This is a genomic window from Shewanella aestuarii, assembly GCF_011765625.1.
GTDB classification, from domain to species: domain Bacteria; phylum Pseudomonadota; class Gammaproteobacteria; order Enterobacterales; family Shewanellaceae; genus Shewanella; species Shewanella aestuarii_A.
In genome coordinates this window covers 2,316,347-2,547,032 of sequence record NZ_CP050313.1, presented here as the reverse complement: position 1 = coordinate 2,547,032, position 230,686 = coordinate 2,316,347, and the positions used below count along the sequence as shown (strand labels likewise).

At 40.7% G+C, this 230,686-nt stretch carries 174 protein-coding genes, 6 tRNA genes, 3 rRNA genes and 8 pseudogenes (2 of these 191 cut by a window edge); 131 read left to right on the top strand and 60 right to left on the bottom strand.

Features of this window, described 5'->3' with window-relative positions; genetic code table 11:
• Positions 1-234, bottom strand: the 5' portion of a protein-coding gene (locus tag HBH39_RS11305; RefSeq protein WP_280117326.1) for a mandelate racemase/muconate lactonizing enzyme family protein. Its footprint begins 945 nt before the window's first position; 234 of the gene's 1,179 nt are visible here — the first part of the coding sequence; its start codon is at positions 232-234; its stop codon lies beyond the left edge, outside the window.
• Between the two features lie 361 nt (positions 235-595).
• Positions 596-1,477 carry a TauD/TfdA dioxygenase family protein gene (locus HBH39_RS11300; protein WP_167678318.1) on the bottom strand — a complete coding sequence of 294 codons (882 nt, stop codon included), beginning with the start codon at positions 1,475-1,477 and terminating at the stop codon, positions 596-598.
• A gap of 703 nt (positions 1,478-2,180) precedes the next feature.
• On the opposite strand from HBH39_RS11300, the gene HBH39_RS11295 reads away from it, so the two are divergent.
• Together HBH39_RS11295 and HBH39_RS11290 are read left to right on the top strand one after the other, a co-directional pair.
• On the top strand, positions 2,181-2,324 hold the full coding sequence (locus tag HBH39_RS11295) for a hypothetical protein (RefSeq protein ID WP_167678316.1): 144 nt from the start codon (positions 2,181-2,183) through the stop codon (positions 2,322-2,324).
• A 46-nt stretch (positions 2,325-2,370) separates the two neighbouring features.
• Complete coding sequence (locus tag HBH39_RS11290; RefSeq protein ID WP_167678314.1) at positions 2,371-3,141, top strand: SDR family oxidoreductase; 771 nt, start codon at positions 2,371-2,373, stop codon at positions 3,139-3,141.
• A 131-nt stretch (positions 3,142-3,272) separates the two neighbouring features.
• Here HBH39_RS11290 and HBH39_RS11285 read toward each other — a convergent pair whose 3' ends face one another.
• The 4 genes from HBH39_RS11285 to HBH39_RS11270 form a co-directional block, all read right to left on the bottom strand.
• Positions 3,273-4,118 (bottom strand): MlrC C-terminal domain-containing protein, encoded by an 846-nt coding sequence (locus HBH39_RS11285; RefSeq protein WP_167678312.1) that lies wholly within the window; start codon positions 4,116-4,118, stop codon positions 3,273-3,275.
• 53 nt (positions 4,119-4,171) lie between these two features.
• Positions 4,172-4,822 (bottom strand): M81 family metallopeptidase, encoded by a 651-nt coding sequence (locus HBH39_RS11280; protein WP_167678310.1) that lies wholly within the window; start codon positions 4,820-4,822, stop codon positions 4,172-4,174.
• Between the two features lie 129 nt (positions 4,823-4,951).
• Positions 4,952-5,911 carry an ornithine cyclodeaminase family protein gene (locus HBH39_RS11275; RefSeq protein ID WP_167678308.1) on the bottom strand — a complete coding sequence of 320 codons (960 nt, stop codon included), beginning with the start codon at positions 5,909-5,911 and terminating at the stop codon, positions 4,952-4,954.
• A 53-nt stretch (positions 5,912-5,964) separates the two neighbouring features.
• Positions 5,965-6,981, bottom strand: coding sequence for a dipeptidase (locus tag HBH39_RS11270; RefSeq protein WP_167678306.1), 1,017 nt, complete (start codon positions 6,979-6,981; stop codon positions 5,965-5,967).
• Positions 6,982-7,150: 169 nt separating this feature from the next.
• Between HBH39_RS11270 and HBH39_RS11265 the strand changes: the two genes are divergently transcribed.
• Complete coding sequence (locus HBH39_RS11265) at positions 7,151-7,330, top strand: hypothetical protein (protein ID WP_167678303.1); 180 nt, start codon at positions 7,151-7,153, stop codon at positions 7,328-7,330.
• A gap of 172 nt (positions 7,331-7,502) precedes the next feature.
• On the opposite strand, the gene HBH39_RS11260 is transcribed toward HBH39_RS11265, so the two are convergent.
• The gene (locus tag HBH39_RS11260) at positions 7,503-9,365 is read right to left on the bottom strand and encodes a serine hydrolase domain-containing protein (protein WP_167678301.1); all 1,863 of its coding nucleotides are present in this window, start codon (positions 9,363-9,365) and stop codon (positions 7,503-7,505) included.
• A gap of 1,113 nt (positions 9,366-10,478) precedes the next feature.
• Between HBH39_RS11260 and HBH39_RS11255 the strand changes: the two genes are divergently transcribed.
• Positions 10,479-13,979: an indolepyruvate ferredoxin oxidoreductase family protein gene (locus HBH39_RS11255; protein WP_167678299.1), complete on the top strand. Its 3,501-nt coding sequence runs from the start codon at positions 10,479-10,481 to the stop codon at positions 13,977-13,979.
• A 682-nt stretch (positions 13,980-14,661) separates the two neighbouring features.
• On the opposite strand, the gene HBH39_RS11250 is transcribed toward HBH39_RS11255, so the two are convergent.
• The 3 genes from HBH39_RS11250 to HBH39_RS11240 all read right to left on the bottom strand — a co-directional run bounded on the left by HBH39_RS11250 (position 14,662) and on the right by HBH39_RS11240 (position 14,997).
• A tRNA-Met gene (locus tag HBH39_RS11250) sits at positions 14,662-14,737 on the bottom strand.
• Positions 14,738-14,790: 53 nt separating this feature from the next.
• Positions 14,791-14,866 (bottom strand) — tRNA-Met (locus HBH39_RS11245).
• A 55-nt stretch (positions 14,867-14,921) separates the two neighbouring features.
• Positions 14,922-14,997: transfer RNA gene (locus HBH39_RS11240), tRNA-Met, on the bottom strand.
• 299 nt (positions 14,998-15,296) lie between these two features.
• Between HBH39_RS11240 and rlmKL the strand changes: the two genes are divergently transcribed.
• The 5 genes from rlmKL to rmf all read left to right on the top strand — a co-directional run bounded on the left by rlmKL (position 15,297) and on the right by rmf (position 21,926).
• Positions 15,297-17,429, top strand: coding sequence for a bifunctional 23S rRNA (guanine(2069)-N(7))-methyltransferase RlmK/23S rRNA (guanine(2445)-N(2))-methyltransferase RlmL (gene rlmKL / locus HBH39_RS11235; protein ID WP_167680058.1), 2,133 nt, complete (start codon positions 15,297-15,299; stop codon positions 17,427-17,429).
• Entirely contained in the window at positions 17,422-17,664 is a 243-nt protein-coding gene (locus HBH39_RS11230) for a glutaredoxin family protein (RefSeq protein ID WP_167678297.1), read from the top strand. The genes rlmKL and HBH39_RS11230 overlap by 8 nt, the downstream gene beginning before the upstream one ends.
• A gap of 1 nt (position 17,665) precedes the next feature.
• On the top strand, positions 17,666-19,591 hold the full coding sequence (locus HBH39_RS11225) for an ABC transporter ATP-binding protein (RefSeq protein ID WP_167678295.1): 1,926 nt from the start codon (positions 17,666-17,668) through the stop codon (positions 19,589-19,591).
• A gap of 26 nt (positions 19,592-19,617) precedes the next feature.
• On the top strand, positions 19,618-21,528 hold the full coding sequence (locus HBH39_RS11220) for a DUF3466 family protein (protein ID WP_167678294.1): 1,911 nt from the start codon (positions 19,618-19,620) through the stop codon (positions 21,526-21,528).
• A 221-nt stretch (positions 21,529-21,749) separates the two neighbouring features.
• The gene (gene rmf / locus HBH39_RS11215) at positions 21,750-21,926 is read left to right on the top strand and encodes a ribosome modulation factor (RefSeq protein WP_167678292.1); all 177 of its coding nucleotides are present in this window, start codon (positions 21,750-21,752) and stop codon (positions 21,924-21,926) included.
• Between the two features lie 125 nt (positions 21,927-22,051).
• On the opposite strand, the gene fabA is transcribed toward rmf, so the two are convergent.
• Together fabA and HBH39_RS11205 are read right to left on the bottom strand one after the other, a co-directional pair.
• A complete protein-coding gene (gene fabA / locus HBH39_RS11210) occupies positions 22,052-22,567 on the bottom strand; it encodes a bifunctional 3-hydroxydecanoyl-ACP dehydratase/trans-2-decenoyl-ACP isomerase (RefSeq protein WP_167678289.1) in 516 nt (171 codons plus the stop codon).
• Between the two features lie 75 nt (positions 22,568-22,642).
• Positions 22,643-24,397 carry a S16 family serine protease gene (locus HBH39_RS11205; protein WP_167678287.1) on the bottom strand — a complete coding sequence of 585 codons (1,755 nt, stop codon included), beginning with the start codon at positions 24,395-24,397 and terminating at the stop codon, positions 22,643-22,645.
• A gap of 295 nt (positions 24,398-24,692) precedes the next feature.
• Between HBH39_RS11205 and HBH39_RS11200 the strand changes: the two genes are divergently transcribed.
• Positions 24,693-24,782, top strand: a tRNA-Ser gene (locus tag HBH39_RS11200).
• 324 nt (positions 24,783-25,106) lie between these two features.
• On the opposite strand, the pseudogene HBH39_RS11195 reads toward HBH39_RS11200, so the two are convergent.
• Positions 25,107-25,565, bottom strand: a pseudogene (locus HBH39_RS11195) (IS110 family transposase); the annotation flags it as partial.
• 126 nt (positions 25,566-25,691) lie between these two features.
• On the opposite strand from HBH39_RS11195, the gene HBH39_RS11190 reads away from it, so the two are divergent.
• From HBH39_RS11190 to HBH39_RS11135, 12 genes and pseudogenes are all read left to right on the top strand, one after another.
• Positions 25,692-27,551 carry an amidohydrolase gene (locus HBH39_RS11190; RefSeq protein WP_167678285.1) on the top strand — a complete coding sequence of 620 codons (1,860 nt, stop codon included), beginning with the start codon at positions 25,692-25,694 and terminating at the stop codon, positions 27,549-27,551.
• A gap of 474 nt (positions 27,552-28,025) precedes the next feature.
• Positions 28,026-28,952, top strand: coding sequence for a sensor domain-containing diguanylate cyclase (locus HBH39_RS11185; protein ID WP_167678283.1), 927 nt, complete (start codon positions 28,026-28,028; stop codon positions 28,950-28,952).
• 193 nt (positions 28,953-29,145) lie between these two features.
• Positions 29,146-31,227 carry a two-component system response regulator gene (locus tag HBH39_RS11180; protein WP_167678281.1) on the top strand — a complete coding sequence of 694 codons (2,082 nt, stop codon included), beginning with the start codon at positions 29,146-29,148 and terminating at the stop codon, positions 31,225-31,227.
• Entirely contained in the window at positions 31,224-35,993 is a 4,770-nt protein-coding gene (locus HBH39_RS11175; RefSeq protein ID WP_167678279.1) for a response regulator, read from the top strand. The genes HBH39_RS11180 and HBH39_RS11175 overlap by 4 nt, the downstream gene beginning before the upstream one ends.
• 148 nt (positions 35,994-36,141) lie before the next feature.
• Positions 36,142-37,077, top strand: coding sequence for a GGDEF domain-containing response regulator (locus tag HBH39_RS11170; protein WP_167678277.1), 936 nt, complete (start codon positions 36,142-36,144; stop codon positions 37,075-37,077).
• A 201-nt stretch (positions 37,078-37,278) separates the two neighbouring features.
• A complete protein-coding gene (locus tag HBH39_RS11165) occupies positions 37,279-38,667 on the top strand; it encodes a GGDEF domain-containing protein (RefSeq protein ID WP_167678275.1) in 1,389 nt (462 codons plus the stop codon).
• Positions 38,668-38,802: 135 nt separating this feature from the next.
• Positions 38,803-41,451: a mechanosensitive ion channel family protein gene (locus tag HBH39_RS19665; RefSeq protein ID WP_208764150.1), complete on the top strand. Its 2,649-nt coding sequence runs from the start codon at positions 38,803-38,805 to the stop codon at positions 41,449-41,451.
• Positions 41,452-42,188: 737 nt separating this feature from the next.
• On the top strand, positions 42,189-43,301 hold the full coding sequence (gene aguA / locus HBH39_RS11155) for an agmatine deiminase (protein WP_167678273.1): 1,113 nt from the start codon (positions 42,189-42,191) through the stop codon (positions 43,299-43,301).
• A gap of 94 nt (positions 43,302-43,395) precedes the next feature.
• Positions 43,396-45,097, top strand: a pseudogene (locus HBH39_RS11150) (amidase).
• Positions 45,098-45,279: 182 nt separating this feature from the next.
• Positions 45,280-46,089 (top strand): RecX family transcriptional regulator, encoded by an 810-nt coding sequence (locus HBH39_RS11145; protein WP_167678271.1) that lies wholly within the window; start codon positions 45,280-45,282, stop codon positions 46,087-46,089.
• Positions 46,090-46,204: 115 nt separating this feature from the next.
• Positions 46,205-48,727, top strand: coding sequence for an MMPL family transporter (locus HBH39_RS11140; protein ID WP_167678269.1), 2,523 nt, complete (start codon positions 46,205-46,207; stop codon positions 48,725-48,727).
• A 206-nt stretch (positions 48,728-48,933) separates the two neighbouring features.
• On the top strand, positions 48,934-49,812 hold the full coding sequence (locus HBH39_RS11135) for a 4'-phosphopantetheinyl transferase family protein (RefSeq protein WP_167678267.1): 879 nt from the start codon (positions 48,934-48,936) through the stop codon (positions 49,810-49,812).
• A gap of 26 nt (positions 49,813-49,838) precedes the next feature.
• Here HBH39_RS11135 and HBH39_RS11130 read toward each other — a convergent pair whose 3' ends face one another.
• The 5 genes from HBH39_RS11130 to queF form a co-directional block, all read right to left on the bottom strand.
• The gene (locus HBH39_RS11130) at positions 49,839-50,234 is read right to left on the bottom strand and encodes a hypothetical protein (RefSeq protein ID WP_167678265.1); all 396 of its coding nucleotides are present in this window, start codon (positions 50,232-50,234) and stop codon (positions 49,839-49,841) included.
• Between the two features lie 187 nt (positions 50,235-50,421).
• The gene (locus HBH39_RS19660; RefSeq protein ID WP_208764149.1) at positions 50,422-50,835 is read right to left on the bottom strand and encodes a hypothetical protein; all 414 of its coding nucleotides are present in this window, start codon (positions 50,833-50,835) and stop codon (positions 50,422-50,424) included.
• The gene (locus tag HBH39_RS19655) at positions 50,832-51,431 is read right to left on the bottom strand and encodes a DUF2955 domain-containing protein (RefSeq protein WP_208764148.1); all 600 of its coding nucleotides are present in this window, start codon (positions 51,429-51,431) and stop codon (positions 50,832-50,834) included. Before HBH39_RS19655 ends, HBH39_RS19660 begins: the two co-directional genes overlap by 4 nt.
• Positions 51,421-52,485, bottom strand: a complete 1,065-nt coding sequence (locus HBH39_RS11120; RefSeq protein WP_167678263.1) for an HlyD family secretion protein — start codon at positions 52,483-52,485, stop codon at positions 51,421-51,423. Before HBH39_RS11120 ends, HBH39_RS19655 begins: the two co-directional genes overlap by 11 nt.
• A gap of 140 nt (positions 52,486-52,625) precedes the next feature.
• Positions 52,626-53,480 (bottom strand): NADPH-dependent 7-cyano-7-deazaguanine reductase QueF, encoded by an 855-nt coding sequence (queF, locus tag HBH39_RS11115; protein WP_167678260.1) that lies wholly within the window; start codon positions 53,478-53,480, stop codon positions 52,626-52,628.
• A gap of 54 nt (positions 53,481-53,534) precedes the next feature.
• Here queF and syd point away from each other — a divergent pair.
• Positions 53,535-54,184 (top strand): annotated as a pseudogene (gene syd / locus HBH39_RS11110) (SecY-interacting protein).
• 85 nt (positions 54,185-54,269) lie between these two features.
• On the opposite strand, the gene HBH39_RS11105 reads toward syd, so the two are convergent.
• Both HBH39_RS11105 and HBH39_RS11100 read right to left on the bottom strand, forming a co-directional pair.
• A complete protein-coding gene (locus HBH39_RS11105) occupies positions 54,270-55,043 on the bottom strand; it encodes a Zn-ribbon-containing protein (RefSeq protein WP_167678258.1) in 774 nt (257 codons plus the stop codon).
• Positions 55,043-55,366: a hypothetical protein gene (locus tag HBH39_RS11100; RefSeq protein WP_167678256.1), complete on the bottom strand. Its 324-nt coding sequence runs from the start codon at positions 55,364-55,366 to the stop codon at positions 55,043-55,045. The genes HBH39_RS11105 and HBH39_RS11100 overlap by 1 nt, the downstream gene beginning before the upstream one ends.
• Positions 55,367-55,542: 176 nt before the next feature.
• On the opposite strand from HBH39_RS11100, the gene HBH39_RS11095 reads away from it, so the two are divergent.
• On the top strand, positions 55,543-55,929 hold the full coding sequence (locus HBH39_RS11095) for a DUF3192 domain-containing protein (protein ID WP_167678254.1): 387 nt from the start codon (positions 55,543-55,545) through the stop codon (positions 55,927-55,929).
• 3 nt (positions 55,930-55,932) lie between these two features.
• Here HBH39_RS11095 and HBH39_RS11090 read toward each other — a convergent pair whose 3' ends face one another.
• Positions 55,933-56,178 (bottom strand): DUF2789 domain-containing protein, encoded by a 246-nt coding sequence (locus HBH39_RS11090; protein ID WP_167678252.1) that lies wholly within the window; start codon positions 56,176-56,178, stop codon positions 55,933-55,935.
• A 166-nt stretch (positions 56,179-56,344) separates the two neighbouring features.
• On the opposite strand from HBH39_RS11090, the gene HBH39_RS11085 reads away from it, so the two are divergent.
• Positions 56,345-56,971 (top strand): GNAT family N-acetyltransferase, encoded by a 627-nt coding sequence (locus tag HBH39_RS11085; RefSeq protein WP_167678249.1) that lies wholly within the window; start codon positions 56,345-56,347, stop codon positions 56,969-56,971.
• Between the two features lie 19 nt (positions 56,972-56,990).
• Entirely contained in the window at positions 56,991-57,314 is a 324-nt protein-coding gene (locus HBH39_RS11080; protein WP_167678247.1) for a DUF962 domain-containing protein, read from the top strand.
• Between the two features lie 1,366 nt (positions 57,315-58,680).
• Here the strand turns inward: HBH39_RS11080 and HBH39_RS11075 are convergent.
• Together HBH39_RS11075 and HBH39_RS11070 are read right to left on the bottom strand one after the other, a co-directional pair.
• A complete protein-coding gene (locus HBH39_RS11075; RefSeq protein WP_167678245.1) occupies positions 58,681-59,067 on the bottom strand; it encodes a DUF3301 domain-containing protein in 387 nt (128 codons plus the stop codon).
• Positions 59,064-60,077 (bottom strand): DUF3549 family protein, encoded by a 1,014-nt coding sequence (locus HBH39_RS11070; protein ID WP_167678243.1) that lies wholly within the window; start codon positions 60,075-60,077, stop codon positions 59,064-59,066. The genes HBH39_RS11075 and HBH39_RS11070 overlap by 4 nt, the downstream gene beginning before the upstream one ends.
• A 95-nt stretch (positions 60,078-60,172) precedes the next feature.
• Between HBH39_RS11070 and HBH39_RS11065 the strand changes: the two genes are divergently transcribed.
• The 6 genes and pseudogenes from HBH39_RS11065 to HBH39_RS11040 all read left to right on the top strand — a co-directional run bounded on the left by HBH39_RS11065 (position 60,173) and on the right by HBH39_RS11040 (position 66,469).
• A complete protein-coding gene (locus HBH39_RS11065; protein ID WP_167678241.1) occupies positions 60,173-60,505 on the top strand; it encodes a YqcC family protein in 333 nt (110 codons plus the stop codon).
• 81 nt (positions 60,506-60,586) lie between these two features.
• Positions 60,587-61,369 (top strand): tRNA pseudouridine(65) synthase TruC, encoded by a 783-nt coding sequence (truC, locus tag HBH39_RS11060; protein WP_167680056.1) that lies wholly within the window; start codon positions 60,587-60,589, stop codon positions 61,367-61,369.
• An 87-nt stretch (positions 61,370-61,456) separates the two neighbouring features.
• A complete protein-coding gene (locus HBH39_RS11055; RefSeq protein WP_167678238.1) occupies positions 61,457-61,912 on the top strand; it encodes a flavodoxin in 456 nt (151 codons plus the stop codon).
• 41 nt (positions 61,913-61,953) lie between these two features.
• Positions 61,954-63,383 (top strand): annotated as a pseudogene (locus HBH39_RS11050) (PTS transporter subunit EIIC).
• 158 nt (positions 63,384-63,541) lie between these two features.
• Positions 63,542-64,420 (top strand): formyltetrahydrofolate deformylase, encoded by an 879-nt coding sequence (purU, locus tag HBH39_RS11045; RefSeq protein WP_167678236.1) that lies wholly within the window; start codon positions 63,542-63,544, stop codon positions 64,418-64,420.
• Between the two features lie 123 nt (positions 64,421-64,543).
• Positions 64,544-66,469 carry an HD domain-containing phosphohydrolase gene (locus HBH39_RS11040; protein ID WP_167678234.1) on the top strand — a complete coding sequence of 642 codons (1,926 nt, stop codon included), beginning with the start codon at positions 64,544-64,546 and terminating at the stop codon, positions 66,467-66,469.
• Positions 66,470-66,557: 88 nt separating this feature from the next.
• Here HBH39_RS11040 and dapD read toward each other — a convergent pair whose 3' ends face one another.
• From dapD to map, 3 genes are read right to left on the bottom strand one after another with little or no spacing between them, the layout of a single operon-like run.
• Positions 66,558-67,382 (bottom strand): 2,3,4,5-tetrahydropyridine-2,6-dicarboxylate N-succinyltransferase, encoded by an 825-nt coding sequence (gene dapD, locus HBH39_RS11035; protein ID WP_167678232.1) that lies wholly within the window; start codon positions 67,380-67,382, stop codon positions 66,558-66,560.
• Positions 67,383-67,411: 29 nt separating this feature from the next.
• On the bottom strand, positions 67,412-69,985 hold the full coding sequence (glnD, locus tag HBH39_RS11030; RefSeq protein WP_167678229.1) for a bifunctional uridylyltransferase/uridylyl-removing protein GlnD: 2,574 nt from the start codon (positions 69,983-69,985) through the stop codon (positions 67,412-67,414).
• Between the two features lie 18 nt (positions 69,986-70,003).
• On the bottom strand, positions 70,004-70,801 hold the full coding sequence (map, locus tag HBH39_RS11025; protein ID WP_167678227.1) for a type I methionyl aminopeptidase: 798 nt from the start codon (positions 70,799-70,801) through the stop codon (positions 70,004-70,006).
• 361 nt (positions 70,802-71,162) lie between these two features.
• On the opposite strand from map, the gene rpsB reads away from it, so the two are divergent.
• The 17 genes from rpsB (at position 71,163) to tilS (ending at position 91,037) form a co-directional block, all read left to right on the top strand.
• Positions 71,163-71,891 (top strand): 30S ribosomal protein S2, encoded by a 729-nt coding sequence (rpsB, locus tag HBH39_RS11020; protein ID WP_167678225.1) that lies wholly within the window; start codon positions 71,163-71,165, stop codon positions 71,889-71,891.
• Positions 71,892-72,007: 116 nt separating this feature from the next.
• A complete protein-coding gene (gene tsf, locus HBH39_RS11015) occupies positions 72,008-72,859 on the top strand; it encodes a translation elongation factor Ts (RefSeq protein WP_167678223.1) in 852 nt (283 codons plus the stop codon).
• A gap of 68 nt (positions 72,860-72,927) precedes the next feature.
• Positions 72,928-73,668 carry a UMP kinase gene (gene pyrH / locus HBH39_RS11010; RefSeq protein WP_167678221.1) on the top strand — a complete coding sequence of 247 codons (741 nt, stop codon included), beginning with the start codon at positions 72,928-72,930 and terminating at the stop codon, positions 73,666-73,668.
• Positions 73,669-73,785: 117 nt separating this feature from the next.
• Positions 73,786-74,343, top strand: coding sequence for a ribosome recycling factor (gene frr / locus HBH39_RS11005; protein ID WP_167678219.1), 558 nt, complete (start codon positions 73,786-73,788; stop codon positions 74,341-74,343).
• Positions 74,344-74,422: 79 nt separating this feature from the next.
• On the top strand, positions 74,423-75,247 hold the full coding sequence (locus tag HBH39_RS11000) for an isoprenyl transferase (protein WP_167678217.1): 825 nt from the start codon (positions 74,423-74,425) through the stop codon (positions 75,245-75,247).
• An 18-nt stretch (positions 75,248-75,265) separates the two neighbouring features.
• Positions 75,266-76,123, top strand: coding sequence for a phosphatidate cytidylyltransferase (locus tag HBH39_RS10995; protein WP_167678215.1), 858 nt, complete (start codon positions 75,266-75,268; stop codon positions 76,121-76,123).
• 5 nt (positions 76,124-76,128) lie between these two features.
• A complete protein-coding gene (gene ispC / locus HBH39_RS10990) occupies positions 76,129-77,319 on the top strand; it encodes a 1-deoxy-D-xylulose-5-phosphate reductoisomerase (protein WP_167678213.1) in 1,191 nt (396 codons plus the stop codon).
• An 11-nt stretch (positions 77,320-77,330) separates the two neighbouring features.
• Complete coding sequence (rseP, locus tag HBH39_RS10985; RefSeq protein ID WP_167678211.1) at positions 77,331-78,701, top strand: sigma E protease regulator RseP; 1,371 nt, start codon at positions 77,331-77,333, stop codon at positions 78,699-78,701.
• 31 nt (positions 78,702-78,732) lie between these two features.
• Positions 78,733-81,216 carry an outer membrane protein assembly factor BamA gene (gene bamA / locus HBH39_RS10980; RefSeq protein WP_167678209.1) on the top strand — a complete coding sequence of 828 codons (2,484 nt, stop codon included), beginning with the start codon at positions 78,733-78,735 and terminating at the stop codon, positions 81,214-81,216.
• 56 nt (positions 81,217-81,272) lie between these two features.
• Positions 81,273-81,779 (top strand): OmpH family outer membrane protein, encoded by a 507-nt coding sequence (locus HBH39_RS10975; protein WP_432280111.1) that lies wholly within the window; start codon positions 81,273-81,275, stop codon positions 81,777-81,779.
• A 24-nt stretch (positions 81,780-81,803) separates the two neighbouring features.
• Complete coding sequence (lpxD, locus tag HBH39_RS10970; protein WP_167678207.1) at positions 81,804-82,826, top strand: UDP-3-O-(3-hydroxymyristoyl)glucosamine N-acyltransferase; 1,023 nt, start codon at positions 81,804-81,806, stop codon at positions 82,824-82,826.
• 44 nt (positions 82,827-82,870) lie between these two features.
• Entirely contained in the window at positions 82,871-83,332 is a 462-nt protein-coding gene (fabZ, locus tag HBH39_RS10965; RefSeq protein WP_167678205.1) for a 3-hydroxyacyl-ACP dehydratase FabZ, read from the top strand.
• Complete coding sequence (gene lpxA / locus HBH39_RS10960) at positions 83,329-84,099, top strand: acyl-ACP--UDP-N-acetylglucosamine O-acyltransferase (protein ID WP_167678203.1); 771 nt, start codon at positions 83,329-83,331, stop codon at positions 84,097-84,099. The genes fabZ and lpxA overlap by 4 nt, the downstream gene beginning before the upstream one ends.
• Positions 84,100-84,106: 7 nt before the next feature.
• Entirely contained in the window at positions 84,107-85,252 is a 1,146-nt protein-coding gene (lpxB, locus tag HBH39_RS10955; RefSeq protein ID WP_167680054.1) for a lipid-A-disaccharide synthase, read from the top strand.
• Positions 85,253-85,276: 24 nt separating this feature from the next.
• Positions 85,277-85,912: a ribonuclease HII gene (gene rnhB / locus HBH39_RS10950; protein WP_167678201.1), complete on the top strand. Its 636-nt coding sequence runs from the start codon at positions 85,277-85,279 to the stop codon at positions 85,910-85,912.
• 170 nt (positions 85,913-86,082) lie between these two features.
• Complete coding sequence (gene dnaE, locus HBH39_RS10945; protein WP_167678199.1) at positions 86,083-89,559, top strand: DNA polymerase III subunit alpha; 3,477 nt, start codon at positions 86,083-86,085, stop codon at positions 89,557-89,559.
• A gap of 2 nt (positions 89,560-89,561) precedes the next feature.
• Positions 89,562-91,037, top strand: a complete 1,476-nt coding sequence (gene tilS / locus HBH39_RS10940) for a tRNA lysidine(34) synthetase TilS (protein WP_167678197.1) — start codon at positions 89,562-89,564, stop codon at positions 91,035-91,037.
• On the opposite strand, the gene HBH39_RS10935 is transcribed toward tilS, so the two are convergent.
• Positions 91,034-92,134, bottom strand: coding sequence for a GNAT family N-acetyltransferase/peptidase C39 family protein (locus HBH39_RS10935; RefSeq protein WP_167678195.1), 1,101 nt, complete (start codon positions 92,132-92,134; stop codon positions 91,034-91,036). The genes tilS and HBH39_RS10935 overlap by 4 nt on opposite strands.
• A gap of 71 nt (positions 92,135-92,205) precedes the next feature.
• On the opposite strand from HBH39_RS10935, the gene HBH39_RS10930 reads away from it, so the two are divergent.
• Positions 92,206-93,657, top strand: a complete 1,452-nt coding sequence (locus HBH39_RS10930) for a RimK family protein (protein WP_167678193.1) — start codon at positions 92,206-92,208, stop codon at positions 93,655-93,657.
• 108 nt (positions 93,658-93,765) lie between these two features.
• Here the strand turns inward: HBH39_RS10930 and HBH39_RS10925 are convergent, their stop codons facing one another.
• A complete protein-coding gene (locus tag HBH39_RS10925; protein ID WP_167678190.1) occupies positions 93,766-94,950 on the bottom strand; it encodes an RNA-guided endonuclease InsQ/TnpB family protein in 1,185 nt (394 codons plus the stop codon).
• Between the two features lie 190 nt (positions 94,951-95,140).
• Between HBH39_RS10925 and HBH39_RS20115 the strand changes: the two are divergent.
• Positions 95,141-95,224 (top strand): annotated as a pseudogene (locus tag HBH39_RS20115) (transposase); the annotation flags it as partial.
• Positions 95,225-95,405: 181 nt separating this feature from the next.
• Here the strand turns inward: HBH39_RS20115 and HBH39_RS10915 are convergent.
• Positions 95,406-96,296, bottom strand: coding sequence for a GGDEF domain-containing protein (locus HBH39_RS10915; protein WP_167678188.1), 891 nt, complete (start codon positions 96,294-96,296; stop codon positions 95,406-95,408).
• Between the two features lie 159 nt (positions 96,297-96,455).
• Between HBH39_RS10915 and HBH39_RS10910 the strand changes: the two genes are divergently transcribed.
• Positions 96,456-98,408, top strand: a complete 1,953-nt coding sequence (locus HBH39_RS10910) for a monovalent cation:proton antiporter-2 (CPA2) family protein (protein ID WP_167678186.1) — start codon at positions 96,456-96,458, stop codon at positions 98,406-98,408.
• A gap of 259 nt (positions 98,409-98,667) precedes the next feature.
• Positions 98,668-99,312 carry an outer membrane protein OmpW gene (gene ompW / locus HBH39_RS10905; protein ID WP_167678184.1) on the top strand — a complete coding sequence of 215 codons (645 nt, stop codon included), beginning with the start codon at positions 98,668-98,670 and terminating at the stop codon, positions 99,310-99,312.
• Positions 99,313-99,408: 96 nt separating this feature from the next.
• On the opposite strand, the gene HBH39_RS10900 is transcribed toward ompW, so the two are convergent.
• On the bottom strand, positions 99,409-100,161 hold the full coding sequence (locus HBH39_RS10900) for an SDR family NAD(P)-dependent oxidoreductase (protein ID WP_167678182.1): 753 nt from the start codon (positions 100,159-100,161) through the stop codon (positions 99,409-99,411).
• A 149-nt stretch (positions 100,162-100,310) separates the two neighbouring features.
• Here HBH39_RS10900 and HBH39_RS10895 point away from each other — a divergent pair, with 149 nt between their 5' ends.
• From HBH39_RS10895 to HBH39_RS10805, 19 genes are all read left to right on the top strand, one after another.
• Positions 100,311-100,700, top strand: coding sequence for a YbaY family lipoprotein (locus HBH39_RS10895; protein ID WP_167678180.1), 390 nt, complete (start codon positions 100,311-100,313; stop codon positions 100,698-100,700).
• A gap of 47 nt (positions 100,701-100,747) precedes the next feature.
• Positions 100,748-101,692 carry a homoserine O-acetyltransferase MetA gene (gene metA, locus HBH39_RS10890; RefSeq protein ID WP_167678178.1) on the top strand — a complete coding sequence of 315 codons (945 nt, stop codon included), beginning with the start codon at positions 100,748-100,750 and terminating at the stop codon, positions 101,690-101,692.
• Positions 101,693-102,006: 314 nt separating this feature from the next.
• Positions 102,007-103,212, top strand: coding sequence for a thiolase family protein (locus HBH39_RS10885; RefSeq protein WP_167678176.1), 1,206 nt, complete (start codon positions 102,007-102,009; stop codon positions 103,210-103,212).
• Positions 103,213-103,374: 162 nt separating this feature from the next.
• Entirely contained in the window at positions 103,375-104,868 is a 1,494-nt protein-coding gene (locus HBH39_RS10880; protein WP_167678174.1) for a CoA-acylating methylmalonate-semialdehyde dehydrogenase, read from the top strand.
• Positions 104,869-105,018: 150 nt separating this feature from the next.
• On the top strand, positions 105,019-106,176 hold the full coding sequence (locus HBH39_RS10875) for an acyl-CoA dehydrogenase family protein (RefSeq protein WP_167678172.1): 1,158 nt from the start codon (positions 105,019-105,021) through the stop codon (positions 106,174-106,176).
• Positions 106,177-106,240: 64 nt separating this feature from the next.
• Complete coding sequence (locus HBH39_RS10870) at positions 106,241-107,356, top strand: enoyl-CoA hydratase/isomerase family protein (protein ID WP_167678170.1); 1,116 nt, start codon at positions 106,241-106,243, stop codon at positions 107,354-107,356.
• A gap of 12 nt (positions 107,357-107,368) precedes the next feature.
• Entirely contained in the window at positions 107,369-108,268 is a 900-nt protein-coding gene (mmsB, locus tag HBH39_RS10865; RefSeq protein ID WP_167678168.1) for a 3-hydroxyisobutyrate dehydrogenase, read from the top strand.
• Positions 108,269-108,279: 11 nt separating this feature from the next.
• On the top strand, positions 108,280-109,038 hold the full coding sequence (locus tag HBH39_RS10860; RefSeq protein WP_167678166.1) for an SDR family oxidoreductase: 759 nt from the start codon (positions 108,280-108,282) through the stop codon (positions 109,036-109,038).
• Positions 109,039-109,282: 244 nt separating this feature from the next.
• Positions 109,283-109,483 (top strand): hypothetical protein, encoded by a 201-nt coding sequence (locus tag HBH39_RS10855; RefSeq protein ID WP_167680053.1) that lies wholly within the window; start codon positions 109,283-109,285, stop codon positions 109,481-109,483.
• 691 nt (positions 109,484-110,174) lie between these two features.
• Entirely contained in the window at positions 110,175-112,370 is a 2,196-nt protein-coding gene (locus tag HBH39_RS19975; protein ID WP_167678164.1) for an immunoglobulin-like domain-containing protein, read from the top strand.
• Between the two features lie 186 nt (positions 112,371-112,556).
• Positions 112,557-113,468 carry a M14 family metallopeptidase gene (locus HBH39_RS10845; protein ID WP_167678162.1) on the top strand — a complete coding sequence of 304 codons (912 nt, stop codon included), beginning with the start codon at positions 112,557-112,559 and terminating at the stop codon, positions 113,466-113,468.
• A gap of 218 nt (positions 113,469-113,686) precedes the next feature.
• Positions 113,687-115,279 (top strand): ABC-F family ATPase, encoded by a 1,593-nt coding sequence (locus tag HBH39_RS10840; RefSeq protein WP_167678160.1) that lies wholly within the window; start codon positions 113,687-113,689, stop codon positions 115,277-115,279.
• Positions 115,280-115,387: 108 nt separating this feature from the next.
• Positions 115,388-115,753, top strand: a complete 366-nt coding sequence (locus HBH39_RS10835; protein WP_167678158.1) for a hypothetical protein — start codon at positions 115,388-115,390, stop codon at positions 115,751-115,753.
• Between the two features lie 21 nt (positions 115,754-115,774).
• Entirely contained in the window at positions 115,775-116,602 is an 828-nt protein-coding gene (locus HBH39_RS10830) for an alpha/beta fold hydrolase (protein ID WP_167678156.1), read from the top strand.
• Between the two features lie 74 nt (positions 116,603-116,676).
• Complete coding sequence (locus HBH39_RS10825; protein WP_167678154.1) at positions 116,677-118,674, top strand: methyl-accepting chemotaxis protein; 1,998 nt, start codon at positions 116,677-116,679, stop codon at positions 118,672-118,674.
• Between the two features lie 363 nt (positions 118,675-119,037).
• A complete protein-coding gene (locus tag HBH39_RS10820) occupies positions 119,038-119,892 on the top strand; it encodes a porin family protein (protein WP_167678153.1) in 855 nt (284 codons plus the stop codon).
• A gap of 5 nt (positions 119,893-119,897) precedes the next feature.
• Complete coding sequence (locus HBH39_RS10815; protein WP_167680052.1) at positions 119,898-120,812, top strand: alpha/beta fold hydrolase; 915 nt, start codon at positions 119,898-119,900, stop codon at positions 120,810-120,812.
• Positions 120,809-122,134 carry a DUF4056 domain-containing protein gene (locus HBH39_RS10810; protein ID WP_167678151.1) on the top strand — a complete coding sequence of 442 codons (1,326 nt, stop codon included), beginning with the start codon at positions 120,809-120,811 and terminating at the stop codon, positions 122,132-122,134. Before HBH39_RS10815 ends, HBH39_RS10810 begins: the two co-directional genes overlap by 4 nt.
• 22 nt (positions 122,135-122,156) lie before the next feature.
• On the top strand, positions 122,157-123,416 hold the full coding sequence (locus HBH39_RS10805; RefSeq protein WP_167678149.1) for a BamA/TamA family outer membrane protein: 1,260 nt from the start codon (positions 122,157-122,159) through the stop codon (positions 123,414-123,416).
• A 159-nt stretch (positions 123,417-123,575) separates the two neighbouring features.
• Here the strand turns inward: HBH39_RS10805 and HBH39_RS10800 are convergent, their stop codons facing one another.
• Both HBH39_RS10800 and HBH39_RS10795 read right to left on the bottom strand, forming a co-directional pair.
• Complete coding sequence (locus tag HBH39_RS10800; protein ID WP_167678147.1) at positions 123,576-124,124, bottom strand: DUF1415 domain-containing protein; 549 nt, start codon at positions 124,122-124,124, stop codon at positions 123,576-123,578.
• A gap of 14 nt (positions 124,125-124,138) precedes the next feature.
• Complete coding sequence (locus HBH39_RS10795) at positions 124,139-124,738, bottom strand: LysE family translocator (protein ID WP_167678145.1); 600 nt, start codon at positions 124,736-124,738, stop codon at positions 124,139-124,141.
• Positions 124,739-124,951: 213 nt separating this feature from the next.
• On the opposite strand from HBH39_RS10795, the gene HBH39_RS10790 reads away from it, so the two are divergent.
• The gene (locus tag HBH39_RS10790) at positions 124,952-125,515 is read left to right on the top strand and encodes a DUF4136 domain-containing protein (RefSeq protein ID WP_244325641.1); all 564 of its coding nucleotides are present in this window, start codon (positions 124,952-124,954) and stop codon (positions 125,513-125,515) included.
• A gap of 100 nt (positions 125,516-125,615) precedes the next feature.
• On the opposite strand, the gene HBH39_RS10785 is transcribed toward HBH39_RS10790, so the two are convergent.
• Positions 125,616-126,443 carry a DUF2797 domain-containing protein gene (locus HBH39_RS10785; RefSeq protein ID WP_167678143.1) on the bottom strand — a complete coding sequence of 276 codons (828 nt, stop codon included), beginning with the start codon at positions 126,441-126,443 and terminating at the stop codon, positions 125,616-125,618.
• A gap of 186 nt (positions 126,444-126,629) precedes the next feature.
• A complete protein-coding gene (locus HBH39_RS10780; RefSeq protein WP_167678141.1) occupies positions 126,630-127,136 on the bottom strand; it encodes a glycine cleavage system protein R in 507 nt (168 codons plus the stop codon).
• A gap of 192 nt (positions 127,137-127,328) precedes the next feature.
• Here HBH39_RS10780 and HBH39_RS10775 point away from each other — a divergent pair, with 192 nt between their 5' ends.
• The 6 genes and pseudogenes from HBH39_RS10775 (at position 127,329) to HBH39_RS10750 (ending at position 134,503) form a co-directional block, all read left to right on the top strand.
• Positions 127,329-129,581, top strand: a complete 2,253-nt coding sequence (locus tag HBH39_RS10775) for an ABC transporter permease subunit (RefSeq protein ID WP_167678139.1) — start codon at positions 127,329-127,331, stop codon at positions 129,579-129,581.
• 59 nt (positions 129,582-129,640) lie between these two features.
• A pseudogene (gene pstA / locus HBH39_RS10770) lies at positions 129,641-131,298 on the top strand (phosphate ABC transporter permease PstA).
• Positions 131,299-131,326: 28 nt separating this feature from the next.
• A complete protein-coding gene (pstB, locus tag HBH39_RS10765) occupies positions 131,327-132,145 on the top strand; it encodes a phosphate ABC transporter ATP-binding protein PstB (RefSeq protein WP_167678137.1) in 819 nt (272 codons plus the stop codon).
• A 54-nt stretch (positions 132,146-132,199) separates the two neighbouring features.
• Positions 132,200-132,909, top strand: a pseudogene (phoU, locus tag HBH39_RS10760) (phosphate signaling complex protein PhoU).
• 108 nt (positions 132,910-133,017) lie between these two features.
• The gene (locus HBH39_RS10755; RefSeq protein ID WP_167678135.1) at positions 133,018-133,611 is read left to right on the top strand and encodes a DUF502 domain-containing protein; all 594 of its coding nucleotides are present in this window, start codon (positions 133,018-133,020) and stop codon (positions 133,609-133,611) included.
• Positions 133,612-133,678: 67 nt separating this feature from the next.
• On the top strand, positions 133,679-134,503 hold the full coding sequence (locus HBH39_RS10750) for a substrate-binding periplasmic protein (protein WP_167678133.1): 825 nt from the start codon (positions 133,679-133,681) through the stop codon (positions 134,501-134,503).
• Between the two features lie 175 nt (positions 134,504-134,678).
• Here the strand turns inward: HBH39_RS10750 and HBH39_RS10745 are convergent, their stop codons facing one another.
• From HBH39_RS10745 to HBH39_RS10700, 10 genes and pseudogenes are all read right to left on the bottom strand, one after another.
• On the bottom strand, positions 134,679-137,303 hold the full coding sequence (locus tag HBH39_RS10745) for a glycoside hydrolase family 3 C-terminal domain-containing protein (protein WP_348272994.1): 2,625 nt from the start codon (positions 137,301-137,303) through the stop codon (positions 134,679-134,681).
• Positions 137,304-137,317: 14 nt separating this feature from the next.
• Positions 137,318-138,055, bottom strand: coding sequence for a DUF6445 family protein (locus HBH39_RS10740; RefSeq protein ID WP_167678129.1), 738 nt, complete (start codon positions 138,053-138,055; stop codon positions 137,318-137,320).
• A gap of 9 nt (positions 138,056-138,064) precedes the next feature.
• A complete protein-coding gene (locus tag HBH39_RS10735) occupies positions 138,065-139,552 on the bottom strand; it encodes a tryptophan halogenase family protein (RefSeq protein ID WP_167678127.1) in 1,488 nt (495 codons plus the stop codon).
• Between the two features lie 69 nt (positions 139,553-139,621).
• Positions 139,622-140,656, bottom strand: a complete 1,035-nt coding sequence (locus HBH39_RS10730) for a cupin-like domain-containing protein (protein ID WP_167678125.1) — start codon at positions 140,654-140,656, stop codon at positions 139,622-139,624.
• Between the two features lie 73 nt (positions 140,657-140,729).
• Positions 140,730-141,452: a SapC family protein gene (locus HBH39_RS10725; RefSeq protein WP_167678123.1), complete on the bottom strand. Its 723-nt coding sequence runs from the start codon at positions 141,450-141,452 to the stop codon at positions 140,730-140,732.
• Between the two features lie 18 nt (positions 141,453-141,470).
• The gene (locus HBH39_RS10720) at positions 141,471-143,084 is read right to left on the bottom strand and encodes a tryptophan halogenase family protein (RefSeq protein ID WP_167678121.1); all 1,614 of its coding nucleotides are present in this window, start codon (positions 143,082-143,084) and stop codon (positions 141,471-141,473) included.
• Between the two features lie 293 nt (positions 143,085-143,377).
• Positions 143,378-146,367 (bottom strand): annotated as a pseudogene (locus HBH39_RS10715) (TonB-dependent receptor).
• Positions 146,368-146,819: 452 nt separating this feature from the next.
• Positions 146,820-147,824: a LacI family DNA-binding transcriptional regulator gene (locus HBH39_RS10710; RefSeq protein ID WP_167678119.1), complete on the bottom strand. Its 1,005-nt coding sequence runs from the start codon at positions 147,822-147,824 to the stop codon at positions 146,820-146,822.
• 54 nt (positions 147,825-147,878) lie between these two features.
• The gene (locus tag HBH39_RS10705) at positions 147,879-149,207 is read right to left on the bottom strand and encodes a glycoside-pentoside-hexuronide (GPH):cation symporter (RefSeq protein ID WP_167678117.1); all 1,329 of its coding nucleotides are present in this window, start codon (positions 149,205-149,207) and stop codon (positions 147,879-147,881) included.
• A 49-nt stretch (positions 149,208-149,256) separates the two neighbouring features.
• Positions 149,257-150,585 carry a GH1 family beta-glucosidase gene (locus tag HBH39_RS10700; protein WP_167678115.1) on the bottom strand — a complete coding sequence of 443 codons (1,329 nt, stop codon included), beginning with the start codon at positions 150,583-150,585 and terminating at the stop codon, positions 149,257-149,259.
• A gap of 269 nt (positions 150,586-150,854) precedes the next feature.
• Here HBH39_RS10700 and HBH39_RS10695 point away from each other — a divergent pair, with 269 nt between their 5' ends.
• The 9 genes from HBH39_RS10695 (at position 150,855) to HBH39_RS10660 (ending at position 161,345) form a co-directional block, all read left to right on the top strand.
• Positions 150,855-152,192 carry a sugar MFS transporter gene (locus tag HBH39_RS10695; RefSeq protein ID WP_167678113.1) on the top strand — a complete coding sequence of 446 codons (1,338 nt, stop codon included), beginning with the start codon at positions 150,855-150,857 and terminating at the stop codon, positions 152,190-152,192.
• A 10-nt stretch (positions 152,193-152,202) separates the two neighbouring features.
• Positions 152,203-154,893 (top strand): glycoside hydrolase family 3 protein, encoded by a 2,691-nt coding sequence (locus tag HBH39_RS10690; RefSeq protein WP_167678111.1) that lies wholly within the window; start codon positions 152,203-152,205, stop codon positions 154,891-154,893.
• Positions 154,894-155,074: 181 nt separating this feature from the next.
• A complete protein-coding gene (locus tag HBH39_RS19645; protein ID WP_208764147.1) occupies positions 155,075-156,247 on the top strand; it encodes a glycoside hydrolase family 16 protein in 1,173 nt (390 codons plus the stop codon).
• Positions 156,232-157,173 (top strand): putative glycoside hydrolase, encoded by a 942-nt coding sequence (locus HBH39_RS19640; RefSeq protein WP_208764146.1) that lies wholly within the window; start codon positions 156,232-156,234, stop codon positions 157,171-157,173. The genes HBH39_RS19645 and HBH39_RS19640 overlap by 16 nt, the downstream gene beginning before the upstream one ends.
• 268 nt (positions 157,174-157,441) lie before the next feature.
• Positions 157,442-158,251 (top strand): 3'(2'),5'-bisphosphate nucleotidase CysQ, encoded by an 810-nt coding sequence (gene cysQ / locus HBH39_RS10680; protein ID WP_167678108.1) that lies wholly within the window; start codon positions 157,442-157,444, stop codon positions 158,249-158,251.
• Between the two features lie 79 nt (positions 158,252-158,330).
• Entirely contained in the window at positions 158,331-159,227 is an 897-nt protein-coding gene (mak, locus tag HBH39_RS10675; RefSeq protein WP_167678106.1) for a fructokinase, read from the top strand.
• A 122-nt stretch (positions 159,228-159,349) separates the two neighbouring features.
• On the top strand, positions 159,350-160,171 hold the full coding sequence (locus HBH39_RS10670) for a YdcF family protein (RefSeq protein WP_167678104.1): 822 nt from the start codon (positions 159,350-159,352) through the stop codon (positions 160,169-160,171).
• A gap of 2 nt (positions 160,172-160,173) precedes the next feature.
• Positions 160,174-160,911, top strand: a complete 738-nt coding sequence (locus tag HBH39_RS10665; protein ID WP_167678102.1) for a DUF2982 domain-containing protein — start codon at positions 160,174-160,176, stop codon at positions 160,909-160,911.
• A 14-nt stretch (positions 160,912-160,925) separates the two neighbouring features.
• A complete protein-coding gene (locus HBH39_RS10660; RefSeq protein ID WP_167678100.1) occupies positions 160,926-161,345 on the top strand; it encodes a GFA family protein in 420 nt (139 codons plus the stop codon).
• 16 nt (positions 161,346-161,361) lie between these two features.
• Here the strand turns inward: HBH39_RS10660 and HBH39_RS10655 are convergent, their stop codons facing one another.
• The 3 genes from HBH39_RS10655 to galE all read right to left on the bottom strand — a co-directional run bounded on the left by HBH39_RS10655 (position 161,362) and on the right by galE (position 163,343).
• A complete protein-coding gene (locus HBH39_RS10655; protein ID WP_167678098.1) occupies positions 161,362-161,715 on the bottom strand; it encodes a bactofilin family protein in 354 nt (117 codons plus the stop codon).
• A gap of 96 nt (positions 161,716-161,811) precedes the next feature.
• Positions 161,812-162,297, bottom strand: coding sequence for a ferredoxin-type protein NapF (napF, locus tag HBH39_RS10650; RefSeq protein ID WP_167678096.1), 486 nt, complete (start codon positions 162,295-162,297; stop codon positions 161,812-161,814).
• A gap of 32 nt (positions 162,298-162,329) precedes the next feature.
• Positions 162,330-163,343, bottom strand: coding sequence for a UDP-glucose 4-epimerase GalE (galE, locus tag HBH39_RS10645; protein WP_167678094.1), 1,014 nt, complete (start codon positions 163,341-163,343; stop codon positions 162,330-162,332).
• Between the two features lie 310 nt (positions 163,344-163,653).
• Between galE and phhA the strand changes: the two genes are divergently transcribed.
• The 6 genes from phhA to HBH39_RS10615 all read left to right on the top strand — a co-directional run bounded on the left by phhA (position 163,654) and on the right by HBH39_RS10615 (position 169,286).
• On the top strand, positions 163,654-164,451 hold the full coding sequence (gene phhA, locus HBH39_RS10640) for a phenylalanine 4-monooxygenase (protein ID WP_167678092.1): 798 nt from the start codon (positions 163,654-163,656) through the stop codon (positions 164,449-164,451).
• A 76-nt stretch (positions 164,452-164,527) separates the two neighbouring features.
• Positions 164,528-164,866 (top strand): 4a-hydroxytetrahydrobiopterin dehydratase, encoded by a 339-nt coding sequence (locus HBH39_RS10635; protein ID WP_167678090.1) that lies wholly within the window; start codon positions 164,528-164,530, stop codon positions 164,864-164,866.
• Between the two features lie 160 nt (positions 164,867-165,026).
• A complete protein-coding gene (gene tyrR / locus HBH39_RS10630) occupies positions 165,027-166,565 on the top strand; it encodes a transcriptional regulator TyrR (RefSeq protein WP_167678088.1) in 1,539 nt (512 codons plus the stop codon).
• Positions 166,566-166,827: 262 nt separating this feature from the next.
• Complete coding sequence (locus HBH39_RS10625) at positions 166,828-167,814, top strand: fumarylacetoacetate hydrolase family protein (protein WP_167678086.1); 987 nt, start codon at positions 166,828-166,830, stop codon at positions 167,812-167,814.
• A 223-nt stretch (positions 167,815-168,037) separates the two neighbouring features.
• Complete coding sequence (gene maiA, locus HBH39_RS10620) at positions 168,038-168,688, top strand: maleylacetoacetate isomerase (RefSeq protein WP_167678084.1); 651 nt, start codon at positions 168,038-168,040, stop codon at positions 168,686-168,688.
• Complete coding sequence (locus HBH39_RS10615; protein ID WP_244325640.1) at positions 168,678-169,286, top strand: nucleotidyltransferase family protein; 609 nt, start codon at positions 168,678-168,680, stop codon at positions 169,284-169,286. Before maiA ends, HBH39_RS10615 begins: the two co-directional genes overlap by 11 nt.
• A 91-nt stretch (positions 169,287-169,377) precedes the next feature.
• Here HBH39_RS10615 and HBH39_RS10610 read toward each other — a convergent pair whose 3' ends face one another.
• On the bottom strand, positions 169,378-171,009 hold the full coding sequence (locus tag HBH39_RS10610) for a methyl-accepting chemotaxis protein (RefSeq protein WP_167678080.1): 1,632 nt from the start codon (positions 171,007-171,009) through the stop codon (positions 169,378-169,380).
• A 362-nt stretch (positions 171,010-171,371) separates the two neighbouring features.
• Between HBH39_RS10610 and recR the strand changes: the two genes are divergently transcribed.
• The 7 genes from recR to nadE all read left to right on the top strand — a co-directional run bounded on the left by recR (position 171,372) and on the right by nadE (position 178,586).
• A complete protein-coding gene (recR, locus tag HBH39_RS10605; protein WP_167678078.1) occupies positions 171,372-171,971 on the top strand; it encodes a recombination mediator RecR in 600 nt (199 codons plus the stop codon).
• 222 nt (positions 171,972-172,193) lie between these two features.
• Complete coding sequence (htpG, locus tag HBH39_RS10600) at positions 172,194-174,107, top strand: molecular chaperone HtpG (protein WP_167678076.1); 1,914 nt, start codon at positions 172,194-172,196, stop codon at positions 174,105-174,107.
• A gap of 58 nt (positions 174,108-174,165) precedes the next feature.
• The gene (locus HBH39_RS10595; RefSeq protein WP_167678074.1) at positions 174,166-175,032 is read left to right on the top strand and encodes a tetratricopeptide repeat protein; all 867 of its coding nucleotides are present in this window, start codon (positions 174,166-174,168) and stop codon (positions 175,030-175,032) included.
• A gap of 142 nt (positions 175,033-175,174) precedes the next feature.
• Positions 175,175-175,819, top strand: coding sequence for an adenylate kinase (gene adk, locus HBH39_RS10590; RefSeq protein WP_167678072.1), 645 nt, complete (start codon positions 175,175-175,177; stop codon positions 175,817-175,819).
• Positions 175,820-175,975: 156 nt separating this feature from the next.
• Positions 175,976-176,194, top strand: coding sequence for a hypothetical protein (locus tag HBH39_RS10585; RefSeq protein WP_167678070.1), 219 nt, complete (start codon positions 175,976-175,978; stop codon positions 176,192-176,194).
• 143 nt (positions 176,195-176,337) lie between these two features.
• Complete coding sequence (locus tag HBH39_RS10580) at positions 176,338-177,642, top strand: inosine/guanosine kinase (protein WP_167678068.1); 1,305 nt, start codon at positions 176,338-176,340, stop codon at positions 177,640-177,642.
• 113 nt (positions 177,643-177,755) lie between these two features.
• Entirely contained in the window at positions 177,756-178,586 is an 831-nt protein-coding gene (gene nadE / locus HBH39_RS10575) for an ammonia-dependent NAD(+) synthetase (protein ID WP_167678066.1), read from the top strand.
• Between the two features lie 48 nt (positions 178,587-178,634).
• Here the strand turns inward: nadE and HBH39_RS10570 are convergent, their stop codons facing one another.
• Positions 178,635-179,216, bottom strand: coding sequence for a DUF6942 family protein (locus HBH39_RS10570; protein ID WP_167678064.1), 582 nt, complete (start codon positions 179,214-179,216; stop codon positions 178,635-178,637).
• A gap of 141 nt (positions 179,217-179,357) precedes the next feature.
• Here HBH39_RS10570 and HBH39_RS10565 point away from each other — a divergent pair, with 141 nt between their 5' ends.
• On the top strand, positions 179,358-180,812 hold the full coding sequence (locus HBH39_RS10565; protein ID WP_167678062.1) for an alpha/beta hydrolase: 1,455 nt from the start codon (positions 179,358-179,360) through the stop codon (positions 180,810-180,812).
• On the opposite strand, the gene HBH39_RS10560 is transcribed toward HBH39_RS10565, so the two are convergent.
• Entirely contained in the window at positions 180,790-182,970 is a 2,181-nt protein-coding gene (locus HBH39_RS10560; RefSeq protein WP_244325639.1) for a diguanylate cyclase, read from the bottom strand. The two genes, HBH39_RS10565 and HBH39_RS10560, sit on opposite strands and share 23 nt — an antisense overlap.
• A 373-nt stretch (positions 182,971-183,343) precedes the next feature.
• Between HBH39_RS10560 and HBH39_RS10555 the strand changes: the two genes are divergently transcribed.
• The 4 genes from HBH39_RS10555 to HBH39_RS10540 all read left to right on the top strand — a co-directional run bounded on the left by HBH39_RS10555 (position 183,344) and on the right by HBH39_RS10540 (position 188,011).
• Positions 183,344-183,610 (top strand): DUF4212 domain-containing protein, encoded by a 267-nt coding sequence (locus HBH39_RS10555; protein WP_167678060.1) that lies wholly within the window; start codon positions 183,344-183,346, stop codon positions 183,608-183,610.
• 11 nt (positions 183,611-183,621) lie between these two features.
• Positions 183,622-185,340, top strand: a complete 1,719-nt coding sequence (locus HBH39_RS10550) for a sodium:solute symporter family protein (protein ID WP_167678058.1) — start codon at positions 183,622-183,624, stop codon at positions 185,338-185,340.
• A gap of 134 nt (positions 185,341-185,474) precedes the next feature.
• On the top strand, positions 185,475-187,322 hold the full coding sequence (locus HBH39_RS10545; RefSeq protein ID WP_167678056.1) for a DUF294 nucleotidyltransferase-like domain-containing protein: 1,848 nt from the start codon (positions 185,475-185,477) through the stop codon (positions 187,320-187,322).
• The gene (locus tag HBH39_RS10540) at positions 187,322-188,011 is read left to right on the top strand and encodes an exonuclease domain-containing protein (RefSeq protein ID WP_167678054.1); all 690 of its coding nucleotides are present in this window, start codon (positions 187,322-187,324) and stop codon (positions 188,009-188,011) included. Before HBH39_RS10545 ends, HBH39_RS10540 begins: the two co-directional genes overlap by 1 nt.
• Positions 188,012-188,057: 46 nt before the next feature.
• Here the strand turns inward: HBH39_RS10540 and HBH39_RS10535 are convergent, their stop codons facing one another.
• Positions 188,058-189,143: a ketoacyl-ACP synthase III gene (locus HBH39_RS10535; protein ID WP_167678052.1), complete on the bottom strand. Its 1,086-nt coding sequence runs from the start codon at positions 189,141-189,143 to the stop codon at positions 188,058-188,060.
• A 55-nt stretch (positions 189,144-189,198) separates the two neighbouring features.
• Entirely contained in the window at positions 189,199-189,870 is a 672-nt protein-coding gene (locus HBH39_RS10530; RefSeq protein WP_167678050.1) for a GntR family transcriptional regulator, read from the bottom strand.
• 162 nt (positions 189,871-190,032) lie between these two features.
• Here HBH39_RS10530 and gmhB point away from each other — a divergent pair, with 162 nt between their 5' ends.
• The 7 genes from gmhB to HBH39_RS10495 all read left to right on the top strand — a co-directional run bounded on the left by gmhB (position 190,033) and on the right by HBH39_RS10495 (position 200,483).
• Positions 190,033-190,587, top strand: coding sequence for a D-glycero-beta-D-manno-heptose 1,7-bisphosphate 7-phosphatase (gmhB, locus tag HBH39_RS10525; RefSeq protein WP_167678048.1), 555 nt, complete (start codon positions 190,033-190,035; stop codon positions 190,585-190,587).
• Positions 190,588-191,074: 487 nt separating this feature from the next.
• Positions 191,075-192,619 (top strand): 16S ribosomal RNA (locus tag HBH39_RS10520).
• A gap of 72 nt (positions 192,620-192,691) precedes the next feature.
• Positions 192,692-192,768, top strand: a tRNA-Ile gene (locus HBH39_RS10515).
• Positions 192,769-192,888: 120 nt separating this feature from the next.
• Positions 192,889-192,964 (top strand) — tRNA-Ala (locus HBH39_RS10510).
• A gap of 297 nt (positions 192,965-193,261) precedes the next feature.
• A 23S ribosomal RNA gene (locus HBH39_RS10505) occupies positions 193,262-196,152 on the top strand.
• A gap of 168 nt (positions 196,153-196,320) precedes the next feature.
• Positions 196,321-196,436 (top strand): 5S ribosomal RNA (gene rrf / locus HBH39_RS10500).
• The 16S, 23S and 5S rRNA genes sit together here with 2 tRNA genes alongside, the layout of an rRNA operon.
• Before the next feature lie 1,413 nt (positions 196,437-197,849).
• On the top strand, positions 197,850-200,483 hold the full coding sequence (locus HBH39_RS10495; RefSeq protein WP_167678046.1) for a TonB-dependent receptor plug domain-containing protein: 2,634 nt from the start codon (positions 197,850-197,852) through the stop codon (positions 200,481-200,483).
• A gap of 300 nt (positions 200,484-200,783) precedes the next feature.
• On the opposite strand, the gene HBH39_RS10490 is transcribed toward HBH39_RS10495, so the two are convergent.
• On the bottom strand, positions 200,784-201,152 hold the full coding sequence (locus tag HBH39_RS10490; RefSeq protein WP_167678044.1) for a TraR/DksA C4-type zinc finger protein: 369 nt from the start codon (positions 201,150-201,152) through the stop codon (positions 200,784-200,786).
• 180 nt (positions 201,153-201,332) lie between these two features.
• Positions 201,333-202,274, bottom strand: coding sequence for a tRNA-dihydrouridine synthase (locus HBH39_RS10485; RefSeq protein ID WP_167678042.1), 942 nt, complete (start codon positions 202,272-202,274; stop codon positions 201,333-201,335).
• A 296-nt stretch (positions 202,275-202,570) separates the two neighbouring features.
• Between HBH39_RS10485 and HBH39_RS10480 the strand changes: the two genes are divergently transcribed.
• The 7 genes from HBH39_RS10480 (at position 202,571) to HBH39_RS10450 (ending at position 209,890) form a co-directional block, all read left to right on the top strand.
• Positions 202,571-203,029 (top strand): HvfA family oxazolone/thioamide-modified RiPP metallophore, encoded by a 459-nt coding sequence (locus HBH39_RS10480; RefSeq protein WP_167678040.1) that lies wholly within the window; start codon positions 202,571-202,573, stop codon positions 203,027-203,029.
• Between the two features lie 246 nt (positions 203,030-203,275).
• Positions 203,276-204,145, top strand: coding sequence for an HvfB family MNIO-type RiPP peptide maturase (locus tag HBH39_RS10475; RefSeq protein ID WP_432280110.1), 870 nt, complete (start codon positions 203,276-203,278; stop codon positions 204,143-204,145).
• Positions 204,145-204,903 carry an HvfC family RiPP maturation protein gene (locus tag HBH39_RS10470; RefSeq protein ID WP_167678038.1) on the top strand — a complete coding sequence of 253 codons (759 nt, stop codon included), beginning with the start codon at positions 204,145-204,147 and terminating at the stop codon, positions 204,901-204,903. The genes HBH39_RS10475 and HBH39_RS10470 overlap by 1 nt, the downstream gene beginning before the upstream one ends.
• Before the next feature lie 368 nt (positions 204,904-205,271).
• Positions 205,272-205,640 carry a YbaN family protein gene (locus HBH39_RS10465; RefSeq protein ID WP_167680048.1) on the top strand — a complete coding sequence of 123 codons (369 nt, stop codon included), beginning with the start codon at positions 205,272-205,274 and terminating at the stop codon, positions 205,638-205,640.
• Positions 205,641-205,745: 105 nt separating this feature from the next.
• Positions 205,746-206,297, top strand: a complete 552-nt coding sequence (gene apt, locus HBH39_RS10460) for an adenine phosphoribosyltransferase (protein ID WP_208764214.1) — start codon at positions 205,746-205,748, stop codon at positions 206,295-206,297.
• A gap of 150 nt (positions 206,298-206,447) precedes the next feature.
• On the top strand, positions 206,448-209,384 hold the full coding sequence (gene dnaX / locus HBH39_RS10455; protein ID WP_167678036.1) for a DNA polymerase III subunit gamma/tau: 2,937 nt from the start codon (positions 206,448-206,450) through the stop codon (positions 209,382-209,384).
• Positions 209,385-209,557: 173 nt separating this feature from the next.
• Positions 209,558-209,890, top strand: coding sequence for a YbaB/EbfC family nucleoid-associated protein (locus HBH39_RS10450; RefSeq protein ID WP_167678034.1), 333 nt, complete (start codon positions 209,558-209,560; stop codon positions 209,888-209,890).
• A gap of 179 nt (positions 209,891-210,069) precedes the next feature.
• Here HBH39_RS10450 and HBH39_RS10445 read toward each other — a convergent pair whose 3' ends face one another.
• Complete coding sequence (locus HBH39_RS10445) at positions 210,070-211,704, bottom strand: hypothetical protein (protein ID WP_167678032.1); 1,635 nt, start codon at positions 211,702-211,704, stop codon at positions 210,070-210,072.
• A 954-nt stretch (positions 211,705-212,658) separates the two neighbouring features.
• Here HBH39_RS10445 and HBH39_RS10440 point away from each other — a divergent pair.
• Together HBH39_RS10440 and HBH39_RS10435 are read left to right on the top strand one after the other, a co-directional pair.
• Positions 212,659-214,308, top strand: a complete 1,650-nt coding sequence (locus tag HBH39_RS10440) for an amidohydrolase family protein (RefSeq protein ID WP_167678030.1) — start codon at positions 212,659-212,661, stop codon at positions 214,306-214,308.
• Between the two features lie 364 nt (positions 214,309-214,672).
• Positions 214,673-215,572, top strand: coding sequence for a LysR family transcriptional regulator (locus HBH39_RS10435; protein ID WP_167678028.1), 900 nt, complete (start codon positions 214,673-214,675; stop codon positions 215,570-215,572).
• Between the two features lie 8 nt (positions 215,573-215,580).
• On the opposite strand, the gene HBH39_RS10430 is transcribed toward HBH39_RS10435, so the two are convergent.
• Positions 215,581-216,465: a TIGR01777 family oxidoreductase gene (locus HBH39_RS10430; RefSeq protein ID WP_167678026.1), complete on the bottom strand. Its 885-nt coding sequence runs from the start codon at positions 216,463-216,465 to the stop codon at positions 215,581-215,583.
• Between the two features lie 98 nt (positions 216,466-216,563).
• Positions 216,564-216,944 carry a dihydroneopterin triphosphate 2'-epimerase gene (folX, locus tag HBH39_RS10425; RefSeq protein ID WP_167678024.1) on the bottom strand — a complete coding sequence of 127 codons (381 nt, stop codon included), beginning with the start codon at positions 216,942-216,944 and terminating at the stop codon, positions 216,564-216,566.
• A 91-nt stretch (positions 216,945-217,035) separates the two neighbouring features.
• Here folX and HBH39_RS10420 point away from each other — a divergent pair, with 91 nt between their 5' ends.
• The 9 genes from HBH39_RS10420 (at position 217,036) to HBH39_RS10380 (ending at position 226,227) form a co-directional block, all read left to right on the top strand.
• Positions 217,036-218,139: an AI-2E family transporter gene (locus HBH39_RS10420; RefSeq protein WP_167678022.1), complete on the top strand. Its 1,104-nt coding sequence runs from the start codon at positions 217,036-217,038 to the stop codon at positions 218,137-218,139.
• A gap of 8 nt (positions 218,140-218,147) precedes the next feature.
• Positions 218,148-219,047 (top strand): class I SAM-dependent methyltransferase, encoded by a 900-nt coding sequence (locus HBH39_RS10415; RefSeq protein ID WP_167678019.1) that lies wholly within the window; start codon positions 218,148-218,150, stop codon positions 219,045-219,047.
• 375 nt (positions 219,048-219,422) lie between these two features.
• Positions 219,423-219,581: a periplasmic nitrate reductase, NapE protein gene (locus tag HBH39_RS10410; RefSeq protein WP_167678017.1), complete on the top strand. Its 159-nt coding sequence runs from the start codon at positions 219,423-219,425 to the stop codon at positions 219,579-219,581.
• Positions 219,582-219,607: 26 nt separating this feature from the next.
• Positions 219,608-219,865, top strand: a complete 258-nt coding sequence (locus HBH39_RS10405) for a chaperone NapD (RefSeq protein WP_167678015.1) — start codon at positions 219,608-219,610, stop codon at positions 219,863-219,865.
• Between the two features lie 2 nt (positions 219,866-219,867).
• A complete protein-coding gene (gene napA / locus HBH39_RS10400; RefSeq protein ID WP_167680046.1) occupies positions 219,868-222,357 on the top strand; it encodes a nitrate reductase catalytic subunit NapA in 2,490 nt (829 codons plus the stop codon).
• An 11-nt stretch (positions 222,358-222,368) separates the two neighbouring features.
• On the top strand, positions 222,369-222,839 hold the full coding sequence (locus HBH39_RS10395; RefSeq protein ID WP_167678013.1) for a nitrate reductase cytochrome c-type subunit: 471 nt from the start codon (positions 222,369-222,371) through the stop codon (positions 222,837-222,839).
• A gap of 20 nt (positions 222,840-222,859) precedes the next feature.
• Complete coding sequence (locus tag HBH39_RS10390; RefSeq protein ID WP_167680045.1) at positions 222,860-223,447, top strand: cytochrome c3 family protein; 588 nt, start codon at positions 222,860-222,862, stop codon at positions 223,445-223,447.
• A gap of 214 nt (positions 223,448-223,661) precedes the next feature.
• Entirely contained in the window at positions 223,662-225,509 is a 1,848-nt protein-coding gene (locus HBH39_RS10385; RefSeq protein ID WP_244325638.1) for an ABC transporter substrate-binding protein, read from the top strand.
• On the top strand, positions 225,496-226,227 hold the full coding sequence (locus HBH39_RS10380) for a substrate-binding periplasmic protein (RefSeq protein ID WP_167678011.1): 732 nt from the start codon (positions 225,496-225,498) through the stop codon (positions 226,225-226,227). Before HBH39_RS10385 ends, HBH39_RS10380 begins: the two co-directional genes overlap by 14 nt.
• A gap of 116 nt (positions 226,228-226,343) precedes the next feature.
• On the opposite strand, the gene HBH39_RS10375 is transcribed toward HBH39_RS10380, so the two are convergent.
• From HBH39_RS10375 to recB, 3 genes are all read right to left on the bottom strand, one after another.
• Positions 226,344-227,348, bottom strand: coding sequence for a D-alanine--D-alanine ligase (locus tag HBH39_RS10375; RefSeq protein ID WP_167678009.1), 1,005 nt, complete (start codon positions 227,346-227,348; stop codon positions 226,344-226,346).
• Between the two features lie 178 nt (positions 227,349-227,526).
• A complete protein-coding gene (recD, locus tag HBH39_RS10370; protein WP_167678007.1) occupies positions 227,527-229,575 on the bottom strand; it encodes an exodeoxyribonuclease V subunit alpha in 2,049 nt (682 codons plus the stop codon).
• Positions 229,569-230,686, bottom strand: partial view of an exodeoxyribonuclease V subunit beta gene (gene recB / locus HBH39_RS10365; protein ID WP_167678004.1) — the final stretch only. The gene runs 2,605 nt beyond the window's last position; 1,118 of the gene's 3,723 nt are visible here — the last part of the coding sequence; its start codon lies beyond the right edge, outside the window; the stop codon is at positions 229,569-229,571. Before recB ends, recD begins: the two co-directional genes overlap by 7 nt.

Sequence of the window (230,686 nt, the reverse complement as noted above, 5' to 3'; positions counted from 1 at the left end):
AGGTCGTTGAGTAAAAGCAGATGAAAAAACCGTACGCCAAATACTTTCTATATCAAATGGACTGCGTCCTACAACATAAGTTTCAAAAACATTTTCAACCATTCTACAGACTAGATTTGGCGAAAATGGCACACCATAAACTTCACCATAACCTGATATGCCATCATCAGTTGTCAATTTAACGAATATCCAGTATGTGCCACCTTTATGTGGGGAGGAGTGGCTACTGCCCACGTTTTGATATCAGTTATTTTCATTTTATTATCTCTATTATTTGATGTTCCCTATAGAGTTCATCATAAGGCTAAAGATGTTGAATGAATGTTATGTAATTTACATTGTTGCAAAGTTTGTTCATCTTGTTGATTTTTATTTGTTTTATGTGCTTACATGCGAGATGAGAAACAGAGGTTGAACGTTTACCGCTGACATATTAACGGCTGTAGATTTGATTGGCAGTAAAGTACAAAAGCGTGAGTTAGTTGTTTTTCAGTTGAAACCTCTCCCTTTAGAAACTTGCCTACTAATTGGATTTAATAGGGTTTCCAAGGGAGGGGGACTTAGTCAAGGACTTGACTAGAAACTAGACGGAGATTTATTTTGAGATATCTTTTTCCGTTATAGGATCGCCAGCAATTCGAGAGTGAAGCATAACCCTAGGTTCTGAATAATCCCATGCACAGGCTCTGTGAAGTAAACAACGGTTATCCCACATTACAACATCACCTTGTTGCCATCGATGTTGGTAGAATCGGTTTTCATCGTTGACCGCAAAATCAATTAATTCTTGTATTAGGTTTGCTGAATCTTCAGGTGACATTCCTGGAATGCCGTAGGCATGTCGGCCAACAGCAAGGGATTTTCTCCCTGTTTCAGGATGTATTTTAACAAGAGGTCTTAGCGGAATGTCTTTAACATCAAGTCCATAACCAATATATTCACTGTTATCACTTTTTGTTTCTTCACCAAGCTCACGTTGACTATGAGCTAGAGAGTGGTAAGCGCAGAGGTCTTGTATTTTATTTTGCATTTTTTCATCAAGAGCATCCCATGCGTCGCGCATATCAGCAAAAGCCGTATCTCCTTGTGCTTGAGGAACGACTTTGGCACTAAAAACGGCGCCTTTAGCTTGAACTGGCATGTAGGTACTATCTTGATGCCAGTGCATATTGCCGCGGATCACTTTCATCATGTCATCATCTGGTGCGTCTCTTAAACGACCATCTGGCAAAACGTTACTAATCTCAATCGCTTCAAGTCCCTCGACCAAATCACCAAAACGACTTGCAAATTGGATTTGTTGTTGATCTGTTAGGTGTTGTGCAGGAAATATCAAAAGGCCGTATGTTAGCCAAGCCTGATAGAGTTCATCGAATGCTTTATCGTTTATCTCACTGAGCTTTATATCGGTAATAACGGCACCAAATGACTTAGGTAATGGTTTTAGTGAAAATGATTGAAGTGTCTCTTGAGTCATAATTTTTATCCAATTCGTAATGATTATTATGATTATTTTTTTAGCTTTACGTTTTTAAATCCAAGCAACATCAGAATTACTCTATCGAAAGGGATTAACTTGGTCAACAGAGTAATTTAATTAAGTCTGTTCTGTTTTTTCATACTCATTTATAAATAACATTCGTTATTTTTACAGGTTAAGGACTCTCATTTATTTATATGAAAGTCCTTATTATCTTTGAGATTTAAAACTATTTACCCAGTATGCTGAAAACTAAGTTGTCAGTTTCTTAGTGAAGCAGGTTGTAAATTATTTGTTACAGGATGAGCGAGTAAGTCCGTGCTTTGATTGATTGTAGTGAGTGTGCGTATTAAAATTTGAGACTGATTTAGCCTAATGCCATTTATTGTTAATATGCTTTATTTTGGTGTAAATCAGTACTTTAGGTTATTGTTGTGCAAGCGTGCTTTAAATGGCAGTAATTTCCCCCATGCTTAAGTGTTCAGTAATTTCCCCCATGCTTAAGTGTTCAGTAATTTTCGATAGATTAATCATGCAGGTTGTGGTTTTCAGGACGTTACTTCTACCGTCGAACTCCTACAAGAACTGAGTCATTAAGTTAAAACTGACAAATCTTTAGTAAATGTAAACAAGATTACATCATTAAAAGAAATTTTAGTGTTTACTCCACAGAAGGGCTTTAAGTCATACAGGAATAATATTGGAATTTAATAATCAGCAAACGTTGCAAATTATCAATATAAATACTAATGGCAACGTGATTTTTAAATTAATTCAAGCTGGATATATTATCAATTACCGCCATTTAGAACTAGCAGGCACAGACGGGGAAACATCTAAATAAATTAAGATGCTATTCAAAAGTATTAGTCTGTGTAAAAGGTCATTTAATGAATAATAAGAATTTGTTTGATTTATCAGGAAAAGTTGCATTAGTGACTGGTGCAAGTCGAGGCATTGGTGAAAGTATAGCAAAAACATTTGCGCATTATGGAGCACATGTCATTGTAACCAGCAGAAAGGTTGAAGGTTGCCAATTAGTAGTCGATGAAATAATCAAAGCTGGTGGAAGCGCGCAAGCTATGGCGTGTCATGTCGGTGACATGGACCAAATTGAGACTCTTTTTGAAGCAATTGCAGAGCAACATGGCAAGCTTGATATTTTAGTTAATAATGCTGCGGCTAATCCTTATTTTGGCCATATTCTAGATACTGACTTGATCGCATTTCAAAAAACGATAGACGTCAACATTCGTGGTTACTTCTTTATGTCTAGTCTAGGGGCTAAATTAATGAAAACCAGCGGGGGAGGCTCTATCGTTAACGTTGCTTCCGTTAATGGGGTGATACCAGGTGATTTGCAAGGTATATATTCCATTTCAAAAGCAGCGGTTATTTCAATGACAAAAGCGTTTGCTAAAGAATGTGCCCAATTTAACATCCGAGTTAATGCATTATTACCTGGTGGTACTGAGACGAAATTTGCTTCGGCTTTAGTCGATAATCCATCGATTCTAGAAGATTTGTTAAAACATGTCCCAATGAAACGTATTGCACAACCCGATGAAATGGCCAGCACAGTTTTATATTTGGCATCAGATGCCTCAAGTTATACCACGGGTACTGCTATTAATGTCGACGGTGGTTATTTGATTGGTTAATTTTTTATAACCCTTTTTCATTATCGACCGATCAGAATCGGTTCTCGATTATCAACACATTAAAATCAATTAATATTACAGATAAAACCCCGAGAACATCGCGAAGCGAAGTCTCGGGGTCCTCATATTCGCTAGGAGCTAATTGGGTAACTTGCATTATCGTGCATTGGAAAGACTGGATGCAGCAGGTTTTTATGCTCAAACACACACACGTCGGCTGTTGTTAACCCTGGCGAATCTGCCATAAACAAATCATCACTGACTTCTTTATAAAACGCTCGAAAATGTGCGGATGATTTCACACAAACAATGTCATATTCTTCAATGATAACCCCATGAGCTCGACCTGTTACATCGTCTAATGCTTGTGCTAGACCTTTTTGCACAATCACATCTATTTTGCCTATTACAAGCCTAACTGAAGGCCCTAAATTAAATGTGATACCGTGTGCCATCGGGCCTCGGATAGTTTCTATGCCATCTGAAATAGATTTGACGTAGGCTTTACAAACAATAGGATCTCCACCACGCTCTTTATCAAACTTAGCACCTAGTTTAACGTCGATTGTTGTTCCCACACCTGATGCAATGGCTTGATTAACGGTTTCTTCATCACGAATATTAAAGAAGGCAATTTTGCATTCTTTTTGAAGCATAAGCTCCCGTAAAAGGTGAGTCGTATCTCCAGTGCAACCACCACCAGGATTATCGCCAATATCTGCAATAATCATTGGTTTATGGTTTGCTCTTTGTTCAAGAGTTAGTGATTCGTAATAACCTCGTTTATCAAGTTTTTCGAAAACTTCAGCTACTGTTTCTTTAACTGAAGGCGGAAGTTTCAAGCTTTGCTCACGGTTGTCCCAAATCCATTGAGCAAGTTCTTCACTTACAGTTTCCGCTAACTCATGATTATTATTGGTGGTAACTAAAACATACATGCCACAATACTCTGTGTCTTGATACGGAAATCCGTGCATAACAGAGCAGTTAAGTATTTCGTCATTTAATTCATATTGAATACATTTTTCTTTTATTTGTGCGCCAAATCCCCTTCAATCATGGTAGTTGTTGGGGGTAATAAAATAGGAATTTTCTTATAGCGAAAAACAGGTGTTATTTGACCTAAAAAGATTTGTACGCCATGTTTTAAAGCTTCTTTGGCGCATGGGTTTAAATCTACATGAGCGTATTCTTTACATGTTGTATATAAATCATACTCTTTTGCAATAAGGTCGGTTACTTTTCCATGAAGATCTGTTGAGGAAACAATTTTGGCATTTGGCCCAATAGCTTCACGAATAGATCTAGCGAGCTCACCTTCAAGATCTGGCGTATTTAGCACCACTCCAGCACCGTGGATCATTAAATAAAAAATATCGATGGGTTCTTCTTCTGCAAGAATCGAAAGAATTTCGTCCTTAACTGATGCGAATGCTTCATCAGTTACCATACCAAAGGTATTACTAACATGCCTAAAAACAGTGGGGACTATCTCCCAACCATTTTCTATGCATTCCTCAATAGGGCCACCCATTGCTGTACCTTTTAATTTCATCATATCTTCTTTGCGATAGACTACTAAATCATCTAAGGTCGTTGGGCCGGTTAATTCGGTTGCATAGGTATTGGTTTCGTGAAATAAGCCACCAATTGCAACTCTAATTCTTTTTGTTGTAGTCATTAATGTTACACCTTTTATATTTATAATTTATAATTGCTGTTTCAATATAGAACTAATAGAAAAATTAGACTGTAAAATGAATTACATTTTCACCCTGTGTAATAGAACCTCGCACAATGCGATTCATCATTAACGGTTCAGGCTTAAAAAACGACGATAAATAAACACCGCAGCAAATAAATCCTGTGCGGTTATCCCTAATGATTTATACAAAGTGATTTGTTTGTCGTTTAATCTTGCTGCTAGATTATTTGCCGCGACTAGGCCAATCTCGCCAACAATATGATCCATATCGATAGCACCTTCCTGAACCGGCGTTATAATGTCGCCAGCTTCTGCGATGGTTGATGCAATTGAGTCTACATAGACACTCGCATTAACAATCAAATCTGTATCAGCTTCTCTAGCAGATAGGCTATGGGAGCCAACAAGATTGATGTGCGCTCCAGGCTTTATCCATTCACCTTTTAAAATAGGCTCAGATGCGGCAGTGACAGTGCAGATAATATCGGTATTGGCAGCGTGTTCTGGTTCGGTCACAGCTTGCACAGACAACCCCGTCCGTTTTGATTGCTGCTCAGCAAAAATGATCGCAGCCTCATAATTACGAGCCCATATGAGGACACGTTCAATCGGACGGATTGCTGCAATGGCATCAATATGGGTTTCGGCTTGTAAGCCCGCACCAAATATTCCTAAGGTTTTCGCATCCGGTCTTGCAAGCAACTGAGTGGCAAGTGCAGACGCCGCAGCGGTTCGCAGCCCCGTAACTGAGGAGCCGTCGATCATTGCTTTAGGTTCACCCGTCTCGTAATCAAACAAAATGATTGAGCCTTGAATGGTGGGTAGGCCTTTGTGGTTATTTTCAGTGTGCAGGCTAATTAACTTCACCCCATAAAAACCGAGTTCTTTACAGGCTCCGGGCATTATCAGCAGAGACTTGCCTTCCTCAATGGGGACAGAGTTACGTAGAGGCACATGCACATTATTTTTTGAAAAGGCAATCATGGCTTCTCGTACTGCTTGGATACAGTCTTTAGCGGGTAACAGTTTCCTGACATGTGTGGCATCTATATGCAATAAAGACATTTTATCCCTTTTTCTTAATAGCTAAATGAATTGAAATCAGCGTGTTATGTGGTTTATCGTCCCCAAACATCTTTATAAACACGCAACAGATTTAATCCTAAGATTTTCTGGGTGTCTTGTTCACTGTATCCTCTCCCAAGTAAAGCTTCGGTGAGTCGAGGCATAGTTTTTGGGGTTTCAATTCCTTCTGGATAGATATGTGGCGGTCTTGGATAGTCCGGTCCAGTCCAGACACCGGCAGCCACACACTCATCGAAGATCTTAATTGCCTCTTCTTGGTTTGCAACAGGGTGTTGACCTGTATAGTAATCAATGCCTAGGGAAACGTGATCAATGCCGCCAATATTGACTAGGTGGTCAACGTGTTGAAGAAATTGATCCATAGATGGGTTGCTTGAAGAAGAGATAAATCCTGGGAAGCCGGCTACACCAACTACACCGCCAGAGTTGGCTATGGCTTTGATTTGCTCGTCGTTAATGTTTCTGTCACTTTGGGTTTTAAACACTTGCTTGGGATTTGAGTGAGAGCAAATAACCGGTTGCTTTGATGCCTTAATGGCTTCTAGAGTTGTTTTTACCCCTGTATGGGAACAATCAACAATAACACCCACATGGTTACAACGTTCAATAAACTGTCTGCCAAAATCGGTTAGTCCTTTGTCTTCATCCACTTGTGCGCCTGAGCCTACTAAATTGTCGACATTGTAGGTAAGCTGCATAATCTTAACGCCAAGTTTATGAAAAAGATTGACATTGTTTAGGTTGTCACCAATAGGATCTGTTCCTTGAAAATGGAACACTACCCCTGTTTTACCTTGAGTTTTCGCATCATAGACATCTTGCGCGCTCTCAATTAACACGAGATCATCGCGAGAACGGATTAAGTCCAATAAAAGCGCTATATAGTTAAAAGTCAGCTGTGTTGGGACTGGTCCTCCTACTGTGGGAGTGACAATAGTCACACCGCCTTCGATGTACCAATCTATGTAATGAGTATCTTGTAGAAGAGGGCAGGTGCCATCGATAATGATGGATTTGTCATGTAGTTGTTTTGCTTCTGGAATATACATTTAATTGCTCTCATTTTTATAGTTATGGTTTTTCTGTGAATAAATGCCATTCTTCGACACATTAATTTTCTTTCTTGAAAAATGTATTTGATGCTAGGAATAAATGAACAAATGTGAAGAGTAAGATAAATATTTATACATGTAAGTCATTTATTTTAATCGATTTTATTTGCAAGGTGTCGTTTGGTATTCAAGTGTTAGTGGACCAAGAATTTCCCCAAGTATTGCCTTAGAAAGTAAAGTTGACACAACAGCAATCGATTTTAATTTAGGTGCCGCAATACTTTGGGCTTCAGCAAATGATGGAGCTGAGTCAGAAGTCGATAAAATGGGTGTCATCAGCAGATAATTTGCTGTCCATAAGACTGCCCATTTTGATCTTTTGCGATGAGTTCAGGAGCAAACAATGCACCTGCAAGAGAGCCAAATATCGTACTAATTATCGTATCTAATTCAACTATCAAGCCATACTCGACACCTATCTTGTTTATTAATGGTCACTCTGATTTTAAAGAGCAATATTAGTTGTAATAATTGAACCCTAATAAATTCCAATAGTTATAAAACACCAGCATGATTAAGCTAGTCGCTGTGATAAGAGTTAAGCGCACGGGATATTTGACTTTGTTTACTTTATCGCGCCAAAGTTTGATTAATAAGAAACTCAAATAACTCGTTGCAAGTAATGCCACCACAGGGAGTGTTAACGCGAATTTAATTAACCAAGGGATCTCATAGGCAAGGTTACGAGCGGTAACAACACCAACGACCGCACAAATCACAAATGCAAACAAGGTAATAGCAATCACAAGTGAAGTATTCATTGCTCTCTTCTCTGTCACGAACAAGTTACCAATGCTTTTCGCTTGATAAATTCGATGCAGTATTACCTCTATGAAAATAAGACTTGAGACCAAAATGATAAGGATAAAAAACAACAGCGACCGGTAAAATGGTACTTTGCTCATTTGAGTTACTGGCAGTGTTTCATCTAGAAACTCAGAAATTTCACCATTTTCATCTGCCTGAAATGCGATACGTAAATCACCATCAATTTCACGAAAAAGATTGTTGTCTACTTCAACATAACGTTTCTCACCGATAAGCAAGGTATTATTAGGCATAGCAACAACCTTAACTTCTTTTAAGGCCGCCATTAACGCTTCCATTTTTGTAAAACTCGATCGCCAGGGCTGATAACTGCCAACAAAACTAGCCGCTCGTTCTGCAAAATCATTATTACTGGTTTTAGTTGACGTATCTAATTGTTGTGAAGGGAAGAAATAGTCGTAAAATTCACCTTTCAAAGCATGGAAAATACTTGTCGCACCAGGCCCACTAAACGAATAGAACAACATCAAATTATGATCTAATGACAAGCCAAAATGAGACTTAAATACCATTGTGGCGCCTCCGTGCCCAATGATGTCTATGCCCTTGAAAGGATAGTTAATAAAACCATATGACATACCACCCACTCTTGGATCATGGGTGTTTAAGGTTGAAAGCATTTGCTTGGTCGTTGCTGGATTAAGTAATTGAACAGATTGCCCCATGCTATTGATAAATTGCCCATTATTAAGAATAGCGCGAGCAAAATTAGCCATGTCAGTGCTGCTAACGGAAGATGAACCTGCCGGCCCAAAGTTAGAGATAATTTCAAAGTTTTGTAACACATATTGCCCGTCTTTCCAGCCATATGAATTGGCAATATGCGGTGCTAATGTTTGTGGTAAAGGCTCAACAAAGGTAGCGCTTTTCATTTCTAGTACATCAAAAATATTTTTTTGAACATAGTCGTTAAATGGCATCTCAGTCACATTGGCAACAATTAACCCTGCCACGGCCGTGGCCCAATTTGAATAAGCCGTGTGTTTTCCTGGAGGGTTTACTCGGGTAGGAATGTGACTCGCTAACGATTCAGCAAGCGGCACAATACGAGATACATCATCAAGGATTAAGTAACCGACAGCCCCATCTTCTAATCCCGCAGTATGGGACAAAATATGCCTCAAGGTAATTGGCTGTCCTGGCCAAGTATCATCAATCTGAAATGTTTTTAAGTATCGATTTACATCTACGTCTAAATCTAAATTGCCGCGTTCGACTTGTTGCATAACTGACACCCAAGTAAACAATTTAGAAATCGAACCCGGACGAAATAATGTTGTGTTTGGGTCGACCTTTATCCTTTTTTCAATATCTTGATAGCCGTAGCCTTTTGAAAAAATAATTTGTCCATCTTTCATTAAGGATACAACACCTGATGGCGAATGATTTTGTTTCATTAACGGCTTAACGATGCCATCAACAAAAGCTTCAACGATCCTAGGGTCATTTATATCGGGCGCGCTCGGTAGAGAAGTGTTATCTGTGTTATTCATCAAAGGCGATGCCAAAACAGATGAAACATTAAAGCATATTAAGCATAAGGCTATAATTATTGTTTTTAAAAACATGCTGATACCTGCTGTGTAGTGTTTACATAGAAATAATATATTTAGCATTGAAAAGTTATTCTCTAAACATCAAACATTCCGAAGTAGTGCTATTGGATGTTTAATTTCTGTTTATAAAATTCTTGCTCCATTTAAGTCATGGCATCGTCATTATTTCTAACAATGTAATAGTTGGCGGTGTTGTTTCTATGGCCAAAATATTCAATTTTTAAATACAGCTTGATTTAATATAGAACCAGTCAATAAATGAGACTGTCATGTTTGTTACATTCTTGGTCTAGTTTGGTGATTTGTATTAGCTGTTAATGCAGCGAATTAACCTATAACCACTTCGATGTTTATTTTTATCTACAGCTATCCAAGTATTAGAAAAGGTACCATTTGCTTTTTTCAGCTGTTCTCAATTTGCCTAGCTTAGTGTTCTGGCCATCCAATCGTTGCTGAAATTAGCCAAATCTATATGCATTTTATTGACTCTGCAGTGATCTCTTTCAGTGAATTCTGAGCACGATTTAGCAAACTTCCTTTAATCTCAAGCGACAACTTTACTTAGATGTTTGTTAAATAAGGGATTGAACAGGATGGGATTTATAAAACATCTTTAAGATGTGTACCGGTTCATTTGAACACTCTTTAAATAAAATAAACTCTTTATATTCAATTTGTTGTGATTTGCTTGTGTGGTTTTTTAACAGCCTAACTGCCCATTTCACAATAAATTTACATTAATTGTAATCAATGTGACGTTGTTAGCGAAGCAATATCATTAAACTGATTTCCATACTGATTGGAGCGACTTCAATCATGACAAGAATACTTGGAGCAGGTGCTTGATAGATAGCTGTGATAAAGCAATGAAATTTTATTGAAGAAGGAATGGAAGGCTTAATTCGATCTTAACCTGAGAGTTAAGCCAGCAGTTTGGGTTTTATGGTGAGATACCTAAAAGTGTTAAAGCGCATCACAAGGTGCAACTTTAGATTAGTGTTCAAATAATAAATAAAAATTTATTTAATAAAAAATAATACCACTATTCAAATGACGAATTTAAAAGGCGAAATAATGAAAGAAGTAAAGTTAACCGATAAATTTACCATTAATAAAGGCCGTATTTTAATTTCGGGCACTCAGGCATTAATTAAACTGCCGACGCTTCAAAAGTTAGTAGACGAAAAAAACGGCTTGAATACAGCCGGATTTATTTCTGGATATCGTGGATCGCCACTCGGTAATTTTGATGCGCAATTATACAAGAGTAAAAAATTATTAGACCAATATAACTTAGTATTCCAGCCCGGTATTAATGAAGATTTAGCTGCAACTGCAATTTGGGGAACTCAACAGCTTGATAACTTCCCTGGAGAAGTGACCGTAGATGGGGTTTTTTCAATGTGGTATGGCAAAGGGCCGGGGACTGACCGTTGTGGTGATATTTTCAAGCATGGTAACTTTTCTGGTACCCACAAAAATGGTGGCGTGTTGCTCGTAGCAGGTGATGATTCACCGGGCAAATCGTCAACAGTAGCAAACCAATCCGAGTTAGCAATGATGGCAGGTTCTATTCCTGTTGTTTATCCATCTAATGTTGAAGAGTTTTTTGAATTTGGTTTATTTGGTTGGGCATTATCTCGTTACAGTGGTTTGTGGTGTGGTTTCAAATCTGTAAACGAAACGGTAGAGCAAACCGCAACAATTGACATTGATGTGGATAGTTTTGAATTTGTCACACCGACAGGCGTTGTCCAGCCTCAACGAGATGTACATTACAAACCACGTACTTATTCACCGATGCAAGATGAAATCGATGTCAATCGTTTTAAAATTCCCATGGCACAAGCTTTTGCTCGGGCAAATAAAATTGATAAAACGCCATTTCTAGCAAGCACAAAAATATTAGGTATTGTCACGGCGGGTAAGTCTTATATGGACGTATTACGCGCCATTGAATTACTAAATTTGTCAAAACAACAGGCTGAAGAGATAGGCATAAGTATTTACAAGGTGGGTATGATTTACCCATTAGAACCCACAGGTTTCAGAGAGTTTGCCGCAGGTCATCAACAGCTATTTTTCATTGAAGAGAAAAAAGAAGTAATGGAGCCTCAGGCTGCGCATTTACTTTATAACTTAGCAGAGCGGCCATCCATGGTTGGAAAACAGGATTTAAATGGGAACACCCTGCTACCTGCTGATGTGCAACTTGAGCCAATGTCTTTAGCACTATCGATTGCTGACCGCTTAGCTGAGCTAAATTTGTTGACAGAAACCATCGATGCGCGATGCAAAGAACTGCAGGCGGCGTTGGGGCAGGCCGCGAATATGAACCCTGCAACCGCTCGTTCACCTTATTTTTGTTCAGGTTGCCCTCATAGTCGTTCAACCAAGTTGCCAGAAGGTAGTAAAGCAACATCAGGCATCGGTTGTCATGGTATGGCGCTGCTCACGAATCCAAATACACTCTCAGCTTCGCATATGGGCGGCGAGGGGGCCACTTGGTACGGTATTGCACCATTTACGACAACAAAACATATATTCCAAAACTTGGGAGATGGAACTTATTACCATTCTGGGTCAATGGGGATCCGCGGGGCAGTAGCATCCGGTGCTAATATCACCTTTAAAATTTTATATAATGATGCTGTCGCTATGACAGGTGGTCAATCGCATGATGGCCCTAATACGGTTGCCAGCATTGCAAAGCAAACCTTAGCCGAAGGTGTTAAAAAAGTTGTTATCGTTACGGATAAACCTGAACTGCATCGCGCAGATAATGCCATTCCTTCAAATGTAGAAATTAAACATCGTAGTTTAATGGATGAAGTTCAAAGAGAGCTTCGTGATATTGAAGGCACAACTATTATTATTTACGAGCAAACCTGCGCAACGGAAAAACGTCGCCGTCGTAAGCGTGGTTTAATGGAAGACATTGCCAAGCGTTCGTATATTAATGAAGCGGTTTGTGAGGGGTGTGGTGATTGTTCTGCCCAAGCAACCTGTATCAGTATTTTACCAAACGAGACCGAATTGGGCCGTAAGCGAAAAATAGATCAATCGAACTGTAATAAAGATTTTACCTGTGTAGAAGGTTTCTGTCCTTCATTTGTCACTGTATATGGTGGCGCATTGAGAAAACCTCAAGGCGTGACTATGAGTGAAGAGCTATTTGCATGTTTACCATCGCCTTCAGCAAAACCATTAGCGCAAGCATGTAATATTATGGTGTCAGGTATTGGTGGTACAGGTGTTATCACCATTGGTGCAGTTTTATCTATGGCTGCTCATATAGAAGGCCGAGCTGCATCTGTTTATGATATGACAGGCTTAGCGCAAAAAGGCGGTGCAGTATACAGTCATTTAAAAATTGCTGACAAAGTAACTGATTTAAATGCTCAGCGTATTGGTAAGTGTGAGTCAGATTTAATTATTGGTTGTGATTTACTGGCTGCGACAGGACAAGATGCCATTCAAAGTATTGATAAAAACCGCACATTAGTGCTTGCCAATAGTAACGTTAATCCGACTATACAATTTCAATTCATGCCTGATGTTAACTTTAACACTAAGCTAGCGGAAACTACTTTAAAAAATGCTGCTGGTGAAGCGAATTACATTGGTATTGAAGCTACCGCAATAGCCTTAAATTTACTGGGTGACGTAATTGCAACCAACATGATGATGGTCGGTTACGCATTCCAAAAAGGGTTAATTCCGGTGTCTGCTAAAGCCATTGAGAAAGCCATTGAGTTAAACGGTATTGCGATTCAATTCAATCTTAATGCATTTAATATTGGCCGATTGCTGGCTCATGAGCCCCAAAAAGTGATTGGGTTATTATCACAAACTGGCAAGGTGAAGTCTGAATTTAAACCGTTAGAAAATGTCAATGAAATCAAAGCACATCGTGTTCAATTATTAACTGATTATCAAAATGCCGCTTATGCAGATCGCTACATCACCCTAGTCGAGAAGGTGATAACTGCGGACAAAGCACTGGGTAATGAAAACGGTGAGTTATCTAAGGCCGTTGCGCGTGGTTTTTCTCGTTTAATGGCGTATAAAGACGAATATGAAGTGTCTCGTTTATACACAAATGGGCAATTTGCTGAGCAACTTAATAATCAATTTGAAGGCGACATTAAGGTTAAATTTAATTTAGCGCCACCCATCTTCGGGAAACGCGATCCAATTACTGGGCATCTTATTAAGAAAGAGTTTGGTTCTTATATGATGAAAGCTTTTGCTGTCCTTGCTAAGTTTAAAGGCCTGCGTGGTGGGGTTTTTGATATATTTGGGTATACCGCTGAGCGAAAAATGGAGCGTCAATTAATCGGTGAATATGAAACCTTAATAGAAAGCTTGTTAGGTAAACTTAATGATAAAAACTATGACATAGCGGTAGAGATTGCTCAAACTGCACAGAAGCTACGTGGTTATGGTCACGTTAAAGAAAATAACGTTGAAGCCACTAAGAAAGCTTGGGTTGAGCTGCAGAAGGAATTTGAACACCCTAAAGAAATAATTTATAAGCAAGCTGTGTAGTGAATTTCTGGTTGCTTTAGCCCTAATAGCCGGCCTTCGTGAGAGGAGCCGGTTTTTTTTACTAGCTTTAAAAACTATTTTGTAAAAGTGAGCTGTTCTCAGCTAGCTTGTAGATTAAATCAAGAAGTTTTAGTTATTTATTAACAAAAAGGTAAAACTAAGAAAATGGTTGCGGGAGCTGGACTTGAACCAACGACCTTCGCTGATAATATGAGCGCTGAACCCGACTATCGACGGTGCTTTTGTCTAAAGCTAACAAGTATGAGTTAAATAGGGAAAGGTAAAACTAAGAAAATGGTTGCGGGAGCTGGATTTGAACCAACGACCTTCGCTGATAATATGAGCGCTGAGCCCGACTATCGACGGTGCTTTTGTCTAAAGCTAACAAGTATGAATTAAATAGGGAAGGGTAAAACTAAGAAAATGGTTGTGGGAGCTGGACTTGAACCAACGACCTTCGCTGATAATATGAGCGCTGAGCCCGACTATCGACGGTGCTTTTGTCTAAAGCTAAAAAGTATGAGTTAAATAGGGAAAGGTAAAACTAAGAAAATGGTTGCGGGAGCTGGACTTGAACCAACGACCTTCGCTGATAATATGAGCGCTGAGCCCGACTATCGACGGTGCTTTTGTCTAAAGCTAACAAGTATGAGTTAAATAGGGAAGGGTAAAACTAAGAAAATGGTTGCGGGAGCTGGATTTGAACCAACGACCTTCGGGTTATGAGCCCGACGAGCTACCAACTGCTCCATCCCGCGACTGTATTATCTGATATTCAATAGGCTTTGTATTAACTGGTGTTAATCAAAAATGGTTGCGGGAGCTGGACTTGAACCAACGACCTTCGGGTTATGAGCCCGACGAGCTACCAACTGCTCCATCCCGCGACTGTATATTGAATCTCTGTGTTTATCGTTATCTTATTTAAGTTTAAATAAGAATTGGTTGCGGGAGCTGGACTTGAACCAACGACCTTCGGGTTATGAGCCCGACGAGCTACCAACTGCTCCATCCCGCGTCCGAAAAACACTGCTTTTCTGTTTGGCAAAACCTTGGTTGTTTTGCTGTCTCCTTCAAAGCGGGGCAGACTATAACGATTGAGCTTTTACATTGCAAGTGTAATTTATTAAATACTTCAATGACTGCTGGTTAAGTAAACGTTTTGTAGGTTTAACTAACAAGTTGCCGATAATTGCTGCAACAAATAGCTAAACAGTTGTCAATCTAGGTAGTGAATTCGATAAGTCGTTGGGGATCTTCGCTGCAACAGGTATAATGCGCATCAGAATTTATTGCGTACAGATGACTAACCAATCCATGTTTAATTTTTTTGCTGCTGCCCCAAAAGGGTTCGAATATAGCCTTGCCTGTGAACTTAAAGATTTAGGAGCACTTGAGGTAAAAGAAAGCGTTGCTGGTGTGTACTTTTCCGCCCCGCTTGAACTTGCTTATCGTATTACCTTATGGACAAGGTTGGCTAGCCGAATTGTGCTAGTTATCTATAAAGGCCCATGTGAATCTCCTGAGCAACTATATAACGCAGCATATTGTATTGACTGGCCTTCGCACTTTTCTAATAAAAAGACTTTCAGTATCGATTTTCATGGTACTGGCGGTTTTATTAATAACACCCAATTCGGTGCGTTAAAAATTAAAGATGCGGTCGTTGACCGTTTTCGTGATGATGGTGAAAGCCGCCCAGATGTAGCCCGTGTAGACCCTGATTTTAAAATTGATGCGCACTTCCGTAGTGGCCAAGTGACAATTGCGGTTAACTTTTCAGGTTCGGCTTTGCATCAACGTGGTTACCGTTCAACAACTGGCCAAGCCCCGCTAAAAGAAAATCTTGCCGCTAATATGCTGGCGCGTTCAGGTTGGCAAAAACAACCTCAAACGATACTCGACCCATTTTGTGGTAGTGGCACAGTATTAATTGAAGCCGCATTAATGGCTGCAGATATTGCGCCAGGTTTATTGCGTGAAAAATTTGGTTTTGAACACTGGCGTAGCCACAATAAAACCTTATGGCAGTCTGTGTTAGACGAAGCCAAAGCAAGAGCATCCTTGGGTAAATCACGCTGTAAGATTAAGTTTTATGGTTCAGATATTGAATCTTACTTAGTCGCTATTGCCAAACGTAATGCAGAAAATGCCGGCGTAGCTGATTTAATTGATTTCAGTGTTGCCGATGCATTAACCGTTTCGCCACCCGCAGATAGCGGCTTTTTAATTTCTAACCCACCTTATGGTGAGCGTTTAGGCAGCACCACTGAGCTACTACAACTGTATTATCAATTAGGTGACAAGCTTAAAAAAGAATTTGGTGGCTGGAAAGTGGCCATGCTTTGTAGTGATGTTGAACTATTGTCATCGTTAAAGCTTAAAGCTGATAAGCAAATGAAGATGTTTAATGGTGCGCTTGAGTGTGTGTTTAATTTATATACGTTACATGCAACTAGTACTCGTCGTGAGGCGGTGCAATTACCTGATGGCATGGAAATTAGCGATATTGCCCCTGAATTTGCCAACCGTATTAAAAAGAATATCAAGCAGCTTAGTAAGTGGGCTAAAAAAGAAAACATTGATAGTTTCCGTATCTATGATGCAGACATTCCTGAATATAACGTCGCCATTGATAAGTATGTTGATTATGTAGTTATTCAAGAGTACTCAGCGCCAGCAACGATTCCTGAAGCTGTGACCAAACGACGTATTAGTGATGTGTTGTTATCTTTGCCACATGCATTAGGCATTAGCCCAGATCGTATCACCTTAAAAACCCGTGAGCGTCAAAAGGGTACACGCCAGTATGAAAAGTTAGATGATAAAAAGCTTGAAGTCATTACTCAAGAATATAACGCGCGTTTTAAATTAAACCTAACAGGTTATTTAGATACAGGTTTATTTTTAGATCACCGTGTGACTCGTCAGTTAGTGGGCAAAAAGTCGAACAAACGTAATGTACTTAATTTGTTCTCTTATACGGGCTCGGCGTCTGTGCATGCGGCTCTTGGTGGTGCGAAGTCCGTAACTACGGTAGACATGTCAAATACTTATCTTAATTGGGCCAAAGAAAACTTTGAGCTAAATAATCTATCGGGAAAGCAATATCAGTTTGTTCAAGCAGATTGCTTGCAGTGGATTAAAGATAATAGTGAGTCAAAATACGAACTTATCTTTATCGACCCGCCCACGTTTTCAAACTCAAAACGTATGGAAGATAGCTGGGATGTACAACGTGATCATGTCAACATGCTAGGTGATTTAATCAAGTTACTTGCGCCACAAGGGGAAATTATTTTTTCCAATAACAAGCGTAAATTTAAAATGGATATTGATACATTAACCAAGATGGGCATGAAGGTTGAAAACATTGATCACCTTTGTTTACCACTTGATTATAAGCGTAACCCTCATATTCATAATGTTTGGCTGATCACTCATGCTTAGTAGTGTTAACCCTGCAAGCCGTTATGTGTTGTACCACACAGACGGCTGTCATCTGTGTGAATTGGCACTGGCTATCGTGCAGCAAGCTCAAGTTGAGTTTGATTATGTCGATATTTGTGATTGTGCTGAGCTCGCTGCCCGTTACGGTACAAGCATTCCGGTTTTTGCTAATGGTCAACAAGAATTGTGTTGGCCTTTTGATGCGTCGCAACTGGCGCAGTTTTTAGGAGAGTAGTGTGAGTCTGGTCCGAATTAACAATGGCTCATTAGCCTATGGATATACCCCGTTATTACAAAATGCGGATTTTACTATCGAACCGGGTGAACGTGTCTGTATTGTTGGTCGCAACGGCGCTGGCAAATCAAGTTTAATGAAGGTGTTATCGGGTGATGTATTACTTGATGATGGCGAATTTAATATCACCAATGATGTCAATGTTAGTCGTTTACAACAAGATCCTCCAAAAGCAGAAAAAGGTACGGTTTATGCCTATATTGCGGCAGGCTTAAAGGATATCGGTGAAGCATTAGAAAAGTATCATCAACTATCGCACGATATTGCCGATGCATCGCCTGAAATGATGGAGCGTATGCTAAAGCAAATGCAGCCATTACAAGACATTCTTGATCATAATAATGGTTGGCAACTCGACTCACGCATTATACAAACCTGTGAATTATTAGGCTTAGATGCTGATAAACCTCTAACTGAGTTATCTGGTGGTTGGCAACGTAAAGTGGCGTTAGCGCGTGCATTAGTCAGCGAGCCAGATTTACTTCTTTTAGATGAGCCAACCAACCACTTAGACATAGATACCATTGAATGGTTAGAACAATTCTTATTGGGTTTTAAAGGTGCCATTGTATTTGTCAGCCATGACCGTGGTTTTATTCAACGTATGGCCACACGAATTGTTGATTTAGACCGAGGCGTAGTCACGTCTTGGCCTGGCAACTACCAAGCATATCTTGACGGTAAGCAAGAATGGCTTCGTGTTGAAGCTGAAAAAAATGCCCAGTTTGATAAAAAACTAGCTGAAGAAGAAGCATGGATCCGCCAAGGTGTTAAAGCTCGTCGTACTCGTAACGAAGGTCGTGTTCGAGCACTTAAAGCGCTAAGGCAAGAACGCAGTGAGCGCCTGAATCGTCAAGGTAACGCCAAAATGGCTGTGTCTGACGGCCAGCGTTCAGGTAAGTTGGTGTTCGACATTCAAAATGTCGATTACAACATCCCTGAGAAAAATCTGGTTAAAAATTTCAGTGCAACCGTTATGCGCGGTGATCGTATTGCACTTATTGGCCCTAATGGCTGTGGTAAATCAACCTTGATTAAATTATTGATTGATCAACTGCAACCGCAATCGGGTGAAATTAAAGTCGGTACCAAGCTTGAAATCGCTTATTTTGATCAATACCGCGAAGCATTAGATCCAGAAAAAACGGTAGAAGAAAACGTGGGTGAAGGTAAAAGCACAGTTACCGTTAACGGCCAAGACCGTCATATTTTAAGTTATCTGCAAGATTTTCTGTTTTCGCCAATGCGCGCACGCACACCGGTTAAGGCATTATCTGGTGGTGAAAAGAACCGATTGTTACTTGCAAGGCTATTATTGCGCCCAGCAAACTTAATTATTCTTGATGAACCAACAAACGATCTTGATATTGAGACCTTAGAGTTGTTAGAGTCTCTGCTGACTGATTTTGAGGGAACTTTGCTTATCGTAAGTCACGATAGGGAATTTATCGATAATACCGTCACCAGTAGCTGGTGGTTTACTGGCAATGGTCGATGGAGTGAATACGTTGGTGGTTACCAAGATGCCGTTTCTCAAGGTGCTAAATTTTATTCTGAGGAACCAGTTACAGAAAAGGTTGTCCAACATCAAACACCAGTAGAGACTAAGCCAGTTGTTAAAAGCAAAACTGCTGATAAATCAGCAAAAAAGCTGTCTTATAAGCTTCAGCGTGAGCTAGAAGAGTTACCTGGAAAAATGGAACAATTAGAACAAGAGATTGAAACGCTACAAGCCAAAATCAGTAATGCTGACTTTTATAATCAGCCGCAAGATACAGTCAATAGCACCTTGCAATTATTGGCGCAAACAGAACAACAGTTAGAAGTATGCTTTGAGCGTTGGGAAGAGCTTGAGTCATTGAAATAAAGAATAATAAAACAGGAATAGTTTACATGAAGTTAAAGTTGGACAAAGCCTTATCATTGGTCGCTATCAGTGTATTAAGTGCGATTGGTTCGGCCCATGCCGCACCAGTTTATGAAATTGTTAACCTAGACGAAGCAACTTATGACTTGCGCGGAACCCTAGATGGCACTCGAAATGGTTATGCTATGGGCGTTGACGCAAATGGCCAATTAATTGGTATTTCAAAAGGCAAAAAGAAGCTAGATGTTGATGATGTTGATGACGGCATTGTTGATGTTGAAGATGGTATTGCACCTGAAGAGTTAATCTCTTATTCAATCTATAAGGCCATTGAAGCGAATAACTTTACTTTTACTGCATCTGCTAATCCAGAGTCTGCAGAGCCTTGGACGCCCGAGTTTTACAGCATTGCAGGTACCACTGCTCCGGGTTCAACAGATGACGAAGGTGAAGTCATTATTAACTCGATTGATACCTATTTTTACGGTATCAACAGTAACGGTATCAAAGTGGGATCTTTTACCGCTCCTGAGAAAAAAGAAGAGTATGTTGGTACCATTGAAGATCAAGACTTTTGGTTTTACCGAGAGTTTGAACTTCGTGGTGTTGCCGTTAACGATAACATCTCTCCAGCAGCTGAATTGCAATTGGTACCACCTTACACCACCTTCTCACGGGAAGAAGAAGAGGACAAACCGGCAGCAACGGTTGAGCTAGGTGGTTGGTCAGCCGCTGCTGCGGTTAATGAAGCCAATATCGCAACGGGTTATGGTAGTACTGCGCTCGCCTCATTTAGCGAAAAATATGTTAACTCTTGTATCGACGACTATGATCCTGAAGCCGAAAATCCAATACCTGTAGATATTTGTATTCAGGCTAATCAATACCCAATAAACAGTCGTCGTAATATTCAATATCAAACTCGCGCATTAGTGTGGGACTTAAATCAGTTTGATGCTAATGGCGACCCATTAGTGACAGAGCTGCCTTTAGGGTTAACACCGCCAGAAAATTCAACTCTAGTTTATACCGCACAGGGCTTAGGCTTAAATGCCGATGCGGTTGTGGTGGGGCGCTCTCATGTATTTCGTGATGGCAAAACAGATCGCTTGTATCAAGATGCCGCCTTTTGGAAAAAGAATACCAATGGTGAGTATGAATATAATTGGGTCGATTTTGACGATAAAGACATTTATGCCTCTATTGGTTATGACATTAACGACAGTGGGTTAATGGTGGGTAAGTACAGCAAGTACATCGGTGGTTATCCTCGCACAAAATTCTTTATTTACGACACTAATAATCCAACTGAATTACCGATTACTCCTGAAGATTTCCGTGAAGGCTTGTCTGACTTAAGTAGCAATCCAAAAGACATTAATAACCAAGGTCTGGTTGTTGGGTCAATTGAAGTCACTTACGACAAAGAAAAACCGCGTCCAAAAGCAGGTTTTTTATACAATCACAACGACAAAGAGTTTGTAAATTTAAATGATACGTTGGTTTGTGAGTCAAAAGGTTATGTTGCCAGTGAAGAAAATGGTTGGGAACGTAACAAAGTAACCATTATCGATGGAACCGGCGAGGAACTAACCTACAGCAGTGACATTTATGTGGTTGAGGCTAATAGCATCAATGAAGACGGTACCATTGGAGGGACTGCATTTATTCGTAAGCCTCGTTACCAATTTGATAGTAATGGTAATCTAATTCTTGACGAAGAAACAAAATTGCCATTATTTGAACTTGATGGCAATGGTGACCCTGTTACCTCTTATCTTCCACGTATGGTTGTGTTAAAGCCAACCGCAGGTGAAGCTTGTGACTTTACCGATGTGCCGGAAGAGAAACCTTATGAACGTAAGGGCGCAGCAAGCTTTGTTTGGTTATTCGCGCTGCCTTTACTGTGGTTAAGACGCCGTAAATACTCATTTTAATGACAACATTACGTTAAGTTGATTAATTAACTTATACGAGAGACTTAAAAGATCGAGGAATATTCCTCGATTTTTTTTAACTGTGTTCTCAATACTTTAATAAATGAACGCTATAATTGATGATTTTTTGTGTTGATCTTGGTCGAAAAACGAGCTATTTCTATTGTTGAAACTAGTCAAAGATTGGCTAGCTTGTTTGATTAACAAATGAGGACGCTTGCATGAAAAGACAAAAAAGAGATCGTTTAGATAGAGCTTTTTCAAAGGGGTTTCAAGCAGGCATAGGAGGACGCTCTAAGGATTTGTGTCCCTATGCGAATTTAGATTCAAAGTCTCAGTGGCTAGGTGGCTGGCGAGAAGGGATTGATGGAAGGTTAAGTGGTTTGTTTAATAAATGATTTTTAGTAATAATTACCTTACTTAAGCTATAAATTTTTTAAACTCATATTTCAGATAAAACAATGCCCTCATTATGAGGGCAATTTTTTAAGCATTAATCATAATATTAACCGAGTAGCTTAGATTAAAAAGTAGAGGTATCGCTAAATACGCCAACTTTTAAATCGGTAGCAGAATAAATTTGACGACCGTCGACCTCTAATACTGCATCAGCAATTCCCATCACCAACTTACGATGGATGGTACGCTTAATATTAAGCTTGTAGGTGACTTTTTTAGCTTCAGGTAATACTTGACCAGTAAATTTTACTTCACCCACACCAAGCGCACGTCCTTTGCCTTCAGCGCCTTCCCAGCCAAGATAGAAACCTACTAACTGCCACATCGCATCAAGGCCCAAACATCCAGGCATCACCGGATCACCCACAAAGTGGCAATCAAAAAACCATAGTTCAGGATTAATATCAAGCTCAGCAACAATTTCACCTTTACCAAACTCACCGCCGTTATCATTGATAGTTACAATGCGATCTATCATCAACATATTATCGACGGGTAAACGAGGGCGATTAGGGCCAAGTAGATTGCCATGGCCGCAAGCGACAAGTTGTTCTTTAGTAAAACTGTTTGCTCTTTCCATTTATATTAATACCACTTAGATGATTTCTGTGGGCAACAAGATAGCGAACACGTGTACGCTAAACAACTCCGATCACTAAATAATTCTTAACTTTGCTAATAATTTAGCTAAAAACCCAAGTTCAACCTCGTCGTCTTCACCAGCAAGGCGATCTAAACGCTGTTGCACCATGCCGTATAATGTCTGTTCAGGAAAATCATTATCTTCATTTGCATCGCCAGCGGGAAGTTCCATTAATAGTTCGACCGCTTGATCCATGTGCTCAATAGCATGAATATGAAATTTGCCATCAGACACAGCTGTAATGACTTCTGGTGCTAAGTTTAGCTGCAGTACATTCGCTTTAGGGATAATTACCCCTTGCTGACCCGTTAATCCTCGGCGCTGACATAAATTGAAAAAACCTTCAATTTTTTCATTAACGCCACCAATAGCTTGTACATTACCAAATTGATCTAATGCACCAGTCACCGCTAATGACTGCAAAATGGGTTGCTCGGCAATCGCCGACATTAAGCAGCAATATTCCGCTAATGATGCACTGTCACCATCAATTTCTTGATAAGACTGCTCAAAAACGATGTTAGCATTTAAGTGTAATGGTGCATCGCGCCCGAATATACGATACAAACAAGCAGATAGGATCATCATTCCTTTTGTATGAATGTTGCCGCCAAGCTCAGATTTGCGTTCAATGTCAGCTACTTCACCATCACCATAGTGCACAGATGTTGTAATACGGGCTGGTTCACCATAAGCGTAATCACTCGTATCAATTACAGTTAAGCCGTTGATTTGACCAACCATCGCCCCCTCTGTAGGCAAGTTGATAAAGTTATCATCAAAGTTTTGAGCTGAATAAACTTCAGAACTGTTATGGCGAAACTTAAATTGAGATAACGCTTTTGCTACCGCATTACTATTAATACTGTTGGAAGAATTATTGGCTGAACGAGTATTTAAAGCGCAAGCTTGCGTCATAACCAAGCGCATATCATGCATACTTAGTGACAAGCGTTGCTGATGTTCTACTAAACGCGAGCTAAACCAAAGTAAGGGTAAGATGCTAGATACTTCTAAAGTAACATTGTGACTATTAGCAAGTGTGGCAAGCCACTGCACATATTGTGCTTCAGAATGCTTAGTTAAATCGAGCTCATGGCTCATTTCAGCTAAAAGGGGAAAATGTTGGCTGAATAAACGGTCTTCGACTTTTAATTGACTGTAAGATAAACCAGAACCGACCAATATAATTTTGCAATTAACGGGTATCGGTGCCAAATCTTGATTAATACGGTACTGGCCATCTGATAAAACTTGCATCAGCAGTTCCCACAGACCTTCACGTTTCCAAATTGAATGCAAACAAATGAATACAAAATGATTTGAGGCTAGTGCTCCTGCTTTATATTGGCTGTTTTTTTCTGTTTTTTGCATGCGGCCAATCAGATCGTGACGTTTAATTGAGCCATGTAAGTAGCAAGATAAATTATTCTGCCTAGCCACAATCCCTACATTTTCAGGCGGTAATTGAGCTTGCCACTTAAACTCAATGGCTTTGTCTTCTTCATTTGACTTAACCGCAACCAGGTATTGATCTGATGGCGTATCAGCTTGAGTGCAAAGCGCCTCAATAAAATTAACCCGATCAACCCCAGGGAAATCTGCCAAAAACAAATGCTGCCCGAGTAACTTTGTCATTAAGTTGAAGCTATCAAGCACTCGGTCTTGACCAAGTAATAAGTGACTAGGGTAGAAGCTAGTTGGGATTTCTTTAGGAACAGTAAACTGGGGAGCCAATTTTGCGCTGGGTAATAATGTCGAGTTCATAGATGAGTATTGGACGATCAATAAAGATAATAAGCAAATAGTAGCATAATGCGATTTAAAGTCTTTAAATGAATCCGTTAAATACACGAAGGCCTTAATATCCGTAATAAAGTTACCCTAAAATTGACGAGATTAAGTCTCGATAATATCGAGCAACGGCTAAGGAAATAAGACGCATCATCCTATATGAGATGAGCGCAGTCACAGCAAAGTGTTCAAATGCTAGGCATTTAAACACTTTTTTTAAATTTGTAGTTTACAAGCTACCAAGATACTTATATTATTTGCCGCGTTCGGAGGGATGGCAGAGTGGTCGAATGCACCGGTCTTGAAAACCGGCAACGGTTTACCCCGTTCTAGGGTTCAAATCCCTATCCCTCCGCCATATTAAATACGAAAGAAGCCGTTGATTATCAACGGCTTTTTTTGTTTTTGGCGTTAGAGAGGCTTTCCAAGAGGATTGACTCAGACAATGTACCCGCTTTTCACATGAGCGGAGCCCCTAATAACGTGTATTTCACAGGTATCTGTTTAGCCAAATCGTTACGCGATAAAGGCTTTCCTTTTGATATTAAAGTTTCTTTGTTGACTTGCGACAGAGCAGAAGCCATTTCTTGGTAAAAAGGTCGCAATATTGATGTTGCTGGCACACTGAAAAGAATCATTCATTCAATAGACTACAAAACCCGTATCAATGACTTTATTCGATAAGTTGATACTTGGCATCTTTTAAATCTTTCATGGCTGTTTCACGAGCAAGAGATAACTCTCAAATCGCTTCATTTTTAGACTCAGACTCGTAGATAGGCGTAAGAACTTCTGACTTTAATAACTTAGCTAACTTGAGTGCGCCCCATTTGTCAGTTTTAATTTTTTCACTAGGCTTTCTAGGGATGAGTGAGGGTGCGATAACATAACAACAATGCACTAAACTGGTGAGTAAACTATATATCAAATAGCCACATGGGCCAGCTTCATAAACGAAATGTAAAGTAGCCTTGGGGTATTTAGATTGGAACTGTTTGGCAAATTTTGTAATAGCATCTTTGGGGCTAGAAATTCGGCTATAGTGTACTGGATTAGCGCCATATTAGTCTTCAATATAAGCGACTTCTACAAACTCTTTATGAGTATCTAAGCCAATGAAAAGTATGCTATGTTGTTTCATGCTAGCCTCTGCTGTTTAGTTAATGACAAACTAATTATGGCACTGGCTTTTAGCTAAGCCACGAAGATGCGGAGGCTAGCACCGTGTGGGGAGCGTTATGTCTAACTTAGATAGGACATCTAAAATATGGCGAAAGAAAAGTACGGTTGTGCCTGCTGTAGCGGCGGGTTTCATGGGTTTGTTACGGGGAATAGCGCATTCAAGACGATGAAGGCCAAGGCCGACAGCGGCAGTGGATGGTCTTGTAACTGGGGCATTGATTTCTCTGCAATGAGTAGACGCAGCTTCATCAAGACAAGCGCAGCCGCCGCAAGCCTTGCTTTCCTTCTGCCTGGATGCTCCAAGTCCAACACCGAGGCGACTGGTCAAGATACAATCTTCTTTACTGGTGGCAAGGTACTAACCGTCGATGACAATTTCTCAGAGGCCGAGGCGATCGCTATTCGCGGCAACCGTATCCTTGCCGTAGGCTCCGACACTGAGGTGCGTGAGGCTGCAGGAAGCGCTGCAACCATTGTGGATCTCGAAGGCAGGACCGTACTTCCTGGGTTTATCGATCCACATAGCCATGTCGTTATCGGCTCTGTTGTGGATGGCGTTATGGACTATGTCGGCATGGCGAAATACAAGACGGTCGATGAAGTTCTGGCCCACATCGCTGGCAAGGTGGCACAAACTCCGGCTGGCGAATGGCTAGTCTTCCGGAACTTCGATCCAGCGGTTCAGGAAGGGGCCGATGCTCTGACCTTTGCGGAGCTTGATGCCCTTTCAAAGGACAACCCGATCTTCGTACTGAATGCTTCAGGCCACATTGCATACACCAATTCCAAGGCTTTCGAGGTGTCCAGTATCCCCGATGACATCCAGGATCCACCTGGTGGCGAATTTGTAAGGGACGCCTCCGGCAAGCTAACAGGAGTCATTAAGAATAATGTAGCGTTCTTGAAGATTTTGTCCAACTATCCCGCGATGGCGGAGGTGGATCCCAAAGAAGTTCTCATTGAACTACTGAGTAAATGGTCGGAGACCGGTTTGACCACGGTATCCGAGCTGAGTCTCGGCGCACTTTCTCAGTCGCCTGCTGATGCCCAAGTGATGGCGGCTGCAGCAAGAAGTGGCCGTCTTAACGCACGGATCCGGGCTTACCCCTTTTATACCCTTGGCGCGGAAACATGGGATCAGGCCAATGTCAAACAAGGCGATGGCAACGCCTTGGCGCGCATCGCAGGCTACAAACTGGTGGCCGATGGTTCCAATCAGGGCTACACAGGCCTCCAACGAGAACCCTACTTGAACAGTGATGACCGTGGTATTGCCTATATGTCTCCTGAAGAATTGACAGCCACCGCAATCGAGCGGGCCAAGAAAGGTTGGCACCTAGCGATTCATGGCAATGGAGACGCGGCGATCGACAACATTCTCGACACCTGCGAGGCACTGAGTGACGCTGGGATCGATATGGCCATGGTGCGGCCAAGGATCGAGCACTGCTCCATACTTCATGACGACCAGATCACACGCATGAAGGAACTCGGTGTCTCGGCAAGCTTCCTTATCGGGCACGTGCATTATTGGGGAGTTACAATGCGCGACGAGGTCTTTGGACCGGAAAAGGCGCAACTACTCGATCGCTGCCGGTCCCTTGAGAATGCGGGAGTCAGTTTCACCCTGCACTCGGACTTCATGGTAACCGACCCATTGCCCCTTCATATGATCGAAATGGCCGTGACGCGGCGTACTTGGAAGGAACCGGACTACGTTCTGGCTCCACAGGAGAGAGTCTCTGTCGAATCGGCAATCCGCGCAATCACATCCGAGGCAGCTTGGCAGCTCTTTTCCGAAAAAGAGATCGGCAGCCTCGAGGCGGGCAAATTCGCCGACCTTGTTATTCTCGATAACGACCCTCGCAAAGTGCCTGTAGATACAATCAAGGATATCAAGGTGCTCGAGACTTGGATGGATGGAAAGCAAGTTTATCGGGCATAGCCCTAATTCGAGTATGTAATGTTATATTTTATTCACGTGAAGCTAATCGGGTAGTCGGAGGTATCTAGCCTCCAGCTCCCACACCACCCTGCATGCTGCTCCGCATTGGGCGGTTCACTTAGAACTGTTGTTTACAATAAGTCCTGACACATAAAACTTTGAGGAAATATTTGATTACTTCATGGCATGCCATCATGGATTGTGTCAACCAGAGATCGAACTAGACAGTTTGTTACCATGGAATTTAAAAAGAATAGGTCTATTTCGTTAGACTGATGAAAGATAATTTTCTAGGTATATGCTATTTTTTGTATTCATCTTGTTGATAAGTAATCACTTTCAAACTTTCAATTAAAATAATGCTAGGCGTGAACCACGAGACGGATACATTTATTATATTTATCTCAAATTTGAAATAAATGAATGTTATGGCTATTTTTAATCAATAAGTTAAAAAATGCATGTGAGTCTAAAATGTCATTAGAAAAAATGTACGAATCTTTCTTCACTATCGCGCTTGATATGGCATGCATTGCAACTACAGATGGTTATTTCCAGCGATTAAATCCTGCTTGGACAACAACGCTTGGCTGGACTTCGGAGGAACTAATGGCAAAGCCGTTTTTATCGTTTGTGCACCCAGATGATCTTGCTCCAACTCTTAAGGAGATAGAACGGCAGAAAAATGGCCATATAGTCATATCATTTGTTAACAGGTACCGAACTAAAAATGGTGAATATCGTTGGTTAGAATGGAATTCAACACATGCAGTAGATGGTATTTTATTCGCTATTGCACGAGATATTACCGAAAATGTAGAAACAGAAGAAAGACTTAAAAAAAGTGAAGCGAAGCTACTTAAACAGGCCATTGAACTTAAAGCCTTATCAGAAAAAATGGAGCATTTAGCCAACTATGATAACTTGACCGGTTTACCTAATCTACGCCTTTGCAATGAACGCCTAGACATGGCTTTGGCTACTCAGCGTCGAAAAAAATCGCAAACTGCCATATTTTTTATTGATTTAGATGGCTTTAAAGAGGTAAACGATACCAAAGGGCATGCTGTCGGCGACATGGTTCTTAAGGGTGTCGCAGAGCGACTTAAAGCATCCTTGCGAGAGGGGGATACTGTTGGGCGTATTGGCGGCGACGAATTTCTTGTGTTATTGCCTAATAGCGGAACAAAAGATGAGATAGCCAAAATTGCCATTAAAATCATTGATGTCATTTCAAAGCCATTCTCAATTGACAAAGAAGATATGTGTATTGGTGCTAGCATTGGCATTGCTATTTCTCCAACCGATGGGACTAAGGCTAGCGAACTGTTAGTGCATGCTGACAAAACTATGTATGACATTAAAAACTGCGGCAAGAACAACTACGCATTTTACTCTTAGCTTGTTATGAAAGGCCCCCTATTTCACAACCTGCACTCAACCTACCCAATACGAAATACCAATTTTTGTAGATCACAAATTGATGATCTCGAATCAGCTTCAATAAAAAATTACCAACTGGCACAATTCAGACAACAGCATATACTTACTTAAAGTATTAATTTAAAAAAATTCATTCTGCAACGGAGTCTTTATGTTTTCACTAAGAGCGACAGAGTCAAGAATCCTAGTCGTCGACGATGACATAAATCAAATCAGAAGGTTAAAGCAAATTTTATCCCCAATTGGCAGAGTTTTTTTCACTCAAAGTGGACATTTAGCATTAGAGCAAGCTATTTCTGTCATTCCTGATGTCATTTTATTGGACATAGAAATGCCTGACATAAATGGCTATGAAGTTTTAGCCCAGCTAAAACAACACATCCAAACTTGCCATATTCCAGTCATTTTTATTACGGCACACAACTCAATTACAGAGCAATTAACGTGCTTTAAAAATGGTGCCGTTGATTTTATTCCCAAGCCCATAAAAGCCGAAATACTGATAGCGCGTATCAATGTCCAATTAAAGTTGCGTGCCAGAGAACTTGAGTTAATAGAATTGTCTCAAAAATCTCAAGTAATATTGAATTCAATCGGTGACGCTGTGATTGCAACAGATCAAGATGGTGTTGTTACCTTCATGAATCCTCCGGCTGAATTATTGGTGGGTATTTCAATACAAAAAGCGATAGGAAAAGAAATTGAGCAGATAATGCCCTTAAGAATTGGTGATCATGGCCCAGCTCACGTCAATCCTATACGTATTTGTATAGAGGAAAAAAGAGTGGTTGGTATGCCACTTAATTGCCAAATGATGAAACAAAATGGCCAATGGATTTCTGTCGAAGATAGTGCTGCCCCGATTATTACTCCAGACAAAGAAGTCATGGGAGCCGTCATTGTGTTTCATGATATTCATCAAGCAAACATCATGGCGCAAAAAATGAGTCACAGTTTGCAATATGATCAATTAACCAATTTACCTAATCGTTTTTTATTTTGGGAACGTCTGAATTCAGAAATATCACATGCTGAAAAGTCGCATAAAAGAATTGGATTAATACAATTTGATATAGATAAATTTAAGGAGATAAATCATGAGGTTGGTTTTGAGGTGGGCGATGAAATTCTTAAGAAAACTGCCGAGGCAATCAAATCTCAATTATCAAATAATGAATTAGTCAGCCGACATAATGCTGATGAATTTAGAGTCATAGTAACTAACCTAGAAAAGTCGGGTGACTTGGCAAATTTTGCAACCATAATTACCAAAAAAGTGGAGTCAATTATATCAACTCTCCCTAATATGGAGAGTTTTTCACTAAGTTCGGGAATGAGTGTTTATCCTGATGATGCTTCTAGCAGTGAAATGCTGATGTTACATGCCGATGCCGCTTTACAAAAAGCAAGGATAGATATAGTCAGTCAAGGTTGTTGTTTTTATTCTGAGGAAATGGAACAAAGCTATGTATTAAAAAAGCAATACTTTGCTCTTATAAAAAATGCCTTAACGGATGATAGTCTTGTTGCTCTATATCAACCTATTGTCGATGCTAGCAACGGCAAATTAAAAGCGGTTGAAGCATTAATGCGGATTAATGGTGAAGACGGTAAGCTTATTTCGCCTAATGATTTTATCCCTCTAGCTGAAGAATCGCGCTTGATTATCCCGTTAGGTGAAAAAATGATTGAGCTTGTGTTAGCTCAATTAAAACATTGGATAGATGATGGATTAGCGCCTCGGGTTTGCATAAATATATCGGCAATACAATTCCGAGATCCTAGCTTTGTGCCTTTTTTGGTTGAAGCATTAAAGCAATACAAAGTTAATCCTCACTATATAGAGTTAGAAGTAACAGAAAGTCTAATGATCCAAGATATGGATAATGTAATGATGGACATGAAAAAGCTTCATGAACTCGGCATAACCATCTCTATTGATGATTTTGGAACAGGATTTTCTTGTCTTAGCTATCTAAAGGATTTACCCGTTGACGTGCTGAAAATTGATAAATCTTTTGTATCACAGCTTTCTTCAGATATTTCTCAAGACGTACTCGTGAAGACTATCGTCACCCTTGCTCAGAGTTTGAATTTAACGTCAGTTGCTGAAGGCGTCGAAACAGCTGAACAAGTAGATATCCTTAGGCAAATTGGTGCGTCATGTTTACAAGGCTTTTACTTTTCTCCTCCAGTTTTAGCTGTTGAAATTAAGGATAAATACACTATATGAAAAATAAAATATGGATCAATTTCAACCTAAAAAACAGCCTGATACCAATTTTTGTTGGCATAGCGCTTACTCTTATAGCTGCGGGGATGGGTAGTTATGACAACCAACACAATATCAATAAATATCTATTGGACATTGCTGATAAAACTGAAAATTTGATTAGACAACGATTTGAACACTACGAATATGGCTTGGTTGGCACCAAAGCGACAATCAATTCAATAGGTGTGGATAATATCACTCGAAAACAAATGGAAAAATACATACGAAACAGAAATCTAGATCATGAGTTTCCCGGCGCTCTTGGCTTTGGTTTTATTCGGCGTGTATCAATAGATGAAGAGAATGAATTTATCACAAAAGCTCGTGCAGATGATGCTCCAAATTTTAGTATAAGAACATTGACTCCACACGAAACTGACCGATTTGTCATACAGTACATATTTCCTGTTGAAGGTAATTCTCAAGCAGTGGGCCTCGATATTGGTTCTGAATTAAATCGTCGTACAGCGGCAATTGAATCTGCTCAATATAATAGACCTTTTCTTACAGCGCCTATTACTCTGGTTCAAGCAGATAACAAAAAGCGTATGGGAGCATTAGTGCTGCTTCCTATTTATGCTGAAAATGCAAAATTATCAACCCCTGAAGAGCGTGAGAATGCAGTTGTTGGCTGGTCTTATGCGCCTTTAATCATCGATACCGTGTTAGATAATCTGGATTTTTTAAATGAGGATGTTTTTGTATCTTTGACTAATAAGTCCGAGAGTAAACCATTTTTTGTTAACAATATAAAGAACATCAAACAATATAGTGATTATGTAATAACAAGAAATATCAATGTTTTAGGTCAATCCTGGGCGATGGAGATTAAACTTCCTGCACAATATATAGCAACACTAAAGGATTGGAATATTGGTTTGGTTATTATCTTGGGTTTGGTATTTACAACTCTACTGGTTTTCACTATTAACTTACTACGCAGTGAAGAGAGAGAATCGCTAGACAATATTTATAATTTGTCTATATCTCAAAGTTTTAAAATTTTCCTAAACAGTTTTATATTTAGACGAACATGTCTTGTGGTAATAATATTGCTGACAAGTGCTTTTGTAACTTCAGTCTGGCTTATCTTAAAAAACAATGGATTTGAATTACAGAGTGTTTTAGAAGAATCTAAGCAAAATACTGCTTCAGTGATACTTCAAACAGCATCTAAATATGAAGAAGATGTCAAATTTCTTACTTCATCGGTTAAGTCCCAGTTCATCAATGCTGATAAATATTTTTCATCATTTGATGATTTTAAATTTTCGAAAGAAATTCTAAAGCAATCCATCCAAGATATATTTCATTCCTATCTATCAGCAAATAAAGAGGTATATCAAGTTCGTTTTATTTCTGAGCAAGATTGGCATGAGTTTGTAAAGCTACAGCAAACCAATGAGGGGTTAAGGATTTATGGGGATAATGAACTTCAATCAAAGAAAAATGAAAGTTACATTAATCAAACCTTATTAGTCGGAGAGGGTAATGTTTTTAAATCTGATATAAATCTTAATCGTGAATACGGGATAATTGAACAACCTATTCGACCCGTGTGGCGCTTTTCTTCGCCAGTTTTTAAGCCTGATGGAGAATTGCTTGGTATTGTTATCATTAATGTAAATGCTGATTTATTATTAAATTATTTGGATACTGTTAGCCCAAAAAACATCAACTCTTATGTGGCTGACAATAAGGGTAATTTTTTAAAACACCCTATTAAGGGAAAAGCATTCGCTCATGAGTTTGGTTATTCTGAAAGTTGGCAACAATTTTTTGAATTAGAACCATACCTGTGGTGGCAATATCCCCATGGTTATGAAGTATATACACATCAGGGAGAACGTTTTATTGTTGGTAAACAACGAATAAGTTTGAGCTCAATCGATTCTACAAGATACTTTGATTTATACCTTTCAGTTTCTGAGTTTGTATTTATAAAAAAAGTTTTAGTAGAGGTATCCAGAAATTTTATTCTGTTTCTGTTTCTGTTTCTGTTGTTGATGATAATTCGATACTACGTTTGGTTTAAACAAAAAATAACTTTTCAAAATTTAGTAAATGAACAAAATGAATTGTCACAGGCAAAGACATTAAGAAAAGTTCAAGCGCTGTTAGATGCTTCACCAGATGCAATTTTAGTTATTGATAAAAATGGCATTGTCGAAATGGCGAATTCCGCAGCTGCGTCTTTGTTTGGTTATAAAATTAATCAATTAGAAGGTGAATCAGTAGAAAAATTTATCCCGCAGAAATACAGACATGAGCATGCTAGTAAACTTGCTGCCTATGTAAAGAATCCTCAAAAAATGACGATGGCTGGTGCAAGAAATGTTGAAGCGATAGATGCAGATGGAAACCCTTTTCCAGTAGAAATAAACCTAAATTCAGTAGTGATAGAAAAAAAGTTGCAGATTATCGCGTCAATACGAGACGTTACTGAAAAGATTAATGAGCAAAATAAACTAAATAAAGCCTTATTTGATGCCGAGTCTGCAACGCTAGCTAAAAGTCAATTTTTAGCCAATACAAGCCATGAAATCAGAACGCCATTAAATGCGATTATCGGTCTAAGTTACTTACTCAACGACAACGAACTATCTGAAGAGAAACAATCAATTGTTAACAAAATTATCCTTTCAGGAAAATCCTTATTAGGTATCATCAATGATGTGCTGGATCTTGCCAAAATAGAAGCCAACTCAATGCAACTAGATGTTGAACCCTTGGAATTAATTGAATTTATTGAGGAAATAGCTGATACCTATGCGTTACAAGCCAACACAAAAAACCTAAAATTTAACTGTGAGCTGGCTGAAAACTTGCCAGTTTGGGTTAATGCTGACAGCACCAAATTACGACAAATATTGGTAAATTTGCTTGGGAATGCGCTTAAATTTACCTCTGAGGGGAGTATCTCACTGTGTGCTGAAACGGTCAGTGATGATACTGAAAAGAACTCAAATAAAACAATAGTTAGAATATCGGTTACAGATACAGGAATAGGTCTTTCTGACAAAGAACAAGCGCTTTTATTTCAGCCTTTCACACAAGTAGATTCATCAACAACGCGCAAATATGGTGGTACTGGATTAGGGTTATCTATTGTCTACGAATTGGTAAAATTGATGAATGGCAATATTGGCATCAAAAGCGAACCAGGTGAGGGCTGTCAATTTTGGGTCGATATTCCTTTACAAATACTCACAAACCATCAAATACTAAATCGTGATAATTCAGCCGTTTTTGTGTTAATTGCAGAAGACGACCCTACTGACGCTGATATTATGAGAAGATTGGCTAGCTCTCTTGGCTGGCGTTCGGAGGTTGTTAGTAACGGTGCAGAACTTGTTGACGCTTATGTTGGCCGTTATGAAAAACAATTACGTTTACCCGATGCCATTATTGTCGATTGGCAAATGCCTGCAATGGACGGCATAGAGGCCATTATGACATTGAAGCAGAGATTGGGCCCGCAACAATTGCCGGCAGTATTGATGATTTCATCGCATGACAGAAAAATAATCTCTCAACACGACCCAGAGAAAGTAATACAAGAATGTTTAGAAAAGCCTGTTAATTCATCAACACTATTTAATGCTGTAAATGAAGTGGTAAGCAAAAATACAGGTAATCGTTCACGGGTAATTAACTCAACCCGCATGGACATTATTGATAATAAATGGTTAGCTAATATGTGTATTTTGCTAGTAGATGACCGCTCACTAAATCTTGAGGTTCTCTCAAATATATTAAAACGTCACGGTGCTATTACCAAAGAAGCCCTATCTGGTGAAGATGCTTTAACATGCTTGGAAGCCAATCCTAATCAATATGATGTCGTTTTAATGGACATTCAAATGCCTGGCATAGGAGGGCTTGAAGCAACCAGGCGTATCCGAAATAGTCTTGGGCTAACATCATTACCCATTATCGCCTTGACGGCAGGTGCATTAACCGAAGAGAGAAAACAAGCTTTAGAGGCGGGTATGAACGACTTCTTAACCAAGCCGATTGAACCATCTAAAGTAATACAAGCATTACGTATGGCCTATGAATCTTACCGAGGAAAAGAAATTGGCCATGATTCAATATCAATAAATGTAGCTGATGATAATTGGCCTGAAGTGGTTGGGCTAAATATTGATAAAGCGAAAGAGTTAATGCTTGGTGATAAAACCCTTTTCATGAGGGTGTTAGATGATTTGCTGCATGATTTTGTAAATCTAATGGCCACCCCTGACAATCATATTGACAACAACGCAGAAGCTCGCGCGCGATTGGCATCACAAACTCATAAATTAAGAAGTTCAGCTGGGATGGTTGGTGCGGAAAAGTTACAACAACTTGCCGCAGAAGCTGAACATTTATTACGTACCAATGACGAGCAAGCAAAAGAAACATTGATAGCACTTTCTTTGGAGTTGAAAGCATTGCAAGAAGCCAGTATGGATATTTTAGCTTCATGGAAAAAAGACGAATTTAAAACACTAGCGCCAAATGATAAAGCGCCACTTTTGCAACAGGAATTACTAACTGATTTGTTGCAACGTCTTAAAAATAAGGATTTAAGTGCGATAGATATTTTTGATAAACACTCTGAATCATTTCGAAATGTGTTTAACGATAAGCAATTTTCAGAGATTGAAACTAGTATATATAAACTAGATTTTGAAAAAGTAACAACAATGCTATTGCCTCTAATCGATAATGATGAATAGCGTGTTAGTTTGTTAACGAAATATCATTTAAATATGGAGGTAATGAAATGTCTTTATTAATTACTGAAACATTGAACGGGTAGGCGTTTAGTATAAGTTAGGTTAAGTATTTTAATTTAAACCATAAGGTTTTAAATGGACGGTGTATATGGATACATTTTTGATCAACACTCAAGATAAATCGTTTGATATTTTGATTGTTGATGATGACCACTCAGTTGTTATGGCTCTAAGAAATGTCTTGAACGATTTAGGGCGGGTAAGATTCGCTCAAAATGCCGTGCAGGCTTTCGAAATGATCAGTGATATATCTCCTGATTTGATTTTACTTGACATAGATTTGCCGGATAAAAACGGTTTGGATATTTGTCGTGATTTAAAAAAAGAACCAGATACTTCAGATATCCCAGTGTTATTTATTACTAGTCAGGTTGGCGCTACACTTGAACGAGAAGTCTTCTCTTGTGGCGGGGCAGACTACATTAGTAAGCCTTTAAACCCCTATGTGGTCGCGGCTCGAGTTAACACTCATTTAAATTACAGGCATCTTATTATTGAACTTAATAAAATGGCAATGCGGGATGGTTTGACCGGTGTTAATAATAGACGCAGCTTAGATGAGAAATTAAAAATAGAGTATAAGCGAAGTTTTCGTGATAAAACACCACTAACGGTTGCAATGATTGATGTTGATGAATTCAAAAAATATAATGATTATTTCGGGCACATAGAAGGCGATGAATGTCTGAAAAGAATCGCATCGACTATACAATTATGTGGTCGACGCCCTGCAGATTTTATTGCAAGATATGGTGGTGAAGAGTTTGTTTTGATTTTACCTAATACAGACAAGAATGGCGCTTATGAGATATTGACTCATTTATTACAAATGATTGCGCAATTGAATATTGAACATACACCTGAAGCCAAATACGACCATGTGACTGTTTCCGTTGGTTACAGTACTTTTAGCCCTGAAGAAACAACCCAAGATGATGCCGATGATAAGGCATTGTTATCTTTTGCTGATAAAGCATTATTTCAAGCAAAACAGCAAGGCCGGGATCAGATATGTTATTTGTGATTTTTTCGTAATAGTCGACAAAGTATTGTTACGTTAAGCAATACAGAAATCAACGTCTTGGAAACGTTATTGCATGCTCTCAGTCGACGATGTTTGCGCGATATAGTGCGTACAAGTAATGGAATACAGTATCTCTATTTATCCAAAGTATAAAAACTGAGCTAAAATATCGACTATTGATAAAACCTTGCGGAGCAGCAGATGTCAAAAGATCACTATTTAAAAAGTGAATTATATCGTCTACTTAAAACAGAAGATACGGTGTTTGACTTCTTGCAAAAAGGATCTTTAGAAGGAGTTTGGTATTGGAATCTAGAAAAACCTGAAGATGAGTGGATGAGTCCAGAGTTTTGGAAAATACTTGGCTATGAGCCCGATGCTATGCCACATACTCCATCATCATGGCAAAGCATCATTAATCAAGATGATCTTCAAATCGCAATAGATAATTTCGAAAAACATTTACAAGACGAAAACCACCCATACAATCAAATTGTTCGCTATAAGCACAAAAATAACTCAACGGTTTGGATACATTGCAGAGGCATTGCAATTAGAAATAAAGATGGCAAACCAATTAGAATGCTGGGTGCTCATAACGATATTACTAAACTAAAACAACTTGAAGAAATAAATAAACGGAATCTTAAAGCTGTTGATGAATTATATGCAACAGCAAAGCTTGACTTAGAAGAAGCCGAAGATATTTTTAAAAACCTACCAGATGCAACGCTTTTGGTAGATGATTGTGGTTATATTAATAAATTAAATCATCAAGCATGCGTATTATTAGGCTATACTGAAAAAGAATTGCTTTGTATGAATGTGGACGATCTCGTTCCCGAAAATTATAAAAAAAACCATCCCAAAATGCGTCAGGAGTATCTTGAGTCACCTTCAACTCGTAGTATGCTTAAATCTTCAAGGATAATTTCTGCACAACATAAAAATCGATCTTTTGTACCAGTAGAAATTAAACTAAGTAGTATTAAAACTCGATATGGTCAGCGTGTATTAGTCAGTCTTAGAGACTTTACAGAACAAAGTAAACTAATTGAAAGTTTAAAGCTTGCTTTAGAGCAGAATCGTTCCTTAAATAAAGAAGCCTCTATAGATAGCTTAACCAACTTAAAAAACCGTCGATATTTTGAAGACGCTGCGTTAAGGGAGTTTTCAAATTGCAAAAGAAATAATATAGAACTATCAGTTGCAATAATAGATATTGACTATTTTAAAAAGGTCAATGACAAGTTCGGTCATATTGTTGGCGATAATGTATTAAAAAGTATTTCTCAAGAACTCCTTAAATATATAAGGGTTGGGGATGTACTAGCAAGAATTGGAGGTGAAGAATTTGCCATACTATTACCTTCTACTTCACTGCTTGCAGGTGAAGTATTAATGGATAGATTAAGAACTGCTATTAGTGAGCTACAATTCGAAGATAACGTTGGTACTATAACGATTAGTGCAGGTTTATCTTCCATGAGTCTGAATGACAATGGTTATCAAGATATTATAAAAAAAGCAGATGATGCACTCTACGAGGCTAAACAAAATGGACGGAATAAGGTAGTCACTAAGGCATAGTTGTAGTGCTTATCGACCATTTTTGTCGAACTTAACGGCAAAACACTCAAAATCCGTCAAGATGAACATAGCGCCGCATGTACGTATTCAGTCCTGTTTACGTTTCAATGATATGTCCATGGCCTTTTCAATGTAATGCAGGCTATACTCAAGTCTCACGCATGTAATATTTTTCCCTATATTTTTAAAAAAGAGACTTTTGCAATTGGAGTTGGATTTATAATGTTTCAAATGACTCATAGACTCAGCTGTTTGAAAGCGAGTATTTGGCTATTAATGATGTACTCAACAAGAAAACTGTTGTGCCTATCATTAGTACTATTAATATTAACTCCAACCAGTCTAAATGCCGAAGAAAGTCCAGCTGAAGCTGACATAGTTTCACCACTATTAAAGCGTACAGAGGCCATACCTCAGATTTACGAAATTATTCCTTTATCGATAGCCCTGTCGACCAATTTATCTGTACAAACAGCCTATTTTAAGAAACAAGCACTAAAAAATGATAGTGTTGCAACGTCTCAAAAAACGTACAGTGTTATCAATGATAGAGTTAAAGATATTAGCAAAGAGTTCAGCGAGTTACAGAAAGATGCTGAAAATAATCACCTTAAATATTATGTGCTTAAACAATCATTAATTGACGATGTTTCTACACTGGAGCAATTAAATAAACCGATAGCTGAAAATATTAAGTTGTTAAATAGCTGGAAAACGATTTGGCACGACGAAAAAGTACGTTGGGACAGATGGCAGCAACATTATATTGATGAAAATTCAGAGCAGCTTTCACAAACATTTGCCAACGCCATCGAGGCGATAGCAAAAGGCCAAAATCAAGTTTCTCAGCATATTGAACCATTGCTATTGCTACAAGCTCAGAATGCGGCGCTACAATCTAAAATCAATATCTTAAATGAAGAGATAAATTACTTTATTAAAGAACTTCGTTTAGAGTCTCTTTTTGACAAATCACCCGCTATTTATTCGCCTTTGTTTTTCCAGCAACTTAAGGTACATCTATTTGATTCAGATTGGAATGCGGTTAGTTTAGACGCCTGGCTTACCATTCCTTTCACCTCAAAACATGGTACAGCATATTCAATTTTATTTATAATGCTGCTGTTTTTTAGTGCTGTAATCAATAAAAATAAACAGCAACTCATTGAGTCAAAAACGTGGTTTTTTTTAGGAAAACATCCTATAGCAGGAATCGTGTTTATTTGTAGTTTAATCAGTGCGATTCAATTTGAATTATGGGAAGTCCCTAAAACTATCAATTTAATTAATGCCATCATTGGTGGTGTGGCTTCAGCACTATTATTAGATTCTATTTTTGATCAGCGCTGGAAAAGTCAAGCTGTATACTGGATTATGGCAACATATATCATCACAGTCGTATTCACCGCGGTAGGCACTCCTCCGCCGATATTTAGGCTTTATGTGTTTATTTTATCTATTTTAGGATTAGTCTGTTGCATCCGGTGGAATAAAAAAAATCTCGCCGTAACAAATACCACAAATGCACAGAATAAATTATCTAATGTACTTAAATTCATGTCTGCCGTATTCGCATTTATTATTGTAATGGAATTAATCGGTCAAGACGGTATTGCAAACTACACCTTTAAAACAACCATACTTACTTGGGCTCTAATTGTTCCTTTTGGACTGTTTTTATATGTTATTCAAGGAGCAATGGATTGGATTTTTACCTCATCAGTAGTATGGCAAATTAAATTAATGCGTAATGATGCTAGCGAATATGCGAGGCAAACTACGGTATTTATTCAAATATTAATTGTTTTTTTCTTTCTAATTCCATCTATATTGTCGATTTGGCAATTATATCCAAGCATGGAAGATGCGCTTTCGAGTATGCTCGACTTTGGATTTTATATTGGCGAGCAAAACATCAATATTGGTTTAGTGGTTATTTCAGTCATTACACTGAGTGCCACAATTTTCATCTCTAAAGTTATTCCTAAAATTTTGTTAGATGAATCTGTTAGTGGCAAACTTATTGAACGTGGCACGCGTAATTCTATGGGCCATTTACTTCGCTACTTTATCATTATTGTTGGCTTTTTTACTGCAATTTCAATGTTGGGGTTTGACCTAACTAAAATTACTATCGTATTAGGTGCGCTGGGTGTAGGTATTGGTTTTGGCTTACAAGGGATTGTTAATAATTTTGTATGTGGCTTGGTTTTACTGTTTGAACGTCCGTTACGAGAGGGTGATACCATTGATGTGAATAATGGCGGCTCAGTTGGCGTCATCAAAAAAATTGGTTTACGCTCGACTATACTTGAAACATTTGATAATGCTGATGTTATTATTCCAAATGCAGACCTTATCAGTAATCAAGTGACTAATTGGACATTACAAAATAGACAGGCAAGACTCTCTGTTCCAGTGGGTGTTGCATACGGTAGTGATGTATCATTAGTGAGTAGTATTTTGATCGATAGTGCAAAAAATCATCCCAAAATATTAAAATCTCCTGCACCTTACACACTATTTATGGCTCTTGGCGATAGTGCATTAAATTTTGAACTAAGAGCATGGCTACCGGATGCTGATGATCGTCTCTCCGTTCGTAGTGAATTGTATTATGAAATTGTCCAGAAATTTGCTGAAGCTAATATTGAAATCCCATTCCCGCAACGAGATCTACACATTCGCAGTATTGAAACAGATATCTTGACCAATATGTCACGTAAAAATGACAAATCTGAACAAGAGGTTAAAGATGATATCGTGACGACGAGTGCTGGCTGATTATCAGAATTAATTTGGAAATGGGCCTCTTCAGTGAAGTGTTGAATTTTTGAGAATGATTAGACTGTCATTGTTTATGGCAATAATTTTCACATGCGTTGCTCTTAAAGGTCTTTATTTCACAGTATTTTTTAGTCAATTTGCTAAGTGATAAAGGATTCCTTTCGAGAGTGACTCTATTTATTGAACATGGGCAGTGGCCAAACTTTTTAACCACATCACCGTTTTGTGGTTAATAGCTGGTTATTATTTATACGGCTTCTTGCATGCTTGTCTAAATAATAAACTTAGCGTCATCTTGAGACACAAATCGTTATCTATGTCTTACATTCAACTATTTAGTGCAAGCTATCTTAAATGATATGATATGTAGCATTGTTTCAAAATGAACTCAGCAAATTAATCGACATCTGGCTTTGCATAACAACTTGCTATTTAGAGGCTATTTTACAGATGGCGCTGTTAAATTTGTTTTCATTAAGTCAACTATTGGGAGACCAATTTTTCTTGGTCTATGCAAAAATTGCTTACTAGAATCAAAATTAACGTTCATATTTATTCAATTTGAGCATTTGCTAATTTCTAATTATGCAGCTTGTATTAGGTCGAAAGAGAACCTTATTTGCACATGATAATCAGAATTTTATTGATTTCATTGATATAATTAATTTTTAATATTCCCCTAAGTTAGGGCCACCTCTTATTAGAGTTTTTCAGCATTACTGGAGACAAAGCTCATGACAAACGTGAATGTGGATGCCGCTGTGTTAGCAACTAAGCCATCCCAAGACGGATTTAGCATGCCCGCTGAATGGGCACCGCAACAAGCAGTATGGATGATTTGGCCATATCGTCCTGATAACTGGCGTTCTGCTGGGGCATATGCACAGGCAACATTTGCGAAGGTTGCAGATGCAATTGGTGCGGTAACTCCTGTTTATATGGGGGTTCCTCAAGCATTTTTGGCTGAGGCTAAATCGGTGATGCCTTCTCATGTTACGTTAGTCGACATTGACAGCGATGATTGCTGGGCAAGGGATACAGGACCAACGATTGTGGTAAATGCTAACGGCGAATGCCGTGGGGTTGACTGGGGCTTTAATGCATGGGGCGGTCATAATGGTGGTTTGTACTCGCCATGGAATAAAGATGAACAAGTCGCGCAACAGATGCTTTCAGTACATGGTTTTAAGCGCTATCAAGCGCCGTTGATCCTCGAAGGTGGCTCAATTCATGTTGATGGCGAAGGCACGTGCATGACCAGTGTTGAATGTTTGCTTAACAGTAACCGCAACCCTGATTTAACCCGTGAACAGATTGAAGCATACTTGTCTGAGTATTTAAATGTGCAGCAATTTATTTGGTTAGAAGAGGGTGTCTATATGGACGAGACCGATGGCCATATTGATAATATGTGCTGTTTTGCTCGTCCGGGTGAAGTGATTTTACACTGGACTGATGATCAAACTGATCCTCAATATCCGCGTTCAAAAGCAGCATTGGATGTATTGCAAAATACGGTTGATGCAAGGGGACGTAAGTTAAAAATTCATTTACTGCCTCAACCAGGACCTCTGTATTGCACCGCAGAAGAGGCGCAAGGTGTCGAAGCCGGCACAGGTGTTCCCCGTACAGCAGGTGAACGCCTAGCGGGTTCTTATGTGAACTTTTTAATTACGAACCAGCGTGTGGTTTACCCATTACTTGATCCTGCAACTGACGATATCGCTGCCCAAAAACTACAGGAGATTTTCCCTGAACATGAGATTGTTGGTGTGCCTGCGCGCGAAATCTTATTAGGTGGTGGAAATATCCATTGTATTACCCAACAAATCCCTTCTGGGCAGTAAGTTATATCTAAGGAGAGTCAATGACAGTCAATGTCACGGTTTTTTCGTTTAAATTGGCTGTTAATCCCCTTGGCTTTATATAAGAGGTCGCATTATGTTCGAAGTCACAGAGGTTTCTATTGCCGAGTTACGGGCGGCGCTTGAATCCGGTCGTACAACAGCGGTTGAGCTGGTGAAGTCATATTTTGCTCGTGTTGATGCATACGACGGCCCAGCAACCCAAACTAAGTTAAATGCGTTAGTGGTGCGTAACCCTGATGCCATAATAGAAGCTGAAGCTTCCGATGCTCGTCGCGCAAGTGGACAACCCCTTAGCCCACTTGATGGCATTCCTTACACGGCAAAAGATAGTTATTTGGTTAAGGGGCTTACTGCAGCATCAGGCAGTCCGGCATTTAAGGATTTAGTTGCTCAATACGATGCATTTGCTGTTGAGCGCTTACGTGCCGCTGGAGCCATTTGTTTAGGTAAAACCAACATGCCTCCTATGGCAAATGGCGGCATGCAGCGTGGTCATTATGGCCGAGCTGAAAGTCCATATAATGCAGACTACCTTACTGCTCCTTTTGCTTCGGGGTCTTCTAACGGAGCAGGTACGGGCACGGCTGCCAGTTATTCTGCTTTCGGGTTGGCCGAAGAAACATGGTCAAGTGGCCGGGGCCAGCATCAAATAATGGCCTGTGTGCTTATACTCCATCTCGAGGCGTGATTTCTGTACGTGGTAACTGGCCGTTGACACCAACCATGGATGTGGTGGTGCCTTATACCCGTACTATGGCTGATATGCTTGAAGTGCTAGATGTGATTGTGGCTGATGATCCTATTACCCGTGGCGACTTATGGCGCTTGCAGCCTTGGGTTGATATTCCTAAAGCTTCAACGGTTCGTCCACAATCTTATTTAGAACTGGCTGCGCAAGCTGACACCCTTAAAGGCAAGCGATTTGGTGTGCCGAGCATGTACATTAATAAGGATGAACTTGCAGGAACCAGTGAAAATCCTGGCATAGGTGGCCCTACTGGGCAGCGCATTTATACCCGTGACTCGGTAATTGACTTGTGGGAAGCGGCTCGCAAGGCGCTGGAATCTGCCGGGGCAGAAGTGATAGAAGTTGACTTTCCATTGGTTTCTAACTGTGAAGGTGATCGTCCGGGAGCGCCAACCGTGTTCAATCGCGGTATAGTGACACCTGAGTTTCTTGAAGATGAGCTTTGGGCGCTATCAGGTTGGGCGTTTGATGAGTTTTTGCGTGCCAATAATGACCCTAAGCTGAACAAACTCGAAGATGTTAATGGTCATTTAATATTCCCCATGATTTAGGCACCTTACCTAATCGCGAGGGCGACCTTGCCGCCGGCATGGATGAGTATGTCAACATGGCCAAACGAGGCTTAAAATCTTATAACCAAATTGATAGTGTGCCAGATGGCCTGCGTGGTTTGGAGAAAACACGCAAACTCGATTTGGAAGATTGGATGGACAAACTCAAACTGGATGCAGTGCTGTTTCCAACTGTTGCAGACGTAGGACCCGCTGATGCGCATGTTAACCCTGCCTCGGCAGACATTGCATGGAGCAACGGGGTTTGGGTTGCTAATGGTAACCTTGCGATTCGTCATTTAGGCGTGCCAACGGTGACAGTACCGATGGGGGTAATGGCTGATATTGGCATGCCTGTGGGGCTAACTTTTGCTGGCCGTGCTTATGATGACAACAACTTACTGAGATTTGCTGGTGCATTCGAGTCAACGGGTAGCAAGCGTATGATCCCGCCGCGTACGCCATCACTGAAGTAATCAGCAGTCAATCATTAACATTTAATGATGAAAATCGGGATTGGTTTATACTAATCCCGATTTTGTTTATAAACTTAACCCCTTTACTATAAACACCTTAAGCTAGCGTGTTGCTAGTGATTACGAAGTCTAACAGCCTTCTGCTACACTGTTGGCTTAGTTAATTAGTCAGAAAGTCAATTATGCAACGTCAGCCTTTACGCCAAGCTCAAACTATTGATAACGTTTTTACCTATGCTTATTGGCACCTTGGACAACAAGACTTCACCATCAAAGAATTGCGCACTAAGCTCGAGCGTAAAACAGATAATCAACAGTGGATAGATACTGTCATTGCTCAATTAATTGACAATGGTTATTTAAAAAATGATGCTGAATTTGCCATACGTTATTGCGAGTTAGCGTTTAGCAAACAACTTGGTAAAGGCGCAATCAAGCGTAAGTTGCAATTACGCGGGCTAGGCATGACTGATATTGATAATGCAATTGAGATAGTGATGGAGCAACAAAACATTGATCTCTATGCCTTGGCAACATCAAGATTACTCAACAAATTTGACCATTTTCATCATACCAGTCGTGAGAAAATTTTTTCTCAAATGACCACCAAAGGCTTTTCGCATGCTGAAATTGAACATGCATTAGCACAGCATCCTGAGCAAGACTCTTTGCGAAGTAAATTGGCCATAAAAGCCGATAAAGTTGATTTAAAAGCTGAAATCATAAAACTTTATAAAAAAGGCAAGGGTAAAACATTGATTTTACAAGAGCTAAAACAGCGATTAATTGATATTAGTGAATTTGAAGACACGCTTTACCAATTAATGTTAACCAATGAGGTTGATTTTTATCTGAGCTGTAAAAATGAATTGGCTAAAAAGCGCTTCGATGTATCTGATTATAAACAAAAGACTAAAGCTTATGCTTATTTAACCCGCAAAGGCTTTGATAGCGAACAAATTAAATATGCCATGTGTGATGTTCAAGAGTAACGACTAACATTTAGCAACTTACTTTACTTCCCTCTGTGTTGAAGTGGGGGCATTTTTCATTCATTGCTTATCAAGGTTATAATGCAATTACCTGATTATCATTTGAAGTTTACTTGTGAAACATAGTCTTTTTTCGAAGCATCATCTTCCTTTTATCTTATCACTTATTCTTATCGGTTTAGTTACTTACCTAGCTGTTATCTATAGCAAAAATAATTTTGTGGTTGATTCAGATTTAGATGGGTTAGTGAAGCAAGATGCGCCGTGGAAAGATAATCTACAAAAGACAACCAATGAGTTTGGTCAGTCAGAGAACAGTTTAGTGATTGTGATTTCAGGCGAAAACAGGCATGAAGTGCAATCGGTTACTGAACAATTACACGCAGATTTTACTGCCGAACCATTATTTAGCGATGTGTTTTCACCCACCACATTACCTTGGTTTAAACAGCAAGCATTATGGTTTTTAGCCGATGACGAGTTTACAAGCTTTAATGATAATTTAGTCAATTTGATGCCAAAACTACAGGCTGCGTTATCGCTTCAAGCAAAGGGGGCCGATGTGGCGGCGATGCAGTTATTAGCCCAATTAAATCATGCATTGCAAATAGATGATGAGACTAGCGCTAAGCTATTAATCAAAGCGATTAATCAAGTCGCCAGTGAAAAAGCTAACGTGGATTGGTTTGAAGTATTACTGCCAGAGAGTACTGATACGAGTTATCAAATTATTAGCATTAATGCTAAGCCGCAGTTAGATCAAAAAGAGCCCAACAGATTAATTATCGAAACTGCGCAAACTATTATCAGTCAATATAACCAAAATCATCACCATGATGTGCAAATCCGTATAACGGGGCAAACCGCGTTAGATTTTGACGAGATTAGCGATGCCAATAATAGCGTTAAATTAGCCGGTACCATGTCGTTGATTGGCTTGATTGTGGTGCTAGGATTTGGGATCCGCTCGCTACGCATTATTTTAGCCAGCTATGTGGCGGTTATCATTGGCCTAGTTTGGACCTTAGCGCTAGGACTTTTGCTGGTGGGCTCGTACAACACCATTTCGATTGTCTTTTTGGTGATGTTTATCGGCTTAGGCGTCGATTTTGCGATTCATTTTTGTTTACGCCTTCGTGAAGAACAAGTCCTGCATGACACCAATTTAGCGAGTTTATTTGCCTCTATTCGTGGTACATTGCTGCCGCTTAGCTTATGCGCAATTACATCAGCGATAGGCTTTTTGGGTTTTTATCCCACCGCTTATACCGGACTTGCAGAGCTAGGGATTATATCTGCTGCGGGGATGGTAATGGGGTTACTGGCCACCTTTACTGTTATTCCAAGTTTCTTCTATGTATTTGGCTATCCTAAAAAATTAATAGTAAATGGGATAAATACTGAGCTGAATGTACCGATGGATGATGCCGATTTTTGGTTGCCAAAGCATCACAAGCTGGTCGTTTTTATGGCTGTGGTGGCATTAGTGATATCAGGTTATGGTGCCAGTAAGATGGAGTTCGATTTTTCCACCTTGGTACTGAAATCGGTTAAATCGGAATCTGTCAAAACCCTTGAAGAAATACAGCAGCAAGGATTAACCTCGAGTTATCAGATGATGATGCTAGCAACATCGCCAGCAGAAGCGGCAAATTGGCAATCACAGCTTTTGACCTTGCCCGAAGTGAGCAATGTGGTGTCGATTAACTCGTTTTTACCCCAAGGGCGTAGCGAAAAGCTGGCGGCATTATTAGCCGCGCTTAATGCCTCTCCTGCCCCGATTATGACCCTAGACAATCTAACCACTTTGCAGCAAAACCTTATTGCGAGTCCGCTTGCTCAACAAGGCTTAGAGCCGCAAACCATAAGATGGTTACAGCAAAATGAGCAAAGCGTGCTGATCAGCCAAATAAATCAAACTGCGCTGTTGCCATTACAGCAAATGTATCTTGGCTTAAACCAATTAATGCAAGCTCCAGAAGCGACTTATGCAGATATCCCAAAGGCACTGGCGCAGCGGTATCAAAATGATGAGTATTTGCTGGTGGTCGCTTATCCCGCTGGTGATATGCGTGACGTTAAGCAGTTAGATCGCTTTATTCAAGCGGTACAAGCGATTGCGCCCGATGCAACTGGTAGACCTGTGGCCGAGCAGCAAGTGGGGCAAATTATTATCAAGGCGTTTTTTCAAGCGGTTAGTTATTCATTACTGTTAATTGGCCTTATTTTGCTAATTGCGTTAAAGCATAAACGAGATGTATTGTTAACCTTTATTCCGTTATTGCTGACCACGTTGTCGACAATGGCGGTGGCACACTGGAGCGGGCAGGCATTAAACATGGCCAATATTATTGTTATTCCGCTGATTTTTGGCTTGGGTGTTGATAATGGTATTCATATTGTTGAACGGTTTAGAAGTGTTGGATCTGCTAGAGCTTTTTATCGTTCATCAACACCAAGAGCCGCCATTTTGAGCTCGTTAACCACAATGGCGACATTTGGTTCGCTATTATTAGCGGATCATCGCGGTATGTACAGCATCGGGTTCTTATTAACTATCGCCATTGGCTTTTTGCTGTTTTACAGCTTAACAGTGTTACCTGCATTATTGTTTAGTGTGAAAAAGGGGCAAAGTTAGCATGACACTTGCGTCAAGCTAAGCTTAGTAAAAAATATTATCGAGTTAATGAATGTTACTTTTCAGTAATGCTGATTTTATTCTAGAACGGTTCATAGCATTGATCTTTACTCTGCGTGAAATCCCCATCCTTTAGGTCGAGTAGTGTGTTAACTATAGAAACTGGATAATAAACCAGATTAATTTTCTTATTAAGTGAGGGCTCATTGTCTTTAAGTAACAGCACAGCAAAACAGCATAGTGAGTTGCAAACAAGTTTGCAGCCGCGGGTTTATTTTGTGCCATTAACCGCGTTGAGTGATGCTCAATTCAAAGCTTGGTTGGAACTTGGCTGGTTAGAGAATGATGAAATCCAAAAAGTGCTGCGTTACAAGTTGCCTTTGGCGCAGCAAAAAGCCTTACAGGTTCGGTTAGCATTAAGAGTGATTTTATCTTTACAGTCTCAAGCTAACTCGCTGGCAATTAGGCCACAGGATTGGCAGTTTGAATATGCTGAAAAAGGTAAACCAAGCTTAAGCCATGCTTTTAAGGTAAAAACTGGATTACATTTTAATTTAAGCCATAGTGGTGATTGGTTGATGGTGGGAGTGCTTTCGTCCTTCACGCACGTTATTGAACCACATGCCATAAGCCATGAGTTGATGCTGGGGGTGGATATTGAACGTTTACGATCCAACACCAATATTGAGCCAATTTTGAAACACTATTTTACGGCTCAAGAAATTGCAGATTTACTGGTTCTGACAAGTGATTTGCAACGCGAGCGTTTTTTCGATTTATGGGCTTTAAAGGAGGCTTTTATCAAAGCTATTGGTAAAGGTTTGGCCCAGCCATTAAGCTCATTTAGGTTTTTGTTTACGGATAATAAAGTTGTTAATAAAGAAGCACAAACTTTGGTGTTAACTGAGCAAGGCATGATCAACTTTATTCCTCCAGAACCGTATCAACAGCCTTGGCATATAGAGTTTGGCCGCTTAAATAAAGCTTATCGGTTTGCTTTGTGTATTAACTGTGTGAGCGCTGACATAAAGACGCCAATAATAACAGAGTCATCATTGGCGCATTTGCTAGCTAACAATGAGTAAACTAAATCAAATTGTGTTTATTGAGTTTAAAAAGCGTAGCGAAAACCAATGCCACCGTTCAAACCCAAGTCTGTTTTGTCATCAAAATCAAGTTCTGGAGCGACTTGGGCGTATGCATCCCAGCCTTTACCGAGTTTAAAATTAAGCCCAAAAGGCATACGAATACCATAACCATGGTCCCACCCAAAAAATGCACCACCACCAATATACCAAGACATAGGAACCTCTTGAGTGTCAAATTGGCCTTGTTTGAATAGGTAATCGCCGCTTGCACCATCATTGCCAACAAAAAAATTAATATTATCGACTTGCCCTGTAACACCAAAACCTTGGTCAAATCCAAAACCTAATTTAAGTTTTTGAGCTTGTGCTGAGCTCAAGGTTGCGAAAAATACTATAACTGCGGTTAACACATGCTTCATTGTTCTATCCTATCAATTTAGTCGGTTGATGATCTGCCTAATGTCGGTCTTTGGCAAAGGTGGCGAAGTTTACATAAACATTAAATAAAATCAAATGAGCAAGTTGGGAGGCTGATGATTAAATATCCATACGAGGAGGCGAGCAACGATAAAGTACTTGATAAGTACTTTATCGCTGATATTGATATTAATTGGTTGAGTTATTGCTCAACGCTTTGGGGGTGAATTTGACTAAATTCATTATGAGTGCACCAACTAAAATCGCAACTATGATTGCCATTAAACGAATAAACTCAGCGGATAAAGAGTCGATCCCTTCATGTTTAATCACTTGATAAGTGAGTACGACAAAATTTGTAAATAGTAGTTGATAAAGAGTTAACGGACACTTCCTTGAGATTGCAAAGCAGGCCATCTGTAATCCACAAAACAGGGTGATCCCCAATAAAGCCCAAGTTGAAATACCAAAAGTATATAAAAGCATAATTGGAACTGTGAATAAAATGCCCAACACAGTGGTAACAATCTTGTTGACGCTAAAAGTGCGATGATCTTCTGGCATGGGGATTTTTAAGATGCTACTGATTGTAATTGCTATCAATATTGTCTGGCTCCCCCTATACCCATTAAAACAACAAGTACAATACACATTGCTGTCGCTTTAAACAGTATTAATCCAATATGATCTTCTGCACCGCTATGACCGACTTCATCGGGCAATATGTCTTTTTCTTCACCGGGAAACAGTAAAAAACTCAAGTAAGTGACGATAATCGCAATCACAAAAGCCTTGAATATTAACCAAGGTAAAATATTCATCGGTGCATTCATTTGGAAATTCATCACCGTAATGATAATAATAACTACCAATACTAATGTCGAAATTAAATCTTTTGGATCTCGATGACTTCGGTAATAACTCCAAAATAGTAATGACCAACAAAATAGTGAGTAACCGACAGGCGTGTCTTTTAACACATTACCTAAAAATGCCAATACAAAGCAGATAAACAATAAAACGATAAGCAGTTTTAGTAGCATGTTTAATGGCGGTACAGTTGGCATGATAGTTAATAATAGCACCACAAAAATGGGTGCTAAACTAGCCATGGGATCACCACTATAAAATAAATAAAAAAGTAACAAGATTGGGAAAAATACCAATCTTATTACTGGATTAGCTGCATTACGAAACATAAGTCCACACGCTAACAATACGAATCCAAAGTTTAGCTAATAATTCACCGAAACTACTTTGTTCAGTAAAAAATGCTACGGTAGCTTGTGAGCCATAGCGAATATTGTGTGGCACTTCGCCATTCTCAAAGACAATATTGACAGGGTAACGTTGCGCGCTGAGTGATTTAGTCTCAGCAGTAATAAAGCCTGTTGCTTGATCAATGTTATTACTGCCGCCTGTACCCCAGCCGATACTTTCCACTCGGCCATTTAATACTCTGCCTGGCAGGGCATCAAGGACGATTTCAACTTTATTGCCAACTTTAATATGTTCTAATGAGTTTTCTCTAACTTGTGAGGAAATCCAAACTGCTCGTGGGTCAATAAAGGTCAATAGAGGGGAACCCACACTGGCTTTCTGTCCCACAGTTAGTTGTAAATTAGATACAATACCATTTGATGGGGCTACAACCACTGTACGTTGAAGATCAAGCTGAGCTTGCTCGAGTTTTGCCATTGCGGCTAAGATTTGAGGGTTGTTTTCACCTTCTGGGCCTAAATTTTGTTTTGCTTGCATTAACGAGGCTTCTGCAGCCTCTAAGTTTGCTTGTGTGCGATCACGTGACTCAATGGCATTATCAAGATCTGATTTACTTAATACGCCTTGGTTGGCTAGCTCTGTAATACGTATTGCTTGTTCTCTAGCGTTGTTGCGTGCGGCTAATGCATCAACAACTTTTGCTTGGGCAACACTGACCGCAGCAGTATTAGCTCCTAAACTTTGACCTGTTAAGTCAAGGTTTGCTTGTGCTGCTTGCAAAGCTATTTCGTAGTTTCGTGGGTCAATTTTAAATAATACATCACCCGCTTTAACGACTTGGTTATTTTTTACATTAACCTCAATAATATTGCCATTTACCTCACTGGCGACTCTAACCAAATATGAGTGAACCCTCGCTTCGCCTGTCATCGGTGTGACGCGATCTGCCCATAGACTATATAACCAAATCGCTAGGATGATACCTATAATATAAAAGCTTAATTTTCTCGATGATTTCTCTGCCGCAGACATATTGTAGTTTCTCTGTAAAATGATGTTGTAGTAATTATCTAAGGAATGTCGATGTGATGATACTTTACCAAATGGATTGATTAAGTCATTAATAAATGCCTTTATTTTGCAATTAAAGGCATTTATTTTTCGTTAAAGTTTTACTGTCTTGCTAATCGATTTGACTCAGGTGGATGTTCAAAGTCGCTACGATAAGGGTTAATATCTAATCCTCCTCTTCGTGTGTAGCGAGCATAAACCGTAAGCTTGGTGCATTTGCAGTATTTCTTTAAATCGACAAAAATTCGTTCAACACATTGCTCGTGAAATTCGTTATGCTGACGGAACGAAATGAGATAGCGTAAAAGTTTCTCACGATCTATTTTTGCCCCTTGATAGCGGATCATTACACTTCCCCAATCTGGCTGTGAAGTGATCAAACAATTAGACTTCAATAAATTAGAATTGAGCGTTTCAGCGACATTTTTATCTTCGGTGCTATCTAAAAGCAAATCGGGATTAAAATCATAATTGTCGACTTCAATATCTAAATCATCGATACAAGTACCGGGTAATTCAACCACTCGTTCAAGGTTAAAGCTTTTAGGCTCGATCACTTTTACGCTAACGTCACCATTAGCCACGGTTGAGAGATCTTGAGATAAAGTTTGTTCAAGCTGGTCAACACTATCAAATCGAGTTTGATTAAAACTGTTCAAATATAATTTGAATGACTTCGATTCAATTAAGTTTTCACTGTTTACGTCTAAGCGCACCTCGGCAATAGCAACCATAGGCTTACCTTTGCTATTTAGCCATGATAATTCATAGGCCGTCCAAATATCAGTACCATGAAATGGTAATGTACTCGTTAATTCAATAGCGTCACGATTGAGTTTACGCGGGACCCCTTGCAACAATGATGCGTCATATTCAGCTTGATATTTGGTCACTTGCCCTAAGGTTAAGCCTTTAAGTGCTGCTGCATCATTATAAGGATCGTGATTTTGTGTCATCTAATCGGTTTCCATGTCAAAATATCGTTTTATTATAAACTATGAGAACAACTAGTGTCTTGCTCATCTGCACTTGAAATTTTTATAAATCAGTATCTGAAGGCTTATGAAGAGGCGCTATCAGAGTTACCACGTTATTATCCATTGGGTGAAGATTCTGCTTGTATTCAAGGTCACTTTAACAAAGACACTGATCAAGCTGTTTATTTTAGTCCTTTTAGGCGAAAAAGCTCATCCCACTTTAGTAACGTTGAAAAAGCATTGGAAATTACCCTTCATCCCGATATTAATCAATATTATGGTGAATACTTCAGCGCACCTTTAATGTTCACCAGTCCGTGGGGGAGGGGGAGTTACTGCAAGCATGGAACCAGCAAGATTTTGAATATTTGCAGCAAAATGTGATTGGCCATCTAATGATGAAACAAAAACTCAAGCAACAAGCCACATGGTTTATTGGTGTGCTGGGTGACGGTGATGAAATGCTAACTGTCGATAATGAATCAGGTAGTGTGTGGATTGAAATTCCGGGTGACAAACCAAAGCAAAAGCTTGCTGATTCATTAGCAGAGTTTATCAGAAGTATTTCGCCTCGGGTTGCACCACCTGTTAAACCTTTAGTCGATGATGATGTTCAGTGGCAACATCCTGGAATTTGGCAACGGATTAAGATGATGTGGCAATATTTGTTGCGTAAAAAATAGTTGATTAGCTTTGAGCTAGCGCCATTCAGAGCGAGATTCGCCTTAAGTTTAATGATGACAAAAGCGCACAATGCGCTTTTTTCCTTTATTGGTGATCCCAAGAAAGATTAGATATTAACCTGCAAGGCTCACAACGAAAATGAAACATGTCTAATAATGGTTCATTAAGCTTCCATTCTTGAGAACCACATTTAGGACATACTCGAGCTTGTTCTGACGCAAGACTTTCACCACCAACTCGGTACAAATAATAATAGGTAGGCGTTTTCGTCAGGTATTCAATTCTTCCGCGTAAATCCCAGCCTCGGCGAAATAGATCGCTGTCTACTTCGCTTATTTCATCAAGTGCGGCAAATTCTGCTTTAGTGGCTGCGGCCATTTGAAGTTCATCGCAAGCCTGCCATTCGCTTTGCCATTTTATGATGCGCTTGTGATCGCCGTTAAAGGTCGCAGGAATTTGGTATAACGGAATAGGCAGCAAATTATCACCACTGCGAAGTGGCGAACACATATGTACATAACTGGTATAAAGCAATTGCCAGCTTACAGGCTCTGTATTGCTGACTTCTGAATTAATATCTTGGCCTATAAATTTTTCTCGAGGGGTGAGCAGTTTTGCATCCGTGAGTCCTTTTAAGGCTGATTTGACCCAAGGGCTGTTATACCTATTTGCCAAACTGGTCTTTTCTGGCTGCATTAAGCGCACGCGAAACTCACCATCATTGTAGGCGACAGCAAATTCACGCCCTAAGATTTGACCATTAGCGCGTAAGGCTTCCAAATAATGGTTAATGGCTTTTTCGGCTGCAGTAATCGTAGTGTCGGCAAATGGTTCAAAGCGTAATTCAGTTACAAACATTAATTAGTTTTTCCTGCTAAAACTTGCTCTAATGATGTTACACGCTGAATTAACATTTCGATTTGTTCAACCATGAGTTGCTGCTGCGCTAACAGTTCTTCAATAGATGGCATGTCTTGAGAAGCCTGTTGTGTAACAGGTGCCTGAAACTCGGGTATGGTTTGCCATTCCGATTTTGGCATGGCTTTAAATTGCTGTAAGCCTTGAACAATTAATGGCATAGGCACTTTACCAACACGACTTTTTATCAATGCAACGCTGGGTGTGTGGCCATTAGTTGCGATAGCTTTTGCTGCTGCAATCACTTGTTCAATTGAACTCATTTTTAGTGAATTTCCTTAATTTTAAGTAGTGAGAATCACTAACTATGTTGCTTACTTGCGCATTATTGTTAAAAATCATATAGATAAAAGTTGGCATATTTTTAGCTTGTAGTAAAATATTAGCATTAACTATTTATGCTATTCTTTAATATACATTCTAACAAAAAGGACATGACATGAAATCAAAATTAATGGGTGCCGCACTAATTACTTCTTTATCTCTAGGTTTAACGGGTTGTGTGATAAATATAGGCGATCATGAGTCTCGCGCAGACCGCTTTTACTGGGAAGTTAAGCAAGAGAAAAACATTGACAACTTAACTAAGTTAAATTTGGGTATGGCGTTGGATCAAGTGCAATTGATCATGGGCGCGGCTGAGTTTACTGAGGCATTTACCAAGTCTGCAAATGACGCTAATGCTAAAGAGGAAGTGAAAGTCTTGTTTTATCGCACCCAATGGGTGGAAGGCGATGGTAAAACAACTAAAAACGAATGCACTCCTGTTGTCTTTAAAAATAATACTTTAGTCGGTTGGGGTGATACGGCTTATAAGAATATCTAGCCACTACTCGCTATTTGAACTCTGCCTTAACATGACGTCCAATTGGTCAATGACTTCAGACCATTGGGCGTCCTCCTGTAAAGACTCCGTCAAAAATGTTCTTTGAGCACTATTCCAAAATGGTGCATCAATCAACAGAGTATGTTTATCTAAAGCATGTGCCGCGATAAATATAGTTATATCTTCAGGACGATTACTTAAACCTAATTGTTGAAACAAATGGTTTAAATTAGTTTTAGTCGTATCCATTTATTTTCCATTCAGTCGGTTTTAATCAATCTTGATTGTTGATTGAGTATCGGTTGTTCTCGTAAAAAATGCAAAATCGAACATCGAAATAAAATTGCAGATTGTTTCAAAGTTGTTAACTTGCTAAGTTAGAACTGAACATCAATTAGTCAAAGGACAACGATAAATGGATACCCCAACCTTTGAGCAGTTTCGCGCAGTGTATCTGACTGCGGAAGATTTACGTCTCGCTAGTTCAATTATTTACAATGCTTACCATGATGATCCTTTTTTTATTGATGTTTTCGGTGGTGAAGACAAAAGTCTGTATGAACAGAAACTTAGAGCCGCAATACGAGAAGAATTAAATGAATTATGGCAGCAAGAACAGCCTCTAATTGGCTGGTTTGACGGTGAGCGACTCATTGGTGTGGCGTGTGTTGTGACATCGCAGATTCCAATTGGAGAGTCGAGATACTGGCATTGGCGTTTAAAAATGGTACTAGGAACTGGTTGGAAATCTACCCAAGGTTTAATGCAAAAGGAGTCTTGTCTATTAAGTCATTTACCATCAGAAAAGTGCGGTATTTTACAGTTTATTGCTTTATCGCCTAGTGAGCAGAGAAAAGGAAATGGTGCAAAGCTAATTCAAGCGGTATTGAGTTGGTGCGATGAACAACCAAACCTTGATGGTATTGGTGTATTTGTTAACCACCCTCAGCATCATAAAGTGTTTAGTCAACAAGGGTTTCAAAGTATTGCCGAAGTGACTATTGGTCAAGTGAGTGGTGAGATTTTATTCTATGCCAAATAAAACCATTGATGGGGGGGTTATGAACAAAAAGTTTGACAGTTTTAAAGCATTTTACCCTTTTTATTTATCGCAACATCAAGACCCGGTTTGTCGGCGCTTACATTATGTTGGTAGCACAATTGTCTTGGTTGTGTTGATAAACACTCTGATTAACCAACAATGGTGGCAGTTATTATGGTTACCTGTGATTGGTTATGGGTTTGCTTGGCTTGGACACTTTATGTTTGAAAAAAATCGTCCAGCAACGTTTAGATATCCCATATACAGCCTTATGGGAGATTGGGTTATGTATGCTCAAATGTTAAAAAAGATGTTTTTAAAATCTGAAGATAATCGTAAATAGTCCCTTTCCCCCAAAGCTTTGTGAGATATATCTTACAGTGCTGTAGGTTTTTATTGAGTAATTATGTGTACTAATGACAGTGGTGTTGTCAATAATTTATATTATTCAATAACTTAATTAAGAAAACTGGTTGGTGTTTTTTTTGTGTTTCTTTTGTAAATAGATGTTTGTGTGTTTTTAGTTAACTTTTTAGATATACAATGATTACATCAAGTCACCGATACAGCATGTTTAATCAGGAAGATAAAACATTGCATCGTAACACTGAATTTCAAGGATGATTTAAGGACACGCCTAAGGATTGAGGGCATAAGCTCGGCAAATGGATAGCCGAAACAAGGAAGAGTGAAAGCGTAAGCTGACACAAGGAATAAAGGAATAGGAAAGCAGGAAGCTTAAGGATAATTCAACGGATTTGAATTTTCAGTAAAGGATGACTGAACAAGGGACTGAACTCAACCTACGTCTGTAAAGGAATGTTGAGAAATATGGAAATGGAACCGCTAGGATAGCATGTCGCATGGATGGAGCAGGGAGCACCAATTTAGCAGGATTGCTGACAATAAGTGTTAAATGGGCACAACCTTTAAGGTTGTGCCTTTTTACATCTACAACTTAGGTATTGCGCTGTAGGTGAAATTAACTCTAGTAAACCTTACCGATAGCACTTTGCTATAGTGCTTGTGAGATATATCTCACAAGATGTGTAAGTTAATTCAGTTTTGTAAATGGTAATTATCTTTCGACAGTATTTAAGCTTCTGAAAAGTAACGGTTATTGCTGAGTTTGTTTAAATGGTTGTGTTGTGGTTTTGTTGCATCTTTGTTGGAAGGGGTGGCTTGTTTTAGATGATTACATTAACATTTGTTTAGCTAAGGAGAGCGCCAATAGGAGTGTATAAGTCTATTTTTAATTGGATTCCATACTAGGTTGGAATGGAATGTAAAGGATGACAACTTGCTATTGTTTAGGAAAAACACTCACGGCAAGCAAAAAAGGTTAAGTAAAATAGCCAACATTACGGATTAAGGTTGGATAGGTATAAATGATTTGTACCCAGGTAGTAAGCAGGATGCCTTGTTTACCGTAAAAGGATTTAATTGATACTTATGGATGATGTCAGGACACGCTTAGGATAGAGCAGACTCGGTCAACGGATAATCGAGTAAGATGGAATGTACGCTAGTACAAGGATTATCAAGGATAGTGCACGGACAGTTGCAGGAGCAAATTTACGCATGGATGGTGCAGGGAGCACAAAAAATAGCTGGAAAGCTTAACAAGAGAACAGAAGGCCGCGACATTATGTCGCGGCCTTTCTTTTTGTATTGCTTTTTGATTTTCGTGATGATTTATATTTAATCGTTTAGTGGCATTTGCCTGAGTTGCAACTGCGGCTGGAACCACAACCACCGAATTTTCCTCTTGCTGTTGGGGCATCAGTCCACTCTGGTTCAGGAAATATTGGCCAGTCGATTTTACTTACCCTTTTGCCATGCATATTAATATGAGCTTTGTATTGATTCATGCCATCAGTGCTAAATTCAAACATGAATTTTGCTCGCCAGCATAAACCTGTATGGCCGCCAATACTAGGCCTAGCTGATTCCATGGCGACAGCTAATAATTGTACTTTTTGCTTGTTGCAGGCTTGTTCCGCCACCATACGGCTCAGTTCAGCCATTTGGCGTAGTTGCCAAAAGAAAGCTGCAACGACCACTAAAGCAACAATTAATAAAAAATCTGACATCATATGTTTGCAGCCTTAAATAAACCGCCAATGGCGAGAGATAATTGCGCACTGCGCTCAGGGTTTCGTAATTCTGCCAGCAGCAAATTTCGTAAACTTGGAATGGCCACCATATCAGCAAAAATTTGATTAAAGAACCCCTGGGGTTGCTTGGCTAGGGCTTCTAAATAAATTTTGCGAGTTACATCATCCTTTAATGCTAACCAATTACGGGCTGCAATAGTGATTAAAAGGTTGTCGTCTAATAATGCTTGCTCATCAAGCCGTTTAATTGCAAGACGGCTTAAATTGATATGCGAGGCAAATGCTTTTAAAAAAATACCTTTATGCGCTATTTCACTTTGCTCAAATAAGTCATACAAGACTTTAGCGAGGGCTTCATCAATCATCAAGTGTTCAAGGCATTCGCATAGTGCAGCTTGCACTTCAATGGGGGCTTTGGGTAAACAATTAATTAAGTCATTAAGATGATTAAAAGTGTTCATTCTTACACAGACATCAGCTAAACCTTGCAGTCCAAGATGTTGCCATTGATCTAAAGGCATTTGTCCAGAGACATATTGGGCTGCTGTTTCATACTGGCTGGATGCTTGTTGACCGAGTTGTAGTTTTACTAAGGCATTAAATACAGCCAGTTTATGTTGGCTAGGCTTGAAGCTAAAAGGATGATTAGCGAGTTGTTCTTGTTGATACTCAGTTAGCGGCTGAGTTGGATCGCGGCCTAGTGCTTCTAGGATCATTTTAATAAATTGCTGCCTTGGGGCCGGAGAAAGCAAACCTTGCTCATCTAATGGCAGTTTTATAAACCAAATATAGGGCTGTTGCTGCGTTTGCCAGAATACAATAGCAAAATGGGCATGCCCCTGAATCGGGTAAGGATAGGGGGTCGCTAAAGATTCAATTTGATGAAAGGCCATCATATCGATATTTTGCACACGTCGTCCTAAATCATAAACCTGAAATTGGGTGTTCGCTGTGCTAAGAAACTGGCTTAATGTGGTGATTTCAGTCATGGGCAACCGTTGTTAAAATAATTCAATATTGGGTGTTAGTGGAGGCTAATGTTATCATATTCAACCTTTGTCATAGGTATTGAGTCATATTTTTTATGATTTTTGATTTGAGCAAGTCCTTTTTAGTTAAATTAGAAAAACTGCTTAAGCAGCATCATTTGTGGTCACAACAACCACCTTCAGAGGTTGCGATGGCCAGTACCGCGCCGTTTGCATGTGATAGCATGAACTTTGAAGAATGGCTGCAGTTTATTTTCATACCCAAAATGACGTTGCTGATAGAGCATAAACAGCCGTTACCAGTAAACATGGCGATTGCACCGATGGCAAAGCATGTGTGGCTTTCAATCCCCGAACGCAATGACCTTATTGTTTTATTGACACAATTCGATCAACTGCTTGCCCAAAATCATAGAGTAAATGTCTAAATGACCGATTTAAATAATAAGTCACTTCAAGAATATGAGTTAACTCACGATCAAGATGCATTGTCAACTTCGTCAACGGCCATGTTAGTTGATGATGTTGAAATAGATGAGGTTGCGCCAGCGCTTGAAATCTTATTTGAAGATGAATATCTGGTGGCTATTCACAAGCCAGCCGGTTTATTGGTGCATCGCAGTTACCTTGTTCGAAAAGAGCGTTTTTTTGCCATGCAATTAACTAGAGATCTAGTTGGTTGTCATGTGTTTCCTGTGCATCGTCTAGATAGACCCACATCTGGCGTGTTGCTGTTTGCCAAAAATAGTGAATGTGCCCGTATGTTGTGTGAGCAGTTTGAGCAACATACTGTGCAGAAAAAATATTTAGCGCTCATTCGAGGTAATATGCATGATTCGGGTGAGCTCGATTATCCCTTAAAAGTTGAATTAGATGATGTTGCCGATAAATTTGCCGAGAAAAACAAAGCGGCGCAAGATGCCGTAACCGTTTATCAACCACTTCTAAATTGTGAAATACCATATAGTTCAGGTCGTTATCCGACGAGTCGTTTTGGGTTAATTAAACTCTCACCTAAAACCGGCCGTAAACATCAACTTAGACGTCATATGGCACATTTACGTCATCCCATTATTGGTGATACTACCCATGGCGACGGCAAACAGAATAAATTTGCTCGGGAGCACTTTGGCGTAAATCGTTTATGGTTAATCGCTAAAAGTTTGCAATTTACACACCCAGTGACTCAACAAGTGATGCATATTGAAACTGAACTTGAGCAAGAGTGGTTAGATTTATTTGAATTATTAGGTTGGCAATCTTTAGATCGCGAACCTAGCATAGAGATATAAGACTTTGATGGGATTAGTACTTGATAGAAAGTGATTAAGTACAGTATGTTAGCTTTAACGTTGTTTTTACATAATAAGGAATAATACGTGGCCAAGGTTAATATTGTTTATGGTACGGTTTATGGTGGAGCGCAGTTTACTGCTGAGACCTTAGCTGACAAAATTGCTGAACTTGAACATCAGGTTACCTTATATCAACCGGATGACTTATTAGGCTTTGTGCCTAGTGAAGAGGATATTCTGATTATTGTTTGTTCCACTACAGGTCAGGGTGATGTACCAGACGATGTTCAACCTTGGTTTTCTCAAATCAAATCAGTAGCTCCTTATTTACCTAAGCTTAAGTACAGTATTATTGGACTAGGCGATAGTTCTTATGAGAATTTTTGCGGTGCAGCCAATCAGTTTGACGAGTTGTTTACTGAACTCGGCGCGAAAAGCTTAACGCCTATGCTTAAAATCGATGCGGGCGAGACGATGGAGCCCGAACAAGAGGCGCTAAATTGGTTACCTTGTTGGCAAGCTGCCGTTAGTAGTCAGTAACCTTGTTAAACAAACGCATAAATGATTTTTTGCCTAATTCTATGACTCAACATTGGTTTCGTTTTGCGCAAAGACTAAGCCAAGCTTTACTGATCCCCATTGCCATTTTGCCAGCAGCGGGTGTTATGTTGGGGTTAAGTATTAACCCTTTGCCATTTGTACCCGCTTCTCTCAATTTAGTTTTTTCAACTGTGGGTCATCTTATTTTTACCATGATGCCATTGCTATTTGCTGTCGCAGTCGCGATTGGATTTTGTAAAGATCAAGGCTTAGCCGCTTTTACTGCTGTGTTTGGTTTTGGGGTATTTCTCTCAACGATGGGCGCAGTGAGTAACATATATGATTTACCTACTCGTTCGCTGTGGGGCATCGACACTATCGATACTGGTATTGCTGGTGGTATGTTGGTTGGGGCTATCACTTATTTAGCAGTTATGGCCAGTGGTTATATTAAACTGCCTGTTGTTTTTTCCTTTTTTGAAGGTCGGCGAAGTGCACCATTGATTGTGTTGCCATTATCTATGATGTTGGCGGCTATTTTAGCTTATGTATGGCCACCGTTAGCCGTTCAAATTGAACTGTTATCGAATTGGGCTGTTTATCAAGATCCTACTATTGCGTTTGCTATTTATGGTTTGGTTGAACGGTTATTAATCCCATTGGGCTTACATCATATTTGGAATGCGCCATTTTATCTTGAGTTTGGTTCTTTTTGGCACGATGGCCAGCTTGTGCGGGGTGAGATTGGTCGATATCTTGCTGGCGATCCTCAATCGGGAAACCTTGCTGGTGGTTATTTGATTAAAATGTGGGGGTTACCTGCTGCGGCCATAGCAATATGGCGCAGTGCAGATAAGTCTGAACGAAATCGGGTTGCTGGAGTTATGTTATCTGCAGGTATGGCCTGTTGGTTAACGGGGGTAACAGAGCCGATTGAGTTTGCATTCATGTTTGTTGCACCGCTCTTATTTGTGCTTCATGCCGTACTTACTGGTCTTGCTTACAGCATTTGTATCATGTTTGATGTACACCATAGTATTGTGTTTTCTCATGGTTTGGTTGATTTTAGCTTGTTGTTTTCTCAGTCGAAAAATACATATTGGTTTTTGTTGTTGGGCCCAATCACTGCGGTGATTTACTATAGTTTATTTAGACTGAGTATTATGGCGTTTAATTTAAAAACTCCAGGTAGGTTATTAGCCGATATCGAACAAGATGCCACTCCACAAAAGAAAGTCTTCTTAGCATTATTTCAGCGCTTGGCGGTCGCGACAATATTACAGAGTTGAGTGCTTGCTTTACTCGCTTGCGGATAAGTGTCAAAGATGCCAGCTTGATTGATAAACAACGTCTAAGTCGATTAGGGGTGAAAGGTGTGGTAGTGATAGGTAAGGGGGTGCAACTTGTTTATGGCACAAAAGCGGAAACATTAAGGCAACTGTTGCAAAAGTACCTTGATACCCGTCGTTAAATTACATTTATCGTAAAAATCATCCCTATTTATTGGCGGTTATTTAGCTTTGTCGACCAATTTTTCGTAATTTAATTCATATAAAGTTTAAAAGTTACCTGAAAATACGATTTACTGGCAGACTAAGTTTTATTAGCTTTATATTGGAGTCGCTTTTTATGTCGTTGTCGACAGCTGTTGTAAAAGATGCAGCACAATCAGTGCTTTCTCGTAAAATTCTTATTATTGATTGTGCCGATGCGCAAGGACTTATCGCTAAGATTACCGGGGTATGTTTTGCGCACCATCTTAATATCATTAAAAACACCGAGTTTGTTGATCATGCTCACGGCCGATTTTTCATGCGTACTGAGTTAGAAGGTACAATTAATGAAGTGGCATTTTTAGCTGAACTAAAGTCGGTATTACCAACACAAAATCATACTAAGCTTGTTGATGCTGGCAAAAAGCGAGTGGTGATTATGGTTACTAAAGAAGCGCATTGTCTTGGGGATTTATTGATGAAATCCTATTATGGTGGACTCAATGTAGAAATTGCCGCTGTCGTTGGTAATTATGATGTGCTGCAAAATTTAACCGAGAAGTTTGATATTCCATTTCACTATGTAAGTCATGAAGGTTTGAATCGTGAAGAACATGAACAAGCCATGCTTAACGTCATTACCCCTTATCAGCCTCACTATGTTGTTTTAGCTAAATTTATGCGGGTATTAACGCCTAACTTTGTGCAGCAATTTCCGGATCAAATCATCAATATTCATCATTCATTTTTGCCCGCCTTTATTGGTGCGTCGCCATATAAGCAAGCTTGGGAGCGAGGGGTGAAAATTATTGGTGCCACAGCACATTTTGTAAATAACTGTTTAGATGAAGGACCGATTATTAAACAAGATGTGATATCGGTTGATCATAGTTACAGTGCTGAAGAGTTAGCGCATCAAGGTCGTGATGTAGAAAAAAGTGTACTGAGTAAAGCACTACAACTTGTTTTGAATGAACAAGTTGTTGTGTACGGAAATAAAACCGTCGTTTTTTAACCTGACGAATTTAATATGACATTTTACAAAATGGAATGCATTTAATGTACTAAAGTTAAACTATCCAGAGAGTCATAACATACTCAATTTTAACTTAATTGACGCTTTATCAAGGATGTGTTTATGAATCGTCATCAAGCCAATTTTTTTTTGAAATCAAATGAGCTCCCCAAAGAGTTGGAATTATGTTGGGGAGTGGTAAATGATCGACTTGATTTAATAAAACTGAGTGAACCGCTCTATAAGTTAATCAATAAGCCTATTGCGAGTATTTTAAAGCAACCCTTATCTCGAAGTTTTTCTAGTTTAGATGTTGCTAAAATTGATCTCAAAAATCGTCATGCTCCTCAATACTTAAACTTTATCGATGATTACGGTCAAGGGTATAAAGTAACAATTTGTCCAATTGTGGACAGTGATCAACATTGGGCAATCCTAATGTCCCCTATCAATTTAGATGATAAATGGTTAATGGAGCTTCATCCGGACTATCAGTACGCATTACAAACAAGTGATGAGTGGTTGCAGCAAATTGAGGCGGTGTTGAGTGCTAAACCGAGTAAAGCTATCCAGACGTCTGTGCAACAAGCCACGATGTTGACTCAAAGTAATGTGGGTTATGTTCATATTTTCGATCAAAAAAACGAAAAAATACTGATGACAGCATGGAGTGATAATGCACATGAACACATAGCTATTAAACATAACCAAACGTATTCAGCTCATGAAGGGATCTGGGTTGAAGTGATTAAAACAGGTAAAGCGTTTATTCAAAATGAGCCTATTGTTGAGATTGATGGCAAGACGGCTTTGCAAGGTTATTTTCCTTTTAAGCGTCACTTATGTGTCCCGATATTCTATAGAGGTAAGCTTGTCGGATTGTTAGGCGTAGCAAACAGAGATAAGCCTTATACTCTTATTGATGCCAAGTCTTTAACAATTTATGCGACGATTTTATGGCATAGTATTGAGTTGCCTCGCACGTTGAGGGCAATGAATAAACAGTCGCATATTATAAAGTCACAACAAGAAAAAATGACTCACATTTTAGTGCAACTTGTTGGTGCTATTGCAGAGGCGCTAGAGCTCAAAGATGCTTATACCGCAGGACATCAAAAGTCTGTCGCTCAATTAAGTTGTTTAATAGGCGAAAGAATGGGGTTGGATGAAGATCGCTTAGAAGGCCTCAAATTGGGGGCTCTCATTCATGATATCGGTAAACTAGCTATACCAAGCCAGATTTTATCTAAACCCTCCAGATTGACTGAAACTGAGTTTGCATTAGTGAAACAACACTCCGTGCAAGGCGCGTTAATTGTTGACGAAGTCGAATTCCCATGGCCTATTAAGCAGATGATAAGACAGCATCATGAGCGATTAGATGGTAGTGGTTATCCTGATGGGTTGACTGCTGACGAGATAATTCTAGAAGCGAAAATTATTGCGGTAGCGGATGTTGCTGATTCAGTTCTTAGTCATCGGCCTTACAGAGCAGCATTAGGAATGGATGCGTTAACATCGATATTACTAGCCGGCCGTGATATAGAATTTGATGCTGAAGTGGTTGATTGCTGTTTAGACATACTATCCACAGATGAAATTAAAACGGAAGAAAGTATAGCGACATTAGCATTGCAGCCTGTGGTTTTTCTTGAAGAATATTACACGTTAGAGCATGCTGAAAGCTTACTGAAAAAAGCCAAAATGGATGTTGCTATTGTATTGTCGGAAAAAAGTCGCTTACCGATTGGCGTGATAGATAAACATATTATGGCTTTTTGGCACAGTCCTTTTCTTGATACCGCTGCAGAACGTTTGGTTGATCGCAATTTACTTAACAAGCGTGTTCATCAGGTGATGGAGCATAAATTTCAATGTGTGGCAGAAGACTCCACCTTATATGATGCAAAAGTGCTTATGGATAAAACCGAGCAAGGTTATTTGGTGGTGCAAAATGCCAATAATCAAGTTAGGGGAATAGTTACCTGGCAGATACTGGCCAACGCGTTAGCTGAAGAGCTTGAGCAAGAGCGAATGCATCATAGTTAACCTGAATTGCGCGTATAAAAAATGATTGAATTGTGGCAACAAAAAAGGCTCATATTGAGCCTTTTCACATTACGCTTGTTACAATCGATTAATCAACAATGCGTAACAATTCGTTGATGCCTACTTTACCGCGAGTTTTCGCATCGACCTTTTTAACGATGATGGCAGCATATAAGCTATAAGTTCCACATTTTGAAGGTAAGTTACCCGATACGACCACTGAGCCAGCAGGAACTCGGCCATAATGAATTTCACCGGTTTCACGGTCAAAAATACGCGTGCTTTGGCCGATATATACACCCATTGAAATAACACTGCCTTCTTCAACCACAACGCCTTCAACGATTTCGCTGCGTGCGCCAATGAAACAGTTATCTTCAATAATGGTTGGGCCAGCTTGTAATGGCTCTAAAACGCCACCAATGCCAACACCACCTGAAAGGTGCACATTTTTACCAATTTGGGCACATGAACCAACTGTTGCCCATGTATCAACCATAGTGCCTTCATCAACATAAGCTCCAAGGTTTACGTAAGATGGCATTAAAACGGTATTTTTACCGATAAATGAACCTTTGCGCACCGTTGCTGGGGGAACTACGCGAATTGCTTCTGATTTGAAGCGTGCTTCATCATAATCAGCAAACTTTTGTGGTACTTTATCAAAATACTTTGTGTCGCCACCGTCGATAACACCGTTGTCAAAAATACGGAAAGATAATAATACCGCTTTTTTCAACCATTGGTGAACATGCCATTGACCATCGATTTTTTCAGCAACACGTGCTTGACCTTTATCAAGCATGCTTATCACTGTCTCTACGTCAGCACGAACACTTGGTTCAACCGTGCTAGGGGTGATATTTTGACGTGCTTCAAATGCCGCCTCAATTCGTTGGCGTAATGCCTCCATGTAACTCTCCCAATGTCATATTAAATAAATTAACTAATTTGATTTAACGCCAAATGTAAAGCGTAAGATAAATGGTCTTGCTGTTCGTCATTAAGTGCATGACCGTCATGCGTTTGTAAGATGAAAAAATCTTCTGCTCGTTCACCGATAGTAGTAATTTTTGCTGCTAAAAGCACAATATCGCAACGGTACAAAATATCACCCACTTTGGCTAATAAACCGGGTGAATCCAGAGCGATAAGTTCCATCATACTGGTGTCTTGACGAATGCTCGGTAAAAAACTCACATGTGTTGGCACATTAAAGGGTTTCATAATCCGAGCGAGTTTTCTAAATTTTGGTAATTTAGGATTTTCACTGGCTAATGCTTTTTCCAGCGCCTTTCGAATGCTCTGTATGCGAGACAGTTGCACGATAGGTTCGCCATCTTGTTCTAAAATGACAAACGTGTCTAGTGCATAATTGTCAATTGATGTCATGATGTTGGCATCATGAACATTGATATTTTTGTTATCTAACACTGTCATAACAGTAGCAAACAATTTAGGCCGGTCTTTACTATAAACAAATAGTTCGGTTCCGCCTCGGGTTGTATGCTTTGAGATTAAGACCAGGGGATCATTATGGTTATGTTTAATGATCGCTTCACTGTGCCAAGCGACTTGATTAGGTTGGTGTCTTATAAAGTATTCCGGCTTAAATCTTGCCCATAAGGCGTGCATATCTTTCTCTTTGATACCACGACGCAAAAGCTCTTTTTTAGCTTTCGCTTGGGTTTCATCAACCCTGGCTTGTTCATCTATGGGTTTTTCTTTGCCGCGGGCAAGTACGCGTTGGGTAGAAAAATACAAATCTCTTAGTAATGAACCTTTCCAGTTATTCCATGTCTTTTCGTTGGTGGCACAAATATCGGCAACCGTTAAACAATATAGGTAACTTAAGTGCACGGCATCATGGACTTTATCAGCAAAATCAGCCACTACAGCAGGATCCGATATATCTCGGCGTTGGGCCGTGACTGACATCACTAAGTGATTTTCAACTAACCAAGCCACTAAGCGTCCATCGTGGTCATTTAACCCATGTAGTTTACAAAATTCGAGTGCGTCATTAGCGCCTAATTTGCTGTGATCACCACCACGGCCCTTAGCGATATCATGAAAAATCGCGCCCAGAACCAATAAGCCTTTTTTAGGTAATTGATTAATTAATACCGCGCCTAACGGAAACTCATCTTTTTGTTCGGCTTGAGAGAAACGCTCAATGTTAAGTAATAATCTATGCGTATGCTCGTCCACCGTATAAGCATGAAAGAGGTCAAATTGCATTTGGCCTTCAATGTTTCGCCAAGCGGGAAGGTACGAAGATAAAATCCCATGACGATGCATTAACGAGAAAGCACTAATACCTCGAGGGTGTTTGAGGATCTCCATAAACACTTTTCGACATGCTGGGTTATCTTGTAATGGTGCTTTTAGACTCCGCCGAGCATTACGAAGTAATCGAAGCGTTGGGGCGTAAACTGCTTCAATATTTGAGTTTTTAGCAACATGTAAAAATAATCGCAGAATTTCTTCGTTATTTTCTGCAAACAATGTGTCATCTAACACTTCAATATAACGACCACGGCGCTGATATTGTGAGTTGATCGGTCTAACTTCTAAGGCTTTTATGTGGCCTAATGTTGCGCGCTTAAATAATTGCAGCAACATTTGGTTAAGTTCCATTATCCGCCTTACCGTTCGGTAATAGCGCTTCATCATTTGCTCAACGGCTAACTGAGTCGCATCTTCATAACCGAGTAAGCTGGCGACTTGCCTTTGCAGGTCGAATAATAAACGGTTTTCATTTCGGTTAGCAGTGATATGCAAGGCAAAGCGGATTTCCCATAAGAAGTCTTGGCATTCAATAAGCTCTTCTAATTCACTCGCCTCTAAAAAATCATGCTCGACCAACTCTGATAAATTTGCCGCATCAAAATGGCGCATGGCTACCCACGCGATGGTTTGTATATCACGTAGACCACCAGGGCACGATTTAATATTCGGTTCTAAATCAAAGGCGCTAGCTTTGGAGTGACGTTGATTTTGCTCTTCCTTTTTACCTTTATAAAATTCAGCAGAAGGCCAAAAATCATCTTGTCGAATGCGCTGATATAATTGGTTGAATAAAGTGGCGTTACCGATTAAAAAACGAGCTTCAATCAAATTTGTGGCAATAGTTATATCTGCTTTACCTTGCTCTATTGTTTGCTCAACGGTACGAACACTATGGCCAATTTCAAGCCCAGCATCCCAAAGATAAGTGATAAAGTCACCAAGGCGGGTTTTGGTTTGCTCGCAAACGAGATCTGATTCAATCAGAAATAATAAATCAACATCTGAATGAGGCAGTAATTCACCGCGACCATAACCGCCTACCGCAATCAAGGTCATGGCAGTTTGGTCTAATTGGCAGTTATTCCAAGTGGTATTAAGTAGGTTATCAATGAATGAACTTCGTTGCTTAACAATATCGGCAATGGGATGTTTTGCCTGATATTGCTCAACTAAGCGCTGGTTAAGTTCAATTAAGGTGTTTTTGGCTGCCAGCGCTGTGTTCATTGATATCCTTATGTATATCTAAAAATTAATTATTCTGGGAAAATCTTCTTCTTCACGCAGGGTTAACACTTCGACACCGGTTTCGGTCACGAGTAAAGTGTGTTCCCATTGAGCTGAATTTTTACCATCTGAGGTGGTAACCGTCCAGTTGTCTTGTTTATCTAATACGGTGGTGTGGCGACCCGCATTAATCATTGGTTCGATAGTAAAACACATTCCGGGTTTAATCACAGTTTTGTCATTATTTTTATAATGAACAACCTGTGGTTCTTCATGAAATACTGCACCAATGCCGTGGCCACAATAATCTTGCACGATGGAGTACTTATCAAGTCCTGTTTTGCTTGCTTTGATGAATTTTTCGATAGTTGTGCCGATTTCGCCTAATTTTGCACCAGGTCGGACTTTTTTGATCGCCACATAAAGGCTTTCTTGGGCAATACGACACAAGCGTTTATCTTTTGCGCTGACGTCACCAATTAAAAACATCTTTGATGTATCACCGTGATAACCATCTTTGATCACTGTGATATCAATATTGAGTATGTCACCATCTTTTAAGATGTAATCAGATGGAATACCATGACAAATAACATTATTTACAGAAGTACAAATTGATTTTGGAAAACCATGGTAATTAAGTGGTGCTGAAATCGCGCCTTGTTCTTCTGTATATTTTGCACAAATCTCATTCAGTTCATTGGTTGTCACGCCAGCTTTAACATGTGGGGCAATCATTTCTAACACATCAGCGGCTAACTTTCCTGCAGCACGCATTTTGACAATTTCGTCGGCATTTTTGATGACAATACTCATGAATTTTCTCTTGGTTTTTAACGTTCAAAATAGACTCGCTTTTACTGACTAACCACAAGCAAAAGTTTGTGTTCAGTCGTCATTTATGGTATAAAGCGCGCCGTTGTGTATAAGTTTTGTTTTTGGTGTTTGCGATAAAAGTGCATGGGCAGTCTGTAAAACAGTCAATTCCATGGTTTTTACTGCAAATGGTCAAAATTTGCGGACATTATACATGGCAATTAACTTAAATACTAAATCACACACGTATCGACACATTTTTCGGGGTGCTCTGATAGTTTAACCACATTCATTAATGGTTAATTACAGGGTCGAATGATGGGATGCGTGGAGGTCTAACCCCTTAATTAAGGTAAAACTCATGACTACTGTTTCAATGCGCGACATGCTTCAAGCTGGTGTTCACTTCGGTCACCAAACACGTTACTGGAATCCAAAGATGAAGCCTTTCATCTTCGGTGCTCGTAACGGTGTACACATCATCAACCTTGAGCACACTGTACCAATGTTCAACGAAGCTTTAGCTTTCATTAGCAACGTTGCTTCTAAGAAAGGTAAAGTATTATTCGTAGGTACTAAGCGCGCTGCTGGCGAAGCTATCAAAGAAGCTGCAATTTCTTGTGAACAGTACTACGTTGACCACCGCTGGTTAGGCGGTATGTTAACTAACTGGAAAACTGTTCGTCAGTCAATCAAGCGTCTTAAAGAGCTAGAAAGTCAATCTGTAGATGGTACTTTCGACAAGCTTACTAAGAAAGAAGCGCTAATGCGTTCACGCGAATTAGACAAGTTAGAAAAGTCTTTAGGCGGGATCAAAAACATGGGCGGCTTACCTGACGTATTATTCGTTATCGGTGCTGACCATGAGCATATCGCTATCAAAGAAGCAAACAACCTAGGTATCCCAGTTGTTGCAGTTGTTGATACTAACTCTGCTCCAGACGGTGTTAACTACATCGTTCCTGGTAACGACGATGCGATGCGTGCTATCCGTTTGTACACTACTTCTGCTGCAGCAGCTGCTAACGCTGGCCGTGGTCAAGATTTAGCTGTTCAAGCTGAGCAAGACGGTTTCGTAGAAACTGTTTAATAAGGCGAGATGGTTAACCATCCCCTTATTTGCCAATACAAAAATTGGTAAACAGGGGCCTTTCGGCCCCTGTTTTATAGACGCAATATTAGACGAATTAATTAGAGGATTTAACAATGGCAATTACTGCTGCCCAAGTTAAAGAACTTCGTGACCGCACTGGCGCTGGCATGATGGACTGTAAAAAAGCATTGACTGAAACCAATGGTGACATCGAGCTAGCAATTGACAACATGCGTAAGAGCGGTGCCGCTAAAGCTGCGAAAAAAGCTGGTAACATCGCTGCTGAAGGTACAATTCTAATCAAGCAATGTGATGGTTACACTGCGTTATTAGAAGTTAACTGTCAAACAGACTTCGTTGCTAAAGATGGTAACTTCCTAGCATTTGCTAATGAAGTATTAGACGCTGCTGCAGCATCTAAAATCACTATCGAAGATTTAAAAGCACAGTTTGAAGAAACTCGTGTTGCTTTGGTTGCTAAAATTGGTGAAAACATCAACGTTCGTCGCGTTGAATACATCGATGGTGCTACTCAAGCGACTTACCGCCATGGCGACCGTATTGGTGTTGTTGTGACTGGTGAAGCTGATGAAGAAACCTTAAAGCACATTGCAATGCACGTTGCTGCTTCTAAGCCAGAATTCGTAAACCCTGAAGATGTTCCTGCTGATCTTGTTGCAAGAGAGCAAGCACTTCAAATCGAAATCGCTATGAACGAAGGTAAGCCAGCAGAAATTGCTGAGAAGATGGTTGTTGGTCGTATGAAGAAGTTTACTGGTGAGATTTCTCTTACTGGCCAAGCTTACATCATGGAACCAAAGAAAACTGTTGGTGAAATTCTTAAAGAGAAAGGCGCCTCAGTATCTAACTTCATTCGTTTAGAAGTGGGTGAAGGTATCGAGAAGAAAGAAGAAGATTTCGCAGCTGAAGTTGCTGCACAAATCGCCGCTACTAAAAAGGCTTAATCGCTTTTCTCTAAATACCCTAAGACCGCAGCAATCGCTGCGGTCTTGTTATAATCAGGACAAAAATTATGAGCACCAATCCAAAACCAGCATTTAGACGTATCCTGCTTAAATTAAGCGGTGAGGCATTGATGGGCGAAGAAGGCTTCGGCATTGACCCTAAAGTTCTTGACCGTATGGCACAAGAAGTAAAAGAGTTAGTTGAACTTGGTATTCAAGTTGGTGTGGTAATTGGTGGTGGCAACCTGTTTCGTGGTGAGGGCCTTGCAAATGCAGGTATGAACCGTGTAGTGGGTGATCACATGGGTATGTTAGCGACCGTAATGAATGGCCTTGCTATGCGCGATGCGCTTCACCGTGCATACGTAAATGCACGATTGATGTCTGCCATCCCATTAAAAGGTGTTTGTGATGATTACAACTGGGCTGAAGCGATTAGTTTGTTAAAATCAGGTCGAGTGGTTATTTTTGCCGCAGGTACTGGTAATCCTTTCTGTACAACGGACTCTGCTGCTTGTCTACGCGGTATTGAAATTGAAGCCGAAGTGGTACTAAAAGGCACGAAAGTGGATGGCGTTTATTCAGCCGATCCAATGAAAAACCCTGAAGCGGTAAAATATGATTCATTAAGCTTTGATGAAGTATTAGAATCAGAATTGAAAGTAATGGACTTAGCCGCCTTTACCATGGCGCGTGATCATAATATCCCTATTTTGGTGTTTAATATGAACAAGCCTGGTGCATTACGTAAAGTGATTATGGGTGAAAGTGAAGGCACTATTATTAGTCAGAATGGTAGCCAAAAGTAGTTTTACACTCAATTATGTAAATATAACTAGATTTGATGTTTGAGCTGTTTGGTCGTCTGTGTCATTCTTTATTCAATAGCTCAAACTTCACTGAATATTTGTGAAAAGGAAATTATTGTGATTGAAACAATTTTGTTAGATGCGCAAGAGCGCATGGGTAAATGTGTTGATGCAACTAAAAACCAAATGGCGAAAGTACGTACTGGTCGTGCTCACCCAAGTTTATTAGACTCAATTCAAGTATCATACTACGGTGCAATGACACCACTTAAGCAAGTGGCAAACATTGGTATTGAAGACTCACGTACCTTGAACGTGACTGTTTTTGACCAATCCTTGGTACAAGCAGTAGAAAAAGCCATCATGTCTTCTGATTTAGGTTTAAATCCAATGACTGCTGGTAATTCATTGCGTATTCCGCTTCCTGCGCTAACTGAAGAACGTCGTAAGGACTTCATTAAAGTCGTACGTAACGAAGCTGAAAATGGCCGTATCGCTATCCGTAACGTACGTCGCGATGCTATCAGCGAAGTTAAAAAGCTTGAAAAAGCCAAAGAATGTACTGAAGATGATGTGCGTCGCAGTGAAGATACAGTTCAAAAACATACCGACTCTTTCATTAAAAACATTGATCAAATTCTTGCAGCTAAAGAAAAAGAGTTAATGGAAGTCTAATCTTCAGCGTTCAATGCTAGAGTTAATACGCCGTGTAAGGGTATACTACACGGCGTTTGTTTTTATAGGGTAGTTGTAAATGTCATCCAAGATTGATTTAGCATCAGGTAGTTCCTCTAGTCCTGAACTGACAACTTCAGAAGTCTTACCTGGACAATTATCAGATATCGTCAAGCAGTCTTTGCCTAAACACGTTGCTATTATCATGGATGGTAATGGTCGTTGGGCGCAAAATAAAGGCATGCCTCGCGTTATGGGCCACAAAGCGGGTGTCAAAGCTGTTCGTCGTGTAGTGAGTGCTGCTAGCCAGTTAGGCATTGAATCATTAACCTTGTTTGCTTTTTCTAGTGAAAATTGGCGTAGACCTGACAAAGAAGTCAGTTTATTAATGGAGCTTTTTTTTAATGTGCTTCAGCGTGAAGTCAAGCGTCTAGATAAAAACCAAGTCAAATTAAATATTATTGGTGACACGAGTCGATTTTCCGCTCGTTTACAGAAGCAAATTGCACAAGCGGAAGAAAAAACTTTAAACAATACTGGGCTTATATTGAACGTCGCCGCCAATTATGGTGGTCGTTGGGATATCATGCAAGCTGCTCAAAAAGTAGCTCAAAAAGTAGAATCTGGCGAAATGACCAGCAGTCAGATGACTGAAGAGGCCATAAATCAACATTTGTGCATGCAAAATCAATCTGAAGTTGATTTAATGATTAGAACTGGTGGCGATTATCGGATCAGTAATTTTATTTTATGGCAGGCTGCCTATGCTGAGCTCGTGTTTACTGAGACCTTGTGGCCTGATTTCGATGAGAATGCTTTTCATCACACTCTGGCAACGTTTGCCAGTCGTCAGCGTCGTTTTGGTTTGACGGGCAGTCAAATTGAACAAATACGTGCGCTGTAAAATTAAGAGGATTATTTTTTGCTAAAACAACGAATAATAACAGCACTGTGTTTAATCCCACTTGTATTAGCCGGTATTTTTTGGGTACCAGCGGTTTATTTTGCGTGGTGTTTAGTTCCTATTTTTGCTATTGCGGCAAAAGAGTGGGGTAGCTTTATTGATAAAGACTGCAATGTGACCCAGTGGTCATTTACCGTCACGGTGGCGTTTTTATTGATCGTGATAAATATAATGTTCCCTGCTGATGAATTATGGTTTAAAGGCCATTTGCATCCGATGTTTCAAGCAATCATTAGCATAGGGGTTCTTTGGTGGATAGTGAGTTCAGCTTTAGTTTTCAGCTTTCCTAAAAGCGCAAAAGTATGGCAAAACAGTCAAATGCTGAAATCCATGTTCGGCCAATTAACTTTAATTCCATGTTTTGTTTCACTCATCGCTCTGAAATCATTAAGTAGCTCTGTTGAACCTTATTTTGGTGGTGTGCTGGTATTTTTAGTTATGTTGGTTGTTTGGGCTGCCGATACTGGCGCGTATTTTGCGGGCAAAAGCCTTGGAAAGCATAAACTCATGCCAAGTGTGAGCCCTGCAAAAACCCTTGAAGGGTTAGCGGGTGGTTTACTAACAACTATGCTGATTGTTGTTGGGGTGATGTATTTTTCACCGGAGCAAGAGTTGGGCTTATTAGTGGTGGTTACCTTAGTGACAGCAATTGCCTCTGCCTTTGGCGATCTTTCTGAAAGCATGTTTAAACGGGTTGCCGATATTAAAGATTCGGGCAAAATTTTACCCGGTCATGGCGGAGTGTTGGACCGCATCGACAGTCTAACGGCTGCATTACCTGTGTTTACCTTTATTTATATTGCTATGTGGATGTGATGCTAATGCAAAATATGGTTATTCTAGGTGCGACTGGGTCGATTGGCGCTAGCACCTTAAATGTCATTAGTCATAATCCAGAGGCTTATCAGGTTTATGGCTTAGTCGCCAACTCAAGCGTAGACAAAATGCTTGCGTTATGTGAAGCACATCAGCCTAAGTTTGCTCATATGGTCTGCGAGCAAGCTGCCAAAGAGTTACAAGCCAAACTCCCTAAGAGCATACATACGACCGTGACTTCAGGTGAACAGGCACTAATCGACTTAGTCGTTAACAAAGACGTTGAAACCGTTATGGCTGCGATTGTTGGTGCAGCAGGATTAGTGCCAACCTTCGCTGCAGTAAAAGCCGGTAAGCGGGTTTTACTCGCGAATAAAGAAGCTTTGGTGATGTCCGGTGAACTATTTATGCGTGCTGCACGACAATCTGGCGCGACCATTTTACCGGTTGACAGTGAACATAACGCCATATTCCAATGTATGCCTGAGTCAGTGCAAACCAACCTTGGCTATTGTGATATTGAAGCTGAAGGAATAGCCCATATTTTGCTAACGGGGTCAGGTGGACCATTTTTAACAGCAGATTTAGACAGTTTACCTTCAGTCACTCCCGAACAAGCCTGCAAACATCCCAATTGGTCAATGGGGCGCAAGATTTCTGTCGACTCGGCGACGATGATGAATAAAGGTCTTGAGTATATTGAGGCGCGTTGGTTATTTAACACCACACCGGAACAGCTGAAAGTGGTGATCCATCCGCAAAGTGTGATTCACTCGATGGTGCAATACAAAGATGGCTCAGTTGTTGCGCAAATGGGGAACCCTGATATGCGCACACCTATTGCTCATTGTATGAGCTATCCGCAAAGAATTTACGCCGGAGTTGAACCTTTAGACTTTTTCAAAGTCGGACAATTAGGTTTCTTTGAGCCTGACTTTAATCGTTTTCCTTGCTTACAGTTGGCAATTAAGGCGTGTCATCAAGGACAAGAAGCTACAACTATCTTAAATGCAGCCAATGAAATTGCGGTTGATGCATTTTTGAATAACCAAATAAAGTTCACCGATATTGCTGTGGTCAATGAAGCTTGCTTACATATGGTCTGTGGTAGCGCATTAAATACGATTGAAGATATTATTGAATTAGATAAACAAGCTAGGGAATTTGCCAAAGCTAAAGTTACTGCAATGGTTTAATCAGGAGTAAGATGTTCGATTTTTTTTGGAACTTAGGTTCATTTATCATTGCATTAGGCATTTTAATTACGGCTCATGAATACGGTCATTTTTGGGTGGCGCGCCGCTGTGGTGTAAAAGTACATACTTTTTCAATTGGTTTTGGCAAAGCAATCTGGCGTAAAACGAGTAAAGATGGCACTGAATATGTTGTCGCTATGATCCCATTAGGTGGCTACGTCAAAATGCTTGATGAGCGTGTTGAAGATGTGCCAACAGAATTAGTAAACCAAGCTTTTAACCGTAAGACTGTTTGGCAACGTATAGCGATTGTGGCAGCAGGGCCAATTGCCAACTTTATTTTTGCTATCATCGCTTTATATATTATGTATATCGTTGGTGTACCTTCAATCAAACCGGTTATCGACTCAACCAGAATCAATTCGCCTGCTGCGATTATTCAAGTGAATGAACCACAGCAAATTATTGCGGTTTCAGGCCAGAAAGTGCGTAATTGGGAAGAGGTCAATTTAGCGTTAGTTGGCCATATTGGTGATGAGCAATTAGATATTACCTTAGCGCCCTTATCGCAAATTGAAGGAATCGAACCTACGGGTAAAACCTACCAAATTGATATTCGCCAATGGCAGTTTGATCCAGAAAAAGAATCACCCATTACCGCCTTAGGCTTAGGCATTTTTAGACCTGGTATTGAACCAGTTATTGCTATGATAACTGAAGACAGTTCCGCTGAAATAGCAGGCTTAATGGTTGGTGACAGGATTTTATCTATCAATCAAGAGAATTACAAAGATTGGAATACGTTTGTCGATGTGATACAAACATCTGCCAACAAGCCCGTTGACATCTATATTGAGCGTGGAAACCAGCGTTTAAGCATTGAGGTGGTGCCGAAGGCGCATATTAATGAACAAGGCGATACTATAGGTATTGTTGGTATTAGTCCTACTCAAGCGCAATGGCCTGAAAATATGCGCTTTGATCTTGAGTATGGCATGATAGATTCCATCACAGCGGCTGTAGATAAAACATGGCAGTTAGTGACAGTCAGCTTTAAAATGATAGGCAAATTATTTACCGGCGATGTGTCGGTGAAAAACCTAAGCGGTCCCATATCAATTGCGCAAGGAGCGGGTGCGAGTGCAAATTATGGTGTGGTGTATTTTCTTGGGTTTATCGCGCTCATCAGTGTGAACTTAGGCATTGTTAATTTAATGCCTTTACCCGTACTCGATGGTGGACACTTGCTGTATTACTTTATTGAAGTGATTACGGGTAAGCCTGTACCAGAAAAGGTTCAGGAAATTGGATTCAGGTTTGGCGCAGCTCTGCTGCTAATGTTGATGAGCCTTGCGCTTTTCAATGATTTTGCCCGACTCTGAGCAAGGACAGACAAATAATTAGAAGTGCTCTATGAGATTGAATAAACTTTTTGCCTCGATGTTATTCGTCGGCGCGTCTTTTGCAGGGAACGGTTGGGCAAATACATTCCAACCATTTGAAGTCACCGACATTCAAGTTGAAGGTTTACAACGTGTTGCTTTAGGTGCTGCACTACTAAATCTGCCAATTCGCGTTGGTGATACAGTCGATCAAACTAAATTACAACAAGCGATTAAAAGCTTATATGGTTCAACTAATTTTGAATCGATAAGTGTAGCTCACGAAGATGGGGTTCTGTACGTCACCGTTAAAGAACGCCCCACCATCAGTGCGGTGACCTTTGAAGGTAACAAAGATATCAAAGACGAGCAGTTACAAGAGAGCCTTGATGGTTCAGGTGTAAAAATTGGTGAGTCGTTAGATCGCACCATGCTTTCTGGTATCGAAAAGGGCTTGCAGGACTTTTACTACGGTGTGGGTAAATACGGCGCCAAAGTTGAAGCGCAAATTATCAACTTACCTCGTAATCGTGTTGAGCTTAAGTTCAATTTTACCGAGGGTTTGGCGGCTGAAATTCGACAAATCAATGTAGTTGGTAATACGGTATTCACTGACTCTGAATTAATCAGCATGCTTGAGTTGAAAGATTATGTAGCATGGTGGGATATATTTGGTGAGCGCCGTTATCAAAAACAAAAGCTTCAAGCTGATTTAGAAACCATTAAGACCTATTACCACAATCAAGGTTATATCCGCTTTGAGGTAACATCGACTCAAGTGGCGATGACACCTGATCGAAAAGGTTTATATATCACCATCAACGTTGATGAAGGTGAAAAATATAAGGTTAAAGAAGTTAACTTAACCGGTGATTTAATGGGCCGTGAAGAATTACTAAGAGCCATTTTGCCACTGAAAGAAGGCAATATGTATAACGGTGCTGATGTGACCTTCACTGAAGAGATGTACAGTAAGTATCTAGGCCGTTTTGGTTATGCATACCCCGAAGTAAAAACTTATCCTGAAATCGACGATGAGAATAAAGAAGTTACTTTAAACGTCAATATTCAACCCGGTAAGCGTGTTTATGTTCGTAGTATTAACTTTACGGGTAATGCTGTAACCAAAGATGAAGTGATGCGTCGTGAGCTTCGTCAAATGGAAGGGGCATGGTTAAACTCTGCGCAGATTGAACAATCAAAAGCGCGTTTAAACCGTTTAGGCTTTTTTGAAACGGTTGATACTGAAACAATCCAAGTACCGGGAAGTGACGACTTAGTTGATGTTGCTGTTAAAGTGAAAGAACAACCATCTGGCTCATTTAATGCCGGTGTTGGTTACGGCACTGAATCTGGTGTGAGTTTACAGTTTGGTGTTGAGCAAAATAACTTCCTCGGTACGGGTAACCAAGCCGGCGTTAGCATCAATACTAACAAGTATTCGAAAAGTGCTAATGTGTCTTACACTGATCCTTACTTTACCAAAGATGGTGTGAGTTTAGGGGGAAGTATTTATTGGAACGAGTTTGACGCCAACGAGGCTAACCTTGAACGCTATAAGAATAAATCTTATGGTGTTGCGCTTAACTCTGGTTTTCCGCTTAACGAATACAACCGCTTAAATGGGGGCATTGGTTATCGTCATAACACAATTTCTGAAATCTCAGCTTATGAGCAAGCACTGCGTTTTTATAACATCTATCGTGACAGCGATGATCCCAATGCAGATTTAAGTTTCAATAACTTTGAATTAAATGCTGGCTGGTACAGAAGCACCTTAAACCGCGGCACGTTCCCAACCGATGGTTCATCGCAACGCTTAAGCGGTAAAATGACGATACCTGGGTCAGATTTACAGTATTTCAAAACGGACTTTGACACTAACTTCTATTTCCCGTTAACGCGCCGTCATAGTTTCGTTGTGTTAGCTCGTGCTAGATTAGGCTACTCTAACGGTTATGGTAAGTTTAATGAAAATGATCAAATTTTACCTTTCTGGGAAAACTATTACTCAGGTGGTAGTAGCTCATTACGTGGTTTTAAATCAAATTCTGTAGGTCCACGTTCATTTTACTTAATTCGTGGTAGCGAGCCTTGTGCGCCCGATCCATCTGGCGAAGGTTGTAGTTTACCCGGTGAGCCTAATGAGCTTTATGTGAATGAAGGCCGTTCAATTGGTGGTAATGCCATTGCAACAGCCAGTCTTGAGTTAATTGTACCTACGCCGTTCTTGGATGAAGCATATACTAATTCAGTGCGTACCAGTTTCTTCGTTGATGCCGGTAACGTATGGGATACTGAGTTTGATTATGATTCCTATCGCACTTTACCCGCTGATGAATTTGAGAAGCTTCAAGACTTCAGTGACCCAGGGCGCATTCGTGCATCATGGGGTATGAGTGTGCAGTGGTTATCACCCATGGGGCCGATGGTATTTAGCCTTGCATGGCCGATTAAAGAATATGAAGACGATGAAACTGAGATTTTCTCGTTCAATATTGGCAAAACGTTCTAAAACCAATAAACTCAGCGAGTTTTGCTGAACAAATGATTAATAACAAGGAGTCTACTTTGAAAAAGATTGTCAATCGCGCATTAGTAACATTAGCTTTTTTAGCCGTCCCAATGATGGCACAGGCTGAAAAAATTGCAGTAGTGGATATGGGCGAAGTATTTGAGCAATTGCCACAACGTGAGCAAATTTCTCAATCATTGAAAACTGAATTTGGCGATCGTGTCGCTGAAGTACAAAAGATGCAAGATGAAATGCGTTCACTCGTTGAAAAGCAACAACGTGACGGCGCATTAATGAGTGAAACTCAAAAAACTGACATGGTTCGTAAAATGGAATCATTGAAGGCTGAGTTCCAACTTAAAGGTAAAGCGCTTGATGAAGATATGCGTCGTCGTCAAGGTGAAGAGCAAAACAAATTATTAGTGCAAGTTCAAAAAATTATTAACGACATTGCCGCAAAAGAAAAGTACGACATCGTTTTACAACGTGGTGCGGTAATTTTTGTTAAGCCTGAAGCTGATATTAGCGGTAAAGTAGTTGAAGCATTAAGCAAAATCAAATAATTAGCAATCTTTAGGCAAATAACTATGCAACAAATGACTTTAAAAGAAATTGGTCGATTATTAGACGCAACTATACAAGGCGATGAATCAACGCTTATCAACAGTGTTGCTACCCTTGAAGATGCGAAAGAAGGCCAGTTATCTTTTCTAGCCAATAGTAAGTACCGTGCAAAGCTTGAAGAAACCAAAGCTAGCGCGGTGTTGCTCAGTGAAAATGATGCTAAAGCATTCACTGGTAATGCACTTGTCGTAGCAGACCCTTATGTGGGATTTGCTAAAGTTGCACAGTTACTTGATACCACACCTCCGGCGGCGATTGGCATACATCCTAGTGCCCATATAGATGCTACAGCAATGTTGGGTGACAATGTTGCTGTGGGACCAAATGTGGTGATTGGTGCTAATGTCATTATTAGTGACAATGTACAAATTGGTGCCGGTTGTGTGATTGGTGAATCCAGTATTATTGGTAAAAATACCCGTTTGTGGGCAAATGTGACTATTTATCACGATGTTCATATTGGTACAGATTGTATTTTCCACTCAGCCAGTGTGATTGGCTCAGATGGCTTTGGCTATGCAAACGAACGTGGTAATTGGATTAAAATTCCGCAAACTGGCGGCGTTAGAATTGGTAATCGTGTAGAAGTTGGTGCTTGTACTAGTATTGATCGTGGTGCTTTATCACATACTGAAATTCATGATGGTGTGATAATCGATAACCAAGTCCAAATTGCACATAATGTGATTATTGGACAAAACTCTGCCATTGCAGGCAGTACCGTATTAGCTGGCAGCTGTGTGATTGGTAAATATTGTATTATCGGTGGTAACACGGCCATAGCTGGGCATTTATCTATTGCTGATGGTGTACATGTGAGCGGCGGTACCAATGTGACCAGTATGATCAGAGAGAAGGGCGTATACTCTTCTGCAACTTCTGCAATGGAAAATAAACTATGGCGACGAAATACTGTCAGATTCCGTCAACTAGATGACTTGTTTACTCGAGTAAAACAACTTGAGAAAGCACAAAAAGCTGAATAACATTTTGCAATAAGCCTCATTGAACCTTAATTAAGGAACCGAGAGTGTCGAACGAATTAAACACAATGGATATTAAAGAGATCCTTAAATATCTTCCTCATCGATATCCATTTTTATTGATTGATCGCGTATTAGATTTTACCGTAGGCGAGCATTTGCATGCGATTAAAAATGTGACGATCAACGAGCCTTTTTTCCAAGGTCATTTCCCAGTACAACCTGTTATGCCTGGTGTACTTATTTTAGAGGCAATGGCCCAAGCAACCGGCTTACTTGCATTTAAAACCATGAGTACAGAGCCTTCACCCGATGTACTTTATTATTTTGCTGGTATAGACAAAGCGCGTTTTAAGCGTGTTGTTGAACCAGGTGATCAAATTCATTTTCATGTGAAGATGATCAAAGAACGTCGCGGGATTGGTGTATTTATCGGCGAAGCTTTAGTCGATGGCGAAGTTGTTTGTTCAGCTGAAATCATGTGCGCACGTAGAGAGATTAACAAGTGATTGATAAATTAGCGTTTGTTCACCCAGATGCCAAAATTGGTAACAATGTTACCATAGGTCCTTGGACCTACATTGGTGCTGATGTTGAAATTGGCGATGATACATGGATTAGTTCTCACGTTGTAATTAAAGGTCCGACAGTTATCGGCAAAGGAAACCGTATTTTCCAGTTTGCTTCTGTGGGTGAAGAGTGCCAAGACAAAAAATATGCGGGTGAACCAACTCGCTTAATCATGGGTGATAATAATATTGTTCGTGAATCTGTCACTATTCATCGTGGCACGGTACAAGACAACAGTGAAACTCGTATTGGTTCTAACAACTTGTTTATGGCCTATGTTCATATTGCTCATGACTGTGTTGTGGGTAATCATGTGATTATGGCTAACAATGCATCTATCGCAGGTCATGTGCATGTTGAAGATCACGTGATTTTAGGTGGTATGACTGGCGTGCATCAATTTGTTCATATTGGAGCACATGCATTTAGTGCCGGCTCATCAACTATTTTTCAAGATGTGCCACCGTTTGTGATGGCAGCGGGTACTCCTGCAATTCCACGTGGTTTAAACGTTGAAGGCTTAAAGCGTCGTGGATTTAGCAAAGAAACACAGCATGCGATTCGTCGAACGTACAAAGCACTATACCGTAAAAACCTGACTATTGATGAAGCGTTAGCTGAAATCGCTGAAGATGCGGCTAATGAACCTCATGTTAAAGCCATGGTTGATTTTATTAACCAGTCTTCACGCGGTATTATTCGATAGTGATGCAATGAGCAAATCTACTTCACCTATTTTTGCCATGGTCGCCGGAGAAATCTCCGGCGATATTCTTGGTGCCGGTTTAATTAAATCCTTAAAGCTGCGTTATCCAGATGCCAAATTCGTTGGTATTGGTGGCCCTCGTATGCAAGCCCTTGGTTTTGATTCTTGGTTTTCTATGGAAGAGTTAGCCGTAATGGGGATTGTCGAAGTATTGTCTCGATTGCCAAGGCTGCTTAAAGTTCGAGCCAGCTTGATTGAACAAATTACTGCCATTGAACCTGATTGTTTTATTGGCATTGACGCGCCAGATTTTAATATTGGTCTTGAGCTAAAACTCAAAAATAAAGGCATTAAAACCGTTCATTATGTCAGTCCATCTGTTTGGGCATGGCGTCCAAAGCGTATTTTCAAAATTGCCAAAGCCACTAATATGGTGTTGTCTTTGCTTCCTTTTGAAAAAGCCTTTTATGATAAACATCATGTACCTTGTACCTTTGTTGGTCATACTCTTGCTGATGATATTCCTTTGCAAAGTGATAAAGTCGCTGCACGACAGTTACTTGGACTTGACGTTAATGCTGAGTATTTAGCTATTTTACCAGGATCTCGTGGCGGGGAACTCAAGCAATTGGCTGAGCCATTTGTTAAAGCGGCCTGTCTAGTTAAGCAGCAATATCCTGATATTAAGTTTGTCACCCCAGTTGTTAATGCTGCTCGCAAACAGCAATATTTAGCTGCATTAGCAGAGCACGCTCCTGATTTAGAAATTGATCTAATAGATGGTCAATCTCGAGAAGTGATGGCTGCCGCTGACTGCATTTTATTGGCTTCAGGTACAGCCACCTTAGAAGCCATGTTAGTTAAGCGTCCTATGATTGTTGCATATCGTGTGAGTCCGATTACCTATGCCATTGCCAAACGAATGATGCAGATTGATAATTATTCTCTGCCAAATTTATTAGCGCATCAAACGATTGTGCCAGAGCTTATCCAAGAGAATTGCCAACCTGATCTTATTGCTGCAGAAGTGATTAAGCAGCTTAATGGTGACTTTGGCCCTTTAGAGCAGCAATTTACTGAGTTACACCAGCAATTGCGTTGTAATGCTAGTGAACGTGCCGCTGATGCTGTTGTCGCACTTATAAACGCCTAATTCGAAATTTAAAGTGAGTTTGTTATGTCAGTCATTGCATTACCGACGCTAATTAAAGCCATTACACCTGAGCAAGTTGAATTGTTATCAAATGGCTTGGTGGCTGGCGTAGATGAAGTGGGGCGCGGCCCTCTCGTTGGTGATGTGGTTACTGCTGCTGTGATATTAGATCCTAGCAAGCCTATCGAAGGGCTAAATGATTCTAAAAAATTGTCTGAGAAACGACGCTATGCCTTATATCAATTGATTTTAGACAATGCGTTATCTGTCAGTGTTGGCCGTGCTAATCCACAAGAAATCGATCAGTTAAATATTTTACATGCCACTATGTTGGCGATGCAGCGTGCGGTTGCAGGATTAGATATTCAACCTGAGCGTGTATTAGTGGACGGTAACCGAGTCCCCGAGTTTGGTGTTGTATCCCATGCCATTATTAAAGGTGATGGCTTAGTTGCAGCTATCAGTGCAGCCTCAATTATTGCCAAAGTCACCCGCGATAATGAAATGGCTCTGCTTGATGCTAAGTATCCTCAATATGGTTTTGCTAAACATAAGGGTTACCCAACCAAGGCGCATTTTGAGGCGCTTGAATTGCATGGCGTACTGGCTGAGCATCGAAAAAGTTTTAAGCCTGTAGCAGAGCGTTTGAGTCGCAGCTAAATCGGCAGCCTTTTATCAATTTAATTTGTGTAATGATTTATTTGGGTTCATTCAATAAGCTAAGCAACAGCACAAATGATTGGAACCTATTTAAGAGTTTGCTAGTCTGAACAAGATTTTCGATTACTTTTTTGCATCCTTTTTTAACATCGAATAATAAGAATTTATCTATGTCCGATCCTCGTTTTGTCCATTTGCGTGTTCACAGTGACTTTTCAATGTCTGACGGTGTGGCCAAAGTTAAGCCCATTTTAGCTGCAGCCGAATCTCAAGGTATGGCGGCCATTGCCTTAACGGATCAAAACAATTTTTGTGGCTTAGTTAAGTTTTATGGCGGTGCCCATGGGGCGGGTATCAAACCCATTATCGGCGCAGACTTTTGGATGCAAGTACCGGGTTTTGAAAAAGACTTATGTGCTTTGACCATAATCGCTATGGATAATGAGGGATATCAAAACTTAACCCAATTGATCAGTGAAGCTTATTTACGTGGGCATGTCGATGGCAGGGTCGTTATCGACCAGTCTTGGTTAATGACTTACAACAAAGGCATTTTGATTTTATCTGGCGCTAAAGATGGTGATGTGGGTAAAGCTTTATTAAAAGGCAACCAAGGTCAAGTTGATGAACTGGTTAACTTTTACCAAACTCATTTTAATGATAGATATTTTTTAGAACTAATACGCACTAATCGAGCTGATGAAGAACGCTATTTACATATGGCGGTTGAATTAGCATCTAAAACCGGCTTACCTGTGGTGGCCACAAATCAAGTGGTATTTTTAAAGGCCGATGACTTTGAAGCTCATGAAATTAGGGTTGCTATTCATGACGGCTATACCTTGGCAGATCCTCGTCGTCCTAAAAAATATAGCGAACAACAATATTTACGCAGCGAAGATGAGATGTGTGCCTTATTTGCTGACATTCCATCGGCGATTACTAATACCGTTGAGATCGCCAAGCGCTGTAATGTCACCATTCGCTTACATGAATACTTTCTTCCTAACTTTCCCACGGGCGATTTAACCATTGAAGACTTTTTAGTTGAGGTGTCACGTAAAGGTTTAGAAGAAAGATTGGCATTTTTGTTTCCCGATCCAGAGATACGCGCCCAAAGACGAGGAGAATATGACGAGCGTTTAGACGTTGAACTACAGGTTATCAACCAAATGGGATTCCCTGGATACTTCCTGATTGTAATGGAGTTTATTCAATGGGGTAAAGACCATGGCATTCCTGTAGGCCCAGGTCGTGGTTCAGGTGCGGGTTCATTAGTGGCTTATGCCTTAAAAATTACCGACCTAGACCCGCTTGAGTATGACTTATTATTCGAACGTTTTTTGAATCCTGAGCGGGTGTCTATGCCCGACTTTGACGTCGATTTTTGTATGGATCGGCGTGACGAAGTGATTGACCATGTGGCAGAGCTTTACGGCCGAGAGGCGGTATCGCAAATTATCACTTTTGGTACCATGGCTGCAAAAGCCGTTGTGCGAGATGTTGGCCGAGTGCTAGGCCACCCCTATGGTTTTGTTGAACGTTTAACTAAGCTTATTCCTGCAGAGCCCGGGATGACCCTAGCAAAAGCATTTGAAGTCGAACCGGCTTTGCCTGAGGCGTATGCCGCTGATGAAGATGTCAAAGAGCTTATTGACATGTGTCGCCGCTTAGAGGGCGTGACACGTAACGCAGGTAAACATGCTGGTGGCGTGGTGATTGCTCCCACCCGTATCACAGACTTTTCGCCACTTTATTGTGATGCCGAAGGCTTAAACCCTGTTACCCAGTTTGATAAAAATGACGTTGAAACTGCCGGTTTAGTTAAATTTGACTTCTTGGGGCTGCGAACGCTGACAATCATTGACTGGGCTTTGCAGATGATCAATCCGCGCCTTGTTAAAGAAGGCAAAGAGCCGGTGCGCATAGAAGCGATTAAACTTGATGATCCTGCCTGTTTTAGATTACTGCAAAAATATGAAACCACCGCAGTATTCCAGCTTGAATCAAGAGGGATGAAAGACCTTATTAAGCGTCTACAGCCCGACTGTTTTGAGGATATGATTGCGCTTGTGGCACTATTTCGTCCCGGTCCGTTGCAATCAGGCATGGTAGATAACTTTATCGAGCGTAAGCATGGGCGTGAGGAAGTCTCATACCCAGACTCACAATATCAGCACGAATCTCTCAAAGAACTGCTTTCACCCACATACGGCATCATCTTGTACCAAGAACAGGTCATGCAGATTGCTCAGGTATTATCAGGTTACACCCTTGGCGGTGCGGACATGCTGCGCCGTGCAATGGGTAAGAAAAAACCAGAGGAAATGGCTAAGCAGCGCAGTATCTTCAAAGAAGGAGCGATCAAAAACGGTATTGATGGCGACTTGTCGATGAAAATTTTCGACTTGGTAGAAAAGTTTGCTGGTTATGGTTTTAACAAATCTCACTCTGCCGCTTATGCACTGGTTTCTTATCAAACACTGTGGCTAAAAACCCATTATCCCGCCCAGTTTATGGCAGCAGTTATGTCTGCGGATATGGATAACACGGATAAAATTGTGACCTTGGTGGATGAATGTGAGCGCATGGGTTTACCGCTTATTCCCCCCGATGTGAACAAAGGACTGTTTAAGTTCACCGTTGATGATGATCTTAATATTGTTTACGGTATTGGTGCCATTAAAGGTGTTGGTGAAGGCCCTGTAGAGTCAATTTTAGCGGCCCGAAAAGACGGTCCATTTATTGACCTATTTGATTTTTGTGCTCGAATTGATCTTAAAAAGCTCAATAAACGCGTGATTGAAAAACTGATTTGTGCCGGTGCGTTAGATAGCCTTGGGCCACATCGTGCTTCGATGATGGCCACTTTGCCTGAAGCCATTAGCGCAGCTGCCCAGCATGCCAAAGCTGAAGCGATTGGACAGCATGATATGTTTGGCCTATTAAATAACGAGCCAGATGATAATAAACAACAATTTGTTGAGTGCACGCCTTGGCCAGATAAAATTTGGCTAGAAGGGGAGCGTGAAACCTTAGGGCTATACTTAACAGGCCATCCAATTAACCAGTATCTTGCAGAGTTAAAGCACTATACTTCAGGTCGATTAAAAGATATTCACCCAACAGAGCGTGGCAAAACCGTAAAGGCTGCTGGTTTAGTGGTGGCGACCCGAGTGATGATGACCAAGCGTGGCGCCAAAATGGGACTGGTCACTTTAGATGATAAAAGTGCGCGTTTAGAAGTTATGCTTTTTACCGAACCATTCGAAAAGTTTGGCCATTTACTTGAAAAAGACCGCATTTTGATTTGTGAAGGCGATGTCAGTTTTGATGAGTTTTCTGGCGGTAATCGCATGAATGGCCGAAATATTATTGATATTGGTGAGGCTCGCAGTCATTTTGCCCAAGCTGTCGAATTAAATATTGATGCTGATATTTTGTCAGCACAATGGTTAGAGCAATTTATGCAAACTCTTGAGCCTTGGAAAAGTGGCGCAGTTCCCGTGACAATCCATTATCAGCAGTCTGCTGCTGCAGGTAAGTTAACATTAGGGGACGAGTGGCGTGTTAACCCAACAGATGAGTTAATGTTAGCGTTAGAGTCCATGTTAGGTTCAAAAAATGTCAAAATTGTTTTCAACTAACCATGTTAGATATCAATAAATTAGTTGAAAAAATCCATCATTTATATCAAGCATGCCTTGAGGATGTTAGCTATGTTGATAACACCCAAACCGCAAGTCCCAAGTTAGTACTTGCATACAGTGGTGGGGTTGATTCGCAAGTGTTAGCCTTTGGATTGAGTCAATTTAAGCTAAGTTATCCAGCTATTGATTGCTTACTGGTCCATGTTCATCATGGTCTCAGTAAAAATGCAGAAGAGTGGGCTGCGCATTGTGTGCAACAAGCAAGTAGTTACCAACTGCCTATTTGCATTGAGAGAGTTCATTTAACCATTAAACCACGGCAAAGTCTTGAAGCCATTGCCCGCGAAGCCCGATACCAAGCAATTGAAAATCATCTTATTGCTGGCGACATTTTGCTTACCGCACATCATCAAGATGATCAGCTAGAAACCTTATTACTTGCGATTAAACGGGGTCAAGGACCGAAAGGTTTAGCGGCGATGGGGGAACAACAAAGCGCTCAATCACGTAGTCAACCAGGATTGAGTTATCACAAAATCCGTCCATTATTGGCAGTAAGTCGCGATGACATAGAGACCTTTGCTGCCTTACAAAACCTGAGTCATATTGAAGATGAAAGCAATCAAGATGACAGCTTTGATCGCAATTTTTTACGCCTAAATATCATACCTTTACTCAAACAACGTTGGCCGAGTATTGCCCAAACGGGCAGTCGCAGTGCAGCGCTTATTGCTGAGCAACAACAGTTGATTGACGAGGAAACCCGCTTACGATTACCCTCTATGATTAGTCATTCTAATGTTAATTCTATGCATTATAATGGCGTAGGCTTGAACCTTGATTCTTTAGCCACTCAAACACCAGCTTGGCAAACTCAGTTGCTGCGAGCATTTATTTTTCAACAGGGTTTTGCTGCACCATCACAAATTCAGTTACAGCAAATGTTAATCCAACTTGTTGAAGCCAAAGAGGATGCGAATATCCACATCGAGTTTTCCGGTGCAGTGCTCAAACGTTATGCGCAGTATGCTTATGTATTGGATAAAAGTGTATTAACAAGTTCAGCTATTGGTGTCGATGCGCTGGCAAGCGCCAAAATACAAGTTTGGTTGAATAAAATCGTATTAGATTCAAGCCTAAGTGACTTGTCTATAGTATTACCTTATTTTCCTTGGCAATTGCAACTTGTAACAGTGCAGCAAGGTAATAGACTTGCTTTACCTAAGGATATCAATCAGGTAAGGATCCAATATGGCGCGGCGGGCAGTATTAAATGCTTACCACAGTTTGAACATAAAAGTCGTCAGCAAGCACGAGAGCTTAAAAAACTGTGGCACGAGGCAGGTATTGCGCCTTGGCGACGTCAACAAGTGCCCCTGCTATTTTATGGTGATAAGTTGGTTGCCGCTTTAGGTTTATGGTTGGATAAAAAATACCTCGCCCAGCAAGATGAGATAGGCTTAAACATTTATTAGCTGCTGGCTTTTTGTTTCCCTCTAATGATTAAGCAATAGATTTGTTTTTGTTTGCCATAACGTGCCATGTGAAGTAAATCAGTCTTACTGATCGGCACAAATGCTGAATTAATACTGTTTTCGATTTGTTCAACGTATGGGTCATGAAAGAAAAAGTAATGTTCGTTAAAGCCTGTTAACACTATCCAGTGTGGGCTTTTTTTACCATCTAACCGATATGTGCTCACCATGATAAGCACTGGAAATCCTGCTGAAATCCATTCACAAATTTGCTCAATCGTTGGATTTTGCTGAGCAATGCTAACGCCTTTAGCGGTAAGTTGTTGTTTAAAGTCTTGATGAACCATTTCAATGATGGCTTTTTTGTTGGTGTCTCTGACACTCGTAATAAATGGTGTCGGCTCATCTTGGCTATAAAGGGCAACGTCAAAGCCGCGATTGATGGCGGCAATAGCCAGTCCTCTAGCGCTGCAACCGCCATGACCACTGGTCATAAAAATGGTGGTGGCTTCACGCCAAATATTTAACTCAGTGATTCTATTGTGTTCAACAGCTTCGAATGCATTAAAACTCATCAATAAGCAGGATGGACCGCAAGTAAAGTCGGTTGTTTGAATATACAAAGGTAGATTTAAGGTAACACTTGGACCAGGAGGATCTAACCGTTTATGCATTCTTACTCCGTCAGCAAGATCATCATAATAATGCACTAAGGTTTTTAATACTTTATAGCCCATTTTCAGATAAAGATTTTTTGCCGCAATATTGTCGTTTCGTACTTCTAAGCGTAATGTAATGAAGCCATGTTCAACGGCAATATTCTCGCATTGAGTGACTAATTTAAATGCAATGTTACGCCCTCTAAATTCTGGGGAAACGGCAATGGAATATAGACGAGCAAGACGAGTACCCCGATGGAACAAAATCAAAGCATAACCAGCTAATGTGCCATTTTCATCGGCAACGATAAGATGATCAAGGTCAGAATTGATAAAGCGTTTCATTTGTCTAGCGCTGATTTTGTCTCCGCTAAAGGCGTTGTGTTCGATTCGGTTAAGTTGAGGTAAGTCGTTTAGTGTGGCAGAACGAAATAACATATTTCGGCTCGAATAGACAATTTGGATAGTTAATTTATGCGTAAATCGCATAGCGAGGCAACAGAAATTTTATGGCTCAGTTTTTAATTGTTATTGATGATGCAAGTGATTGGCGACCTTATCTACCGAGTGACAATATGGTCACAGTTCATGATTATTTAGATATGGGGGCTTACGCCGACAGAAGTGCGATGCAAGTGATTAATTTGTGCCGTAGTTATGATTATTTAAGTACGGGTTATTATTGTTCGTTAATGGCAGAAGCAAGAGGGCACAGGGTTATTCCACGGGTGATGACTATTAATGATCTGACCCAAGATCGTTTGTTCAGTTTACCTTTATCGGGTTTAGATAAATTACCTGATTCAGTAAACGATATTGCAATGAAAATTTATTTTGGCTTTTGCGATAATCCTCAATTAGAAAAAATTGCTCGTAAAATATTTGAACGATTTACCGTGCCGGTATTAGTGGTACGCTTATCCAGACAGGCTGGGAAGTGGCAAGTTGACACGATCGAACCCTCAGCTTTTCAAGATTTAACTGAGCCAGAACAAGATTTATTTGCCAAGTATTTGGAAGTTTTTTCTCAAAAAGTTTGGAAATTACCCAAAGCAGCGAAACGTTACCGTTACGAAATTGCCATGTTAGTTGACGAACATGAAAAAATGCCGGCTTCCGATAAAGCTGCATTAAAGCTATTTACTAAATCCGCCAATCGCATTGGTATGGATTTAGTGCAAATTGGGGCTAACGATTTAGCACGCCTCAGTGAGTTTGACGGTTTATTTATTCGCTCAACCACCAATATCAGTAACTTTACTTATCGCTTTGCCAAAGCCGCTGAGCAGCTAGGTTTAGTGGTAATGGATGATCCTGAGTCAATTATGAAGTGCACCAACAAGGTGTTTTTAACCGAACTGCTAAATCGTCATAAAGTGCCTGTGCCTAAAAGTTTAATCTTTAAAAAATCAGATGAGAATTGGGTCGATAATGTAATTGATAACATAGGTTTACCTGCGGTATTAAAAGTGCCTGACGGTGCATTTTCACTTGGGGTATTGAAAGTTAAAGATCGGCAAGCATTAATTGAGCAAGCCAATAAAATATTTGAACACAGTGCGTTAATTTTAGCGCAAGCCTTCATGCCTACTGATTACGATTGGCGGATAGGTATGTTAAACCGCCAACCTATTTATGCATGTCGCTATTTTATGAGTCGTGGACATTGGCAAATTTATCAACATCACCAAAGCGGACGTGTCAGCAGTGGTGACTTTGACTGTGTCGATTTAAAAATGGTACCGCAACAAGTGATTGATACTGCGACTAAGGCGGCAAACCTAATTGGAGCAGGGTTGTATGGTGTCGATTTAAAAGAAATTGACGGTAAGGCCTACGTGATTGAAGTGAATGATAATCCCAGTATCGATCACGATGTTGAAGATTTGTTTTTAGGTGATTTAGTGTACGACCGTGTGATGACAGAGTTTTTAAGACGTATTCAGTTACGAGGTTTGTAATGTGAACTACCCCGCGACATCGCTTCGCTTTGATCACGGGGCTTCTGCAATCTAGTTTTTTGACGACTAGGTTGCTTCTTTTTTCTCAGTTCCCACACCAAACTCTGATCACTCAAAGACTTTCGTTTTAAGAGGTGATTTCTGCTGAGATTTGGGCAGCGCCCTGACAAGTATCCCACTCGCCATTAAATCTTTTTTGCCTGTATCTGCAACAGATTTAGCAGCGGCCAAATCTCTACACTGCATTGCTTTGCATCTTTCACAGGAAAATTCTCGCACACTTAAATCGAATTTATGTTCGTGTCCACATTCGCTACAAATGCCTGACGATTTCACGTATCGACCTATTTCATGGTAAACAGCGCCATTCAATTCAGCCTTGTATTGGGTTAATAGTGTGATTAACCCCATCACATTATCGTTAACCATCTGACCGTTAAATTGCTGCATTCCTTTCACATTCAAATCCTCAAACACTATAATATCACTGCTCTTGGCTATCGAACATGATACTTCGTGAGCAAACGCTAAGCGCTGGCGAGAGATTTTTCCGTGAAGTTTATTTAAACGAGATTTGGTTTTTTGCCAGCGATTTGAGCCTTTCGTTCGGCGACTCAACTGGACTTGAATTTGTTTTAATTTTGATGATGCTTTCTTGAAAGCTTTCGGGTTTTTAACGTACCAACCGTTTGAGCCAACAACAGTGTATTGGCTATTAATGTCATATCCCACAAGCGTTGATAACACTTGTTTTGCGCTCTTACACTCAACTTCTTGAGTCAGTGATACATACCAGTTTCCGTGGCGCATTTTGACAGTTGCCGTCTTAATTTTGCTGGCTAATTTTCGGTGCAAAACAATTGGTATTTTGCCAACTTTCGGAATGCTAATCGCGCCTTTTTCAATGCGGATGCAGTCGTTATTATTGACACATCGAAAGCTATCGTCGTGAAGTCTTTTCAGTTTAAAGCTAATTTTAAAAGTCGGAAATTGCTGAGCTCGGCCTTTGTTAGAGGAATTTTTTAGTGCTGTATCAAGGTCACGAGCTACCTGCTGAGAAGCCGCAGAGTCAAAGGCTTTAAGCCATGAAAACTCCTCGAACATTTTCAAATCACGGAGAAGTCCAGCCATTTCGTCGTAAAACAAAAACGTTTTATCATATCGATATCGACGCACATTTTCAGATAACAACAAGTTCCATACGCCACGGGCGCATGCCCCAAACTCAGCGAGTTTGGCTTCTTGTTCTACTGTCGGCTTAAACCTAAAGTTGTATCTGAGTGTTTTTTTCATACACTGTATATACCACTGCACAGGATACTGTATAGACTACTGTATAAGCAGGGGTTGTCAAGTGGAATACCAAACCAACTCACATTGTAAGTATCTAATCACTCTACATTTGATTTTAGTCGTTAAATATTGAAAATAACTTCTTAGGCTGATGCCGGAGAATTTGTAAAGCAGTTGGACAGAGAACTCTTTCTGGTCTGACGGATATTTCGTTTGCTCAGTAGGCAATATTTCCGTTGATACAATTCGAAAATATATCCAAGAGAAAGTTTAGTTTATCGATTCATCCCCGCGACTTTCGCTTCGCTCGCATCACGGGGTTTTCTCGACAGATTCGATAAAAATCAATTTAGTTAGTTAAATGGCTAAAACTAGATTTTATGACAATGCGCTAAATATGATAAAGCCACCTTATGCGAATAAGTTGGCTTTTCATTTTGTGTTAAAGGATTAGCTTAGCCTATTAAGTCTTCTGATATGCTAAAGCAGTTTCTACCTGCCGCTTTGGCGGTATACATAGCTTCATCAGCGCGATGAAATAGACTGTCTACTTCCTCTTGTGATTTTGCTTGTGCGATCCCTAAACTACACTGCACATGGTAATCGACTAATTCAGTGTGCAGACTTTGGTTATCTATAATTCGTTGACAAACAAGACTTGCCGCTTGTACGTCACCTTCAGCCACAATCACAAATTCATCGCCGCCAATTCGAAAGGCGTGGTCTGTATCTCGAATTGACTCGCTAATTAACTCCGAAAAACTGATTAACAGTGAGTCGCCAATTAGGTGACCGAATTGATCGTTGATACTTTTAAACTTATCAATATCAAGCACGATAAGCGAAACTTGGCTTTGACGACGATTAGCGCGAGCCAACGCTTTTTGTATATATTTATGAAAATAAAAACGATTGCCTAATCCGGTAAGTGCATCAAACATGGCATGATTAGACATTTGTTTATGTTTAAGGGCGTTATGCAATGGTAGGCTGACTAAGGTTTCCAGTTGTATTAACTGCTCAATATGCTGTAAGCCTAATGGTTTACTGAGGTAATAATGTAAGGCGACATTCACATTATCGACAGTGATGTTGCGATGCAGCGCTATGCCTTGTAGTCGACCCCAAGTGTATTTTTGTTCGCCAATATATATTTGGATTGCAGTAACCGGCAAATGTTGGCCTATGATTTTGCCATAGCAGGCAAAAACTGTTCTAGGATCTAAACTCCCATGCAGTTGTTGTATCACTTTGACTAAGTCAATTTCTGAGTCAGATTTAAGGAAATTGTCTGAACTATACTGATAATCATCAGGATAAAGTTCGGTAGCAATTGCAAAATCCATAGGGTTAGCTCCAGTTGTTACAGCTTGATACAACTGTCTGAGCAATTATCGTGCCCAAATATCTTTTTCTATATTTTTTAAGTATTTGTTATATTGGTGTCAATCTGATACAAAAAAGTAACGTTGCCATTGGCAGATTTTTGACGAGGAGTATTTTCTATGGAACACGGTATGTTCATACATATTTTGTTTATGTTGGTTATTGCCATTTCGGCAATTGCACTTCTCGGCCGAATGGGTTTGCCTGCTATTCTTGCTTATCTGTTAACGGGGGTGGTCAGTGGCCCTAGTGGTTTTCATTGGTTTACCCAACATCAAATGCAATCCGTTGCCGAATTGGGAGTTGTGTTATTGATGTTTACCTTAGGGCTTGAGTTTTCAGTGCCTCGTTTATGGTCGATGCGCCGCACGGTATTTGGCCTGGGTAGCGCACAAGTTATCTTCACAACCTTGATAGCTGGCGGCATTGCACTCCTTTTAGGGCAAACATTAGTGGCTGCGATTGTAATTGGTTCTGCCATTGCCTTGTCATCTACCGCGATAGTGTTAAAACTGATGAACGAGCAAGGCTGGTTAAGACGCCGCCATGGTGAATTATCTGTCAGTGTATTGTTATTTCAAGATTTAGCCGTAGTGCCACTGCTAATTATATTGCCGTTATTGGCCAGTGATAGCAGTGAAATGAATACCAGCAGTATTGTGTCTGGTTTGCTGACCGGGATTTTGGCTTTTATTGGACTGATGTCATTTGGTAAATGGGTACTGCCTCGAATATTTGATGAAGTAGCTCGTTCTCGTTCAAATGAGTTATTTGTTCTTTCAACACTTGTTGTGGCTTTGGTGACCGGTGCATTTACTCAGTATTTGGGTTTGTCTATGGCGCTAGGGGCGTTTATTGCCGGTATGCTTTTGGGGGAAAGTCAGTATCGTCGTCAATTGGAAGCCGATATTCGACCTTTTCGAGATTTATTAATGGGGCTATTTTTTATCTCCATTGGGATGTTACTCGATTTCAGTTTAGTGCTGCAGTATTGGTGGCAAATATTAACCATTTTAATTGCAGCAACATTACTTAAAATTGTGATTGTCTATGGCTTGCTTAAATTAGTGGGCGAGCATGCCAAAGTGGCGTTAAGTACCGCAATAAGTTTAGGCCAGGTGGGTGAGTTTAGTTTTGTGGTGCTTGCGCTGGCGGTAAATTATCAATTACTCGAAAGCCAAGTAAGTACAGTATTGGTGGCGGTAGCCGTGATATCAATGTCTACAGCGCCATGGTTGGTACGTCATAGTGTGGACATCGCTAAAAAATTTAAAGACGTCAAGGCAGCACCGTCAATGGAATCAGAACCTATTAATCTGCCAGCTGGTGATGAAGATGACTTTGTGATTATTTTGGGTTACGGCCGTGTGGGTCAAACCATTGCCCGATTTTTGAAAATGGAGGCGGTTAATTATGTGGTGCTTGATTTAGATCCAACCAGAGTAACCGAAGCACGCACTGCTGGTGAACCGGTTTACTTTGGCGATGCCTGTAAAATGGCAATTTTAAAGCGCGCAGGGATCCGTCAAGCCAGTATGGTGGTCATTACCTTTGCTGAAACCAGACTAGTTGAAGAAGCATTGGCCATTAGTCGCAAGTTAGCTCCTGATGCAAAAATTCTTATTCGTACAAAAGATGATGAAAACTTAGCTGAATTTAAAGCAGCGGGTGCAACTCAAGTAATCCCAGAATCACTTGAGGGCAGTTTGATGCTGGTCTCGCAAGTGCTATATAAATGTGGTGTACCTTTGCCAAGGATTATAAAGCGCTTAGAAACCGAACGGCGTAATCATTACCAATATTTACATGGCTTCTTCTCTGGCGCTGAAACTGATTTCACTTTAGATTTGCTCCATGCGGTATCGTTAAGTGCCAGTGCCAACTGTGTCGGGAAGAAGGTTATCGATGTTCCGTGGAAAGAGTTAGAGGTTGAGTTAAGAGCTGTTCGTCGTAAAGGGGCGGAAACTGAACCCGCACCAGATGATTGGATATTGCGCAAAAATGATATTTTGATGCTGGTCGGCAAACCAAGAAGTATTGAGAAAGCAGAAGAGTATTTATTACAGGGTTAATGATTAATCGGATTGGCTTAACGGGATTAAAATCATGATGGTTATTGTAACTTACTGATAAAATTGATTTATTACACTTTAAAATGTCGGTTAAGGTGATCTGGGTCAAAGAAAGGGTTTTTGCGTGTGCTACCTCTAAATATGTATTAACTATCTTTGATCTAAATCAACTTTATTTAAAGCTAACTCTGGCAGAGTAGCGGCAAATGTTAAGGATGTTATGTAAAAGCGTCCAGTTGTTGCCCTAATGGAGTTAGAGATGAATAAAAAATTAACCTTAAGTTTAGTTGCTGCTAGTTTACTTTCGGCTGGTGTTTCTTCAATGGCTGTTGCTCACGAAGCCGGTGATTTTATTTTCCGTGTTGGTGCCGTTAACGTGTCACCGAATGAGTCTAGCCCAGTAGTCGCAGAAATTGCTGAGTTTGGTGTTAATGACAATACCCAAGTGGGCTTGAATTTTGCTTACATGCTGTCAGATAATTGGGGTTTAGAGCTTTTAGCTGCAACGCCTTTTTCACATGATGTTTCTTTAGGCGCTTTAGGCAAAATTGCAGAAACTAAGCATTTACCACCTACCTTAGTTGCTCAATATTATTTCGGTAATGCACAGTCTAAATTACGTCCTTACATTGGTGTCGGTGTTAACTTCACCAACTTCTTTGATAATGACTTTACTAATGACTTAGACGGTGCCTTAACTGATTTGAGCTTAAGCAACTCTTGGGGCTTTGCAGCTCAAGTTGGTTTTGACTATCAATTTAATGATAATTGGTTATTTAATGCTTCTGTATGGTATGCCGATATTTCTACTGATGTGTCATTTAATTTAGGTGAAGAGCATCTTGTTGTAGATACCGATATCAACCCTATGGTTTATATGGTTAGCTTTGGCTACAAGTTTTAATTCATATCGCTGAACACAAAACAGGAGCCATTTGGCTCCTGTTTTTGTTTAAAGGTTAGGTTTTATGTGCTTACATCACATGGCAAAGTTAATCGCTTATTTTTTCTTTTTCGACTTCCAGTGACGAGTATTATAAATATATTCCGGTAAATAACGATTTAACCAGGCCACAACGCGCCAGCGTTTAGTGACATATACACGGCGTTTGCCTTTTTGTAAGGCGGTTAATATTTGCTTGGCCACTTTTTCAAGTGGGGGCAATAAAAATCGATTTTGTTGCAAAGCCGCTTTATCTAACAAGCCCAATTGAATATCACTAATAGTGATAGGTAATTTGAGTCGCTGGGCATGCATGCTCAAACCTTGCATATAATTTGCCGCATAAGCTTTAGATGCATGGTAAGCCATACTTGGGCCGCCGCGTTGTCCGGCAATGGAGTTAATTGCCGCTATTTGACCGTAACCTTGCTCTTTCATTAGCTTAAATACGCAATTACTGATTGCAGTAAAGCCCATCACATTGACATTAATAATTCCTTGCTCTAACTCCCAAGGCAGGCTTGAGTCGTAACCATTCACCCCAGTGTTGATGATCACCAGGTGCGCACCTTCATGCTGCTGCCATGCCTGTTTAATCTGCGAGATAGCAGTGTCTGGCATTAAAATAGATAAAGGCAAAACTTCGACGCTGGTATTCAGTTCAGCAGCAAAACTTTGCATGGCTTCAGGTTGCTGAACAAATAGGATCAGTTTTACGTTTTGGTTAGCCAGTTGGCGAGCGAGTTCTTTGCTTAATGAAGAACTTGCACCGATAATCATTGCGGTGGCAGCAGTGTCGACAGTTGTCATATCAATATTTTTCAAAAAATAATGGCACATGATAGAAATATCATCACAAGATCACAAGCAGGAAAACTTTTCAACACCGGATGTGTAGACTTCTAGACGTCTTGATGTATTATAAGGCCATCATGCTTTACCTAAAATAGCACAAACTCATGAGACAAATATTACTAGCTGCGGCAATGCTTGTAGGCTTATCTGCATGTCAAAGTGCAGATGATAAGCTAACCATTAGCGGCGAAGTGTTTTACAAACAACGTATTGCATTACCTGCTGATTCTGTGATCAAAATCCAATTACAGGATGTGTCATTGCAAGATGTTGCAGCTAAAGTGGTGGCTGAGTATCAGTTAAGCCCCGCCACGGGCATGACACAATTTGAGTTTGTATTGCCACATGATGCATTTATAGCAGGACATACTTATGCTATTAGTGCAAAAATTACTGCCCAAGATACTTTATGGTTTATTAATGCGCGATCTTATCAAGTGGATGTCACTGACCCAAAACCAATCAAAGTTCTGCTTGATTTAGTAAAGAAGTAAATGTTTTTAACCGCTTAAACAACTGTTATTAAATAAAGGGGCGCTCCATGCCTGTAAGAATTCCAGATAATTTACCCGCTGCCGAGATTTTAGAGTCAGAGAACATCTTTGTGATGTCAGAAACACGCGCTGCAAATCAGGATATTCGTCCGATGCGTGTACTTATCTTGAATTTAATGCCCAATAAAATTGAAACTGAAACCCAATTATTACGCCTACTTGGTAACACACCATTGCAAGTTGATGTGGATTTACTGCGCATCCATGATAAAGAATCTAAACATACCTCGATTGATCACATGAATACCTTTTATCGTGATTTTGAACACGTGCGTCACAACAATTACGATGGTTTAATTATTACTGGCGCGCCTTTAGGACAAATTGATTTTGAAGATGTGGTCTATTGGGAGCACATCAAAGAAATTATTGATTGGTCTCAAGAACATGTCACTTCAGTATTATTTTTATGCTGGGCGGCACATGCAGGTTTGTTCCACTTATATGGTATTAATCGCAGTTTGCTTGAACAGAAACGCTCAGGCGTATTTAACCATACCCGCACCAGTGAACCACATCCGTTACTACGCGGCTTTGATGATGAGTTTTTTGCGCCGCATTCACGTTATGCTGAAGTGAATATTAACGATTTACATCAACATGCAGAGATTGAAGTATTAGCCCAGTCGCCTGAAGCTGGAGCGTATATTGCGCTGAGCCGAAATAATCGAAATTTGTTTGTTATGGGGCACCCTGAATATCAAAAAAACACCTTGAATGATGAATATCAGCGTGATCTTGGGCTAGGTATTAATCCTAAAATACCCAGCAATTATTATCGGGATAATGATCCAAGCCAAGAACCTATTGCTCGCTGGCATAGCCATGGCAGTTTGTTAGTCAGTAACTGGCTCAATTATTATGTTTACCAGTTAACGCCATATGACTTGTCTGATATGAGCGCTATGACACCTTGGGAAACAAAAAAATAGTTTCCATAGCAATTTAGTGTGCGGCCTACTAATGGAGATTTCCCCACCGGCTTTGGTGGGGGAGGATTTCAATTAGTTCAATGTTTCATGGCAATCGGGGCTGCTTGATTGTCCTAGCCATTTGCTCCTGTTGCTTTATTTATAACTACAAATTAATTAGATCACATATCCTCTTTTAAGTGTAAATCTTCACTGACAGCAAAATTCAATTTCAATCATAGTTTAGACTAATGAATACTTGCTTTACGTTGGCGTAAACGTCAAAGTGGTATCAGTTTAATCGGATTAAATCGTGTTTTTTAAGTGGAGTAATTATGAATACACAATATGCTGATGCAAGCAGTCAGGGCCAAGATATTGTTATCGTTGCAGCAAAACGTACCCCAATGGGTGGCTTTCAAGGTTCACTTTCAGCGGTGACATCCCCAAAATTGGCTGCCACAGCCATTAAAGCATTAATCACCCAAACAAGCATTGCACCAGACAGTATTGATGAAGTGTTTATGGGGTGTGTGTTACCAGCGGGTCTAGGTCAAGCGCCTGCTCGTCAAGCCACTTTAGGTGCTGATTTACCGCTATCGGTTGGCGCAAGCACAGTCAATAAAGTGTGTGGTTCGGGGATGAAAACCGTCATGTTAGCCCACGATGCAATTAAAGCCGGTAGCTGTGAAGTGGTTATTGCTGGTGGCATGGAAAGCATGAGCCAAGCGCCTTACTTATTGGATAAAGCCCGTAGTGGTATGCGTATGGGACATGGCAAAGTCATGGACCATATGTTTCTTGATGGATTAGAAGATGCCTACACAGGTGGTGCTATGGGCACATTTGCCCAAAAAACCGCCGATGACTTCGGGTTAACCCGTGAGCAAATGGATAACTTCGCCCTTAGCTCATTGGAAAAAGCCAATGCAGCTATCAATTCTGGCGCCTTTAAAGATGAAATTGTGCCAGTGATTGTGAGTGATCGTCGTGGCGATATCACTATTGATACTGACGAACAACCCGGCAATGCTCGTCCTGAAAAAATCCCGACGCTTCGCCCTGCCTTTGCGAAAGATGGCACTATTACGGCTGCAAACTCAAGCTCAATTTCAGATGGTGCCGCGGCATTAATGTTAATGACACGCGAAAAAGCCGCAAGTTTAGGTTTAGAGGTATTAGCCACCATTAAAGGCCATGCCACTCATGCACAAGAGCCTGCCATGTTTACTACTGCACCAGTTGGGGCAATGAGTAAACTGTTAGATAAGGTTAACTGGCAAAAAGATGAAGTTGATTTATTTGAAATTAATGAAGCGTTTGCCATGGTCACCATGTTGGCTATTAATGAATTAGGTTTAGATGCAAGCAAAGTGAATGTAAATGGTGGTGCTTGTGCTCTTGGTCATCCAATTGGTTGTTCAGGTGCTCGTTTATTGGTGACATTAATTTATGCCTTAAAAGCCCGTGGATTAAAGCGCGGCGTAGCATCACTTTGTATTGGTGGCGGTGAAGCCACTGCTATGGCGATCGAAGTATAATTATATTTTATTCAACAAGACCTTAGCACTGAACCTCAGCCAAACTGCAACTGTTGCTTGCAATAATAATGAATGCTGGGTTCAGTCCTTAAACACTGTATACCGATGAGCGGTAATGTCGGTAGAAAGTGGCAAGATTCTGTAAGGATCAAAGGAATTAGCATGACAACTCAAGTAAAGCATTATATCAATGGTGAATTCACCATAGGCACTGGCACAACCAATATTGATGTGACTAACCCTGCCAATAACAAAGTAATTGCCAAGATTAATTGTGCAACTCAAGCAGAAGTCGCCAGTGCGATTGAAAGCGCAAAAATTGCGTTTAAAGCATGGAAGGAAGTGCCTGTTTCTGAACGTGCAAGGGTGATGTTACGTTATCAGCATCTTTTAAAAGAGCATCACGATGAAATTGCGACCATTTTGGCGCAAGAGACGGGCAAAACCTTTGAAGATGCTAAAGGTGATGTGTGGCGTGGTATTGAAGTAGCAGAACATGCCTGTAATGTAGCTTCATTAATGATGGGCGAAACCGTTGAAAATGTTGCCCGTAGTATTGATACCTATTCCTATACTCAACCTTTGGGTGTGTGTGCAGGTATTACACCATTTAACTTTCCAGCAATGATCCCTTTGTGGATGTTCCCACTCGCCATTGCCTGCGGAAACACCTTTATTTTAAAGCCTTCAGAACAAGATCCAATGACACCTCAACGCCTAGTCGAGTTGTTTGTTGAGGCTGGCGCGCCAAAAGGCGTACTTCAGCTTATCCATGGTGATAAAACGGCAGTTGATATGCTACTAACTGACCCCGCCATTAAGGCGATTTCATTTGTTGGTTCAGTGGGCGTAGGGCAATACATCTACAAAACTGGCACGGATAATTTAAAACGTGTGCAAGCTTTTGCTGGAGCTAAAAACCATTGCGTTATTATGCCAGATGCCAACAAACAACAAGTGATTAACAACTTAGTGGGTGCTTCTGTTGGCGCAGCAGGTCAGCGCTGTATGGCTATCTCTGTAGCTGTGTTTGTTGGGAAAGCCAAAGAGTGGATCCCTGAGTTAAAAGAAGCGCTAGCGAAGGTTCGCCCCGGCTTATGGAATGATGAAAACGCCGCTTATGGTCCGGTAATTAGCCCTGCAGCTAAGGCGCGCGTGTTAAAACTGATTGCACAAGGTAAACAGGAAGGCGCCGAATGCTTACTTGATGGTAGTGATTTTACCGTTGAAGGGTACGAGTCAGGTAACTGGGTTGGCCCGACAATGTTTACTAAAGTCACCACCGAGATGAGCATTTATCAAGAAGAGATTTTTGGCCCAGTTTTGTGCTGCATGGAAGTTGACAGCATAGATGATGCGATTGAACTGGTTAATAACAGTCCATACGGTAATGGCACCTCTATTTTCACCGCATCAGGTGGCGCAGCGCGTAAATATCAACACGAGATTGAAGTCGGTCAGGTAGGCATTAACGTCCCCATTCCTGTGCCATTGCCATTTTTCTCGTTTACTGGTTGGAAAGGCAGTTTCTATGGCGACCAGCATGCTTATGGTAAGCAAGCCGTTCGTTTTTACACTGAAACTAAAACCATTACATCTCGCTGGTTTGAGAGCGATGCGGTAAGTGGGCCTAATATGAGCATAAACCTTAAATAAGCTTGTGCGCTAATTGTTAAACAACAAGACAAAGCTCGTTAACTAGCCTCAGACGCACTGATGATTCATCTCATTAAGCTGAAATGAATCATCAGAGTGTCCAGCTAAATGACCAAAGAGTCATCAAAAAATAATATTTAGGAGTCCAATATGGATTTTAATTTGAACGAAGATCAACGTCAGTTTGCAGCCCTTGCTCGCCAATTTGCCCTCGATGAACTTGCGCCCAATGCAGCCAAGTGGGATGAAGAGCATCATTTTCCTAAAGATGTGATTCAAAAAGCCGGTGAGCTAGGTTTTTGTTCACTTTACTCACCAGAGTCAGAGGGGGGCATGGGCTTATCTCGTCTTGATGCTTCAATCATTTTTGAAGAGCTAACATATGGTTGTACCGCCACAACCGCTATGCTGACCATCCATAATATGGCCACTTGGATGGTAACCACATGGGGCAGTGACAGCCTTCGTCAACAATGGTCAGAAAGCTTAACCACAGGGCAGATGTTAGCCTCATATTGCTTAACTGAGCCCGGTTCTGGTAGTGACGCTGCATCACTTACCACCAAGGCGGTACGTGACGGTGATGAGTATGTGATTAACGGCGCCAAAATGTTTATATCTGGTGCCGGTGAAACTGAGCTATTAGTGGTGATGTGCCGAACGGGTGAGGCCGGGCCTAAAGGTATTTCAGCTATTGCGATTCCGGCTAATACCCAAGGTGTAAGCTATGGTAAAGCAGAAGATAAAATGGGCTGGAATGCCCAGCCAACGAGAATGATTAACTTTGAGAACGTGCGCGTGCCAGTGGCCAATTTACTCGGTGAAGAAGGCCAAGGATTCACTTTTGCCATGAAAGGCTTAGATGGTGGACGTATTAATATCGCTACCTGTTCAATAGGTACGGCGCAAGCCGCACTTGATCGCGCAACACAATATATGACTGAGCGTAAGCAATTTGGTAAGCCGCTTGCTGCATTTCAAGCACTACAATTTAAATTAGCGGATATGGCAACCGAATTGGTTGCAGCGCGTCAAATGGTGCGTTTGGCGGCATTTAAATTAGATACACAAGATCCTGAAGCTAGTGCCTATTGTGCGATGGCAAAACGTTTTGCGACTGATATTGGCTTTCAAGTGTGTGATAGTGCGCTGCAAATACACGGTGGCTATGGTTATATTCGTGAATACCCGCTAGAGCGTCATTTCCGTGATGTACGTGTGCATCAAATTTTAGAAGGCACCAATGAGATTATGCGTTTGATTATTGCCCGTCGTTTATTGGATGAAAATGCGCACCCTATTCGATAATGTGCAGTCGTTTAAATCGCAAGAATTGAGTATTTCACGTTAAACCCAATTGGAAGAGTAGTGAATGACACAAGAAGTAATATTTCAAACCTTGGGGACGTTATCGGGTAAAGCCATTGGTGTGGTGACCCTAAACATTGAAAAAGCACTTAATGCATTAACCTTAGATATGGTTAAAGCAATGAGAGCGCAACTAACCTTATGGCAAAACGATGATGATATTGCTTTAGTTGTGCTTGATGGCAGTGGTGATAAAGCTTTTTGTGCTGGTGGCGATGTGCGCGCCATTTACCATGCCTCAGTCAAGATGCCCAATCAAATGTCAGCAGTAGGTTGTGAGTTTTTCACCCAAGAATACCAACTAGACTATTTACTGCATCAATTTGGTAAACCGGTTTTAGTCTGGGGTGATGGTATTGTGATGGGAGGCGGTCTAGGTCTGATGGCGGCGTCAAGTCACCGAGTACTTACAGAAACCAGCCGCATTGCGATGCCTGAGGTGACTATCGGTTTATACCCTGATGTTGGCGCGAGTTATTTTTTAAACAGGATGCCGGGTAAAACGGGATTGTTTTTAGGATTAACCGCATACAACATGAATGCTGCCGATGCGCTTTATGTTGGTTTAGGTAATCACTTTTTAGGCCGTGATGATAAAGAACCATTATTTGATGCGCTGGCAGATATTAAGTGGACGGACAATCAACAAGATAATCACCAAGCCTTAACGCAGTTGCTTAATGCTATGCAAGATAATGTCTCAATTGAGCTAGGCGAGAGCCCATTAGCGCAGTTTCAACAGCAAATTGACTTATTAATGGCCGGTGATATTGAAGACGTTCATTACCAGTTATCAAGCTTGCAAACTGATTTACCTTGGCTACAGCGCGCTCAAAAAACCGCATTAGCTGGTAGCCCATTGAGTTGGCATTTAATATTTGCTCAAGCCCGTTTAGGAACAGAAATTACCTTAGCAGAATGTTTTAAATGGGAATTAGGCGTTAGTGTTAATTGTTGTTCTAAAGGCGATTTCTGTGAAGGGGTACGAGCATTATTGATTGATAAAGACCGTAACCCCAAATGGCGTTTTAGTCATATTCAACAGATAACCGATGCCGACTTATCAGCCTTACTGACATCACCTTGGTCAGCCGATAATCATCCGCTGAGAGATTTGTAAAAGGAATTAAACATGGCAACAGTAGCATTTATTGGATTAGGTAACATGGGCGGCCCTATGGCAGCCAATTTGATCAAAGCTGGCATGACAGTCACTGTTTTTGACTTAATGCCAGCGGCAGTTGACGCGTTAACCGCGCAGGGAGCTTTAAGCGCTAAAACAGCGTGCGGCGCTGCCGCGTCAGCGGATGTGGTTATCAGCATGCTGCCTGCAGGCAAACACGTTAGCAGTTTGTATTTAGGAGATGCCAGCAACAAAGGCTTGTTGGATGTTGTGAGTAAAGACACCCTACTAATAGATTGCTCAACCATTGATGCGGCTACGGCTCAGTTAGTGGGCAGCAAGGCGGCACAAAAAGGCATTGAGTTTATGGATGCACCTGTGTCGGGTGGGACTGCTGGGGCCGCGGCTGGCACCTTAACCTTTATTTGTGGTGGAACTGATGCAGCTTTCAATAAAGCGCAAACGGTACTGACGGTGATGGGGGCCAACATTTTCCATGCAGGGCAAGTTGGCGCAGGTCAAATCGCTAAGATTTGTAATAATATGCTGCTGTCAGTCCTCATGGTTGGTACTAGCGAGTCATTACAACTTGGAATCGATAATGGTTTAGACCCTAAAATATTGTCTGATATCATGAAAGTCAGTAGCGGTGGTAATTGGACGCTGGAAAAATACAACCCTTGCCCTGACGTAATGGACAATGTGCCATCGTCTAAAGGCTATCAAGGTGGTTTTATGGTTGATTTAATGGTTAAAGATTTAGGCCTATCTCAACAAGCCGCGTTGGCGTCAAACTCTAGTACTCCCATGGGCGCGTTGGCGCGCAGTTTATATGTTAATCATGCTCGCCAAGGTCATGGCCGTTTAGATTTTTCGAGCATTTTTGAACAGTTTTCTCAGAAGAAATAAAGGATCTCACAATGGAATTAAAAGATAAGGTTATCGTCATTACTGGCGGCGCCGGTGGTTTAGGCCTTGCTATGGCACAAGAGTTTGCCGCTCAAGGTGCAAGATTGGCGCTTATCGATGTTGACCAAGAAAAGCTCGAAAAAGCCTGTGCTGACTTAGGCTCAACTACTGAAGTTCAGGGTTATGCGCTTGATATTACAGATGAAGAAGATGTGATGTCAGGGTTTAACTTTATTCGTGAAGACTTTGGTCATATTAATGTGTTAGTTAATAATGCTGGTATTTTGCGTGATGGTTTGATGGTAAAAGCAAAAGATGGCAAAGTGACAGATCGCATGTCTTACCAACAGTTTCAATCAGTGATTAATGTTAACTTAACAGGCACTTTCTTATGTGGTCGTGAAGCCGCTGCTGTGATGATTGAAACGGGTCAACCTGGTGTGATCATCAATATTTCAAGTTTGGCTAAATCGGGCAATATGGGCCAGTCGAACTACTCTGCGTCTAAAGCTGGGGTTGCGGCCATGTCAGTTGGTTGGGCCAAAGAGCTTGCTCGTTATAATATTCGTAGTGCTGCGGTAGCGCCGGGGGTTATTGCAACTGAAATGACTGCAGCGATGAAGCCTGAAGCTTTAGAGCGTATGGAGAAAATGGTACCAGTAGGGCGTTTAGGCCAAGCACAAGAAATTGCGTCTACCGTACGTTTTATCATTGAAAACGATTATGTTAACGGTCGTGTATTTGAAGTCGACGGTGGCATTCGATTATAAAACGGCGCTGATTCGTATGGGCATAAAATAGGCCGAGCGTTGCTCGGCCTATTTGTATTTGGGCTGCGATAAATACACTGTCTTACTACGATGGAGATAAATACTTTAGCGAGTTTTGTTGGCATGTTATCCTTTGCATGAGTTCTAGTTTGCGAGGTGATACTTGCACTCATTTAATTATTAATCGACAACAGTAGGGTAAATTGTGGATATAGCGCGCCTAGAATTATGGTTAAAAAAAGTGATGTTGTCAGTTGGTATTCTTGGCGTGATTGTGATGTACAGCGGCTTTTTATATCTGTTTTTTAGTGGACGTTCTACCGCAGCATTACCTTGGTTTTTTTTAATTTCCCCTTGGCTTTGTATCTACTTTGGTTTGTCGCAAACGCAACAAGTTGCTACCTTGTACTGGTTAAAAAACAAATTTAGCTTTAGTCGCAAGTAGTATTTAGTGCTAAAAACAGCCAATGAGTGACGCTAAATATAGTGGTTTATCGTGCTAGCTTGCCTTTTTTTAGTGTAAAGTAAACTTTTTGTGGGCGACACTGGTTAGTTTTTCAACGGTCAATCACTACATTCTACTGATCAGATGAGTAGCTAATTTAGTAACACTAAGCTCTTAAAAAGATTAGAGATAAGATTAAGTGCTAATTTTTTGTCAGTCACCTTTATCGTCATGATCACTTTTCAAACACAGCTTTTATCGTGTTGGTTCTTCTCTATTAGGCATTCCTGCTGGTTTTAAGGGGTAAAATTGCTCAACATCAAACTTACACACCTCTGATTGTGTCAAATCTGTGACGCATCAAAAACAAACACTCCTTTTCTCACAAATTCCTAACATATTGTAGTTCAATGCTTTTTTGACACTCTCGTTGTTTTGACAGCGTTGTCTTACGGGTTTTTATCATTACACTATGCCAGACGTCGTCTGACACATCTGACACATCTGACACAAGAGCTGATTAAATATCACCAGAATTTATGCTCTCTATTGTGTGTCGCTAAGTTTTATGGACGATGGCTTGCTAAGCATTTTTTAAAAAGTGAATGACTTTATGTTGTTAGCAAATGAATAGTACCAAAAGCCTGAATTATACAGGCTCTTGTAAATGAGATATTTTTAGGGGGTCACAATGATGTTCGCAAAAAGTAAGTTGGCAGCCGTGATTGGTGTGGCGTTTTCTGCGTTAAGTATTCAAGTTCAAGCCGCTCCGATAGTAAATCCTCAAGCGGGTGTGGTTGTTGGTTATTGGCATAATTGGTGTGATGGCGCTGGTTACAAAGGGGGCGTAGCCCCATGTGTTGATTTAGCCGAAGTACATCCTATGTACAACGTGGTCAATGTATCATTCATGAAAGTTTTTGATACAGCTGATGGCCGCATTCCTACATTTAAATTAGACCCAACCATTGGTTTGTCAGAAGCCGAATTTACTGCGCAAATTGCTGAGTTAAATCAACAAGGTCGCTCAGTGCTATTGGCCTTAGGTGGTGCCGATGCGCATGTTGAAATGCAAGCGGGTGATGAAGATGCCTTTGCTGCAGAAATTATTAGACTCACTGATCTTTACGGTTTTGATGGTTTAGATATTGATTTAGAGCAAGCGGCAATTACCGCTGCTGATAACCAAACCGTTATTCCTGCCGCATTACGTATGGTGAAAGATCATTATCGCAATGAAGGTAAAAACTTCTTAATCACTATGGCGCCAGAGTTTCCATACTTGACTCAAAATGGTCATTATGTGCCTTATCTTAGAGGATTAGAAGGATATTACGACTGGGTTAATCCACAATTTTATAACCAAGGTGGCGACGGTTTATGGATTGATGGAATAGGTTGGATTGCACAAAACAATGATAATTTAAAAGAAGAGTTTATTTATTATATTTCTGATTCATTAATTAATGGTACTCGTGGATATTACAAAATTCCTCATGACAAGTTAGTGTTTGGTATTCCAACCAATAACGACGCGGCAGCAACCGGTTTTGTCAGTCAACCACAAGCATTATTTAATGCGTTTGATGCACTTAAAGCACAGTCACAACCATTACGTGGTGTGATGACATGGTCGGTAAACTGGGACATGGGACGCAGTGCAAGTGGTCAACACTATAATGAAGCCTTTGTGAAAACCTATGGTCCATACATACATTCACAAGAATTACCGCCAATTATTCCTGAAGACGGTAAACCATTTTTTACGGGGTTAACTGACACACGTGTTAAACATAACAGCAACTTTGACCCGTTATTAGGCGTAGAAGCTCATGATGCCGAAGATGGTGATTTAACCTCAAAAATTTCTGTAGAAGGGTATGTTGATACTGGCCGTTTAGGTTTATATCCATTAACTTACAGCGTCATCGATTCAGATGATAACCTAACTGAACAAGTGCGCACCATCGAAGTGTACAGCGAAAAGCCTGTTTTTGAAGGAGTTCAAGCAGTTACAGTAAAGCAATACAGTGATTTTGATCCGCTGGCTGGCGTGAGCGCTTATGATGCTGAAGATGGTGACTTAACTTCAAACATCGTGGTTGATGGTATTGTTGACACCCAAAAAGTAGGCAAATATGCATTAACTTATCAAGTGACCGACAGTGCTAATCAAACAACGCGAATTAATCGTGCTGTAACTGTGGTGGCTGAAAATGGTGAGTGTGAAGTTGACAACCTTTGGTCTGCGACTCAAGTTTACACTGGTGGTGAGCAAGTTACCCATGGCGATAAAATTTGGCAGGCAAGCTGGTGGACTCGTGGTGAAGAGCCAGGTACTACGGGTGAATGGGGCGTTTGGAAAGTAAAGGGTGACAGTGAATGTGACAACCAACAGCCACCAGTAACTGGCCCAATTGAGCCAACGATTACCGTGAGTGGTGTTAGCGCCCAATATATCATTAATGACGGCGCGATAGCATTTGATGTCAATGTGCAAACCAATACTGAAATTTTAGTCCATGTAAAACTATATAACAGCGAAGGATTAACTTACTCATACTTCAGCGATATTGTTGATAACCAGAGCAAAATGATTCCAGTAGAGTCATACAATGTGGTTGCTGGAAGTTACCAATTACATGTTTATGGCACAGTTAAAGAGAGTAACGAGTTAGTGTCAGAGCAGCAGTTTGTAGTGCAGTTGGTTGAGTCAAACTCTGAATATCCTGAATATGTACCAGGGCGCAACTATCTAGCCGGTGATATTGTGAGCTTTGAAGGAGGGCTCTACCAATGTAAGCCTTGGCCATATAGTGGCTGGTGCAGCAATGCGGCTTATGCTCCGGGTGGCAACTACTGGCAAGATGCTTGGGCCAAGCTATAAATTTAGTTTTTCAATAATGGTATCAGATGTTAATTGATACCATACCTCAAATAGGCGAGCCAATAGGTTCGCCTATTTTATTATCTCTAGCCACAAGACTTTTGGCTTCACATAGAAATCAGGATTCTGATCAGGTAGGATTGCTGCCTTTCCCTACGAGTAAAACAGCAATTAAAGGTCGTTTAAATGACAACATATCCCATAGGTACTCCTGGTCAACCTTGGACTGCAGAACACAAAGCACAGTGGCTTGCACAGGTGACCATCAAGCGAAGCTATCAACAACAAGTATTAACTAAGCTCGCTCCTCTGGCATCACGTTTTGAACAAGTCCAATATGGTGCATTAGACTATCATCCTGAAAAATATCCTCTTTTTGCTTTTAAAACTCGGCATTGGGATAGTAACAAAAAAACCATCTTAATTACTGGTGGTGTACACGGATATGAAACCAGCGGTGTTCATGGGGCTATTCAATTTTTAGATACCCAAGCAGAACACTATAGTCAGTTTTTTAACATCGCTGTCGCGCCGTGTGTTAGCCCATGGGGGTATGAAACCATCAATCGTTGGAACCCTTATGCTATCGATCCTAATCGTTCCTTTTATGCCGATAGCCCAGCGAATGAATCCGCTGCATTAATGGCATTTGTGGCAACCTTAGGCGAGGTTTATGCCCATATTGATTTACATGAAACCACAGATACTGACGAGCTAGAGTTTCGTCCAGCGTTATCAGCCCGAGATGGTAAAGATTATGAAAAAGGCGTTATTCCTGATGGTTTTTATTTAGTGGGCGATAGCGATAACCCGACTGCCGCGTTTCAAAAAGCCATCATTGAATCCGTCGCTAAAGTCACTCACATTGCCCCAGATGATGATGGGCAATTAATCGGAGTTGATATCGAGCAGTTTGGGGTGATCAATTACCCAACAAAAAAACTCGGCTTATGCGCAGGCATGACGGACAATCATTTCAATACCACCACAGAAGTGTACCCAGATAGTCCACTGGTTACCGATAAAATATGTAATGATGCTCAAGTGGCGGCGATTACTGGTGGTTTAGATTACATAATGAGTTATCTAGCACGATAGTCCTCCAAGCATAGTGAATGAGTTACGATTAACCTGAACAATTAAGCGATGATTTACTTGTTCAGGTTGATAATTTGTCTAAAAATCCATAAACTATCGCGCTTTATTTATGCATCTTCTATATTAGTTTAGTCATCTGTTTGATTGCAGTGTTTATTGTTATCGCAATCTACTTGATAAACCTTTGACCTAAACACAACTCGATTTGGATATTCATTTTGATTACAACAGCTAACATCACAATGCAGTTTGGCGCTAAGCCACTGTTTGAAAATATTTCGGTTAAATTTGGCGGCGGAAACCGTTACGGTTTAATTGGTGCAAATGGTTGTGGTAAATCAACCTTCATGAAAATCCTTGCTGGTGACCTTGAGCCATCAAGCGGTAATGTCTCAGTCGATCCTGGTGAGCGCCTTGGTAAATTGAACCAAGATCAATTCGCATATGAGAATTATTCTGTGGTCGATACCGTGATCATGGGGCACAAAGAATTGTGGGAAGTGAAGCAAGAACGTGACCGTATTTACTCATTACCAGAAATGAGTGAAGAAGACGGCATTAAAGTTTCTGAGCTTGAAATGGAATTTGCCGAGATGGACGGTTATACCGCTGAATCTCGCGCTGGCGACTTATTAATGGGTGTTGGTATTGGCGTTGAACAACACTTTGGCTTGATGAGCGAAATCGCTCCCGGCTTCAAACTTCGTGTGTTATTGGCGCAGGCTTTATTCTCTGACCCAGATATTTTGTTACTTGACGAACCAACAAACAACTTGGACATCGACACCATTCGTTGGTTACAAGACATGCTAAATCAACGTAACTCAACCATGATCATTATCTCGCATGACCGTTACTTCCTAAACTCAGTATGTACCCACATGGCGGACTTAGATTACGGTGAGTTACGTGTGTATCCAGGTAACTACGACGAATATATGACGGCAGCTCAACAGGCTCGTGAGCGTCTTCAATCAGATAACGCCAAGAAGAAAGCACAAATAGCCGAGCTTCAAACCTTCGTTGCCCGTTTTTCTGCCAACGCATCAAAAGCAAAGCAAGCCACTTCTCGTGCTAAGCAAATTGACAAAATTAAGCTTGATGAAATCAAAGCTTCAAGCCGTGTGAATCCGTTCATTCGTTTTGAGCAAGAAAAGAAATTATTCCGAAATGCCTTGGTCGTTGAACAATTATCTAAAGGTTTTGATCAGCCATTATTTAGCAAACTTGACTTGATGGTTGAAGTGGGTGAGCGCATTGCTATTTTGGGTGAAAACGGCGTGGGTAAAACCACTTTATTACGTACCCTAGTGCATGATATTCCACAAGATGAAGGTACAATTCATTGGTCTGAAAATAGTAACATTGGTTATTATGCACAGGATCACGAAGCTGATTTTGCCAACGATATGACCTTGTTTGAATGGATGAGCCAATGGCGTAAAGAAAACGATGATGATCAATCTGTACGTGGCACATTAGGCCGTATGTTGTTTGGCTCTGACGACATTAAAAAGTCAGTTAAAGTGTTATCCGGTGGTGAGAAAGGCCGGATGTATTTCGGTAAACTTATCATGCAAAAGCCCAACATCTTGTTACTTGATGAGCCAACCAACCACATGGATATGGAGTCAATCGAGTCGTTGAACAACGCATTAGAAATGTACGAAGGTACTTTAATGTTTGTGTCTCATGACCGTGCATTCGTATCGTCACTGGCTACGCGTATCATCGAGATCACCCCAAATGGTGTCAATGACTTTAAAGGCACTTATGATGAGTTTCTTGCCAGTAAAGGTATTGAAGGCTAAGCCATTTTAAAATATGCATTTTCATCAAAGCCCTGAACGAAAGTTCGGGGCTTTTTGTTAAATAACGATTAAGGTATCGGCTACAGCTATTATTTTGTAGAGAACCTGATGAAAATTACTGAGCTCGATATCCGCAGCGCCTTAAACGCCTTGAATTGCCGAACAAACTTTACCATCGCCAATGTCACTGAATACATGCTTCCCGAAACCAAAGAAGCCATCTATTTGCATATTGATAATAAAACCCCGTTATTAATAATTCGTCCTGCATTTGAGGTTTTTTCCGGAGAATTAGCTACGCTTGAAGGAGTGCATGCCCAATATGATTATCATCATAATTCGCAAATGACACGTTTTCCAACTCGCCAATTTAAAAGTTTGAAAGAAATTCATTATGGGCTTGGTTTTAAATTCGATAATGTTCAAGCGGTAGAACTATTTATAAAACGACTTATCGAGATTGTTAAGGGTTGATGATTAGATAAGGGAGGGGTTATGACTGCAGAGTTTGACCTTGAAAAACTAAATTATGTAGTGTCAGGAAATGGACCAGCACTTGTCTGGGCACATGGATTACTCGGCAGCATGCAAAGTGAAGATGCCTTGGGTATTTATGCTTGGCATCGTTTTGCCAAAAATTTGCAATTACTTCGATACGACGCACCTGGGCATGGTTTGTCATTACCTACTGATAATCAGGATGATTTTTTGTGGTCTAACTTAGGTCGTTTGATGTTACAAATGGCTGATGAGAAATTGTTTGTTGATAATGGCAAGGCGGTTCCCTTCGTACTCGGTGGTCAATCCATGGGCTGTGCGTCCAGTTTGCATGCGGCACTTGCTGCACCAGAACTGCTTAGGGGCTTGATTTTAATGAACCCTCCCACAGCTTGGCAAACCCGAAGTAAACAGAAGCAGCAATTTTTAAAAATAGCAAAAGCGGCAAAAATACTAGGTGCTAAAGGGTTTGCTCGGATCAATGCCAAGCACATTGATAGGATGTTGCCTAATTGGATAATCGATGCGCATAAGCACAGCGTATTAGGAATGCTAGATGGCCTTAAAGGTATGAAAAAGCGAACTTTACATCAAGTTTTCTCTGCTGCGGCCGTTAATGATTTACCAGCATTAAATGAGTTAACTCAAATAAAGGTACCTTGTTTAATATTAGCTTGGGATGATGATGCTACTCATCCATTAGAGACGGCAAATATGCTTGCAAAAACATTGCCCAATGCACAGTTACATGTTGCTAAGTGCATGGCTGATGTCGAAGAGTGGCCTGAATTAATAGTTGGTTTTTGTCGGACTGTGACAAATTAATTTTACATATTGAGTAGTGTGGTGGATCAGAAACCACTAGTTCAGTATTTAATAAAAAGCGGAAAGGTATATTTATGAATTGGCAATGGATTGGTAACTTAAAAATTTTTCAAAAGCTAGCGCTATTAACAATTCTTCCCGTCTTAACAGCGCTTATCTATGGCGGTATGTTTGTCCATAATAAATACCATACAGAAACGCAGCTAAAGTTAATTATCAAGTTAACAGAACTTGCCGTTTCTAATGGTAGCTTTGTGCATGAGTTACAAAAAGAGCGTGGTATGAGTGCAGGCTTTGTTGGCTCACAAGGTCTGTCATTTGCAGATAAGCTTCCTGAGCAACAACGTCTGACTGACGAAAAAATCAATGCTTTTTTCCAAATGACCCAGCAAAGTGATTTTCCATCTACTTTTGAAAATAAATTATCATTGGTAGGGCAACAGCTTGATTTATTGAAACAAAAACGACAACAAGTTGCTAATTTATCAATCAATGTTGCCGATGCAGTGAAGTATTATACTCAAATGAATAGCCTGCTGTTATCTATGGTTGATGATGCCGCTATAACAGCAAACGATAGCGAATTAGCGATGCGAATTTCTGCCTTTGCCGCGTTTTTACAATCCAAAGAACGTGCTGGTATCGAACGAGCTGTGCTAAGTTCGACGTTCGGTCAAGCTGGATTTAAACCCAATGGTTATCGTAAGTTTGTAACCTTAGTCGCTGAGCAAAATAGTTATGCCGAACGCTTTGAGGCGCAAGCCAGCAAAGAAGATTTAGATTTATATCAGCGAGCGTTGAATGATGTCGCCATCAGCAATGTTGAACAAATGCGTGATATTGCTTTTAGCCAACAAGCTGATGCCATTCAACAGCAGGACCCTGAGCAATGGTTTCAAACCTCAACTGCGAGAATCAACCTGTTAACCACAGTAGAAAAGCAGCTAGCACAAAACGTGGTTAATGCGGCACAAATTAAAGAGCAGAATGCAAATCAACAAATGTGGACTTCATTTGTTGCTTTAGTGATAGCACTTTTGATTGTCAGCAGTTTGATTTTAACGATTTCAAAATACTTACATGTCAGTGTGAGTAAGGTATATAAAACCATAACTCATGTAGGTCAAAATTTTGATTTGTCTACTCGAATTACTCAAGAATCGACCGATGAGTTTGGACTTTTGGCTACCTCATTCAACAAAATGATGATCGAATTTGACCAAATTATTCAGCAAGTGCGTAAAAATACTGTTGATTTAGTTAATGCCGTAGAAACCATGAATGGCTTTACCAGCGCGATGCAAGCGGATGTGATTATCGGTGCGTCAGAAGCCGATCAAGTGGCATCAGCAATGACCGAAATGAGCGCAACCGTTAATGAAATTGCTGCTAATGCCGTGCAAGCATCTGAAGCAAGTGCTAAGGCTAATATAGAGGCAAAGGCTGGGAGTGATGATGTAAGTGATACAGGAGAGGCTATTAAACTTCTTGCTAATGAAATTGCTGATGCAGCAGCAGCAATGCAACGCTTAGATATTGATGTTCATGAAATTGTGTCACTTTTAGATGTTATCAGTTCTATTGCAGAGCAAACCAATTTACTGGCGTTAAATGCGGCTATTGAGGCTGCACGGGCTGGAGAGCAAGGAAGAGGTTTTGCCGTAGTAGCGGATGAAGTAAGAACATTGGCTCAACGTTCGCAAGCCTCTACTGAAGATATTAAAAATATGACAGACCGATTAAAACAAGGTGCTGCAATAGCGGTTAAATCGATGGAGCGAGGTCAGGCTCAAGCAGAAGAAAGTGTTGCTAAAGCCTTGCATGCAGGAACTGAACTCAAAATGATTGCAGAGCATGTCGGTGTAATTGACAGTATGAATGAGCAGATAGCTACTTCCACTCATGAACAAACAGCAGTTGCGGAAGAGGTTAATCGTAATGCAATGAAAATCAGTGATATTTATCGTCATACGCAACAAATTTCGCAGCAACTGGCTGAACTTAATGAACAACTGCTCAATGATGCCAGTGTGATGTCGCAACAAGTGAGTAAGTTTACTTTATCAAGTTAATCAATACAGCTTTCACTTCTTCATAAAAGCCAAGTTAACGCTTGGCTTTTATGTCTTTAAACTTAAGTAAACATTTTATGCCAGATCTGCAGGGCTCACATCATAGTGAATAGAATAATTGAGTTAAAATATGTTATTTATTTGTGACATCTGGCGTGTTTGAATTAAGTAATCATTTTACTGCCAATAAAGTCAGCTTATGCCTTTATTATCTAACGATAATTTTATATAAAAAATTTCGACTAGCCATGTCAGAATGTTGATATTAGGTTATAATTCGCCTTAAACATTTTCATAAAACAGATGACAAAGCCAGTAAGTTTAGATCACTGTCATTGTCAATCACTATATTTTAAGGCGTTTATGTATAAAATTTATTTTGCTTCTATCATCTCTTTAATCCCTTCTTTATGTCTCGCAAACGAAAGTGATATCGAAGTCCCCCAAAAATATGAGCGTACTTTTCCTATATGGGCACAAGAAGCAATTGATAGAGGTTATGAGTTGCCTCTGCCTTTTGGCTTTGGTGGAACCTATATGACGATGGACCAACCATTGGTGGTTGAAAGCGTCACCTTCTCTGGGTTAGGGCTGGTTGATGAGTTGGTGTCGATTAAGGGCAGTGAGGCTGTACAAAGTTCTGAAACCATGACCTTTCGCGCAGATATGTGGGTGCTACCATTTTTAAATTTTTACGGCGTTATCGGTAGAACCCAAGGTAGTAGTATTGCCAATGTAACGGTAAACCTGGATTTACCACCTCCGTTTAAGCCTGTAGAGTCTGCTCCGTTCGATTTTAGGTTAGATTTTGAGGGGCTAACCTATGGTGTTGGTGGCACTATTGCTGGTGGGGTTGGCAATTGGTTTGCTTTACTTGATGTGAATTACACGAATACTAATTTAGATATTATTGATGGCGAGATAAGTTCTATCGTCGTCTCACCACGTGTGGGTTATCAGTTTAAAATTGCTAACCATAATACCCAAGTTTGGATTGGGGCCATGTACCAAAATGTGGAACAAAACTTTAGCGGTAATTTAGCCGATATTGGTGTACCTATTGCTAATGGAAAATTTGAAGTAGACCAACATTTGGCTGATAAATGGAATGGCTTGATTGGTGGGCAAATTACACTTGGCAAAGGTTTTGATCTTTTGCTGGAAGGTGGTTTAGGCACACGAAAAAGCTTTATGGCTGGTTTAGGTTATAGGTTCTAGTATTGATGAAACTTATTGGGGTTGGCTTATTAATCATTCTATTGAGTGGTTGTAGCATTGTCAGCGTTGTTGATCATCATCAACAACGCACTGTCACTCATGCAGGTTTTGAACGACAATTAATTTCACTAAAAGAGGGCGGAGAATTACATTATTGGCAAGGTGGTGATACCTCTGCGCCTGCTATTTTATTGCTACATGGCTTTGGTGGCACGGGGATGACCAGTTGGTATGAAATGATGCGCGATTTAAGCCGTGATTATCATGTTATTGTGCCTGATTTATTATGGTTTGGTGACTCCTTTAGTCCAGCACCTGCTACTATCAGCAGTGAAACCCTGGCGATGCAACAACTTATTGCACATTTGGCGCTTGAAAAGGTGAATGTTGTTGGTATTTCTTTTGGTGGTTTTGTTAGCTTTGACTTAATGATCCATGAGCCAAAAGTTGATAAAGCCGTGATATTAGCCAGCCCAGGTTTGTTTTTTTCAGATGAAGATTTACAGGCCATGACCCAACGTTTTGGGGCTAATGAACCACAAGACGTATTTGTCCCTAAAGACGGTGAGCAAGTACGTTGGTTACTGGAAAATACGTTTGTCAGCTACCCATGGATGCCCAGTTTTGTCGATCAACAAGTATATGAGTATTATTTTGCCGACTTTCTCCCACAAAAAGAGTCGTTAATTCGCACGCTTCCTGCGTATCGAGATCAATTAAATCCACAAGAATTTATCGATTCAATGCCACCCACATTATTGATTTGGGGCGAAAATGATAGGGTATTTCCTCTCGAAAATGGGCGCTGTTTTGCTGAGTTTCTTGATGCTCCCATCATTGTGATACCCAATGGTGCACATGGTCTTAGTAATGACTTCCCACAACAAATCACTCAAGAAATCAGAGCTTTTATTCTATGAAGAAAATCAACCTCCCTGTAGCCATATCTTCAATCGGCTTAGTATTCGCACTTTCTGCTTGTTCAAGTCATGAATGGGAAGTGCAAGCATTACCGAGTGATGTGGCTGTGGGGGCTGCGTTAGATGATATCCCTGACAATGCTTTAGTGCGTGACATCAACTTACCTGAGCAGGCCGCATTATCTATGCCTGCGAGTGTGAGACCATGCTGTGCCTTTGGTTTTGATCAAAAGGTGGCGATGGGTTTGTTGCCGATCCCTTTTTATCGCCACGCAAATACAGTTCAGCTTGATGAAATTGGTGCTCATGCATTTGATGCTGGTACATTTAGTTATCAAAAAGCATCGCCTGATAGCGGTAAAAGTACCGAGAATAATGGCATGATTTATACTCGTAAGGGTGGGTTTATCGACTTAGCCCATGTTAGAGATACTGCTGATAATGCCGTTGCTTTGTTTTACCTTATCCAGCCCAAATTAGGTCTGGCGCAATCAATTGAACTACCCTTGGAAATTGGTCACAGAACCTTTGAGATCGAGGCGTTTGATGTATCACATTTATCCCCAAGTGATCGCTGGGAACTCGCCGCAGCCATGGCAGTTCGCTTAGCATTTACGATGGCAGAAGCCCATGAAATATCTCAGTGGCATGGTTATCGTAGTTTTGCTCTTTGGACTGAAGCCGTTTCTGCCTATTCCATTGAAGATTTATACTCAAACATGCTGGGGGCAAAAATTGCCTTAGCGGTATTGACCAATAACTTGGCAATGACTAAACAGCAGTATAATTATCACATGACGGCTTGGTTAAAGGCTACGTTAGATTGGCTTGAACCCGTTTCAAAAGAGCAGACCAACGCGTTATTCAGAGTCATTGATGGAGATTGGTGGGATTCTAATGAGCCTTTACCCAACAAGTTTGTGTTACTGAAGCGCCATTATAATTTAGGTGATAAACAATCACCTTATCTTGTCAGTAAAGAGAAAGCGCAAAACAGTGAGGATGGGGAAATATTAGCCAGTCTTTTCTCGCAACCGATTAAGCGGCAAGACCTATCATTGGCAGCTGATATGTTTGGTATTCAATTTGATGATGTGGCTGTTCAGCATATTTCGGTTGATGAAAAATACAGAGCAACTTTTGAGCATATTCCGCAAGCTTTATGGGCTAATGGTTTTACTCATTTACAATTTGCAGATATTGCTAAATATGATGCGCAACAAGATTATATTTTATTGAAACAGCATTTAGCTGACCGTCCTTACTTGACTCACGAACTTGTTAATCCACCACAAGTTGACATGACTGAAAAAGAACTCTAACCAATAAAGGATGCGCGGCTAAATGAATAAAATTAATCAGTTTTTTATTAGTTTTGTGGCCATAAACTGTATTAGTTTATGTGCTATTAACTACAGTCTGGCCGCGCAAATCACTCAAGCAAATAGTGATGCGGGATCGGTATTGCAACCGACAGAACAATCTGCTGAAACTCCCATATTTAATGATGCAGTAGATAACGTTGACGCTCAAAATGGTGAGTCACAGGGGTGGTTTGAAGATTTTCTCAGTAAATTAGGCGCCGATGGCGAGTTTAATCCTGATGATGGCATTGATTTTAGTTATCTGCCAGGGCCTTTTTATAACCCTGAAATGAGCTTTGGTATTGGCGTTTCTATTGTTGGTCTATATCAAATCGACCCTGAAGACAAAGTGAGTCAATTGTCCTCATTGGTGATTAACGGTCTCGCTTCAGTCAATGGGGCGCTAGGGGTTGGGATTGAAAATAAGACATTTTTTAACGAGGATAATCAACGCCTCTACATAAATGCCAATATTTATGATGTACCTGATGTCTATTATGGTGTGGGATATGAGTTTAATAATGAAGATTTAAATCGTATTGAATTTAACAGCCAAACCTTTCAAGTTAACCCAATGTTTTTGCAACGTCTTTCCGCCCATAGTTTTGTTGGCGCTGGTTTTGATTTTACCTTTGCAAGAGCAAGCGATGTAGATGTGGCGTCAATTGATATCGATGTTGACCCATTAAAAGAAGATTCTCGAAATACCGGATTTAATTTTTTAATCAACTATGATACTCGCGACCATGTGACTAATCCGCAGCAAGGCAGTATTAGTCAGTTAGAAGTGGGGATTTATCGTGAAAGCTTTGGTGGCCATCATGACTTTGAAGTGTATAACGCCTTACACAGTGCCTATTATCCAATACTTGATGATGACACATTAGCATGGCAAATACGTGGTCGCTTTAGTCATGGTGATGTGCCATGGGATCATTTGTCTAAAATTGGTGGCGGTAACGCTTTACGTGGTTACACCACGGGACGATATCGTGATAAGCAAATGCTACTTGCGCAGGTTGAATATCGTCAACATTTAACCGGGCGTCACGGTATGGTTTACTGGGTAGGTGCGGGCACCATTGCCGATTCGATTGATGAATTAACCTTCGATCACCTACTACCTAATGTTGGTGTAGGGTATCGTTTAGAGGTTAAGCCTAAGGTGAATTTACGTTTGGATCTGGCTTATGGTAAAGGCGATAGCGGCTTTTATTTTAATGTGAATGAAGCATTTTAAGCAGAGAGTGGAATACAAACTAAGGGCTGGTTATCTAGCCCTTAATTATTTGTATCGATAATTAATGAGTGATCGTGAATGATAAATAGTTAGTGATGAGTCAATTAACGAAAGCCTATTCACTAAAAACTATGCACTAAAAAATGATTCACTCATAACTTATGCAGACTTACACTTTTCGAGTAATTTGATAAAAAAGTCCGTTCCTTTGCGCTCGGCAAATGCGATATTTCGCTCTGGAATCGATTCAGGATCATCATAACTTGCCAAGGCTAATTCCATGCTTGCTTCGCGAATAATGTGCAGCGTAGGATAGGGCGCGCGGTTAGTATAATTGGCAGCACTGTCTTGTGATTCCCCCTCAAAACAATATTCTGGATGAAAACTTGCAAGCTGATATACGCCTTCGTAACCTTGCTCTATCAGTAAGTCATTAGCGTAATCCACCAAATCTAAATACAAATAAAATCCCTCAAAACCTCGAGGCAAAATAAATAGGCTGGTTTCTGTATCAGGGTGTTGGTCTAAATAAATACATTCATCGATTAATGCCGAGAGTACGTTAGCAAGTTTTGTTTGTTCGCAGGCAACATAACGAATGCTAGCACGTTCGACTTCACGTCTTGCAAAAGGACAAATGTTATATTTCATAATCACTTGCTTTACCCAGTTTTCTGTTTCGAGTAAACAAGAATGTGCTTCAGTCATAATATCAAACCTTTTTAGTGGCTTGGCAGCATCATAGGAATAATGGATGCAACCAAAAGTAATGCCATACTCACATTAAAAATACGCTGTTGACGTTCATTCTTTAAAATACGTTTTAATGCTACGCCAAAGCCTAGCCAAACCAGCGCACAAGGGAAGGCGACACATAAAAATACACTGGCAATCGTCACAACTTGGCCGCTAAGCTCTTGGTTAACAGTGGTAAATGTGGCTATCGCACCAACAGCCATAATCCAACCTTTAGGATTAACCCATTGAAACGCTGCCGCTTGCAGGAAACTAAATGGTTTGCTGACTTGTTTGCCTTCCATTTTGTTGCTGCTATTGGCAATTAACCATGAAAGGTATAGTAAATAACTGACGCCAATGACTTTAATAATAATATGAATGATAGGATAACGTTGAAATACGGCCGATAACCCCATGCCTACAGCAAGGATCATAGTGGGAAAGCCTAAACTGATCCCCAGTAAATGAGGAATACTGCGTTTAATGCCAAAATTTACTCCAGAGGTCATGAGCATTATATTGTTAGGACCAGGTGTGATCCCTGATGAAAACGCAAATAGCGCAATTGCAAATATCAGTTCCATCTTTACTGTGGTAACTCAAGCTGATTAAGTTGATGGCAGGCATTCTATCTATTTACTCGCGCACAATCTAATAAAATAAGATCGGGGGAACACAAGCAAATGATTTAATGATTGTAGTCTTTGACAACTCAGGTTAGCTTACTAAGAGTAAAAATGAACATTCGTATTGAATTTCCTGAATTTATAAGTCGGTTCTTTAAAGGATAAATAGTCATGTTGGCAAGTATGATCCGTGCTGTAATGGTATTAATAGTTGTTATATTAGCTGGCTGTGCGGTAAGTGAAGTTCCTTCGCCAGCGGCTAGCCGTATTACTATGGTGACCAGCGGCGATCCTGCATTGGTGGCAAAAACCTATGCTTGGCATCCGACATTATTTGCCGTACACACGGCTAATAAAATGGATGAAGATGCACTAAGGATCCATTTTCGTCAGGCGGTTGATAATGTCATGACGGCAAAAGGATACCGTTTAGTCAATCTTGAGCAAATGCCGCAGATGACGGTTGGTTTTGGATTGGCGTTGGAATCTGCCATGAGCGATGTTGAGATTTTAGCTAAGGTAGGCTTGGTGCCGGGCTTATCCACTCAAGGCGTGGATAAAGCATTTGAAAAAGGCTCAGTGTTAATTGCGTTATTTCCTGCCAAAGTTGAAAGGCCATTTTGGCAAGTGTTAGCCCAAGGATTTACTGAACCATCAAGGGATATCGAAGACCGTGAAGCACGTTTTGAACATTTGGCACAAATAATGTTAAATGGCTTGCCTGATGTTAACTAAGTGCTCAGGGGGCATAGTGAAAGGTGATCATAAAACTAAAAAAGACGCAAACAGCGTCTTTTGAGTGAGTACATGAAAATAGGTAACCGGTGAAGACGATTTAAATCGTCACTTCTACTTCATAGGAACCAAATTTTCGGATATTGATGACGCCAGTATCAAAGATTAAATATTGACCTTTAATGCCTTGTAACACCCCTGTTACCTCAGGCACTTTATCAAAGTTATGTGATTTCACTTTTACTGGAAATTGTTCAATAGGATATAAGATAGTTTGCGCACGGCAATTATCTATATCTATACGCTCTATGGCCAAATCGTCATGCTCTTTTGCTATGGCATTAAGCTTATCTTCAATAAGCGGAATAAGTTGCTTGGCTTGTTCAACTAAGTCCATGTCTTCATTGTGACCTTTTAACATGGCTTGCCAATGGGTTTTATCATTAATAAATTTGGCTAATTCAATTTCAATTAACCCTGATAATTTTCGCGTTGCCACTTTAAAGATGGGGAGCCCTTGCGTCGCCCCTTGGTCTATCCAACGTGTAGGGATTTGATTGTGGCGAGTTATCCCCACTTTTAAACCTGATGTGTTAGACAAGTAAACATAATGAGGTACAAAACAATGACTTTGCGCCCACTCTGGCTCTCGACAAGTGCCTTTGTCAAAGTGGCAGGTTTCTGGCTTCATGATGCACATGTCGCAGCTCGCTAATTTCTGCATGCATACATAACAATGGCCTTGTGAGTAACTCTTTTTGGTTTTTTTACCACAGCTACAACAAAAAATATTGCCAGTATGAGTTAAAGTAAGCGTTTGACCTATAAGTGGATTTAGAGGTAATAAATTATCGCCTACGGGTAATTGGTATTGCACTTCATCGGTTTCGCTTAAGGTTGTTTTTAGTTTTGATAATGTTCCAAGCATGACAGATCCGGTTATTAAATACTGTGGGGGATTCTAGCAGATGTAGCATGACGATTGGGATGTAAGCTTAAGACTTTTCATTTTAAATAACAGTACCAATCAAGTTGGCATGTTAATACCCTAGATTACTGGAAATGCATCAAAAGATTGATATATTTCCAGTTGAATTTGGCTGGTTAAATTTGATTATTTAACCGATGGCATTTTATCTAACACCACATCATCTCCCATTTGATAAAGCTGCTCGGCGATTTGATCTTCTTGGTCAGTATCGGTTAAGCCTAAATGCATATTGGCTTTAAACAGTGCAACCCCAGTATGACTTGCGGTCTCATACTGACTACTAAACTGCTCGATATTAATCCCTAAGCCACTGAGTTTATTTGAAATATGTAGCACGATGCCGGGACGGTCATAAGCGACCAATTGATAATGGACTTGTTTAATCGGTTTAGCCGCAATTGATGCTTTTGAATAAGTTAACGTTAAGCCATCAATACACTCAAATGAATCTATCAGTTGATCCCAATTATCCGCAGGCACTTCAAGTTGTAATATAGCGGCAAAAATACCGTCAATATGACGCATTTCTGAATCTAACCAGTTGCCACCTTGACGACTCACAGCGTTGGCAATTTGTTCAACTAATCCTTTTCTATCAGGTGCTTGCAAAGTCACAAGATAACGCATCATAAATAATCTCTCCTACATCAAACTAAAGTGTTGGCTGTAACATTACTGTCATCTTGACGTCATATAATTGCAGCCACTTAAACTAGGTTGGTATGACTAAAACCTAGGTTGTCATCATTATTTATTGTTAACACAGTAAATTACACAATCAAAGCGCTAATTTGGCCAATTGATTAAATATAGAGGTTGTTAATGGAAAGTCAGGTAAGCCAGCCTGGTTCTACGGCAAAAAATCTATTAGTAGATAACTACGCTACCCGTAGAGCATTTAAGGATAAAGCAGCCCAAATAGGGGTTACAGTAGGCGGAACTATGGTGTTTGTCGCCTTGCTGTTGATATTTTTCTACTTACTATATGTTATTAAGCCTATTTTTGATGGTGCAGATATTCAGCCTGTAACAGCAGTAGAATTACAGCATACCGAAGTTGCCAGCCTGTTTGTGGGGAGTGATGAGCAAAATGAGGTGTTATTTCGGGTGGCGGTAGATGGTCAAATTGATTTTTACTCATCGGTCACTAATCAACATATTTCTACTTATAAAGCCGATTTACCTTTGGGTACAACGGTAACAAGTAGCGCTAAATCAAGTCCAAGTGAACAACGTTTTGCCTTAGGGTTAAGCAATGGGCAAGTCATGGTAATGGGCATTGATTTTGTTTTAACATACCCAAACAATCAACGTGTTATTACCCCAAAAGTTAGCCAGTTAGTAGAGCAGTCATTGGTGATTAATCCCAATGGGGCTATTTATAATTTGGTCTTTGATTATTCAGATGGCCGTATGACTTTTGCGTTTCAAAATGCGCAAGGTGTGTGGATGTTAAATCGCCAAGAAGGCGAAGAAAACATGATGACCGAAGAGGTGGAATGGACATCCTATGACGCTGTTATTGAAGACGCCCCACTAAAAGCGTTAGCCCCGTTAATGACGCCAGACCATCGTCAACTGATTTTAAGCGCTGAAAACAAACTCTACGTGTATGACATTCGTGATGCCGAATCGATTGAATTATTGCAGTTAATTGATATTAAAAACGCTAATGCAACCGTAACTCAGGTTAACCTTCTTGCTGGCGCAAGCTCGATTTTGGTGAGTTACAACAATGGGGTAATTCGTCAATACTTTCAGGTTAATAGTCCTAATGGCCGTTTATATCAACAAATTCGTGAGTTTGACGATATTGCCCCTGTCAGTGCGATGGCGATGGAGTTTTATCGTAAAAGTTTTGCCGTATTAAGCCCAGAGGGTGAGCTTACGCTGTTGTATACCACTAGCCAGCGTAATTTGTTTGATGAAAAGTTTAACTTACCTAACCCAGGCGTAATGGCATTTAGTCCACGGTCAAATGGATTAGTAATTGAGTCTGATAAAAAGCTGCATTTGTTTGGTGTTGAAAACAGTCATCCTGAAGTGTCTTGGAGTGCGCTATGGCAAAAAGTTTGGTATGAAGGCTACCCAGAGCCTAAGTATGTTTGGCAGTCAACCTCAGGATCTGACGACTTTGAAGCCAAATTAAGCTTAATGCCATTGGCATTTGGCACCATGAAAGCAGCATTATATGCCATGCTATTTGCTGTGCCACTTGCCATTGCTGGCGCCATTTATACCGCATACTTTATGACACCTAAAGTACGTAACGTGGTTAAACCTACCATTGAAATTATGGAAGCCTTGCCAACGGTTATTTTAGGTTTCTTGGCCGGTTTATGGTTAGCCCCGCTGATTGAAGACCATCTGCCAGGGATCATGATATTGCTGATATTACTGCCAATATCTATTTTACTGAGTGCGTTTTGTTGGAGCCAGTTACCGGGGCGATGGAAGCAGCGTTTACCTGAAGCATATCAAGAATTAATGCTGGTACCTGTTATTGTGTTTATTGGCTGGTTGTCATTTGCCATTAGCCCAAGTATTGAGATATGGCTATTTGATGGTAACACGCGCCAGTTTATCACTAACGATTTAGGGATCACCTTCGATCAACGTAATGCACTCGTTGTTGGTATTGCGATGGGCTTTGCGGTTATTCCTACGATTTTCTCTATTGCTGAAGATGCGATTTTCTCAGTGCCACGTCATTTATCAAACGGCAGTTTGGCATTAGGTGCCACAAACTGGCAAACACTGACGCGTGTTGTGTTACTGACTGCAAGCCCAGGTATTTTCTCGGCCATTATGATGGGCTTAGGCCGTGCTGTTGGTGAGACCATGATTGTACTGATGGCAACCGGTAACACCGCCATTATGGAATGGAGCGTATTTGAAGGAATGCGTACCTTGGCAGCAAACATTGCAGTTGAAATGCCAGAGTCTGCTATTGGTTCTTCGCATTATCGGGTGTTGTTCCTCGCTGCCTTTGTATTGTTTGTGTTTACCTTCTTTTTCAACACCATTGCAGAAGTAGTTCGTCAACGTTTACGTGACCGCTACAGTTCACTTTAAAGGAATGATGATGACATTTTATAACACAATTACAGCAATCGCCTTGAGAGGTTTGTGCAATGGGTAAGTGGTTTAAATCAGGTTCACCTTGGATTTGGATGACAGGTGGCGCGGTTAGTATCAGTTTGATTGCAGTATTAGGTTTGCTGTTACTGATTGCTTGGCGTGGCTTAAGTTACTTTTGGCCTGCAGAAATTTACCAATGGGAATTACAAGATCAGCAAGGTAATAAAAGTACCTTAATTGGTGAAATATATGACCGTGAAGAAGTGCCCACAGAGCGCTTAATTTCAGCAGGGCACAAATTTAACCAACATCCTGGTGAGTTTGTCGAGCGATTTTTGGTTAAAACCGGTAACCGTGAGTTTGTTGGATTAGATTTTCGCTGGATTTTAGCAACAGATATTGTTAGCAGTTCAACGCCTGCAGATGTCGCCAAATTTGAACGAACTAAAAATGGTAATTTTTATGGTTATCCTGTTGCGGTCATTGAAGACGGTCAGCGCTTATCACTAAGTGGTGAGGCAATTGAAACTTCGTTAATTGAACATATTGAACGTGCGGTGGAGATCTCAAGTGAGGCGCTGACATTACAAAAAAGAGATATTGGCACCATTAACTATGAGCTAGAAAGATTACGCCTTAAACAGCGTAAGTATGAGCTTGAAAACACTTTAACAGCGGAACGTAAAGCAGAAATTGCCGCACAAACCGAACAGCTTAATCAAGACTATTTGGTGCTAGAAGAAAAGCTGTTTGCACTGCGGGATGAGGCCGCGCGTGACTCAGTGATTATTCGTGATATGCGCGGTGAAGAAGTGGTGTTAAAGCTCGATTCGATATTAGATGTCAGCTATGTCAATCACATGAGTATTATCGCCAAAGTCGGCCATTGGTTTAAGGGACTAGGGCGCTTTGTCAGCGATGACCCGCGTGAAGCCAACACTGAGGGGGGGTGTTTCCAGCTATTTTTGGTACGGTTTTCATGGTGATGTTGATGGCCGTTATCGTTACGCCATTTGGGGTTGTTGCTGCCATATACCTGCATGAATACGCCAAAAAAGGCCCTATTACTAAAATGATCCGTATTGCGGTGATTAACTTGGCCGGTGTACCGTCGATTGTCTACGGGGTATTCGGTTTAGGCTTCTTTGTGTACATGTTAGGGGGATCACTCGACCAACTGTTTTACCCTGAAGCCTTGCCAGCACCAACCTTTGGATCGCCTGGGGTCATTTGGTCAGCATTAACCTTGGCTATTTTAACCTTGCCTGTAGTGATTGTATCGACAGAAGAAGGCTTAAGTCGAATTCCAAGTGCTGTGCGTCAAGGCAGTTTAGCCTTAGGGGCAACCAAAGCTGAAACCTTGTGGCGTATTGTGATACCAATGGCTAGCCCTGCGATTATGACAGGTCTGATTTTAGCGGTCGCAAGGGCGGCTGGTGAAGTGGCACCATTAATGTTAGTGGGTGTGGTCAAGCTAGCACCGACACTGCCAATTGACATGAACTTTCCGTTTGTGCATTTAGAACGTAAGTTTATGCACTTAGGCTTCCATATTTATGACGTAGGCTTTCAAAGTCCTAACGTAGAAGCTGCACGTCCTTTGGTATATGCCACTTCGTTTTTACTTGTCTCTGTGATTGTTGCGCTTAACTTAACCGCGATTAGCGTGCGCAACCATTTACGTGAAAAATTCCGTTCGCTAGAACATTAATTAGCGATATCCTGAGGAAAATAAACCAATGATTTCGATTGATAGCTCAAATATGCCAACACAAGCAGTAGATTTAGATAACCTACCCGCGCAGGATACCGCGTTAGAAATTCGTAACTTAGATTTACGATATGGTGATAAACAGGCACTGTTTAATGTGTCGATGAAAATTCCTAAAAAGCAGGTCACTGCATTTATTGGCCCAAGTGGTTGCGGTAAATCAACACTATTACGTTGTATTAATCGCATGAATGACTTAGTTGATATTTGTAAAATTGACGGTGAAATATTACTCCACGGTCAAAATATCTATGACAAAAAAGTGGATGTTGCCGCACTGCGTCGCAACGTTGGTATGGTATTTCAGCGTCCAAATCCTTTTCCAAAGTCTATTTATGAAAACGTTGTTTATGGTCTTCGTCTGCAAGGGATTAATAATCGTCGTGACTTAGATGAAGCTGCTGAACGTTCGTTACGCGGCGCGGCCATCTGGGATGAGGTGAAAGACCGCTTACACGATAATGCCTTTGGCTTGTCGGGTGGTCAGCAGCAACGTTTGGTGATTGCACGCGCGATTGCGATTGAGCCTGAAGTGTTATTGCTTGATGAGCCAACCTCGGCACTTGACCCCATATCAACCTTAACTATTGAAGAGTTAATTACGGATCTAAAACAACAGTTTACGGTTGTCATTGTTACCCATAACATGCAACAAGCGGCGCGGGTATCTGATCAAACCGCCTTTATGTATATGGGTGAGTTAGTTGAATATGCTGACACCAATACAATTTTTACTACGCCTAGAAAGCGTAAAACAGAAGATTATATTACCGGTCGTTATGGTTAATCTTGTCGGCACACAATACTCGGTCAACGCATCGTCAGTTTAAGGTTGTAAAACATGGAAAAAATGAATTTAAACAAGCATATCTCAGGTCAATTTAACGCTGAACTTGATGGTATTCGTAACCGCGTACTCGCCATGGGTGGATTAGTTGAGCGTCAACTAGAGCAGTCGTTAGATGCGTTAGCAGGACTTGATGCAGACTTAGCTCGTAGTGTGATTAAAGGCGATCATAAAGTGAATGGCATGGAAGTGGCCATTGATGAAGAGTGTACCCGCATCATTGCTAAGCGCCAGCCAGCAGCAAGCGATTTACGCCTGATTTTAGCGATATCAAAAATCATTACCGATTTAGAGCGAATTGGTGATGCCAGTGTGCGTATTGCAAAAGCCGCTGTTGATAAGCGTGCTAAAAGTCAAGAGCCACTACTGGTAAGTATTGAAAGCATGGGGCGCCATGCAACTCGTACTTTGCATTCTACCTTAGACGCATTGGCGCGAATGGACGCTGACCAAGCGTTAGAGATCCATAAAGAAGACGCTAAGCTTGATAAAGAATATGAAGGCATTATTCGTCAATTAATGACCTACATGATGGAAGATCCGCGCTCTATCCCGGGGTATTAGATGTACTCTGGGCTGCGCGAGCGGTTGAACGTGTTGGTGACCGCTGTAAAAATATCTGTGAGTACATTATTTACTATGTAAAAGGTAAAGATGTCCGTCATACCTCATACGAAGATATGGAAAAAGATTTGGGTTTATAAAGCAAATCATTGTTGGTTAATTAAAAACGCCTTAAGTTATCGCTTAAGGCGTTTTTATTTGCTCTAATACGTGATTAGCACGATACCTGTACACAATGTGAGAAATTGATGAAAAAAACCTTAACCCGTGGATTAATGAACTTATTGCCTATGGTGTTATCACTGTGGCTATTTTGGTCGTTATTTATCTCGTTAGATGGCTTAGGGCGCTTATTATTCGCGCTTGTTGGTCTTGATGAGTTATATATCGGCGCGGGTTTTATGCTAGTGGCAGTCATTGTATTTATTGCAGGTTTGCTTTTTTCTGTCAGTCCGATAGTGTGGTTATATGGTTGGCTTGAACGTCAATTAATGAAGTTTCCATTATTTAAATCGGTTTATGGCAGTATTCGAGATATTGCGGGCTTGATGAATCGAGATGGAAAACCTAAAACTCAAAAAACCGTGCTAGTCAAACAAGCTAATGGTGGTTATGTAGTTGGGTTTATTATGAGTGATGAAACACCCAGCCCGTTAACTCAAGCGCTACCAGAAGGCGATTGGGTGCCAGTGTTATTTCAGTTAAGTTATCAAATGGCTGGGGTAACGACGTTAGTAAAACGTGAAGAGTTAATTGCGGTTGATTGGTCATTTGAAGATGCAATGCGGTTTAATTTAACCGCTGGGATCTCAACATCGAACAAGGCTAAACCAAAAAACTAGTGCATTAGTTTATGTAGTAGAAAAGCACATCCAGTAAACAGGTAAAATCACGATAGGGATATTCAGATTGAAACATACACACACTTTTACAAAGTGGTGCCAACGCTTATATTGCAATGCATTGGGATTAAGTTGCTATGCACTGGCATTAAGCTTGGTTATCTTATTGTCTCAATCTTTTGTGAATAAGGTTTTTGCCAATGAGAATGCTGCTGAACAAGGGCCACACACGCAAAAGCAATATCACTTTGTGTCAGTGGAAAACTCATCTGTTCAAACCATTGGTAAAATAGTTTTTCAGCAAATTTGTTACAAAACCCAACTTAATTGTTATGTCGACATGTTACCCGCACCAAGAGCAGAGCGGCGCATGCTTGATGCTGCGACTAGTGGCGAAGTGATGAGAGTGTGGAGTTATGGCGTCGATAATCCACAATTTTTACGAGTACCAACCCCTTATTATCATATTCAAACCGCGATGATAGTTCGTGGTGATAGTGGTTATAACATCACCCGAGTCGAGGAGCTTGCCCCATTAACCATTGGTGCATTGCAAGGTGTTAAGCATAGTCAACAGTTTGCCTTGATGGGGGCCGAATTGATCTATGCGTCTACCACTGAGCAACTGTTGAGGCTGTTAACCAAAGGACGTATTGATGTTGCCATTACAACTTACACCGATGGGTTAGCTGTGATGATGCGTATGCAGGCTGATCACCTCGCTATGCTGCCAACCATACTTAGCCAGCATCCAACTTATGTTTATATACACCCCAATTACGCACATCTAGTGCCCATTTTTGATGATGCTATCAAAGCACTCATCGACTCTGGTGAGATAAATACCATGACAGCACAAGCTGAAGAGATGATATTTAGTGAGATGCGGTGATGAATTGCAGTTGATCTTTGAAGGTTGTTTATAGAGGGGATAATTTATAATCTATTCTTGTTAAATCAATCGAAACTAGCATAAAAACAAAATAACTCATTGATTCAAATAATTTTGCCACCTGTCGCTAAGTGCGTTGACAGGTGGCAATGTAGTTCAACAATGTTTAGGATATTTATCCTTTATAATCAAATGTCTTTTTTAATCTTATATCATCTAACGCTGAACCAATCATTATTTCAAATTGGCCTTTTTCTGCAAACCAATCATTGCTGTTAATATCCCAAAACGCTAAATCTCGTTTGGTTAGCGTGAAAGTAACAGTTTGGGTTTCGCCAGGTTTAAGCCAAACCTTTTTAAAGCCTTTTAACTCTTTTAGTGGTCTTGGGACGCTGGCTTTGACATCACGTAAATATAATTGTGCCACTTCAGCTCCAGCTATTTTACTGCTGTTGCTGAGTTTGATTGAGACTTTCACAATGGCATCGTTTTCTAGCTTATCCTCTGACAGGCTGATATCACTATACTCAAACTGGCTATATGACAAGCCGTGACCAAAGGCAAACTGAGGCTTAATATTTTGTTTCTCAAACCAGCGGTAGCCAATAAACACACCTTCGCTGTATAAAGACTCGGAAGCATTATAATCATTAAGGGCAATTGGGGCCGTATCACTGAGTTTTTTAGGTAAGGTTATGGGCATTTTACCGCTTGGATTCGCATCACCAAATAAGATGTCTGCATAAGCATGGCCTGCTTCCATGCCGCCGTACCAGCCCCAAAGTAAGCTGTTTGCTTGGTCGGCCCAAGGCATTTCAACGGCTGAGCCGCCAATCATCATGACGACTGTATTGGGATTTGCCTTTAATAATTTGGTGATAATTTCATCTTGCTGGCCGGGTAATACCATATCAGGGCGGTCAATGGCTTCTCTATCATCGGCATGACTTAAGCCACCAAAATAGAACACAACATCAGCGCTTTTGGCTGCTGCAAGGTATTCTTGTTCACTGTTATACAGGCTGTTTGGTGTTTCCCAGCCTAAAGTGACTTGTTGGTTGCCTTGGTAACGTAAACTCACTGCGTAAGTTTCACCTGCCGTTAGGTTAGTGGGTTGGCTAACGATTTGGCTAGATTTGGCATTGGTGCTGCTGATCAGTGGCTTATCATTTATATATAAACTTATTTGACCATCAGCTTTAATATTAAAGCTATGATTACCACTTTCGAAAGGTTTGATATTTGCTTTAATCTCAATTATTTGATTGTTATTTTTGGCATCAAACTGTGGATCAGCTATCCAAGACTCGCTAGTGATCTGATCCATGTTTTTGTCAGCAAAGTAATTGATTTGCCATGAAGGAGTACCAGTCCAGTGACGAGTGGTTAAATAGTCATTTGGGATTGGCATAAACTGACTGCTAGCCGGACGCATGACTCGGATGTTAACTTTATCACCCAGTTTGGCCTTTAGGCCATCAAGCGGAGTAATTTCGTATAAGGATTTCACCTCTGATGAACCACCGCCGAAACCATGGCGTTTGTCTGCATTGGGGCCTAAGACTAAAATATTACTCATTTGCTTAGCATCGAGCGGTAAAAGCTGTAGAGTGTTTTTAAGTAATACCACGCCATTAGTGGCAATGGTGCGAGCATTATCACGGTGAGCTTGAGTATTACGCTCACCAGATAACCTCTGTTTGTCCATCATACCAATACTAAGTTGCACCCTAAGAATACGCTCAACCTTGTCGTCTAAAACAGCTTCAGGGACTTTACCTGCTTTGATCATCTTCAGTAATGGTTGAGCCATAAAGTATTCATCATATGACGCCACATCAGTGCCCATTTCAATATCAAGGCCGTTCATTGCAGCATCATAGGTGTTGATATCAACATTCCAGTCGGTGAGTAAAACCCCTTGATAGGCCCATTCACCTTTTAGAATATCTTTTACAAGGTGTTTGCTTTGATTGGCATTTGTGCCTCTAAACTGATTGTAAGCGCCCATAATTGCATGAACGTTTGCTTGTTTTACTGCAGCTTCAAACGCAGGTAAATAGACTTCACGCAAGGTACGTTCATCCGGTTTGGCATTTACCCCAGTGCGATTTAACTCTTGGGTATTGAGTGCATAATGCTTAACTGTCGCGCCAACATCATTAGCTTGAATAGCTTTAATGGCTGGCACCACCAGTGAGGCGGCCAAGTAGGGGTCTTCACCCATATATTCAAAGTTACGTCCATATAAGGGCAGACGAGCTAAATTAACCCCAGGTCCAAGAATTAAGTCTTTATTTCGATGCCGTGCTTCAGCGCCCAATACATTACCGTGTAGGCGAGCCATGTGTGGGTCCCAACTCGCTGCGACCGCAGTTAAAGGCGGTAAATAAGTGGAGTGATCGTTTGTCCACCCACCAGGAGCCCATGAGTTACGGTCGATTTCATAACGCACGCCGTGAGGGCCGTCCGACATCCACATCTCATGAATGCCTAGGCGCTCAATGGCAGGAATATGAAATTTACCGGCTGCGTGTACTAGTGAGACTTTTTCTTCTAATGTCAGTTGTGGAAGTAGCCTTGCTATTTCACTTTCTACTGAGCTAATACGGTTACCAATACGTTGTTTCTCTGTATCCGGTAATACCTTTAGTGCGTGGATGGTTTGTTCAGTAATAGGGGGATGAGCTGCAGCACACTGAAAAATAAAACTTGAAAAGCCGATAACCGTTGTGAGCAGAAGCTGTTTTGTAAGCGCTTTCTTTTGGGTTGTTGATAATATAGATTGGCTGTGTTGCATGATCCACATCCTTGTTATTTAAAGTTAATAAAGATATTAGCTGTTAGGCGGCCGGTGCTGGGATTGTCGTCAATATCGTTTTCAAGACTGACTAAGGTGGAGTGCAATAAGCTCCCCGGATAAATGACTAAGCGATTAGGTCGATATTCAATTTCGTGAAAGATATCGTAATGATTATCGCTATCGGTAAAATATTGAGGTGTATCTTTTTGGTGTTCCTGTAAAAACGATGTGGCGGCTTCAAAGTAATGCGCCATGTTAGACTCATCAATTCGCTCTAGTCCGGTACTTTTATGCCTAAAAAAGGCGGTATTCCCGTGCGTGCCATTATTTAAGTAATGCAAAATGGCAAAGTGGTAAGGGTCTGGGGTGTCAAAATGTGGTAATCGCTGCAATGGCATTAAGCTTTCAGGTTGTTGATTAATTAATGAAAAAACCCACATTTGTGGTTTGAGCTGTAATTGATGAGGCACGTTATAAACATCATAAATTAGCTGAAAGATGTGATTGATTACTTCTATCACATAGAGCCGCGGTAGGAGAGAACGGACACCTGGATAATACGAGCCTTCATCAGGCTCATAATGGGCTTTGTGACAGGCATAATCTACTAAGTGCGTTAGGTCATCGGCAAAATCGTCAATCACAATCACAGGGGTTTTCTCGTTGCCGACATAGATGACCTGCGGCTTGATATAAGAAATTGATATCAAGGCGTCAGGTATGGCTGTTTGAGGCTGTGATTGTGTCATGGGCAACCCTTAGATCATGTTTGACTTACAATAATGGTTAATAAAATCAGTATGCGGTGGTAGAGTATCTACTTTCCGTTTTGCTGTGGTTTTGATGTTATTTAAAAAGTTGCTTAACTCGTCTTTTTCCATTACATCCACGATAGGGTGATACTCCTTTGGCATAATACCTTGGCCCATCATGACTTGGATCCACGAGCTTTCACCAAATAACTCATTGCCATATTTGTAGACTTTGCCTGATTGGCTAAACATATCAATTCGATGCTGAAGTGATGCTGGAATTGGCATATTTTTACAGTAGCGCCAAAAGCGTGAATCTTCACGGTCGGTGACTTTATAATGCAAAATAATAAAGTCGCGAATGTTGTCCATTTCCAATTTGGTTTGTTGGTTAAATTCATTAATGTCAGTTTGGTCGATCCCTTGTGATGGGAATAACTGCATTAATCTAACAATACTGCGTTGAATTAAATGGATGCTGGTGGACTCTAGTGGCTCTAAAAATCCCGATGACAACCCAACTGCGACGCAGTTTTTGTTCCAATGTTGACGACGGGTGCCGGTTTTAAATTTAATCACACGTGGCTGATTAAGCGGTTTACCTTCAATGTTGGCCAGCAAGGTCTCGATAGCTTGATCATCACTCATGTATTTACTGCAAAATACAAAGCCATTCCCTGTACGTGTTTGTAATGGAATGCGCCACTGCCAGCCAGATTCGCGAGCAATTGAACGGGTATAAGCAAGTGGTTTTTCAACTGATTCTGTTTGTACTGCAATTGCGCTATCGCAAGGTAACCAATGGCTCCAATCATCAAAGCCAGTATTCAGGGTTTGCTCAATTAATAATGCCCTAAATCCGGTGCAATCAATAAATAAATCACCTTCAATTAATTCACCGTTTGCGAGCTGTAACGCTTTTATATAGCCATTGGCATCATGTTGAAGCACATCGGTAATTTTACCTTCAATACGTTTTAGGCCGTTTTCTTCAGCTATGTTACGAAGGAATTTGGCATAAAGACTGGCGTCCATATGATAAGCATGGTTGTAATCTTGATTGGGTAATACGGCAAAACGGCCTTGACGTGCGGCTAAGTGCTCAGTGCAATAATCGCCAATTTCACTCACTAAACCTTGTTGTTTACCTTTAAGCCAAAAGTGTTGAAAACCACAAGCCCAGCAGTCTTTTCCTAAAAAGCCGAAGGAGTGTAAGTAATCTTTGCCGACATCGTGCCAGTTTTCAAAATTAATGCCTAATTTAAAGGTGGCATTCGTTGCAGCCATAACATCTTGTTCTTTTAGGCCCAATAAACGATGGAAAACATGTAAGGTTGGAATTGTGGCTTCACCTACGCCAACTGTGCCTATATCGTCAGACTCGACTAACACCACTTCAATATGCTTACCCATGAGTTTACTCAGTGCTGCACCAGCCATCCAACCTGCAGTACCGCCACCGGCAATCACGACTTTTTTAATAGCTGAGTTCATATTTAATTCCTTATGCGCTTTATCAATATCGGTTTAAAATATTGTTTTTATTGATTAAAGTTGTGTGAGTTAGCGTTTTAATTTATTGGTTAAATCTGAGCGAATTTTACGTGCATTAAGTTCATCTAATGGTTTAGTTAGCATGCCTTTTGCTGTATCGGGTATATGTTGTTCATCAAGATCGTCATGGTCGAAAATATAATGTTCAAACATGGCTTTCCACGCTTGGCGTTGTGCTTTAGGCAGCGAGCGTAGGCTTAAGATACTGTGTAATAGTGCATTATTAGGGCGGCCTAAAAAGGCTGGGGTGTCGCGCCACCAATGGGTGATTAACACATTAAAATCTTCTATTCCACGCACATGGTGCCACCACATACTAGGGATAAATAGCACATCACCGGGTTCAAGTTCCGCAATCAATGAAGCCTGCATTGCCTGCTCAAATTTAGGAAAACGGGCTAAATCCGGTTCGTCAAAGTTGACCATACTGATCTCTTGTCCACCAGGGGCAAACTCCATTGGGCCGATATATAAATTGCCAATTTGTTCAGGTGGAAACAGGGTAAATGTGCGTTTACCGACCATATTGCAGGCAAGGTTAAGCGGAAAATCAAAATGGGCAGCTACCCGAGTTTGATTGCCTAACCAAATGTTGGTCATGGGGGAGACGTTATCCAGTTGAATGCAGTTATCTGCGGCCATTGTTGGAAAATGCTGCTGAATATAAGTTGACCCCATATACACACCCGCAGGTTGTGACTTGGTACTCTCTTGTTTCAACGTGGTTAATATTTGCTGTAAATCTAACCGACCAGCTTGATAGTTAAAACCTGTCACATCATGGTTATAAAATACACGGCCTTTATGCTCTGGCGCCACATAATAAGCTGTTACCGGCTCACCCACATTATGTTTGAGTAAATAGTCCATAGCAGCTTGATTTGATTCAAGTCCTGCTTTTACTAACGGAAAGTGCAGGCATAACCCCTTGAAAATCATTGGCGTATCAGCATGCTGAATACGTGAGTAAACATCAGCAAGGGTGCAGTCCTTGACTTCAACCACCGGGGTGCTTGCTGATATTGGCTTATGTTTAGGGGTCATTGGCTGCCTGCTTTTCAATGTAACTGTTCACGCTTGTTATCGATTATTATTGTGTTATTGAATTCGATAAGGTTTAGATTTGAGCATTTTTACGGTCAAGTAAATTACGCACATTTGATTGTGATGCCATGGTCATATAAATGGCTTGTAAGTAGCCTTTTTGATGTAGGCTGGCTAAAACATCAGCTGATAGCAGATTAAGTTTTTCTTCATTGATGGTATAAAACCCAATCATTTGATGTTTATTACCATTATCAAGCTCAATATCTAAGGTGAAGGACTCAAGTAAATCGTGCTTAAGCAAGGTGTCGATAAATGTTTTGCTGTCGTTTAATCCTTGGTGGATAGCGCCAAGCATGTCACCGACTTCATCTAGATATTCAGTATTACCTCCAAATGGATGAAATAGCGGTACACCTTCAGTTTGGCTCACCCGTGGGTTGTCGATATCAATATGAATGACATGTTGCTGTTGCTGTATACCGTCTTCTTGAAAGGTTTGTAAACCAATTAAAAATGGCTGGCGACGAACTGTTAATGGAATATAAGAAGCTTGCCAGCCTTGGTCTGATAAAAATAAGTTTTCACCATTTTTGAAGCCAAATAATGCAACAGAGTGAAATTGTCCGGTAGCGGAATCTTTTTGAAAAAAGATAGGGTAATGAGCTTGTACACTTCTAAACTCTAGCGGGAAGGTAACACTAAACCATAAGTTATCACCGTATTTAGCTGAGCGTTCGGTGATGATTTTTAAATCTTTATGTTCAACGCTATTAAGTAATACATGTTGAGGCATGTTTAGGTCCTATAGTTGTTATATTTTGGCAAAGCCGTAGGTTGTTAATTTATTTAACAGCTCGCGGTTGCTCGGTAATATTTGGCTAAGTCGCTGCGCTTTTTGGCTGTTTTCAGTAAAAAGTTGCTGCGCTTGTAGTTTCATTGATGGCTTTAATTGCTCAGGCTGCTGAGTATCAAATTGCATGCCGTATAACACATACTGGTAGCTTGCCGCCGGAAACAGCATTTCTCGGTATATAAAGTCATGTTGATTAGGTGCTTGATAGCGCCATAATTCCAGCTGCTGCTTTAAAGCATCAGGTATTGAGCTTTCATTACGATGATCATGCCAATAATCACTGTCACTGCGGTGGCTGATAACATAATGCAATTTTAAAAATTCGATAATTTGCTGCCAATGCTGCTGGAACTGCTGATTTACTCTTTTTGCAATGCTATCCATGGTGTGACGATTGGCTGGTAATTGATTCGCAACCGCTTTGGCTGTCCATTCGATTAATGCTAATGCCGAGGCTTCAAGTGGTTCAATAAAGCCCGCTGCCATACCAATAGCAACACAGTTATTTTGCCAACACACTTGTCGATGACCAGGGGCAATATTGAGTTTGCGTGGGTTAATATCTGCGGCTTTATCACCCAATGCTGGGGTTAAATAATCAATAAGTTGAGTTAAAGCTTGGTCGTCTGAGGTGTGTGACGATGAATATACATGGCCAACACCGCGTCGGCTTGGTAAGCCAATATCCCAAATCCAGCCATGAGTTTGCGCCGTTGAGTGAGTACAAGATGCGATAGGGCTTTGTGGGTCTGCGTATGGCACTTGTATGGCTAGCGCTGAATCATTAAACAACACTGCTTTTTGGCAGATAAACGGAACTTTGAGAGTTTGCCCGATTAGCAATGCCGATACGCCGCTGCAATCAATAAATAAATCGGCATCTATTTCGCCATGTTGTTTTGTCATCACATGGGTAATATCCCCGGCCTTAATATTGGGCAGGTTATCTTGTTGTGCCACATTGATACTGCTGACATGATCAAGCACATGATTGACTCTTAGTTTTTGAGTACAGTGCTGTTGTAATAATGCACTGAACTTAGCGGCATTTAAATGATAACCATAGTTATTGATAAAGCTGTATTCCGCGGTTGTAATCTGTTTGGGGGCGAGTGACAGTTTACTGATAGCATCTTGTTGGCATACCGCATCAGCAAAGCTGACTTGTTGTTGGTAAGGTAACCAGTACGGTGCAATGGCAAATTGTGGCTCACCAATGGGTAAACTAAAAGGGTGTAAATAGCTGTGGTTAATGGGTAAGTTTGGTTTTGAATCTTGGCTGGTTTGCCAATTAATAAATCGTGAACCTTGTTTGAAGCTGGCATCACAGCTAAGTAAAAATTCAGTTTCAGAGATACCAATTTTTTGCAGGGTAGAGCGCATGGATGGCCAAGTACCTTCTCCAACTCCTATTGGAGCCACATCGGGTGATTCAATCAGGGTTATATCAAGTTTTGGCGAAGGGGATAAATGGCCGTTATCGGCATTGTGTTCGGCAGCCAATAAACCCGCGGTAATCCACCCCGCGCTGCCGCCGCCGACGATAACTATCTTGGTGATCGCTTTTTGCATCTAATTTGCCTACTACTGCTTATCTTTTTTATTTTGGCTTTAGTATGTATTTGCAATACTTACAGGTTAAGTAACTCACAACAACTTTTTAAAAGTGTTTGAATAGAATTCATTAAAATGTAAGCACTTTCAAGTATTAATTTTTTGATTGTTTTAATACTAAGAAAATGGGCAACTTCCTTATTGCCGAGTTTTATATTCCCTATAAATAAATGAGGTGACTGTGGGGAACACCTCAAACGACCTAAACAGGAAGAAAGCTCACCGATGGACAGTCGATGAGCTTTTTGTTGCTAGAAGGTGTAACGAGCCCCTAAACCATAACGAGCACCGGTTTGAGTGTAATTTAATACTTGCTCATAAGCGCGACCGTGGACACGGGTTGTTTCGTTAGTAACGTTAATACCTTCAAGGAAGATACTTAACCCTTCAACCGCTTCAAATTCATAACCAATACTGAAATCTAGTTGAGAATAAGCTTCGGTATAGGCAGGGTTAGCACCAGTACCATCACCTGTTGCATTTAAGAACTCATCACGCCAGTTCCAAGCGATACGAGCTGTAATACCGTAGTTATCATAGATACCGACAATGTTGGCTGTATCACTGATCCCGGTTTCAACAGTTTGAGGTGCATCACCCGGACGGTTTAAGTTGGTGTTGTCATATTCATCACCAGCATTCACTAAGGTGTAGTTAGCTTGAATACCGAAACCTGACTCGCCAAATAAATGCTGTACCGCAAATTCCCAACCATCAATGACAGAACTTTCTGAATTGTTAGTTGGTTGATTGATTAGGAAAATTAAATCGTCATCACCAGGGTTACCGGTAATTTCAATATTACCGTTTGCTGGGTTAATGGTGACATTAGGATCCGTCGCACCATAGTTATCATAAATCCATTGACGTTGCTCAATAGCCGTTGTTGCTCCCGCAGCAATAGCTTCAGCAACATAGACACTGTTTGATGGGTCTGGGATATTATAAATATTCGATTCAACGACGCCATTATCAATAAAGTTGGTCAAATCTTTGCGGAAGTAACCTGCGGAGATATAACTGCCTTCGGCATAATACCACTCAGCAGATACGTCATAGTTAGTTGACTCTAATGGTAATAAGCCAGGATTACCTTTAGTACCTGAACCACCACCGCGGTTTGCTAATGTACCGACAACTGTACCACCTTGAATCGAGGTATAATCAGGGCGACCAATTGTTTCACTGTAAGCCGCACGGAGGAAGACATCTTCAGCCACTTCAATATTGAAGTTGATGTTAGGTAGTAGGTAATCATAGTCACCTTTCTCGGTTAAGAATACGCGGTTACCCGTTGGGTTAACGGCAATTTCCGTTTCGGCAATCCAAGTTGCACTGCCATACTCAGATACTGCTGATGTTGACTCAACATCGGTTTGCTCGTAACGAAGACCCACATGCACATCAAATGGCATATCACCGATTTCGCCAAAGTAGTTATATTGGATGAAAGCTGATTGTGATTCTTCTTTTGTGAAGCGGTCAGTATCAGCAGCATAATCCGTTGATGGACAGAAACCATTACCACAATCACCAACAGCGCTAGACGCATAGAGTTCTGCTGCACGAGCACGAACGGCCTCAAAATCCCATAAGAAGATGGTGTTTAATGGATCGGTTGATGCACTACCTTCATAGTCACTAAAGTCACCCTGAGATCCATCAAACTTATCCTGAACCGTATCTGATGGGAACCAAGCGGCATCTAAGTCGCCTTCAGCGCCGACTCCGCCCCAATCGTTACGTTGAACGTTAACTGATTGAGAGTGATTATTAACTTCAGATGCCGCAATACCGAAATCAATGCTACCGGCTTCTTCCATATCGAAAGTACCGTTAATTTGAATTTGTTCAATCTCAGAACGGTTTCTGGCATTACCAAACACAGAGCCTGTAATACGCATGTCTTCTGGACGAACAGCGTTACCGCCACCGACGGCCAAAACTGGTACTTTACCGGTAAAATCAGTCGCAGCGCTGGTACGAATGAATGCCGCAGTACTTAAGTTACTGCTTGAACCATTTTTATTGTTAGGTGTGCGCTCAGCATAGGAATTATGGTAATCAAGTTCCAAGAAAAGATTATCATTAACATCCCACTCAAGGTTAAAGCCTAATGAACCACCTTGATCTCGCGTACCATAATCACCGGCTGCCATTGATAAATCAGCGCCGCCGTCAGGGTAAGTTTCTGAATAAACTAATGGCGACGATACAGGGCCGTCAGACCAAGTGCTTTCTTGAGTTGGTACAAAGTTAAACCATGCAGATACGTCATGAGATTGGGTATCAACATCATTTTGCATATAGGTGTAATCAAGGGTTGCACGCACAGCATCAATTGGTTGGTATTGGAGCACTAACTGACCGTTAGTACGAGTACGTTGTTGTTCTTCAAAACGATAAATGGTGGTTTGCGGTACTGCGTAAACATCATCATCACCTGGGCGGTTGATTTGATTTGCATCTTTAGGTACGCCGCCCCATTCCGCGTTTGATCCGCCCCAGTCTTGATCAACAATACCAGGGAAACTACGCCAGCCCGTACCGACTTGAGCTTGCTGATTACCACTTTCACGGTCTTGGTAACTTGCTGAAATTAAAATACCGAATTTATCATCTGCAAAGGTATTTGAATATAAACCTGATAGTTCAGGGGTTACCGAGCCTTTATCTGTCGATGTATCGTCAATGGCTTTAACACCAAATGAGGCTTTCATGCCTGGAGTGCTTAAAGGGCGTTGAGTCAACACATTAATGGTTGCACCGATACCCCCGTTGGATTTTGAGCTTTACTTGTTTTTTCGACTTCAACGGCGCTAATTGATTCAGAGGCAATGTTGGCGAAATCGAAAGAACGTGAGCCAGTTGTTGTTGGCATTTGACGATTGTTTAGGGTGACGAGATTACGGTCTGGACCTAAACCACGAACAGTAACGCGGCTACCTTCACCGTTAGAACGGTCAATGGAAACACCTGTGATGCGCTGCAGTGATTCTGCTAAGTTTGTATCTGGAAACTTACCAATATCCTCAGCGTTGATGGCATCAACAATACCATTAGAACTTTTTTTCACATCCATCGATTTAATTAAGCTACCGCGAATACCAGTAACCTGAATAACCTCAATGTTTTCTTCAGCGGCTTCTTCTGCAGCATGAGCTGACATCATTGAACCTAGACCAAGGACTAACGATAAGCTCGTTGCGATTTTGGTTTTGGTAAATGTTCTTGTTTTCATCTAGGAAATCCCCATTGACTAGATCTAACTGTCTCTAAGTTTGTTTGCGGTTTAAGCGCAACTAGTTTTAATTGTCTATCGCACTTTTATGACTGTTTTGTAAAATTCATGTAAGCGCTTACATAAACCTAGTCCATAATGTGATATCAGTCAACAAAAATAGCGAAAAATGATTACATTTTGTTAACCAAGGTAATAGCTTGTAATGAGATTTATTGTTACACCATTGTTTTTAGTCGTGTTTTTTCTATTGTAAGAAATGGTATAAATGTAAGCGCTTTCTTTTTTGTGTGACGAAAAGGTGTTTTGATATTAGAACAATGATGGATAGTGGGGAGGGAGCATCGATGAAAATCGGTAATAAACCACTAAAATGTCATCAAAAGATGCCTAACATCACAAGTGTTATAACTTTGAATGCTAGGCAGCTTTGAGGGTGATCTTATTTGCAATTAGCTGGTTAATGGCTTTGCTGAGTCGCGAATAAATAACTCTGGAGCAAAAGCACAATCAACATCAACTTTAGTATCTTTATAAACATGTTGTAGTACCCAAAGTGCTGCCATTTTACCCATTTCATTAATCGGGTTACTCACTGTGGTTAATTTGGGTGATATGTATTGGGGGAAAGGAATATTATCGTAGCCAATAATAGAAATATCATCAGGCACTTTGATGCCGTTTTCTAAGCAAACAGCAATGACACCAGATGCCATTTGATCGCTGGCACATACGACCGCAGTGATCTTTTTATCCAGTGTAAGCAGATGATTCATGGCATCATTTCCGCCAAATTCTCGGAAGTTACCTTCGTACCATAATTCATCATCAAACGCTAAACCATATTCGGCTAATGCCCGCTTATGACCCAGTAGACGGTCTTGGGCATCTCTTTTACTCATAGGCCCTGACACATAGGCAACATCTTTATGCCCAAGCGACAAAATGTAATTTGTCGCCATATAACCGCCTTGTTCGTTCTCAAGATAAATACAACAATCTTTAATGGCTTCAATATAGCGGTTTATGAGTACGATAGGAGTTGTGCCTTTATACAGCTTGATAAGATATTCGTCTGAAACAGCTTCCACATCTAAAATCAGTGCATCGCAGCCTCGGCTCATTAAAAATTCAACACCGCTTTTTTCTTGTGCTTCATCAGAATGACCCGCAGCAATAATGACATGCTTATTTGCTGATCGAAGTGAGGTTTCAATTTCGGTCATCATTGGACCGTAAAAAGGACCGTCAAGTTGCGAAACTAAAACCCCGACACTATTTGAACAATTAGAGGCAAGCGATTGGGCAATGGTATTAGGGCGATAGTCTAAAGAAGCCATCGCATCTAATACTTTTTGGCGTGTTTTATCACTGACCTTGGTGTTGTTGTTCATCACCCTAGATACGGTTGCTAGTGATACACCTGCCAAAACTGAAACATCGTAAATCGTTGCCATAAATTGCTTTATCTCATTATTAACTATTTAAAATCAGCGTCATATTATCATGTGTTAATTTGTATCACTATTTAATTCCAGATGAATTTGCTCGACTTTTTTATTGTCTAAAATATACCAGCGCATGACAAAGGCGACCAAAATAGAGCCCAGAGCTGGATAAATAGTAAATGAAATTAATATGCCATCTAAAGCGGTTTGTGTCTGTACGCTATCGGCTTGATAGCCATAACCCGATAATAACCAACCTGCTGCCGCACCGCCTATAGCCACGCCCAATTTAATAAAGAAAATGATTGAGGAATAAATCATGCCGGTAATTCTAACCCCTGATTTATATTGACCATAATCAACCGTATCAGCCATTTTGGCCCACAACAGCGGAGTCGCCATATTAAAGGTGAAGCCCCATAAAATATAAGCGGCGAAAGCCAGTACCACTTGTTCTGGATCAATAAAGAAGCTGGCAACACATAAGGCTGCAGCAATCAGTTGTAAGCTAATATAGGCTTTTACTTTGCATACTTTTTTTGCCAAAGGTTCGGCTAATATACAACCAGCAATATTACCTAACATACCTAAGGTGATAAATAAGGTTATCGAGTCAGGCATATTGAGGTAATACTTAACATAATAAATAGCTAAACTGGTTCGCAGCACCATGCCGGATAATAAGCAGATGGCAGCGACAGACAATACGCGCCATTGGTCATTTTTAACTAAAAAACCAAAGTCTTGTTTAAAACTGGTTTGCTGATCAGCCGGCGGATGTAAACGTTCCTTAGTGCCCCAAAAGCAAGTTAAAAACATGGCTACACCCAGTATGCTCATGGCGGCAATGGTCAGTTGGTAACCTTTAGCTTGATCGCCTTGGCCTAAAAAGTCGACCAAGGGTAAGGTTAATGCCGACACCATTAAGCCACCGAGCATAGCAAATACGAATCGATAAGATTGCACCGATACCCGTTCTTTAGGATCAGCGGTTAACACTCCACCTAGTGCGCAATAGGGAATGTTAATGGCGGTATAAACCATCATTAACGCGGTATAAGTGACAAAGGCATAGATCATTTTGCCATCTTCGGATAAATCTGGCGTGGTAAAAGCAAGTACGCTGATAATTCCAAAGGGAAGGGCAAACCAAAGCAAGTAGGGACGAAACTTGCCCCATTTAGTATGGGTTCTGTCGGTAATAGCTCCCATTAATGGGTCGGTTATCGCGTCAATCAAACGTACCGCTAGAAACATGGTGCCAACAAAAGCCGGTGAAATACCAAAAATATCGGTATAAAAGAAGGTGAGGAATAACATCACCGTCTGAAACACGATATTACTGGCTGTATCGCCTAGTCCGTAGGCAATTTTTTCTTTTATGCTAATCATCTTAGCCTCTTATTATTTTAATTAATCCATGCAAACTGACAGTTAGCGTTTATCTACTTGTAACCAAATCACGGTAGGCTAGGCCACTGGCTTTAATTGTGCGCTTTTGGGTTGGGTAATCGACATAAACAATACCAAAGCGTTTTAAGTAACCTTCAGCCCACTCAAAGTTATCCATTAAACTCCAAGCAAAATAACCTACAACATTTACGCCTTGCTCAATGGCATTATTCACCGCGTTTAAGTGTGATTGATAATATTCAATTCGGTCGAGATCATTGACTTGACCATTCACCATTTTATCTGCCATAGCGGCACCGTTTTCGGTGATCATCATTGGCGGAAGTGGGTATTGTTTATTCAGCGAGACTAATAAATCGGTGAAAGCTTGTGGGTAGATCTCCCAACCAATATCCGTTTTTGGAACATCAAGCATATCAACTTGATGGTAAATAGTCTCAGCATCGGCTTGGTATACTGCGCGAGTGTAGAAATTAATTCCAAGAAAATCGAGCTTTTGACCGATGATGTCAAAGTCACCTTGTTCAATAACGGGGCGATCTGAAGGGGCGAGATCATGAATGATATCTGGGTAACATGCATCAAATAGTGGCTTGATATACCACTGGTTCATGTATTCATCTGCTTTTTTAGCTGCGGTAATATTAACGCTTTGGTCATCAATGCTATAGCAAGGGGTAAAGTTAAGTACTATACCGTTAAGTGTGTTTGGGCTTTGCTTTTGTAGCACCTGCATTGCTAAACCATGTGCAAGCAAAATATGGTGAGCGGCTTGACGTCCATAAGCAACTTTAGCGAGCCCCGGCGCATGAATGCCAACTTCATAGCCTAAAAATGCGCTACAAAATGGTTCGTTAAAGGTGGCATAAGAATGCACTCTATCACCTAACGCCTCGACTATTTTTGCGACATAGTCTTGAAACAAATAAGCTGTTTGACGATTTAACCAGCCGCCATTATCTTCAATGTGCTGGGGTAAATCCCAGTGGTATAGGGTGACAAAAGGCTTGATGCCTTTGGCGATTAAGCCGTCTAATAATTGAATATAAAAATCGACGCCTTGCTGATTTAAACTGCCATCTTGCTTGATCACCCGTGGCCATGAAATAGACAATCGATAAGCATCAACTCCTAATGATGAAATCAACTCAATATCATCCTGCCATAATTTGACATGTTCGCAGGCTTGCCTGCCATCAGATGCGTCACGGATTTTTCCTGGTGTGGCACAAAAAGTGTCCCAAATGCAGGGTAAACGTGTGTCTGCACCACCTTCAATTTGAAAAGAGGCGGTCGCAACGCCAAAAGTAAATTGCTTGGAAAGCATTCTTGAGTTAGCAGGCAAAGTCAGTTTCATATATTCACTCATTAAATTGTCATGTTTATAGTGGCACCCTTATTAGGAGCTGAAACGCTTAACAAATCCATTAATCCTGAGACAAAAACTTAATCTGTGTGTTTAAAACTATTTGACAACAGTTATCGTTATGTTAAAAATGAAAGCGCTTACATCGAGATTAGTGATAAATTAACCAAAGGTCAACACTAGATTGAATGATTTAGCGTCGCAGTAGGGTATACGCTAATTTTTTTGCAATATTTAATAACTATAAATAGGTAGAACTTATGACCGGTCCAACTTCAACTGTACTAACAGACGTTACAGCGGAGGAGCATAATACCCATCAAGTAGGAGATTTTCGTTTTGCCTTAGTGGCGCTTACGTCTTTGTTTTTTATGTGGGGATTTTTAACTTGTCTTAATGATATTTTAATTCCTTATCTTAAAAATATGTTTGAATTGAACTACACCCAAGCCATGCTGGTGCAGTTTTGTTTTTTTGGAGCTTATTTTATTGTCTCTATCCCAGCGGGTAATTTGGTGGGTAAAATTGGCTATCAAAAAGGTATTATTACTGGGCTTGTGATTGCCTGTATAGGCTGTTTATTATTTTATCCTTCAGCCAGTTATGCTTCATATAATATGTTCTTGTTGGCATTTTTTGTTTTAGCCTCAGGAATCACCATATTGCAAGTATCCGCAAACCCTTATGTGAGTGTATTGGGTTCAGCGAGTACGGCGTCATCTCGATTAACTATGACCCAAGCCTTTAACTCTTTAGGGACTACTGTAGCGCCATTTTTTGGGGCTTGGTTAATTTTATCCACTATGGAACACCCTGATTCTGTGACTGAGTTAGACCAAGCAATTGGTGTATTAAGTGCGGCAGAGCAAGCTCACACGGTTCAAATTCCTTATTTGATTTTAGCCGGTGCACTATTTTTATTAGCTCTTATTTTTATGTTGTTAAAGCTACCTCAGTTAGGCAAAACCAGCGTCGCAAAAACGACTTCCACAGAAGCACACACCAACCTAGCCACGAAGCAAGGTAGCGCTTGGCAATATCCACATCTAGTATTAGGTGCAGTCGGCATTTTTGTCTATGTCGGTGCCGAGGTGGGTATTGGTAGCTTTTTAATTAACTTTTTAACCCAAGATGACATTGGTGGGTTAACTGAGTCCCAAGCGGCAAAGTATATCGCTTATTATTTTGGTGGGGCAATGGTTGGGCGCTTTATCGGTGCGCTGGTGATGCAAAAAATTAAAGCTGGGAAAGTATTAGCCTTTAATGCCACCTGTGCCTGTTTGTTGGTTGGTGTCGCGATTTTCTCATCGGGTACTACCGCTATGTGGGCATTATTACTGGTTGGATTATGTAACTCAATTATGTTTCCCACTATTTTTAGTTTGGCGTTGCAAGATCTACAACAATACACAAGTCAGGGTTCTGGCATCTTATGTTTAGCCATTGTCGGCGGTGCTGTGGTGCCATTAGTACAAGGCATGCTGGCTGACGCTCTTGGTATCCAACTGGCGTTTATATTGCCGCTATTATGTTATGGCTTTATTGGTTACTACGGATTAATTGGCTGTGATGCAAAGCGTCCTAGCAAAACGGTATAAAGGAAAACTCATGCTAAATTTTACTCGCAATATTAACAATGGCGGTGACGCTATTTCGCACAAAGTTATCCCGTTTAAGTTTGCACCCTTATCGGCTTCATTGTTGATTGGACTCGGTTTACTTGGCTGTCAGCCTTCGACACCAAGCAAAAACCAACAACAAATTGACCTTGCGCAAACTGTAGCTGAACAAAAAGAACTGGTACCAGAAAGCACAAGTACCGGGGTAAAAGCGGATATCAATGTTTGGCCACAGCAGCAAGCCGCTATTGCTGTTGATCCGATATTAGAGCAAAAAATTGCTGAGATCCTCGCACAGATGACACTTGAGCAAAAAGTGGCGCAAATGATCCAACCTGAAATTCGCGACATAACTGTTGAAGATATGCGTCAATATGGATTTGGTTCATATCTTAATGGTGGTGGTGCGTATCCTAACAATGACAAACATGCCACGCCTGCAGATTGGATTAACCTTGCTGAAGCTATGTATCAGGCCTCTGTGGATGATTCTTTAGATGGCAGCCGTATTCCAACTATGTGGGGAACTGATGCCGTTCATGGTCACAACAATGTAATTGGTGCAACATTGTTCCCGCATAACATAGGCTTAGGTGCGGCCAATAACCCTAAATTAATTGAGCAAATAGCGGCCATTACCGCAAAAGAAGTGATGGTAACCGGTATTGATTGGGTGTTTGCGCCAACGGTTGCGGTAGTGCGTGATGATCGTTGGGGGCGGACTTATGAAGGCTATTCAGAAGACCCTCGTATTGTGCGTGATTATGCCTTTGCAATTGTAGAAGGCTTACAAGGTGCCGTTGATGGTGAGTTTTTAAGTGATCAACATGTGTTATCAACCGTTAAGCACTTTTTGGGCGATGGTGGTACTGAAAAGGGCATCGACCAAGGGGATAACCTCGCTTCAGAGCAAGACTTATACGCCATTCATGCCCAAGGCTATGTGGGTGGGTTAAATGCGGGTGCGCAGTCTGTCATGGCATCATTTAATAGTTGGCATGGCGATAAAATTCACGGCAATAAATACCTGTTAACTGATGTATTAAAAGGGCGATTTGCCTTTGACGGTTTTGTTGTGGGTGATTGGAATGGTCACGGTCAAGTTGCAGGTTGTAGCAATGAGTCATGTCCACAAGCTGCCAATGCCGGCTTAGATATATTTATGGTGCCAACGGCAGCATGGAAACCTTTATATGAAAATACCATTGCGCAAGTTAAGAGTGGTGAGATAAGCCAAGCTCGAATTGATGATGCGGTGAGCCGTATTTTGCGCGTTAAGCTGCGTGCGGGGTTATTTGAAAAACCGAGTCCTGCAAAACGTGCGCTTTCAGGTAAAACGGAATTAATTGGCCAAGCCAGTCATCGTGAGGTTGCTAAACAAGCGGTGCGTGAATCTCTTGTGCTACTTAAAAATAATCAAGCTTTACTGCCTTTATCGCCCAAAATGAATGTATTAGTAGCTGGTGATGCGGCAGACAATATTGGCAAGCAATCAGGTGGTTGGACTATCACTTGGCAAGGTACTGACAATCAAAATAGTGACTTTCCTGGTGCAAGTTCAATCTACCAAGGAATTGCATCCGCGGTGGATCAAGCTGGTGGTCAAGTTCAGTTAAGTGTTAACGGCCAGTTTGATGCGAACAATAAACCCGATGTTGCTATTGTGGTTTTTGGTGAAGAACCTTATGCCGAAGGTAACGGCGATATTGATAATCTTGAATATCAACGTGGTGATAAGCGTGACTTAGCCTTGCTGAAATCATTACAAGCTCAAGGTATTAAAGTGGTGTCAGTGTTTATTAGTGGTCGCCCTATGTGGGTTAATCCTGAAATGAATGCCTCGGATGCCTTTGTTGCTGCTTGGTTACCCGGTTCGGAAGGTCAAGGCGTCGCTGAAGTGTTGTTTACCGATGCGCAAGGTCAGGTGCAACATGATTTTGTTGGCAAGCTGTCTTTTTCATGGCCGTCAACGCCACAACAATCTGCAGTGAATGTGAATGATGAAGATTATCAGCCATTACTGCCATATGGCTTTGGATTAAAATATGGCGACAAATCAACATTAGCCAATGATTTATCGGAAGATAACTTTGCTGAGCAAACTGAAATTGAAGACTTAGCCTTATTTGAACGAGCCGTAAAATCACCGTGGAATATGTATATTGCCACTGTGGCTCTCGATAATAACGGGCTGCCACAGATTAAAGATCGCCAAACTTTAGCAAGTAGCATGGCTGAAAATAGTGCTTTACATATCCGTACCATCGATAAAGTTGTCCAAGAAGATGCGCGCCAAGTTACTTTTAAAGGGGAACAAATGGGGCTGGTGGGTCTTAACAGCAACTTCCCGCGTGATTTTAGAGCGTATCAAGATAACAGCGTGTTAAGCGTGCAAATACAAGTGCAAGACAAACTTGAACAACCATTAATGATTGGAATGGTATGCGAGGGGGCTTGTTTGGGACAATTTGATATTAGTGAGCAAGTTAACGCTAAGGTTAATACTTGGCAAACAATTCAAATTCCTCTGAGCTGTTTTGCAAAACAAGGTTTTGATTTTGCTAAAGTCATAGTGCCTTTTTATATCGCGACACAAGCCAACACAACCGTAAGCTTCAGTGATGTGGTGATCACGAACGTTTCTGCGTCAGACAATAGCCAAGTAATTGATTGTAAATAATTCTACCTATTTAAACACACTTGTTTAGCCTTTCTGAGTGCCCTAATTAAGATAATTGGGGCACTGCGTTGGCCGCTGCATGGCCTTAATTTGTGCTCTGTTAATGTTGTTGAGCTTAAATTGTTGTGAGTTCATATTACAGATCGCTTTATCGTTTGACCTGTTATCAAAGGAAAAGTGAATGAAAACAAAAGCAAGCAATTTTAAATCATCTGCCTCAATATTACATGGTACAAACCGAGCCGGACTGATTAGTGTCGCCATGTTAACCGGTCTGATGCTAAGTGCTTGCGGCTCAGACTCATCAGACAGTCGTGATGATAATAAAGTGCCAACACCTGAGCCTGTCGCACAAGGCTGGCAATTAGTTTGGAGCGATGAGTTTGACGGAACAGAGCTTGATACCAGCAAGTGGAATTATGCTTTTGATTGTTATGGTGGGGGCAACAATGAAGGGCAATGCTATACCGACCGAGCTGATAACAGTCAAGTTGCTAATGGCTTATTAACCATTACCGCTAAACGGGAAACATTTTCAGGCCCTGCGTTCGTCAGAACGGATCCGAATTATGATGTAAACGATAAGTCTAAAACGCTCGATTACACATCGGCACGACTTGACTCGATGCATAAAGGGGATTGGAAATATGGCCGTTTTGAAATTCGGGCCAAAATGCCATTTGGGCAAGGTACTTGGCCAGCTATTTGGATGTTGCCAACGGATTGGGTATATGGCCCTTGGGCTGGTTCGGGCGAAATTGACATTATGGAAGCGGTCAATTTAAAAGTGGTTACTGACGGTTCTGCCCCTGAATCAGCTTTACATGGCACTTTGCATTACGGTAAAGCATGGCCGGGCAATGTTTATTCTGGTCAAGAGTATCATTTACCCGATGGAGCAAACCCTGCTGACGATTTTCATGTGTATGTCATTGAATGGCAAGAGGATGAAATCAGATGGTATGTTGATGATGTTCATTATGCTACCCAGCGCGCTACTGGTTGGTACAGTCAATATCTCGATGAGGAAGGCAATTTACAAAATGCACCAAATGATGCGCCATTTAATCAATCATTTCATATGATTTTAAATTTTGCTGTTGGCGGAGCTTGGGCCGGGCAAGTGAATAATACCGGCATTGATGAAACTGTGTTTCCACAAACCATGCAAGTTGACTATGTGCGGGTATATGAATGTGCATTATCGCCTTCCACAGGCGCAGGGTGCGAAACCATTGACGAGACCGCAACCCTAGTGACAGGACATAGCGCACCTGAGATTGTGATTCCTGATGATAATTGGGGGCTGGGCCGTTATTTAGCATATTTGATGATCAATTGGCTGAGGGATTAGTTTTTAATAGTTATAACCCAGAGGGACAAATTAGTTATCAACTTGAGTCTGTTGCCGAGCGCGGACAAGTGCTAACCATAGATATAACCGGCACTATAGGTAACTTGTATTTTGAATATCCTCCCAAGGCGGATTTAAGCCATTGGGGCGCAAATGGTCAGTTAATATTCGATCTGTTAGTCGAGTCAACAGACGATGCCACCGAGCTGCTCGTTAAAATTGATAGTGGTTGGCCTAATGTCAGTGATATCAGTGTTGATTTACCCATAACAGGTCAATGGCAGCAGGTGACGATTTCAATTGCTGAGTTAATTGCTCAAGGTAATCGTTTTGCTCCAGGCAGTTTTGCTAATCTTGCCAGCGTGCAAAATCCATTTGTGATTGAGCCCTTGGGTAAAATGAAATTGCAACTGGATAACGTCCGATTTGAATATAAGGTGTCAGCGCAAACAGAGGTGTTGGTTTATGATGATGCCCTGGCAGCTCCCTTTAGTTTAGGACATTACGCGGCATCGGGTGAGTTACTGATTAATCAAATTGATGTTGGTGGCGAACATAACAAGGTGACTGAATTTGTGTTTAATACCAATGAAGCCGTTGGTTATTTTCAAAGCACAGGGATAACCCATGATATCAGTGGTTTCAGTCAGTTAAGTTTCGATGTTAATGTGGCGCAAGATCCGCGTGCCAATCGGAATTTAATGATAAAAATGGATTGTGTGCATCCTTGTAGTACAGGTGATTATCCACTTGAGGTACCCGATATTGGTGTATGGACTCATTATCAAATTCCACTAACCCGTTTAACGACTCATCCGGGCTCAAGTTTAGATTTAACTCAGGTAGAGTCACCGTTAGTCATATTTCCAAGCTGGGGTGATCAGCAAGGTGTCATTATTCAAGTGGATAATGTCAAAATACACTAAATCTGCTTGATGGTATTCAAACTACTATCTATTGAAGTCGTTTAATGTGGCTGCAATAAGCTGAATACGAATGCAAAAAAGCACAGTTATCTTTGTCTGATGCCTTGGTTAGCTTAGTATCAATAATCTTTAGTTTGCTGTTATTGTGATGTTGCAAAAGCGGTTAGTGTGTTTGGTTAGAAGTTTGATGAAATGGTTATAAATCCTTATGCCAAATAGTGACATAATGACGAGATTACTTGATAGGCGTTATTTTTAAGGAATTGATTTGTCAAACTATCTAATATCATCATCTCAGTTGGCTAAGGTGATTGATATCGCTAAACAAGCGGGAAAAGCCATTATGGATGTTTATGCAACAGCGGATATTCACGTTGAAGTGAAACAAGATGACAGCCCTGTGACCGCAGCAGATATCGCCAGCCATAATGTGATCATCAATGGCTTAAACCAAATGTTTACAGACATTCCGGTGATGAGCGAAGAAGCGGCAGATATTAGTTGGGCTGAACGCCAAACATGGCAAACCTATTGGTTGATTGATCCACTTGATGGCACGAAAGAGTTTATTAAACGCAATGGTGAATTTACGGTTAATATTGCGTTGATCCATCAAGGTAAAGCCATTGCCGGAGTCGTGTACGCACCCGTTTTAAACAAATGTTATAGTGGGGTCCTGGGACAAGGGGCTTGGCTTGAAACCCAAACCGATGACGGTGTAACCCAAGTTGAGTTGAATATCAGCCAACGTGACATTAGCCCTATACCGATTGTGGTTGGGAGTCGCTCGCACATTAGCCCAGATGTGGCATCATATTTAGAAACCGTGGGTGAGCATAAGGTGTTAAGCGTAGGCAGCTCATTGAAGTTTTGTATGGTGGCCGAAGGGCAAGCAGATGTTTACCCAAGACTTGGATTAACCAGTGAATGGGACACCGCAGCAGCGCAAGCTGTATTAGAAAGCGCTGGCGGCCAAGTATTGCAGTATCCAGAGTTAACGCCTCTGGTATATAACCAAAAAGAAAATATTTTGAACCCGTATTTTATTGCTGCCGCTAAATCGTGGTTTATCCGTTAATTGGTGCGAATAAGCTGCAATTTAAACACAGCCAAATACACAACGAGCATTTAATAATAAACAAGTGGAGAGACAAGTTATGATGCGCATGGGCGTCGATCTTGGTGGTACCAAAATTGAATTAGTGGCTTTGGCTGAAAACGGTGATGAGCTATTTCGTAAACGTATTCCTACACCTAAGAATTACCCTGATACGCTTGATGCGATCATCGGCTTAGTGGCAGAAGCAGAAGCCGAAGTGGGGGAGACAGGTTCGGTTGGGGTAGGTATTCCCGGTGTTATCTCTCCTTTCACCGGTTTAGTTAAAAACTCTAACTCGACTTGGATTAATGGTCATCCTCTTGATCAAGACTTAAGCGCTCGATTAGACCGTGAAGTAAGGGTGACTAATGATGCAAACTGTTTTGCATTATCAGAAGCCGTTGATGGTGCTGCAGCAGGTAAAGGTCTAGTGTTTGGGGTTATTATTGGCACTGGATGTGGAGCTGGCATTGCTATCAATGGCAAAGTCCATGGCGGTGGTAACGGTATTGGCGGTGAGTGGGGCCATAATCCGTTACCTTGGATGACCGCAGATGAACATCATTCAACAGATTGTTTTTGCGGTAACAAAGATTGTATTGAAACTTTTATTTCAGGTACGGGGTTTGTTCGTGATTTTCGCGCCGCAGGCGGTGATGCCACCAGTGGAATTCAAATTGCACAAATGATGTCTGAAGGCGATAAACTTGCCAGCCAAGCATTTACTCGTTTTATTGACCGTTTAGCTCGCTCATTGGCCCATGTCATTAATATGATGGATCCTGACATGATAGTGTTAGGTGGCGGAGTATCAAATATTGATGCCATCTATACCGAGCTACCAAAGGTATTGCCTAAATATGTTGTTGGTCGTGAATGTGCCACACCTGTGGTGAAAAACCTTTATGGCGCATCATCTGGTGTGCGTGGCGCTGCGTGGTTATGGGGTAAGTAAGTTTTAGCTTTCGCTTTATGATAAAAACGACGCCAAGCCGCGTCGTTTTTTATTGGAAATTTTTTTAGCCATATTTAGGCTGACTCGTTACACTATCGCCAATATCGATTTGTGGACCTGCTATGTTTTTGCTTAAAAAAATTATCTCGCAACTGTTTATGCCGATCCCGCTGACCTTGTTATTATTGTTAGTAATGGTTTTACTTATTCGTTTATCAAGTCGCAAATTAGTGAGGTTAGCCAAATTATGCTTTGTGATGGCGATACTATTATTAGCAGGCTTGAGTCAGTCTGATGTGAGTTATCATTTAGCTAAATCGTTAGAATCCCAATATCCTATTAATTCCAGCCCAATCAGGGGGACAAGTCATAATTCTGCCGCACAATGTTGGGTGCTGGTGTTAGGTTCTGGACACAATGAAAATTCTAATTACACCGCAGTGCAGCAGTTATCGACCACAGCATTAGCAAGATTAACCGAAGGATTAAGGCAGTTATCATTAGGGGGCAATTGTCAATTAGTGGTTAGCGGCTGGAGTGGCGGGGTAATGCCAACACCTCATGCTGAACTTATGCGTCAAGCCGCGATTGAGTTGGGGGTTAACCCCGCTAGAATAGTGGCTTTCCCCGATGCAAAAGATACTGTTGAAGAGGCAATATCCATGTATAAACTAGTTGGTCAGCACCCATTTAGGTTAGTGACTTCTGCCACTCATATGCCTCGTTCGATGCAGATTTTTGAATCTTTAGGTATGCAGCCACAAGCGGCGCCTACAGATTTTATTGCCCGTAAAAGTTATTGGTGGCGTTTGGATGCCGAGCAATTATTAACTTCACAAAAAAGTATTCACGAATATGTAGGCCAGTTATGGATTACCCTTAAAGGTGTCGCCCATCAACCAGTAGAAAATGGCCTTAAATTATCCTTAAAAGAAGACAATTAATCATGAGTCAGCTGCCTAATGATGCCCCAACCGAAAGTATGAGTTTATCTATCTCACCGCAAACAAAACGAAATGGCACTACCCTCACCATTGCCGGCGCTACGGGCTTAATGATAAGTCTGCTGTTGTTTTTACAATATAAAAGCTTGTTAGCGCCGACATTAGTGTTATTTGGTTTGTCGATCGTGGGATTGTTATTGGGGATCTCAAAGCTAAATGAACCGCCTATCAGCATAAAGTTAACCCCAATAGGGCTTAGTTATTTTCATCGTCGCGGCAAGGTTGATATTGAATGGAGTAATATTGTGCGACTTGATAGCGTGCGATTGACGCAAAACATGCAATTGATCGAGCTGCCTTATATCGGCTTCAAGCTTAAAAAGATCAACCCTATTTTAGATTGTATTTCACCGCGTTTAGCCACAGGTTTGTTAACTGAGCAGCGGCCATTGTTTATGACGGCAGCCACCCATGATGAAGATTTACAAAGTCTTGAAAGCTATATTGGTGCTGAGTTTACCCCCTTTATTAGCCATGGTGATCGCTATCGAGGCGTACTTGCTATGTTCGGACATCGCTGCCAAACGTTAGACGACAATTTAGGTTATCATTTATACATATCTTACGATGCACTAGACCGAGAACCCAAAGAGATGGTTAGTTTGTTAAGACAATGGCAACAGCAGGCTTTGAGCGATACTGCTCAGCAGGTTGTTAGCAATGACCGTCAATCGGTATAAATAGGAGTCTGCTAATGGATGTTAAGCTCATTAATCTTAAAGGCGGCTGTTTATGTGGTGCAATTCGCTATCAGGTTAATGCCAAGCCGTTCGATGCTGATTACTGTCATTGCAGGCAATGCCAGTTGTCATCGGGCGCTGTGGTGATGAGTTGGATGGATTTTAAAGCTGAGCAGCTAGTGTGGCTTAAAGGGCAAACAAAAGAATTTTCATCATCTGATAAAGTCAGGCGCGGGTTTTGCCAAGATTGTGGCTGTAGTTTGAGTTATCGCCATATTGACTACCCTGACTATGTTACTTTGTCGATAGCTTCGTTAGATGAGCCAAATCAAGTGTCACCCAATTATCATATCTACACCGTTAACCAAGTGAGTTGGCTAAACATTGACGATAACTGCAAGCGTTATAAATTAGCTCGCAGTGAAACGAATTAAATAAATGATTCAATAATTAGCATTGGTTTACCAGTCTGTTTTCACGGTGACGCTGGCCTAAAAACTGGCCGCCATCAAGTACTTCTAGTTTTTCGCTGTAGGCATCACCTTCAAAGGTGCCAATCGATGTGAGCAGTAATTTTTGGCATTGGACTGTGCCTTTAACAAGACCTGAAATATTCAATTCAAGGCACTGAATGTCTCCGTTAACTTCACCTCCGGCTTCAATCACCAGATTACCTTGGGTAACAATATCTCCCAGTATCTTTCCGCTTATCAGAACGTCACCATTAAATTGAAAATCGCCGGTTAATTCACAGCCTTGGGCAATAAAACTTAGCTGCTGAGCAGCATTTTTTTGATTAAACATCTGTGTGCTCTTGTTATTATTAAGGGTAAAAATCACTATTCAATATAATCATTTTGACTGATATGTAAACCATTCAAATAAAGTAATATTTATTGATTAATCTGGTTTCGATATGGTTATCGAGTCAGATGGGCAGGGCGATACACAGGCTCCGCAACCGGTACAAGCATCTGTATTTATAGCAGGTTTTGGCACTTGACCCACCGCCATAACAAAAGAAATTGCTCTTTCATCACAGGCATCTTTACAGCTTTGACACCACACGCCGCTGTTAGTTAAACAGTTATCTTTGATGCTGGCACTAATCTGCCAAGGTGCGGCTTGTTGGAGATCAAAAATAGGCTCTTCACAGGCGGTAACACACTGTTGACAAAAGGTACATTCCGCTTCGCTAAAGCGAATTTCGGGGAAGCCGCCATCCCCGCGCTTAATGATTTGGGTTTCACAAGCTTTAATACACTTGTCGCAACGAGTACAGATATCGGTAAACTCTATATAAGGGTTAACCCAAGGTGGTCTTTGGACGTTACTTTTTCGGCGGCTAAATAAATTACGTCGACCTTGGTTAATGCTGTCGCTCATTACTGTTTTCCTATAGTGCTAATACCAGATTGTTAAGCTTTATAACCATTTGGGTTATTCGATTGCCACTTCCAGCTACTATTAGCCATATCCTCAAGGTTATGAGTCGCGCGCCAGTTAAGCTCATTCGCGGCGTAGCTTGGGTCTGCATAACAGGCCGCAATATCACCTGGGCGACGTTCCACAATTTGATATGGCAGCGTTTTGGCACAAGCTTTTTCAAAGGCTTTGACCATTTCTAATACACTGTAACCTTGACCCGTACCTAAGTTATAGGTAACTAAGCCTGGGCTAGTGCGTAATTTATCGAGTGCTTTTAAATGGCCAATTGCTAAATCAACCACATGAATATAGTCACGAACGCCTGTGCCATCTGGAGTGTTGTAATCACCACCAAAAACACTTAATTGATCCCGTTTACCCACCGCAACTTGCGAAATAAAAGGCATTAAGTTGTTTGGGATATCATTCGGATCTTCACCAATTAAACCGCTTTCATGAGCGCCAACAGGATTAAAGTAACGCAAGCGGGCAATGTTCCAGCTGTTATCTGAGTGGTGTAAATCCGCTAGAATATTTTCCACCATTAATTTTGATTGGCCATAAGGATTTGTTGCACCCGTTGGAAAGTCTTCTTTAATAGGCAAGCTTGCAGGATCACCATAAACCGTTGCTGAAGAACTAAATACCAGATTTTTGACATTGTTTTCAGCCATTACCTGACATAACACTATGGTTCCCGTTACGTTGTTTTCATAATACTTTAAAGGCTTGGCGACTGATTCACCAACCGCTTTTAAACCGGCAAAATGAATCACGGATTCAATATCGCGATCGGTAAAAATTTTCTGTAACAGTGCTTTATTAAGAATATCACCTTGGTAAAAGGTCACTGATTTACCGCTAATGGTTTCAACGCGCTTTAGCGCCTCAACACTTGAGTTTGAAAGGTTATCAACGATAACGACATCCTGCCCGACTGCAAGTAGTTCCACAACCGTATGGGTGCCTATATATCCTGCGCCACCGGTAACTAAAATTGTCATGTACAAATCCTATGATAAAAACGTTGAAATTACGGCATATTGTAAATCAGTCAGTCAGAATTACTATGATAAATCAGCATAAACGGCATGATTTATTTTAAATTTTTGCTACCCAGCCCTGCACTCGTCAAATTTACTATCCAAAATAGAGTATTGAATTTGTTAATTATTATTTTTTAACTAAACCAGGTGTATTTATTTGTTGACAAAATACCAACAGATTCGAAATGACAATAAAGTGTGAGGGAGTTAACAAAATCGCAACCATAGCACACTATGATGTGAGTTAAGTTGACGTAGAGAGAAACCCATGGGTAACGCAACAAAATATATTTCACACCAACCTGATAGTCAGGGATATGTTAATTACTCAGAGCATGAACACGCCTTGTGGCAACAACTTTATCAACGTCAGATTGCTAATCTTCCAGGTAAAGCCTGTGAAGCTTATTTGCAAGGTATTGATGCCCTAAACATGTCGGTGGATAAAATCCCCCAATTACCAGATTTAGACAAAGTGTTAACCGAAGCGACTGGTTGGAAAACCGCTGCGGTACCAGCATTAATATCATTTGGCAAGTTTTTTGAGTTACTGGCTAACAAGCAATTCCCTGTAGCGACCTTTATTCGCACTAAAGAAGAATTTGATTATCTGCAAGAGCCGGATGTGTTTCATGAAGTGTTTGGTCACTGTCCACTATTGACCAATCCTGCTTTTGCCAATTTCTCGCACATGTATGGGCAGCTAGGTTTAGCGGCGTCAAAAGAGGACCGCGTGTTTCTAGCAAGGCTATACTGGTTTACGGTTGAATTTGGTTTAATGCAAGCTAAAGATGGCCCATTAAATATTTATGGTGGCGGTATATTGAGCTCTCCGGGTGAAACCTTATATGCCTTAAGTGATGCTCCAGAACGTAAGCCGTTTGATTTATTAGATGTGTTACGTACACCATATCGAATCGACATTATGCAGCCTATTTATTACGTTATCGAACATATTGATTATCTAAATGAAATTGCCCAAATGGACATTATGACTCATGTTCAAAAGGCACGTGCTTTGGGTTTATTTGCGCCTATGTTTCAGCCAAAAGTAAAAGCCAGTTAACAATGTAGAGTAACAAAGCTTGTTGATTTAATAACACCATTATATTGATTTATAAGTAGAAAAATTAGGAGTACCAATGACCGCACTATCTGAAATGAAATGTGAAGCTTGTCAAGCAGACGCGCCAAAAGTTACTGATGCTGAATTAGCTGAACTTGTGCGTATGATCCCAGACTGGGGAGTTGAAGTTCGTGATGGCGTGATGCAATTAGAACGAGTGTATAAGTTTAAAAACTTTAAACAAGCGATGGCTTTTAGCAACAAATTAGCAGACTTAGCTGAAGAAGAATTCCATCATCCAGGTATTTTAACCGAATGGGGAAAAGTCACCGTGACTTGGTGGTCGCATTCGATTAAAGGCTTACACAAGAATGATTTCATTATGGCAGCCAAGACCGACCAGTTGTTAGATTAATTGCAAGGCTATTATTTTCAGCATGTTACGTTAGCGTAACATGCTAGATTATTTCTCTGTTACAAATTCACTGTAAACTTCACTTGCCACCACTCTCATAACACTCTAACGTATGCGCAGTTTCCAAAGAAAAAACCAATAAATAGGGAATCACAGTATTATGCGTTTGGAAGTGAGTTGTAATGATCGCGTCGGCCTCGCGAAAGACATTCTCGTCGTACTCGAAAAATATGGCATTAATTTGATAGCTATTGATGCCAGTAATAAAGGCTTTTTGTATTTGCAATTTGCCGAAATCAGTTTTGAAATGCTAAGAGAACTGATGCCCCTTATTCGCAAGGTTGAAAGTGTCCATGATGTACGAACTGTGTCGTTTATGCCATCTGAGCAAGAACACTACGCCTTAAAAACCTTATTAAAAACGCTACCCGATTCGGTGTTCTCACTTGATGCAAAAGGGCGGATCCGTATTGTTAACGAATCGGCATTGCTCACTTTAGACATGGCCGAGCATGAAGTAGTGGACGAATCGTTAAATCACTGGGTACAAGGCTTTAACTTCGCTCGCTGGTTGAGCGAACCACAAGTACTGGCGATTGCTTCACGGGTTACAATTAATTCTAATGAATACCTTGCTGAAATGCTGCCGATTTATTTACCTGATGATGACGATACCACTATTTTAGCGGGTGCAGTTGTGTCGCTTAAATCTCCTGCCAGAGTAGGTAAGCAGTTTAATGCACTGCAAAATCAAACCACGGGTTTTGATAACGTATTAGCCATAAGCGATAAAATGAAAGATGTGCTGAAACAAGCCAAACGCATGGCACAGTTAGATGCGCCATTACTGATCACCGGTGAAACTGGCACAGGTAAAGAGTTAATGGCCCGCGCAAGTCACGATGCCAGCATGCGCCGAAATCATCCTTTTATAGCCATTAACTGTGCAGCGCTGCCAGATAGTGTGGCTGAAGAAGAGCTGTTTGGTTTTGTCAGTAATGGTCAAGTTGTTAAACGCGGTTTTTTTGATGAAGCCAAAGGCGGTACAGTCTTTTTAGACGAAATTGCTGAAATGTCTAAAGCTGCACAAGTGAAGCTGCTACGCTTATTGCAAGATGGCGCTTTTAGGCGCATGGGCGGAGATGAAGAAGTTAAAGCGGATGTTCGCATTATTTGTTCAACCCAAAAGAACTTAGCTGAAATGTGCCAAACAGGCGAGTTTAGAGAAGACTTATATTATCGTATCCATGTACTTAGCTACCATATGCCATCTTTGCGTGAGCGTAAAGTTGATGTCATTCCGTTGACAGAGATGTTTTTAGAGCATTACAGTCAGCAGCTTTCTAGTCCATTACGCAGGATTTCGGCATCTTGTCGTGATTACCTATTCAGTTATGCTTGGCCGGGCAATGTTAGGCAACTCAAAAATGCCATATTTAGAGCCGTATCTATGTGGGATGGCGCGACAGAGCTGACCGTTGAACAGCTTAAATTACCATCTTATGCTGAGGGCTTTGGTTACTTTGATGAAGAATTTGAAGGCACATTAGATGAAGCTATGAAGGAATATGAAGCGAGTTTATTACGTCGTTTATATCCTGCATATCCAAGCACGCGTCAATTAGCAAAAAAATTGGGAGTGTCACATACCGCCATTGCCAACAAATTACGCGATTACAATATTTCGAAAAAGCGTTAATACCAAACCTGTAACGATAAAATGCCAGCTAACTGCTGGCATTATCATCACTTGACGCCTTGAAAATCAGGCAATTCAAGCAGATTTAAATTTTGTATAAATATCTTTACGGAATGGTGATGTTTAACCACAAATGTGATTTTGTTCACAAGCTATATACCATCGAGTTTATCAGGTATTTATATCAAGCATCATGCTAACCGTCTGCTAAGGCAAAGCATTCATATATATGCCAGCAGTCTCTTTGAATTTAGGAGCAACAATGAAACTTGCAAGTTATAACAACGGTCGCCGCGATGGCCAATTAATGTTAGTTAGCAAAGATTTGACCAAGGCGGTAGCGGTACCTGCAATTGCTCACACTATGCAACAACTTCTGGATGCATGGGACTTATTAAATCCACAGTTACAAGAATTATATGACGCGCTGAATGACGGCCAAATGGATAATGCTATCGACTTTGACGAAGCAAAATGTTTGTCGCCACTGCCACGAGCTTACCAATGGGCTGATGGTAGTGCTTATGTCAACCACGTTGAATTAGTTCGTAAAGCACGTGGTGCCGAAATGCCAGCCTCTTTCTGGACTGATCCATTAGTATACCAAGGCGGCTCAGATAGCTTTATTGCGCCTAAAGCGGATATTGAGATGGCAAGTGAAGAGTTTGGCATTGATTTTGAATCTGAAATTGCCGTTATCACTGATGATGTCGCCATGGGCGTAAATGCCGCTGATGCCGCTAAACACATTAAATTATTGATGTTGGTTAACGATGTATCACTGCGTAATCTTATTCCTGGTGAGCTAGCTAAAGGCTTTGGTTTTTTTCAATCTAAACCTTCCAGTGCCTTCTCTCCTGTGGCAATTACACCCGATGAACTAGGTGATAAATGGCAAGACAGTAAAGTGCATTTACCATTAGTGACGCATTTAAATGGCGAATTATTTGGTCGTCCGAATGCCGGTGTGGATATGACATTTGATTTTAGTCAATTAGTGTCACACGTCGCTAAAACTCGTCCATTAGGGGCAGGGGCGATTATTGGTTCCGGTACTATCTCAAATTATGATCGTAGCGCGGGTTCAAGCTGTTTAGCTGAAAAACGTATGCTAGAAATTATTGCAGACGGCAAAGCTAGCACGCCATTTATGCAATTTGGCGATACGGTTCGCATTGAAATGTTTGATGAAAACAACATGAGCATTTTTGGTTCAATCGACCAAAAAGTGGTTGAGTATAAAGGCTAGTAAGCGCTGATTAGTGTGACCTTAAAAAGCAATAACGATAAGCGTTGTTGCTTTTTTTATATCAATCGCCGTTAGTTGATGAGTAAATCGTCCATAAATGCTTTTTTTAAACAAAGCCTGTTTTGAGTTAACTCGTTATTACACAACACTCATCCAGAGTGAATATATTTATCTCTTAACAATAGGTGGATATTTATTCCGATAGGGAGCATAAGGAATTTTCATGAAATTATATGGTTATTGGCGGTCAAGTGCCGCTTATCGGGTACGCATTGCCCTAAATTTAAAACAATTACCGGCAGAGCAGGTTTCTGTTCATCTGGTGAATAATGGTGGTGAGCAACACAGTGATGCATTTCATCAATTGAACCCACAGCATTTAGTGCCAGCTCTAGTCGATAGTGAAGACGGTGCTGAATTTAGCTTAACCCAATCATTGGCCATTATTGAATACCTTGATGAAAAATATCCGCAGCCAAGTGTGTTACCTGAACAGATAAAAGATAAAGCTATCGTTCGTGCTATGGCACAATCTATTGCCTGCGAAATTCACCCTTTAGATAATCTTCGCGTTTTACAATATTTAGTGAAAGAAATGGGTGTCGACGAAAATCAAAAAATGGCTTGGTATCATCACTGGATCCATCTTGGTTTTAGTGCTCTTGAAAGCCAGCTTGTTCAATACAGTGGGCGCTATTGTTTTGGCGATAACGTCACCTTGGCAGACATTTGTTTAATCCCACAAATATATAATGCCAAACGCTTTAATGTGGCTTTAGATAAATATCCCAACATTTCCCGTATTTGGGACAATTGCCATCAACTGTCGGCATTTATTAATGCTGCGCCTGAACAACAAGCTGATGCCAGTTAATATTGAATCAAAGTTAGCACAGCAACTAGTGAGTTGGATAAAGCAGGACGCAATGCGGATGCAAGTACTTGAAGCATGCGCCACCGTGTTTACTGAGTTAGCGATAGATGATTGGCTGATTGCAGCAGGCTTTGTGCGTAATTTAGTGTGGGATAAGTTACATGATTATGAAGCCTGCAAATTGAATGATATTGATGTGATTTATTACTGTCGCCATGATACGAATGAAATACGTGATAAAACCATTGAGCTGCAATTAAGTCGATTAATTCCCCCAGAGATTGCGGGGCTTTTGTCTGTTAAAAACCAAGCCAGAATGCATACTCGTAACACAGATGATGCTTATCAATCTTGTGTTGATGCCATGAGTTACTGGCCGGAAAAACAAACTGCAGTAGGGGTTAAGCTCACCCGGCCATCGAATATGTCTTCTTTAGAGCATCAGATTGAAGTCAAAAATTTTTTTGGCTTGCAAAGCTTATTTGATTTGAGTTTAAGCCATAACCCTAAGCGAGATATGACGGTTTTTGAGCAGCGAGTGGAACAAAAGAGATGGCTAGTTAACTACCGCAAATTAACGCTTATTTCGAAAAAATAGCACTGCAAGGCAGTGCTATTGAATAAAGTGAATTAACTGAGTTGAATAACTAAGTTGCTTTTTAAAAGCCTATCTAATGACATTATCATTATTAAGCGACTTTAAAACGAGATACCTCACGTTGCAGTTCATTACATATTGATTGGGTAGTTTGCACAATAAGCTGGGTTTCGTTAATCACATCATTACAGTGCAACGTTTTATCTGAAAGCTCGGTTAGATTACGGTTAATTTCTTCAGAGACATGAGTTTGCTCTTCGGTGGCGGTTGCTGTTTGGCTCGACATATCACTGACTCTTGAGGTAGACGTTAAAATTTCATCTAAAGCCGTTTGGGTTTGCGCTGCTAGGCTGACAGTCGAGTCAGTTAATGCTGCACCCGCTTCAATGGTTTTCACAGCATCAAGAACCCCTTGTTGTAAGATTTCAATCATTTTTTGAATATCTTGGGTCGAGGTTTCTGTGCGGCTGGCTAAGGTTCTAACTTCATCAGCGACAACGGCAAATCCACGGCCTTGTTCGCCAGCTCTAGCTGCTTCAATAGCCGCGTTTAACGCCAATAAATTTGTTTGTTCGGCAATGCCGCGTATGACATCGAGTACAGACGCGATGTTAGATGAGTTTTCTGACAATTTTTCGATGTCTTTTACCGCTTGGGCCACCGAAGCTGAAAGCTGATCAATTTGATCTATCGATAATCCTAAGACTCTTTTTCCTTCAATTGTTTGATCGTTAACCTTACTAATTTCTGTCGCTGTGTCCATCGCATTTGATGCTACTTCTCTTACCGCAGCGCTCATCTCATTTACCGCGGTCACGATACTTTCAACAAATTGTGATTGATCAGTACTAATTGCTAACGTTGCGGTAGATTTTTCGGACAGCTTCTGAACAGTATGGTTTACCTCATTGGTGTGATTATTAATACTGATGATCATATTTTGTAATTGTTCGATAAATACATTAAAGGACTTCGCCAAAGTACTGATTTCATCATCTCGACTTACGTGGATCCGTTGGGTGAGATTACCGTCACCATTGGCAATATCATTAATTCTTTGAGTGATGTCATTAATGGCATCAACAATGCTTTTAGGACCGTAATAGGCTATGAGTAGGGCAATCATTGCCACAAAAGTAGAAATGATAAGCGATAAAGTGTTCTCACTTGCAGTACGTTCACTGACAGTCACGTCAAGTTCTTTCACTCTATTATCTGCAGCTTCACCTGCAGCATTGTATATGTCCCTCAACAGAGAAAACTCTTTTTCGGCAACCTCATTATGGATAGATTTTGCAGTTGTAAAGTCTTGCTTTTTAACGGCATCAATGACTCGACTTGAGGCTTGATACCAAGTGGCAAATTGGCTATCAAACTTTCTCGTGGCATCAGTGACCATAGGGTGATTAGATAACAATTGTCTAAATTGCAGCATGCGGTCTTTAGCTTGCTCTACATTATCTTGCCAATTCTGTATTTCTTTTTTGCGTTGGCTGTCACTGAGATTTTTATCTAATAGGGTTACTGCACTCAATTGTGCCTGATACAAATCTCTGTCAGCATTTAAAATAGCTGATGTCGCTGGATTGAATTGTTGGCTAAACTCTTGCAGTTGCTCAAGAGTCTGGTTGTTTCTGCTTGCATCAAATATTGACATTGAAATTAGCATCAAAGCAATGGCAATAAACATCAAAGAGAACTTTATGCGGATACTTTTAAACATGATGGCTCCTTTTTATTTTTAAGCTTAGACACCAAAGAAAAAATAGCCAATTATTCTAACGGTGTTTTTCAAAACAATTGTTAATGCATTACGCTAGTTGAATTTATCTATAAAAGGCTATGAGTACCCGCTATAGAGATTGGCAGTAGCTGTTATTGTTCACGGCATAAACTAAGCATGGCTCATCCTGTTATCTTGCATTACTGTTTTATTAATAGCTGAATATTTTGATTTGTCATCTGTTGTTTATGGCATTCTCAAAAACGGATAAATACCATTAAGCTTTTGCAATCATGTTAAAGTCAGGGAATAATCGTCACTTTCCAGATAACTCTATAGACGTAACAAGGTTTACCTTAAATATGAAATTCAGTCCGCTTGTTGATGAGCTAATCCATTCTTTGCGTGGTTTACCTGGTGTAGGGCCAAAATCTGCTCAGCGTATGGCTTTTCAGTTGTTAGAACGTGAACGAAAAGTAGGCTTAAAGCTGGCGGATTCATTGCAAAAAGCCATGTCTGAGGTGGGGCATTGTCAAAGGTGCCGTACTTTTACAGAGCAAGATTTATGCCCCATTTGTGCCAGCCAAAAACGCGGTAATGCTGGCATTATCTGTGTGGTTGAAACGCCAGCCGATGTACTAGCCATTGAAGCCGGTGGCCATTTTAGTGGGCGATATTTTGTTTTATTAGGTCATTTGTCGCCGCTTGATGGCGTTGGCCCAGAAGAGCTTGGTTTGGCCTTGCTTGAAAGTCAGTTAGCCGCAGATGATGTCAATGAGCTGATATTAGCAACAAATCCAACAGTAGAAGGTGATGCTACCGCGCATTTTATTGCTGATATGGCAAGGCGTCATAATGTGGTTATTAGCCGTATTGCTCATGGTGTACCTGTGGGTGGCGAGCTTGAATATGTCGATAGTACTACACTGGCATTATCGTTTAATGGCCGTATTACTTTATAAAACTGGTCGATAAACCCCATCTGCGGTGGACAATGTCTTTTTATTGAACATCGCAGCATAAAAAAGCAGCAAAAAAAATATTTCCCCTTGAAATGCTTCTTCCAAACCCCATTTATTGTATATCAACGATTTTAATCGTCTTGTTTAAGGCAAAATCCTAATGTGATCCCTTAAACAGGCTTTTTATTGTAATACCTCAATGCAACATCAAGGGAATTATTCATGTCACAACAAGAAACACATGGTTTTCAAACCGAAGTTAAGCAATTACTGCATTTGATGATCCACTCTTTATATTCAAATAAAGAGATTTTCTTACGTGAATTAGTATCAAATGCGGCTGACGCGGCCGATAAATTACGCTATCTAGCGCTTACTGATGATGCCTTATATGAAGGTGATGGTGAATTGCGTGTTCGCGTAAGTACCGACAAAGAAAAGGGCACTGTAACCATTTCAGATAATGGTATTGGTATGACTCGCGATGGTGTTATTGAGCATTTAGGTACCATTGCTAAATCAGGTACTAAAGAGTTTTTTAACAACCTTTCTGGTGAGTCGTCAAAAGATTCACAATTAATTGGTCAATTTGGTGTGGGTTTCTACTCGGCATTTATTGTGGCCAAAAAAGTGGTTGTGCGCACTCGCGCAGCAGGACATGACGCGAGTGAAGGTGTGTTATGGGAGTCAGAAGGTGAAGGGTCATTTAGTGTAGAAACGATCACTAAAAACTCTCGCGGTACTGAAATTACCTTGCATTTACGCGATGAAGAAACCGAGTTTGCAAACGATTTCCGTTTACGATCAATTATTTCAAAATACTCTGATCATATTTCAATCCCGGTTGAAATGTTTGAAGAAGGCACGCCTGAGTCAGAGGGCCCAGATGGTGAAAAAATTCCAGCTACAGAGGGTAGTTGGAAGCCAATGAACAAGGCCACTGCACTTTGGACTCGTAATAAGTCAGATATTTCAGATGAAGAGTATCAAGAGTTCTATAAGCATATTTCTCACGACTACAGTGATGCATTGAAATGGTCACATAACCGTGTTGAAGGTAAGCAAGAATACACTAGCTTATTGTATATTCCATCTAAAGCCCCTTGGGATTTATTTAATCGCGAACACAAGCACGGTTTAAAGTTGTTTGTCCAACGTGTATTTGTGATGGATGACGCTGAGCAGTTTATGCCAACCTATTTACGTTTCGTAAAAGGGTTAATTGACTCAAAAGATTTACCACTAAACGTATCGCGTGAAATTTTACAAGACAACCAAATCACTAAATCATTGCGCACAGCACTAACTAAGCGTGTTTTGGGCATGCTTGAAAAGTTAGCTAAAGATGAGCCTGAGCAGTATCAAGCTTTCTGGGCTGAGTTTGGCCAAGTGTTAAAAGAAGGTCCGGCTGAAGATTTTGCTAACCGTGAACGCATTGCAGGTTTATTACGTTTTGCTTCAACTCACGATAACAGCGCCGCTACAACCGTATCGCTAGACGACTACATTGAGCGCATGAAAGAAGGACAAGACAAGATTTACTATATTGTTGCAGATAGCCATAACGCTGCGGCAAACAGTCCTCATCTTGAGCTTCTTCGCAAAAAAGGCATTGAAGTGTTATTAATGTCTGAACGTATTGATGAGTGGTTAATTAACCATTTAACTGAATACAAAGACAAAAAATTACACTCAGTGACCAAAGGTGACTTAGAGTTAGGTTCGCTAGAAGATGAAGCAGACAAAGAAGCGAAAGAAAAGGTCGCCCAAGAGTCTCAAGGTCTTGTTGAGCGTGTAAAAGCGGCATTAGAGGGTAAAGTGTCTGAGGTAAAAGTCACGACCCGTTTAACTGATACACCAGCTTGTGTTGTTACTGGTGAAGGTGAAATGTCGACGCAAATGATTAAGTTGATGCAAGCTGCCGGGCAGCCTGTACCTGAGTCGAAACCAACCTTTGAAATTAACCCAATGCACCCGTTAGTTGAACGTTTAAACAACGAGCAGGATGAGCAATTATTTGCTGATTGGGCTAACTTGTTATTACAACAAGCGCAATTGTCAGAGAAAGGCAGTTTGACTGACCCTTCAGCGTTCATTAAATTAATGAACCAAATGTTAATGGCGAGCCTTAAATAAGCGAGCAACAAGATAGAAGCGGACTGTGTGTCCGCTTTTTGTTTTAAAAAGGATTATTATGGAAAACCTCATTTCGCTCACCAAAGAAAATATCCAACAAGTGGTTGATGCTTCAATGGAAAAGATGGTTGTTTTAACCTTCTTTGCCCAGCAAAAACCAGAAAGTGTGCAAATGTTGCAAACGCTGCAAAGCATTGCATCTTCGCAATCTGAACGCTTTATTTTAGCCAGTGTTGATTGTGAAGCTGAGGTCGAAATCGCCCAATATTTCCAAATTCAAAGTTTACCAACCACCTTAGTTTTAGACAAAGGCAGACCGATTGATGGTTTTGCCGGTGTACAAGATGTAACCGCGGTGAATGAGCTATTAGATAAGCATTTACCTGCTGTTTGGCTCCAAGCTTTTGAGGCAATTAAAGCGCAACTTGCTCAACCTGATGCCTTAACTGTACAACAATTATCTGAGTTAGCTCTGCAATTAAAAGAGCTTATTACTCAGTCAGATAATTTGGCAGAAGTGCGACTTGTATTAATTGATGTTCAACTGCAACTTGGGTTATTAGCCGATGCTAAAAACTTGCTACAAGGTATAGGGTTAGCCGATCAAGACAGTTATTATCAAAATCTTAAAGCCAAGTTAGCGCTTGCGGAAGATGCGGCAGACACCCCTGAAATTCGTGATTTACAAACTCAAGTTGAAGCTCAGCCTGAAGATACCGCGTTAAGTATTGATTTGGCAAAAGCGTTAACAAAAGCACAACGTCATGAAGAAGCTTTACAGCTTTTATTCGGTTTTTTACAAAAAGATCTTCATGCCGGAGATGGTAAAGTTAAACAATTGTTCCTTGAAATTATGACTGCCATGGGACAAGGAAATAGCATAGCCAATCAATATCGACGCAAGTTATACACCTTACTGTATTAAACACTTAGGTTTTCAAGCTTAGGCTTTCTTATTAGATATAGGTCTAATGGATCGCGTTAGCTACTATTAATGGCGCGGCAGATGTGCGAAAATCGCCGCCCTAAAAAGAAAAGAATATAATCTTATTAAGAGGACTTTAGAGATGCGCATTATTTTATTAGGTGCCCCAGGTGCCGGTAAAGGTACTCAAGCTCAGTTTATAATGGAGCAATACGGTATCCCACAAATCTCTACTGGTGATATGTTACGTGCTGCTGTTAAGGCTGGTACCCCACTTGGCTTAGAAGCTAAAAAAGTGATGGATGCTGGTCAGTTAGTTTCAGACGATTTAATCATTGGTTTAGTGAAAGAACGTATCGCACAAGATGATTGTGCTAAAGGCTTCTTACTTGATGGTTTCCCTCGTACTATCCCACAAGCAGATGCGATGGCAGCCAATGGTATTGTGATTGATCATGTGATTGAAATCGACGTGCCTGATGAAGAAATTGTTAAACGTATGAGCGGTCGTCGTGTTCATCCTGGTTCTGGTCGTGTTTATCATGTGGTGTTTAATCCACCTAAAGTGGAAGGCAAAGACGATGTGACGGGTGAAGACTTAGCCATTCGTCCTGATGATGAAGAGTCAACAGTTCGTAAGCGTTTAGGTATTTATCATGAACAGACTAAGCCATTAGTTGATTACTACGGCAAAGTGGCTGCTGAAGGTAATACTCAATACAACAAGTTTGATGGTACTCAATCAGTTGCAGCAGTAAGTGAGCAACTTGCTTCTGTACTAAAGTAAATATTACCCAAATAGCGAATACACTTTGTTAGTTCGCATACATTAAAAAGCCTGCTTAGCAGGTTTTTTTATGGGTATTTGCAACAAAAGTGGCTCATCACCCTGTTATACATGAGCGATTAGCCAAATTAGCGAACAGTGGTACTCGTTCTGGTAATGCCATCTGTGCTGCATTTATTTCAGGTTTGCTTTAGATACCCAAAGAAGTGTCCATCGCAGCTAAACAAACCTTATAAATTCAGGGGTAAGCGTAATCAGTTTATTCTATGCTTAAATGAAGATGATACCCATGTGGATATGCTGATTGATTTAGTGACAGAACAAGTGTCATCTTGGCATGAGTTCACTAAAAGTCGCTTAGTATCAGCTGTTTGATATGTTATTATGCGCCGCTTTTGTTCAACAATGGCGCTGTTTATTATGTGACGCCAGTGTTTAAATCTCAAGATATCGTTTTAAGACGCTTTTAATCAGTATCGTTAATTTATTGCACGGATGCCAATTCATGAGAATTTATTATGAAGTTTCCAGGTCAACGTAAGTCGAAGCATTATTTTCCGGTCAGTAACCGCGATCCCTTGTTAGCTCAGCTAACCCAACAGCCACAGGCGGTGTCTACTTATATTTGTGGTGTTGATCAAACCTTAGTTGATATTGAAGCTAAAGTGGCTGAGGAATTACTTGAGCGTTATGGGCTTCCTAAAGGAAATTCGACCTTAATTAATGATGATCAAGCACATGCTTTATACAATGAGCTTAAATCAAATGAAATGATCAGCGATGAGTTTGCTGGTGGCACCATAGGTAATACAGTACATAACTATTCGATTTTGGCTGATGATCGCTCGGTACTTTTTGGGGTAATGAGTCAAAACATCATGGTGGGTAGTTACGCATACCGCTATTTGTGTAACACTTCTTCAAAAGTCGACTTAAATTACTTGCAGCCTGTTGATGGCCCTATCGGACGTTGTTTTACGCTGATCTCAGCTGACGGCGAGCGCACTTTTGCTATTAGTAAGGGCTCAATGGACAAATTGACGCCGCACTATATTAACAAAGATGTAGTACAAGGCAGCTCTGCGCTAGTTATTACGGCTTATTTAATGCGCGCCAGTGAAGGCGATGGCATGACAAGTGCCGCAATGCAGGCGATTGAGTACGCAAAAGCAGCAGAGGTGCCGGTAGTACTGACTTTAGGAACGCGCTTTTTAATTCAAGAAGACCCAATTTGGTGGCAAAATTTCATACGTGAGCATGTGACTATTTTGGCGATGAATGAAGATGAAGGTGAAGCGTTAACCGGTTTTAAAGACCCATTATTAGCCAGCGAGGCGGCATTAGAATGGTGTGACATGGTGCTTACCACTGCAGGCCCAATCGGCTTGTATACTGCGGGATATGCTGAAGACAGCCTTAAGCGGGAAACCAGCCACACTTTATTGCCAGGGGCCATTCCAGAATTTAATCGCTATGAATTTTCTCGCCCTATGTTAAAACAAGATTGTGAAACACCAATCAAAGTCTACGCGCATATTGCACCTTATATGGGTGGTCCTGATTATATACGTAATACAAATGGTGCGGGCGATGGCGCTCTGTCGGCATTATTACATGACTTATCGGCTAATACTTTCCATAAAACAAACGTTCCTGGTTCAAGTAAGCATAAGCGTGATGGTTTATGTTACTCGTCATTTTCACAAGTGTGCAAATACGCTAATCGGGTTGCTTACGAAGTATTAGCTCAACATAGTCCACGGCTGTCACGAGGTTTACCTGAGCGAGAAGACAGTTTAGAAGAGTCATATTGGGAAAGATAAACTCCTGAAAAATTTGATGTGAAAATAAAAACGATAATGACTAGTCATTATCGTTTTTTTTTGCTGAATTTTTTATAGAATAGCGTCAGAGACTTAAATAATGGGAGCTAGGTGTGAAAGGACAAATCTTACGAGAGATGCACGTACTTAAGGCGATAGAACCTGAGTTTGAAGTGCAAAGACGGGTAGCATTTATTAAAGCCAAGCTCAAAGAGGCACATTGTCATTCTTTAGTATTAGGTATTAGTGGTGGAGTGGACTCATCATTAACAGGGCGCTTATGCCAACTTGCGGTAGACAGCTTAAACCAAGAGGATACGACGAAACCCTATCAATTCATTGCGGTGCGCCTGCCGTATCAAGTCCAAAAAGATGAAGATGAAGCGCAATTAGCGTGTCAGTTTATCCAACCGAGTAAGCAAGTGACGGTGAATATCGCCGATGGTGTAATGGGCGTTCATCAAGCAACATTATCAGGTTTGGCCGATGCGGGTCTTAGTTTGCCAGATGAAAGCAAAGTGGATTTTGTGAAAGGTAACGTTAAAGCCAGAATGCGAATGGTTGCCCAATATGAAATTGCAGGCATGGTCGGTGGATTGGTTGTCGGCACCGATCACAGTGCTGAAAATATTACCGGATTTTATACCAAGTTTGGTGATGGCGCTTGCGATTTAGCACCATTATTTGGGTTGTGTAAGCGCCAAGTTCGTCAGTTGGCTGCTTATTTAGGCGCGCCAGAATTACTTGTCAAAAAAGCGCCTACTGCTGATTTAGAAGACAATCAACCTCAATTAGAAGATGAGGTGGCGTTAGGGTTAACTTATGATCAAATCGATGACTTTTTAGAAGGTAAGCCTGTGCCTGAAAGTGTTGAAGCCAAGTTGATTTCCATTTATCAACGAACTCAACATAAGCGTAAAGCGATCCCTACCATCTACGATTAACCACAGGTGGGATAATTCAAACGCTAAAAAAGGATAACTGCTGATTGGTTATCCTTTTTGGCATTGGGTAGCATGAATGATATCTCTTGCTAGCTCAATCAAGTTGTTGGGAAACTGTCGGTAATCAAGGTAAGGGGTAAACATCAGCTTTTCTTGATAATAAAGCGATTGTTGCTGGTTAAGCGATACTTTATTGTCAAACTGCTGTGATTGCAAACCTAAGCGTTTAAGTGTTTCTAATCCACAGATAATATGCCAAACCTGAGGATTATTTTTATCATTGTGATAACTATTTAGATTTGTCGACAGTGGATGATTGTCACTCGGCGAGGGCACAATTGCCAAGGCGCATTTTAGATGACCTGAGGTATTTCGGATGGAGCTGGATAATAGGTTAGGTTTAATTTCTCGCCAGTTCGATAAATTAATAGCCACTAATTTGCTAGCAATAACAATGATTTTGCGCCAATGGTTACCATTATCTGCAATTAACTTATCAACAGAGCCTAGATCATCAGCTTGCCAGTCATGGGTTAATATGGGGGCATTGGGGAGATAAAAAATCACTTCAGGTGATTGATGACCAATAAATTGAACGGAAGTTAAATTGATAATAGGTAATGATGGCATTAGTCAGTCTTTAACATTGTGAACACAAAAAAGTGTTGATATTGTGGATGTTATTATAAAGATATTTCGAGCAGGTTAACATTCAAGACGTCTGCTTGACTAGATGAATAGGCCCTAATAAAACAACACAAACGGTAAACTATGAACTCGATTGTAATTGGCTCAACTAAACATATTTTGTTTGCGCTTTTTTATGCTGCATTAGGCATTGTGTTGGCGTTAATTATTTCAGTGGTATGGTTATTAAACTCAAGGCCAGAATTGTCATTGTGGCATACTGTAAAGTTTAAAAACGAATATAATCAGCAGCTTGGGTTAAGAAGTTTTACTGAATATTTAGATCTTGAAGCGAAACTATTTAAGGAACTCGATAAAAAAGTTTATCAGAAGTACCGTGCTGACATTGCTTCACCAATTAATCGATACGAGCGTCAGAGCTTGTCCGATCCAGCTTTATGGCCGACAGATTGGAATCGCTCGTTTGAATGGCCTAATCCTGATGCTGAGTTTGGTTTATTGTTATTACATGGCATGTCGGACTCACCTTATTCCTTGTCTCATATTGCCCAGCATTATCAACATCAGGCGCATATCCTGGGTTTGCGTTTACCAGGTCATGGTACGATTCCTGCTGGGTTAAATGACATTACTTGGCCTGATTTGGCTGGCGCAGTGACGTTAGCGACCGCACATTTGAAAAGCCAGTTAAAAGATAAGCCTTTATATGTGGTTGGTTTTTCTACCGGAGCAGCCTTAGCTTTAAATCATGAGTTAGAAGCCTTGAGCATAAATAAAGCAACAAGTTACGACAAGATGATTTTTATGTCACCCGCAGCAGGCTTAACTCCAATGGCACAAGGTGCCTATTGGCAATCTATGTTGGGGAGATTATTGGGGCAAGAAAAACTTTATTGGAATAGTATTGAAACAGAATATGATCCATTCAAATATATGTCTTTTGCAGTGAATGCCGGAGATGTGGTTTATCAATTAACTCTTAGAAACAAGTTATTAATGTCACAAATAACACAAGAGCAGCGTAATAAATTGCCGCCAATGCTCACGTTTCAATCTGTCATAGATAGCACTGTCTCATCTTTAGCAGTGGTAGAGAACTTATATCAGTATTTGGATGGTGAACAGCATGAATTGGTTATGTTTGATTTTAATCGTACCCAAAGCCATCGCCTATTGTTAAACGATGATCCATTAACTCAGTTTGAACCCTTTTGGGCTAATGATTTGCTAGATTATCGGTTAACCTTAGTTGAAAGTGTTGACATGCAAAACACCGGTGTTCAGGCAAGAGAGCTTGGCATTGGTGATAAGCAAGCGCCTTTATCATTAGCAACAAGTTGGCCTGAAGGCGTGTTTTCCTTGTCTCATATAGCGATTCCATTTCCCATTGAAGACACTTTGTATGGGCCAATAAGGCAAGATAATCTTGATACTGTTCAAATAGGTTTAGCCATTTATCAGGCTGAAAGAGGCTTATTTTCTATGTCAGCCTCTAATATGTTACGCCAGAAGTGGAATCCGTTTTATCCCTACATGTTAGACAGAATGGATGGTTTTATGACTCAGTCTCAGGACTGATGATAGTAAGAATCGTTCTATTTCGCCCTTGAGCTTTGGCTTGATACAAGTTGTCATCTGCAATTTTTATCCAGCGGTCTAGGTCATGATGGTAATTAGCATTGGCAATAATTGCCCCAATACTGCAGGTTAGGGTCAATTGTTGTGACCCATTAGGAATTGAAATCAATATTTGATTGAGTTTTAGCCTAAATTCATTCAAATGGTGCTCAATATTGAGTGCGTTAGACATAGGTAAAATAAGCATAAATTCTTCACCGCCATAACGGGAGATGATATCTATATCTCGCTTAAAGTGTTGTTTTAAAACTGAGGCGACTTGGCGTAAACATTCATCTCCAGCCAAATGGCCATAGGTATCGTTGATGGCTTTGAAAAAATCGAGATCAACCACTGCAACCGTTATCGCTTGTTCGCTTCGTAAACAAAATTCCCTTGTTTCGATAAATTTATGCTCTGCATACCTGCGGTTATATAAAGCGGTAAGTGGATCCCTGTCGACCAATTCTTTAAGCTTTGTATTCGCAGTTTCCAGCTCTTCTGTTCTGATTGCTACAATGTTTTCTAACTCTAACTGATGATCAATCAGTTGCTGCTTACTGGCTAATAAGGTTTCATAAAGGCTATATACTTCTCTCGGGGCGTTGTCATCTAATAGTTGGTGTTTAGTTGAACTTTGAGCTAGCTGACTGAATTGATTAGCGATCATTTCGAGCGGAATGCTGAGAAGTTGACTAATTTTGTTGGAGATATAAAAGGTCAGTAGCAAAGCAACCAACAGCATTGCAAAGCTATTTAACATTTGGTTTTCAGCGATTTTCAATAAAGGTGTAAATGGCTCAACAATATAAAGTTTCCAGCCGTTGCTTAATTCGCTTTTGGCATAAATATATTCTGGTGTCGATGAATCAGTATTGTTGATATTGATTAAATCTAATGTGGTCTGATACCTCCCTTTATACAATGCATAATGAAATGGTGTCATGACTTTGAGGTTTAATTGGTTGGAAGCATAAATAATGTTATTTTTTTCGTCTGTTAAGACAATGGATTGATTACGCATGCCTTCAAAATCATAATCAATTTTGTCAAAATAATTTAAATCTAGTGAACCTTCAATAATTCCAAGTGCTTTTGTATGATCGGTTTTGTCGAAGTAGGGGGCACTCATTGCAACAATAGCATCATTTCCAAAACCTCGACCAACGAAAACTGATGAAACATAAACGCGCAGATTGTAGAAAGATTCAATAAAGTAATCTCTATCTTTGACATTATTGTTGAGTTTAAACTCATCGGGATTTTGAAATTTTGATAGTGGTGATAGCGCAATAAAATTACCTTTTTCATTAGTCATGAGCATACTAATAAAACTCGGATAGTTTCTATGTAAATTACTTAAAAATGCTTGTGAACTTGTGGGCGAATCATTGGTGATCGTAAACAAGTAAGCTGCATTTTCAATGACTTTGATATGATTTTCAAGATATGTCTCACCGGCATAAGCAATATGCCTTACCGTTTCATTTTGATTAACTTTCACTAGTTGTTGTTGACGTTCTAGAAAGTAAAAATTAAAAAGCAGTGCTGATAGTAATAACGACAAAGTAATCATTAAAGTAATAAAATATGTTACCTGTTTACTTAATGAGCGACGCTGCTTGTCTTTAATTCTTCCCTTAAACCGCCATAATTTGGGAATGGATAACACTAATAATGACGCAATACTGGTGTAAATCATGCTGTTGATAGCTTGTTTTAATGTCACAAATGGCAGGTGATTATTAGGTAAATCAAAAAACAGATTGCCCAACAAATAAAATGCCGGCATGCCGAACACCAACCAAAAGATTACACTGCCATATAAAGCATATATATCTCTGCGCCTGCAAAATCCAAGGAATAGCGCTTCTAATCCAAAAATAATGTAGACATGAAAACTATCCCAAACAATCACTAATCCAGTTGATGCCAATATTGAGGTGAGTAAGGCATACCAAGGACCAAACAAAATAGATGAAATAACCGTTAATGTATTACCAAGAATAAATTGGACGTTGGCAAAAAAAGGAATGGGATAACAATTAATAATTAACGCCACCACACCCAATAGTAGAGAAAACATCAAATTATTGGGATTTGCTAAGGGAACTTTCAATGATATTTCCTTCAATATTACGATAAAAAAATAGTAACTGGCTTATCGACTTATCTCAAGTTATTAACAATTTATTTCAATCTTGGCATGCCTAGGTTGAATCCTTTATCAGTAGGTGTGTTTGCTTTTACACAGGATTGTGCCTCTCTAACGTTTCTGTCGATCCATTTCATTAAGACCTTGGTCTAAGTTATTCGTCAAATGATTTTACTTTAACGATACACGGGATTGTTTAATTTGTTGTTTTTAAATGCTTTATCTATCTCTTGTTAAAATCGGTTTACAGTTCGTTAGACTAAGGTCTTGATTGTCGAACCCCTGTGAGTTGCTAGATTAACAATGACTTTACAAAAACTACCACAGGGGAGTCGCAATGGCTTTTGAAAATAACGAAAAGGCAGCAGGGTATTGGAGCGAGAATTTACGCTTGGTACTTGTACTGCTAGCAATATGGGCTGCAGTATCTTTTGGCTGCGGTATTTTATTAGTAGACGTGCTTAATGAGTTTACCTTTATGGGATTCAAATTAGGCTTTTGGTTTGCGCAACAGGGTGCAATGTATGTATTCGTGGCGCTGATTTTTGTTTATGTGGCAAAAGCAAATGCCTTAGACAAAAAATACAATGTTCATGAAGACTAAGGGGCACTGAAATGGATGTTCAAACACTAACGTATTTAATTGTAGGCGCGACATTTGCGCTTTATATCGGCATCGCGATTTGGTCGCGTGCGGGGTCAACGAAAGAGTTTTATGTAGCAGGTGGTGGCGTTCACCCTGTGGTTAATGGTATGGCGACGGCAGCAGATTGGATGTCAGCCGCATCATTTATCTCACTTGCGGGTATCGTCTCGTTTGTTGGGTATGATGGATCTGTTTATTTAATGGGCTGGACGGGAGGTTATGTACTACTAGCGTTATGTATGGCCCCTTATTTACGTAAGTTTGGTAAATTTACTGTCCCCGATTTTATTGGTGATCGTTATTATTCACAAACTGCACGTACAGTGGCGGTTATCTGTGCCATTTTCATTTGTTTTACCTACATTGCTGGCCAAATGCGTGGTGTGGGAGTGGTGTTCTCGCGCTTCTTAGAAGTTGAAGTCGACACGGGTGTATATATTGGTATGGCCGTTGTGTTCTTCTACGCGGTATTAGGCGGCATGAAAGGTATTACTTATACTCAAGTTGCTCAATATTGTGTTTTGATTTTTGCATTCATGGTGCCAGCCATCTTTATCTCAGTTATGATGACTGGGCATATTTTCCCACAAATTGGTTTTGGGGCTGAATTGATTGATGCAGCGGGTAATGGAACTGGGGTTTATCTACTTGATAAACTAGACGGATTATCTGCTGAGCTTGGCTTCTCTCAGTATACCGAAGGTTCTAAAGGCATGATTGATGTGTTCTTTATTACTGGTGCATTAATGTTCGGTACTGCAGGTTTACCTCACGTGATTGTGCGTTTCTTTACCGTCCCTAAAGTAAAAGATGCACGAGTTTCTGCTGGTTGGGCATTAGTTTTCATTGCAATTATGTATACTACTATTCCTGCTTTAGCTGCGTTTTCTCGAGTCAATATGATTGAAACCATCAATGGACCAGAGTCAACCGGTGTGGCTTATGAAACAGCACCCGAGTGGATTAAAAACTGGGAAAAAACAGGTTTAATCAAATGGGATGACAAAAATAACGATGGTAACATTTACTACGCTAAAGGCGCTGAAAATGAAATGACCATTGACCGCGATATCATGGTTCTTGCTACCCCTGAAATTGCTAATCTTCCAGCATGGGTTATTGCATTAGTTGCCGCAGGTGGTTTGGCTGCTGCACTATCAACTTCAGCAGGATTATTACTGGTTATTTCAACTTCAGTTTCGCATGATTTACTTAAGAAAAACTTCATGCCTGATATTTCCGATAAGAAAGAACTGATGTTTGCGCGTATTGCTGCCGCGTTAGGTATAGTGATGGCGGGTTACTTTGGCATTAATCCTCCTGGGTTTGTTGCCGCGGTTGTCGCAATTGCATTCGGACTCGCTGCAGCTTCATTATTTCCTGCTATTGTCATGGGGATCTTCTCAAGAACGATTAATAAAGAAGGTGCTATATCAGGCATGATCGTTGGTTTACTGTTTACAGCCAGTTATATTGTTTACTTTAAGTTTATCAATGTTGGTGCTAATAATGCTGATAATTGGTTCTTTGGTATTTCGCCGGAGGGCATTGGTATGCTTGGTATGATCATTAACTTTGTTGTGGCATTTGTGGTTAGTAAGGTAACGGCCGCAGTACCACAAGATGTAGTGGATATGGTTGAGTCAATTCGTTTCCCTCAAGGAGCTGGTGAAGCGCACGACCATTAATTAAAAATTCCCACCTTTTTAAGAGCGCTTAGGCGCTCTTTTTTTCGCTTATTTTAATCGGTTTGGGCTTTGGTCTTATAGCAAAAGATCTAAAGCAAGCGTTATATTGAAGAAAATGGATTTAGGAACATGCGATGAATGCCAGTGAACTACAACCTATAGAACAGTTTCTTCAAACCCATGCGCCCTTTGATATATTGACACCAGAGTTAATTGCTCAATGTGCTCGTGAAATCAATATTGGTTATTATTCTAAGGCGCAGGCATTTGTAGAGTTTGATTCGGTTAATCCTAAATTATACCTAGTGAGAAGTGGTGCATTTGAAGTGCGTGATCCACATGGTGTATTAGTAGATAGAGTTGCAGAAGGAGAATGTTTTGGGTTTTCAACGCTTCTGTCAGGAGAGAAAGTTGTTAATAAGGTTGCTATCTTAGAAGATGGTTTGGTTTATCATATTCCGCAAACGATATTTAGTACGCTAAGAGCATCTAGCAGACAATTTGACACTTTTTTCACTCGGGCATTTGCTCAGCGACTTCGTAATGAGCAAAAGTTTAAGGCAAAAGATTTAACCACAACGAGCCGCATTACTAGCATGATGTCGAGCAATCCTATTTGTTTGGAAGCTAATGCCATTGTTAAGCAAGCTGCAAAGTTGATGCGTGATAATCGGGTCTCATCGGTATTGGTTCAGCGAAATAAACAATTAGTGGGTATTTTGACTGATAGAGATTTACGCAACAGAGTATTAGCAGAAGGTTTAGATGGAGAAACTTTAGTAGAAAAAGTCATGACGCATCATCCTAAAACTGTCTTACCTAATGCGTTAGTTTTTGAAACGATGCTGATGATGAGCGAACATAATATTCATCATTTGCCTGTGGTTGAAGATGGTCAAACAAAAGGGATGATCACCAGTACAGATATTTTGCGCTCGCAAAGTTCACAACCTTTATTGTTAATCGGTGAAATTGATCGTCAAGACACCATTGAAAAGCTTATCCATGTTAGTAAACAAATTCCGCTATTACTGCAAAATTTAATCAGTGCCGACGCGAGAGCTGAAGAAATAGGCCGGATTCTCACATCGGTAACCGATGCACTAACTAGACGATTAATCGTGCTAAATCAACAGTTATTGGGTAAACCACCGATGGCATTTTGTTGGTTAGCTTTTGGCTCTCAAGGTCGACAAGATCAAGTTGCTTGCTCAGATCAAGACAATGGCATACTACTGGCCCATGAGCCAGACGAGTATGCCGCAGCATATTTTGAAAAGCTTTCTCATGCGGTTTGCAAAGGTTTAGATCAATGCGGATACGTTTATTGTCCGGGCGATATCATGGCGCAAAATCCAAAATGGCGAGTCTCACTAAGTCAGTGGCAAAAATTGTTTGAAAAATGGATTGTAAGCCCTGATCCTAAAGCATTAATGCATGCCAGCATTTTTTTTGATATGCGAGCTGTTTTTGGCCCACAATCATTATTTGATGAGCTACAAGATTCGGTGCTATCTCGAACAAAGGATAATGATATTTTTTTAGCGGGTATGGCTGGTAATTCATTACAGCAATCACCGCCTTTAGGCTTTTTTAGAAAATTTGTGTTAGAGCGTGATGGCACAGAAGTAAAAGGGATGGACTTAAAGCATAAAGGGAGTGCGTTAATTAATGATATTGCCAGAGTATATGCATTAAGTGCGGGCATCAAAGAGGTCAATACTGCCAAGCGGATCCGTGCATTGATTGACAGAAATATTATGAACCGAAAAGATGCCTTGAACTTGGCTGATGCCCATGAATTTATTGCGCATATGCGTTTAGCAAATCAAGGATACCAAGCAACAAATAACTTATCAGTGAGTAATTTTTTGAAACCACAAGATTTGTCATCGCTGTTACGCCATCAGTTACGAGATGCGTTTAAAGTTGTTCATGATGCACAATCTGGTTTAAAACTGAAATTTATGCGGAGCTTTTAGTGGTTAATCATTTATGGTTAAAGGGACGGTTGTGGTTCGACTCGCTAGTAACTAAAAATAGCTTATATCAAGATTATCTCAACGCCTTAACTTCGCAATTTAATCTGCCCATTGCGCAAACAAAATTAATGGCCGTTGATCTAGAGATGACAGGTCTCGATCCTAAACTAGATCAAATCATCAGCATTGGCCTAATTCCAATCTATCAGGGTAGTTTGCCGTTAAATCAAGCGAGGCACGTCATGATTGGCATTGAAGGGAGTGTTGGTCACAGTGCTACGGTTCATGGGATTGTCGATAATCAGTTAGCAGATGCATTAACTATTGAGCAAGCGATGGCATGGTTTTTAAAGCAAACGCAAGGTCATATATTAGTTGCCCATCACGCACCATTAGATATTGCATTTTTACAAAATAACCTAGCGTCGGTTTTTGGCCAAGCTGTCATGTTACCTTTTATTGATACCTTGGCGATTGAACGTAAACGATATCTGCATCAGCATGGTCAATTAATCGAGGGATGTCTTCGATTAGGACAAAGCAGAGAGCGTTATCACTTACCGATTTATGCAGCGCATAATGCCCTGATAGATGCCATCGCATGCGCGGAGTTATTGCTGGCCCAGTTATCTGCAATGGGGGGCATAAATACTATTAAGTGTCATGAATTGGTGAACGTAGCAAAATAAAAAGCCAGTCATAAGACTGGCTTGATGTATATCGTGGCATGGTGAGTTATCGACCGTCTTGCTGTGCCTTGTTAAAGAAATAATCAACAGCAGGCTTAATTAACTCCAGTACCGTTTGCTCGCAAGCAGGTACTTTTGCATCACTAGTATTAATCGGTGTGACACGTTCCCCCCATTTTAGCAATAACGCTGCTGAGGTTAATCCTGCACCAAACGCACAAGATAGAATGGTTTGTCCAGGTTTGATTAATCCTTTATCTAGCGCATCACAAATAGCGATAGGGATAGTTGCCGCAGAGGTATTGCCATAGTTTTCAATGTTAACAATGGCTTTCTCTTTTGGAATCTTCATTCGGCTGACTAATGTATCAATAATACGCTCGTTGGCTTGATGAGGAATAACCCAATCGACGTCATCTTTACTTACATTACACTTCTCAAGCACTTTGGTGCTTAATGAGCCCATACCTTGAATCGCGCGTTTAAAGATCTCTTGACCATTAAATTGAATATAAAAATCTAACGAGCTGGTATCAAATCGATTCATTTGACTACCAAAACTTGATTTTAAAATATCGCGGGCATCAGGGTCATTATTTAGCTCATAGCCCAGTACGCCACCTTCTTGCTCGCTTGCTTCTAAAATAACAGCACCCGCACCATCACCAAATAGTACGGCAGTTTCACGTCGAGACCAATCTAAATAGAATGACAGGCGCTCAGCACCTACTACTAATATCTTTTTATTTTGCCCACTTTTGATCATTGAACTGGCTAAACCAATACCATATAAAAAACCACTACATGCTGCATTGATATCAAATGCCCCACAAGTGGCACCAATTTCAGCTTGAACCGTTGATGCAATGTTAGGAATTAAGGTATCAGGGCTTGCCGTTGCAAGAATGATCAAGTCTAAGTCTTTACCTTCAATTCCAGCGGCGGCTAACGCATGTTTAGCCGCAACAGTGGCAAGTTCAGAAGTATTAACATGGCTAATGTTGCGCTTGCTTATCCCTGTGCGTGATTTGATCCACTCATCAGAGGTTTCCATAAAGGTGGCAAGATCATCATTCGTCAATGTTAATGGTGGGACAGCTTTTCCCCAACCTGTGATATGTGCGTACTGCATAAAAACGTCTCTTAATAAAATAAAAATGGGTCAAAAGTGATGAAAGAACCTAGCTCTAATTTAATTGCTGGATAACCAATTTCTTAATGGCATCAGCTGCGTGCAAAATATGCTCACGCAATAATAAGGTTGCTTTATCAATATCTTGGCTTTTGCATAATTCGAGTAAAACCCGATGTTCACGTTCTGCTGTTGGGATCCCCCCAGTTAAAAGCAGTTGTAAACGGATATATCGGTCACAATTGGTATTAAGACCATTTACTACTTCAAGAGTATGTGGCCGATTGGCTGCTTTATATAAGCAAGTATGAAACTGAGTATTAAGTACACTCCAACTAGCAACGGAATCTTTACGTTTAAAAGCGGTTTCTAACGCTTCAAGTACTGACTCAGCTTCTGATAAATCCGATGCTTGTAGATTAGGTATTGCTTTAGCAAGGAGATCCGATTCTATCATCGCCCTAAGTTCGAATAACTCGGTTACTTGTTCAACTGATAACACGGTTGCAGTTGCACCTTTATGAGGTTCGAATTTAACTAAACCTTCCGCTTCTAACTGTACCAAAGCTTCTCGAACCGGAATGCGACTCACATTCAATTGTTCGGCAATTGCCGATTGTCGTAATGGCTCGCCACCTTTTATATCACCAGAAAGGATCCGTTCTCTCAATGCCTCAACCACAAGCTGAGTTCGTGTTTTGTGAATGATAGGAGGTATATTACTCATGAACTTTATAATTTTTAGCGAAATAACCGACCAAGGTTAACCCTTCACGGCTGCTTAATAAAGTGAAACCTATACATTATGCTGAAATTTATCCTTATATACTGGCTCAAATGAGTAGACGATGTGATAATTAGTCGGATAAAAATAATTGGAGCGGTTTAAGTGAATAAAGCGGTTTTTCTCGATAGAGATGGTGTAATCAACAAAGATCACGGTTACGTTTATCAAACTGATGACTTCGAATATATAGAAGGCGTTTTTGATGCGTGTTTAGCATTGAAGGCAATGGGTTACAAACTTGTCGTCGTAACCAACCAGTCAGGAATTGCTCGCGGCTTATATACTGAAGATCAATTCCATGCACTTACAGAATGGATGGATTGGAACTTTGCCGACAAAGGTGTTGAATTAGATGGCATCTATTACTGTCCTCATCATCCAGAAAAAGGCTTGGGAGAATATAAACAAGATTGTGATTGTCGCAAGCCTAAACCCGGGATGATGTTAACGGCTGCAAAATTCTTAAAAATTGATTTAACCAATTCGGTCATGGTCGGTGATAAAGCTGATGACATGCGTGCAGCTAAAGCCGCAGGTATTGGTAAAAGCATTTTAGTACGCAGTGGTAAAGTGGTGGACGATGCGGCTATAAATGAAGCTTCAATCGTCGTAGACAGTATTGCCGATGTCCCTGACGCTATAAAACAAGGTTTATAAAGTTAGATTTGTAGCTCAAATGTACCCATTAAGTTGAATAAAAAACCATAGTGATTGATTTGTAGCCACTTGATTGCCAAAAGTGAAAAAAGGCTAAAACAGGGGTTGCGCTAAAATCTTATCTGCCTATAATGCGCATCCACTGACACGGCAGACAGCAATAGCCAACACCGAGCCAGCTTGATTTGATTAGCAAATAGGCAATCAAATTAAGGCGAAAAGAAAGTTTGAAAAAACACTTGACGCCACAACGGGAATGCGTAAAATACGCAGCCCTGACCGGTTGAAACGGTCAACGCTCTTTAACAATTTATCAAGTAATCTGTGTGGACATTCACAGGTATTGAGTTATTCGAAATTGCTTCTTAGGAAGCAATCAAAAATTTAAATCTCAATAGAATGTTCATACTAGACAAGTTAACTCTTTAAATAGAGTTAGCGCATGACAGTAGAATTCATTGAGTCGAACTTAGTTCGAAAAAACTTTTAATTGAAGAGTTTGATCATGGCTCAGATTGAACGCTGGCGGCAGGCCTAACACATGCAAGTCGAGCGGCAGCGGGAAGATAGCTTGCTATCTTTGCCGGCGAGCGGCGGACGGGTGAGTAATGCCTAGGGATCTGCCCAGTCGAGGGGGATAACAGTTGGAAACGACTGCTAATACCGCATACGCCCTACGGGGGAAAGGAGGGGACCTTCGGGCCTTCCGCGATTGGATGAACCTAGGTGGGATTAGCTAGTTGGTGAGGTAATGGCTCACCAAGGCGACGATCCCTAGCTGTTCTGAGAGGATGATCAGCCACACTGGGACTGAGACACGGCCCAGACTCCTACGGGAGGCAGCAGTGGGGAATATTGCACAATGGGCGAAAGCCTGATGCAGCCATGCCGCGTGTGTGAAGAAGGCCTTCGGGTTGTAAAGCACTTTCAGTAGGGAGGAAAGGTTAGCAATTAATACTTGTTAGCTGTGACGTTACCTACAGAAGAAGGACCGGCTAACTCCGTGCCAGCAGCCGCGGTAATACGGAGGGTCCGAGCGTTAATCGGAATTACTGGGCGTAAAGCGTGCGCAGGCGGTTATTTAAGCCAGATGTGAAAGCCCCGGGCTCAACCTGGGAATTGCATTTGGAACTGAGTAACTAGAGTCTTGTAGAGGGGGGTAGAATTTCAGGTGTAGCGGTGAAATGCGTAGAGATCTGAAGGAATACCGGTGGCGAAGGCGGCCCCCTGGACAAAGACTGACGCTCATGCACGAAAGCGTGGGGAGCAAACAGGATTAGATACCCTGGTAGTCCACGCCGTAAACGATGTCTACTCGGAGTTTGGTGTCTTGAACACTGGGCTCTCAAGCTAACGCATTAAGTAGACCGCCTGGGGAGTACGGCCGCAAGGTTAAAACTCAAATGAATTGACGGGGGCCCGCACAAGCGGTGGAGCATGTGGTTTAATTCGATGCAACGCGAAGAACCTTACCTACTCTTGACATCCAGAGAACTTTCCAGAGATGGATTGGTGCCTTCGGGAACTCTGAGACAGGTGCTGCATGGCTGTCGTCAGCTCGTGTTGTGAAATGTTGGGTTAAGTCCCGCAACGAGCGCAACCCCTATCCTTATTTGCCAGCACGTAATGGTGGGAACTTTAGGGAGACTGCCGGTGATAAACCGGAGGAAGGTGGGGACGACGTCAAGTCATCATGGCCCTTACGAGTAGGGCTACACACGTGCTACAATGGCGAGTACAGAGGGTTGCAAAGCCGCGAGGTGGAGCTAATCTCACAAAGCTCGTCGTAGTCCGGATTGGAGTCTGCAACTCGACTCCATGAAGTCGGAATCGCTAGTAATCGTAGATCAGAATGCTACGGTGAATACGTTCCCGGGCCTTGTACACACCGCCCGTCACACCATGGGAGTGGGCTGCAAAAGAAGTGGGTAGTTTAACCTTCGGGAGAACGCTCACCACTTTGTGGTTCATGACTGGGGTGAAGTCGTAACAAGGTAGCCCTAGGGGAACCTGGGGCTGGATCACCTCCTTACCTATACGACTAACTCAATATTTGCTGAGTGTTCACACAGATTACTTGATAGAAGAAAAGAGAAATTACGTTGGGTCTGTAGCTCAGCTGGTTAGAGCGCACCCCTGATAAGGGTGAGGTCGGTGGTTCAAGTCCACTCTGACCCACCAAAATCTTTCCTATTCTGCGTTGGCTGATAAGTCGTTTAGTAAACTAAATGTCGTCATCAACCGCCTTGATTAGAAATGATTTGGTAATAACGTAAACGTAATTCTCAACTGCATGTAAATGGGGCTATAGCTCAGCTGGGAGAGCGCCTGCCTTGCACGCAGGAGGTCTGCGGTTCGATCCCGCATAGCTCCACCATTTACACTGTATATGGATAGAGATGCCAAAGATAAATGAGAAATTTATCTTTGGCTTTTTTAAGCCCGTTCTTTAACAATTTGGAAAGCTGATAGTATTTAATTACATGAGTCTGTCATGTGATTACTTACAAATCGTTTAATACGATAAGTATTAAACATTGAGTTCTCAAAACACTGTTTAAGTGTCTTGAATATTCTAAAACTAAGGCGATTTCGTGTGCGAAAGTGCATGAATTATCAAAGTAAAAACCAGCTAGTTGCAATACAGCTCAAGTGAAACTCATTTGGGTTGTATGGTTAAGTGACTAAGCGTATACGGTGGATGCCTTGGCAGTCAGAGGCGATGAAGGACGTAGTAACTTGCGAAAAGCGTTGGCGAGCTAGTAACAAGCATTTGAGCTAACGATGTCCGAATGGGGAAACCCAGTTGCATAAGCAACTATCCTGCAGTGAATACATAGCTGTAGGAGGCAAACCCGGGGAACTGAAACATCTAAGTACCCGGAGGAAAAGAAATCAACCGAGATTCCCCTAGTAGCGGCGAGCGAACGGGGATTAGCCCTTAAGTCAGTGGGGTGTTAGTGGAATGTGTTGGAAAGCACAGCGGCACAGGGTGATAGCCCCGTACACGAAAACTAACCATTGATGAAAACGAGTAAGGCGGGACACGTGATATCCTGTTTGAATATGGGGGGACCATCCTCCAAGGCTAAATACTCCTGACTGACCGATAGTGAACCAGTACCGTGAGGGAAAGGCGAAAAGAACCCCTGTGAGGGGAGTGAAATAGAACCTGAAACCGTATACGTACAAGCAGTGGGAGCGGTTCTTGAGACCGTGACTGCGTACCTTTTGTATAATGGGTCAGCGACTTACGTTTTGTAGCGAGGTTAAGCGAATAGCGGAGCCGTAGGGAAACCGAGTGTTAACTGCGCGTTTAGTTGCAAGGCGTAGACCCGAAACCCGGTGATCTAGCCATGGGCAGGTTGAAGGTTGAGTAACATCAACTGGAGGACCGAACCGACTTATGTTGAAAAATGAGCGGATGACTTGTGGCTGGGGGTGAAAGGCCAATCAAACCGGGAGATATCTGGTTCTCCTCGAAAGCTATTTAGGTAGCGCCTCGAGCGAATACCATTGGGGGTAGAGCACTGTTAAGGCTAGGGGTCATCCCGACTTACCAACCCTTTGCAAACTCCGAATACCAATGAGTACTACTCGGGAGACAGACGGCGGGTGCTAACGTCCGTCGTCAAAAGGGAAACAACCCAGACCGTCAGCTAAGGTCCCAAAGTTATTGCTAAGTGGGAAACGATGTGGGAAGGCTTAGACAGCTAGGATGTTGGCTTAGAAGCAGCCATCATTTAAAGAAAGCGTAATAGCTCACTAGTCGAGTCGGCCTGCGCGGAAGATGTAACGGGGCTAAGCAATACACCGAAGCTACGGGTTTGCACTTAGGTGCAAGCGGTAGAGGAGCGTTCTGTAAGCCGTTGAAGGTGAAGGGGTAACCCACGCTGGAGGTATCAGAAGTGCGAATGCTGACATGAGTAACGATAAAGGGAGTGAAAAACTCCCTCGCCGAAAGACCAAGGGTTCCTGTCCAACGTTAATCGGGGCAGGGTGAGTCGACCCCTAAGGTGAGGCCGAAAGGCGTAATCGATGGGAAACAGATTAATATTTCTGTACTTCCGCTAACTGCGATGGAGAGACGGAGAAGGCTAGGCTAGCGCGGCGTTGGTAGTCCGCGTTTAAGGTAGTAGGCGGTGTTCTTAGGCAAATCCGGGAACACATAACGCTGAGAGCTGATGACGAGTCACTAAGGTGATGAAGTAGTTGATGCCATGCTTCCAGGAAAATCTTCTAAGCTTCAGGTTAGCGGGAATCGTACCCCAAACCGACACAGGTGGTCGGGTAGAGAATACCAAGGCGCTTGAGAGAACTCGGCTGAAGGAACTAGGCAAAATGGTACCGTAACTTCGGGAGAAGGTACGCTCCTGGTGGTGATGAGACTTGCTCTCTAAGCTGCTGGGAGTCGCAGATACCAGGTGGCTGCAACTGTTTATCAAAAACACAGCACTGTGCAAAATCGCAAGATGACGTATACGGTGTGACGCCTGCCCGGTGCCGGAAGGTTAATTGATTGGGTTATCGCAAGAGAAGCTCATGATCGAAGCCCCGGTAAACGGCGGCCGTAACTATAACGGTCCTAAGGTAGCGAAATTCCTTGTCGGGTAAGTTCCGACCTGCACGAATGGCGTAATGATGGCCACGCTGTCTCCAGCCGAGACTCAGTGAAGTTGAAATTGCGGTGAAGATGCCGTATACCCGCGGCTAGACGGAAAGACCCCGTGAACCTTTACTATAGCTTGGCACTGAACATTGACCCTACATGTGTAGGATAGGTGGGAGACTTTGAAGCATGAACGCTAGTTTGTGTGGAGTCGTCCTTGAAATACCACCCTTGTAGTGTTGATGTTCTAACTCTGGCCCCTAATCGGGGTTGAGGACAGTGCCTGGTGGGTAGTTTGACTGGGGCGGTCTCCTCCCAAAGAGTAACGGAGGAGCACGAAGGTTGGCTAAGTACGGTCGGACATCGTACGGTTAGTGCAATGGCATAAGCCAGCTTAACTGCGAGACATACACGTCGAGCAGGTACGAAAGTAGGTCATAGTGATCCGGTGGTTCTGAATGGAAGGGCCATCGCTCAACGGATAAAAGGTACTCCGGGGATAACAGGCTGATACCGCCCAAGAGTTCATATCGACGGCGGTGTTTGGCACCTCGATGTCGGCTCATCACATCCTGGGGCTGAAGTCGGTCCCAAGGGTATGGCTGTTCGCCATTTAAAGTGGTACGCGAGCTGGGTTCAGAACGTCGTGAGACAGTTCGGTCCCTATCTGCCGTGGGCGTTGGATGATTGAAGGGAGCTGCTCCTAGTACGAGAGGACCGGAGTGGACGAACCGCTGGTGTTCGGGTTGTTATGCCAATAGCATTGCCCGGTAGCTACGTTCGGAATCGATAACCGCTGAAAGCATCTAAGCGGGAAGCGAGCCCTAAGATGAGTCATCCCTAGGTCTTTAAGACCTCTAAAGAGCCGTTCGAGACTAGGACGTTGATAGGCATGGTGTGTAAGCGTTGTGAGGCGTTGAGCTAACATGTACTAATGACTCGTGAGGCTTAACCATACAACCCAGATGGGTTTTACTTAAAACGTTCCAGACGTTTAAAGCACTTCCTCCTTCCGTGGAGGTCGTACTGATACTTAGTATTAGGATAAAGCACTTAAGCAGTGTGAACTCAAATCAGCTTTCCGAATTATTATTTAATGCCAAGGCGTTAAATAGACAAATTTGTCTGGAAACCATAGAGCTGTGGTCCCACCTGATCCCATTCCGAACTCAGAAGTGAAACACAGTATCGCCGATGGTAGTGTGGGGTCTCCCCATGTGAGAGTAGGTCATTTCCAGGCGCCATTTAAAGCCAAAAAGCCCGTTACTAGCGTAACGGGCTTTTTTGCATTTTGATTTTTCATATCGAATAGTGCTTATCAAATAGCATCGAAGTTTTGCAACAAGCGATAGTGTGGCCAATATGCCCATATGAGAGTAGGTCATTTCCAGGCGCCAATTAAAGTCAAAAAGCCCGTTACTAGCGTAACGGGCTTTTTGCATTTAGATTTTTTATAACGAATAGTGCTTATCAAGTATCATCTAAGCTTTGTAACAGGGTAACTGTCAAGCGAACCACACCACACCACACCTCGCAGCGTTAATCTGACTATTTGAAAAATCTCTGCTCAATGATCAGTTCTGCCAACACCATAATGTCGCAATTACCACTTACTATAAACGTAAGATTCTGGGCAAATATGTCCATGTGAGTGAAGGTTACAAATTAATTGGTCAATTTTGTCCAACGCCTAGAGCGAAATAGCATCATCTATCTTTTTCGGCTCTGCAATAAATCTTTTTCGTGCTATGGAGCATTTCAAATTATATCCCAATAAGGCAATGATTGGATTGGCTGTTTCATTCTGACGAAGCCTTAGCCTACTTGCTCTATAGGATTCAGCTCTCGCGAATAGGTCGGAAGTTTAGGATATTTAAGTTATCAAAATTTTCACTCAAACCTTGTTGATGCAACCTTCGTCAACCTTGTCCGCCAAGGCATGATTTCACTGAGCTGTTACATCTTCAGATACTTGCCGTAAATGTTAACGCATGACATTTCTATAATTAGGCGAGATAACAGCAGCTGTAGTTCCCGTCATTGGACAGCCCGCATCGAATAGACGACTAAAGTCGAGTTGGAAAATGCGTTTTTTTATTGCCCTTTTAGCTGTTGCATAAGATAAGTACATTATTTAAATGCTTGGTTATCTTTATTTAAATAATCACACCTAAGTTAGTTTTTGACGAAGTTCAATGTAGATAATTCATACTTTGTGTATTCAGTATGATGATTATTCTTGGGGAATAACCATGGCCTACAAATTAATAACCCTCGGCATAAAAATTACTTATTTGAACCTAACTTGATAGAACAGTCTACTAGGTTAGATAACCTGAAAATCTTACGTTAACCAGCTTTTATCAGTTGTTACTTATTAGTTCCAAATGTATTTAGTTGTATCTGTGTTTGGTAATTTATCTTTTAGCTGTTACCTTTGTTATCTATCTGTTTCTTAAGTGATTATTATCTTTTTTGTTGTACTTCCTATCCAACTTGTATCAATGTTTTGCTATATGTCTGTTTTGTTGATATTCGCGTTGACCGTTAACCATAGTTTTAACAGTATCGGTTACAGGTGGTTAACGGTTGCTTAACCATTAAAACAATAAAAAACATTGCGTTATATAATTTAACGCCAAGGGAGAAGGTTATGAGTTCTGTATCATTAACGGCGCAAGCCATTCGTCGCAGCCTATTGGCTGTTGCGGCAACAGCTGTTGCATCTAGTGCTTTTATTTCAACATCTGCTATAGCAGCTGATGAAGAAGTTCAAAAGGTTGAACGTATTGAAGTAACTGGTTCACGTATTAAGCGAACAGATTTAGAAGGCTCTTCGCCAATTACGACTATTGATGCTTCAGCAATAGAGAAAACTGGTGAGATGTCAGTAGCCGATGTACTACGTCGTTCTAATCTAAATACTTTTGGATCGTTTTCTGAATCTTCTGGTAGTACTTGGCAGAGTCAAGCTAATATTTCTTTGCGTGGCGCTGGAGCTGATAGAACATTAGTTTTATTGAATGGTAAGCGTATGCCTGGTTCTCCAACTATGGGAGGAACTGCTGTTAATTTAAACACTATCCCTACGGCTGCAATTGATCGTATCGAAGTATTAACTGATGGTGCATCTGCAGTTTATGGTTCTGACGCAGTCGCTGGTGTTGTGAACATTATCACCAAGAAGGGATACGAAGGATTTGAGGTCTCTGCAACTAAAACAAGTCCTGAGCAAGAGGGCGGTGAAGAGTGGAAAACGCATGTAATAGGTGGCACAAGCAGTGATAAAGGTAGTGTCAGCTTTTCTTTTGAACATCAAGATCGTGAAATTATTTATCAACGCGACCGTTGGTTTACAAGCTCGACAAATGTACTTGCACCTAATTACGATGATACTACAGGCATTTCTGTATACGCACGTAACTTCTTAGATATGACCACATTCCAGTTCAGTCCTATGGCTGCATGTGATAATGATAAAATGGTTGGCGGTGGCCATATATATGATTTTGGTGGTGGAGATTTTGTTTGCGGTTATGATTATACATCTGAAGCCGCAGACCATGCAGCTCGTTCATACACTGCGGGATATATAAATGCAGATTATCAATTATCTGATGAAGTCCAATTCGTAGGTCAAGGCCTTTTCAGTAGAAATGAAACATTTGGACGTTTTGCTCCAGCTGCCGGCTGGTTCAATGTGGATGCAGGCCAAATAGATATTCAAAATTATGATAAAGATGGGAATTATTTAGGTACGAGTAAAAACCAAAATGCCGGTAGAACATATTATCGTTTTACTGATGTTGGTACTCGTGATTCAACAACCATTGACTATAGCACTGACATTCAAGTTGGTCTGGTGGGTGAACATGATAGTCTAGGGTGGGATTTAACATATCATTATAATTTAGCTGAAAACAGTAATTATGGTAAAGGCTATGTTCATCGTCCAACTGTAGAGGCTCTTGTTAAATCTGGCGATTTTAACTTTGGTCCTGAAGGGAACAGTGCTGAAGTGGTTGCAGCTATAAGTCACAACACGCTAGCACAAGATATTATGGAATTTCAAAGTGTGAATGCTGGTGTTAACTTTGAAGCAGTTGATTTACCCGCGGGTATGATTGGATGGTATTTTGGCGCTGAATATGCTCAATATAAATATACTTCTGAAGTAGATGCAGAATCTTCCGCAGGTGAAGTTATTGGTTCATCAGGTAATGGTTCTTCAGGTGACCGTGATGTCTTTGCTGTATTCGGGGAGTCAATTATTCCTGTAACGGATAATTTAGAATTCAATTTAGCGTTACGTTATGATGATTATTCTGATTTTGGCTCTGCGACTACACCTAAAGTTGCTTTACGTTATAACGTAATTGACGGTGTTGTAATTAGAGCGTCATGGGGACAAGGATTTAGAGCACCAGCTTTATCTGATTTGTATGCTGCAGAATCTTTCAGTGCAGATTATGCTACAGATTATCATTATTGTGAGCTACAAGGTACTTCACCTGTTGACTGTAAGGCTGCACAATATGATGTAACCCGTACTGCTAATCCTGATTTGAAGGCTGAAACATCAGACTTTTATAATCTAGGTTTCGTTTGGGATATTACTGATAATTTGAGTACAAAGATTGAGTATTATAATTTAACCATCGATGATGTTATCACTTTCGTGTCATTAGATTCATTACTAAAAGAAGAAGCTAATGTTGGATATGGAAATTTAAGTCGTGGTGAAATTATCAGAGCTGGTGACACATATGATGGCAAAGTGTTAGAAGCAACTACTCCTTTGGTAAATGGTAATGGTTTTGACACATCTGGTATTGATTTTAATCTTACTTATAGAGGATTAGAAACTTCCGTTGGTGAGTTCGGTTCAACATTTGATTTGACTTATGTGATCGCCTTCAATGATGAAGAGTATTTCGATGGACCAGTAAATGACAAGGTGGGTCGAAATGGTTTACCTGAATTCCGTTTCACATGGGGTATCGATTGGAGTTATGGCGATCATAATGCTTCAATATTAACTCAATATATTGATGGTCAAGCAGAAACAGTTGATCCTACAACGTTCAAGAAAGTTGGCAGTATTTCTTCTCAAACTACATTTGATGTTGCTTATAACTATACAGCTTCTTGGAATGGAAAGTTTAGTGTAGGTGTTCGTAATTTGACTAATGAAGATCCTGTTTTGGATTCAAATTTAGCTTATGATTCTTCTTTATATAATTTATATGGAAGAACTTATACTGCGACATATACCCAAAAGTTCTAAAATAAGTTCTCCTCCCTAGAGACCCAAAAACCTCCGCTTGCGGAGGTTTTTTTTGGCTTAAAATCTTCTAGAAAACTTGCACTTTGACTAGCAAAATATCATCTAATGTTATTTATTGTGAATGCTCGCTACAGTTGAATGAAGCTTGAAATGTTAAAGGATCAAATCTTTGGTAATTTACATGCACGACTATTAGTAGGGAATGGAAATATAAAACAATATCTAACAGCACATAATTTTAGCTGCAATAAAAATACGATTTTTAGTCAATCCGTCATAGTTGCTCTATCTATAAGTTGACTAATGATTTAAACGAAGTTCGTGGCGGTGCTCATTCTTATAGCGTATTGCACAAATATGACAGCGTTGTTCAGTTGGATCGGCAGATAGTCGTTGAGGCTCTATATCAGACTCACAATCAGAACATAAACCATATAATCCGAGTTCAAGCTGGCAATATGCAGCATCAAGTCGCATTAATTTTTCAAATAGGCAACTACCAGCATGTTTGATTTCACTCATGTAATCAATAAGATTGGATAAGTCCATTTTTTGAATACAGCTGAGTTGTTCGTCATTAAATTGATGCTCTAAAAGCTCGACAGCTAAGTCTTCTCTTAGTTGTTGTTCAATTTGTGACAAACGCGCTCGAGTGTCCTGTTGATTCACCTGATAGCCTTATTTTCGATGATTACTGTAGATAAGCTATTTTACGAGCTTTAGCAAAATAGAATATGACTGAGATCAAGTCTGAAGGGGATATTTGCTTGAATATTCTGAGAGATAATTAATTTTTATTAATTATCTCTGCGATTGTGACCGAACCATTAATGCTTATTTTCAGTAATCTTATAACGCTTGCTGCGCTTTTTTTAGAACAGAGATTATTTCATCAGTGGTTTTATATACTCTAAGCTCTCTAAATAATTCATCTGCTTCTGGATATTGACGGTTTAAATAAGTGAACCATTGCTTGATCCTAGCAGGCAAATAATCGGCTTTACGGCCATTGAGTTGCTTATCTGTGTAGGCGAGTAATAAATCTAATGTTTGCTGCCAAGTGTATGGCTCATCACCATTTTTGATGCTTGCACCTAAGTTAGGTAATGAAATAGCGCCGCGACCAATCATAATATTATCGCAACCCGTGACTTCCATGCAGCGTTTGGCGTCGGCTTCAGACCAAATTTCACCATTAGCAATAACAGGAATAGGCAAACGCTTTCGAACTTCTGTGATGTATTCCCAATAGGCGGGCGGTTTATATCCGTCCACTTTGCTACGGGCATGAATGGCTATCTCTGTTGCGCCTGCTTCATAGATTGCTAGGGCGTTTTCCATAAACAAAGATTTGTCTTCATAGCCTAAACGAATTTTAGCCGTTACCGGTTGTTCTACTGGCACAGCTTGACGCATTGCTTTGACAATATTGTGAATATTTTCAGGATATTGTAAAAGTACAGCTCCACCTTTGCTTTTATTCACTATTTTAGCGGGGCAACCAAAATTAGCATCAACACCACGTGAGCCTAGTTCAATCGCTCTTATGGCATTTTCTGCCATCCATGCGGGTTCTTGACCAAGCAATTGTACTCGAACGGGCGTGCCAGATGGCGTTAAGCCATTGTTTTTAAGTTCAGGGCATAGTTTGTAATAGACTTTTTCTGGGAGCAGTTGATCAACTACGCGGACGAATTCCGTTACCACTAAATCAAATGGATTTATGGTGGATAGAATATCACGCATTAAATCATCAACTACACCTTCCATAGGAGCTAAAACAAGTCTCACAGCTTTCCCCAAACTTAGTAAAAGGTCGCTATTCTAACCGCTTTATTGTGTGTTGCCAGTCTTTGTTAACCGCCTTACGGTATTAAATGAAAAAATTCATTGAAACCATGGGCTTATGCTCTATGATTATGATACTGAAATAATTCCTATCAGAAACTAAATGTAAAAGGATTGATCTAATGTAAAAAGTTTCACATTTTTTGAAATTATTTTAGTATTAACAGGGTCTTTTATAGCAAGCCAGCAATGATGTTGGTCATCATTCAAAAAATTAAGTCAATTAAAGGAAGAAGAATATGAACTCAATTAAGCAAACTACTGTTGCCGTTGCACTAGGTGCTGTTGTCATGAGTGCTGGCTTTGCGACTGAAGCGCAGGCAAATCCATTTGGTTTTGAGCAACTCACTCAAGGTTACCAATTAGATGGTGGTGAAGGTAAGTGTGGTGAAGGTAAGTGTGGTGAGGGTAAATGTGGCGGCGACATGAAAAAGTCAGCTGATAAGATGAAAGAAGGCAAGTGCGGCGAGGGCAAGTGCGGTGAAGGTAAATGTGGCGGCGACATGAAAAAGGCCGCTGACAAAATGAAAGAAGGCAAATGTGGTGAAGGTAAATGTGGCGGCGACATGAAAAAGTCAGCCGACAAAATGAAAGAAGGTAAGTGCGGCGAAGGCAAGTGTGGCGGCGACATGAAGAAGTCAGCTGACAAAATGAAAGAAGGTAAGTGTGGCGAAGGCAAGTGTGGCGGTAACAAATAATTATTTGCTAACGTTATTGCATACATAAATTATTAATAAGGCCTGTTTATCAGGCCTTATTAATAGCGTTTATATTTTACCAATCGTCATAAATAGCTGCTCATTTTAGCTTGTGACACACTGGTTAACGGCATGAGATGTTTTATTGTAGTAACGGCTTATTGGTAAAATTAGCCTTGTTATCACGTATTTTTCTATGCTTATCTGTTCAGTTATCTCATAAAATTGGTATTTAAAGGGGCTGTTATGTCGTCAGTTGAGTTGTTGTCAGGCCGCCAAGGAAATATGCCTAACGTTGGGCTTGGACTTCGTCGAGAAATGTTAGATGAGTTTTGCCAAACTACGCCTAGGGAAATCGAGTTTTTTGAGGTTGCGCCTGAAAATTGGATGACACTGGGTGGTAAATTTGGGCGACAGTTTAAGCAATTAACGGAGCAGCATCCATTTTTTTGTCATGGTCTGTCGCTTTCTATCGGTAGCCCTGAAGAGTTAGACACTCAATTTGTTAAAAATATCAAAACCTTTTTAGATACCCATCAAATAGCCATTTATTCAGAGCATTTAAGCTATTGCTCAGGCAAGGGGCACATGTATGACTTAATGCCGATCCCATTTACTGACGATGCCGTTATGCATGTGGCTAAACGAATAAAGCAAGTGGAAGATATTTTAGAGCGGCCATTTATTTTAGAAAACGTGTCATTTTATGCTGCGCCAAGTGCTCAAATGACCGAGCAAGAATTTGTTAATGCTGTTTTAAATGAAGCTGACTGCAAATTATTGCTGGACGTGAATAATATCTATGTCAATTCGATTAACCATCAATATGATCCGCAAGCGTTTTTAGCAGCAATGCCAACAGAGCGAATCGCATATTTACATATAGCGGGTCATTATCAAGAGGATATCGATTTAATGGTCGATACACATGGTGCTGATATTATTGATCCAGTTTGGTCACTATTACAGCAATGTTATCAATTACATGGTGTTCATCCCACCTTGTTGGAACGTGATTTTAATATTCCGGCAACCACTGAGTTACTAAAAGAAATCAACCAAATTCACTCTTATCAGCAGCAAGCTCAACAAGCCTTAAGTGCGAGGTTTGCATAATGGAGTTTAAGCAAGTTCAACAAGGGTTTATGGATTATATTCGTGATCCTAGTCATCCTTTACCTGAAGGCATTGAACCAAGAAGAATGACCATTTATCGTGAGTTGTTTTTTAATAATGTTAATGGCTTTGTCTCTAGTGCATTTCCAGTATTAAAAAGCGTTTACGCTGAACAAGATTGGTTAGCTTTGGTACAAACATTTTTTGCTCAACATGATTGTCAAACGCCCATATTTGTCGAAATAGCGGGGGAGTTTTTAGTATTTTTACAACAAGAGTATCAAGTAAAAGATTCTGATCCCGCATTTTTGTTAGAGCTTGCCCACTATGAGTGGTTAGAGTTGATTGTTGCCACAGTCCAAGATGCTAAAACACAAACATTGATGACTATTAATGACATTACTCAAGTGCCATTACAGCTGTCAGCCTGTGCTAAAGTCGCGCAATACCAGTTTGATGTGCAGCATATTAGTATTGAGTATCAACCTATTGAACCGCCTGCAACACCGCAATTTTTTTGTGTATACCGAGACACACAAGATGAGGTAGCTTTTTTACAATTAAACCCATTAACTGCTCAAGTGTTAGCATTAATTGACCAGTATACACAGCAACAACAACGCCTTTATTTTGATGACATAGTGAGCTGGTTAACGCAGCTTTATCCAACTATGCAAAGTGATGTATTAAGCCAAGGCTGTGTACAAATGCTGACGCAGATGGTCGAAAAAAACATCATTGTTAAACCATTATCATAATCAACGAAAACCAAAAATGATATTCCCTTAAAATATTTAGGGTTTTTATTCTAAAACGAACAAAGTAGAATGCGCGCGATGTGATCTGGTTCACATGTGGCGCATTTGATTAGCGTTGCCATGTTAACGAGTGCACAAATTGATTCTTACAAGTCTAATTGCCCTAGGAAGTATTATGAGCGAGCCGTTTAAAGATCCATTCAATGTTTTTTATTTAATTGGTTTTATTTGTGTTTTACTTATTCCAACGCTTCCAGCAAGCCTTACTTGGTTAAAATTTGCCGGCTTAATTTAAATGTATTTTTAAGATAAACTAGCGCTAAGTGCATAAAGCCACTCATATGAGTGGTTTTTCTTTTGAGGTTTTGATGCTTTTAAAACGCGGTGTTTATTTAATTATTGGCTTAACGAGTTTACTACTTGGGATTATTGGCATTGTAGTGCCATTACTGCCAACAGTGCCGTTTATTTTATTAGCAGCATATTGCTTTGCACGTTCTAGTGATCGTTTACACCATTGGTTGATGACACATCCATGGTTTGCCAAGGCATTGACCGATTGGCAAACCAAAAGGGCACTTAACAAAACCTTAAAACGCCGAGCGATGATAATGACAACTTTAAGCTTTGCTATCAGCATTGCGGTGGTTCCCTTACTATGGGTTAAAGTCATGTTGTTTTGCATGCTGTGTGGATTATTAGTTTATTTGTGGCAGATCCCAGAGTTAACAGAATAATGTCGTAAATGTTGCAAGCATGGACTAACAGGCATAAGATCGTTTTCCAAATGAAATGAGTCCCTGTCGGGACTTTTTTATTGTATTCACTTTCAAAGAGTTTTCATTATGATGAATAAAGACAGTCTCGCTTTAATTAAGCAGAGCATTAAAACCATTCCTGACTATCCAAAACCAGGCATTATGTTTCGTGATGTGACCAGTCTATTGGAAGATGCTGACGCTTATAAAGCGACTATTGCTTTATTAGTGGCTCAATACCAATCGAAAGGCTTTACCAAGGTAGTCGGTACTGAAGCGCGTGGTTTTCTGTTTGGTGCCCCTTTGGCACTTGAGTTAGGCATTGGTTTTGTTCCTGTGCGTAAGCCGGGTAAATTACCACGGGAAACGATCGCGCAAACTTATGATTTAGAATATGGTACTGACACCTTAGAAATTCATACTGATGCCATCAATGCTAACGATAAAGTGTTAGTGATTGATGACTTATTGGCAACAGGTGGCACGATTGAAGCAACGGTTAAGTTAATTCGTCAATTAGGTGGTCAGGTTGAACATGCGGCTTTTATCATTAATCTACCTGAGATTGGCGGTGAAAAACGTTTACAAGCTATGGGCATTGAAGTCCTTAGTTTATGTGAGTTTGAGGGCGAGTAATCAACGGGATTAATTTCTAACAGCAGTTCATAAAACTGTTGATAAAGCCAGCTAATAAATGCCAAACAATAGCCTGCAAACTTATTGCATGCTATTGTTTCATTTAATCAACGGGAACACTTCCCGAACAGTTTTAGCTTGGGGAATTGCATGTCTTATCAGGTGTTAGCCCGCAAATGGCGCCCTGCCAAATTTGAGCAAATGGTTGGTCAGTCGCATGTGCTATTGGCACTGACAAACGCATTAAGTCAGCAACGTTTACATCATGCTTATTTATTTACTGGCACTCGTGGTGTGGGTAAAACCAGTTTAGCTCGCTTATTTGCTAAAGGATTGAACTGTGAGCAAGGTGTTACAGCAAATCCTTGTGGGGTATGTTCAAGCTGTGAAGAGATTGCTCAAGGGCGTTTTGTCGACCTTATTGAAGTCGATGCCGCTTCTCGCACTAAGGTAGACGATACTCGTGAGTTGCTCGACAATGTGCAATATCGTCCATCTCGTGGTCGATATAAAGTGTACCTCATTGATGAAGTGCATATGCTTTCTCGAAGCAGTTTTAATGCATTACTTAAAACCCTTGAAGAGCCACCTGAGCATGTTAAATTTTTATTAGCGACTACAGATCCGCAAAAATTGCCTGTCACAGTATTATCCCGTTGTCTGCAATTTAATTTAAAAAGTCTTTCTCAAGATGAAATTGCTAAGCAATTAGACTTTGTATTAACCCAAGAACAATTGCCCCATGAACCACAAGCACTGACGTTATTAGCAAAAGCAGCTAATGGCAGTATGCGGGATGCGCTAAGTTTAACGGATCAAGCGATTGCGTTTGGCTCAGGGCAAGTCATGTTTCAGCAAGTACAATCAATGCTAGGTAGTATTGATGAAAAACAGGTTATTGCGCTATTAAAAGCATTATGTGACGCCGATATTGCACCATTAATGCAAACTGTGTCCAAGGTATTAGCGTTTGGTGCTGATGCTCAAGAGGTATTGCGCAGTTTATTAGAATTGCTTCACCAAATTACCTTAACACAATTTGCGCCATCAGCAGCGCAAGCCTCCTTATATAGCGAACAAATTTTAGCCTTTGCCCAGCAATTAGCGCCTGAGCAAGTTCAACTCTATTACCAAATGCTACTAGCAGGCCGTAAAGATTTGCCTTTTGCACCAGATCCTAAGTCAGGGCTTGAAATGGCGTTATTACGTGCTGTGGCTTTTGTGCCAGAAAAACAAACCAAACGTTGGGTCACGCAAACACCTGCGAAAGTTGATTTAGACAAGATTGAATCATCTCCGGCTGAGAACTCGCTTCAACACTCAACCGCTTTAACTAAGCAAGAGGTCATTGAGACTCGCCCAAAGTCGATAGTTGATAGGGCTGTTAGCCACGGCAATCCGCTAGATACAGTTGCTAATACTACCGATACGATTGAGAACGCGCTAAGCGCCAATCAAGATCTTATCGTTAATCAAGATGATGCTACTGAAACAAGAGTAGCCCAACATACTGAAGATAATAACGATGATGACAACAGCGAACTTGTTGCTCAGCAGGCTATTTTACTCAGTCAAGCGCAAAGCTTAGGTTACCAAGCAGAGCCGAGATTAGATGATAGCCCTGAACAAACTTCAGCTGTGGCCGAAGCGCCATCTGTTCCTGATGTTCATTCAAGCGAAAATGCTCAAATGGCGCTTAATGATAAGTCCACAGATAATGCCAGTTTAGCAAATCAAGTCGATTTGTTGAGTTCTTCGGGCAAAGCGCAAAATAATGAGAGTCATCATGGTAATGATAATCTTTCAGAAGCCCTATTTGCAGCATCCGCTTCAGGTGCAGACAATGATTATCAAGATTACAATGAGATGAGCTTATCATTTATTGATGATGAGCAAGACAATCAAGATTATTTTGACGATTATGTTGCATATACGCAGCAAGAAAGCAGCGATACGATTGTAGCAACAGAGAGTCAGCAGCCTGTTATACCACAGTCAAGTTCAGCTGATGTAAAGACAGAGCATAACCAAAGCGATGAAGATCCATTAGATGATATTTTGGATAGGGTAATCGCTAGTCGTAATGCGTTACTTGCAGATGTGAATGCGCTCAAATCAGGTGATGAAACGAGTATTAAACCAAGCTCTAATAAAACGGCTTCGTCACCGTTAGCGCCTCAAAAGTCAGAGTTAAAGCAACAGCCATCAACATCAGATCTAGCCAAAGAAGATCTTACAGATCAACTAAAGCAGCAGGCGAATCAAGGGCCATTGGCGAGTGAAAATCATTTAAAAGCACCTTTAACGAATGATTTGTTATCTGTTGATGCTTTCCAACCGACACCAATAATTGAGCAAGAGCCAGCCAGTGTAGCGTTGCAAACTGATAGCGTATTCACTACGGTTAAACCAATTAATATTGAGCCAAATGAATCTGTTAATACTAAGAATGAATCTTACGATAGACCACCATGGGAAGCTCCGTCAGAAGCGGAAATTCAGCAGCAAGAACAAGATGCTCAATCTTTATTAGCATCGTCTAAAACTGCGCATGTTAACGATTTAGCTCCAGTTCAACCAGCACCAATTGAGAATAAACAGCTTGAAGTTAGTGCCCAGACAAGCCTTAGCACCACAGTCCATCAAATTACTGGCAATCAGCTAGATTTAGATTGGTATAAAATTATGGCTGAGGTGAAAGTAGGAGGTCGTGTTAGGCAATTGGGCGTTAATTCATTATGTGAAGCCATTGAAAGTCCGCTCAAATTGTTGCTAAAGCCTGATCAAAAGCACCTCAGTGCTGAAGTTGCAATTGAACAGTTACAAGATGCATTATCTAACTATCTTGGAACTGATATTCAGGTGGAGGTTGAAATTGGCCAAAATCCTTCACGGGAGACTCCGTTAGAATTACGTAAGCGTTTCCATCGCGAATTATTGCAACAAGCGCAGCAATCTATTTTAACTGACAGCAATATTCAGTGGATGATTAATCATTTAGCTGCTCAATTAGATCAAGATTCGGTTGTTTATCCTGCAGAGCAACTCACCGGTGTTGCCGAGCAAATTCCTGCAAGACTAAACTGAGCCATATGAATGTAGATGACGTAATCAATACAAAGGTTTTCAATATAAATCAAATCAGTTAGCTGTTTCGCAAATTTAGTTTATGGATTTGCTAATTTAATTAAATTCAGTAAGATTATGCCAATTTCGGCGACAGCAACACAGTTAATCACTTAGATAAAGAGACAATAATTATGTTTGGAAAAGGTGGTATGGGCAATTTGATGAAGCAAGCCCAAATGATGCAAGACAAAATGGCTAAAATGCAGGAAGAGATTGCCCGCATGGAGTTAACTGGCGAAGCCGGTGCAGGTCTTGTCAAAGTGACTATGACAGGTTCACACAATGTACGTCGTGTAGAAATTGATCCTAGCCTAATGGTGGAAGAAGATAAAGAGATGTTAGAAGACTTGATTGCTGCAGCATGCAATGACGCTGCTCGTCGAGTTGAAGAAAACCAAAAGGCTAAAATGGCGGAAGTCACAGGCGGTATGCAATTACCACCAGGCATGAAAATGCCGTTTTAATCGTCTTCATTCTGATATAACTGTTATCGATAATATTGAATTAACAGTGTATCAATAGAGGCAAAAAATAAAAAAAGCTCAAGTCATAAAACTTGAGCTTTTTTTATTATGGGTTTAAAAAATCTAACCCAAAATGCTTGATAAACTTCTGATATTTAAGCTGTGATGTATTGCTTAAATTAGAACCTATACCCAAAATTCAGTGTGTATGCGCTGCGGGTTTCACCTTTATTATAAAGAGCACTGATATTGTAGTGTTTGCCTATTTGTTTGTTAAAACCAATAAGATAAGCCCACTGATTTAACTTTACGCCTACATCAAAGGTAAAGTCTCGTTCTAATTCATCAATATAACCTAAATTACCTGTCATGTTAGCTTTAAGGCCTTGATATTCAGCACCTACAAATACTTGGGCGCGATAATCAACGAATTGATAACCAAGCATGGGTTGCGCGGTTATAATACCGTCTCCCCAATCTTGACCACGTAATTTAGTGCTCGAGTAGGTTGCGTTAACCGAGGCGAAAAACTCACGATAGCCTACGGATAATGTTGTACCCACACCCACTACGTCGTAATCAAGTTCTAATGGAATATCAAATTCCGCTGGTGAACAAATAGGCAAGCCCGCTTTTTCTGCTAGCGCACAGGCTAAATCAGCTTTGAATTCAGATCCTAATTTGTCAATGAGTACATTGCGGATATTACCAGTGTAATCAGCAGCTATTGATGCATCAACTTTGATTTTGCCATATATGGCATAGAGGTTCCAAAAGGGCAAAATGTTAACGTCAGCTCGAAAGCTAAGACTATCTGCTGTTACTACGCCAGTTGTTGTTGCAGGGTCAAAAAACTCATCTAGGTTGATCCCCATAATGTCAAAAGATGTAAAAGGTACATCCATATCTTGTCGGCGCATGGCTACCGAGAAACCATATGGGAGTGGTACATCAATACCTTGTCGACGCACTAAATCAGCCATTAATGGTAGTGGTCTATTAATATTCACTTTTTCTTCACGAATACGTGGGTCTGATACCTGAGCTAGTAAGTCCGCATCAATCACTTCAACAGCATTTTGGTTATCATATAATGCAATGGTTTTAACCGTTGTTTTTAGTGTTATCGGTTTACGTTTTTTAGTGCCAGTGACAGTCTCAACTTTTTCCTTAATATAAACTTTACCGTTATCTAAATAATCAAAGTAAGTGATTTGATTAAAATCGGTAACGTTAAGATCATTGTGGACAAAAGGCTGACTGTTAGATATCACCATTTTGATCGCTTTACCCTCTTTTGCCGTTAGTGCAACCTGCATAAAACGGAAGTAGGCAATGTTCTGGGGGAGCTGGTATTTGGAGTAGTTAAAACGTATTTCGACTTCACCATTCGCTTTTTCAGCAACTTTTAAGGTGGATCTGTCCATGCTTTCGGCATATTTTCGAAGTAAATATTCAGTTTTAGTTACTTCTTCAATGCGACTAATAACATCTTCATCTTCATCTAGTTTAGAAGGGTCGTATTTAATTCTTAAATCAATATTCCCCTTTGTATCAGTGCTTTGAACCAAAAATATTTCAGACGTTTTAACTTCACCTTCATATTCAGTTGAACGAAAAGCATGCTCAACAAGATTTTCACCTTGGCTCATAGAGCTCATACCCAGCTTAGGGATATCATCATTTAAACCATATTGCTCAAAAACCTTCACATCTTTGGCAACGCTTTTGAATACCAGCTCTTCATTTTGTTCAGCCATTGCGACATTGCAAACAAGTAAGCTGGCGAGGGTTACACCTAAGGTTTTGATCATTTTACTAACACCTTAAATAAAAATGTATCGGATTTACTTCTGAAAAAATCATATTTTCAGATAGTTAACGAATAAATTTGTCTTGGGATAAATACTATCAAAACTACAAAATATAAGTAACTATTTTCTAACACATTAGATTGAAATAATACAAGATTCAAACGCATCCGCGGAGTTAAAGTTTAACATTTACATGAAAGACCTATTTAGACATTTAGTTTAGTTAAAAATCTTGTTTATATCGAGATTACAAGTATCCATTTTTCTATTACTCGCTTTTAATTAATACTTGATGTAATAGCACTATCGAAAATATGTCGTCAGCATATTATCCTTGTGTCGCTTCAACTGCGATCTCAATCCTGCCATCCAAGGATACCTTGGTATCGAAATTGGGTACTTTACCGTGGTTAAAACTGCCCTATGTAATGGCCAGCGGTAGGATTGTGATTAAGTTTCTAACGTTTTGTATGATATTTTTCTCGGTCAGCCTCTCGTGCATTATGATGAGTTCACTTTGTTACGTTTCATATTTCATATTTCATATTTCATATTTCATATTTCATATTTCATATTTCATATTTCATATTTCATATTTCATATTTCATATTTCATATTTCATATTTCATATTTCATATTTCATATTTCATATTTCATATTTCATATTTCATATTTCATATTTCATATTTCATATTTCATATTTCATATTTCATATTTCATATTTCATATTTCATATTTAATATTTGACTGGCTATAATTTATGCTCTAGAAATCCACAATAAGCAATCGATAAACAGAAGTGAAATTAACGTCATAATCCATAAGTGATTGGGCAAAAATATGATGTTTAACAACCAGCTAGTTATGGTTTTTTAAGGTGTTCTGAAGTTTTACAACGTCAAAAATGTTTTAATTTATTGATTTATTAGCAATATATATTTAAGGGATTTAATTATGAAAATGAAATTTCAAACTAAAATTAAGCTGACCACACTCAGTTTAATGGCAGTGTTAGGGACTGCTTTATCGTTCTCTGCAGTATCAGAAACATACGATGTTGTTATAAACAATGGCAGGGTGATGGACCCTGAAACTAACTTTGACGGCGTACGTAACGTCGGTGTTAAAGATGGCAAAATTGTTGTTATTACAAAGGATGAGATAAAAGGTAAGCAGGTAATTGATGCCAAAAATCATGTTGTTGCCCCAGGCTTTATTGAGGGACATCAGCATGCAACCGATCCATTTAGTCGCAAAGTGAATTTACGTGATGGTTTAACCACCATGATGGATTTTGAATCGGGAGCTGGCGATATCGCTAAATGGTATGCCGATGCGGAAGGAAAAACTCAGAGCAACTACGGAATGGTAGTGCTGGCAACGCTAGCCCGAGTTTCGGTGTTAGATGGGCCTGAAATAGCGGCTTTAGGAAATGATATGGGTGGATTGTTCGCTCATACCGTTGGTGCTGCAGCGGCAAAAGCTCAAAAAGAAGGGCGAAAGCCGGGGTGGTCATCGACATTACCTAACAAAGAGCAAATGACCCAGATTATGAGCTATGTTGACGAAGGGCTTCGTCAAGGTGCTTTAGGTGTAGGGGTCCCGGTCGGTTATATGACAACAGGTGTTACTCAATACGAATTGTATAAATATCAAGAGTTAGCTGCTAAATACGGCCGAGTTACCAATGGACATGTCCGCTTTGCTGGCATTCGTCCGCCCACAGAGGGGCAATTAGGGGTCCAAGAAATGCTAGCTAATGCCATGGTATTAGATGCACCGTTCATGGCTTCACACCTTAATAGTAACATGGATTGGGAATACACTATTCCTATGATAAATGATGCAAGAGAAAAACGAGGTGCCAAGGTATGGGGTGAGGTTTATCCTTATGCGGCGGGCTCAACGATTGCAGCTACTGATATTCTAACCGAGTCAAGTATGGCTCAAATGGGGATCACCTATTCAAATGTTGCAAACTTGGATGGCACTCGCTGGGATAAAGCCATGTATGAGGACGTTCGCAAAAACGACCCAGGCAGAGCGATTGTGATTTATAACAATCCACCTGAAGATATCGCCAAATGGATCGCTCAGCCAGGTGTGGTTATCGTTTCTGATGGTATGGCTATCTTAGATGAAAACCTTGAATACTACCCTTGGGATTCCTCGTATGAGGGCAAGTCTGTTCACCCACGCAGTGCAGGAACTCGTGCCAAAGTGTTGCGTATGGTGCGTGAAGATAAAAATATGTCTTTAATGGAAGCTATTTCAAAGATGAGTTACCTACATGCTAAATATTTTGATGAATTGGCGGGTATCCCTCACTTTAAAACTAAAGGACGTATGCAAGAAGGTATGGACGCGGATATCGTCGTGTTTAATCCTGATACCGTTAGAGATAACTCTACTTATGAACCAGGAAAAGGCGCAATCCCGACTACCGGCATGCCTTATGTGTTGGTTAATGGAGTCGTTGTGGTAAAAGATTCTGTGGTTCAAAAGGTCTTTCCTGGTAAGCCAATTCGCTTTCCTATATTGGAAAAGGGTCGTTTAGATCAAATTGAAATTGAACCAAGAGTCTTTACCCCTAATCAGTCGTAAATTTATTTTTAACTAACTAGGCTTGTTTGCTTTGCTTTTAGTGGTTTACATGGACATTATGTTAAAACCGTGTCTATGTAAGCCTCTTTCCATATGAGAAATGGATTATTTGTGACCAAAAATGAATTGTTCAGCGGATGCACATTCTGTGGCTATTGAATCCTATATATAAGGTATGATCTGTTATACGTTTCCGCCTATGAGATGTATTTTATTTAGCCAACTTATTGGCCCATATTTCTATTTGTGTAGTTTTGTTTCCATCACATATCTGCTCTTCCATAACTTGGTTATTATTCTTACCATTTTTAATAAAATTAAATTATTATTAGCCTGAAATTGCTAATTTTAATGAGGCCTATCAATGATTAATCAGCAATGGTTAACAACATTTATCACTCTGGTGGAAGTGGGTCACTTTACTCAAACAGCAGAAAAGTTGTTTATGACTCAACCTGGGGTCAGCCAGCATATTAAAAAACTAGAGCAGCAAGTGAATAATGCATTAATTAATCGAATTGGTAAGCGCTTTGAGTTGACTGATGCTGGTATTGCTTTATTTGAGTATGCCAAGTTGCAGCAAGCACAACAGCAAGAGTTATTACGAACCATGACCTTAGACGAGCCGTTTGTGGGTGCTTGTCGAATTGGTTGTTCTGGCTCGATGGCCGCATTGTTATACCCGCATTTAATTGCCCTTCAACAACAGCATCAGCAATTGTCGATGCACTTAGAAGCAGGTCCTAATCAGCGAATATTATCGGATTTACAAGCGAACAAAATTGATATTGGTATTTTAACTCATCAAGTGACTGAAGCAGATTGCATGAGTGTAGAGATAGGTAAACAGTCTTTATGTTTAGTATTGCCTAACAAAGTGCGGGGGGAAGCGATTGCTAAGCAAGTAACATTTGATGATTTAGCCAAACTTGGGATGATTAATCACCCTGATGCTAAGCATTATTGGCAGCAAATAACGCAAGCTTTTTTCAATCCATATCAACAACAAGCTGATAAGATTAAGCTTAATGGTTATGTGAATCAGCTCAATCAAATATTATTGCCTGTTGCCAGTGGGTTAGGATTTACTGTTTTACCTGAGTTTGCAGTGCGCAGTTTTTCCCAGCAACAAGATATTCAAATCGGCTATTTAGATAAACAAGCGATTCAATTATTTGAACCGCTTTATTTGGTACATAAACGTTATCGGCCGCTGGCAAGTCGATATGAAAAAATACAACAGTTGATTATAGAGTTAATTTAACTTCAGGCTTAAACCACCGTAATTATCGCATCATCAAGCTTGCTATATTTAAATACAAACCCTTCAGCCAGTGCTTTAGTGGGTAGTACAAATTGCCCTTCAGTCAGAAGCTCTGACATTTCCCCCATGGCAAGGCGCAGCGCTAAGGGGGGCGTGATTATTTTGGCTGGGCGGTTTAATGCTTGAGCTAATGCCATCGAAAAATCGGCGTTACTAACTGGGTTAGGGGCGGTGGCATTGTAGATACCTTTGGCAGATGGGGTATCAAGCATCCATTTAATTAAACCCACTAAATCTTCCATGTGGATCCAGCTCATCCCTTGCTTTCCCTTACCTATTGGGCCGCCTAAACCAAGTTTAAATGGCGGTAACATTTTAGCTAATGCGCCACCTTGCTTACCTAACACAATCCCTATCCGAGGAATACACACTCGGGTCTTATCAGATTGGGCAACTAAGGCGTTGGCTTCCCATTTTTTGCAGATTTGATGGCTAAACTCATCATGAAAACCGCTATTTTCGTCAACGGGTGCCGTACCTTGACGGCCATAATAGCCAATAGCAGACGCGCTGATAAAAGTATGGGGTGGCGTGTTACTTTTCTTGATTAAATTACTTAATTGTTGGGTAATATTCCAACGGCTGTCGCAAATAACTTGTTTTTGTTTTTTGCTCCAGCGCTTGCCAACAATCGGTTCGCCAGCAAGATTGATCACGGCGTCAAAATCATCCAGTGTCACTATATCTTTGATGTTGATATAGCTGTGATTGCTACCTAGTTGTTCAGTGGCACTATTTGGATTACGGGTAACAATGGTTAACTGATGCGCTTTAAGGCTAGCAACAAGCTGCTTTCCTACAAATCCCGTTGCACCTGTAATAAGTATTTTCATTCTGTTTTCCACCATTTTTACTCATTTAGTATCGGTACGTTTTGAATGTGGATAGTGATCAACTTTCTATGCTTGCAGAATCGCCAGTGCAACTTAGGTTAATCGCCTAAAACAGGTTGTTTTTGATAGCACAATTCCATTGATACCGAGTCTGCAAATCGCAGTGCATGGGGCTTATCAATTTCGACGCTAGCAAACTCAACCCAGTCATGCTCGCTGGCTATTGCTAGGGTTTGACTCGTGAGGTTTTCTAATAATGAAAAACGGTTGTTTTCAATTAAGGCAATGATTTTTTTCGTAATAGTGCGATAATTTAACGCATCAGTGATATTCTCGCTGTTACGTGCTTTGTCGGCACAATAATGAATAATTACATTAATAATGACATCTTGCTGATTTTGGATTTCATCTTCCTTAATGCCAATATAAGTGCGTAAACGAAGGTTTTTAATGCGTATAATAGCGGTTTCTGGTTTCATATTGTCTTCTAGTGTTTTCTTTTACTGATTTCAATAACTAAGCTTAACATAAACAATTTAATCATCATGTTGCAATAAGGATTTTTCTTATATGAAAGGAATACATCAATCATCAATGGCAGTTCGTAGCTTTGTGGTGATGGCTTGTGTGGTCATTATTTTAGCCGGCATTAAAACAGCAAGCCCCATTGTTGTCCCTTTTGTGTTATCTGCTTTTTTAGCGGTGATTTGTAATCCTGTCATTACATTAATGTGTCGATACAAGCTGCCTAAATGGTTAGCAATAATACTCTTGATGGGCTTTATTGTGTTGATGAGTCTATGGCTCACCAGTTTAGTGGGCAGCTCTATTAATGAGTTCTCTAAACAAATGCCTGTTTATCGGGCTCAATTGGTCGAACAGTTTGCATGGATATTGGACAAACTACAGCAGTTTAATATTCATATTTCTCGTCAAAAAGTGCTGGAGTATTTCGACCCAGGTATGGCGTTAAGTATGACCACCAACATGTTATCTGGTGTAGGTAATGTGATGGCTAATTTGTTTTTAATCATACTAACCATTGTATTTATGCTGCTGGAATCCAATGATTTATCGAAGAAAGCGCATTTAGCATTAGATGATCCTGAGATGCGATTAAAGCAGATTGATCGCTTTTTGCAGTCAGTTAATCAATACATGATGATTAAAACACTGGTGAGTATAGCGACAGCGATAATCGTTGGTATTGGTTTAAGTATTATTGGCGTTGACTATGCGCTGCTGTGGGCGGTTATCGCATTTTTGTTTAATTATATTCCTAATATTGGCTCCATTATTGCTGCTATTCCTGCGGTACTGTTAGCCTTTGTGCAATTTGGTCCGGCGGCGGCGGGGGTAACTGCTGGGCTCTATTTAGGTACCAATATGGTGATGGGCAATGTTATTGAGCCTAAATTTATGGGGCGTGGCTTAGGGCTTTCAACGCTGGTGGTCTTTTTATCATTAATATTCTGGGGCTGGTTATTAGGCTCTGTAGGCATGTTATTATCGGTTCCGTTAACTATGGTGGTAAAAATAGGCCTTGAGTCGAGTCAGTCAGGTATGTGGTTAGCGATACTGCTTGCAGATAATGTTGATGACAAATTATCGGATTCCAGCATGGAAAATCATAAACAAGATGACACTGAACAAATAAGCGAACAAGAGAAGTAAACCATTTTATGTCTGGATTAATTAACGCACTTGAACATTTTACATTTAATAATCAAGTGCAGCGTGTGTTTCATGGCCGTGGTGGCCTTTTTGCTGGGGAAGAACATCTTTGTTTAGATTGGTATCCTCCAGTGATATTGCTGACGAGCTTTAAAACCTTAGATGAAGCACAACAACAGGTGTTGTTTAGTCAAATTGCTGATACTTATAGCCACAGTGACGAGTTGTGCTTAGTGTTTCAGCAGCGTCAAGCAGGGCAAACGGTAACGAGTGTGGTTTGTGGTCAGGTGCCAGATAATCATGTGGTTATAGAAGATGAAGCTAAATTTGCCGTGCATTTACTACGAGGTCAAAACCATGGTTTATTTTTGGATATGGCTAATGGACGTAAGTGGGTAAAGCAGCATGCCAAACACAAAAAAGTACTTAATCTGTTTGCCTATACCTGTGGTTTCTCCGTTGCCGCGATTCAAGGTGGCGCCGATGAAGTGGTGAATATGGATATGAGCAAAGGGGCGTTAAGTATTGGCAAACAAAATCATTTGTTGAACAACTTACCTAATGGCGCTCGCTACCTTGGTCACGATATTTTTAAATCTTGGGGGAAACTAACCAAATTAGGCCCGTATGATTTGATTATTGCGGATCCACCAAGCAACCAAAAAGGCAGCTTTGTAGCGACTAAAGATTATGAAAGGTTACTCAAACGTTTACCGAGTTTACTGGCTGATAGCGGCGAAGTGTTACTTTGTTTAAATGCGCCTGAATTAGATTGTGATTTTTTAATGGATCAAGTTGCAACTACAGCCCCTTCGCTTCAGTTTATTGAGCGAATAGCTAACCCTTCGGTTTTTGCAGATATCGATGAGCAAAAATCATTAAAAGTGCTGCGTTATAAGCAAATGTAAATATTTCAGCTACTTGGGTTTCAATCATTTTAACAGCGGAGGCAAAACAGGCCTCCGCAATTGTTTTTGCCTCTAAACACCCAATTTCGCTATTTTATGCTTAATATCAGCAATCATGTTGCTTAAATGTTAAAGTTAATTATGCTTAAACTAGCTGATTTGGCCTTTTTGATGCGAGGCATCTTCCCTTATCCAGCCATTAAATAACCACTATTTAGTTGGTTAAATAGTTTGATCTAGATCAATTAAACAATTGTTTACCAATTTGTGAGTATATAGTTTACAAATTATTTAACGCTATGATCAGAATCAACCGAATTGATGACTAAACCTGAGTTATCAACATCGTATTTCGTGTATCCCTTGGGAGGCTCCATGAGTCAAGATACTAAAAGTGAGAAAAGTCTTGAATTGAAAATTTTCATTTTTTTGACTGTTTTTCTTGCACCAATTTTATCTGTACTGCTGGTCAGTGCTTTAGGTTTTGGAATTTGGTTTAGTCAAATTTTAACCGGCCCGCCGGGAGTGGGTTAACAAAATAATAACAAACGAGTGTAGTGATGAACAAAGAAATTCATGTAACCAGTTTAATTGTGCAAGTTCAGCCGGACAAAATGGCTGAAGTAAGACAGAAGATTATGGAAATCGAAAATGCTGAGCTATCAGTAAACAACGATATTAAGCTTGTTGTTGTCATTGAAGGTCCAAGCCAGAAGTCATTGATGGATGATATTTCGATTATAAACGCAATGCCGGGTGTTTTATCGGCCACAATGGTTTATCACCAGAGTGAAGAGCTTGAAGAGAGCGAAAAATGAAAATGAATAGACGCGACTTTATGAAGGCCAATGCAGCAATGGCAGCGGCAAGTGTTGCTGGTTTAGCTTTGCCTGCAACAGCAAGTAATTTGATCACCAGTTCAGAACAAACAAAATTAGAATGGAACAAGGCACCTTGTCGTTTTTGTGGTACAGGTTGCTCAGTAATTGTCGCAACCCGCGATGGTAAAGTGGTGGCGACACATGGCGATGCTAAGTCTGAAGTAAACAAAGGCTTAAATTGTATTAAAGGTTATTTCCTTTCAAAAATTATGTACGGACGAGACCGTATTCAAACGCCAATGTTGCGTATGACTAATGGCAAGTATGATAAACATGGTGAGTTTACCCCAATCAGCTGGGATCAAGCATTTGATACCATGGCAGAAAAATGGAAAGCGACTATAAAAGAAAAAGGTCCGACAGCCGTTGGTATGTTTGGTTCTGGCCAGTGGACGGTATTTGAAGGTTATGCCGCTGTTAAACTGATGAAAGCCGGATTTGGTTCAAACAATATTGATCCTAACGCGCGTCACTGTATGGCGTCGGCTGTTGTTGGCTTTATGCGTACCTTTGGTATGGATGAACCAATGGGCTGTTACGATGATATGGAAGCCGCTGACGCCTTTGTATTATGGGGCTCAAACATGGCTGAAATGCATCCTATTTTGTGGACTCGTGTGACAGACCGTCGTTTAAGTGCACCTCATGTCAAAGTTGCCGTATTATCAACATTTGAGCATCGTTCATTTGATCTAGCTGATTTACCGATTGTATTTACGCCTCAAACTGACCTTGCCATCTTAAACTTCATTGCTAACTACATTATTCAAAACGATAAAGTAAACAAAGACTTTGTTAGTAAGCACGTGAACTTCCGTAAAGGTCAAACTGATATCGGATATGGCCTACGCCCAACTCATCCATTAGAGCAGCAAGCTAAAAATGCCGCCACAGCGGGGGATTCAACGCCAATTGACTTTGAACAATTCAAAAAGTTTGTTGCTGACTACGATGTCAAATCTGTCAGTAAGTTATCAGGTGTATCAGAGGATAAGCTGATTGAATTAGCTGAACTCTATGCTGATCCAAATAAGAAAGTTACCTCGTTCTGGACCATGGGTTTCAACCAACATACTCGTGGTGTGTGGTGTAACAACCTAATTTATAATATCCATTTATTAGTAGGTAAAATTTCAACTCCAGGTAACAGCCCGTTTTCGTTAACCGGTCAGCCTTCAGCATGCGGTACAGCACGTGAAGTGGGTACTTTCTCGCATCGCTTACCCGCAGACATGGTTGTAACAAATCCAGAACATAGAGCAACGGCTGAAAAAATTTGGAAAATTCCGAGTGGGATTATTCCACCAAAGCCGGGTTATCACGCAGTAGAACAAAATCGTCGTTTAAAAGATGGTGATTTAAACTGTTATTGGGTGCAAGTAAATAACAATATGCAAGCAGCGCCCAACATGAATGAAGAGGGTTTGCCGGGTTATCGTAACCCTAAAAACTTTATCGTTGTTTCAGATGCCTATCCAACTGTGACCACTCAGGCCGCTGACTTAATTTTACCTGCCGCAATGTGGGTAGAGAAAGAAGGGGCATATGGTAACGCAGAGCGTCGTACTCAATTTTGGCATCAGTTAGTTAAAGCGCCGGGCGAGTCAAAGTCAGATATGTGGCAGTTAATGGAGTTTTCAAAACGTTTTACCACTGATGAAGTTTGGCCTGCTGAAGTGTTAAAAGCCAACCCTGAGTACAAAGGGAAAACCTTATATCAAGTGTTATATCAAAACGGTAATGTTGATAAATTCCCATTGACTGATTCAGATCCAGCTTATTTGAATGATGATGGTAAACATTTTGGTTTCTATGTCCAAAAAGGTTTATTCGAAGAATATGCAACCTTTGGCCGTGGACATGCTCATGACTTAGCAGACTTTGATGTTTACCACAAAGAGCACGGTTTACGTTGGCCTGTCGTGAACGGTGTTGAAACTAAATGGCGTTACCGTGAAGGTTCTGACCCTTATGTCAAGCCGGGTAAGGGTTTTGAATTTTATGGTAAACCAGATGGTAAAGCGGTTATTTTTGCCCTGCCTTATGAGGCACCTGCAGAATCGCCAGATGACGAGTTTGATATTTGGTTATCAACAGGTCGTGTTTTAGAGCATTGGCATTCAGGTTCGATGACTCAGCGTGTACCTGAGCTTTATAAAGCATTTCCAGATGCTGTGTGTTTTATGCATCCAGATGATGCTAAAAAGCGTGGGTTACGTCGTGGTGATGAGGTGAAAGTTATTTCTCGTCGTGGTGAAATCAAAACGCGTGTTGAAACACGTGGCCGTAATAAGCCGCCAGTAGGATTGGTTTTCGTACCTTGGTTTGATGCTAGTCAGCTCATTAATAAAGTGACGTTAGATGCGACAGATCCCTTGTCGAAGCAAACAGACTTTAAAAAATGCGCGGTTAAGATTGTAAAGGCCTAAGGAGAATAACCATGAATGCTCGTAAATTGATATCTATGGTCGCGCTATTAGGTTTGTCATTTAGCATAATGGCTGCCAGTGTACCAGAAGAGAAAATTGCTACCTTACGTTTAGCGCCTTTGAATGTTGAGCCAACACCGCCTGCTATGCAGCAAGTGATTAACTCAGACGTTAAACAGGTGAGAAACTACCCAATGCAGCCACCTATTATTCCGCATAAGATTGACGGTTATCAGATTGATCTTAAAGTGAATAAATGTATGCAGTGTCATGCTAGAAATAGCACTGGTCACTCGCAAGCGCCGATGGTGAGTGTGACCCATTATATGGATCGTGATAATAACTTTTTGGCTGAGCTTTCGCCTCGTCGTTATTTCTGTACTCAATGCCATGCGCCGCAGTTAGATGCAAAAATATTGGTTGAAAACGACTTTGTTGATATTGACCATCTATTGAAGTCTGCTGCATCTGCTAAGCAATAGGAGCACTTATGTTAGCTAATTTGTTTGTAAAGCTAAAGTTAGTATGGAAGGTGCTTAATCGTCCAAGTGTACATTTTAGTCTGGGCTTTTTGACATTAGGTGGTTTCGTGGCTGGTGTTATTTTCTGGGGTGGATTTAATACCGCTTTAGAAGTCACCAACCAAGAGCAATTCTGTATTGGTTGCCATGAAATGGAGAATAACGTCTATCAGGAACTGCAAAGTACCATTCACTTTACTAACCGAAGTGGTGTGCGTGCAACCTGTCCTGATTGTCATGTTCCTCATAACTGGACCGACAAAATTGCCCGTAAAATGCAGGCTTCAAAAGAAGTTTGGGGGAAAGTTTTCGGCACAATCAACACTCGTGAGAAATTTGAAGCTAAGCGACGTGAGTTGGCAGAACATGAGTGGGACCGCTTAAAAGCGAATGATTCATTAGAATGTCGTAATTGTCATAACTTCGATTACATGGATTTTACTCGTCAATCTAAGCGAGCATCACAAATGCACTCGACATCTCTGGCGAGTGGTGAAAAAACTTGTATTGACTGCCACAAAGGTATTGCGCATCAATTACCTGATATGGCTGGCGTCGAAGGGTTTTAAGTTGCTAGTTTAGTCACAAAAGATCAGTAAATTACTGATCTTTTTTTTTGCTTGTTATTTTGTATTTTGGTTTAACAATTACATTCTTACCAGCTTTCACTTTGCTATTAAACTTTCGTTAATTAAGCGCAAAAATGACAATCTATTTATCGATTCTTAGTCTATTATTAACGGATAATAATAAAGAATGACCAATCACATGGTGGATCATACAATGATTAAATGCCTGACGTGCATATGGCAAAGTATCAAGCAACAAAATGGTCGTTTCTACTCGAGCAAATCACTGTTCATGGTCAACTTAATTATTACTTCAGCGCTGTTTATTTTATCAATTTCTTGTGTATCCAGTTCCACTCTCAGCAATCTTGATTTAGCCACATCTCAGCCAGCGTTAAATGCTCAACCGCTGTCAGCCAATCCAGTAACACTTTCTGCATCTGTTCCTAAATGGATTATTGCTGAGTTACAGCCCACTTCGCTTTCAAGCGAGCAACAGCAACAAGAGTTACAGTGGTTTAGACAAACCGGAGCGCCATTTAACGGCATGACAATCCGAGTGGTTTCAGAGCAAATTAATACCCATCAATATGAGTCACAAGTGCTTGCAAAAGCCTTTTATGAATTAACAGGCATTCATGTTATCCATGAACTTACGGGTGAGGATGATGTCATTAAGAAGCTTTCTGCACAAATTATGACCGGACATAATTTGTATGATGCTTATATCAATGACAGTGATTTAATTGGTAGTCATTTTCGCAGTCATGCTATCACCTCGATAACTGAACTTATTCAAACTGAAGATGGCAAATATCTACTTCCGACGCTTGATATCAATGACTTTATTGGTTTGAAGTTTACTACAGGCCCTGATGGCATTATTTATCAATTGCCCGACCAACAATTTGCTAATTTATATTGGTATCGAAGCGACTGGTTTGAAGACCCAAAGCTTAAAGCACAATTTAAACAAGCTTACGGTTATGAGTTAGGCATACCACAAAATTGGCAAGCATATGAAGATATAGCTAAATTTTTTAGTCATGATATTGGTGTCATAGATGGGGTTAAGGTGTATGGGCATATGGATTATGCAGCAAGAGATCCATCACTGGGCTGGCGTATCTCAGATGCTTGGTTGTCTATGGCTGGTGTAGGTGATACCGGCTTACCAAATGGTTTACCGGTTGATGAATGGGGGATCAGGGTCGAGGCTTGCCGGCCTGTCGGTGCAAGTGTTGAACGGGGCGGGGCATTAAATAGCCCTGCTGCTGTGTATGCCATTGATAAATTTATCTCTTGGTTAGAATATGCCCCCACTCAAGCGAGAGAGTTAACCTTTTCTGAAGCTGGAAAGTGGCCTGCGAAAGGACAAATTGCCCAACAAATTTTTTGGTACACCGCGTTTGTTGGGGATTTAACAAATAAGTCACTCCCGATAGTCAATGAGGATGGTACCCCGAGGTGGAAAGTCGCGCCTTCACCAGTGGGAAAATACTGGCAGCAGGGTATGAAGTCAGGTTATCAAGATACCGGCGCGTGGACATTTTTGAACAATACCCCTAAAGACAGACAGCTCGCCGCTTGGTTGTATGCTCAATTTGTAGTGTCAAAATCGGTTACACTGAAAAAACTACTCACAGGGCATACCCCCATTAGGTTATCAGATGTTGAGTCACCTGTGATGACGCAACAAGCACCGTATTTAGGTGGTTTAGTGGAGTTTTATCGCAGCCAAGCGCGAAATGTATGGACCCCAACCGGGACGAATGTGCCTGATTATCCTGAGATGGCAGGGTTTTGGTGGCAATACATCAGTGACATAGTGCATGGTAAATATAGTGTGCAGCAGGGGCTTGATTTATTTGCTGCAAAAATGGACTCACATCTTGCTAAGCTTGAAGTGTCAATGGCTGATAAGCCTTGTGCCCCCAAACTGAATCCTGCAAAAGACAAGTCATTTTGGCTCAATCAATCTGGCGCGCCAAAATCTGAAGTAGTAGAAGAACCAGTAGGTAAAACTTTACCTTATAAGGAGGCTATTCTTGTTTGGCAATAATCGCTGGATATTAACGTTATGCTGTTTGGTTTGCGTTAGCTTGCCAACGGTTGATGCGAGCGAAAAAATGACTGTTATCACCTATCAAGAGGAGCCATTTGCTCATCAAGTCAAAGGGGTGAAACAGGGGATGGTGATTGAACTCATTGAAAAGCTATTTAATCAGGCCGGGATTGACTACGAAGTTATTTTTTATCCTTTAAAGCGCGGTATGGCGATGGCAAAGAGCCATCAAAATACCTGTGTGTTACCTATTGAGCGAAGTCAGCAACGTGAAAGCCAATATCGTTGGCTAGGCCCAGTGCTATTATCTCGCTATGGTTTTTATAGTAAAAAGGCGTTAACAACACCGCTTATTACACTAGACGATGCCAAATCTTATCGCATAGGCAGTTTTTTAGGCAGTGGTGTCGGAGAATATTTAGCTAATTACGGCTATCAAGTTGAATTAGCCAATAATGATTCGCTTAATTTAAGAAAGCTTGCCCGAGGGCGCATTGAGTTGTGGGCTGCTGATGTGGTCACGGCAAAATCGATTATGAACAAAGAGGGGATTAATGTCGGTGAGCCTGAATTAGTCTTTTTTACCTCAATTAGAGCAATGGCATGTCATTTAAGCATGGACGAAGCACGCCACAAAGCGTTATCTGAGGCGCTGCTAGTTTTGTATCAAAGTGGCTATATGACAGAGTTAAATACTAAGTATGGTTTAAAGTGATATTGGTCATCTTGGTCATCTTGGTCATTTTGAACGGATTTTAGCGTGTGAAACGCAAAGCTTAAAGCCCTATTTGAACAGTCAAATAGGGCTTTAAATCATAAAGATGTAGATATTTATTTAAGTTGTGACTCAATGATTTGAGTTAAATATTCACTAAAATCATGACCATGATGTGCCAGCATTTTAGGGAACATTGAGATCGGCGTTAACCCAGGGAAGGTATTGATTTCATTCAATAGAATTTGATTATCAGCGGTTAAAAAGAAATCGATACGTGATAAATGACGTAACTTCATGCCTTTAAACACTTTAACGGCGTATGCACGAATTTGATCGCTTACTTCAGGGCTAATATTGATGGCTTCAACATGGGTTTTGGCTTTACTACTGCTGTTGTATTTTTCATCAAAGGTGTAAAAATTGTTGCTGTCGCACACAATCTCACCCGGCTTAGTTGCAATAATGTCACCTTGGTATTCATATACAGCAACCTCAAGCTCACGTGCAACCACGGTTTGCTCAACAATCACATAAGGAGCATAGCTAAAGGCTTGTTGTAACGTGGTCGTAATTTGGCTTTTATCATCGACTTTATAACAACCAACAGACGAGCCTTGTGAAGCGGCTTTAATGAATACTGAGCCCCATTGATCAAATGCAGCTTGTGTTTGTTCGATAGCAGCTTGATCAAATTGATGTAAAAATACATAAGGGGTATTTGGGATCCCTAAAGCACTAAACCACATTTTAGCGGTAATTTTATTAAAACAGTTGCTGGAGGCTTCAGATTCACAGCCAAAATAAGGTAACTGAATTAAATTAAAATAGGATTGAATATCACCGGTTTCAGCCGGGTAGCCGTGAATACAAGGGATCACATAATCAACAGGCCAAACTGGTTTCGAGTCATCTTCAAAGCGTACTTCGCGACGATTTGTTAGTTCACATTGTTGACCGTCTTGGGTTTTATAATGACCAAATTTGTCGAGCTCTAGCTTCAGCACCGAGAATTTATCTGACTTAGCCAATGACGTTTCAAAAAATTTAACCGACATCAATGAAATGTCATGTTCTGCGCCGCCACCGCCACATATCAGCAGCAGATTTATCTTTGGCATGGGTGCTCCTAAAAAAATGAGAATAAAAAACTAAGCATGCTTATGATAATGAGCCAGTATAGGCTTTAGCAAGCTAGGGTTAACAATATTTAAAAACAAACATCAAATAGGTATAAAGTGTGCAGATTAACCGCGTTTTATGCCTATTTATCAACCAGTTTGTTTGAATCGATTTGGTTTAGTTATGCCATAACCTTTGAGCTAATCCTGAAGCCCTGAGCGTAACTTGCTTCACCGCACGTTCAAATACCTGTGCACTTCCTAAACAGTAGAAATGATTTTTAGCTCGGGTGATGGCGGTATACACCAATTCTTTCGTCAGTAACTGCCACTGAGCAACACTTGGGCGCTGTGGTAATACAAAACTGACCTTATCAAATTCACTGCCTTGTGATTTATGTACTGTCATGGCAAAACAAGTGTCGTGTTTAGGCAGTCGAGCGGGCAATACTTTTAATAAACTGCCATCGGCTTTAATAAAATGTGTCATTAATCGTGATGGATTGAGTTCATCTTGCAGTACTAGCCCAATGTCACCATTAAATAAACCCAAGTTGTAATCATTACTTTGAATAATGATTGGTCTGCCTAGGTAAAACTCGTGTTTAGGTTCAATTAGCTTGGCTTGGCGAAGGCTATCGGTAATGGCGATATTCATTCCATCAACGCCGTATTCACCGGCCCGCATCGCGCAAAGCATCCGATACTGATTATATTGCTCGATAATCTGTTGCGGGCTATAGCTATGCTGGGTGTCTTGTTGATTGGCTTGGATCATGGCCAAATAAGGTTGGTATGCCTCGACTGAGAGGGTGAGTAATTGCTGTTTTCCTAAGTTGTCTTGTTGATGATTGAGCTGATGTTCAAACCAATTTAGCTCAGCATATCCCCTTCGCCAAACCTGACGAACGTTATCCACATTGGATGAATTGACTGCGTTTGCTAGCATGCCGATACCCGCATCACCTTTAAAGCGATGGCTGTGCATTAACATGCAAAGGCTATCGCCAAATGGTTGGTTAGTGCTAATAAATTGGCTAACATCTTGTTGGGTAAGCTGCTTAATTGTGTCTGCTTGTTGCCTACTGTAATGCATTCGCCAAGTTGAGATGGCTTGCATATCTTGGTCAGTGTTTTTCAAGCCTGCGCAAATGTCGGCCAGTACCGCACCAGCTTCAACAGAGGCCAATTGATCTTGATCGCCCAGTAAAATTAATCTTGCTTGTGCAGGCAAGGCGCTCAGCAATTTATACATCATAGGTAAATCTACCATTGAGGCTTCGTCCACCACGAGTAAATCTAATCGCAATGGATTGTCCTTATGATGACGAAATTGATGAGAGTGGGGGATAACCCCAAGCAATCGATGCAAGGTAGAGGCTTCTTCCGGAATGGCTGCAAGTGCGCTGAGTAATACAGGCTGATTGGCGCTGTTATCTTGAGCCAACTCACTGCGCAATCGATTTTTAGAGGCCTTGATGGATTCACTCAAACGTGCCGCTGCTTTACCGGTTGGCGCAACCAAACGAATGGTGAGCTTGGCTGATTCAGTTTGTTGTGTTTGCAGTAATAACAATAGCTTGGTAACCGTGGTGGTTTTTCCTGTTCCAGGGCCGCCGGTAATGACGGCGAGTGCTTTGGTTAATGCGGTAGCCGTGGCAATTTTTTGCCAATTTAGCTGACCGTTTAACTCTGGCTGAATAGGAAACAAAGCCGTTAAGTAGCTAGGCAACTGAGGATTATTGGTGGCTATGTTGGTTTGCGATAATTGTTTTAGTTTATTGGCGACTTGGGTTTCAAAAAAGAAATACTTGTTTAAATACAATCTGCCGTTATCTAAAATCATCGGTGTATCTGTGTCACTAGTTTCGATGTTAGAGACGGTTGTCACCGCATAAAACTTACCAATACTATCAATAACTTGCTGATGAGTAACTGTAATTTGGCAAGATGCATTATCAGCCATTGCATAAGGATGATGGCCAATATCTTCTGCCATGGGATTTGCTAGCTCAATACTGCTAATTAATAAGCAACTGTGTTGATTTGATAATTGCTGACTTAACATGGCGCAGATTAACAAAAATAGATCATAATCAGCATCATCAGAGCTCAAGCCTTCAATAGCCGCCAGCTCAAGAGCAAAATGGCGATCAAGTGGGGTAATTAATTTTGCTTGTTGCCAGTCTTTAAGGAGCTGTGCCATTGGTTTTGTCGTTGTTAGCATGCTTCACTCCCTACGGGTTGACTGAAAAGGCTGTCAAGTTGGTCGATTAACGCCGCATCTGGTTTATCAAAAAATACTCCAGAGCCAAGAGACTCAGGGCTCATTCCGCGTAAGAATAAATAAAAGCAGCCACCAATATGAACATCATACTGATAATGGGGTAAACGCAATTTTAAGTAGCGGTGCAATGCCAAGGTATACAACAGATATTGTAAATTATATCTATGACTATTAATGGCTTCGCTCATTGCGTGGTGATTGTAGTGTTGTAACTGATTGCCTAAATGATTCGACTTGTAATCGGCAATAAAGTATTGGCCTTGATGTTCAAAAACTAAATCAACAAAACCTTTCAACATGCCTTTTAAGGTGTCAAAACTGAAGTTGTTAATGTATCCATATTGCGCGAGTAAGGCATTGAGTTTGGTCGCATTAAGCTGGCTGATAGGTAAGTAAAACTCCATCTCAACCAAGGTTTGATTGGCCGTTAATTGCGCTAAACACAGCTGGCTATGATCGGGTTTAATCAAGGGCGTGTGGAGGATATCGTGATACCAAGCCGTTAGCGGAGCTAACCAGGTTTGTTGATCAAAACCATATTGCTTCATGGCCTCAATTAATGCGGGCTCCAATTCGGTTTCAGCTTGCGTAAAATCAAATAGCTCTAATACCAAGTGCATAAAACTACCCGCATTCGCGCCACGTTCGAAGCTGAAACGATTTAACGCCAGTGTGTTTGGGTTGTCTTCAACAAGCGCGCTATCTTGAGTAAAATCTTCATCATCCGCTCCGGGGCTGACTTTTTCATGGGGAAGGTGTTTGACTAAACCGGAATAACTGCCCACTCGCCAAGGTAAACCCATTTTTCGTTGGGTAGATTTGGCACTAAGTTGAACATTGTGTGCTTGGTTATCTTCAAATACGCTGCTGTCAGGCACGCTTGCAACCTCATCGATACTAATGGCATCAATACTCGCTAGTGCCTTGGCTTGCTTTTCAAGTAACTCGCCGTCACAGTTTTTATCTTTAATACCCAATAAATAGCCGATAGCGGTTTCATATAACTGTGAGCTGATCCCTGCTTTAAGCAGCTTAGATTGGTTGGCAATAT

Bases quoted from the DNA above. Each gene is read 5' to 3' on its own strand.
- HBH39_RS19655 (WP_208764148.1), bottom strand. From the start codon at position 51,431: ATGTTTCGTAATGCAGCTAATCCAGTAATAAGATTGGTATTTTTCCCA.
- dnaE (WP_167678199.1), top strand. From the start codon at position 86,083: ATGTCCGATCCTCGTTTTGTCCATTTGCGTGTTCACAGTGACTTTTCA.
- aguA (WP_167678273.1), top strand. From the start codon at position 42,189: ATGACAAACGTGAATGTGGATGCCGCTGTGTTAGCAACTAAGCCATCC.
- recR (WP_167678078.1), top strand. From the start codon at position 171,372: ATGAAATTCAGTCCGCTTGTTGATGAGCTAATCCATTCTTTGCGTGGT.
- HBH39_RS11105 (WP_167678258.1), bottom strand. From the start codon at position 55,043: ATGTTTGTAACTGAATTACGCTTTGAACCATTTGCCGACACTACGATT.
- HBH39_RS10730 (WP_167678125.1), bottom strand. From the start codon at position 140,656: ATGACCCCTAAACATAAGCCAATATCAGCAAGCACCCCGGTGGTTGAA.
- HBH39_RS10745 (WP_348272994.1), bottom strand. From the start codon at position 137,303: ATGCAACACAGCCAATCTATATTATCAACAACCCAAAAGAAAGCGCTT.
- HBH39_RS10625 (WP_167678086.1), top strand. From the start codon at position 166,828: ATGAAACTTGCAAGTTATAACAACGGTCGCCGCGATGGCCAATTAATG.
- HBH39_RS10705 (WP_167678117.1), bottom strand. From the start codon at position 149,207: ATGATTAGCATAAAAGAAAAAATTGCCTACGGACTAGGCGATACAGCC.
- HBH39_RS10935 (WP_167678195.1), bottom strand. From the start codon at position 92,134: ATGTTATTTCGTTCTGCCACACTAAACGACTTACCTCAACTTAACCGA.
- fabA (WP_167678289.1), bottom strand. From the start codon at position 22,567: ATGGAAAGAGCAAACAGTTTTACTAAAGAACAACTTGTCGCTTGCGGC.
- HBH39_RS10375 (WP_167678009.1), bottom strand. From the start codon at position 227,348: ATGCCAAAGATAAATCTGCTGCTGATATGTGGCGGTGGCGGCGCAGAA.
- HBH39_RS10775 (WP_167678139.1), top strand. From the start codon at position 127,329: ATGGAAAGTCAGGTAAGCCAGCCTGGTTCTACGGCAAAAAATCTATTA.
- HBH39_RS10785 (WP_167678143.1), bottom strand. From the start codon at position 126,443: ATGCTTGGAACATTATCAAAACTAAAAACAACCTTAAGCGAAACCGAT.
- tilS (WP_167678197.1), top strand. From the start codon at position 89,562: ATGTTAGATATCAATAAATTAGTTGAAAAAATCCATCATTTATATCAA.
- HBH39_RS10420 (WP_167678022.1), top strand. From the start codon at position 217,036: ATGAAAGGAATACATCAATCATCAATGGCAGTTCGTAGCTTTGTGGTG.
- HBH39_RS10445 (WP_167678032.1), bottom strand. From the start codon at position 211,704: ATGATCAAAACCTTAGGTGTAACCCTCGCCAGCTTACTTGTTTGCAAT.
- maiA (WP_167678084.1), top strand. From the start codon at position 168,038: ATGAAATTATATGGTTATTGGCGGTCAAGTGCCGCTTATCGGGTACGC.
- HBH39_RS10565 (WP_167678062.1), top strand. From the start codon at position 179,358: ATGAACTCGATTGTAATTGGCTCAACTAAACATATTTTGTTTGCGCTT.
- HBH39_RS11085 (WP_167678249.1), top strand. From the start codon at position 56,345: ATGGATACCCCAACCTTTGAGCAGTTTCGCGCAGTGTATCTGACTGCG.
- HBH39_RS10465 (WP_167680048.1), top strand. From the start codon at position 205,272: ATGCTTTTAAAACGCGGTGTTTATTTAATTATTGGCTTAACGAGTTTA.
- HBH39_RS11095 (WP_167678254.1), top strand. From the start codon at position 55,543: ATGAAATCAAAATTAATGGGTGCCGCACTAATTACTTCTTTATCTCTA.
- HBH39_RS10795 (WP_167678145.1), bottom strand. From the start codon at position 124,738: ATGGAACTGATATTTGCAATTGCGCTATTTGCGTTTTCATCAGGGATC.
- HBH39_RS10580 (WP_167678068.1), top strand. From the start codon at position 176,338: ATGAAGTTTCCAGGTCAACGTAAGTCGAAGCATTATTTTCCGGTCAGT.
- HBH39_RS10415 (WP_167678019.1), top strand. From the start codon at position 218,148: ATGTCTGGATTAATTAACGCACTTGAACATTTTACATTTAATAATCAA.
- napF (WP_167678096.1), bottom strand. From the start codon at position 162,297: ATGAGCGACAGCATTAACCAAGGTCGACGTAATTTATTTAGCCGCCGA.
- HBH39_RS11275 (WP_167678308.1), bottom strand. From the start codon at position 5,911: ATGTCTTTATTGCATATAGATGCCACACATGTCAGGAAACTGTTACCC.
- HBH39_RS19645 (WP_208764147.1), top strand. From the start codon at position 155,075: ATGAAAACAAAAGCAAGCAATTTTAAATCATCTGCCTCAATATTACAT.
- HBH39_RS10655 (WP_167678098.1), bottom strand. From the start codon at position 161,715: ATGTTTAATCAAAAAAATGCTGCTCAGCAGCTAAGTTTTATTGCCCAA.
- HBH39_RS11300 (WP_167678318.1), bottom strand. From the start codon at position 1,477: ATGACTCAAGAGACACTTCAATCATTTTCACTAAAACCATTACCTAAG.
- HBH39_RS10695 (WP_167678113.1), top strand. From the start codon at position 150,855: ATGACCGGTCCAACTTCAACTGTACTAACAGACGTTACAGCGGAGGAG.
- ispC (WP_167678213.1), top strand. From the start codon at position 76,129: ATGCAAAATATGGTTATTCTAGGTGCGACTGGGTCGATTGGCGCTAGC.
- HBH39_RS11120 (WP_167678263.1), bottom strand. From the start codon at position 52,485: ATGTCTGCGGCAGAGAAATCATCGAGAAAATTAAGCTTTTATATTATA.
- lpxB (WP_167680054.1), top strand. From the start codon at position 84,107: ATGAGCAAATCTACTTCACCTATTTTTGCCATGGTCGCCGGAGAAATC.
- HBH39_RS10885 (WP_167678176.1), top strand. From the start codon at position 102,007: ATGAATACACAATATGCTGATGCAAGCAGTCAGGGCCAAGATATTGTT.
- HBH39_RS10635 (WP_167678090.1), top strand. From the start codon at position 164,528: ATGACCGCACTATCTGAAATGAAATGTGAAGCTTGTCAAGCAGACGCG.
- HBH39_RS11100 (WP_167678256.1), bottom strand. From the start codon at position 55,366: ATGAGTTCAATTGAACAAGTGATTGCAGCAGCAAAAGCTATCGCAACT.
- HBH39_RS10570 (WP_167678064.1), bottom strand. From the start codon at position 179,216: ATGCCATCATTACCTATTATCAATTTAACTTCCGTTCAATTTATTGGT.
- HBH39_RS10610 (WP_167678080.1), bottom strand. From the start codon at position 171,009: ATGTTTAAAAGTATCCGCATAAAGTTCTCTTTGATGTTTATTGCCATT.
- HBH39_RS11175 (WP_167678279.1), top strand. From the start codon at position 31,224: ATGAAAAATAAAATATGGATCAATTTCAACCTAAAAAACAGCCTGATA.
- HBH39_RS10595 (WP_167678074.1), top strand. From the start codon at position 174,166: ATGGAAAACCTCATTTCGCTCACCAAAGAAAATATCCAACAAGTGGTT.
- HBH39_RS11255 (WP_167678299.1), top strand. From the start codon at position 10,479: ATGACGAATTTAAAAGGCGAAATAATGAAAGAAGTAAAGTTAACCGAT.
- HBH39_RS10435 (WP_167678028.1), top strand. From the start codon at position 214,673: ATGATTAATCAGCAATGGTTAACAACATTTATCACTCTGGTGGAAGTG.
- HBH39_RS11185 (WP_167678283.1), top strand. From the start codon at position 28,026: ATGTCATTAGAAAAAATGTACGAATCTTTCTTCACTATCGCGCTTGAT.
- HBH39_RS10740 (WP_167678129.1), bottom strand. From the start codon at position 138,055: ATGACACAATCACAGCCTCAAACAGCCATACCTGACGCCTTGATATCA.
- HBH39_RS10395 (WP_167678013.1), top strand. From the start codon at position 222,369: ATGAATGCTCGTAAATTGATATCTATGGTCGCGCTATTAGGTTTGTCA.
- HBH39_RS10720 (WP_167678121.1), bottom strand. From the start codon at position 143,084: ATGCAAAAAGCGATCACCAAGATAGTTATCGTCGGCGGCGGCAGCGCG.
- HBH39_RS11080 (WP_167678247.1), top strand. From the start codon at position 56,991: ATGAACAAAAAGTTTGACAGTTTTAAAGCATTTTACCCTTTTTATTTA.
- HBH39_RS11090 (WP_167678252.1), bottom strand. From the start codon at position 56,178: ATGGATACGACTAAAACTAATTTAAACCATTTGTTTCAACAATTAGGT.
- HBH39_RS10405 (WP_167678015.1), top strand. From the start codon at position 219,608: ATGAACAAAGAAATTCATGTAACCAGTTTAATTGTGCAAGTTCAGCCG.
- rmf (WP_167678292.1), top strand. From the start codon at position 21,750: ATGAAAAGACAAAAAAGAGATCGTTTAGATAGAGCTTTTTCAAAGGGG.
- HBH39_RS10480 (WP_167678040.1), top strand. From the start codon at position 202,571: ATGAACTCAATTAAGCAAACTACTGTTGCCGTTGCACTAGGTGCTGTT.
- HBH39_RS11220 (WP_167678294.1), top strand. From the start codon at position 19,618: ATGAAGTTAAAGTTGGACAAAGCCTTATCATTGGTCGCTATCAGTGTA.
- HBH39_RS10755 (WP_167678135.1), top strand. From the start codon at position 133,018: ATGAAAAAAACCTTAACCCGTGGATTAATGAACTTATTGCCTATGGTG.
- HBH39_RS10925 (WP_167678190.1), bottom strand. From the start codon at position 94,950: ATGAAAAAAACACTCAGATACAACTTTAGGTTTAAGCCGACAGTAGAA.
- HBH39_RS11180 (WP_167678281.1), top strand. From the start codon at position 29,146: ATGTTTTCACTAAGAGCGACAGAGTCAAGAATCCTAGTCGTCGACGAT.
- mak (WP_167678106.1), top strand. From the start codon at position 158,331: ATGATGCGCATGGGCGTCGATCTTGGTGGTACCAAAATTGAATTAGTG.
- HBH39_RS10470 (WP_167678038.1), top strand. From the start codon at position 204,145: ATGGAGTTTAAGCAAGTTCAACAAGGGTTTATGGATTATATTCGTGAT.
- tsf (WP_167678223.1), top strand. From the start codon at position 72,008: ATGGCAATTACTGCTGCCCAAGTTAAAGAACTTCGTGACCGCACTGGC.
- recD (WP_167678007.1), bottom strand. From the start codon at position 229,575: ATGCTAACAACGACAAAACCAATGGCACAGCTCCTTAAAGACTGGCAA.
- HBH39_RS10700 (WP_167678115.1), bottom strand. From the start codon at position 150,585: ATGAAACTGACTTTGCCTGCTAACTCAAGAATGCTTTCCAAGCAATTT.
- HBH39_RS10450 (WP_167678034.1), top strand. From the start codon at position 209,558: ATGTTTGGAAAAGGTGGTATGGGCAATTTGATGAAGCAAGCCCAAATG.
- HBH39_RS11000 (WP_167678217.1), top strand. From the start codon at position 74,423: ATGTCATCCAAGATTGATTTAGCATCAGGTAGTTCCTCTAGTCCTGAA.
- HBH39_RS11130 (WP_167678265.1), bottom strand. From the start codon at position 50,234: ATGAAGCATGTGTTAACCGCAGTTATAGTATTTTTCGCAACCTTGAGC.
- HBH39_RS10895 (WP_167678180.1), top strand. From the start codon at position 100,311: ATGAGACAAATATTACTAGCTGCGGCAATGCTTGTAGGCTTATCTGCA.
- HBH39_RS11040 (WP_167678234.1), top strand. From the start codon at position 64,544: ATGAATCGTCATCAAGCCAATTTTTTTTTGAAATCAAATGAGCTCCCC.
- HBH39_RS10710 (WP_167678119.1), bottom strand. From the start codon at position 147,824: ATGGCAACGATTTACGATGTTTCAGTTTTGGCAGGTGTATCACTAGCA.
- HBH39_RS10660 (WP_167678100.1), top strand. From the start codon at position 160,926: ATGGATGTTAAGCTCATTAATCTTAAAGGCGGCTGTTTATGTGGTGCA.
- HBH39_RS10810 (WP_167678151.1), top strand. From the start codon at position 120,809: ATGAAGAAAATCAACCTCCCTGTAGCCATATCTTCAATCGGCTTAGTA.
- HBH39_RS10550 (WP_167678058.1), top strand. From the start codon at position 183,622: ATGGATGTTCAAACACTAACGTATTTAATTGTAGGCGCGACATTTGCG.
- HBH39_RS10825 (WP_167678154.1), top strand. From the start codon at position 116,677: ATGAATTGGCAATGGATTGGTAACTTAAAAATTTTTCAAAAGCTAGCG.
- HBH39_RS11230 (WP_167678297.1), top strand. From the start codon at position 17,422: ATGCTTAGTAGTGTTAACCCTGCAAGCCGTTATGTGTTGTACCACACA.
- adk (WP_167678072.1), top strand. From the start codon at position 175,175: ATGCGCATTATTTTATTAGGTGCCCCAGGTGCCGGTAAAGGTACTCAA.
- HBH39_RS11065 (WP_167678241.1), top strand. From the start codon at position 60,173: ATGATTTTTGATTTGAGCAAGTCCTTTTTAGTTAAATTAGAAAAACTG.
- HBH39_RS10880 (WP_167678174.1), top strand. From the start codon at position 103,375: ATGACAACTCAAGTAAAGCATTATATCAATGGTGAATTCACCATAGGC.
- HBH39_RS10690 (WP_167678111.1), top strand. From the start codon at position 152,203: ATGCTAAATTTTACTCGCAATATTAACAATGGCGGTGACGCTATTTCG.
- HBH39_RS11260 (WP_167678301.1), bottom strand. From the start codon at position 9,365: ATGAATAACACAGATAACACTTCTCTACCGAGCGCGCCCGATATAAAT.
- rnhB (WP_167678201.1), top strand. From the start codon at position 85,277: ATGTCAGTCATTGCATTACCGACGCTAATTAAAGCCATTACACCTGAG.
- HBH39_RS11075 (WP_167678245.1), bottom strand. From the start codon at position 59,067: ATGATGTCAGATTTTTTATTAATTGTTGCTTTAGTGGTCGTTGCAGCT.
- HBH39_RS10495 (WP_167678046.1), top strand. From the start codon at position 197,850: ATGAGTTCTGTATCATTAACGGCGCAAGCCATTCGTCGCAGCCTATTG.
- HBH39_RS10665 (WP_167678102.1), top strand. From the start codon at position 160,174: ATGAGTCAGCTGCCTAATGATGCCCCAACCGAAAGTATGAGTTTATCT.
- HBH39_RS10735 (WP_167678127.1), bottom strand. From the start codon at position 139,552: ATGAACTCAGCTATTAAAAAAGTCGTGATTGCCGGTGGCGGTACTGCA.
- HBH39_RS10725 (WP_167678123.1), bottom strand. From the start codon at position 141,452: ATGCCTCAACATGTATTACTTAATAGCGTTGAACATAAAGATTTAAAA.
- queF (WP_167678260.1), bottom strand. From the start codon at position 53,480: ATGACACAAAATCACGATCCTTATAATGATGCAGCAGCACTTAAAGGC.
- HBH39_RS10800 (WP_167678147.1), bottom strand. From the start codon at position 124,124: ATGACTGAAGCACATTCTTGTTTACTCGAAACAGAAAACTGGGTAAAG.
- HBH39_RS11165 (WP_167678275.1), top strand. From the start codon at position 37,279: ATGTCAAAAGATCACTATTTAAAAAGTGAATTATATCGTCTACTTAAA.
- HBH39_RS10930 (WP_167678193.1), top strand. From the start codon at position 92,206: ATGGCTCAGTTTTTAATTGTTATTGATGATGCAAGTGATTGGCGACCT.
- HBH39_RS10830 (WP_167678156.1), top strand. From the start codon at position 115,775: ATGACTGCAGAGTTTGACCTTGAAAAACTAAATTATGTAGTGTCAGGA.
- HBH39_RS10780 (WP_167678141.1), bottom strand. From the start codon at position 127,136: ATGATGCGTTATCTTGTGACTTTGCAAGCACCTGATAGAAAAGGATTA.
- HBH39_RS10815 (WP_167680052.1), top strand. From the start codon at position 119,898: ATGAAACTTATTGGGGTTGGCTTATTAATCATTCTATTGAGTGGTTGT.
- HBH39_RS19665 (WP_208764150.1), top strand. From the start codon at position 38,803: ATGCAGGCTATACTCAAGTCTCACGCATGTAATATTTTTCCCTATATT.
- purU (WP_167678236.1), top strand. From the start codon at position 63,542: ATGTCGTTGTCGACAGCTGTTGTAAAAGATGCAGCACAATCAGTGCTT.
- htpG (WP_167678076.1), top strand. From the start codon at position 172,194: ATGTCACAACAAGAAACACATGGTTTTCAAACCGAAGTTAAGCAATTA.
- HBH39_RS11170 (WP_167678277.1), top strand. From the start codon at position 36,142: ATGGATACATTTTTGATCAACACTCAAGATAAATCGTTTGATATTTTG.
- pyrH (WP_167678221.1), top strand. From the start codon at position 72,928: ATGAGCACCAATCCAAAACCAGCATTTAGACGTATCCTGCTTAAATTA.
- HBH39_RS10915 (WP_167678188.1), bottom strand. From the start codon at position 96,296: ATGGATTTTGCAATTGCTACCGAACTTTATCCTGATGATTATCAGTAT.
- pstB (WP_167678137.1), top strand. From the start codon at position 131,327: ATGATTTCGATTGATAGCTCAAATATGCCAACACAAGCAGTAGATTTA.
- galE (WP_167678094.1), bottom strand. From the start codon at position 163,343: ATGACAATTTTAGTTACCGGTGGCGCAGGATATATAGGCACCCATACG.
- HBH39_RS10900 (WP_167678182.1), bottom strand. From the start codon at position 100,161: ATGACAACTGTCGACACTGCTGCCACCGCAATGATTATCGGTGCAAGT.
- map (WP_167678227.1), bottom strand. From the start codon at position 70,801: ATGAGTATTGTCATCAAAAATGCCGACGAAATTGTCAAAATGCGTGCT.
- HBH39_RS10870 (WP_167678170.1), top strand. From the start codon at position 106,241: ATGACACAAGAAGTAATATTTCAAACCTTGGGGACGTTATCGGGTAAA.
- HBH39_RS10440 (WP_167678030.1), top strand. From the start codon at position 212,659: ATGAAAATGAAATTTCAAACTAAAATTAAGCTGACCACACTCAGTTTA.
- ompW (WP_167678184.1), top strand. From the start codon at position 98,668: ATGAATAAAAAATTAACCTTAAGTTTAGTTGCTGCTAGTTTACTTTCG.
- HBH39_RS11280 (WP_167678310.1), bottom strand. From the start codon at position 4,822: ATGACTACAACAAAAAGAATTAGAGTTGCAATTGGTGGCTTATTTCAC.
- HBH39_RS10535 (WP_167678052.1), bottom strand. From the start codon at position 189,143: ATGCAGTACGCACATATCACAGGTTGGGGAAAAGCTGTCCCACCATTA.
- HBH39_RS10530 (WP_167678050.1), bottom strand. From the start codon at position 189,870: ATGAGTAATATACCTCCTATCATTCACAAAACACGAACTCAGCTTGTG.
- HBH39_RS10790 (WP_244325641.1), top strand. From the start codon at position 124,952: ATGTTGGCAAGTATGATCCGTGCTGTAATGGTATTAATAGTTGTTATA.
- HBH39_RS10855 (WP_167680053.1), top strand. From the start codon at position 109,283: ATGTTGTCAGTTGGTATTCTTGGCGTGATTGTGATGTACAGCGGCTTT.
- glnD (WP_167678229.1), bottom strand. From the start codon at position 69,985: ATGAACACAGCGCTGGCAGCCAAAAACACCTTAATTGAACTTAACCAG.
- tyrR (WP_167678088.1), top strand. From the start codon at position 165,027: ATGCGTTTGGAAGTGAGTTGTAATGATCGCGTCGGCCTCGCGAAAGAC.
- HBH39_RS10385 (WP_244325638.1), top strand. From the start codon at position 223,662: ATGATTAAATGCCTGACGTGCATATGGCAAAGTATCAAGCAACAAAAT.
- HBH39_RS10875 (WP_167678172.1), top strand. From the start codon at position 105,019: ATGGATTTTAATTTGAACGAAGATCAACGTCAGTTTGCAGCCCTTGCT.
- HBH39_RS10835 (WP_167678158.1), top strand. From the start codon at position 115,388: ATGAAAATTACTGAGCTCGATATCCGCAGCGCCTTAAACGCCTTGAAT.
- HBH39_RS10555 (WP_167678060.1), top strand. From the start codon at position 183,344: ATGGCTTTTGAAAATAACGAAAAGGCAGCAGGGTATTGGAGCGAGAAT.
- rpsB (WP_167678225.1), top strand. From the start codon at position 71,163: ATGACTACTGTTTCAATGCGCGACATGCTTCAAGCTGGTGTTCACTTC.
- HBH39_RS10430 (WP_167678026.1), bottom strand. From the start codon at position 216,465: ATGAAAATACTTATTACAGGTGCAACGGGATTTGTAGGAAAGCAGCTT.
- HBH39_RS10820 (WP_167678153.1), top strand. From the start codon at position 119,038: ATGTATAAAATTTATTTTGCTTCTATCATCTCTTTAATCCCTTCTTTA.
- rlmKL (WP_167680058.1), top strand. From the start codon at position 15,297: ATGTTTAATTTTTTTGCTGCTGCCCCAAAAGGGTTCGAATATAGCCTT.
- HBH39_RS10805 (WP_167678149.1), top strand. From the start codon at position 122,157: ATGAATAAAATTAATCAGTTTTTTATTAGTTTTGTGGCCATAAACTGT.
- HBH39_RS11145 (WP_167678271.1), top strand. From the start codon at position 45,280: ATGCAACGTCAGCCTTTACGCCAAGCTCAAACTATTGATAACGTTTTT.
- dnaX (WP_167678036.1), top strand. From the start codon at position 206,448: ATGTCTTATCAGGTGTTAGCCCGCAAATGGCGCCCTGCCAAATTTGAG.
- HBH39_RS10545 (WP_167678056.1), top strand. From the start codon at position 185,475: ATGAATGCCAGTGAACTACAACCTATAGAACAGTTTCTTCAAACCCAT.
- rseP (WP_167678211.1), top strand. From the start codon at position 77,331: ATGTTCGATTTTTTTTGGAACTTAGGTTCATTTATCATTGCATTAGGC.
- HBH39_RS10860 (WP_167678166.1), top strand. From the start codon at position 108,280: ATGGAATTAAAAGATAAGGTTATCGTCATTACTGGCGGCGCCGGTGGT.
- napA (WP_167680046.1), top strand. From the start codon at position 219,868: ATGAATAGACGCGACTTTATGAAGGCCAATGCAGCAATGGCAGCGGCA.
- HBH39_RS10670 (WP_167678104.1), top strand. From the start codon at position 159,350: ATGTTTTTGCTTAAAAAAATTATCTCGCAACTGTTTATGCCGATCCCG.
- metA (WP_167678178.1), top strand. From the start codon at position 100,748: ATGCCTGTAAGAATTCCAGATAATTTACCCGCTGCCGAGATTTTAGAG.
- HBH39_RS10585 (WP_167678070.1), top strand. From the start codon at position 175,976: ATGCCATCTGTGCTGCATTTATTTCAGGTTTGCTTTAGATACCCAAAG.
- HBH39_RS10475 (WP_432280110.1), top strand. From the start codon at position 203,276: ATGTCGTCAGTTGAGTTGTTGTCAGGCCGCCAAGGAAATATGCCTAAC.
- mmsB (WP_167678168.1), top strand. From the start codon at position 107,369: ATGGCAACAGTAGCATTTATTGGATTAGGTAACATGGGCGGCCCTATG.
- HBH39_RS10410 (WP_167678017.1), top strand. From the start codon at position 219,423: ATGAGTCAAGATACTAAAAGTGAGAAAAGTCTTGAATTGAAAATTTTC.
- HBH39_RS10910 (WP_167678186.1), top strand. From the start codon at position 96,456: ATGGAACACGGTATGTTCATACATATTTTGTTTATGTTGGTTATTGCC.
- HBH39_RS11190 (WP_167678285.1), top strand. From the start codon at position 25,692: ATGGCGAAAGAAAAGTACGGTTGTGCCTGCTGTAGCGGCGGGTTTCAT.
- HBH39_RS11205 (WP_167678287.1), bottom strand. From the start codon at position 24,397: ATGAACTCGACATTATTACCCAGCGCAAAATTGGCTCCCCAGTTTACT.
- dapD (WP_167678232.1), bottom strand. From the start codon at position 67,382: ATGGAGGCATTACGCCAACGAATTGAGGCGGCATTTGAAGCACGTCAA.
- HBH39_RS11070 (WP_167678243.1), bottom strand. From the start codon at position 60,077: ATGACTGAAATCACCACATTAAGCCAGTTTCTTAGCACAGCGAACACC.
- HBH39_RS11290 (WP_167678314.1), top strand. From the start codon at position 2,371: ATGAATAATAAGAATTTGTTTGATTTATCAGGAAAAGTTGCATTAGTG.
- HBH39_RS19975 (WP_167678164.1), top strand. From the start codon at position 110,175: ATGATGTTCGCAAAAAGTAAGTTGGCAGCCGTGATTGGTGTGGCGTTT.
- bamA (WP_167678209.1), top strand. From the start codon at position 78,733: ATGAGATTGAATAAACTTTTTGCCTCGATGTTATTCGTCGGCGCGTCT.
- phhA (WP_167678092.1), top strand. From the start codon at position 163,654: ATGGGTAACGCAACAAAATATATTTCACACCAACCTGATAGTCAGGGA.
- HBH39_RS10845 (WP_167678162.1), top strand. From the start codon at position 112,557: ATGACAACATATCCCATAGGTACTCCTGGTCAACCTTGGACTGCAGAA.
- lpxD (WP_167678207.1), top strand. From the start codon at position 81,804: ATGCAACAAATGACTTTAAAAGAAATTGGTCGATTATTAGACGCAACT.
- HBH39_RS10615 (WP_244325640.1), top strand. From the start codon at position 168,678: ATGCCAGTTAATATTGAATCAAAGTTAGCACAGCAACTAGTGAGTTGG.
- truC (WP_167680056.1), top strand. From the start codon at position 60,587: ATGTTAGTTGATGATGTTGAAATAGATGAGGTTGCGCCAGCGCTTGAA.
- HBH39_RS11270 (WP_167678306.1), bottom strand. From the start codon at position 6,981: ATGTATATTCCAGAAGCAAAACAACTACATGACAAATCCATCATTATC.
- folX (WP_167678024.1), bottom strand. From the start codon at position 216,944: ATGAAACCAGAAACCGCTATTATACGCATTAAAAACCTTCGTTTACGC.
- HBH39_RS11285 (WP_167678312.1), bottom strand. From the start codon at position 4,118: ATGCACGGATTTCCGTATCAAGACACAGAGTATTGTGGCATGTATGTT.